Source organism: Amphritea opalescens, assembly GCF_003957515.1.
Lineage (GTDB): Bacteria > Pseudomonadota > Gammaproteobacteria > Pseudomonadales > Balneatricaceae > Amphritea > Amphritea opalescens.
The window spans coordinates 1-230686 of sequence record NZ_RQXW01000007.1 but is presented as its reverse complement, the minus strand read 5'-3'; the positions used below and the strand labels follow the sequence as shown (position 1 = coordinate 230686).

Below are 230686 nucleotides of genomic sequence, written 5' to 3'. Positions count from 1 at the left end.
CGAAGGCGGCGAGGTGTGGGTACGCATTGATATCAGCGACACACGCCATAAAGAACAGGAGCTACGGAAGTTCTCTCGGGCATTAACCCAAAGCCCTGCCGCCGTCGTCATCGCCGATATCAATGGCCTCATTGAATATATCAACCCGAAAGCCGAAGAGGTAAGTGGTTACTCACTTGCAGAGGTGGTCGGCAAAAGTCCTAACGTCTTTAGTTCGGGTGGACTATCTCCCGTCAATTATCAGGTGATGTGGCAGCAGATGTTATCCGGTCAGGCTTGGCAGGGAAACTTTCTCAATCGCCGGAAAAATGGCTCACTCTATTGGGAAGCCGCAACGATATCCGCCGTCAAAGATCCACGCGGTGTCATCACCCACTTTGTTGCGGTTAAAGAAGATATTACCGAACGACGCGCCACCGAAGAGCAGTTGCGGATGAATGCCGCCGTTTTTGAAACCACCAACGAAGGGATCATGATCACCACCCCCGATAGCAAGATCATATCGGTCAACCCTGCATTTACTAAGATAACCGGCTATACCCAGAAAGATGTGGTGGGTAACACGCCACAGATCTTTCAATCGGGTAAACAGCCGAAAGAGTTTTATGAAGGACTATGGCGCTCGTTGGAAAAAAATAATAGCTGGTCGGGAGAGATATGGAATAAGCGTAAAGATGGCAGCCTCTACCCCCAATGGCTGTCCATTGCCGCAGTACAGAATCACGACGGCCTACTAGCACAGTATGTGGCTGTATTTTCCGATATGACCCAGCGTAAAAATGATGAGGAACAGATTCGTCAACAGGCGAATTTTGATGCTCTCACCTCACTACCCAACCGCACCATGCTTAAGCGGGAGCTGACACAGATACAGCAGCGTTGTGACGAGAAAGGCTGCCAATGCGCCCTGCTATTTATCGATCTCGATCGTTTCAAAGCGGTGAACGATACACTCGGACACTCGGTAGGCGACCAAATGCTGCAACAGGTAAGCCTAAGATTAAGCTCCGTTATCCGTGAGCAGGACCTGATCAGTCGTTTCGGCGGCGATGAATTTGTGATTGTGCTGCAGGACCTCGTAGATAGCGAAGAAGCCGCCATGACGGCCAAACGGGTGATTGATATCTTACAACCGCCATTCCAATTGGCCGGACGAACCCTCTATATTGGCGCCAGTGTGGGTATATCCTGCTACCCCAATGATAGCGATAACGGTGAAGTGATGCTGCGTCATGCGGATATGGCGATGTATCTCGCCAAAGACAGAGGCCGCAATCAGTATCAGTTCTTTAATTCACAGATGCGTGAAGAGGTGAAAAACCGTACCGAAATGGAACAAGCGCTACGCCAAGCGATCAACAACCATGAGTTTGAACTCTACTACCAGCCCATCAGTAATTGCCAACAACACAAAGTGATCGCCGCCGAAGCTCTGATTCGCTGGCAACATCCCGAAAAAGGCCTAATCAGCCCCGCAGAGTTTATTCCATTAGCGGAAGAGACCGGCTTAATCCAACCTATTGGGCTTTGGGTACTCCGCCAGAGCTGTGAGCAGATTATCGAATGGCAGCAACAGGGGATCAACGATCTATCGATCTCCGTCAATGTCTCCAGCAATCAACGTTTGCTCGGTTTTGATGCCAAAGTGGCCGCCGAGATCATGTACAGCGTGGGTGTCGACCCCAGCAAGATCATCTTTGAAATCACCGAAAATATGTTTCTCGAAAACTCTACGGAAGCTATTACCTGGCTCAAGGAGTTTAAAGCGCTGGGTTCTAAACTCGCCATCGATGATTTCGGCACCGGCTATTCATCCCTCAGCTATCTAAAACAGTTCCCCATCGATAAGTTAAAGATTGATCAGGCCTTTATTCGTGACCTACCCGATAACCAGGAGGATGCTACCCTCGTGAACGCCATTATTGCGATGTCCAAAAGCCTAGGGTTAGAACTGATCGCCGAAGGGGTCGAAACCGTGGAGCAGCTGCATTATTTACATCAACTAAACTGCCCCAACATTCAGGGTTTCCTCTTTAGTAAACCGGTCAAAGCCGAGCAGCTACCCGCGGTTATTCAGCAGATAAAGGCGGTTTTTCCTCAACTTCTTCCCAGTGACTATGAGATTTAACGATAGGCAATAAAAAACCGCCCACGGGCGGTTTATCCATACTGATCAACACACTATCGACCATCAAACACTCACGTTAATGTTTTGCCCTAACGGAGAACTGGGATCGACCGGCGCCACGGCGGTACTTTCGATTAGCTGTAACGCCATTGCACCTTGCAGGTCTATATTGTCTTTCGCTTTGCCAGCCACCGCCAGAGCAACATCCTGTTGCAGCGATGCCTGCTGATATGCCGACGCCGATGCTGCGGTTAATTCCATAGCGCTCTCCTCCAGTGCTTGTATACAAATGAGTCTAAATGATATCGGCCAGCATTGCCCAATGTTTAGCTATAACTCACTCACCTCTGACAGAGCACCGCAGCGCTGCTCTAGTGCCAACTGAATGAAATCCCTGATACCCGGTAAGCTACGGCGGTTCTTCAACCATACAACATGTTCGATCACTTCGTCACGCGCCTCCAGTATCGGCATCACCCTCAGCCGAGGGTCGGGACGAATATCCTGTTCCAACGCAAAGCCGATACCCAAGCCATGACTGACCGCTTCGGACATATCTAAGCGGCCATCCACCACCACATTACTCGACACCGTCAGCTGAAAACGACCAAACACAGCTTCTAACAGCTGCTGCGTGCAGGCTTCTGGCTTATACAGAATCAAAGGTTCGCCGACTAATTCATTCACCGATAAAGAGCTTTGTTGCGCCAACGGATGATCCGGTCGCAGCACCGCCATGAGTCGATGCGCCGAAAAGGCTAAACGGGACAGTTCACTGTTGTCATCCAGTAGCGGAAACAGACCGATATCAACCTCTCGGTTTAACACCAGCGCACGACACTCTGAGGTTGATACCGACTTGATCTTTAGCGTCGTCTGAGGAAAGCGGCGACTAAATTCAGCCATCAATGGCATAAAAATAATAGATGACGCATTCGCCACATGCAGCGTCATTTTACCGGGCGATAACCTAGGATTGGATAACACCTCAATCGCGGTTTCAAGATCATGATACTGGCGGGTAATTTGATACAGCTGCTTACCCAAATCCGTCGCCTGTACTCCTCGACTAAACCGCTCTAATAGCGGTGCGCTAAAGCGAGATTCAAGTTTGCGAATCTGGGCGGTAATGGCCGGCTGGCTAACCGATAACAGATCCGCTGCCCGCGTAAAATTACCGGTTTTTAAGGTGGCATTAAACGCCCGAATCTCCGCCATAGAGTAATCCATCTTATGCTAACCGTTGCTCAACGGTATTGGCCGAATACTCAGCCATCTGCAACAGATCTGGTAGCCGTTGTTGACGCCCCTTCGGCGAATGCAACAGCGGAATGGCAGCGATAAGCTGCTGAGTATATCCCTGCTGTGGATCGAGGAAGATCTGCCGAACGGTCCCCTGCTCCACCAGCTCCCCTTCTTTCATAACACAGACCCAATCACAGAGGTTTGCGATGACACTCAGGTCATGGGAGATAAACATAATGGTCAATCCCAGTTCGTCTCTTAGCTGTTTTAGCAGTTTAAGAATCTCGGCCTGAATCGACACATCCAAGGCGGCGACGGATTCATCGGCAACGATAAATTTTGGTTTACACACCAACGCCCGTGCAATACTGATCCGTTGGCGCTGACCACCAGAAAACGCATGGGGAAAACGACGCAGATGTTCCACCTCGATATGACACAAACGAGCGACCTCTATCACCCGCTGATCGGTCTCCTCTCTACTTTTCGTCAGTTTCATCGCTTCTAATGGCTCAGCAATAATATCCCGCACGGTCATTCGCGGATTCAGCGAACTATAGGGATCTTGAAACACCAATTGCGCCGTCCGGGCCAACCGCTTGCGCTTAATCGCTTTGGTCGCCCCAAACTTTACTTTCTTTTTCGTATGATGATATTCAACGGTACCGGAGCTGATCGGCGCCGCCCCCAGCATCGCCTTACCCAATGATGTTTTACCGGAGCCACTCTCGCCGACTAAGCCAATAATCTGGCCTTCTGGCAGATCTAAGTTGATATTTTTAACCGCGGTATAGACTTCCCGCTGACGGCCACTCCCCATCGTCGGATAACTGATAGATAGATCGGTCACCGAGAGTAACGGGGCCGGTGTTTTCGCCGGAGCTTGCGGTAAGTTATCAAGGTTAGGTAAGGCATCCAGCAAACGGCGCGTATAAGCGTGTTCCGGCTGAAACAACACCTGATCAGCCATGCCTGCCTCAACCACCTTACCCTGCTGCATCACCGTGACATTATCGGCAATTTTTGACACAACCCCTAGATCGTGGGTGATAAACAACATGGCCATGCCTAACTGTTCCCGCAGCTCCATCATAAGATCGAGCACCTGTGCCTGTATGGTCACATCCAAAGCGGTCGTTGGTTCATCCGCAATGAGCAATTTCGGTTGTGTCGACAGTGCCATAGCAATCATCGCCCGCTGCCGCATCCCACCCGATAGCTCAAATACATATTGATCAAAACGTTTAGCGGGGTCCACAATGCCAACACGGTCAAACAACTCAATCCCCGCCCGACGCGCTTGGTCTTTGTCATAGCCAAGATGAATCTGCATGGTTTGAATGATTTGATCGCTAATACGAATCGCAGGGGCAAAACTAGCCATCGGTTCTTGAAAGATCATCGACACCGCATTACCGCGCACCAAGCGTAGATCGCGGCCACGCAACTTCAACACGTTAACGGCTTGTTCCCGATGGTTTAAGGTAATCTGACTCGGGTGCTGAATAATGGCATTCCCCGGCGCCAACTGCATAATGCTCTTCGCGGTGATCGACTTACCCGAACCACTCTCACCAACCAAGCCCATCACTTCACCGGGACGGATACTTAGACTCAAGTTATCCACCGCGCGAACAAGCCCCTCATCGGTATTAAAATCGATACTCAGATCACGAATTTCGAGCAGGTTTTCACTGATTTTCTGATTGATCATCATCTTATTTTTTCTCCGAATAAGGGTCAGCCGCATCCCGCAATGCATCACCGACAAACACAAACGCCATAATCAACACCACAAACACCAACACCGGGAAAAACTGCCAAATCATGTTTTGTTGTATATCGGGATCCTGCGCTTTCTGTAACAACACGCCCAAACTATTCACCGGTTCGGTAAGCCCTAACCCCAAAAAGCTAAGGCTGGTTTCCGCCAGAATCACGTAGGGAAAATTGATCAAGGTATCGACAATGATATAACTGGTGAAACTGGGAATCAGATGGCGCCAGATAATCCGCCAGGTGCTCGAACCACATAACTGTGCCGCCAACACATAATCCTGATTACGTTCGGTTAAGATATGGGTGCGTAAGCGTCGTCCCAAGGTGGCAAAATCCAGTGCGCCAATGACCACCGCAATCGCAAAGTAACGCTGCACGGGGGTCAGGTCGATCTGCGAAAGCGCCACCGCACAGGCGAGATAGATAGGAATGGGGGGAATCACCCGTACCGCTTCGGTGATACTCATCAAAATAGTGTCGACTCGACCACCGAAATAACCACTTACACCACCGACAAACAGTGAAGCGATCAACTTCACCACCAACGCCACAATCGCAATACTGATGGTCACCCAAATCGCATGCAGGGTACGGCTAAAGATATCCTTACCATCCTCATCGGTGCCCATCAGGTGGAGCTGTCCTTTATCAACCCCAAACAGGTGACGATCCCAACGGATATCCAAGTCCAAACCCCCAACACTTAAGTCGATCAGGCTGTACTCCCAACCCTGTACAAACAACTGTAGGTAGCGGCGCTCGGTTTTATCCACCGTGAATTTATTTTGACTCGATGAACTCAGCGCACCGCTGGAGGTTAACGCATCTAGTGCATCTAAACCGCCACCGGCGAGTGCTTTAAGATCAATTTTGCTGGTCGTTTTTTGGTAACTATAGCTAAAAGGCCGTAGCGAAAAGCCCTCTTTATCCCAAAAAAACACCACCTGAGGTTCGCCTCGACGATACTCGCCATCGGCACCGTTAATCGTCGGATCAACCGGCGAGAAGAATGGGGCAAAAAAACCCATCAACACCAAGGTCCCCAGTATCCAAGCGGCGACGATACCGGAGGTTTTCTGCTTGAATCTCGCCTTGATCAACGCTAACTGTCCGGCCGTATAATAAGACTCTTCATTTTGCTCTGGCTTCGCTTTACGCCCGAAGCGGGCTAATAGTGCATTCATCATCAGCTCCCTAACACACTCTTACGCACCCGTGGATCGATCGCGGCCAACACCACATCCGTGATGAAATTCATACTAATCACCACCAGCGCCACCAGAAATAGAATCCCCGCCGCTAGCTCCTGATCATTGGTCATCGACAACGCTTCAATCAACAGCGCCGCCGAATCGGTCAAGCCGATCACGACCGCAACGATCGGCAGATCATTAAACACCCGTTGAAAATCGAAGCCGATGGAGTTAAACAGAGGGCTGATTGAATGACGTACGGGGTAACCGGCCCACAGTGCTACACCATCAACCCCCCGAGCACGCGCAGCATCCACATAGAGTTTGCTCGACTCATCCACCACCAATGCCCGCACCGTCTGTAACTGCAGCGCCGTTGCCGACCAACCAATCACAAAGATCGGCAACCAGATGTGCCCCAAAAAGTCATACAGTTTTTCCATCTCAAACCCGTTAGGCCCAAACCAAGGCACACTGGCCCACTGATCGGAAAACAATCCGGTGGGCATCGGCTCACCGGCAAACACGTACAATAGAATAATGGTCAGCGCCAAGAGAAAGTTTGGCAGGGCCAACCCCAGATAGCTGATCACCCGCAACAATAGATCAAGCACTTTCTGCCCGCTAAGCATCACCGTACCGATCCACTGCTCTACTTGGCTATGTTGTGGATTTTTATCTTTCCAAGGTTTATTGATGGTAAAGGCAGAGAAAATACCAAATGGCACCGCAATCAGATAAGCAAACAGTAAGCCGGCCATACAGAACATAAAGCTCATCCAGAAACGGTCGCCCAACGCGAGATTCACCGATTGTCGCTTAGCGCAGCTAAAGCCGAGATCGCCACGCAGCGTCAGATTAGTCACCCAACGCCCCCAGCGTTCAGGCAATGATTTATCCAGCCCCATGCGTACCCGTTCGGCCTGAATATCCGCCTGCGTGATGGTTTCACCTTGAGTGTTTTTATAGGCGATATATTTTTCGGCACAATCTCCCGGCAATACCTCCATCAAAGAAAAGACGATGCCACTGACCAACAACAGAGTTGCCAAGGCCAACCAGTAACGGTTAAAAACATAATGGAAATACTGATTATCACGGCCCCGCCACCAGAGCAGGCCACCGATACTGAGAAGAATCCACAGCAACCAGGTATCCGAAAAGAATTGAATGATCACAAACAAGGCCCCAAACTTACATTAATGATGATGACTCTGAACGGAGTAACTGCGCCACAAGCCGCGCTAGCCAGCGTCCAATACAAAATGCGTTACCCGTTTATTAACCCAATCCCCAGTCCTGAGCATTGGGTTAATAAACGGTCATAAAGGATTAAAAAAGAGAGCAGTAACACTCCTCTCTTTTCGCTATCAACCGTGATTATTCAGTGAGATACCACTGCGTTGGCAGATAAGGGTACATCCGGTAAAACTCATACGAAGAGGTTTTAGGCACTTCAAAGTTTTCCAGCGACTGGCTACGATAGACCGGAGAAACCGCTTTCACCGTGCCGATGATAAATAGGTCATCCACCACTTTTTCAGCAATCGCTAGGCCCAACTGATCGGATGCTTCGCTACCCGCTTTGAGTGTCACAAAACGATCGGTCAGTTTCTTCATCTCAGCAACGGTCGCCGGTGGTGCAACGCCTTCCGCACCATTGGTATCCAGATACTGGCTCCAAAGCATACCGGTACGCAGGTCGAAGAAGCTGCCGTAAGGTGGCACCAGTGTTTCGACATTACTGGCAATATTGGCCAATGGACGGCCCATCACCCAGCTAAGCACACTTAGGTCGTTAGCGGTTTGAGAGTTACGATACTCATCCGAAGTCACCTCTTTAATGGTGGTTTTAACCCCCACATCACTCCAGCTTTTGGCAACAATTTCCACCACTTCAGAAGGCGTACCCTGAGCGGCATACTGAATATTCAGCTCAAACTTTTTACCGGAGGGTAGATCACGTAAACCATCGCCATTTTTATCCACAACACCGGCTTTATCGAGCAACTCACCCGCGAGTGTCTGATCAAACTGAATCCAGCTGTTTTTCAATTTCTCGGTGATAAAGGGGGTGGTATCCGCATCAAACGCGGTGTACTGAGTGGGTGTTCCTAAGCCAAAATAAGCGATCTCATTGATCTGATTACGATCCATCGCAACCGACATCGCCCGACGGAAGTTAACATCGTTAAACACCGCGCGTTTTTCCTCATCCTTATCGGTCAGGTTGAAGGCAAAAGTGGTCTGGGCAATGGTCGGACGCAGAGCGATCTCGTAATGGCCCTGCTCTTTATTTTCCAATAACACCGGTGCTTGCGGCAGGTTAACCGCCTGCGCCTTATAATCGACTTCACCGGAGATCAACTTAGCGGTCTGAATATCTTCATCACCGATATAGACTTCATTAATCTCATTGATATAGGGCAGCTGATGACCCGTTGTATCCACTTGGAAGAAGTAAGGATTGGCCACCAGATGACGTTTTTCCAATGTTTCTTCAACCACCAGATGTGACTCGAGGGTTGGCATAATCGCGGTGTAACCGGCTTTGACCAAGCGTTCACTGGCCGCTTTATCCTTCAACAGTGGCGTTGGGATATCTTTCCAATCAGACTGACCATAATAAAAGTTGATCAGCGCATAACCGTCATCAAAGCCCAACGATTGAGCCACCGTATCGGCATCTTTATTAAAGTCAGGGTGAAAGGTGGCTAATAGATGTTTTGGCAGGAAAGGCTGGGCATAATCCTGGGCAAAGTTATCCAAAAATCCCGGGGCGGGTTCGTTCATGATGAACTGCACCGTGGTGTCATTCAGCGCCTTTACCTGAACCGGTTTGCCCGCAGACAGAAAGCGATCCTTAGGCTTTTCGATCACATGGCTATTCATCAGGATATTGTTATACCAGAAGGCGATATCCGCAGCGGTAAAGGGCGCACCATCCGACCATTTATGGCCTTGACGCAGATTGACTTTCAATACGGTGTAATCCGCATTCCACTCCCAAGATTTAGCCACATTGGGTACCACCGTCGCTAAATCATCACTGAAGCGCACTAAGTTAACATGGCGTAGGGATAAGAAGTCCGACGTACCAGACTCGGTTGCTTTAGAGATGCCATCCAGAACACCACCGTACTGGCCAATACTCTGGTAAGGCGCAATCACCAAAGGCTCTTGCGGCAAACGCTGCGCTAAAGCTGGCAACTTAGGGTTACCAGCAATGCGGCTATTCAGCTGAGCCATCGATGGGTTTTCACTGAAACTTAATGTGCAGCCCTGCTTTAATTCAAATTCAGCTTTTTCAAACAGGTGTGGATAAAGCCCACCCGCTTCAGGTCCGACAATGGGCAGGCATGATGCCGCCATGACGTTACCTGCCATCAGTGCCGCAGCACCAGCAATAAAAAGTTTAGACATGGTTTAGCTCCGGTCGTATAAAAGATTGATCTTGGATTGAAGGGGTACCTGAGGATGCTGTTGCAACAACAGCGGTGAGGTCTGGGATGCTCCATTGCAGTACCGGCCAATGCTGCTGAGTAGCAACCGCCAGCAACGGGGCATCGGGATTAACCGCCACCGGATTTTCAACCTGTTCTAATAACGGCAGGTCATTAATCGAGTCACTATAGAAAAAAGCGCCATCGAGACTTTCTTGCTGCTCATTCAGCCACTGTTTAAGCCGCTTGACCTTGCCTTCACGAAAGGTCGCTATACCGCGAATATCACCGGTATAAAAATCAGCGTCAGTGGTGAGTTGAATCGCCAAAAAGTCGTTTATCCCTAACGCCTTGGCGATCGCTTTTACAATAAATTCCGAGGTGGCCGAGATGATCAACAGGCGAATACCCTGTTGTTGATAACTCGCTAACAGTTGCAGTGCTTCGGGGTAAAGACGCGGTCGGATATAACGCTCGACAAAGAGCGGCATCAGCGTATCGATATCACAGACCGGCAGATGCATTAGCGGTGTCAGCAAGAAACGGATGTAGTCGGACAGCACCAATGTCTGGGCGTGATACCGCACCATCATCTGAGCATCCTGTTGCAGAAAGAGCGTTGGCGCTAGGCCCTCATCCACCAAAAATTGGCAGAATAACGAACAGCTATCCCCCGCTAGCAGTGTCTCATCCAGATCAAAAATAGCGAGGCTCATGGGTTCAAGCTCCCGCTCTTAAGCAGGGAGTCAGCCACCGGCTTCCCATGGTCAGTAATGCCTAATAATTCACAAACAGTGCCACATAGCTCAAGCTGTCTAGGCTGAGCCTCGGCGCGATGAGCAAAGCGCTCACCGATCACATACAGAGGTACGTCCTGCTCTTCTGGGAGGGTACCGCCATGACTTTTATCCACATTCATACCGTGATCGGCCGTCACTAAAATCTGATAACCTTCGTTCATCCACCTTAATAAGTGTTCTGACAGATGAGCATCCGAATGACGTGCAGTATTACGGTAGTGAGCGCTATCAAAGCCAGCACGGTGACCGGCATCATCGATATTCATCGGATGTACCAGCAAAAAATCAGGATCATGATTCAACCGCAGCCATTCAGCATCCAAATAGAGGTGACTGTCCGGATAGGTATCCTGATGGTAGAAGATGCCGTGCTGAATCAGTTGCTCAGGATCTGCCGTAAAGCGATCCCGCACTTGATCATAAGGGCAGCGGTTATAGAGTTCGCTAAACCAGTGATAAGCGGCTGCAGCCGTGGTTAAGCCAGCCTCTCGAGCGAGGCTAAACACATTTGATAGATGGGAATTACGTATAATCTGGTTATGGACAATACCGCTTTGCGCGGGTGCTACACCGGTCATGATAGCCTCATACAGCGGCCGTGACATCGAAGGCAACTCAGACTTCACTTTATACAGCGTTGCTAACCCCTGTTCGGTCAGCCCCTGTAAAAAACCCATACACTGCTGTGCAGTCTCATAGGCAAGACCGTCTAACACCACCAGTATTACTTTTTTTGACATACCATCCTGCCAGCTGAAAATTTCAAATCATACTGAGCAGGTTACGTTCTTAATGTGACGACTAAGGGACAGATAAAAGGTATTTTTATGACAGCCCTATAGGAATAGCTTTAAGGCAAAGTTTTAGTTATGGCGATTAATGAAGAGCGGATTTCAGGGAGAGCGGTGCAGATAGCATTTAAGCTTATGCCATAGGTTGTGGATAACCTATCTTAACAACCGAGATATTGATATCTCAATATCCAGAAGGCTGTTCACCAGCTGGGTGACTAAATTTGAAAATCAAAAAGCATAAGCTATTGCAGCCTAATACCTTTGGGACACAAAAAAGCCCCCATCATCGCTGATGGAGGCTTTTTAAAAGCAGCTTAAATTAAGCAGCTTCTTTTTTAGCTGGAGCTTTAGCAGCAGGCTTCGCAACAGTGTCTTTAGCAGAAGTCAGGATAGCCTGAACTTCATCAAAGTAAGCTTTAGAGCTTTCTGCAGCGATTTTAGCTTCAGCTTGCATCTCTTCGATTTGCGCTTTAGCTTCTTCAGATTTAGCAGTAACAAAAGCAGTGAACGCTTCAACATCTTTGATTGAAGAGAATGCTTTAAAATCAGCTTGTGCTAGAGCCACTTGCTTTTCGATTGCAGCTTTCTGCAGCTCGAAAGCTTTAGTGAAAGTTGCAGTATTCAGTTCGATCAGCTTCTGGATAGGAGCGCCAAAAGCAGAGAAGTCAGCAGTAGGAAGAGTCTTGAACATGATGTGTACCCATCGATAAATGTAGTTGATGAAGTGATATTACAACTCGCCATGTTGCAGTGCAACAATTATATTTAAAGTAATTCTAATATAAACATTAAGCATCTAATTTATAAGGATAATTTTATAAAAATATTTTTGTGCGACCGCTAAAAAATAACAAACTTAGTTAGCAGTGCCTGCTTATCGAGCTTTACTGACGGGCTTCTCTTTCTAGCCTTAGCGAGTCCCTAGCTCGTTGCGCTCTTCACAATGCCACTTCATTCACAGCGTTATTATGATCATTGCTTAGCCATCGCCGATGAAAATAATCCAACAGCGACCTTAACCGTTCGTAATCGGGCAATGGTTAAATTTCGTACCTGTCAGAATTCGATTTTATCTAATCAGAATACTCGCGGTAAGGGTAATTCGACCGGTACGGAACCTATACGATGCGAATGACGACCACCTTTGGCATAAACCAAATCATAAGCCATGGTTTTGGCGTTTTCTTATTTGCCGCACTGGTACCGATGATGCAAGAATCGATCGCCATCAGCCACTGGTATCTGGCAACCATTGGCGCACTAACCCAGCTGTCTTATCTGGGTGGCGCGATGTTGCTTGGTCTGATTGGACACCGTATTGACTCTGGTCGGCTGTTGCTGATGACCGGCACTCTCACTAGCGTTTTATTGCTCACGATGGCGACGCTGGATGATCCTATCCTGATTCTACTGGTTTTGACGGGGCTGGCCGCTAGTGCCGCCATTAGCTGGGGAGCCATTGTCGAGCTCATTACTCGCTATGCACACCCCTCATTTTGCTCCACCTGCCTATCCAGTGCCTCAAGTGGAACCGCTTGGGGTTATGGTTTAAACGGATTACTCATCCTGTTAATCGTGCCTTTATTAAGCTGGCGCAGCGGCTGGTTGCTGGCGGGCATACTCGGCAGTGCAACCTTAGTGCTCACCTTTTTTCTCCTAGTACAGCTTAAACAGCGCCCCGTCGCACCGTCCAGCGACAGTCAGGCCGCCTTACCTGCACGGCAACTATTTCGACTTATCTTAAGAGAGCGGGCCGCTTTTTTCGCTTGCTTGATCTGTTTCATGGTTGGTTTTGCGACGATGCCGTTTTCGACCTGGCTCAACACCTATCTAGCGGAATTAATGTTACCTCCGGCGCTCGGCGGTTATACCTGGACCGTATCCGGTGTTACCTGCATGGCTGCTGGTTTTTTATCCGGTAAATTAGCCGATAGGAAAGGTCATGGGACAGCCTTGCTCATTATCTTTGGAGGGTTTGCCCTAGGGCAGCTGGCATTTATGTATGACCCAGCTACGTTTGCGATACTCGCCGGTTTTGGCTATGGCCTAATGTACTTCCCGATGTGGGGCGTGATTGCTGGTTGGGTCAACCAACACTACAGCTCTACCGCCACCATGCAGATCAACGGTATTGGTATGGTTACCTTTGGCTTAGGTGGTGCATTAGGCAATCTATTGGCGGGGCTAATTCAAGCTCGCAGTGGCAGTTTGGCGGGGGTCTATTGGATCATCACCGCAGATGCGCTGCTACTGGTCGCCATCGCCGCCTATATTTATCTAACAGAGCTACCGAAAATCCCATTAGCCGAGCAAAATGACTTTTCCCAAAGCCTTCCTGACTGAATAATGATGCTATTCACGTAAAAACATATATTTACAATAAGCATCATTATCAGCGAAAATAGCTTCAAATATAGATAATTTAACGATATTTCCATCTTTCAATCCGCCTGTCGACAGCCGGAAAACACTTAGATTTTCCGGCCTTGGACAACGCTTTCTCAACCGTTCTATCGAACCGATCTATCGAATCGTTCTAAACCCATAATCCGTATTAATCGACATTATTCAAACCGAGGCATCTGATATTTTAGCGCCCTCAATTTAACAGCTGAGTTTAACAGCTAAGCAGCTCTTTTTAGCACTCGAATGAGCCTCGATTTTCACCACTATTCAACCCCATTTATATCAACCATCAAGAACCTAAACTCAGGCCAAGAGAGCTATTACGGCGAACGCCCCCGACAATAAATCCATCCATAAATTCCATTTTTTTCAAAAAACGCCTTGTAAATCAAAACGACATACTTTTATAATGCGAATCATTCTCACTACCATTAATGTTTAGGTTACGCTTTGAACACTCCATCTGATAACAGTCCCGTAGAGCAAACCGTGCTCAGTAACCAAGTTCTCCCTGATACCTCGACTGAAACAAACCCTGCAACCACACAGGTCACTGACGGCGCGTCAAATAACTTAAACACAGCATTAAACAGCGTGTCTGGTGCTGAAACCAAAGCCGACATCAGCACGATTCAAACAAACAGCAGCGACATTCTAGACCAAACAATTAATCAAAATTTGGATCAAACCCTGAGCCCAGATCTGGCCAGCCACTACCTCGATCCGATCATTAAAATGATCGACGTTGGCGGCCCAGTGGTATGGATACTGATCGCCCTATCCGTGTTTTCTTTAAGCGTTATTATTCTCAAACTCTGGCAGTTTGCGGTAACAAAACCGGAAAGCACTGCGGATATTAACCTCAGTTTAGAAAAATGGCGCCGCCATGACCCCGCAGGTGCCGTCAAATCACTCCGTAGCGATCGACCTGTTTCAAAGATCATCGCTTATGCGATGCACGGTGTTACCGAACAGCAGGACCAAGCCCTCTTACAGGAAGAACTTTCTCGTCAAGCCAATCACCTGATCAACCAACTCAAAGCACTACTTCGTCCACTGGAAGTTATTGCCAGCTTAAGTCCGCTACTCGGCCTGATGGGAACCGTCCTAGGTATGATCGTTGCCTTCCAACAGATGGAAGCGGCGGGTAATAATGTTGACCCTTCAGTGCTATCCGGTGGTATCTGGCAAGCGCTACTCACTACCGCCGTTGGACTCGCCGTCGCCATTCCGGTGGCCACTGCCCACAGTATGCTAGAACGTAAGGTCGAACGTACCGCCATTCTGATCAATGACTATGTCACTCAAGTATTCACTTGTCCCCTATCTCAAACCAAGGTAACACTGGCCGTTAAGGAACATCAACGTGCTGCTTGAGGTAACCCCACGCACATCACAATCGATCAGCATAACGCCGCTGATCGACGTGGTATTTATCCTGCTGCTCTTCTTCATGCTGTCCTCTACTTTCAGCAAGACCAGACAGCTAGAACTTGAAGCATCAGCCCCGGGGACTCAAAGCAGCGATACCCCTAGCCATAACATCCGCTTACTTCCGGATAATAACGTCGAATTAGACGGTACGCTTTACGCTATCGACGCTGATACATTTGCTCAGCATCTGAATACCATGGCCGAGAATAAAGCGTCCGTTACACTCGCCGCCGTCTCAAGCGTTAGGGTGCAGAAGACCATTCGTCTGATCGATCGGCTGCGTTCGGTCGGCATTACCCAGCTCGATTTAAGCCCGTCGGTGAAACCATGAAGATCGTTACGATGCCGCGCCCCTCGCAGCGGAACAATCTCGATAACAGCATGATTCCGGCGATCAATATCGTTTTTCTGCTACTGATCTTCTTCATGTTAGCCGGTCATATTGAAGCGCAAGACGCACAGCTGCAGATCCCTGCTTCCAGCAGTGACGCTGAACTAAAAACCTCAGAAGTAGAGATCAGAATCTCAGCCTCGGGTGACTACACCATTAACGGTCAACCGGGCCATCAGGATCTGCAAACGATGATGGGCAGCCTGTCGCCAACCCCAGATACCGTCGTGATTTGTCATATTCATAGAGACCTGCCCTCCTCCGCACTCGACCCTGTCCTGCAAGCGGTACAGCAATGGGGTATTAAAACACTGCTGATTGCGACGGAGCAGCGTTAATGATCACCACACGTAAAGTGACCGTCAGCATCGTCGCGGCCATCGCCGTACACTTAGGCGCATTAATGATCTGGATGAAGCCACTGGACACCGAAGGCGCTATCGCTGAAGGACAGGATGGATTACAGGTGAGTGTTGGCCTAGCGGGTAGTTTCATGGAAACCAACCAACCCACAAAAGATCAACAAGAGGCGCCTGTCGAAGAAACGATGACGGAGGCCGAGCCAACTGAGCCAGAACCAGAACCAGAACCAGAACCAAAATCTAAACCCGAACCCAAACAGGAGCAACCTCAACCAAAAAGCGAAGTGCAACCCGTACCGCTGCCTAAACCAAAACCAAAACCCGTGCAGCCAGCAAAACCAGAGCCGAAGCCTGTGCCAAAAACAGAGCCGAAGCCGGAAACAAAACAAAAAACAAAACCTGAGACGGTGTCGACCCAGTCTGAAACAACCCCTGAGTCAGAACGGGAACCGACCCCCTCGCAATCCCAAACAAGAGCAACAGGTGTGGGCGAACGTGTCGAAACTGGCGGCAACCCAGCTGCTCGGCAGAGTTATCTGACCCGAGTAATGGCCAGAATCGCACGTTTCAAACGCTACCCCCGTAGTGCCCGAAAAGACGGCGTCACCGGAGTAGTTGTCGTGAAATTCATTATCAGGAAGAGCGGAAAAGTAGAATCATCCGAAATCATCAACAGTTCTGGTGACCCCCGCCTTGATCAGGAAGCGATTGATATGCTGGTGCGTTCCAGCCCCTTTGCATCGGTCCCTGATGAGTTAAGCAGCAGTCATTTAGAGCTAACTCTTCCCGTGGAATTTTCATTAAATCCAACCCGCAAATTGTTTTAAGGAACACCGATGAAGAACGTCACTATGAAGAATTCAGCGATAACCAATGATGGTATCGCGATCATGCCCTCGCAGTCGATACGCCGAAGTAGAACCTCAGGCTTTGCCCCTAGCACCCTGGCTCTGGCTATTTCGGGCGCTCTCATGGCGAACGTAGCAACCGCAGATGACAACAGTATTGCGTTGGATAAGCTCAAAATTGAAGAATCGGTGACACCCGACACTAACCCCTATGCGGTACCCGGTGCACCTTATCTGGCGGAACGGGTATCCGACCCTCGCCGAACCCGCTCTTTGGCTGAAACACCACAAACCATTACCGTCTTGACCGCGTCTGAGATTACAGATTCTGGCCGGACCGATCTACGGGATATTCTTGATGGCCAACCGGGTATTACCCTAGGTACCGGTGAAAATGGTAACGCCTTCGGTGATCGCTATATTATCCGTGGACATGAAGCACGTAGTGATATCTTCGTCGATGGTTTGAGTGACCCCGGCATGACCACCCGTGAAAGTTTCGCCGTAGAACAGATCGAGATCAGTAAAGGACCGAGTTCCACCTTTGCAGGTCGTGGCACCACCGGTGGCGCCGTCAACTCCGCCACCAAACGTGCCAGCACCGAATATGATTTCACTAAACTGTCTGCCGGCGTTGGGACTGACAACTATCATCGAGTCACCATCGACACCAACCAGGTGATTAACTACGACACCGCTTTCCGTGCCAACATCCTGCATGCAGAAGAGGATGTGCCTGACCGTGATCCGGCCGACAGAGAGCGTATCGGTGCGGCACTGTCGTTAACCCACCAAGCGACCGACAAATTAGAGATCACCGCCGATTACTATCACTTTGAAGGAACCGATAGCCCAGACTTGGGCACCTATATCGACCGTGATACTGGTAAGGTTGTAAAAGATACTCCCGCCTATGTACAGGATGAAGACTTCCTCGAATCAACGGTTGATACCTTTACCGTACGGATGGGTTATGAGGTCGCGCCTAAAACCCGTATCGTTAACCTGACCCGTTATGGCACCACCGATAATGGTTATGTCACCACCGGTGCCAGCGGCACAATAGGTTATCCGACAGATGCCGATGCCACTGCTAAAACCAATGGTTACTCATCTGTTAGTTTAAACAACCACCAAGGCTGGCAAGAGGTTGAATACTTTGCCAACCAATTAAACTTGCTTACCACGCAAGAGATTGGCGGCTTAGACCATGAACTGGTAATCGGTGCCGAATACAGCAACCAAAGCGTCCTCAACGGGGTTTATAACACCACTTCCACCGGTGCGACCAACTGTTCAACTATCGGCAAGGGCGGTGGTGTCGGCGGTGGATACTGCCTAATCGATGCGAGTGGCAACAGCGTGGGTGACATTAATAACCTGATGCAACGGGATATCAGTAAAGGGGATTCGGATTCCGATTGGAATGTTGAAACCATCTCCCTATCATTAATGGATACCGTTGACCTGACGGATAAATGGACCGTTTTTGGTGGTATTCGCCACGATTACTACGACTATAGCAACACTGCCAACTTCGATTTTGGCGATGGTAACGGAAAAGTACCGTACGAGTTCAAAGACGATGGTGGTTACTGGAACGGGCATATCGGCGCTAGCTATGATATTACCCCTCGGGCGAATGTCTATCTCAGCTATTCCACGGCAACCAACCTAAACGGCGGTGAATCCGATGTGGGTACCAGCTGTGGTTATGGCGGTGTCTGTGTTGATGACAGCGACCCGTCGTTAGGTGATCCAGAACGTACCGAAAGCTGGGAACTGGGTACTAAATGGCGTCTACAGGATGATCGTTTGCTCGCCACCGCAGCACTGTTCCAGATCACCAAGCATGATGTTATAGAAGGCTCGGTCGATGATTCATACAGTACCGAAGGCAGCCTAAACACAGGTAAAAACCGGGTTGAAGGTGTTGAACTAGGACTGGCCGGTAACTTGACTGATCGCTTAAGCGTACAAGCGGGCCTTGCCATCATGAATGCTGAGGTACTGGAGTCAGTCACAGCATCTAACGAAGGTAAAACCTTGTCTAACTTCGCCGATAAATCGGCGTCGCTGCAGCTGCGATATCAAGCAACACCGGCCTTTGCTTTCGGTGGTACCGCCACTTACGAAAGTGCCCGCTATGTTGGCCAGCCTGATACCGCTGCCGATGAAGACTTAGGCATCCCTTCCTACACTGTGTACGATGCCTTTGCTACTTATCAGGTCAATCGTGATCTTAAGTTCCGTGCTAACATTAACAACCTGTTTAACAAAGATTATTATCTGGCCGCCTATCGTTCAGGTTCATTTGTTTACATCGGTGACAAACGTAGTGCACAACTGACTATGGAGTACAGTTTCTAAAGCAGTCACGGACATCCGTCACAGGGCGGCTTCGGCTGCCCTGATTTGCGTTTAGAAATCCCATTAAAGCCATGAATAAGTCCAACAAAAATCGAGCACCACTGGATTATATTCCACCGGATATCGCCTGCGCAGCGGACTATGAAGCCTTAGCTCAGGCCTTTATTCCGGCCGATATTCTCGCCTATATTGCCGGTGGTAGTGGTCACGATATCACCCAGCGGAGTAACCAAGCCGCGTTTCAACACTGGGCTATGACACCCCGTATTCTGGCGGATCTTAAAGACGCGAATACCGCACTACAACTGTTGGGACAGCGCTTCCAACACCCTATTTTTATGGCACCGGTGGCTTATCAATCACTGGTGCACCCCCAGGGCGAGCTCGATACCGCCCGAGCCGCTGAAGCCACCGATAGCTGCATGCTAACTAGCACCCTATCATCCGTCACCTTGGAGCAGATCGCTACACGCGCCGATCCCGCACGCTGGTTTCAACTCTATTTTCAAACCCGCCCAGAGGACACTTCGGCCCTCGTTCATCGCGCCATCGCCGCCGGTTATCAGGCCATTGTTGTCACCCTCGATGCTGCCGTACAGGCGCCGGGCATTCGGGCCATCCGCGCGGGTTTTCAACTACCCGACTCGGTTAAAGCAGCCAACCTTATTCACCAGCACCCTGACGTGCCCATCCCCCGCAACGGTCAAAGTGCTATTTTCAACCATTACCGGCAGCACGCCCCCTCTTTGCAGCAGTTACAACAACTGATCAGCGAAAGTCAGGTGCCGGTCATCATCAAAGGGGTGATGCACCCCGAGGATGCCCAACAACTCAAAGCGTTAGGCGCGGCGGGCATTATTGTCTCTAATCACGGCGGACGCTCCCTCGATGGCGCCCCTGCCAGTCTGTCAGTCTTAGCGGATATTCGTCAGGCTATCGGGGATGATTTCCCGCTGCTGTTTGATAGCGGTATCCGCAGTGGCAGTGATGTTTTCAAGGCGATCGCCCTAGGTGCCGATGCGGTGCTGATTGGCCGCCTGCAGCTCTATAGCCTCAGTGTGGCAGGCGCATTAGGCGTGGCCCATATGATCAAATTGCTGCGCGAAGAGCTGGAGCTGTGCATGGCCATGACGGGCTGCGCATCGCTGGCAGCGATTAGAGCAACCGCACTACAGCCAACGTTATCAGGATACTAAGATGCTTATCACTCTGCCCGAGGTGTTAACCCCCGACGAAGTCCGACAGTTCCGCCAACATTTAGACCAAGCGGATTGGCAGGACGGCGTCAACACCGCCGGTTCCATTGCCCGCAACGTCAAGCAGAATCAGCAACTCGACGATACTCAGGAACCGGCTATTAGCCTCGGCAACCATATCCTTAGGACGTTATCCCGTACCCCCGCCTTTATCTCAGCGGCGCTGCCGGATCGTATCTATCCACCTAAATTTAACCGTTACGCTGAACGGGAAACCTATGGTGCGCATATCGATGGCTCGCTGATGCAGATACCCGGTACGAACCTGACCCTACGCACCGACCTCTCCGCCACCTTGTTTCTCGCTGCCCCCGATGAATATGATGGCGGTGAGCTCTGCATCGAAACCCAGTACGGCACACAAACGATCAAGTTAGCCGCCGGTGATATGGTGCTTTATCCATCCACCAGCTTGCACTCGGTGTCACCGGTAACCCGTGGGGCGCGGGTGGCTTCCTTTTTCTGGATACAGAGTATGGTGCGGGATAGCCAGCAACGGGAAATGTTGTTTGATCTGGACAGCTCAGTACAAAAACTCACCACCGAACTGGGCGCTTCCCATCCTGAAGTCGTCAATTTAAGCGGCATCTACCACAATTTGCTGCGTCAGTGGGCAACCCCTTCCTGATCTCTATTCGTTTGATAGGTAAACATATGAAATTTTTAACCCGTACTCTTAGCATACTATTAGCAACCCTCTGCGCTCCTCTTCAAGCAGCCCCAGAGCTCATGGTTTACTCAACCAAAAATGCCACCTACTTAGCCCCATTATTGGATCGTTACTCCGCAGAAACCGGAACACCGGTGGGTTATTTAGTGGCACCCGCTACCGAGCTGATTACCCGATTAGAGGCGGAAGGGGAACAAACCAAAGCGGACCTACTACTCACCACCGGCGCTACCTCATTATGGCTAGCCAGCCAGAAAGGTCTAACCGCCGCGGTCGATTCAAGTGTCTTAAGCGATAACATCCCGGCCCACCTTCGCTCACCCGATAATCACTGGTTCGGCTTCTCTAAGCGGGCACAAACCCTGATTTACAACAGTGCAACATTGGATAAGGATGAATTGAAGGGCTTTAGCGATCTAGCCGATCCGAAATGGGATGGTAGCCTCTGCCTACGCACCTCACAGCAAGCCTATACCCAATCCTTGGTCGCGATGATGATTGATCGAGATGGCGAACAGAAAACCCTATCCACGCTGAAGGGTTGGGTGCACAATCTATCGGTACGGCCGTTCGCGGAAGATGCACAGATATTCCCCGCGTTGGAGCAAAACATCTGCGATGTCAGTATCGTCAATGCCTACTATTTTTCCCGCTATCAGTATGAAAACCCCGAAACCCCACTGAAGTTATTTTGGGCTGACCAAGATAGCAGTGGTGTCCATGTGGATATCACCGGCGCGGCCGTCACCGCCCATGCCCCCAATAAAGCCGGCGCCACCGATCTGCTTGAGTGGTTAACCCGTAAAGAAACCCAAGCCCAATATGCCAAGTTGAGTCTGGAATATCCGGTCAATCCAAAAGTTTATCCGGCCCGCATCGTCGGCCGTCACGGCAAGTTTAATGAGGATCAACACAATATCTCAGCCAGCGGTCGCTACCGTGATCTGGCGGTCGCCCTATTAAAACAAGCGGGCTATCGTTAAAGCAGCAATATAAAGAGGGCTGGCGTTAGAAGCGCTAAAAAAGATCGATCTGGGGAGCGTGTAACGCTTCGAAACTATCATCAAGAAACATCAAAATACTATCGGCCACCGGTGCGAGCTGCCGGTCAAGATAGTGTTGGTAGTCGATCGGCGAGGTTGCAAACAGCAACGGCTCTGGCCCATTCACGGTGATCAGATATTCGATAAACATCCCGGCTGAAAACACCCGGGTTTTACCTTCTCGACTAAACTGCTGCCGTGCTTTTAGCGCCGCCTGCACATGGGGCGGCTTATTTTTACTATAGTCATCCAATGGCCGACGTAAGCGTTTACGATAGACCAGTTCAGCATCTAACTGCCCCGCTTTCATCTGCGCCACGATCTGTTTCAAATAATCCACATAGGGCGCATCACTGAAGATCAGCCGGTAGAGTTCTCGCTGAACCTGCCGCGCCAACGGCGTCCAATCAGAACGCACCGATTCCAGCCCTTTGAAGATAAGCTCCTCTTGCCCATCGGCAAAATGACGAATACCCGCGTAACGTTTTTTAGTACCTTTTTCTGAGTGGCGCATGGTCGGCATCAAGAAACGACGGTAGTGGGTTTCATATTCCAATTCCAGGTGACAGGGTAAACCGAAGCGCTGTTGCACCTCATCCTGCCACCACTGATTGAGAAACTGTTCTAGCTTACGCCCCTCTGCGGGCGCATCCGCTTGAGGGAACTCATCACCAAGCCAAACAAACACCGAATCGGTATCCCCATAGATCACCTGATAGCCAAACTGTTCCTCAATCTTCTCTTTAGTACGGGTAAGAATTTCATGGCCTCGCAACGTAATTGAGCCCGATAATCGTTGATCAAAAAAGCGGCAAACGTCTGAGCCCAACACCCCGTAAAAGCTGTTCATGATGATCTTTATCGCTTGAGACAGCGGTGCGTTCTTCTCCGCTTTCGCCCGATCCCTCGCCTGCCATAGTCGCTCGATAATCTCAGGCAGAATCGCCCGTTGCCGACTAAAAATAGCATGGTTAAAGCCCGGCACCAGATCATCGGCGGAACATTCAGTACCGGTACCCTCTGCTAAGGCATAAGGGTCCACCATAAAGGTGCGGATAATACTCGGATACAGGCTTTTGAAATCCAGCACCAACACCTGATGGTATAAACCTGGGCGGGACTCCATCACATAGCCGCCCGGCGCACCCATCTGGGATTCGCCGGAAGCGTACACTGGGGCAACATAGCCTTGCCGGTGTAATCGGGGCAGATATTGATTATCAAACGAAGCCGCCGAGCCGCCCACCTTATCCAGCGGTAAACCGGTCAAACGACTGCGTTCCACTAGATAATGAAGTAACTGGGCTTTTTCAAAGATATCCCACACCAGCTTACAATCTTCTAGATTATATTCCGCCAGCCGATGGGGGGCTGTCCGATAGACCTGCTGAATCTCCTCACCGCGGTTCAGCCCCTCATCCATCTGATGGCCTAACAGCTTGCCGCGATCCAACATCTGATGAGAGACATACTCCAGCGAAAAACTTTCAAACTGATAGGTGGCGCCTTTAAGGGTATCGATACCATCCAATACCACGCGACCGGCTATTCGGCAGAACCATTTACCATTGGCCGACTGAATCACCTGAATACGGCTACCATCACGGCCTAGATTCAGTGGCACTTGCAACCGTTTAGCGCGCTCCTGTAAGACGCGAAAATCAAACCCGACCACATTCCAACCGATAAAGATGTCCGGATTACAACGTTCAACCTCACGCACAAACGCCTGTAACAGCGCCCGTTCGTCATTGACGTACTCGAGCCAGGGCTCATTTACGCCCTCGCCAACGATCAATACCTTGCTCAGTTCATCGGAATAGAGACCGATCGAGAATATTCGGTCTGCACGCATGGTCGTTTCAATATCCACCGACAACATGCTGAGTGGCGCTTCATAGGTAATAGGCTGCAACTGGGCCGACTGTTGGCTAAAGCGCACCCGAGCGCTGTCCTGAATAAAGCGTTCCATCAGGAAGCGATCAACAGGGCGAATATCCTCTTCGATCATCGGAATGGCATAGGTTTGTAACAGATCGATTAACTGCCTATAAATGGCTAACGATTGGCTGTATAAACCGTAGACCGGACGTTGTTGAAGGTCTTTCAACGGTAGTGATTGCAATCGCCAGCCGGCTGACGCCGACGATTCAGCGCCCGACTTAAGCGGCTTTTTTAAGGCGGGGATAACTTTCGCTTCGAGCAGCGATTTAATCCGTGGGACATCCTCTTCAAGGACAAAAAACACCGCTTCCTGCGCCGTCACCGAAACCGGAAAAGCCTCAGTGGACTTAAGCCAAAACTGAAAGCAGATGCCTGTTGGTGTATCGAATTGCTGCCGAGTCAGCACAAAACCACTGGCTTCGGAGCATTGATCCGCCTGATTCGGCGAATGAACAGGCACTTCAACCAAAGGGAGCTATAACCTCCATATCGGGAAAATAGTGCTTCACTGCTGCTTCTGCTTCGGCAGTAAACAACAGTTTAAGATTAGGACCGGCATCCATGGTGAAATATACCTCGACCCCTTCAGCACGCGCCTGCCAGATGCGGTGCATGGCGGCAACAGAACCGGGCTGCCAATACAGCAGCGGTGGCCAAGCAGCGATCATAGTGGCATGCATCGACAGCGCATTCTGTTCGGCGGTTTCACCTAGCTGGGTGAAGTTTTTGTCGGCAATCGCTTGATGTAAACGTTCGAGATCCGCTGCTGCCTGTAATGGCCAGCTCTGATAGAGATGCGCGGTTTCCACTGTCCGATTCATCCCCGAACGGGAGTCGACCGCTTTTTCCGCCACGCTTACCTTCACCAAGCCGATCCGCAGCGCGTCCCAGTGACTATCGAGCGGCAAGGCAATACTATCCATGCCATCTTCCCGCACCCCCATCTGCCATTCAACAAAACCGGTATAGAGGGAACGGCTCGCGCTACCACTGCCCATTCGTGCAAAGGCTGACAAGCATTGGGGATCAAGCTTAAGACCATAAAAACCGTCGATAGCGAGCATCAAGGCCGCAAAACCCGACGCAGAGGAGGCTAACCCCGCGGCGGTAGGGATATTATTGTCGGTCTCGACTTTAACAGGACTACCCTGTGGGCCACGAAACAGATCGATAAAGGCGATCACTTTACGGGCAAACTTATCCTGCGCCGCCACCTTTTCCCCATTGAGCCAAACCGCATCTTCATCGCTAACGGAGAGACGGGTCTGGGTGCCCAAATGCGCGAGCGAAATAGATAAACTACTGTTGATCGGCAGGTTCAGCTCAACATCCCGTTTACCCCAATATTTACACAGGGCGATGTTGCTCGGTGCAAATACCGGCGCGATGGTCTCACCCACTGGCGTCACCCTCTCAGGTAGGTATTGAGCAATCACGCTACCTTTTGTCATACGTTCAGACATACTCAATGGTTATTCCCTCCGAAGATACCGTCACCGGTATGTGTTCATACGCCAATAGTTCACGGCTTGGATTCCCAAGCGCCAGCACACAGTCACCTAAGCCTGAGCCTGAAATCTTCGCCCCCAAAACGTCAGGATCGCTACGCAATGTATAGATCATCTCAGACAACTGGGCATCATTAACCCCCAACGCATCCATCAATCCCTGATAGATATTCATCAGCCGACCAAGCTGCGGCCAATCCGAGTTATCCACAGCCTGCTCGGCCTGCTCACAGGTCTGCCCCATCAACTGGTATAACCCCGCATAGAGTTCCGGTGATTGTGCCGCAAAACCCTCGACGCGCTTGAGCACATCGAGGGTTTTCATCTTATAGCCTACATAATACAAACTAATCGTCGGCAGTCCTTGGAGTCGCCGAATCTGTGGTGGCATCTCAGCGGAAGCGACGGTATATCCCACTACACCACCATAAACGGCTGCCACTAAATCGGTGCCTGAACCCCGACCATCCTGTACCTGATGCACTACCGCTAAAGCTTCATCGAACAGTATAGACGGATCATGCCCATCTACAGCCGTCTTGCCGATATACGCCTGCAACGCCGAGACCACCGCTGCGGTCACGGCCGCAGAAGAACCTAGGCCAACCGTATGGGAAAATTCAGAGCGTATCTGCAGGTCAAAACCATGGGACAGCTGTGCTAGTTGTCGCTCAATCGCTGCCAGCACAAAGCTCAAAGCGGGTTCGGGGGTAAGGTTATCGAGGCTAGCACTGTATTGCGCCAGAGCCGAATCAATATAAACCAGCCGATCGAGGCGAGGCGTTAGTATCACGCTGATACGCTTATCCACCGCACAAGCTAATGCCCGCTGACCAAACAGCACGGCATGCTCGCCCATCAACATTAAACTACCGGGGGCGGTCACCTTAATCTTCAAGCCGAGCTCCTTGTTTATCTTCTTCTATCGCCATATAGCGGTAACCCGCTTGCTGACACACACCCGCCAGATCAATATCAGGCAGATAGGCGATTAAAGCACCGCCGCTATCGCCCGATACTGCACCCGCACCGCTCACTTTAGCGGCACCACCGAGGTTTTCTAACTGTTGAATAAAATGCTGCACGGGCCGTGGCACCACACCGATATCACTGAGTAAACGGTGATTCGCCTGTATCAACTGGCGTGGATCAGTCCCCGCCACAATCGTCGCCCGTAGCTGTTCTGTTAGTGCGGAAAAATCCTGCCAGATCCCGGTATCACCCCAGTGTCGTCGGACATTATCCACACATTCACCGGTCCCCACCGCTGGCGCGCCGGTATGAATATAATACCAATGATCACCCAACTGTACGGGTAACTGAGCGACCTGCCCCGCTTCAACCTGCACCATCCCCCCATAGCTGACGGTGGCGGCATCAATCAATCCTCCCCGACCATGACACAGGCGCTCGCAATAGCGAACCCGCTGAAACATATCGTAGGTATTCAAAGGGGTAGCAAAGAGATGTTGTGCCAAACGGGTCACCGCAGCACTCAGGGCAGCAGAGGAGCCCATACCCGAGCCCAGTGGTAACTCCGAATGAATTTCCAGCGCGAGGCCGGTATCGGGGTCCGTCTCAGGTAAACACTGAGCCAGTGCGTATAAGGCTAATTGGTGTGGGGCTTCGAGGATATCGCCAGCGCCGATAAGGCCCTGCTCAAACTGCTGAAAACGCTGGTTTAGATGGTCATTCAGATAACGTAGATCAGACCAGCTAAGTTGCACCTGCCAATTAAACTCAGGCAATCGCAGGGTCAGATCATGGGTTGAGGTAAATGTGCTGTGACAACGGATATAGCGGTTCACCGCCAAAGCGATCGCCGGTGCCCCGTAGACGGCTGAATGTTCTCCACTGAGAATCAGTTTACCGGGGGCACAAGCCTTCATCAAAGAAGTTCCTTAGCAGGCGATATATTCACGCTTATGGTGGGAGATGCTAACTAAGCGAAAACGACCGGTAGTCCCTTCCCCTTTAGGATGAACACCGCCATCAATAGGATCAACATCGTTATACAGAGCGAGATACTCGTCATAAGAGACTTCACTGCGGGCATCTAGCATCGAACGGTGTTTATCAATGTGCAAACACTGATCATAACCATCAACGATTTTGCCAGAGAAAAATTCAGCCACCGAACCGGAACCGTAACTGAAAAAACCCACCCGGTGACCGGACAAATTTTCCTGACAGTTTTCCAGCAGCGAGGCCAAACCGATATACATCGATGCCGTATAGCTGTTACCGATGATACGGTTATAACGCAGGGTATCTTCGACTTGCAGATCGATCATTTCAGGTGTCAAAGCACTCTGATTCACCCGCGCCAAATGCTTATGGGCTTTTTGCGCCATACGGGTAAACGGCAGGTGATAACAGAAATGCTGAAAATCATTGAACGCGAGAGAGCTGACTTCACGGAAGTGTTCCCACGCATGCTTCAAGGATTGCAGATAGATTTTGGTCGAATATTTACCATCCACCAAGGCGGTAGAGCGGTAATTCGGGCGCCAAAAATCCATCACATCTTCCGTGTGATTACCGACTTCAGGGTCCAGTTCGACCAAGCGGGGATTCGCCGAGATAAGCATCGCCACAGCGCCGCAGCCCTGAGTCGCTTCACCGGAGGTCCCCAGATCATAACGGGCTACATCAGAGGCGATGACCAGGACTTTCTTTTCCGGTTGACGGGCCACGAGCCCACAAGCCATCTGAATAGCCGCCGTAGCGCTATAACAAGCCTGTTTCAGTTCGACCACACGACACTTAGACGTCAAGCCAAGCAAGCGATGTACATAGACACCGGCTGATTTGGATTGGTCTATCCCCGTTTCAGTAGCGAACATCACCGTACTGATAGCGTCTGTGCCGACCCGCTCTATAAGAGGCAGGGCCGCATTTGCCGCCATCGTCACGATATCTTCATCCGGGGCAGGCATTCCCATTTTCTCCTGCCCGATACCCTGATAATATTTCCCAACATCAATCTCCTGGACCATAGCCAGGTTCTTCAGATCCAAAAAGTAGTTGGAGGTGTAAAAGCTGATTTCATCAATACCGACGGACATACGTACTTAAAATCCTCAACGCTCGCCCAGAATGAGAGCCCGATTCATAAATAAACTGTTTACATCCGGCATTCCCAGCAAAAACATCGCTGTTGTGAATTCGCGCCGGCGTTGCTCTATTACCCTGACCACTGAATCGGCGGATTCCATTGCCGGTTTCAGGAACGGTGCGGCCATGCCGCAGAGCGAGGCGCCGAGTATAACAGATTTAACCATATCAATCCCATCCCTGAGTCCACCACTGGCAATGAAAGCTGCACTATTTTGATACGGCTGCGCTAATTTCAATGCCTGCGGGGTAGGAATACCCCAATCCTGGAAGCAAATTCCAAGGTCATCGCCATGGTGTTCGCTACGATGATGCTCGATACGGCTCCATGATGTGCCACCACAACCGGCCAGATCAAACCACTGAATGCCCGCCGCGATACCCGCTTCAATATCCGCTGGAGACAACCCAGCCCCCACCTCTTTAAGCAGTACGGGCTGTTTCAGCTGCGCAGCCACCGCGGCGATTTTCGCCTGCAAACCGATAAAATCAGTATCACCCTCTGGCTGCACCGCTTCCTGTAATGGGTTCAAATGCAGATACAAACCGTCTGCCGCCAATACATCCACCGCCTGCTGACACTGCTCTATAGAGAAACCATAGTTCAGCTGCACCGCACCAATATTACCGAGCAGTACCGTTGTCGGAGCATAGGCCCGCAAGTCAAAACTCTCGCGCGCCGACGGCTGGGTAAACATCACCCGCTGAGAACCTACCGCCAAGGCAACACCGGTCCGCTCTGCCGCTTCGGCTAAATTGCGGTTGATGGTATTAATCAGCGAGTGGTCTCCCCCCGTCATCGAGGAGATCAGCAGCGGGAAACTCAGCTTTTTACCGAGAAACTCCACGGAGGTATCGATCTGGTCCAGCGCCCGGTCGGGCAAGGCGCGGTGACACAGCTGTATCTGATCAAAAAAACGGCCATCGCGATCGGTCAAAGGATCTTTTTCGATAGCCCGAATATGTTCGATTTTTCGGTCGTTCGTCTGATCAGACATCAGCGTTCCATTTTCAAGTGAGATTCCATCAGCTCACCGGGATTAGTCTGTGCCGCCATCAGGGATAGCTCACCGCATAACACTGTCGCGGCACAGATAGCCGCTAGTCGACGGGCATTCTCCCCCGGCTCTCGCGCTTCTTTGCAACCGAGGGCTTGCAGGTTCTGCTCGACAAACTCGATCCCTTTGCCATTACCAACACTACCCACAATAAGGTTCGGCAAGGTGCAGGAGAAATACAGATCACCGTTGCGCACTTCGGCATGCACAATCCCCTGAGAGCCTTCAATAATATTGGCTGCATCCTGCCCTGTCGCCAGATAGAAAGCCAACAACATATTGGCATAGTGGGCATTAGCGCTACGTAAACCGCCGGCCAGCATCGTACCGATCAGGTTCTTCTTAATATTCAGATCAACAACTTTTTCCGGTGTCGTTTTAAGACGCCGTTCACACAGCTCGCGAGGAATCAGAATTTCACTGATGACATATTTGCCCCGCCCGAGAATGCCATTAACCGCAGTGGCCTTTTTATCAGAGCAGTAATTAGCAGAGATCGAGGAATAACGCAGCTGAGGATATTCATTGAGAATCCAAGGAATCAGTTTATCCGCCGCGTTGGTCACCATGTTATGGCCTGAGGCATCACCGGTGGTAAATTCAAGCCGCAGGTAGATAAGGTTAGCCACAATCTGACTATTGAGATCGATCAATTTGGCAAACCGACTGGACGTCGCCACGATCTCGTTCAACTCATCTTGACGAGACTTGATAGACTCAAGCGCTTTAAAGGCTTCAAACGCATCATCGGCTTCCAACAAAATCGAACGACTCATCCGCTCATCGATCACCGTGGTTTTAATCCCCTCGTCAGTCAGCACCGAGATGCGGGCGCCGCGCCCCACCGATGGCCATAAAGGCGTTTCATAGGTGGCCAGTGGCACTGACACTTTTTCATTCAGGATATGACCACTGATTTTAATCGGCCCAACGGTACGCATTGGAATCGGTGCTTGATGAATTTTATGGGATTTCATAATCTCTCGGCACAATAAAAAAGGGCTGCCGCGATCATAGAAGCATGATCTGCATTGCAACCCTTCAGGAAGCTCGTTTAAGGTGTGGATTTTATATAGCCACTGTGGATTATGCAATCCAAGGGGCTTTACCCTCGCACCGACCGGGGTAAACAATTAACGGTTATTTGTACCCAAACTGCCCGCATTGACTTGACCCATCTAAAGAATCGCCGCCATACTTAGTGCAATTCAAACTCAAATCGGCGGTAGCTTAGCTTATGTTGTATGCAATCAGAAATGAACAGGGACAGGTCACTTCATTGTCCGCACATCCGGTTGAACACTCAACGGTCGCCGATATTGCAGACCCTGATGTGATTCGTTTTTTATCGAGCAACAATAACACCGAAAGCCCACAGGAAATTCTCGACAAATCCGACACCGAAGTCAGCCGAATCGTTGAGGATTTGATCGATCTACTGATCGCCAAGCAAACGATTTTATTTACGGATCTGCCGGAACCGGCACAACAGAAACTACTTTCACGAAAACTGGCACGTTCGGCCTACCAATCCGATGAAAACAGCCCAGTCTCAAACAACTCTATTTTAAGCGATGACGATTCTATCTTGCTCTGAAAACAGCAGCGCAACGCCGGTATAGATTGCCGGCATCAAACACTTTCTTCTACTTTTCTTTTCCCTTCCGCCATCATCCGAACCATATCGGCACAGCGTTCCGACAACGACAGAAATCGTTTTTGTTGACGCAGGCTCAGCGCACCATAGTTAATATCATAAAGGGCATTATCACAGCGCAACAGTAGCTCGAAGCGCTCTTCACCTGGGGTACGCGCCTGCTCCAATGCCGCTTGAACCAAGTTCAGTGTCAAACTAGGATTCGCGGGTAAAATACCATCGGCCTGCACAAAAAAACCCAACGATTTAGCATAATTTTTCTTGCGATAAGCTAACATCCCTTGAAGATTCAACCGTCCCCACTCAAGGGAAGCACTATCGCGATTAACACGCTGCTTTAATGCTTGAGCATCGGCCTCCACCGCCATCCCTTCCATGCCCTCTAGAAAGAATTCGACCCACTCCGCCTTTTCCGTTAACTCCAGTTCGCAGAACAGATCGAAGGCATTGCGGGCAGCTAAATCCGCTCGGTCTTGCGCACCGGCGCGACGATACACCTGCGCCACCATTAAGCGCGATTTAAACTGCACAATGGCAGCATTGGGAAACGCCTGAATCACATCTTCCAGGGTTCTGATGGCACTCTCTTCGACGTCGCGATCAAAGCTATCCCGCGCCAGTTGCGCCGCCACCAAACTGAAATAGTAATCTTCCGACTGGAAGCAGCTTTGTCGGGCATATAGTATCGCCTGACTATAAGCCTCCACCGCGACATTCCATTCCTTATTTTGGGCCGCCAGGCTTCCTAGGGTACCAAGCAATTCAGGTACCGTGGGCTGCAGCATAACCGCCTTACGCAATAAGCTGATCGCCTCACCACGCTCGCCTAGTGAGCGAAAGGTTCGCGCCAACCAGGTATAGGCTTCTACACAGAAATGAGATTCATCAATAACATGCTGCAACACCTGACGCGCATTCAGATAATCCCCCTGATGACACAACGCCGCCCCTAAACCGACTCGTGCCCAAGGCTGATCCCGCTGCGTTACGATCGAGCTGAACAACTGCCCCGCTTTATTAAACAAGCCTTCTTGCAGCAGGATAATCCCTCGAAACCGATTAACGTAAAGCTTTAACGCCGGATAGTTCTGTATTAACTGGGGGCACATCTGCAACGCATCTTGAAACCGCCCCTGATCGAGCAGCGCATCCAATGGCTGTATAACCTGTTTGACCCGCATGATTTTCTCTAACCGAAAACGGACTCTCGGTTCAGAATAGGGTTTGGAAATATAGGTATCGGGCGAACTATCGAGAGAGCCAAACAGCAACTTAGAGCGATCAGGATCAACCACAAGGGTAAAAATAGTCGAGAATTGACGGATTCGTTCAGCGGTCGCCTCTTGAATCAACTGCAGTCCATTCTTGCTACCTTTTCCTAAATCGAAGACAACAAAACAGAGGTCATATGCCGTCTCGCGCAACAGCGCCAACGCCATATTGACCGATGAGGCCACCTGAATGTCAGACACACCCATGTTGCCCAGAATCATCTTCAACTCGGCAAGATCTTCTAGGCGGTTATCAACAATCAGTACTTTTTTATTTGAGTAACTGATTTCCATAGGCTTTACATCAGAATAGAATTTATCAAAGTATCATATAAATCAGACAACTATCAAAGAGTAGCGGACATAAAAAAGCCCCGATATGGGTACCATATCGGGGCTTTTCCAATTAAAACCGCTTAATCATTAAGCAGATCACGTCCTTTGCTGGCTGCAATACGCATCCGCAAGGCATTCAGCTTGATAAAGCCAGCTGCATCTTTCTGATCGTAAGAGCCTGCATCATCTTCAAAAGTAGCGATACTCTCATCAAACAAGCTGTTTTCAGAACGACGACCCACAACAATGACGTTACCCTTATAAAGCTTAAGGCGAACATCACCGTTCACATTACGCTGAGAGAAATCGATCATCTGTTGCATCATTTTACGCTCTTCAGACCACCAGAAACCGTTGTAGATAGTCTTAGCATAACGTGGCATCAACTCATCTTTCAGGTGAGTGACTTCACGGTCAAGCGTAATGGATTCTATCGCCCGGTGTGCACGCAACATAATGGTGCCCCCCGGAGTCTCGTAACAACCGCGTGACTTCATACCAACAAAGCGGTTCTCAACGATATCCAAACGACCGATGCCGTTTTCACCGCCGACTTTGTTTAGGTATTCCAGTACGGTTGCTGGGCTCATCTCTTTGCCGTCGATCGCAACAATATCACCCTTATCATAAGTCAGCTCAAGATAAGTCGCCTCATCCGGTGCTTCCTCAGGGGATACAGACCAACGCCACATATCCGCTTCAGCTTCAGCCCATGGATCTTCCAGAATGTCACCCTCGTAAGAGATGTGCAGTAGGTTAGCATCCATAGAGTAAGGTGATTTCTTCTTATTGCTAGAGAAATCAACTGGGATATTGTGCTCTTTACAGTAATTCATCAGGGTTTCGCGGGATGTCAGATCCCACTCACGCCAAGGCGCTATTACCTGTACGCCAGGTTTCAGTGCATATGCACCCAACTCGAAACGTACCTGATCATTACCTTTACCTGTTGCGCCATGAGAGATCGCATCGGCACCGGTTTCATTAGCAATCTCGATCAAGCGCTTAGCAATCAGCGGACGGGCAATCGAGGTACCCAGCAGGTACTCACCTTCGTAAATCGTATTGGCACGGAACATAGGGAAAACAAAGTCACGGACAAACTCTTCACGCAGATCTTCAATATAGATCTCTTTAACGCCCAGCGCTTCCGCTTTGGCGCGTGCAGGTTCAACCTCTTCACCCTGACCTAAGTCAGCCGTAAAGGTAACCACTTCACAGTTATAAGTATCTTGTAACCAACGAACGATTACAGAAGTATCAAGGCCGCCGGAATAGGCCAGCACAACCTTTTTGATATCGGACATAATAGAGAGGCTCCAACGTAAATCAGCCCATTAAAGAGCATCGTTGTCTCTAACGGGTACCTAAAAAAGGAAAGGGCGCAATTGTACCATGATTACAGCAGAGAAACAGGGCCATATAATGATCAACACGGCATCAATGGACTGCCATTTAATTACGATCTAAACGAATGGTGACTCGTCGACTGCGGTCGCGGGTCTGACGATCATTTTTCTGGGCTACCGGATAGCGTTCGCCATGGTAGCGGGTGGTAATACGATCAGCGCTAACGCCTTTTTTCTCCAGATAAGCAGTCACCGCTTCCGCCCGTTTTTTCGACAGATCGCGGTTAGCCAGCCGTCGACCCTGTGCATCGGAGTGTCCATCCACAAAGACAGACTTCACCGAGTCATCGTTGTTTACATAAATAGCGATTAGATCGAGACGTTCTTTCGTGGAATCCGATAACTGCCATTGCGCCGAAGGAAACAGTACCGCAGTTCGGGCTATCTGCCGGTAATTCACCGGCAACAGGTCGGATACACAGTCGGTATAGGCGGCATAGGCAGGTGGAAAATTAGCGGCTGACAGCGCGATACGCACAGACTCACCGGTATCAGCCCAGTTCTGCGCCAAGAAGGTCGGCATGCGTCCGCGAAAAAGACTGCCTAACATCTGCTGCGAATAACCGGTAGGCACCGATATAGTGCCGTTTGACGCAAACTTAACCTCACCTATTTGGCGCGGCGCAATACCGGGCTGCCAAGGTGACGCGCCTTCCAATATTCGCACCTGCCCTTTCAGCCCATGCCCTTGCAGGGGTTTTAGCGTAAAGCGAACCGTTTCACCGGCCTCTTGATTAAATTCACCATCCCCAAATAGCGGAATTCGCTGCGATAAACGACAACTAAATTTAGACGCTTCCAGCTCCCACTTAGACTGCTCAATAGATGCAGAATAACCTACCGCGAACACCGGCAGAGAGAACATAAATAGAAGAGATAAGATAGTTACACGCATAGACAACCGGAATCCAGAAAGGTTATGAGGCTTAGCTGATCTCCTATATCGGCCACCGTCAAAAGAGCTTTAGTTTATCACCCTAACAATGGTGTAACGAAGAACTACAGAGTTATTTGTGAAAACCAGAGCAAGTCTTTACACTAAGCATAGCTAATTACCAACCTAGGCTGTCGAAATCAGCCATTAAGGATATGCATTGAACAGAAGCGCTCAGTACCAGCACCCTATGTCGAATCGTTTTCGTGGCTATCTGCCCGTTGTTATCGACGTGGAAACCGCCGGATTTAATTCCCAAACCGATGCCCTGCTGGAGATCGCAGCCGTCACCCTCACCATGGATGATGATGGCAACATGCTGATCGACGAAAGCTATGAATATAATGTCGAACCCTTCGAAGGCGCCAATCTCGAACAGGCCGCCCTAGATTTCACCGGTATCGATCCGTTTAACCCGTTGCGTGGCGCCATTGCTGAAGCCGAAGCGATGGAGAAGATCTTCAAGCCGATTCGCAAAGCCGTTAAGTCGCACAGCTGTAAACGTGCCATCTTAGTGGGTCACAACGCCTCTTTCGATCACGGCTTTGTCACCGCTGCGGCGGAACGTTGCGATATCAAACGTAACCCTTTCCACCCATTCTCCACCTTCGATACCGCGACACTCGCCGGTTTAGCTTTTGGCCATACGGTACTGGCTAAATCCTGTGAACTGGCCGATATCGATTTTGATGGTAAGCAGGCTCACTCTGCGCTGTACGATACGATGAAAACAGCTGAGCTCTTCTGCACAATCGTTAATCGCTGGAAAGACCTCGGCGGCTGGCAGATGGCAGAATCACGCTTCGAATAATCAGCTTAATGCTGGGTAATCAAGGCTTATCGTCTATTATCCAGCGTTAAACGCAAGCCATAAAAAAACGCGCCCTTAGGCGCGTTTTAAGTTTTAGCACTAGGTGCTAAATATTACAGAGTGTCAGCATTTTCGCTCAGGTAAGCGGCAACGCCTGCAGGAGATGCGTCCATACCTTTGTCGCCTTCAGTCCAGCCTGCTGGACATACTTCACCATTTTTCTGGTGGAATGCCAGAGCATCAACCATACGCAGCATTTCATCAACGTTACGACCCAGTGGCAGATCGTTAACAACTTGGTGACGAACCAGACCATCTTCATCAATCAGGAAAGAACCACGGAAAGCCATACCGCCTTCAGATTCAACATCATAAGACTGGCAGATGCTGTGAGTCATATCAGCAACCAGTGTATATTTAACTGGACCAATACCACCCTGATCAACAGGGGTATTACGCCATGCATTGTGAGAGAAGTGAGAATCGATAGAAACACCAATCACTTCAACATTGCGCTTTGTGAACTCTTCGATACGGTGATCAAAAGCCAGCAGCTCAGATGGACAAACGAAGGTGAAATCCAGTGGGTAGAAGAATACAACAGCCTTCTTACCTTTAATGGCGTCAGACAGCGTGAAAGAGTCAACGATATCGCCGTTACCCAGAACCGCTGCAGCCGTGAAATCCGGAGCTTGCTTACCTACTAATACGCCCATTTTATATCTCCATGGTTAAATAGTGTGTTGAACCATTATGTAAATAAAATATTTACATAATGTGAAAAATTAAAAGTAGAGACAGCTTAGTGTGAGTCGCCATAGAACACTAATAAAAGACAACTATGCTCACGATAAACTGCGACTATCAAAACATCTGCCTATTCAGAACACCTCAGAGAAGGTGTTCTGAATACGGATCGCCCGTTTTAGTTGGCAGCAGAATCGTCGTCAACGACAACCGAATCGATCAGCTCTTTTAGCTCACCATTAGCCGCCATCTCAGCGATGATGTCACAACCGCCGACTAACTCACCTTTAATCCACAGCTGTGGAAAAGTAGGCCAATTAGCATATTTAGGCAGCTCGGCACGAATTTCAGGGCTTTCCAGAATATTCACAAATGCAAAACGAGCGCCACAGGACATGATCGCTTCAGACGCACGGGATGAAAATCCGCACTGTGGAAAACGTGGCGTACCCTTCATGTATAAAAGGATATCATTGGCTTCAAGTTGCTCTTTAATCGTATCTACAACGCTCATAAACTTACCTATGCTTTAACTGGTCGCCAGATCTCTGGCATTAATCAATATTTGATGAAGAAATCCTAGCATAAACCCGATCAATTTACTCAGGTATTGCGTAAAAATAATCAACAACACTCGTCGTCATGATCATAAACGCTGATTAGAAAAACGTCATATCCATCTATATGGGGTCGGCTCATTTAATCTCAAGTGATTTCATCTTTGATTGCCTATTCTTGCTTATTGACGAGCAAGTAAATAGAATTGCTGGTTTTTCCGTTCGGCGGCCCGATACAAGCGACGATCAACTAGCCTTGTATAAAGGGATTAATAGAGGGACTTCAATGTCTACACAGCCCGTTATGAATACTTATACGCGTCTTTCCGTTGCTTTTGACCACGGGCAAGGCTGCTGGCTGTTTGATACAGATGGCAATAAATATCTAGACGCCCTCAGCGGTATTGCTGTCTGCGGTCTTGGTCATGCCCACCCGGCGGTCACGACGGCCATCAGTGAACAAGCTAGCCATCTGATTCATACGTCTAATTTGTACACCATCCCCAATCAAGAACGACTGGCAGAACGCCTGACTCAGATTTCCGGCATGGACAATGTCTTTTTCGGTAATTCAGGCGCCGAAGCCAACGAAGCAGCGATTAAAATCGCCCGTAAATACGGTCATTCCAAAGATATCGAAACGCCAACCATTATTGTCTTTGATGGCTCATTTCACGGACGCACTATGGCGACCCTGAGCGCTACGGGAAACCGTTCGGCACAAGCGGGCTTCGAACCTTTGGTTAGCGGTTTTGTCCGCGCCCCCTACGATGACGTCGATGCGGTTAAAAATATTATTGCCAACAATAGCAACGTGGTTGCTATTCTGGTTGAGCCGATTCAAGGCGAAGGCGGCATTATTATTCCGGCGGATGATTATCTCAATCAACTGCGGGATATCTGTGATGCGAACGATCTCCTGCTGATGCTGGATGAGGTTCAAACCGGTAACGGTCGCACCGGCACCTACTTTGCTTATCAGCAAAAAGGGATACTGCCCGATGTTGTCACCACCGCGAAAGGACTCGGCAATGGCGTACCGATCGGCGCCTGCCTTGCACGCGGTAAAGCGGCCGAAGTCTTTGTTCCCGGCAATCATGGATCAACCTATGGCGGCAACCCGCTCTGTTGCGCCGCAGCATTGGCCGTGGTGAATACCATTACCGATGAAAAACTCGCGCAACGCGCTGCCGAACTAGGCGATAAGATCGCCGAGGGCTTTCGCGCCCAACTCGGCGACGCTTCTTATGTAAAAGAAATTCGCCATCAAGGCCTATTATTGGCCATTGAGTTGACCGAGGCCGGTACCGAGCTAGCAGTTCTCTGTAAAGTAAAAGGGGTGCTGCTCAACATCACCGGCGGTGGTAAAGTTGTACGTATGTTGCCACCTCTTATTATGAGCGATACCGAAGCGGAATTACTGGTTAACACCGTATCCCGCATCATCAAAGTCTATATGGCTGACGAATAACTGACTCTGAGCAAAAACCTGCTCCTGCGGGTTTTCTAAATTATGACTACACGACATTTTCTCACCCTACTCGATCTATCGTCCGAAGAGCTCAACAAGCTGATTCGCCGCGCTGTCGAACTAAAACAGATCCGTAACAAAGGCGAGATTTACGCGCCTTTGTCTAACCAAGTCATGGCGATGATTTTTGAAAAATCATCCACCCGCACTCGGGTTTCATTTGAAGCCGGCATGGCTCAATTAGGCGGCCATGCCCTCTTCCTCTCTTCACGGGATACCCAACTGGGCCGTGGCGAGCCGGTTGAAGACAGTGCACGCGTTATCTCCAGCATGTGTGATGTGGTGATGATTCGTACCTTTGAACATGACCTTGTGACCAACTTTGCGGCTAACTCTCGAGTGCCCGTCATCAACGCACTGACCGATGACTACCACCCCTGCCAACTCCTTGCGGATATGCAGACATTCCTTGAGCACCGCGGCGACATTAAAGGCAAGACGGTCAGCTGGATCGGTGATGGCAATAATATGTGCCATTCATATATCAATGCCGCTCGACGGTTTGACTTCAATCTGCAGATCGCCTGCCCTGAAGGCTTTGATCCCAATCCTGAACTGGTTGCGGCCAACAGCGATCGGGTCAGCATTTTCCGTACGCCGGAAGAAGCGGTTAAGGGTAGCCACCTCATCGTTACCGATGTCTGGGCCTCTATGGGTCAAGAAGAAGAGCAGAAAGAACGCGAACGGGAGTTCAAAGGCTTTCAGGTAACGCCTGCATTGATGGATCAAGCCGATCCCGATGCGATATTTATGCACTGCTTACCAGCCCACCGCGGCGAAGAAGTCAGCGCCGAGATGATGGATGATCCACGTTCAGTGGTCTTTGACGAAGCAGAAAACCGCTTGCATGCACAGAAAGCGCTGCTGGAATTCCTGCTGGTTAAGCCCGCCTAGATAGCGATACAAGCTGGTAAATAATCGGCGAAATACGCATCTCCTGCAATAAGGCTCACCTTCCGGTGGGCCTTATTGCATTCAAATATGCCGTATGAGTGCAATTCATACTATACTCTGGTTCACACAAGCAACTCTGAGGCCTGCCAGTATGATCGAACTTCGACACCTGAAAACCCTTTCTGCACTGAGGGATGCGGGCAGTCTGGTTGAAGCTGCCGAACGCATCCATCTAACACAGTCCGCGCTTTCACATCAGATTAAAGACCTAGAAGACCGCCTAGATTGCTCTCTGTTTATTCGCAAAACTAAACCGATCTGCTTTACCAGCGCCGGGCAACGCATTCTTACCCTCGCAGAAGAAGTATTACCGATGATCCGCAATGCAGAGCGAGACATTGCTCGGCTGGCTGGCGGTGAAGCCGGACGCTTGAATATCTGTATCGAATGCCACAGCTGCTTTGACTGGCTAATGCCCACCATTGATCACTTTCGCCAAAACTGGCCGGAAGTCGAAATGGATCTCACCACCGGCTTTAGCTTTCAACCACTACCGGCACTGGCCCGAGGCGATATTGATCTGGTGATCACCGCAGCCCCTGAAGAGCGTAATGGGATCGCGTATATTCCGTTATTCACTTACGAATCCGTGCTGGCCATGAGTAAACAGCATCAACTGGTCGCCCGTAAAACGATCCAGCCTGAAGATCTGGAACATCAAACACTGATCACCTATCCGGTAGAGCAGCACCGCTTAGATGTGTTTAAACACTTCCTCGACCCCGCTGGCGTCGAACCTGAAGAGGTACGCACCTCAGAGCTGACCGTGATGATCATGCAACTGGTCGCCAGTGGTCGTGGCGTTTCTGCGCTACCCAACTGGGCGATCCATCAGTATATCGAACAGGACTACATCACCTCCCGTCCACTCGGCGAAAAAGGGGTTTGGTGTACCCTGTATGCAGCCATTCGTGACGACCAAAAAGATGCCGACTTTATGGTCGATTTTCTTAACACCGCCAAAGAGATCACCTTCCGTAATCTAAGTGGTATTAAATCCGCTTAATCTGCGCGAGCCTACTCTCTATGTACGATAGAACATGCCCAACAATATGCTGACCGGTGAAACCTTAGAAGGCCAAACACTGGGCAATGTCGATACCGCGACCACATTGCTCTACCTACCCACACCACCGCTGATCGACCCGCAGCAGCCATGGGATTACGACACCCTGTGCAGCTTAAACGGCAACCACTGGCGTAAAATCCTTATTATCTTGGCTAAGTTACAAGCGCCGGATCAAGACTGGCGCACCTACCGAGATCAGCAACTGCTACAGCAGCGGGAAGCCATCTGTTTTGGCACGCAACTATGCAGCCAGCGGCCGATTGCTACAACGGGATAATATCATTCTCACACCCTATCCCGATTACCGGCAGTTTCCGAATCAACTGATCGATCAACTCAGACCGATCATTCAGGCCTTCAGTCCAGCTTAACCCTGCCTCTCATCTAACACCTCTTGCGCAGCACGAAACGCTTCCTGTGCCGCAGGCGCGCCACAATAGACAACCGAGTGCAGTAGAACTTCCTGAATCTCTTCAGGGGTACAACCATTATTAAGCGCTCCTCGAACATGGCCTTTTAGCTCGGCTGGAGCCTTCAATGCCGCTAACATCGCAATGGTGACTAAACTACGGGTAGCCCGCGGCAACCCTGGACGCTGCCAAGTCGATCCCCAAGCGTGTTCGTTGATCCAATCTTGCAAGGGTTCAGTTAGCGCCGTGGTATTGGCTTGCGCACGGGCAACAAAGGCCTCCCCCATCACTTCAGTGCGTACCTGTAGTCCGTTCTGCTTATCCTGCTCTGACATAATCTCTCACTTATTATTATCGCGTTATTAGGTTATCAAACGCCGATTTTACCAGTTTCACGGATAACTGCGGCCCATCAATCGTCTTATGCGCTTATTCTATAGTTATCCGCTTTAAGCCCTCAAACCTCCATGAGTCTGGCTTAACATCAAAACGCAGATCTAACGCCTTAACGCCAAACCGATAAGATAATGAGCCTAGCGCTCATCGCCAGCCCCTTTTTCGATAAAATGCCCGTAGCAGCAAGTCAAAAGCCGGTAATTTCTCCTTTCAGCCCTTACCTGCAAAGGCGAACAGCGCTAAACTAGACCCCATAAAAGCCCCTTAAATAGTCTCCTTTCAACTCGGTATTTTTTTGATGGATAACTGGTCTCCAGAAAGCTGGAAAAGCAAACCCATTCTGCAACAGCCTGAATATCAGGATAGTGATGCGGTCAAACAGGTCGAAACTGAACTCTCTCAACTACCGCCCCTCGTCTTTGCAGGTGAAGTACGCTCTCTGCACCAGAAGCTAGGTGATGTTGCAGAAGGTAAAGCATTTTTACTGCAAGGTGGCGACTGCGCTGAAAGCTTTGCTGAATTCAGCGCCACGAATATCCGCAATACCTTTCAAGTGCTGCTGCAGATGGCGGTTGTTATGACCTTTGCCGGTGGCTGCCCTGTTGTTAAGGTTGCCCGCATAGCCGGTCAATATGCCAAACCTCGTTCTGCGGGAACTGAATCCATTGGTGGCATTGAGCTACCTAGCTATCGCGGCGATATTATTAATGACATCGCTTTCGATGCTGCCGCACGACAACCGGACCCTCAGCGACTCATTCGCGCCTACAACCAATCTACATCCACCCTGAACTTGATGCGCGCCTTTGCACAGGGCGGCTTTGCCGATCTACATAAAGTACATCAGTGGAACCTCGGCTTCGTACAAAAGAGTCCGCTGCGGGAAAAATACCAGCACCTGTCGAATCAAATTGATGACACACTGACCTTTATGCAAGCCTGCGGCATCAGCAGCACCAGTGCCCCTCAGCTAAAAGAGACCTCTGTATACACTTCTCATGAGGCGCTTTTGCTCAACTATGAACAGGCGCTAACCCGTCAAGACAGCCTGACGGATCGTTGGTACGACTGCTCTGCGCATATGCTTTGGATTGGTGATCGCACGCGTCAACTAGACGGCGCGCATATCGAATTCTTGCGCGGTGTTGAAAACCCGATCGGCGTTAAAGTCGGCCCATCGATGAAGCCTGATGAACTCATCCGCCTGATTGATGCGCTAAACCCGAACAACCTCCCTGGCCGCTTAACGCTCATTAGCCGTATGGGTGCCGACAATATTACCGAGCTACTGCCTCCCCTAGTGCGTAAAGTGAAAGAGGAAGGCCGTAATGTCGTCTGGAGTTCAGACCCAATGCACGGTAATACCGTTAAAGCCAGCAGCGGTTACAAAACCCGCAGCGTGAATAACATTCTTAAAGAGGTTAAAGGCTTCTTTGAAGTACACCGCGCAGAAGGTACTTACGCCGGTGGTGTTCACTTTGAGATGACCGGTCAGAATGTCACCGAATGTGTGGGCGGCGCTTACCAGATCACCGAAGAGGGCTTAGGTGATCGCTATCACACCCATTGTGATCCCCGCTTGAATGCGGATCAGGCACTGGAACTGGCATTCCTGATTGCCGATACACTCAAGCAGGCTCGCCAACGGTAATGACTGCCTATGCAGAGCTACAGCAGCTATTGTTAGAGATAGAAGCGGAGATGCGGGCCTGGTCAGTTTGGTCCGCAACACCCCCGCCTGCGTCAGCGCTGCAAAGCATTCAACCCTTCGCCATTGACACCCTCAGCTTCTGGCAGTGGGTGCAATGGATCATGGTGCCGCGCTTACAGCAGATGATCGAACAGCATCAACCCTTACCACCGAATAGCAACATGGCGCCCATGGCGCAGGAAGCAGTCGTCAACAGCGGTATTAAAAGCAGTAAACTCATCGATTATTTTAACAGCCTAGATCAACTACTGACTCATAGCCCATCGGCCAGCCAATAGCCAAAAACACATTGGCTGCTCCGTTAATCGGTAAGCAAGCCATCCAAGACTATCTGGTTATAACCCACCAAGCCTTTTACCTCGCCACAGCTCACGACCGGTGCCATCGACAGACCAAAGTTGTCAAATAAACGGGCACAATAACGCACATCCATCTGCGGATCGACACCAATCACCGGCTTAGTCATCACCTCATACACGTTTACGCGCGCGGGGGCTCTATCCTTGGCTAATACCTTTTTAGCGATATCCGATAACAACAGAATGCCATACTCATCATCGTCACAACGTTTGTTCACCAGTAGTGCCGCTACCTTTCTCTCTTTGTAGATATGAATCGCATCTTTAATCGTGATGAGACCATCGACCATGGCAAAGTTATGCGTCATAACATCCTCTACCCGAACCACCGTACGTTCCTTCATAACTCATCCTCAACAACATTGGTCAGGGTTTTAATCTGATGAGCGACCCCTACCGCATCTTCGATATCCAACTGAATCGCGATCCCCTGACTGGGTTTTTCATCAAAATCAGCCACTACCGCAATGGTTTCTAAAATCTTGCGACTTAGGTGTTCCTCAACGATAAATAGCACCACATCACGGGGGGTCTCCAACGATAAGCCGAGAAATGTTTTCGTTTTATTCACGCCCTCACCGCGCGCTTTGTTGATGACGGTCGCCCCCGTGGCCCCAGCTTCACGGGCCGCTTTCATCACCTGCTCGGTTTTAGAATCTTCAACAAATACTAACAACAATTTGAAGTGCATCTTTCCGTCCTATTCTTCATTAAGCTTGTCATCACATTCCCGCCTACGCTTGTCGCGGGCAGCCAACATCTCAGTAATCTGTGCATAGCCCATCACCGTCATCATGGGGAATAGGCTAGCAAAGGCTATCAAACCAAAACCATCGATCAACGGGCTCCGCCCAGGTACCGTACTAGCCAAACCTAACCCCAGCGCAGCCACCAGCGGTACAGTCACCGTTGAAGTGGTCACCCCACCCGAATCATAAGCCAATGGCACGATTAACTTAGGCGCGAAAAAAGTCTGAATGACGACAAAAATATAACCGGGAATAATGAACCAGTGTAAGGGGTAACCGGTGATTATTCGCCAGGTTCCTAGACTGATACCGATGGCAACACCGAAGGCAACCGCCAGACGCAAGCCCAACACCCCTATCGCACCACCCGACACCTCGTTCGCCTTAAGGGCTACCGCAATCAATGAAGGCTCTGCAATGGTGGTACTGGCGCCTATCGCAAAGGCAAAAATATACACCCAATAATAGTCTCCCCAATGTAACGCACCGCCAGCACCACCACGAATAAAGCTAGGGTCGGTCAGCTGTTGCGCCATCAAACGGCCAATAGGAAACAACGCCTTATCTAACCCTAATAGAAACAGCGCTAAACCGATCACAACGTAGACAAAACCAAACAACACCCGTTTCAGATTAGGCACCGGCCGGCGAATCACCAGTAATTGAAAACCAAAGATAATCGCCATAATGGGCAATACATCTTTGATGGTTGCCAGCAAAATAGTGAATAACTGCGACAGAGTCTCCATCAGATCACCATGCCGTAAGCCATGACAAAAATCATCGGGGTTAATGAGGCAAACGCGACCAAGCCAAAACCATCGATCATCGGATTACGCCCCTCAATGGATGAGGCCAAGCCTACCCCTAAGGCGGTTACCAACGGCACGGTAATGGTTGAGGTAGTCACCCCTCCCGAGTCATAGGCAATACCAATAATTTCACGGGGTGCTAAGCCGGTCATGATCACCACCAACAAATAACCGATGGCGATCATATAGTGAATCGGCCACCCTTTTAGTATGCGGATCACCCCTACAACAATCGCCAAGCCGACCGCAAAAGCGACCGTATAACGAAGCCCAGCGGCATAACTTTTTTGAGCCGCATCACTCGCTTCGATCATGCCTCCCTGTGCAGCCACCGCAGCCGCTTCTGCCGCCACCGCAATCAACGCAGGTTCGGCCACCGTGGTACCAAACCCCAAGCAAAACGCAAAGACCAGCAGCCATAACAGACTCCCTTTGCGGGCAAAGGCATTTGCTAAGACTTCGCCGATCGGAAATAACCCCATCTCTAGACCGTAAACAAAGAAGGTTAAACCCGCCACCACACACAGCAGCCCCGTTAACAAGCCCACTAAATCAGGTACTGGTTGGTGCAAGACGACTATCTGAAAGAAAGCAATGACCAACACGATGGGCAGAAGGTCACGTAAACTTCCTATCATCGAGCGACCTAAGGCGATAAAAAAATTACTCAACGGAGCTCCCTTTGAACGGATAAAGAATGGCGCAAACATCGAATAGCTTCACTAACACGACGTCAACAGCATCATATCCAAGTTAAATGAGAAGGGTCATCAGGCAAACACAAACCCCCGACCAGCCGATTAGCAGACATTTAAAGACCAACATCCTTATTAAAGCATCAATATAAAATTGTCGTATTGACCCGTGGCAGACAAAACTGACAACAGTGGATAAAACCCCACACCATAATGATGAACGATTTATCGCCTTGCTTTGCGCGCCAATGTTAGACGCCGAGTGACTCCGGCTCTATGAATAACCGATATTGAATCTCAGCGTTGCTGTATCTGTACTGCCCACGCTGCTAAAATAGCCAGCGTTTTTACCTTATCAGGCAGCAGCATGGCACACTTTGAAACTCTGACCGACTTTATTCGTCAAACTGAAGCACAGTTCCGTATCTTCGATATGGGCCGCTGCATTAGCAAGTTATCTCCTGACACTTTTCGTCAAGTGGAGATGGGGCATATCCCCTATCCCACCCCCTTTCTGCATCAAGCTTGGATCGCTATTTTGATGTGGAACCCGAAACAGGCGGATGAAAACGTGGTCTGGTTTCTGAAGCTTCCGTTGGATGAACAGGGATTCTTAGTACAGGCGGCACGGGATGACTTTCTCAATCGGCTATTACAGAACCTGAGCAACACTATGGGCAAGGGCCCGCTGGACCAGCCCACCGATGCGACGGAGTATCGTGATGCTTTAAAGGATAACCCTTTTAGCTTCACTCCCGATCAAGAAAAAATGGCGGCCTTTCACGCTACTGCCAAGCTGACAACGCGCCAACCGGCGTCCTCATACTATGACGCAGCGAAACAGTATTTCCATGGCAAAACCAAATTAAGTGATTGGGATACCTTAGGCTATCAGGGTATCGCCGATTATGTGATACGCCATCAACAGGGCAATAATGAGCAAAAGCTGGCTGAAATATTCCCCCAACTACCCGATGTTCCGCTAGAGGCAGCCTGTACCTTTATCGAACATATCCAACCCGCTGAGGCATTAAGCACCACTATTCGTCAGCGATTAGAAACCACAGTAACCGAAGGTCAGGCATCCGCCAACCAAGTCGGCGCTCTGCTGCGGGCAATCTCACAAACACCCGAGAGTGAACAAAAAATCGCCGTGCTCAGTGAGGTGCTAAAAAGCCCATACGGCCGTGAAGCAGAAGTGATTGCCGCCCTCGCCAGTCGCTGCTGGGCTAGCTTACAGTATCCACAACTGCTACAGCTATTTTTAGAAACACTGGCCAACAATGACGCTGGGCAACCCTGTTTCAACCGCGTGATGGCCGATCTTATGTTTATTCCCACCTTACGGGCACTTAGCCTGCAACAGTTCCGCTCCCTCGAGCGCAGCGACGCCCTTAGCAAAGCCATTGGCGGAATGTTTGGCGATGGTTTTCTCTGAAAGCCCCACTGAAAACGTTATGTTAATAACCTGACCTTAAAAATCAGGCATTAAAAAACCGACATCAACCGGTTAGCAGAATGCTCACCGGTTGATGTCGGTTATCGCTGAAGGGGTCGCCCACTCAGCGTTAAGACATAAAATGCGCCGCACAAATTTTATTATCGGATGGATCGCGCAAATACGCTAAGTAGATTTGTTTATCACCAGCACCTCGAACACCCGGAGGCTCTTCACAGCTAACACCGCCAGCCGCAACACCGGCAGCATGCCAAGCTTCAACCAACTCAGGAGAGCTAGCAGCAAACCCCGTAGTCATACCATTGCCATGAAAGGCAGCTTCCCCATTAATGGGTTTGGTAATAATAAAAATACCACCATCGCTAAGATACAGATAACGCCCTTTTGCATCTAATACGCCGGGTCCATACCCCAATACCCCCAGTATCGCATCATAAAAAACTTTCGATTCTTCAAGATCATTCGCACCCAGCATGACATGGCTAAACATAGCTAAAACCCTTTTTATTAGATATAAGCAAAGAATGTGCGTTATTCCATCCTGTTTGTCTAGCAAGAAATAATCTTCGCCGGCCAGCACTCATCTCAGCCAGCGTCAAAAAGCCCAATCAAGACAATGGTGAAAACAATCTAAGGGAGACAGGAGCCCCTGAGCAGGGGCTCCATCGACGGCACAACGATGGTGCCATAACCATTAAGTTTAAAACTTAGCCTGATAATCATCCGGCAGGTTAACACTCAAGCCCCAGCTCTCAGCGCGTTGCTGGCTCGCCTGTCGAAAGCGTTCACGAACAGCAGTGCCAGCCGGCTTTGTCAGATAAAACAGTAAGGTACTCGCATGTTCTGGGCTGATATTTTGTTCTTCACCCCAACGCTGAATGAATGCCACCAGCGTATTGTCGCTTTTATCTTCCAACGCGACCGGCACTTCAATACTCAGATCTTCACCCGCCCGCACTCGGCGACAAATCACCTGATAGTTATAGCGAAAATCGGGATAGACACGGTCTTCGGTTTCGCTTCTTAGACGGAACCAACCGGTGGCCTTTCCTGCATGATAGAGCGCGATGTGAGTCCAGTCATGCTGAGTCGGATGATCCGCATAACGGCATACCTCTTCATAGGCGATCTTCACCGGAGGCAAACCGAAATCACCACTCTGTTCGTTCAAAATGGTAATAAATTCGGAGATAGTCGGCATCCATGCCAGTGTCTCTTTACAACGATTGATCGCCGATACCAGCTCAGCTTCACTATAACCCTGCATACTCAGCGCCCATTCGCGCTTGGCGATACGGATCTCATCCTGAGTTTCGAAACAGCTTTTAAACTTGTGTCCGTAAATCGCCATAAAGCGAGCGAACAGCATATTGATCAGGGTTTTAGTATCGTTGTTGATTACCGTGGAGTCTGTCGCCGCACCGGACTCACCAGTCGGTGTCCTTGATGTCCATGATGGCTGCGGTAACCCGCTTGCGCTTTTCCCGATTATCTGGGCGGGTGTTTTCATGGTTTACACCTTTATTTGCTTCGTCTGCCCGCTGTTTGCGTGCATCTCGTGTTTGTTTATTAATCCATTCCCGCTTAACCCAAGCTAGGAACTTCTGATCCCAGTTGGATTCTTTACGGTCTTTATCCAACCAGTAGAGTATAAACTCATCTAACAACTGATCGGCAAATGGTTCGGGGATATTATGACGCGGCAACATATCCAACAGCGTACGCGATGGCGTCCAGCCTAAAAACATCGCATGCAGTTTTTGGTTTTTCTCTTCAATCTCGTTTAAACGGCTAGCGAAATCATTTTCGGGCGTGGTCTGTCGGCTAGGTGTTACCTGACGACTCTTCGACCAACCGATGCTGCCACCAAAGGTCGGCGCTGGACCGAGGCGGCGCGGTTGCGCCTGCTGCACCCGTCGACTAATCTCATTGCGTTCGGGTGGCTGCTCAACCACCGGTAACTCTTGAACGGTCACAGTTTCTGGCGCCGAAGCCTCCGCCGAGAAATCGGCTGCAGCGGGCTGCGACATCGTTTGATCGGCATCAACCAGCGCTAACTTAATCGCCCGGCCATGACCAAAGGACGCCTGTATATAACCCTGCGAGACCAGACTGCTAGTCACCATCGCTAACTTATCTTCATCCCAAAAGCTGGTAAGTGACAGCCACTCTGAACGGCTTAATACCGCAGAGGCCACACCCGATTTATCGGGCAACCCGTGCAGTTGAATATAATCGTGATATATCGCCAGAAGGATCGCTTCATCAGAGCCTACCGTACGTGCCAGCGACGGATAAAACAGTACGGGTTTTTCCGGAAAACGGAAACTCATAATGATTCCAATAATCTAACGCAGAAAATAACAACAGGACAGCTAACAGCGTGAGTGCATCCGCATTACAGCTAAAGTTATTCACAAAAAAACCACCCAACTAAACCACAATGGCAGTGTTTTAATGACTCACGTTCACCCGCGAATAGCAGCTAAAAAAACAGCCCTGATTCCAACCCAATCAGCCATCTTGAGCAAACTGCCCAACCGCGCGTAACACATCACGGCGACTGATCTGGCCGATCAGTTTACCATTTTTTAACACTGGCAAGCGACGTCTTTTGTTGGTAATAAACTCTTCCGCCACCGAAATGATGTCGGCGTCATGGTTGATGGTAAAGACTTCAGTGGACATATGATCGCCTACTCGGCCACCCACCTCTTCTTCATGATAGGTCAGTGTCAGAATCGCCTTCAGACAGTCCGCCTCGGACAGCAGCCCAACGATTTCACCCTCTCTACCCAGCACAGGGGCCCCGGTAATCCGATGTTCTAACAGCTGATTTATCGCTTCAAATAGATCGGTGTCGGGAGTAAAGGTAATCAGTTGTGTCGCCATGTAATCACTGGCTTTAACAGATCGCATCATCAAGAATCCTCCAACAGGGTATTAGATAGCCAAACAGGCCGGTGATACCGGCGCTTATAGTGACTTAATCTTAGCCTGAGGAATGCAATAAAACACTGTCCGAGGTCTATCAATGAGTTGAATATCGAGCGCTTAGATTAAAAAGGGCCTATAAAAAGGGCCTATGCAGGCCCGTTAACAATCAGTTAAAGACAACCGTTTTATTACCGTGCACCAGCACTCGATCATCCAGATGCCAACGTAATCCCCGTGACAATACGGTTTTCTCGACATCTTTACCCAGACGCACCATCTCCTGAGGTTGATCCCGATGACTCACCCGCACCACATCTTGATCAATAATAGGGCCCGCATCTAACTCTTCTGTCACATAGTGACAAGTGGCGCCGATCAATTTCACACCCCGCTCATGGGCCTGATGATAAGGCTTAGCGCCCGCAAATGACGGTAGGAAGCTGTGGTGAATATTAATAATACGATGTCGATAAATATCGCAAACGCTGCTCGGTAAAATTTGCATATAGCGGGCTAATACCACCACATCGGCTTGATGCTCAACAATCAACTGATGCACTCGGTCAAAGTGAGGCTGCTTATCGTCTTTATCCACCGGCACATGGTGATAAGGGATACCATGCCACTCCACCATGTCACGCAGATCATCGTGATTGGAAATAACACAGGGGATCTCACAATCGAGTTCACCTTCATGATAACGATACAGAAGATCGGCAAGGCAATGGGATTCACGGCTGGCCATCAATACCACTTTTTTAGGTATCGCGACGTCGTTTATCTCCCAGCGCATCTGAAAGGATTGTGCAATCGGCGTAAACTGTTCTATCAGCTGCTCGCGGTCGAAACCACCAGCGGCCATGACGATTTCTACCCGCATAAAAAAACAGCCGGTCGAGTTATCTGAATGCTGATTGGCATCTGCAATAGAGCCGCCATGGCTAGATATAAAATTACTTACCATTGCCACAATGCCCAGTCGGTCTGGGCAAGCCAATATCAATCTGAATCTACGTTCCATGATATCCTACTTAGTCTGTCTATTTTGAAGTGGCCATATTCTATCAGCTATCCGCACGCCACTGTATGGATTAAGATGCTGACGGCATACCTATGTTCAGCAATAAAAGTAGTGATGGCATGTACAGAGGATAATATTCTCTGCTATAAACACACTAAAAGACCTTATTTGAATGGGCAACCAGACCCTCACCTTTCCGGCTGGATTGGAGCAAAGCAAAGATGATTTCCACCCCTGAACGAGCGACCACACTACAGGCGCGCCGGCTGGGTATCGACACCCGCCAAGAACCCATCATCTATCTCAGAGCGGACAGCCCCGTCTGTCGTTCAGAAGGTTTTTCCGCCCTGTCGCGGGTGTTGGTGCACACCGAACATTGTAAAATCATTGCTACTCTGAACATCATCACGGGCGAAATGCTACGTCGGGGGCAGATCGGTTTTTCTGAATCCGCTTGGTTACGGCTACAACTGAATAACGATGACAACGTCTGGTTATCGCACCCTAAACCCGTGCAATCCCTCTCCCATGTGCGCGCCAAGGTCTATGGCCACACCCTCAATAAACAGCAGTTTCAGGAGATCATTAACGACATCGTTGCGGGACGCTATGCCGATGTTCATATCGCCTCCTTTATCACCGCCTGTGGCGATGACAAACTCAGTGATACCGAAATCATCGCCCTCACCCGCGCGATGATTGACTCCGGCAGCCGTATCGACTGGGGCCAGCCGATGGTGATCGATAAACACTGTGTCGGCGGCCTACCGGGAAATCGCACCACCCCGATCGTGGTCTCGATTCTGGCGGCCAGTGGTTTAACCATGCCGAAGACCTCATCCCGCGCGATCACCTCCCCTGCCGGCACCGCTGACACCATGGAAACCATGACGGAAGTGAGCCTGTCACTCGAACAGATGAAACAGGTGGTAAAACAGGAAGGCGCTTGCCTAGCCTGGGGTGGCTCGGTTCGTTTGAGCCCCTCAGATGACATCTTAATTCAGGTTGAAAGAGCCCTCGATATCGACAGCGAAGGCCAGTTAATCGCATCGGTACTGTCGAAAAAAATAGCCGCAGGGGCAACCCATGTCTTAATCGACATTCCGGTTGGGCCTACCGCTAAGGTCCGCACACAACAGGCTGCGGAAAAATTGACCGCATCCTTTATGACCGTCGGCGAGCAACTAGGGATTAAAATTCAAATCCTCTACACCGATGGTACTCAACCGGTGGGCAACGGTATCGGTCCAGCCCTTGAGGCGAAGGATGTGATGGCGGTGTTACAAAACGAGCCCCATGCGCCTCAGGACCTCAAACAAAGAGCGCTCACCATGGCCGCCACGATGTTAGAAATGGCCGGCGTTGTCGATGCAGGCTGTGGACTCGAAAAAGCCACCATCGTGCTTGAAAGCGGACTCGCATGGAAGAAGTTTGTCGCGATCTGCATTGCTCAAGGCGGCATGAAACAACCCGGTGAAGCCCCCTATCGGTTCAAGCTGATGGCCGACAAAGAGGGGCGCGTCACTCAGGTAGACAACCGCCGCCTTGCACAGGTGGCAAAACTGGCGGGGGCGCCTATCGATCCAACGGCCGGCCTCGTCATCCATGTCAAAGTCGGTCAGCAGGTACAGCTGCACGATCCACTACTCACAATACATGCCGAGAGTTCCGGCGAGCTTAACTATGCCGTGGAATATCTTGAAAGCCACCCCGACATCATTAGCCTAAACACTGAGGAGAGCGGCGTTGAAAACCATTCTGATTAATCTTGAATCCGATCAGGTACTGGCCGGCCAACTTTGCCAAGCACTAAATGCGCAACAGGGCGAAATAGAACTACGCCGTTTTCCTGATGATGAAAGTTACCTGCGGGTGCTCACCGATTGCCAACACCATAACGTGGTGATTTTTTGTAATCTTTACCAGCCGGATAATAAAATTCTCCGTTTACTTCTTCTTAGCGATACATTACGGCAGATGGGCGCAAACAAAATCGGCTTAATCACCCCCTACTTAGCCTATATGCGTCAAGACAAACAGTTTAACCCCGGCGAGTGTGTCAGCTCCCGCCCCTTTGCCACACTGATCTCGGCATCACTCGATTTCCTCGTGACCGTAGACCCCCACTTACACCGTTATCACTCACTGGACGAGATATACAGCATTCCTTCCCGAGTGGTGCATGCAGCGCCCTTAATTGCGGACTGGATCAAAAACCATATACCTAAGCCTTTACTCATCGGCCCCGACAGCGAAAGCGAACAATGGGTTTCCCGTGTCGCCGAACTAGCCGATGCACCGTTTCAGGTATTACATAAAATTCGCCGTGGGGATTATGATGTCGAAGTGACGCTGCCGGAAGTCGAACGCTGGCGCCAACATACACCCGTCTTAGTCGATGACATCATTTCCAGTGGCCGCACCATGCAAGAAACCATCATCCACCTGCAAAATGCAGCGATGCCACGCACCACCTGCATTGCCGTTCACGGGATATTTGCCGCGGATGCATATTCTCAACTTAACGCGGTGGCCGATGTGGTTTCCTGCAATACCATCCCTCACCCGAGCAATCAGATTGCGATCGCTCAGGCGATAGCCAGTGCCACCCGAGAACTCTTAGAGGAATGACGGGGACATGAACGCGCCGATATCTCAAGGTGAGCTATCACTAGAGCCGCACTTTATCGACCCACCAGCCGCTCAACGACTGTATCAAACCCTGCTCGATGAACTCTGCTGGCAACAACCTCAGATCCGTATGTTTGGCCGACAAGTCAGCATTCCACGGTTACAATGTTTTCAGGGCGATCCCGGCATACACTACCGTTATTCAGGATTAGCCCTGCAAACAGAACCCTGGCACCCCCTGATTAACAACCTACGCCGCCGTATCGAAGCCCTTAGCCAGCAGTCTTTCAACACCGTGCTGATCAACTATTATCGTAACGGACAAGACAGTATGGGCTGGCATAGCGATGACGAGCCTGAACTCGGTAAAAATCCAGTGATTGCCTCTCTCAGTTTGGGGCAGTCCCGTCGTTTTTTGCTGCGTCACCGCTACGACAACAGCATTGCGCGACAAGAACACTTGCTCAACAGCGGTTCTCTGCTGATAATGTCAGGCCAGTTACAACATTACTGGCATCACAGTGTGCCAAAAACCAGTCGGCCGCTAGAAGGACGCATCAACCTCACCTTCCGGCATACCCTCAACCCCGATATTCAGATGGAATAACCGATGAACGCCGTTATTGAACTATTGAACAGCCACCGATCAATCCGTAAATTTACCGACCAGCCGATTCCCCAAGAAACGCTGAATACACTGGTTCAGGCGGGACAAGCCGCGGCCACTTCCAGTTTCATTCAGGCCTGTACCGTTATTCAGGTCAATGATAAAGATACGCGCAGCCAGCTCGTCGAGTGTTCCGGCGGTCAGGTATATGTCGGCGAAGCTCCGGCTTTCTTAGTCTTCTGTGCCGATATGCAGCGCCTTAAACTGGCCTGTGAGATGAATGATGCCGAGATCAACGCAGGCTTCACCGAGCAGTTTATTACCGCCACCGTCGATGTTGCCCTGTTCGCACAGAACGTTTCTATTGCAGCAGAATCGTTAGGAATGGGCGTTGCTTATATCGGCGGCATTCGTAATCAGATCGCACGGGTATCAGAGTTACTCGACCTACCTGAATTGGTCTATCCCGTTTTCGGTCTGTGTCTCGGTTATCCAGATCAAAACCCTGAAGTAAAACCCCGCCTCCCCGTCGACGTGGTGCTGAAGCAAGATAGCTATAACGACAATGGAAATAAAGAAACAATCGCCGAATATGACAAATCCGTCCGCGAATATTACCAAACCCGTACCGGCGGCAATAAAGAGATGACTTGGAGCGAACAGATGTCCGGCATGATGATTAAAGAAGCCCGGCCACACATGCTCAACTTTTTGAAAGAGAAAGGCTTTTTACTTAAATAAATCAGGCTGAGAATTGCCGACTTTAACAGGGCTGATCGCGAATTCGCGACTGGCCCGTTTACTCTCAAACCCTATAACATTGCCCCGCTTTAACCTCCACCGACGCTCGGGTTTAACCTCATTTCAGTCCTGCTGACACTAACTATTGACGGGTGAGCCACTTATTCTCACCATCGTAGCTCTGTAATTATATTGAAATATAACCACCGCACCGCTAAAATCGCGGCTCTACCCACATAGCGTTAATTTATTTAACTCTATACATCACTTACGGTTATTTCAGACATATATATGCTAACTCGTCAGAAAATCATCTCTCACCCAGCAACCACCTTTCTATTTATACTGATATTTCCGTTTTTAATTGAATTTTATTACTCTGAATACATTGAGCGAGAACTGATTAACCGTGTCGGTTGGGCGGTCATGCTTTGGTCGCTGGCTTTTCTTACACGTACACGCTGGCCTTTCATCGTTACCGCGGTCTTTCTAGCCATCGCCAGTTCCATCGATATCGCTTACGCGGTGGTATTCAACGGCGTATTCACCACCTCCTCTGTCGAAGCGATAGCACAGACCAACTCGAATGAAGCGCTTGAATTCTTACAAGATTATTTCTCTTTTGAAGCCTTAGCGATCATTGTGGTCTACCTCTCTATTAGCCTGTACCTTCTTTACAACTTTAAACCTCGAGGCTTTTCTCAGCTGAAGCGTTATAGGGCGACGGCGATTGTCTTTTTCACTATTTTTGCTTATCTGATTATTAGCGGTATAGCCGTCCAACATAAATACGGCAAACGCTTACCCGGCATTGTTGGTGCTTACCCTGGTTATTTAAAAGGCACAGAGTCACTTGAAACTGAAATAGAGCAACGAAAAGAGCTTGTTGCTAATACCAACATTCAGTTAACCAATGATTTAAATGATAAACAGACCTATGTGTTTTTCATTGGCGAGTCTGCCACTCGGACGCATATGTCGCTCTATGACTACCCGATTAAAACAACACCGTTATTAGATGAGAGGGACGACCTTATTGCCCTTGATAACATTCTCTCAAACTATGCACAGACCCTCCCCTCTTTGAGAATCACCCTCACGAGTGCTGACAGGGAAGACCCTTCGAAATTTGCTGAATCGTTGAGCATTATTGATGCTGCCAATCTCGCAGGCTTTGAGACATGGTGGATTTCAAATCAACAGCCACTACGGGGTACATACTCGGTTATCGGTAATATGGCGGACAAAACGCTATTCATTAGCAATGACTTTTACGGCAACGAAACCCACCGGTTTGATAACCTCGTACTGCCTAAATTAAGCTTGGCGTTACAATCACCGGCCAAAAAGAAAGTTATTTTTATCCACCTGATGGGTAGCCACCTAAAATATGACAAACGCTATCCTGACGAGTTTAAGCACTTCAGTTCTGGGCCTTATTACTCGTATACCTCAGAGCCGACATCCTCACAAAAAAGCGTTATCAACAGCTATGACAACACCATTCTTTTCAGTGATACGATCATCAACACGGCGATCGAAAAACTGTCGGATCAAGCGAAGGAATCCGCAGGGCTCTATAGCTTGACCTATATTTCGGATCATGGCGAAGAGGTCTTCAATAGTATTGATTTTAAAGGCCATCGTCCCAACAGCATCACGCCCGCCATGGTAGAGATTCCCTTTATCACTTGGTTTTCAGACCAATATCTACAAACCAATGCGAAAAAGATCGAAACACTCAAAGACAACCGCTCACAACCGGCGATGTTGGATGAGTTTTTCCACTACTCTCTTAGCTTAATGTCGATAGACAGCGATATTATTGATGAACGTAAAGATCTGTTCTCAAGTCAGTATCAACCAAGGGAGCGAATCGTCTATGACAGGAACTACGATCAAGCTATTAAAAGTGATGTGCCTTTAAAAAAGGCGGACTAACGCCCGCCGATGATGGGGTTAAGCGCTACAGTTTAACGGACCATTGATCGATCCACTGCGCCGCGGCCTCGTCTGGGTCCGGCGTTTCGCAGCTATCGATAAACAGAGGCTGACCAACAGGCTTGGCACCTAAGTCATGCATCAACTCATTCATCTGTTTTCCGCCTTCAGCAAAGGTTTCATAGGAGCTATCGCCCAAGGCGATCAACCCAAAGCGTACGCCGGAAAAGTCTGGCTGACGGCTGCTTAAGTCATCATAGAGCGGCTGCAAGTTAACCGGCACTTCACCCTGCCCTATTGTCGCCGTGCAGATTAAAATCACATCGGGGTTTAGAGCCACCTGCTCATAGGTCGGATTACTCAATAGCGTTGCCTGATGGCCGAGCCGCTTGAGTTGATCGGTACAATCGTCTGCTATCAGGCTCGCGTTACCGTATGTTGAACCCACTACCACCCGAATCTCAGCCATTTTTCCCTCTCAATTAATTCAAACATTCAGTTTAAAGTCATAATGCCGCTATATAGTAATGAAAACCAACTGTCGGTAATACGTTGATTTTTTTGAATTCAGCATTTACCCAACTATTTCTGTCAACTATCTTACATAGGACAGTATAAAAAGGGGAACAAGACCATGCCCAATAACCATGTGGCCCATCTTCTGAACACACTGGAAGAGCAGTCAACCGAGAAGCGCAAATTGGTGGATTGTCATTTTGCGATCAATGAAGAGGACAAGCTGAAAGTACAGGCCTTAGCTGAGCTGTTTCATCTATCAGAAGAGGAACTGGTTGCAGAGTTACTGCATACCGTTTTACTGGATGTCGAAGAAAAAATGCCGTACCGCGCTGGCAGTAAAATCATCCGCATGGAGGAAGGCGACCCAGTGTACGAAGACGTCGGTCCGATGCCGCGCTATATGGCGATCAAAAGCCGTCTAAGCAAAGCCACTAAATGCGCCTAACTTAATTAGGCTAAGGCTAACTGAATAGAAAAAACAGCGGGAATCACTCCCGCTGTACTGATGAAGATCATATCGCCGGTCAAACAGGGCAGAACCCCTTATGGCGCGTCGATCGCCGTACCAATTTTATTATCAAGCCGTTGACCAATACTGCGCTCAACTCAGGTGAGACCGAATGGTTGTCGTATCTCTGAAATAAGTAAAACCAACAACAAAGCTGTTGACCGTTCTACGGTTCTATCAGGTATAAAAAAACGCGACCAAGGCCGCGTTTTATAGTGCAACTTAAAGATTAGACCTGCTCAGCAATGATCTTCTTCCACTTCGCTGGGCCTGTGTTATGCACCGAGATACCATTACTATCAACAGCCACGGTAACCGGCATATCCTTCACTTCGAACTCATAGATCGCTTCCATGCCCATTTCGGGGAAAGCCAGAACCTTAGAGCTAGTGATCGCCTTAGACACCAAGTAAGCAGCACCGCCTACGGCCATCAGATACACCGCTTTGTTATCACGGATCGCATCAATCGCCACCGGACCACGTTCTGATTTACCAATCATACCCAACAAACCAGTACTTTCGATAATCTGACGGGTGAACTTATCCATACGGGTTGCTGTGGTTGGACCTGCAGGCCCAACAATTTCATCGCGTACTGGATCAACCGGCCCAACGTAATAGATAAAGCGACCTTTCAGGTCAACCGGCAGGGTTTCACCGTTATTCAGCATCTCAACCATACGTTTATGCGCCGCATCACGACCGGTCAACATTTTACCGTTGAGTAGTACCGTTTCACCGGGTTCCCAGCTCAGCACATCTTCTGGCGTGATGGTATCCAGATCGACGCGACGGGTATTGGATCCCACCTCGAAGGTCACTTCTGGCCATTCATCAAGGCTCGGTGGTGTCAGCACAGCCGGACCACTACCGTTCAGGGTAAAGTGAGTATGACGGGTTGCCGCACAGTTCGGAATCATGCACACCGGCAATGATGCCGCATGGGTTGGATAATCCATGATCTTCACATCCAGCACGGTGGTCAGACCGCCAAGCCCCTGTGCACCGATACCCAAGCCGTTAACCGCATCCATAATCTCCAGACGCAGCTCTTCAACTCGGTTTTGTGGACCGCGTTCACGCAGCTCATGGATATCGATCGGGTCCATCAGAGACTCTTTCGCCATCACAGCGGCTTTTTCAGCCGTACCACCAATACCGATACCCAGCATGCCCGGCGGACACCAGCCAGCTCCCATGGTGGGTACCGTTTTCACGATCCAATCAACAATGCTGTCAGATGGATTCAACATCGCCATCTTAGATTTGTTTTCAGAGCCGCCACCTTTCGCAGCCACATGCACTTCGACTTCATCGCCTTCAACGATTTCGTAGTGAATCACAGCGGGAGTATTATCTTTTGTGTTCTGACGCTTACCGGCAGGGTCTGCCAGAATAGACGCACGCAGCACGTTGTCGGGGTTGGTATACGCCCGACGAACACCTTCGTTAACCATATCGGTCACGTTCATCTGAGCGTCCCAGGTCACGTTCATACCGACTTTCAGAAAGACGGTCACAATACCGGTATCCTGACAGATCGGACGCTTGCCTTCGGCACACATACGCGAGTTGATCAAGATCTGAGCCATCGCGTCTTTCGCCGCTGGGTTCTGCTCTTTCAGGTAGGCTTCATGCACGCCCTGAATAAAATCGATCGGGTGGTAGTAGGAGATAAACTGCAGCGAATCTGCAATGCTACTGATGAAATCGTCTTGGCGAATTACGCTCATTATTGACTCCGCAATTTCAGGCTCTTGTCTTGGCCGAGGGTTATCTGCGTAACCCTTAACCCTGTTGATAAAGCTTATGAGATAACACGCAACATAAGCTCTTTATTCGTTGTTCTATCTATCGTTCGGTAAAACTGTGCACGCCGCTGGTAAGTTTCTACACCGCGCTATAAAGTTGCTGCGAAATTATACACTAATTTAATCCACAGGCGGTGCTCGGCCTTAGTATTAAGCCCTACCCCAAAAACAAGCAGGACGAATAGCCCGCATCACACCATTGACTCAGCTACAGACTCAGGCAATACAACAACCCAAACAGCATAAAGAATCGGCCACTGGCTGGCGGTAACGATGCCCGTCCACGTTCATCTTGTTGCTGTTTGTATAACCAAGCGATCATCGGTAGGCTCGCCAACCACCAGAAACCCGAGATAACCCCAAGGCTCAAGAGCACTCCGGCAATAACAACTACACTGGCCAACAACATTAGATACAACATGCGTGCACGGCGCAGCCCTAGCCTCACGGTTAAGGTGTGAATCCCCTCGTCCCGATCACTGGTGACATCACGGATTTCGTTGGCCAGTAATAACAATGAACTAATCAGGCTCACCGGCACCGAGCGCCAGAAGATCAACCAATTGATCTCACCGGCAAGAATATAGTAACTGCCGCACACCATCAGCACGCCCATCAACCAAAACACCAGCACGACGGCTAGTCCTCTGCGCTTGAAGTTAATCGGCTCGACGGTATAGCCCAGCGCCCCCGCCAAGCCAACCAAGAGCAATGCTAACAGGCCCAACCCCGCATAGCTGATCAGATAGATACCCACCGCCGCCGACAGCAGCAGACAGCCCAACCCCAGCCTAAAATTACGTATAATCTTGGCCCGAGCCACGGTATCCGTCAGGTAGTGCAGATCGGCATGATCATTAATGAGATTCACCGAGGCTTGCAACAGCAATGCTCCCAGTAAAATCAGCGAAGCCACCGGGTAGCTAAACCCCGACTGATCGGCCGCACTCAGGATACCCACTAAACAGGTAATCAACGCCACCGAAAAAGAAAAAGGTCGTAAAGCCCGACCCAGTGAGTACTTATCGTATTTCATCAACCCCAACCGTACTCGAATAAACGATCATCAATACTAAAAAAAACAACGCAAAAAAAAGGTATCTCAGGATACCTTTTCACAATTACATGCCACTACTTACTGACCATTCTCATGGGCGGGTGCATTCGGTAGATCCCGCATTAACAATGCATACTCCAGATCAACATCGATATCCAAGGGCAAACGCACTTTATGGCCAGAACCCGGCGCGCAATCACGCACTTCACCCTTAAGGTTTTCGAGGTGTTCCAATTTGAATTTACGATTACCGGAGGGCGTCATCAATTCCAGTGTGTCACCCACCATAAAGCGGTTCTTCACTTCGATATCCAGCGTGCCCTTTTGCTTATCTTGGCCAATCACTTCACCAACAAACTGCTGATGTACACCCACAGAGTTGCCGGTTTCATAGTTCTGATATTCATCATGCACATGGCGTCGATAGAACCCTTCGGTATAACCTCGGTTTGCGAGATTTTCCAAGGTATCCATCAAGCGCATATCGAACGGACGTCCCGCAACGGCATCATCAATCGCCTTACGATAGGCCTGTGCGGTCCGTGCCACATAATAATGGGACTTGGTCCGCCCTTCGATTTTAAGCGAGTGTATGCCCATCTCCGCCAGTCTATGGACATGCTGAACCGCCCGTAGATCTTTCGAGTTCATGATATAGGTGCCGTGCTCATCTTCAAACGCAGGCATAAACTCACCGGGACGGGTTTCTTCCTGCAACAGATACATCTTGTTGGTCGGCTCACCTTCACCCAACGCCGGTTGTACTGGCGCTTCGTTTGGATCGAAATTCTGTACGGGGATCAGATCGCCATTGTCGCTCTGAGTCGCTTCATGAGCATCATATTTCCAGCGACAGGAGTTCGTGCAGGTGCCTTGGTTTGGATCACGGTGATTGATATAACCGGATAACAAGCAGCGGCCAGAATAAGCGATACAGAGTGAACCATGAACAAAGACCTCTAACTCAATCTCCGGACACTTCTCACGAATCTCGGCGATCTCATCGAGGGACAACTCACGGGACATAATAATCCGCTCAATCCCAGCCTGATGCCAAAACTTAACGCTGGCCCAGTTCATGGTATTACTCTGCACCGACAGATGAATAGGCACATCCGGCCACTGCTCTTTCACCATCAAGATTAAACCAGGATCCGACATAATCAGCGCATCCGGCCCCATCTCAATCACCGGACGCAGATCATCAATGTAGGTTTTCAGCTTACTGTTATGGGGCATGATATTACTGGCCACATACAGTTTTTTCCCCTGTCCGTGGGCGATTTCAATCCCCTCACGCAGGTTATCCAGATTAAAATCGTTATTACGTACCCGTAGACTGTAACGGGGCTGACCGGCATACACCGCATCGGCACCATAAGCGAAGGCGTACTTCATATTGCGCAGCGTTCCTGCTGGCGAGAGGAGTTCTGGTTTAAACATGATTCACTACGTTGATAATTTAGATTTTGCAGCTGGCTTAGGCCATATCCTGCAAGGGAATTTCAAACAGCGGTGTATATATAGAACCGCGTTCGCCCGGTCTACTCTGGAACAGGATCACTGAATCAGCCAGACTAAAAAGATCCAATGATGGCCACTCGGGTGGCGGTATAAATTTATTTTTAGCGGGCAGCCGCCCTAGGGTGATATGGGGTTTAAAATCTTCCTCTTTAAACTCGATACCCGCTTCCAAAGCGATCTCCATCATCGCCCGATTGAGACCATTCAGCTCTTCATCGTCATGACCCATCGCCGCAATCACGGATAACTGCTGACTCACCGCATAATAGCCAGCCGTATCAATGTGCACCTGAAATGAGCGCACTTCCGATAACTTACGACGGGTAATGTCCTCTAACTGATCGATCTGCGCGAGGGAGATCTCTCCCAAGAAACACAGCGTCAAGTGATAGGATTCAGCATCTACCCAGTTTACTTCTATCTGCTTGTCATACTGACACAGAGTATCAGCGTAATCTGCCAACCATCGAGCCACAGAACCCGGCAGGGCCAGCGCAAAAAATGCACGAATTTCCATTAAAGCGCTGTCTTCCTCGTAAAAAATGACTGACTATTTTGCCTGTCCCGCGCAGGGATCGCAATCACTAACCCATATAAAAAAAGGGTCTTTTTTATATGGAGCCATAACCTTGAACTTTGCAACGCGGGCATTCCTATATTACATCACTCTGTCGAGCGACTGATTGAACAATGACAAGAGTACGCTGAATCATCACCTCACACCATTTTTGCGCGAATATCACCGGCGCAATCTCAACACCGGCGATCAAGTTCAACAAACCTAGTGAGAACACAGATTAACCCTTACAGCCTTTCAACCTTGAGCTGCAAGTTATTTAACTTCTGCCTAATCTGCAGCAACTCTTTATTCATCACCAAACGAGAGCCATCGATCGCTTTCACCGCTTGCTCATTGACTCTAACACGCCGTTCAAGTCCTGCAGCGCTCCCTTGACCGCTCTTCAAAGCCGCAACCTGCTTAGACAAGGCCGCCATCGCTTTGCCCTGCTCCGCTTGTTGACGTTCAATTGATTCCGTCAGTATCTGGAACTCCGTACTCAATGCTGAGGCGCTCTGTCTAACGGCGGCAACCTGCTTAGCATTGTCACTCTCTTTTGCTGTCGCCGCGGTTAGCTTCTTCTCTAGCTGTGACAGCTGACCACTAACATCACTCAACGCTTTTGTTTGTGTCTCAACTTGCGTTAAGGCGCCTTTTAACTGTGTTTCCAACTTAGCGAGCTTGGGCGCATTTTGTTGGTGAGCGACCACCCATAATTTAGCAATCTCAGATTGAGACTTAGCCACACCCGCATTCAACTTAACAAACTGCTCTTGGGTTGTTAAAGCCTGCTTCTCAACCTGACTCTGTAACGTTTCACCGGTTTGCGCCGCACTATTTCCGGCAACTAAAAACAACTTCTGTAATTCGATGATCTTCTCATCAACCTCAACCCGTTCCGCCTCAAGCGCTAACAGTTGCTGATGTTGCAGAAAGCTCCAATAGGCCAAACCACCAACGGCCACGGCTAATAACAAAATAATCAGATAACTCAGCGCGCTACCACCTGAAGACTTCTTCTGTGCATCGTCCCTAGGGCTAGGATGACGATTACCGTTAGCCGGTGGCTCTGGCTGGGAATGCTCGCCAGGCGCATTAATATGTAACTCCCGTTCTGCCGGGCCAAAACTCGGAAGCTCCAGATCTTTATCCTGATCGCGCATGTGAAACTCTCTATAAGGCCATTATTTCAGTTCAGAAATGTCGATATTACACTATCTGAGTACTTTTTTGCCAAAAGAAAAGCCCCGTGCAGAACACGGGGCTTTCTTATAAGCGAGGCTTAATTAGGTGGGATGGATTACATCATTCCGCCCATGCCACCCATACCGCCCATGCCGCCCATATCAGGCATACCAGCACCGCCTTCAGATGGCTCATCAGCAATCATCGCTTCAGTAGTAATCATCAGACCCGCAACCGATGCTGCCGCTTGTAGCGCAGAACGAGTTACTTTAGCTGGATCAAGAATACCCATCTGGATCATATCGCCGTATTCACCGGTAGCAGCATTGTAACCGAAGTTACCTGTGCCTTTTTCACGGATGTTAGCAACGATAACTGAACCTTCTTCGCCCGCGTTACCAACGATCTGACGCAGTGGCGCTTCGAGAGCACGGAAAGCCAGCTCGATACCAACAGTCTGATCATGGTTGTCGCCTTGCAGCGCGCCAACATTGTCCATTGCGCGGATCAGTGCAACACCGCCGCCAGGTACAACGCCTTCTTCAACGGCAGCACGAGTTGCATGCAGCGCATCTTCAACGCGAGCTTTCTTCTCTTTCATCTCAACTTCGGTAGCAGCACCGACTTTGATGACAGCAACACCGCCGGCCAATTTAGCCACACGCTCTTGCAGTTTTTCACGGTCGTAGTCAGAAGACGTTTCTTCCATCTGCGCACGGATTTGAGAAACACGTGCTTCGATACCGGCATGTTCACCAACACCGTCAACAACAGTCGTGCTTTCTTTAGTGATTGTAACGCGCTTAGCCTGACCCAGCTGCTCAAGCGTTGCAGTATCCAGACTCAGACCAACCTCTTCAGAGATCACAGTACCGCCAGTCAGAATAGCGATATCTTCCAACATCGCTTTACGACGATCGCCAAAACCAGGTGCTTTAACAGCAGCTACTTTAACGATACCGCGCATGTTGTTAACAACCAGAGTTGCCAGCGCTTCGCCTTCAACATCTTCAGCGATAATCAGCAGCGGACGTGAAGTCTTAGCCACTTGCTCCAGAATCGGTAGCAGATCACGGATGTTAGATACTTTTTTATCAACAATCAGCATGTATGGGCTTTCCAGCTCAACACTCATGCTTTCTTGGTTATTGATGAAGTAAGGAGACAGGTAGCCACGATCGAACTGCATACCTTCAACAACGTCCAGTTCATTTTCCAGACCTGAACCTTCTTCAACGGTAATAACACCTTCTTTACCAACTTTTTCCATCGCTTCAGCGATGATGTCGCCCACGTGAGCGTCAGAGTTAGCAGAGATAGTACCGACCTGAGCGATCGCTTTACCGTCAGCACAAGGAACAGACATCAGTCGCAGCTGTTCAACAACCGCAGCAGAGGCTTTATCGATACCGCGCTTCAGATCCATTGGGTTCATGCCAGCAGCAACAGACTTCAAACCTTCGTTAACGATAGCCTGAGCCAGAACAGTCGCCGTTGTGGTACCGTCACCAGCAACATCATTGGCTTGGGAAGCAACTTCCTTAACCATCTGAGCGCCCATGTTCTCGAACTTATCTTTCAGCTCGATCTCTTTTGCAACAGACACACCATCTTTAGTGACGGTAGGAGAGCCGAATGATTTGTCCAAAACAACGTTACGACCTTTTGGCCCCAATGTGGTTTTAACTGCATCAGCCAGAATGTTTACACCCGCTAGCATACGTACGCGAGCATCGTTACCAAACAGTACTTCTTTAGCCATTTTTAAAAATCCTGTGTCTAAAAAAATTCAATCAGAAATTCTTACTAGAAGCTTACACTCAGCTTTCCAGTACACCGTAAATATCGCTTTCGTTCATGATCAGCAGCTCTTCACCGTCAACTTTAACGGTATTAGAACCTGCATACTGACCAAACAGCACAGTGTCACCAACCTTAACATCTAAAGCTTGGATCTCACCGGTACTGGTAATACGACCAGTCCCTACAGCGAGAACTTCACCTTGATTAGGCTTTTCAGCAGCAGAACCTGGCAGCACAATACCACTGGCAGTAGTTGCTTCTTCTTCTTTACGGCGAACAACCACACGGTCGTGAAGCGGACGAATTTTCATTGAATCTCTCTCCTGATCCGTTGATCAAAAAAAGTCAGTTTTGTTTTATAAAGTGCAGCAACAAAGCGTTGCTACAAATCCTTGGATGACACACTAAGTGGGGGCAGCAAAAGACATTTCAACACCCCGAGTGAAAATATTTTTAGTCTTCGCGACGAAAATCACCATCAATAATATCGCCAGGCTTACCCCCATCCGAGTGGTGTGGCGGATACTGACGATGATGCAGCGAATCGCCCACGTCTGGATTATCTTGCCGATGCGACATCGCCACGACGGTAAAGCGGCTCATCACCTGACGCGCAAGCCACTGACGAGTGAAGGGAATCAAACAAAAAAAGCCGATAACATCGGTAACAAAACCCGGCGTTAGCAGCAAAGCACCGCCCACCGCCAGCACGATACCTTCGACCATCTCATTACCGGGCACCTGCCCAGCATTCATTCGTTCCTGCGCCCGAGCGAGAGTAGACAGCCCCTGATAGCGCAGCATATTCACCCCGATAAAGGCCGATAACAACACTAGCCCGACGGTATACCAAGCGCCGATCGCCTGGCCGACATTAATCAGAACCGTTATCTCAATGACCGGGATAACAATAAAAAGCAGTAGAAGAAAGCGCATAATGCTCCAATCCTGTGTCTGCTAAAGGTAAGGGAAACGATAAACAGCCTATTGCATCGGCAAAAAACCATCGATCCTATGCTTCACATCTTCCTAGGCAGTCCATCACAGATGAAAAAAGACCTCAACGATACATATCAATCGCAGAGGCAATCAGAAAAAACACTGAACATTCAATATAGTTAGGGACTCTTCCCGTTTTTTCAACCCAAAAAAACTAATCGCATTTGCAGCATTACGACTAAAAAACTATACAAAAGCACGGACATAAGCGCATACTTTTACGTCTAAGGGACTACCACCCAAGCAAAAAAGGACAAAAAGTTGACATTATAAGCCATTGTTTATTAAAGACTTTAAACAACAAGAGCCTTATTCAGTGGACTTTTTTGCAGAAGCGTTATAAGTTCTTACCCAAAGCATTTTGCAACGCACAAAAAGAGCCATAATAAAAAAGAAAATAAAATATAGAAGATAAGGTAGTAAAACTGATGGAACTGAAAGATAAAGTAATCGTTATTACCGGCGGCGGCCGCGGTTTAGGTCGCGCCATGGCACTGGAACTCGCAGAAAAAGGCGCGAAGTTAGCCCTCGCTGATCTGGATCAGGAAGGTCTTGATGAAACTATTGCTCTGTGCGCGGAGTTTGGTGTAGAAGCCCGTGGCTACATAGCTAATGTCTCTGACGAAGATTCTGTTGTTAAACTGTTCAACGATGTGGCAGCCGACTTTGGCGCCCTGCATGGACTGGTTAACAACGCTGGTATCACCCGTGATGGTCTGTTTATCAAGGTTAAAGAAGGCAAAGTTGTCAGCAAAATGAGCCTCGACAACTGGAACTTGGTTATGGATGTTAACTTGACCGGTACCTTCCTCTGTGGCCGTGAAGCGGCAATCAAGATGATTGAGCTAGGCAACCAAGGTTGTATTATCAACATCTCGTCTATTTCACGCAGTGGTAACATGGGTCAAACGAACTACACGGCCACTAAAGCCGGTGTTCAAGCGATGGCTGTAACATGGTCGAAAGAACTGGCCCGCTACGGCATTCGTGCAGCATCTATTGCTCCCGGCTTTATCGGTACCGAAATGGTACTGAGCATGAAACCTGAAGCACTAGCAAAAGTCGAAGCGACTATCCCTGCTAAGCGTTTAGGTAAGCCTCAAGAGATCGCTAATACTGTTGCCTTCATCCTGCAAAACGACTACGTAAACGGTCGTTGCATCGAAGTCGACGGCGCACTACGTCTCTAATAGACGCCATATACCGCGTTAACAAAAGCCAGCAGCGATGCTGGCTTTTTTCTTTCTTAGCTAAAGCATTAAATTATCAAGTCGCCCTAAGACCCCAATCACATAAAACATTCACCAAAATAAGTATTAACATCAATCTCGAAGCCTTGTTAAGCACATTCCGATTAGACTATTATCAGCTTTGCTCTAAGGTATTCATTTTAATATGGATTCTATTCCTGACTAGCTTCAATAATTAACGTTTATAAAATAAGGATGTTTTTATGCGCCGTATCATTAAACCCTTCATAACTGCAATATTTGTGATGTTGCTCGCTGGCTGTGCAAACACAAAACTAATATCTGATGTAGATCCTCAAGTAGATATCTCAAAAATGAAATCATTTCATGTCGTCAAATTTGAAAAAGATAATCGAGGTATTGAAAAACTTATAGCTAATAAACTTAACTCTATGGGCTTAGACGCATCCAGTGGAACCAATAAAACGCCATCCCATCCTGTTGACGTCATTGTTGAATATCAAGACAAGTGGATGTGGGACCTTACTATGTACATGCTTGAATTGAATATTAACTTCCGAGACCCTGAAACTAACTATCAGTTTGCCACCGGTAGATCATTCCGTACATCACTTGCAAGAAAAAGCCCTGAAGAGATGGTCGATGAAGTTTTGAATGATATTTTTAGAGCCAACAAGGTAGTATCCCAATGAGATTATTTAAATATTCTATTGCTCTTTTATGCTTATCCTTTCTAACAGGCTGCGCAGTAGGGAATCAATATGACTACCAACAAGCGGATGTTTCTCTGCCTATCAAAGGAACAGACAAAGTAAGCTTAGGTGTCATTGATAATAGAAGTTACGTTATAAACGGTGATAAAAGTGCCAACTTCATTGGCCTTCAACGAGGAGGGTTTGGTAACCCATTTGAGGTCACAACCAGTAGTGGCAAGCCTTTAACCGAAGATATGTCTGACGTGCTAGAACGCTCACTGGTTCAATCAGGGTTTCAGGTTAATAAGCTTTATTTTTCATCCCCAGATACTTCCATGGTTGCCAACGTCATCAAAAATAACGGTCAACAAAAAAATATTATTCTAACTGTCTCTGAATGGAAGACAGATGTCATGATGAATATTGCTCTTATTTATGATCTTGAATTACAAGTAAAGGATCAAGAAGGTCGAGAAATAGCCTCTGCATCAGCACGCTCAACGGGAAAGGAAAAAATTTCCGGAGCCGGCTTCCAAGGACAAAATTCCCGTGTTGCAGTATCGGCGTTTGAAACCAAGGTCTCTCGTTTATTTAACAACCCGGCGATAGTCAAAGCACTAAAAGACTAACATTGTAACGGCAGCAGTATCGAAAAAAGGAGCAACATTAATGTTGTTCCTTTTATCCACAAGGCAATAGTTAACTATGTCCTTTTACGAAAGAGTCTCATTTTTTATATCCACTGCCTCAACTACTCCCAGCGCTTAAATATAAGCGAAGTATTGATCCCCCCAAAGGCAAAGTTATTACTCATGACATAGTCAGTATGGATGCTTCGACCTTCAGTCATAATATAATCAAGAGTGGCGCATTCTGAGTCTACATGGGTGAGATTTGCAGTTGGGCAAAACCAATCGTCGTTCATCATTTCGATGGCAGTCCAAGCCTCTAGAGCACCACAAGCTCCCAGTGTATGGCCGGTATAACTCTTGAGTGAACTGATCGGGGTCGTATCACTAAAGACGGCCGCGGTTGCATGGCTTTCAGCGACATCACCACGACTGGTTGCGGTACCATGGGCGCTGATATAACCGATATCACTGGCAGATAGCTTAGCATCGCTGAGCGCCAATCGAATCGAAGCTTCCATCGTTTCAGCATTCGGCTGAGTCACATGCTGCCCATCGGAGTTGGTTCCAAAACCAACGATCTCAGCATAAATAGCCGCCCCTCGATCCAGAGCATGCTCTAGCTCTTCAAGAATAAGCGCGCCTCCCCCTTCACCAATCACCAACCCATCTCGATCCTTATCAAAGGGGCGAGGCGATTTATCAGGCGTATCATTGGCAACACTGGTGGCAAATAAAGTATCGAAGACAGCAGCCTCTGTAGCGCATAACCCTTCACTACCTCCTGCAATCATGACTTGCTGCAAACCATACTTAATGGCTTCATAGGCGTAGCCGATTCCTTGGCTTCCAGATGTACATGCACTTGAGGTAGTAATAACTCGGCCACGAAGGCCAAAATAAACGCCAATATTAACCGGCGCGGTATGTGCCATCATTTTCACATAGGAGTTGGCGTTCAAACCATCCGAGGATTGATTGATCAACATTCGACCGAAATCAACAAAGGCGTTGGTGTCTCCCGCAGAAGAACCAAAGGCAACACCTACCTGCCCCTGCCCTAATTCGGCAGAACCTAATAAACCGGCATCAGCCAATGCCAACTCAGTACTGTAGACGCCAAACTGAGCCACTCTCCCCATGCTTCGAAGGTCTTTTCGCTTATAATGTGCAGGCATTGAAAACTCAGCGACAGGTCCAGCTAGGCGGGTATTAAGGCCGTCATAGATATCCCAATCATCCATTCTGACGATTCCGGTTTTCACATCCTGCAAATTTTTCTTAATCGTCTGCCAGTCATTCCCTACCGGAGAGAAACCCGCCATACCTGTAACAACAACACGCTTCATCAATACATTCCACCATTTACCGAAATCACCTGTCGGGTAATATACCCAGCATCATCAGACATAAGGAAACTAACAGTCCCGGCCACTTCATTGACACTACCAACGCGCTGCATCGGAATCATCTTCATTGCCTCATCCAATACCAACTGTTCGGTCATTTCAGTTTCAATTAAACCCGGCGCAACACAGTTAACGGTAATTTTCCGCTTTGCCAATTCGACAGCCAACGCTTTTGTCGCGCCAATGATGCCTGCCTTTGCCGCACTATAATTCACCTGGCCACGATTACCCATTTCACCAGAAACCGATGATAGCGTGACAATTCGACCGGGTTTACGTCGCCGTATCATCGACATAATGACCGGATGAAGAACATTATAAAAACCATCTAAGTTAGTTCTCAGCACTTCATCCCATTCATCACCAGGGATAGCAGGAAAAGCATTATCACGGGCGACACCTGCATTGCACACAACACCGTAGTAAGCACCAAATGACTCGGTATCTTGCTCTAAAACTTCTCGAGTTTGGTCTCGGTCGGCAATATCAAACTGCAAGATTCTTACCTGCTGCCCGATATCTCGTATTTGCGCCGCCACCTGTTCAGCTTCTTCTCGCTTAGTTCGACAATGTAGCACGATATCATAACCATCCCGAGCAAGCCTCAGTGCTATTCCTTTACCAATACCCCGACTTGAGCCTGTTACCAATACTGTACCTTTCATTCACTCGCATCCTTTAAAAACTGTTCCCCGTCCTCAGGCTGAAAGACGTTTAGACTGGCGCTAGCAGTAACATCACTCCCTTGCAGGTGGCACTCAAAGGCGCTCAATCCATTCTCAGCTTGCATATTCCGAATGACTTTTAATACCAGTTGGTCACCCTGAACAAAGTAGTCTTTACTACAAATATATTTACGAGTACCCAATAAAAAACCCAGTTTTGGCGCTTCGCCTTTAAGTCTTTCCTGCAATCCTGCGAAGGCTCCTATTGCCTGAGCCAGGTATTCAAGACCAACCCAAGAAGGCACACCTCTGGCATCAGCAAAGATGGAGTTTTCATTGATAGTAACCTGAGCCGTCAACCAATCGTCTCCGTAACCTGTTATTTCGGTTAACAAACTCATCTGCCCAGAGTGAGGTACTAAGTCAGCTACCTGATATTCAGACTTCATTACTTCTCCTTAATATCAGAGATATATTATTACCACCAAAAGCGAAGGAATTACTCAGCATATACTTTGGCACCTGACCGGTGTTTGGCTCGGCCACAAGATTAATCATGGGTAATTCAGGATCGAAAGCGCCATCCCAATGATGCACAGGCATAAACCCTTCTTCTAATGCCAAACAACAAATCGCCGCCTCAAGCGCACCTGCGGCCCCTAATGTATGCCCCGTAAACGGCTTTGTGGAACTGCAATGCACCTCTGCCCCAAACACCTCATCAACCGCACGCGCTTCCATCTGATCATTCAAAGCTGTCGCCGTACCATGGAGGTTGATATAACTAATCTTTTCTGCAGTAATACCAGCATCGTCTAACGCCGCAGACATACATCTCACAGCTCCTGCTCCGGTAGGGTCTGGAGCAGAAATATGATGGGCATCAGAACTTTCCCCAACCCCAATTAGCTCAACGCCTTGCGCCTCGCCTGTTACTAGAAACAGAGCGGCAGCTTCTCCGATATTAATACCATTACGGTGACGACTAAACGGATTACAAGGCTGCTCACTCACCGCTTCTAGCGCAGAAAAACCCTGTACTGTCAGGTGACAAAGGGTATCAACCCCCCCTGCAATCACGGCATCACAAATACCTGACCGCAATAGTCGCCGAGCAGAAGCAAGCGCTTTACTGCCAGAAGAACATGCCGTAGAAATGCCAAATACCGGTCCACTTACATTCAGCTGCTTTGCCACAAAGGCTGCAGTGGCGCCCATCTCCTGCAGGCCATAATCATATCCCTCGGGTACCTGTCCGCTTTTAGCCCGCTGAATAAGAAAATTTTCGCTATCGCCAATACCCGAGGTAGATGTTCCGATAACGACCCCAACTCGACTGGCCCCATAGCGTCGAACGGCAGCATCAATTTCATTACGCATCTGGCATATCGCCGCTAGGGCAAAACGATTATTCCGACTCTGCCATTTAGGCTCGACAAACGAAATATCGGGTAATTTACCCTCGTACAAACCCAAAGGGAGCGATCGACCTAAGCTAAACCGGTCTGTTTGAGTTAATCTCGACTGGCCCGATTTAAGGACCTTACAGACCTGTTCAGACGAATTACCCATCGCACTGAGTGTTGCCATCGCATTAAGGTAACATCGTTTCAAGGTGTCAGATCCTTCTGTTCAAGAGTCTCAATCATCACCTGATATCCTTTCAATTGATTATCGATGATCACCTGCTGCTTAGCATATAGAACATCCAGCAAAACTTTATCGTTATAGAGCAACTGTCGTCGCCGATCGGTTAATTCTAAGGCCCAGCCCTGTTCAGGGCGATAGCTATTATGTAGAGCCTCGTCCGACCACAGTGCGAACTGAATCAACGCCAAGATCTCTTTACCTGGTAGCTCAACCGAGGGAGCAGTACGTTGCGTTAGCTCCTCTCCATCAAATTCAAGATAGAGCAACTGCTGCCCTGTTGGTAAAAGAGCAACGAGTTTTGTCTGTTGATAAGTAAACCGACCGATCGCAATAAACTGCTGTTGCTGCCCCCACTTATTTAACGACACTCGCTGCGTTAGCAATACCGGAAGTGGCCCGTCAGCAGGCTGTAGTAATACCATCTCCGCGGGGCGCTCACTTGGACTAAAGACACTGCACCCGGTCATCAACAACAGCACGCACACCGACAAGCTCGCGCTACGTAATCCCCTATGAAGATTTAACATAGACATGGATAGCTTCGTTATTGTCGACATAATTCCGCCAAGGTGGTCAAACGGCTAGGCACTCGAACATAGGGGTTTTTAATATCCCATGCGTACCCAGCCAGAATAGAACTAATCATATCTTTAACCTGATCACTCTTATCCGTTGCAAAAATAACATCCTGTAATCGACCATCGTACCAACCTTCGACAAAGGCTCTGAAAGTATTGACCCCTTGCATAAGAGGATCTGAATACTCGGTTTGCCAATCAGGTTCAAGCCCCTGTAACTGACGATGCACCACATCTGCAGCCAAAGATGCTGACTTCAACGCAATAGTGACTCCAGAGGAAAAAACGGGATCAAGAAACTCTCCTGCATTACCTAACAAGGTAAAGTTATCACCGTAAAGACTTTCAACATCACAGGAGTAGCCATCGATAATACCAACACGGGTATCAAACTCTGCATTTACCAGAAAGTCATTTAACATAGCGCTTTCAGCAATAAAACGCTGCAGTATTTCACTTTCAGAACCATCGATTGTGGAAAACAACTCTCTTGGCAATACCACACCAACCGACGCTCTACCGTTACTGAAAGGGATCAACCAATACCAAACCGCGGGATGATCTGGGTGAACTGTAATCAATATTTTATTTCGATCAAAACCGCTATCACTAATATTATCTGCAACATGGGTAAACAACGACACTCTTGACGCAAGCGTTGATGCTTTTTCTAACTGCATTAGCCGCGGTAAAACTCGCCCAAAACCACTACCATCAAGAATAAACTTAGCTTTAACTTGAAAGAGAGAACCGTCTTGAGATGCAACATCGACCTGCACCCCTTCTGTTGTCGAGTTGATAGCTACAACTGTTTGGCCGTAACGCACATCAACACCATGCGCACTGGCACAGTCAGCTAAAATTTTATCAAAACGCTCGCGCTGTACTTGGTAGGTCGTTCCCCAACCCGAGCTAAATTTCTGACGAAAATCAAAACAATCATACTCACTCCCACGAGAAAATGCGGCGCCATTTTTATACTGAAACCCAGCCTCAATCACTGCTTGCAGCATCCCTGCACGCTCAAGAAACTCCATACTTTGTGGTAACAGACTCTCACCGATTGAAAATCGCGGAAAGTGTTCTTTCTCTAACACGAGAACGTTGTAACCATAATCCGCCAGTAATGATGAGGCCACTGCTCCAGATGGTCCTGCACCAATAACTACGATGTCGTAACATCCTTGTGAAACAGTCATTCTTCAATCTCCGGTTGTAACTTACGCATCAACGGTGCAATCAGCCAGACCAAACAGAGCCCGGGCAACACAATAATGCCAAAATGATAAAGGACAGGGGTTTTACTGAAGGTTAATAAACCAAACGCCAATAAGCTGGTGATAGCCGATAGACTGACAGCTAACCAAGTATGATTATTATCTGCCGCCTCATAGAGAAAAATACCCATATCTAGGCCGATACCTAATACCAACATTAATGCGATAAGGTTAAATAGATTGTAGCCACCATCATTAAGTATTAATGCCGCAAAAGTCAGTAATGACGCTAATAATGGTGGCAAAATAATACGCCATAAATCATACCGATAACGTATTGCCAGAAGTAGCACAACCAAACCATAAGCCAATAGCAGCCACTGAATAATCTGCTGCCGATAATCCGATAGCAGATCACTAATACTGGCAACACGATCAACCCAATAAATCCCTGGTTCACTATTAACTAATTCGTTTAACTGACTTTTTAAGTCGGAACTCAGCCCCTTCAAACGAATAACGCTCGCTGCTTCTCCAGGCGTATCACTGATGAGTAATTGACGCCAGCCTTCACTGGTTCCTAATCCCTGCCAGTCCGCAGGGGTCAATTGTTGATTCAACTGCTGCTTTAGCGCTTCGTTAGCGCTCTGGCGTTGTTCCTCAGAAAAATGAAGTATCGTCGCGACTCTAGGTAGATACTCCCGATATAAAGCGCGCACTAAGTCACTATTTTCAGATTGTCGTTGCAGTGAAGGAAGCATTTGCGACAATGCTTGATAACCCTGTAATTGAGAACTCTCAACCATTTCATCAAGCTGAGGCAGCAGCCTTTCCTCTCTTTGCAACACTGTTTCAATACTTTGCCCCGTCACTAGAATAAACGCGGCGCTGCTACTATTACCAAGTAACTGCTGTACCCGACGATCTTCATTCAAAAGCTCAGAGGAAGAGGTTTGCAATAATCGAATATCATCTTGAGGCTCCCCCTGGCTTATGATCACTACGCTGATCAACCCGACAATCACGATGCAGGCCAACAACAATGGCTGAGACTCCAAACGTGGATAACGCATGCGCCACCGATTTAATAGAACAGCCGCAGGAAGCGCTTTATAGGATGCTTTACGGTTCATCAATGGCAACCACAACAACACCGTCAACCAGGCTGCAATTAACCCCGTAACAGAAAAAACGGCCATCTGGCGTAATCCGGGAAACGGAGCTAATGCCAATGCAGCATAAGCGATAACACTTGAAGCCAACCCTAAAAACAAACCAGCAAATAACTTTTTTACCACTCGGTCAGCAGCGGTCGTCTGCCTTTCACAAATAAAATGTAACGCATAGTCAACAGAGACTCCTACTAACCCTGCACCAAATGCCAGTGTTATCAGATGGATTCTGCCAAAAGTTAACAACGTCACCGCACCCGCCATCAGGCAACCGATCAAAATAGGCAGCAGAACAGCTGCCAGTACGTTTACACGCTTAAACACTAACAAGATCAACAGCACAATACCGACTAACGACCCTAACCCAATCGTCGATATCTCATTTTTAGCCTGCTGCGCGCCAGCCGCTGCATGCCAGACTAAACCTGAACGATAAAGCTGAGCACCTTGCAAGTTGAGTTCTTGCTCAAGAGGGTCAACCACCCCTAATACCCGTTGCTGAATAGGTAATGAGAATGGGTCATAATTCAAACTAAGACGAATCAGATAAGCGGGCGTATCAGCACCCGTCAACCGAAACAGGCCCTGTTCCAAGGTTATCTGCAAAGCGGATTGGCGGGTCATCTGTAGGTCATGATAAAGACCAAAAGGATCTCGAATAGGGTCTAAAGCGCGCCCCGATAAAGGACTAAATAATTGCTGCAAAGCCGATTGGTATTGCTGCTGTCCTTGTCCGGCTAACAGTCGATTACGTACGGTGTTACTCAAGACGTTAAAACGAAAAGGGTAAAGCTCATTACTCATGATAGTCGTGTCATTTAATTGCCAATCGACACGGGCAATATCAGACAAAGCCGCTAACCGTTGCGCTGCAACAGCGACCGCTTGACGGGCGATATCTCGATCGTCTGCAGCAACCACTAACAACACCTGCCCCGAAAAGTCAGCACTCAACTTTTCGACCGCTTGACTAATCTCTGGTCGCTGTTCGGTGGTCGGCAGAAGCGCCATCAGACTGGTATCAAACGCAGGCCCCTGCCTCAGTGCCGCTAAAATCACTCCGATAACAATTATGAGCCATAGTAGCGCGATCAGACGCGCTCGGTATAACAGCTGTTTCATGGTTGTGGATCGAGAAACATAATGGTCGTCTGATCCCCTGTCGCTTCAAACAGCAGCACCTTTCGTAGCAACTCATCACCACTGAGTTCGACCCTCGCGACCACCTGTGCAACATTTTGATCAATCGGGGACAGCGTCACAGTCCAGTGTTGCTTTGACCCTTGAACATCCATCTCAAAATAATCAGCAAGTGTTTGCCATTGAGCAGTCATGACACCAAAAAAGATATCACTAAAAACCGCTACCACTGGATTATCCTGACTATCAAGACGCGACAGCACGGTATCCCCTTGTTGATTTGAAATACTCCTAGGCGTCAAGGTTAATAGATTATCGATGGGTTTAAGGGTATGCCACCGAATAGAACGGTCTCGTTGATAGTCAAAACGCCCCGAAGACTCAAACCGAGCATCCAAGGCTTGAACAAATTTAACCTGTGTAAACTGCCCATGTAATGTTTCTGGAGCCGTTGTCAGTGATTCCAACAACTTATAATCTGCAGACCAAGCGACAGTCGAAAAAACCATAAAAGCAGATAACAGCCACCCTCTAATCACAATGCTAATCCCAATTTTTGTAACACAACATCTGGCGACACATAAAGCATTTCCCCACTACTCATATCAACCGCAACCTGTACGGTATAGGCTTTCGTCAGTCGTTTACCTGTTTCGGCATCACTAATCTGGTAATTAACTTTCAAACGGTGTTCCCATTCAACCAACGTTGCCTTTACTCTAACTTTCTGTTTAAACCGTAGCGGTTGAGCATAACGAATGCGCATATCGATCACCGGCCACGCATAACCGGAAGCTTCCATTTGTGGAACGTTATAGTCAAACTTCTCGAATAACTCACAACGGGCTATTTCCAAATATTTGGCATAATGGCCATGCCAAGCAACTCGCATCACATCAACATCATGAAACGGAATCTCAATACTCACCTCAGCGTCAATCATACGGCTTCCTTAACAGCTCTAGTTGCATAAGATAATTAATCCTGGGAATCATCAGCGGTCGACACCGCTTGCCAAAAAGGAAAGAAATTAAACCACTGTAACGGCGCTAGCTGGCAATAATATTCTAACCGTTTGGCATAAGCCTGCGTAGCACTCTGAATTTGCTCACTCCGGTTACGCCGGTTAAAACAAATTTTCGTCGCAAACAATTCCAAATAAAGATGATATTGCTGCTCATGTTTTAAGCAAAACAATAGATAAACAGGGCAGCCCAACAACCCTGCAAGAATAAAAGCCCCTTGTGGAAAAGCGGCTTTGCCACCTAAAAAATCAACCATTGAAGTACGGCCTGTACCATTCACTGGAGTACGGTCGGCAGCAATAACGACATACTCTCCGGCGGCAACCCGCTCGGATAAAAGCATCGCTGTCGCGGGAGTCATATCGGTCACCTGCATCAAATTAATACAAGCATTACTATTAGTTTGCTGCATCAGCGCATTAAACTTTACCGCATGGCGAGTATGTACCAGCATAGTGATTTTGATATTAGGAAGCTGATGAGCCAGTGCACTACACACCTCGGTATTTCCCAGATGAGAGACCAGAATCACACCTCCGCAGGTACTGCTGTCAACCTCATCAAAAACCTCGGGGGTCGCAAAGACCACATCCTCTCGATGAATACGCCCCATCCAAACCAACAGTTTATCCAGCAATATTTCGCCAAAACACCAAAAGTGCTGTACTGAGCTTAAGCCAGCATTGGCACATTCAGGAAAGGTCTTTGATAATCGTGCCAAATACTCAGCAGACGCCTGTCTAGCTTGTCGTCGAGTAAGGTAAAAATAACTTATGACCGGCAATAAAATCAGCCTAAATCCCCAGCGGCCAAATAGCCGATAAACCAACAGTAAAAAACGCATTCCAAGCAAAGAACCCGCTTCACTAACACCTGACCAATGTTTATTCACATCAGACATTTAGTTTCTTCCGCATCAATCGAGGTAAGCGCAGTAACATGCCAAAAAACAGTTTTGCATGCATTCGTGAGATAAGTACGTTATCTTTCACCGCATTAAAATGAGAAACACCATCAATCGGGTAATGCACTTTTGTCGGTAAATTTTCGACTGCCAGCCCACGCCAAACCCATCGAACAACAACTTCGGTATCGAACTCCATACGGTCGCCACAACAATCCTCCTGCAATAGCGACACTACCTGAGTTAACGGATAAACTCTAAAACCACACATTGTATCTTTGACTAAGAATGACAATGTATTAATCCATACCCATATATGGGTCAGATAACGAGCCAAATAGCGATGGGTGGGAACTGACTCATCATACCGAGGATAGCCAATCACCAGCGCCTCTGGCGATGAATAGGCAACTTCCATAAACAACGGTATATCGTCTAAATCATGCTGCCCGTCAGCATCAACCTGTACGGCATGACTATAACCGGCTTCGAGTGCCTGCCGAAGCCCCGCTTTAACTGCTGCGCCCTTTCCTCCGTTCTGCTCCAAACGCATCAAACTCACCCGACCGGCATACTGATCACGTAATCCCACCAGCACATCGCGACACTTCGCTGAACTACCGTCATCCACCAACAAAACCGGATAACCAAAGCGCAATACATCTGCGAGCGTTACACTAATAGCCTCCTCATGGTTATATACTGGAATAACGACGATCGGTTTAAAAGCGCTCTCAGCTAAAACAGATTCGGCCACTGGAATGGACTCCTTTATCTGAATAAAAACGAAAACTGAGCTTGCCCTTCTCTTGGTGATATTCAAGCGCCAGATTAACTGTCGTTTCAGGGAAAATAACCTGTTGAAACTTGATAACTTCTAAACGATCAAACTGACCAATAAAATTTAACAACTGACGTCCATAGTGTTCCGCCCAATGCACCTGAACGATTCCTGGCAAAATAGGATTGCCCGCAAAATGCCCATCGAAATAGATTAGCTCGGCAGGTATTCGACAAACAAGATTAGCCTGCTTATCTGTTACCGTCTGACTCACTAATTCGGGCCATTTAATCGCTTGCGTTACGAACATGGTTTGTAAGCTATCCATCGGCAATTTTCCCTGAGCGTTATAGGGCATCTGTGTTACAAAACGCCAGCGACGAGGCAGCAATACCGGTTCGAAAAAGTTTTGTAGATGCTGTTTAAGTTGTTGCTGTAGCTTCCGTTTACCTAACAGAGCTAATGTCTGACGACCTATCTCGGTTAACTCAGCAACCAGGGCAACCTCAACTCGCTTACGGCTAATGATTAACGCTTTAGCGTTTTCGATTAAATGAGATTGTTGAACGACCCGCTCCACCTCCGTTAGAGATACTCGTTTGCCTTCAACTTTAACAATACTGTCAATCCGCTCACCGAGATGAAACATACCATCAGCGACAAACTCCACTCGATCAGACATCTCAAAAGTCCGGTCAGACAGTTGATCGGCCGTTACGACTAATAAAGAGTTTTCCGTCTGAGATAACTGGACACCTGGTAAAGCCTGCCACGCAACATCATATGGCTCCGACTGAACCCGCCAAGCGATAGCACCCGTTTCTGAGCTGCCATAAATTTCACGTACTGGTGCCTTAAGTAACTGCGCGACCAGCAAACTATCCCTACGTTTCAGTGGAGCTGCAGATGAGAGCACCGAACAACACCGGGGAGCTACTTCAGACCAATTAATCGAAGTATTAAAACGTCCCAAATGCGAAGGGGTGGACACCAACGTAAACGATTGATACCGCAACCCTCGACTAAACAGATCTTCTGTGTATTGCCACTGCTCAGTCTCAAATCGCTGCCCTCGAGCAAGCGGCCATAACAGCCGAAAAATAAGACCATAAAAATGTTGATGTGTAACAGTGGAGATAACTACCGCTTCATGATCATCAGGCCATAGCGCTTCCAAAGCCGCTAACTCACTATCTAACTGAGCAAAGGTTTTCAGGATAGCCTTCGGCTCTCCAGTTGAACCTGAAGTGTAGATTTCGAGGGCAGGGAAATCATCGGCAAGCGTTAACCAATTCCCCCTCTCAATCTCATTTAACTGAGCGAGTTCGTCAGGCACTAGATGATCAGAGAAATCAGTAACAAAGCCCGTCACTTTAAGACGAAGACGTTCACGGGTTACCGGTCTATCATCTCCAGGTACACTAGCAGTGCAACCCAACTGCCAAAGCGCTAAAAGCATTGCCAGAAACTCGGCTGAATCTTGATGGTATACAGCCCAGTGCTGGCCTCTTTCAGCCGGTAAGACACTCAGCCAAAAGATTACGCGCCTTTCCAGATCCGCCTTACTTACCGAACGATTAGCGGTATAGGCAATAACCCCCTGTGGCACGGCATTTAACCAATCAGATAATGGTAATAAAGTGCTCATCAGTTTCGTTTAACTCTTTGCCTGACAACCCATTCAGCGGCCATTAGAAAACCAATAAGAAGATAAGCAATCAAACCGTTATACAACATCCATACCTGCTCGGACGCCCAAATAGCTGTCGCTGCTGAAATACCACCGTTTAGCACAAAAAAAGCACACCATACTCGTGTTACCTTACGCGTATAATCAACGCCCTGAGGCGACAGATTGGGTTCTTTTATTCGAGCCATTTTTTCAACGACGGTTTGCCGAGCATACAGACTACTAGCAAAAATAATTAACATACTAAAATTCACCAGCACAGGGTAAAACATCAACCCCTGCTGTATCCCCCCAATAATGGCAACTAGCGCTACCCCCATCACACTAACGAGAATCACTTTACGATCATTACTCTGCGCTCCCGCTAACCAACGCAGCGCTAAAACGAGAGCAAGCAGCGGCAGAAGCAGCGCAGCATTAAAGCTTTGCAGCCCCCAATAAACGATAAATGGATAGCCTAGTGTCAGTATCAACAACGTAATTTTGACAATATTCGACATCAACCAAACAGCTTTTCAACTTCAGTGACCACATCTTGCACCGTGCGGACCGATTTGAAATCTTCCGGTTTAATCTTTTTACCGGTTAGCTTTTTCAATTCAACGACCAAATCAACCGCATCGATACTATCGATATCTAAGTCCTCGTACAGATGCGCGTCTGGGTGTATTGCTGCAGGATCAATTTCAAACAGATCCACAAGTACGGCCGAGATTTTCTGATAAACTTGTTCTTGATCAATCATAGCCCCCCCTTAAATCGCGCGTTGTGATTCAATTAAAACGGCCAGCGCATTAATACTAGCAAAATGCTCACGGGTATCTTCAGAATCAGCCTTAAGCTTAATACCATAACGTTTTTGCAATGCTAAACCGATCTCTAGCGCATCAATTGAATCCAGCCCTAGGCCTTCAACAAACAACGGTTCATCATCCACGATATCATTAGGCTCAATATCTTCGAGATCTAAGGTTTCAATGATCATCTGTTTAATCTCTAGCTGCAGATTGCTCATACAGTACCAACTCCTTATTAAAATATTCTGTCAAATCCGCCGTCAGTTTCCGAGCCCCGACCGATGGTGCGCTCTCAGCTAAATAGGGCGCTACCGGAACCACTGCACAGACCTTAATTCGGAAATGAACTTTTTTAGACGGCACATCATACCATCGATTCTCTTTACTCAATGTCGTTGGCACACATTCAATTAACACTGGCGTGATATCAGCAGCGGTTCGAATGGCTACATTTGCCGCTCCACGTTTGAGACGTAACATTTGCTGCGGAGTAGTACGTGTCCCTTCAGGAAAAATAATCAACGCATCGTTTTTAGCAAATGCCTCTGCAGCCGCTAATATGACCCCTTCACTATTTTCATTAATGATATAACCTGCCGTCTTAATCGGCCCCCGCGTAAAAGGGTTACGCACTAACCCACCCTTCACAACGCAGTTGGCATTAGGCACTAAGGCAATCAAAAAGATAACGTCAATCAGCGAGGGATGGTTCGCCAGAATCAACTTTGCTTGCCGTAATTTATCGACATCCTCGAGCTCATAGCTCAAAACACCTAAACACTTCATCATGCCGATATAAAAACGAAACGAGTGATGAATAATACCTTGAGCTCGACGCTCTCTCTGTCGTTTAGTACTCGGTATAAGATACAGCACAGGAACCGCAAATAGTGGCAGAAGGATTCCGCCAAGACCGAAGACAAAAAAACTAAATGCAGTACCGATCCAGCGCCAAAGATGGTTTATACGCTGCGCCAAACACCTCATCCGCGACTAACCCGCCAATAGCTGGACGCCGAACCGAAGCTGACGCTCGACTCGAGGCCACACAAGACCCTTAACAATCCAGAAAAACCATCGCTCTGAGCTGTATCATTCAGACTTTCTTCACGTTGTACGACAAAATCATCGCCCTCATCTCGAGTTAAAATCATCGCCACTGCACAAGGAAAATCAACTGAATCACTATAGGGCTGATAAAGCTCGGGCAGCGGCACATCATAGATAACACAGAGCACGCTGGAGCTCTCTTGTAACTGAGTAGCGGCTTCTATCAGCGCATTCGGGATAAGGTTTTCAGTCGCTGCTATCGCCGTCACCTCGCTCACATCTTTTCGGGCTATCGACAACAAACCACTCAGTGCATTATGCACAGCAAGGCTAAAGCCGGTTGGCGACATCGGTTCACCGCTAGCAATGCCTTCGAGCAACGACAGAGTCAGAGGCGTATCACCATGACGAGAAGCAAATACGCCCGGAATGGCATCAACCCCCTCAAGTATCGGTAACGCTGCGCCAGCCGCACAACGCCCCAACGGGGTAAAGCGCCGTCTCAGCATGGGTGGAATTTGCTTCAGTGATGTTTTCCCCAACTCAGAGGGAAGGTCTGATGGATGCAATAACCATTCACGCCACGCACTCTGGCTATCAAGCCCTGGGGCAAACGCATTCCATGATTGCAATTTAAAACGTAACAAGCGGCTTACTCCGTCAACGACCGTAGCATTAGCCATTTAATCGCATATGTTAAAATATTATCCCTAATTTTCAGGCTGGAATTTTACCTGCTCACCTCTGCGATGCAACCTAAAGATCATTGAAGCAGATCCTTTATCTCCCTATAATCCATGCACTTAATGGAACCGATCTTCAAGGAGAACCCTGTGAAACTATTGATAGCCTTGCTAACCTCTACCCTATTATTGCTCGCCCCAGAGGCTTATAGCCGTGATTCAAAACTGATGTTCTCAATTGAAGACGCGATGCAATCAGCCGATTTCCAAGAACGCTTAGACCCCAATATTCGACTATATTTTGGCCACCAAAAACATGCCAATACATTGCGTTCTTTCGGTAATTTCACCACGAATAAAAAAACCAATGCCTTTGGCAAAAGTGATGGTGAAGCCTGTCGCTGGGTATTCCTATCAGCGCTACTGGCATTACAAGAAAGAGCCAAAGCCGAAGGCGGTAATGCCGTTATTAATATTGTCAGCTATTACAAAAAACAGAAATACAGCAGCAACAGTGAATTCGAATGTCATGCGGGAGCCATTATGGCGGGTGTTGCCCTGAACGGCGACGTCGTTAAACTTGCCCGCTAACGGAAAAAATGGTGCGCTGCAGCTTTGGTATTACAAAACTGCCGCGCATCATGACAAAGAAACACAACAATACCTTGCTCTACTGCCTCCCGCACAGCAACGTTATTACAAACAGTTGCAACACCCTCGTAGAGCGCAGCAATATCTGTTCAGCCGATTGCTGATTTGCTCGGCATTGAGCGAGCGATTTAATCAACCGCTTAGCCGATGGCAAATAGAGGAACGACGTCACTGTGCGCCGGTTATCCACAACCTGCCTCTCCACGGCTACATTAGCTTGACCCACAGCAAAGCACTCATTGGCTTTGCACTGAGCGACAATAACGTTGGAATAGATCTAGAATATAAAAAACGTACGAGAGACTTTACCTCTGCAGCGGGGCTATTTATGAGTCCGAATGAAATCTGCGCTATGCCTACATCAACGGCAGCTAAAGAAGCCTATTTCTATCGACTATGGTGTGCCAAAGAAGCCCTCTATAAAGCGCTTCCCGCTACACAACAATCGAAAACGTCCCTTGCCACACTGAGTTATCAAGACTTAAAAATGGCAAATACTCAGTGGCAACTCTTCGAAGCCACCATGGATAACCATCAACTCGCCGTTGTCAGCTCCCAAGTTATAAACGCAGAGTCTCTTCACATTAACGAACTGAAATTTAACGTTTAACACAAACAATGCACCGAGCAGCTCAGCGGTTTTATGAAATCATTAGTCCGATCAGCCAATTTACACTGTAAGTTAGATCAAATACCGATATTATCTCTATATAACAGCCGAAAAATCAGCCGCTTAACAATACTCTCACTCCCATATTATTTGGAAACACCATGACAATATACAAATCCACCGATGGTGAACACGCGGTAAAACAGTGTTATAACGAGGTGCTTAATCTCTGCCCTGTCGCCTTCGAGCAGCTAACCCTGCCAACCCGCCACGGGGATACCCATGTACTTGCCTGTGGTGACGAAACACTGCCCCCTCTACTCCTAATCCATGGTGCAATGTCCAACGTCAGCGCGTGGTTTCTAAATATTGCCGAGTGGTCACAGCACTTTCGTATCTATGCCATTGATATGATCGGCGAACCCGGACTCAGCGAACAGGTTCGTCTGCCCATGGATAGCGATGGTTACGCCTTGTGGTTGGATGATGTCATGGAAGCATTGGCACTCTCTAATACAGCCATCGTAGGTGAATCCTTAGGGGGTTGGTTGGCACTCGATTACGCTAGCCGTCGACCCGAGAAGGTCACTCGACTCGCGCTGTTAGTCCCCGGCGGTGTTGGCCCGCAACGTAAGTTCCTGATGAAAGCGCTGCCGCTCATGCTATTGGGCAAATGGGGTAAGCGAAAAGTACGCGAAATGATCTTCGGGGCCGAACAGAAAAACCCTTCCACTACGGCGAAAAAGTTCCGGGAGTTATTCGCCCTGATCAGCCGACATGTGAAGCCTCGGTGGGATAAACTCCCTATCTTTAGCGATCAAACCCTACAAGCGATTAAAGCCCCGACCTTGGCGATCGTTGCCGGTAAAGACGTACTGCTCGATTCAAAGGTTACTCAGTCACGACTCGAAGCAAATGTTGCCGATATCAAGGTGGTCTATCAGCCTCAGGCACGACACCTGATTAGTGATCGACGTGAAATCTTAACCTTCTTGAAGGGCGAGAAAAGCAGCAGTTAACCATCTCGAAGCGCCCTCTAGCGAACCTAAGTCGTTAGATGATCCAACGTCGCGAGTAGCGCCGCCTTTCGCTCGGGTTTGGCAAAGCTATATTGGAAGCTATTGCGCGCCAGCTGTATCGCTTGTTCGTGGGTCATACCCAAGCCTTTTTCGAGGGCGAGAAAGTTTTCGGTCAGATAACCGCCAAAATAGGCGGGATCATCGGAGTTGACCGTGACTTTAACGCCCTGCTCTAACATCTGCAAAATATTGTGTTGACTCATATCATCAAACACGCGCAACCGCGTATTCGACAGCGGGCAGACCGTGAGGGCGATATTTTCGTGGGCTAAACGCTCCATCAAGGCTGTATCATCGGCCGCGCGGACCCCATGATCAATACGATCTACTTTTAAGATATCCAAGGCATCAATAACATTCTGTGCGGGGCCTTCTTCGCCGGCATGAGCCACCGTTAATAATCCCAGCTCACGGGCCTTAGCAAAGACACGAGTAAACTTTGCAGGGGGATTATCCTGCTCAGAACTATCCAAACCTATCCCGATAATGTTATCCAAAAAAGGTGTCGCCTGTTGCAGCGTCTCGAAAGCCTCTGCTTCACTCAGGTGACGCAAAAAGCACATGATCAAACCGGTGCTTATGCCATGCTGACTTTCTGCATCCTTTAACGCTCGACTAATCCCATTGATTACTGTTTCAAAAGCGATGCCTCGGGCCGTATGAGTTTGAGGATCAAAAAATGGCTCGATGTGGATAACATTTTGCGCCTGACAGCGTTCGATATAGGCCCAGGTTAGATCATAGAAATCCTGTTCGGTTTGCAGCACCGCCGCGCCTTGATAGTAAAGATCGAGAAAATCCTGCAAATTGCCAAAATCATAGGCTTGTCGTAGCTCATCGACGGAATCATAGGCTAAAGCAATACCATTACGCTCAGCCAATGCAAACATCAACTCAGGCTCTAATGAACCTTCTAGATGAAGGTGTAGTTCAGCCTTGGGTAAGGCATTCAAAAACTGATCCATCCAACACTCCCGCTATCGGTTATGATTATCTATGGTGTTTCATGGTAAACACAAAACACGGGCATGCCTGACACGCGTTATTCTGGAGATTTTAGGTTAGCCGTCGAGGCATGCCAAGGTGCTACTTTCAGTAATAATAGCATCCCTGGAATCGCCAACACTGCGCACAGATAGAAAAACATATTCCAGCCAACAGCGTCAACAATGTACCCCGTCAAGGCATTAACAAAGGTGCGAGGCAGAGCCGCTAAGGCGGTAAACAGTGCAAATTGGGTGGCGGCAAATGTAATACTGGTGGTTCGAGCGATAAAAGCGGTAAACGCCGCTGTACCAAGGCCAACCCCGAGATATTCGAAACTAATCACCACCGCGAGGAGAAGTTTATCTGGGCCGGTTTCAGCCAATAGAGCAAACCCCAGTATCGTCACGACTTGCACAACACCAAAGATCCACAGCGCTCGGTTAATACCCAGTTTAATCATCCACAGGCCGCCAAGAATACCGCCCACAACCGAAGCCCAGAGGGCTGACGCTTTCGCAATGACACCTATCTCTGTCAGACTAAACCCCATATCGATATAAAATGGAGTCGATAAGGCCGTTGCCATATTGTCGCCTAACTTATACAGAAACATAAAACTGAGAATCTGCAGAGCACCGGTCCAGCCAAGCCGCGTGATAAACTCGTTAAAGGGTTCGAGCACCGCTTCTTTCAAGGTTTTCGGTGCTCGGGGGGCTGTAATCGGCTCTTTCACCACCAGCGTCATCGCAACGCCTAAAATCATAAACCCAGCAACAATCATAAAGACGCTGCTCCAAGGCATCATATCGGCCAAAATCAAGCCCAACGCCCCGGGCACTATGCCCGAGATGCGATAAGCCTGTACATGTACCGAGTTGCCCCAACCTAACTCTTCCTCAGGTAATAACTCCCGCCGATAGGCATCCAACACAATATCCTGACTAGCACTGAACAACGCGACGGCCGTTGCCAGATAGGCGATGGTCATGATCGACATTGCCGGATCAAACAGACCTAGACAGGCAATCGATCCCAACAGGGCTATCTGCATTAACAGCATCCACCCTCGACGACGCCCCAAAAACGGTGGGATGTAGCGATCCATCAGCGGCGCCCACATAAACTTCCATGTATAGGGGAAGGTTACTAGAGCAAATAGGCCGATCTCTTTCAGACCCACGCCTTCCGCCCGTAAGTAGGCTGGCAATAGCTGGAACAAAACATACAGCGGCATACCGGACGAAAAGCCAGTAAAAATACAGATAAGCGTACGACGGTTTAATACCGCATCCGACCAGTGCTGCTGTTTATCAGAAGAGTTTGCCGCGTCCACTTAATATCCTTGAAGCGTGCTCGTAAAAAGGATCGGCCTAGCCGATATAAAGTAACGGCAGCTGAATGCTGCCGTTAACTGAAGTATTAATCTCTGAAGTTGGTATATTGCAACGGCAATTCCAGATCAGCCTCACGCAACATCGACATCACGCCCTGCAGATCGTCCCGTTTCTTACCGGTCACCCGTACTTGATCGCCCTGCACTTGAGCCTGCACTTTGAGTTTTTTATCTTTAATCATTTTAATGATTTTCTTACTCAACGGCTGATCCAGCCCCTGCTTCAAAGTCACCAGTTGACGGGCGCGCATATTGACCGTTTGCGCATCACCAACATCGAGACTTTTCGTATCGATCTTACGCCCCACCAGCTTATTGCGCAGAATATCCATCATCTGCTGCAATTGAAAATCTACTTCGGCCTGCAACGTAATAACTTCGCCAGCCAACTCAAATTTGGCATCGACTTTATTAAAATCGTAGCGAGTACTCAGTTCCCGATTGGCCTGGTCCACTGCATTATTCACTTCATGCATATCCAGTTCAGAAACGATATCAAATGATGGCATCCAAATTACTCCTTAAAACACTGCGACCGCCCATCCGGCGGTAAATTCGTTTGATCCTGCCTATCATACCGTTATGATGGTCAGACACATACCCCATTCAGTACAGGATTTTGAACCTATGCACTGGCATATTTTGGGCGCTGGCGCTATCGGGTTGCTCTGGGCAGCTAAACTAGAAAAAGCGGGCCATCAGGTCACGCTGATTCTGCATACTCCGGAAAAACTAACGCAATACACCGAGGCAGGTGGCTTTGCTCTCACCGATAACAACCACACCGAACGGTTCACCCCGTCAGCACAGCTTGCCGATCAGTCTGACCCCATCTCACACCTATTGATCACCACAAAATCATTTGCCGTTACCGACGCCTTTGCCTCGATCCAGCACCGTCTATCGAATAATGCCCGAGTACTATTACTGCATAATGGTATGGGGCCTCAGCAGCAACTGACTGAAGATAATCCTCAATTAGAGATCTGGGCCGGCAGCACCACTGACGGGGCTTATTTTGAGCGCCCTTGGCATCTCATCCGTGCAGGTATCGGTGCCACACAGGTTGGCCGTCTATCGGACAGGGGTAACGATCAATTATTTGAAGCACTCAGCAGTACCGATGATCAACTTACACTGGCCGAGGATATTCAAAGCGTTTTATGGCGCAAACTCGCTATTAATTGCGCGATCAACCCACTCACGGCGCTATATAACTGCCGTAACGGTGAACTACTCAAATACACCGATCGACGGGCAGCCATGGCTCAACTATGTAAAGAGGTCGACGATGTGACCCACGCATTGGGGATCACGTTATTTGAACGGAAATTAATGGAACAAGCATGGGATGTGGCCGAATTGACCGGCGATAACTATTCTTCCATGCAGCAGGATGTAAGCCACCAACGGCCCAACGAAATAGAAACCATCACCGGCTATTTCTGCGCAATAGCTGATCAGGCTCATATTGCAACACCGGCTAACCATCTAGTATTAGAGGCTATAAGAGGCTTAAGCACGACAGGCGATCATTAACACCCTGTTTGGTCTACCACATTTTAATTCTCAACAATGACGAGACTCACAAGGATATTAGTATGGGTAAGAATAAACAGGAGATGAACGCATCTGAAAAACGCCAATCACTCGGTCTCGGGGAGGATTACCCTTATGATGAGAAAATGCCCCGTGATGAGTATGAAAAAGAAAAACGCAGACTTCAGATAGAACTGCTGCAGATGCAAAACTGGATCAAAAAGACCGGCCAAAAAGTCATCATGATTTTTGAAGGCCGAGATGCAGCGGGTAAAGGTGGCGCGATTCAACGTTTCACCGAGCATCTAAACCCTCGGGGCGCTCGCATTGTCGCTTTAGACAAACCCTCTAGCGTTGAACAAGGACAGTGGTATTACCAACGTTATATGCAGGAACTACCCAATGCCGGCGAAATCGTTCTATTTGACCGTTCTTGGTATAACCGAGCCGGTGTCGAGCACGTCATGGAGTTTTGTACGGAAGAGGAATATAAATTATTTCTTAAACACACCCCCATGCTAGAGCAGATGCTCGTAGAAAGTGGCGTATGGCTGTTTAAGTTTTGGTTTTCAGTCAATCAGCGGGAACAGTTTCATCGTTTTGAAGAACGCCGTGAAGACCCCTTAAAACAATGGAAGCTCAGCCCCATGGATATCGCCTCCGTCGAACGCTGGGAAGATTACACCAAAGCCAAAGAAGCGATGTATCACTATACCCATACGGAATTCGCGCCTTGGACCACCATTATGTCCGATGATAAAAAACGGGCCCGCCTGAGCGCCATGAAAATTGTCCTTAATGCCCTGCCCTACAAAGAGCAAAAAGATAAAAAAGATCTCAAGCCCGACAGCAACATCGTTGCCGATGCGATGGACCGACTACCTCAATTCAGCAAAAAACATATTCCAGACATTGATTAAATAAACCATCAGACCCTAGCCAAACCCAGCCGACCCAATCACAGGATCGGCTGACGCCCCGCGACAAGATAAATCACCAAAAGTTCAACCAAATGACCCGAATTCACCAATACCTGATTGATTTTCATTTGACCAGAGCGCAACTGCAACATAGAGTAGCCCCTCGCTCTACTGGTGCCCAACGCTGATTCTACAGCCAGGGTTAATCGGGAAGTTTGGTGCGCTCCTCAACAGAGCAACTCCAACGCTGCCCCCGCAACGGTAAGTAACTGCAAAACTGACTTCGCCACTGTGATGGGAAGGCGTCAGTTGTTGTTTGATGATTGGCTCATCACCAATCAAGTTACAAGCCCGGAGACCGGCCAGTAGTCAGTCCACTATTTAAGTGCACGGTGGGTGCGCTAAACAGGAAATACAATGAACCGACTCCTTTCTCAGGCCGTACTGTTGGGTACTTCACTGATTTCTGCTGCCGCTGTAGCACAAGAAAATAACACACAAGAAGCCAATGCATCAGACAACACACTGCAAACGATTGTTGTGTCAGCCAACCGCATTGAGCAACCGATTACAGAAACCATTGCTTCTGTCTCAGTGATCACCGAGGAAGAGCTTCGCCGTTCACAGGTAACCTCTGTCAAAGCAGCCATCAACCTTCTGCCCGGCGTTAACTTCACCAGTAGTGGCGGCCGTGGACAGACAGCATCTCTGTTTACCCGAGGCACAGAGTCGGATCATACGTTAATCCTACTAAACGGTCTTCGCATCGGTAATCCATCAACAACCGGCACTCAGCTAGAACTCATTCCCATCGATCAAATCGATAGAATTGAGTTTGTTCGAGGACCACGCTCTGCTCTTTATGGTTCTGACGCCATTGGCGGCATCATCCAGATCTTTACCAAACAAGCTGCTGGCGAAACCAGCGGATCTGTCGCCGTCACCGTTGGCGGTCAGGGAACTCAAAAGATAGACGCGAACATCGCGAAACAATACAGCGATACGGGTAATATATTGGTATCACTATCAAGTGATCGCGATGATGGCTTTGATGTTCTAGATGACGCAGAGACGGATAACGATGGTTATCGTAATCTATCCGCTAATATCACATTAAATCAGCAATTAAATGATCAATTGGATCTGACTCTGCAAGCCTTTAAGTGGCAAGGCAACACAGAGTTCGACAGCGCTTATAGCGGTAATGAATCTGATTTTGAAAACGAACTCTACTCCGGAAAAATTAGTTACGCTGAGGAAAGCTTTGAAAGTTCTCTCACAACGGCATTCCTAAGAAATGATAGTCTCACTTATGGTAACGGTACCAGTCGTAAAGATGGCACGCGCTATGTGACCGAGCGTCTTCAGCTAAACTGGCTGAACAGTTTCTTTATTGATAACAATACCGTCACCGCAGGTATCGATTATATTGATGATGACCTACGCGATAGCACAGTAAAATATAGCGAAACGAGTCGTCAAACCAAAGCGGCTTTCGCTGGTTTATTACATCAAGGCGACCGTTATCAGGTTGAGGCTAGCGGTCGTTATACCGATGACGATCAATTTGGTGATAACTCAACCTACAGCCTCGGTTATGCTTACCAGTTTGAACCGATGAAAGTAGCGCTAAGCTATGGCACCGCCTATAAAGCCCCAACATTCGATGATCTATATGCACCGTTCGTAAGCTATGGTGCATGGGGAACGTATCAGGGAAATGCTGATTTACAACCTGAAGAGTCTGAAACGACTGAACTAACCTTTTCAGGTAACGGCCCTGCTATCTGGGAAATCAGTTTCTATAAAACCAATGTTACGAACCTAATTACCTATAGCACAGACCCTGTTACTTTCGACTCTACGATGATGAATGTCGAGAAAGCCGAGATAGAAGGCGCCGATGCAAGTTATCAGATTAGCTACGGCAACTGGAATCATATCGTGTCATATCAGTACGTAGATGCGAGAAACGCAGCAACTGGGAAAAGACTGCTTAACCGACCACAGGATACGGTGAAATGGCAGATTAACTATGCCATCAACCAATGGGCGGCGGGCAGCGCCCTCATCTGGGAAGGCAAACGTGATGTCTATAATGACACTCTGCCAGGCTTTGCCGTTGTCGATTTTTTCACAACCTATCAAATCACCCCCGAGTGGCAGTTAGGTGCACGTGTTGAAAACCTGTTCGACAAGGTATATCAAACCAATCCTGGGTATTATACTCAGGACCGCCTAGTAACCGCCTCGGCCCGTTACAGTTTCTAATCACTGAACAGATTCAATGCGAAACAAAAAGGCCGGGCTCTATCCCCGGCCTTTTTATTAGGAGCTGAAAATGACAAACCGTCTGACGAAAATTTATACCCGCACCGGCGATAAGGGTACGACATCACTGGCCAATGGCCATAAAGTGGATAAGTGCCATCCTCGTATCGAAACCCTCGGTGACACCGACGAGCTCAACTGCCTACTCGGCGTACTCATTGCCGAACTGCCCGCTCAGGAACCGTTAAGGAAGCTGTTGCTACAGTGTCAGAATGATCTGTTTGATCTCGGAGGAGAGCTGGCCGTTGCTGATCCCGCTTACACCGTCATCAATGATGCAGTGATCACCGAAATGGAACAGCAGATCGACGCGATGAACAGTTCTCTGCCACCGTTAAAGGAGTTTATTCTGCCGGGCGGAAATCGTGCAGCAGCACTGTGTCATCAAGCACGCAGCGTATGCCGACGAGCTGAAAGACGCATGGTGGAACTGGCGCAGCAGGAAACGGTCAATCAGATAAGCGCGAAGTATCTGAACCGGCTTTCCGATCTTCTGTTTGTCGCCGCTCGGGTATTAACCCGGCAGCAGGGAGATGAGATTTTATGGCGACCTCGTAAGCCAAGCACGCCCAAGTCATAAACGCGTGGCAAGATAAAAACCGATAGAATAAACCTAGAGCGAGTCAGTCGAATGAATGACTGACTCAATAAACCAAACCGACCTAACCAATCGTTGAGAGAAACTAATATGTTGCGTTTAACCGTCCCTCTAGCCCTTTCAGCCATCCTTTTAGCACCGCTGGCCCAAGCGGACTGCGCCGATGAGCAAAGCTGGTGTGAAACAAAGTGCGAAGTTAAACATATGACCGATGATGCAGCTATTGCTGGGTGCAAATCGAAGTGTGTCGCCGCACGAGCTGCCTGCAGCACCCAAGCCGGTGCAGAAACCGCGTGGGATGCCACGAAAGAAGCCGCCGAGGATACAAAATCGTTCTTCAAAGGCCTGACCGAGTAATCATCCATCGAGGATGACGATGGCCGATGGGTAAGCGCTATTGATCAATCTCGTCACATAGCTCTAACAGCGATCAAAGCGAAATAAGGTTTACTGTTTAACGGCTATCCGTGCCTGCTGAATGGCATCACACATCTGTTGAGTACCATCCAGCAAGCGCATGGTTGGTCGGTAGAGCAGGTCTTCATTCAGACGATGAAATTGATGAAGACGACTCGCCGCCAGTTCAGGCCATGCTAACCATTGCTGCTGCCAACCTTCGGGGACGTTTTCGCCGGTTAGAATAATCTGCGGATCGGTCTGTAACACCGACTCTATTCCTAAGCGAGGTACAACCTCTCGATGTTCAGCAAACACATTTTCACCACCGCACACCTCGATCACCTGGCTGATCATCTGGCTCTTATTCACGGTCATCAACGGCTGATGCCAAAGCTGATAAAACACTCGCATACTTGCCCGGCCTGAATAGCGCTGTTGCAGCTGCTGTAATCGCTCTTCAAACTCTGCGGCCTGCTGTTCAGCGGCAGGCAACTGTAATAACTGTCCTAATGCTCGCAAGTTATCTGGAATATCACTAAACCGTTGCGGGTCTGAATAATAAACAGGAATACCTAACTGCTCTAGCCGCTGTAAAGGCAGCTGTGGATTACCACCAGCCCAAGCCACGACAAGATCAGGCTGCATAGCAATAATGGCTTCCAGATTAAATCCCTGCGAATCACCTACCACCGGAACGCTCAGCGCGGCCTCCGGATAATCACTATGACTCACAACACCCACAACATAGTCACCACCACCGATGGCGAATAGGTTTTCGGTGATATGGGGCGCTAATGCAATCACTCGTCTCGCCGGTTGAGTCATATTAATCACTCGACCATGATTATCTGTCACACTGATATCGGCTTGCGCTACCGAAGCGAATAGACATTGGCTGCATACAAATAGGGTAAAACCGAGTAACTTTAGCCGCATAACGGATCGCCGAGATAAGAGTGGGTCTGAATGCATTTGATTCTACCCTACCCCTCGATGAAAAATATCAGTCTAGCCGTTAAAATACTCATCTATTTCCACGTTTTTTGAACCATCAGTCAGGGTGCCATCTTTATGCAGATTCAGGAACCAAACCAAGGCCAAGGTTTTGCCTTGTTCAATCTGGGCTTTCGTCCCTTCTTTTTATTCGCTGCGCTCTCTAGCATGCTCTTCATGACCTACTGGCTCATGCTGCTAGGCAAAGGACAATCCACTTACGACTATTACCTGCTGAGTCAAATATGGCACGGTCACGAAATGCTGTTTGGTTATGCCGCTGCCGTGATCACGGGCTTTCTATTGGCCGCTGTACGCAACTGGACCTCGATACAAACACCTTATGGCGCCAAACTAGCGGGACTATTTCTGCTCTGGCTGGCCGGTCGTGTATTGCCGATAGTCTCTGAGTTGGTCACACCACTGCCGGCACCTTTAATTGCGATCACTGATCTCCTTTTTTTACCTCTGGTCGCACTCACGATTGGCATACCGATTATCCGTTCAGGCAACTATCGCAACCTAGTCTTTACCATTATTTTACTGGCGCTGACGCTGGCCAACCTATTAGTGCACCTTCAGCTATTAGGGGTCACACAAACAACCTTAGCGAGCGGCTTACAACTGGCACTAGGGCTAATCGTCGTCATCATGGTGGTGATGGGTGGCCGAGTCATCCCCTTCTTTACTGAACGCGCTTTGGCATTTGAGGCAAAACGTTACACTTGGCTCGAACCCTTGATCATTCCACTAGCCGCAGCTTGGTTACTCGCGGATCTGTTCCAATTAACGCTGATCACCAGTCTATTCGCCGCCCTCAATGCGCTAATACATGTTATTCGCCTTAGCGGCTGGTTCAAATTACGGATGATACGTAACCCTCTTATCTGGATTTTGCATCTAGCCTATCTGTTTATCCCTCTAGGGTTTGCACTCGATGCGCTCTCAGGCGTGATCGCCCTCTCGCCATATATTGCCATCCATGCCTTTGCTGCCGGCGCTATCGGATCTATGACCATTGGGATGATGGCCCGCGTATCACTGGGTCATACCGCCCGCCCACTGAAAGTCGCGAAGATCACTGTCGTCGCCTTTATACTGATGGCCATCGCCGGTGTTATTAGAGTCTTTATGCCGTTAATTCCAGAACTCCATATGATGGGCGTACATATTTCCGGGGGTTTGTGGATGCTATCTTGGCTGCTCTTCCTGATTCCTTATACCCCCATATTACTGAAACCCAGACTCGATGGTCAGTTTGGCTAACCCATTGACTGCGATCCAATAAGAAACGCTCTGCACGTTTATATTTCAACAAGGCTTCACAGTGGTGCAAAACGCACCACTGCATGCCTCTTCGCATTTGAATCTCACGATATCACAGGCCCCACGAGCTGAGGTTAATGGCTCAACGGGCCAAGCCGGGCTCAACACAACCGCTTATTATATTCCTGAGATGAACTTTATATTCAAATGGAACAAGATTTGCTTGTATCTAGTGCTTATGCGGTACTCTGATGGAATGAGCAATGACACTATTTAGTAAACTATTTGGCACATCAAACAGTACGACTCCAGACAAAGACATTCCTACTATCGACACCCTGGTCGCAGAGACCATCGACTACCAATATTTTTCAGACGATGAAAAACGTTTCTATCGTGCATTACAGCTGATTAGCGGTCAGACCGCCCAACTCTCCCGACAAGTATTCAGAGCGCTTGAAGCCCAAGAGAACTTTCTTTCCGAAATTAGTCAGCGAGCCAATAAACTCGATACAGAATTAACGGTGGCCAACAACTACCTCAACAGCTCTAACGCAACTGTTGACTCGTTACAGCAACAAATCGAGGTTGAAGTACAGGACGTTAACACCTCGATCAATCAATCCTTGGAGGAGATAAGCCTTTCCCTCTCAGAAAAGTCGAGTAATGTTAATGAAGTGCTGGATGGCATTCTAAGAATAGGTAAAGGCGTGAATCTACTCGCGCTCAACGCTTCCATTGAAGCCGCCCGCGCCGGTGAGCATGGACGAGGCTTTGCGGTGGTCGCCGATGAAGTAAGACGCCTCGCAAACGTCACCACAGAACAAGCTCATCAGGCCGCCAAACAACTCGATTTCTCGCAGGTTAACACAGATCTCCAGAATATCAGCCGCGCCAATACCGATAAACTAGCCAACTTCGTGGATGTCATCCAATCGGCCACGGGCCAATTAACCGAGCTCTTTAATTCCATCGGCACAGAGCTGAGTGCGGTTATGGAAAATACCGCCGTCATCTTTGAAACGCTGGAAATGAGCACCGGCACAATGCAACGCATCGGCAGCAAAAATGAACTGATTAATCATGTCGTCGAAGAGATGTCTCAGGGGTTGGATAAAGTAGATATCCACAGTACCGATCTCTCTTCAGCCTCTTTCGCGATCAATAATACGCTCAAAAAATTACACCTCGTGGCTGACGCTGGGCATGATCAGTTAGACGATATTTTACGCCGAGGTAAACTGCGAGTGGCCATCGAACCTAACTTTGTCGGCTTATCATTCCGTGAGAAACTAGGCGATCCTTTGAAGGGCCTCGATGTTGATTATGCCTTAGCATTTGCGCGCTACCTCGGGGTTGAGTGCGAATTCATCGAAACACCGTGGGATATGTGTACAGAACTGCTCACCTCGGGTGAAAAATTTGGACAACCACCCGCCGATATTGTTATCAGCGCACTGCCGCCATCCGCAGAATATGACAACGTCGCTTACTCTGAAGCCTACACCTATCTTCCGTGGGTACTTGCCCGCCGAAAAGGCGACCGTCGGATTAATTCCGTCAAAGATCTACAGGATAAGGTCGTTGGTGTGATTAATGATCCCGCAGGCTTAATGATTCTGGAAGATCTCGGTATTCGCTGGAGTAGTAACGAGAAAAAATCCGGCGGCACCATCCGACTCAATAATTTAATTGCCTACTCGGATCAATCGCGTATCCACCACTGTCTAACCGATGGCATTGTTGATGCTTTCGGCATTGATCTACCTATTTATTACTGGGCATGTAAAAACCCAGCAAGCCCTTGGTTCGATAAAATTGAGATCATTCCTGGCAACCTAGCCTCCCGACCTTTTTTCTACACCATGGTCGTGAATAGCAACGCTTCCAGCTACCGCCTATTGGCCCAAGCCAATCGATTCATTCACTGGTTTAAACAGCAGAGTGAACGGAGGGATATTGAGCAAAAATGGCAAGGATCGGTTCTAGAGGGGACGGGGTCTTATCGTAATGAGCCCGGTAATCTACTAGGCGAATCCGATCTAAAAAAACATTATGAAGCGCACTGCCACACCTTTAACCTTGAGCCTAAAGGGCTCAATATCAACCAGCAAAGCGAGATGCAAAAACAAGCCTTTCAGACACAATAACGGTATTGTGTTTGGTCCCTCGTCAGAGGCGCTATTTTGAATATAAAAAAGGAGACCGAGGCCTCCTTTTTATTATTCATCGTTCAAACCACAGAACTTACTTGTTAGGGTCGACTAAAGTACGTCCCTGAATTTTACCGGCGACAATATCTGCTGCCGCTTGAGGCAAATCGGATAAGCCAATCACATTGGCAATCTCACCCAAAGCATTATCAGGCAGGTCGGTCAGCAGTCGATTCCACGCGGCGGTGCGGATATCGACAGGACACATCACCGAATCGACCCCTTGCAAACGGACATTACGCAAAATAAATGGCATCACCGTGGTCGGTAACTTATAGCCACCCGCTAGACCACAAGCCGCCACCGTACCGCGATAATCGGTTTCAGCCAGCACCCGAGCCAGCATAGTATCACCGACCGTATCGATGCCACCGGCCCAACGTTGCTTCTCAAGAGGACGGGCAGCTTCAGCCATTTCGGCACGTGTCAGTATCTCGTTAGCGCCTAAATCTCGCAGGTAATCATGGGTGGACTCACGTCCGGTAACCGCCGCGACGGTATAACCAAGCCGACTCAAAATGGCCACCGCAACACTACCCACACCACCGGCAGCACCGGTCACCACGACAGTACCACGATCAGGCGTAATACCGCCGTCTTCCAGCGCCATCACGCAGAGCATCGCTGTCAGCCCCGCCGTACCGATTGACATCGCCTTAGCGGCATCCATTCCTGCTGGCATTTTAACCAACCACTCGGGTTTCATCCGCGCAAACTGACTATAACCACCCCAGTACCGTTCACCCACACTCCAACCTGTCATAATCACCTGATCGCCAGGCTGATAATCTGGGCTGCGAGACTCTTTAACGACTCCCGCAAGATCAATCCCCGGCACCATTGGAAACTTATGCACAATTTTTCCCGTGCCCGTCACCGCTAAGCCATCTTTATAATTCAGTGAGGAGTAACTAACTTCCACCAGCACATCTTCATCCGGCAGATCGCTGAGTTCTAGTGTTTTTACCGCAGAGAGTGTTTTCCCCTCTTCCTGTTCTAATACCAGTGCATTAAACATAATTCACCTCACTTTTACTTTTAATCATTTCTTCGACAAGTCTTGCATCGGACAAAGCCTGATGGATACGTCTTTTGCGAATACCGCGGGCACATCTACGCAACGCTCAACCAAAACTGACTAAACATCAGTGCAAATACTCTGTTTATTTGAATAAACCAACTAAGCGAATCTACACCATTTCCATTTGTCTTACAAATTAACTAATTAATCTACAAACGATAATAATAACGGTATAACAGAAGAACAACTACTCTCTATAAGCCCCCGTTTGCCTCGTCTTATGCAATAAAACCACGCCCTAAAAGCAATTCGGAATTGTTTCTATAAATCACCGGTCAGCAGATAGCTATTTTTAAACTTAGACTATAATTAAGTTATATGAACGCAAGAAGAAGAGAAGTCTATGTTGATACACAATAAAAGCATTGTGCTAACGATCATAATGACACTATCCCCTATGGCCCTCGCCGATGACTTAGGGCAGACGATCGTGATGCAAGGCAATGGTAAAGGCGCGATGGCCTGTTCTATCTGCCATGGTGCAAGTGGTGCTGGTCAAGCTCAAGCCGCTTTCCCTAAACTCGCAGGCTTAGACCCTGAATATATGCAAAAGCAGTTAGAAGATTTCACCACGGCCAAACGAAACAATCCGGTGATGTCGCCTATCGCTAAAGCACTAACAAAAGAGGAAGCTGTCGCCGTCTCTTCATATTTTGCTCAAATGCCCACTCCGGCCCCCGCAAGCGCCAACGTTGATGAACCCCTCATACAAGCAGGCAAGCGACTGGCCGAAGAGGGAAACTGGGCGAATGATATCCCTAGCTGCTTCGCCTGCCATGGTACAAACGCCAATGGCATTGGTGCCAACTTTCCGGCACTCGCAGGCCAACATGCCAGTTATATAGAACAACAGTTAAACGCTTGGCGCTCGGGACAACGTAGTAATGACCCTAATCAGTTGATGGCGAGTGTTTCTCAGCGCCTCAGCGAGGCAGAAATAAAAGCCGTTAGCGCCTTTTTAGCTAACTTATCGGTAACCGAACATTAAGAAATGTTGGTGGTTTTTATGTTGCACACAAAGATAAACATTAAAGTAATGCCAAAGCTCAATCTACGCGTACTCAGGTTGCAGTTGGGCGCGGTGTTATTAAGCTCCCTTACACTTAGCCAAGCCTTCGCCGCTGACAAAGACTATCAGGTTGAATTACCCGCCGCGCCTGAAGGTTCGGTAACCTTTACGTCGCCGAATGAGGCCGATATCCCCAATAATGCATTCGGTGATGCGGTACGTTATGGGCAGTCACTCTTTACCAATACACAGCAATTACGCGGGAAGTATGTTGGCAATGAACTAAACTGCTCCAACTGCCATATTAACAAAGGCAGAAAAGCGAATGCCGCGCCATTGTGGGGGGCATTTCCTATGTACCCGGCTTATCGAAAAAAGAACGATCACGTCAATACCATCGATGAAAGGATTCAAGGGTGTTTTACCTACAGTATGAACGGCACCCCTCCACCTTTCGGCAGCAAAGAGCTCACCGCACTGGTGACCTACCATTACTGGCTATCAACCGGCGCTCCCGTTGGGCAAGCGCTGCCTGGGCGTGGTTATCCCAAGCTTGATACTCCAGCAGAGGCTCCTAGTGTTAGCCGCGGAGAAGTCGTCTATCAAGATAATTGCGCCATCTGTCATGGCGACAATGGCGCGGGCACCCAAGTAGATGGGCATTACGCTTTTCCGCCATTATGGGGCAAGGATTCCTTTAATTGGGGTGCCGGCATGCACCGTGTTAATACCGCTGCCGGCTTTATCAAAGCCAATATGCCGCTCGGCAAACCCAATAGTCTAACAGACCAGCAAGCTTGGGATGTCGCCGCTTTCATGAATAGTCACGAACGGCCACAAGATCCACGATATAACGGCAATATCGCGCAAACAGCGGAAACCTTCCATAAGCATCAGTGCTTTTATAACAAAGAGGTCGATAATGAACTCAGAGGACAGGGTGTGAAGTAACACTGAAACACAAAAATAGAGGCGTTCCCCTGACCCGCTGAGAATGTGATCAGCATCTGGTTTTTCGAGGGCGCCTCTCCCTTCAATATCTTCTGTTTTAAAATTTTGTGCCTTAAATATCTGCTACTTGAAAGAACCCCAACCAATCACACTCTGATATTGTGCGTTAAATCCTTAATGTACCTCCGAAAGCCACACCCATGGCGATATCCACTGTCGTTAGGGGTTAACGCGATCCAAGCGGTTGTTTCAGCACTTAGCTATGCTATAGAATCTAAGCCTATTAATAATCGTTCATTGATTGTGCAGGCCTATTTGTCGGGTTAATACCATCCTAACGAGGATTGCAAAGGCAGCGCTATTCTTAACAAAATTCTGCCACACAAACCGTCCGGTTCATGCTTTGCCATCCAAATTTGAAGCCATGGGATACTATCGAGATATGCAACCAACAGTAGGAGAGACTCTGTGAGTTTAGAAATAGCCCCCATCGCTCAACGCAGTTTATCTAGCCAGATTGCACAGCAGATTCGTCAGGCCATTATGGATGGCTCTCTAAAAGCAGATGACCGCTTACCCACTGAAGGGGAATTAGCGCTGCGCTATGAAGTATCCCGTCCGACGATTCGAGAAGCCCTTAAACGCTTGGCGGCGCAGAATTTAATTCGCTCTCGCCGAGGCCCTACTGGCGGTACCTTTATCAACCGCCCCTCCACTGCCGACCTGAGCGATGCACTCAGCAGTGCCACCACCCTATTAGTAGGAATGGATGCGTTCTCGCTGGAGGATATCAATCAAACCCGCCTACTGCTGGAAACTAACTGCCTGCAATTAGCAGCCACGCAGATCACCACAGCACAGCTCGATGAACTGGCACAGGAGCTATCTAAGCAGCAAAACGATCAGCTCACACCTGAGCAGTTTTGCGCTTCAGATGTCCGCTTTCATCGCTTAATCGCCGAAGCATCAGGCAACCCTCTACTCAGTTTCATTATGGTCAGCATCATAGAAGCGCTACAACCCATCAGCAATATGATCACCTTTCGCTTTCGCGAACGCTCAGTGATGGCCGATCAACACCTACGGATTCTGCAGGCGTTAAAGCAACATGATGCCGAACAAGCATGCGCGGTATTAGCAGAACAAGTGAATTATCTGAGCGAAAAAAGCCAACAAGCCCAGCAATGGAAAGCCACAAACCCAACTAAGCCGGAATAAGGCACTCACCAAAATAACATAGGATTTATCCTATAATTGCGGTATTCTTCAGCTATGAATCAGTGCATTTAAGGAGTTAATGTGGAAGAGAATAGCGTCTGGATTATTGGTATTGTAGCCCTGTTAGCAGGAGCACTTATTGGCTACCTGATGGGACGTTCTGGCGATACTTCCAGTCAGAAAAAACTGACGAATGAGCTCAATGAAGCGCAACGTGATTTAAGTGACTACAAAGAAAAGATTAACGGTCACTTCGAAAAAACCGCTGAACTCGTCAACAATCTGACTGAAAGCTACAAACAGGTTCACCAGCACCTCGCTCAGGGATCAGAAACACTCTGCATGGGTGTGCACTCGCCTGACAAGCTTAACAGTGATGCCAAGCCACAAATTGAAGAGCAGCCTCAGACGGAACCCGAGGAAGCTAAGGACGACATCGAGCCGACAGAAGCAGCCAAACCAGAGGATGAGCCTGTCGTTATTGAGCCACCTCGAGATTATGCACCGAAGAAAGCCGATGAAGAAGGTACGCTCTCTGATAAGTTCGGTCTAAAAAAGAAATCAGACAGTGAGGAAGAGGAACTCCAAGATGTAATTCCTCCTATCTTGAAAGATCAGATTCCCCATACCAGTGACAGTGTTAAAAAACCAGCTAGTTAGCCTAGTAAAGACTAACAGTAACACCGTCTAATAAACTAAAAACCGGCCATGGCCGGTTTTTTTTTACCTCTCGATCTTTAACCTTTCAGGTGCCTAACACTGATAGCACCGTCACACGGGGTTATGGATATCGACAAACTGATGTTCAAGATCAAATTCTGCTGCCAGCTTCTCACCCAATGCTTGCACACCATATCGTTCAGTCGCGTGATGACCCGCAGCAAAATAATGAATACCCAACTCTCTCGCACTATGTACCGTCGGCTCGGAAATTTCGCCCGAAATAAAAGCATCTAAGCCCAGAGCTGCCGCTTTTTCGATATACCCCTGTGCCGCACCGGTGCACCAGCCGACCGTTTCAATCAATTCTGGCCCACCATCGATGTGAAGCACTTCACGCCCCAGCGCTGCGGCTATCTGCTGGCTAAAATCGGCCGCCGTCAACGGAGTATCTAAACGCCCAGTCAGCCCAATGCTTAACGGGTTAGCAAGCTCTAACCCTCCACTAATGTGCAACCCTAACTGTTTTGCAAGACAAGCATTATTGCCTAATTCAGGATGGCCATCCAAAGGAAGGTGATACGCGAGTAGACTGATATCATGGCTTAACAGTGTTTGTAAGCGGCGTTTTTTCATCCCCGTTATCACCTCTGGCTCACCTTTCCAGAAGTAACCATGGTGAACTAAAATCAGATCGGCCTCTAAAGCGACCGCACGATCCAACAATGCCTGGCTAGCCGTGACACCGGAGACGATACGACGCACCTCTGCACGGCCTTCAACCTGTAGGCCATTTGGGCAATAATCCCTGTATTTCTCAGGGCTCATCAAAGAATCACAATAATTAACTAACTGTTTCAGTAATACCGCCATAATCTTTTCTTTATCTTCCCAAAAACCCGTTATTATCCGTATAATTCCCATTCAACTGAATAACTTTACCACTGTTTATAAAGGCATCTCTAATTGATTCAACGTTTTGCTTTTCTAGTTTGGCCTATCCTGTCAGGGATACTTGCCGCCGTGGCGTTGCTGATCTATCTACCTGATACGTTTGCTCCCCAAACTAATACCGTACAGATCCGTCAGGTCGACACACCTTCAACGGAGATGCGCGGCCCATTTTCATACGCCGATGCGGTAGAGCATGCGGCCTCTAGTGTCGTCAATATTTATACCCGCACAGTCGTGCCAAGCAGTAATAAACAGATCTATAGCGATCCGAGCATCCGTAAATATTATGATGCAAAAACCGGCCATAAAGAGCGCATTCAATCGAGCCTAGGTTCCGGCGTAATTCTCAGCCCTGAGGGTTACATTGCGACGAATAACCATGTTATTTCCGGTGCGGACAGTATCGTGGTGGCATTAAAGGATGGTCGCGAGGCAACAGCAACGGTTGTGGGCAACGATCCGGATACCGATCTAGCCGTCCTTAAAATCAACCTCACAAACCTACCTAGCATTACGGTCAGCTCATCCGCTAATTTACGCGTCGGTGATGTTGCTCTGGCAATCGGCAACCCCTTTGGCGTTGGCCAAACCGTTACCATGGGCATTATCAGCGCCACTGGCCGCAATCAATTAGGGCTAAACACCTATGAAGACTTTATTCAAACCGATGCGGCTATCAATCCAGGCAACTCTGGCGGCGCACTGATTAATGCCGAAGGCAATCTGATCGGTATTAATACGGCAATCTTTACCCGCTCAGGCGGGTCTCAGGGTATTGGCTTTGCGATCCCCTCGGACCAAGCTAAACAGGTGATGCAAGATCTGATAGACCATGGCCGAGTCATTCGTGGTTGGGTGGGTGTTGAAGCCCAAGAAATCACCCCTGAGCTGGCTGAGTCGTTCGGATTAAAAGATACGAAAGGGCTGATTATTGCGGGCATTTATCGCGATGGACCGGCACACAAAGCGGGACTGCTACCTGGGGATATCCTACTAGAGATTGGCGGCAAAAAAATCGTCAACAGTTTTAATTCGATGTATAGCGTCGCCCGAATGCCGCCAGGCACCGTGCTTCCGGTCAAAATATGGCGTAACGGTGAAGCAAAAGAACTTGAGATAACTGTCACTCAACGCCCAGCGATTGCAAACCCTATAACGGAAATCCCGGCACAACCTTCAACCGAAGAGACCAATAAAGAAAAGGCGAGCCAATAATGAGTAGCTACAAAAAAAGCCCCTCGGGGCTTTTTTTGTTACTAACGGTGTCACAACCATCGATCAATCTTTGATGCGATATTCCGCCGAACGCGCATGTGCCGTCAGGCTTTCACCTCGGGCTAATACCGAAGCGACCTTACCCATTTCTGATGCACCATCTTCTGAGAACATGATCAGCGAAGAGCGTTTCTGGAAATCATACACACCTAAAGGTGATGAGAATCGCGCGGTACCCGACGTAGGCAATACGTGATTTGGCCCAGCACAGTAATCGCCTAACGCCTCAGCGGTATAGCGGCCCATGAAGATAGCACCCGCATGCTTAATCAACGGTAACAGTGCCTGAGGGTCTTCAACCGACAACTCTAAGTGTTCCGGCGCAATACGGTTATTCACCTTCGCCGCTTCTTCTAAGTTAGCTACTTTGATCAGCGCGGCACGATCCGCCAGAGAACGACCGATAATCGCTTTCCGCTCCATCGTGGGCAACAGCTTCTCGATACTGGCACTGACTTTATCGAGGAAGTCGGCATCAGGGCTGATCAGAATAGGCTGAGCATCTTCATCGTGTTCCGCCTGCGAGAAAAGATCCATCGCGATCCAATCAGGATCGGTACCACCATCACAAATCACTAAGATTTCAGATGGCCCTGCGATCATATCGATACCAACGGTGCCAAACACGGCGCGTTTTGCCGTCGCCACAAAGATATTGCCCGGACCAACGATTTTATCCACCTTAGGAACCGTTTCAGTACCATAAGCCAGTGCCGCAATCGCTTGCGCACCTCCGATAGCAAAAGCGCGACTAACGCCGGCCAGTGCCGCCGCAGCCAGTACCAGTTGGTTCACTTCACCGTCCGGTGTAGGCACAACCATAATCAGCTCTTCAACACCGGCCACATGTGCCGGAATTGCATTCATCAATACCGAAGAAGGATAAGAGGCTTTACCACCGGGCACATATAAGCCCGCTTTATCCATCGGCGTGACTTTCTGGCCTAGCAATGTGCCTTCGGCGTCTTGATACTGCCAAGACTCACCCTTCTGCCGTTCGTGATAATCACGAACACGCTGAGCAGCCACTCGGAGTGCGTTATTCTGATCGGCAGGCAAGCCGGCCAAGGCTTTATTCAAATCATCCTGAGTAAACTCAAGCTCAGCCATGGAACTAACACTGAGCCGATCGAAACGGTTAGTGTACTCAACAACCGCGCTATCACCTTCCGCTTTCACGCGGTCGAGGATATCTTCAACGGTCCGGTTAACCTCTTTATTAGAAACCGATTCCCAAGCCAACAATTTATCCAATTGCTCGCTAAAATCAGCTTGCTGACTGTCTAATCTTAATACCATTGGTTTGGCCATCATTATTTCGACCTGTCTTTACGCGCTTCGACTGCCGCGGCTAATTGTTCAATAATAGGTTGGATCTGCCGATGCTTCATTTTCAACGCAGCCTTACCTACCACCAAGCGAGAGCTGATATAACAGATATCATCCATCGGTACTAAACCGTTAGCCCGCAACGTATTACCCGTATCGACAATATCAACGATCCGGTCGGCTAAGCCCATGATCGGAGCCAGCTCCATCGCGCCGTACAGTTTGATAATATCAACCTGCCGCCCCCGACGGGCAAAGTACTCTTTGGTAATATTGACAAACTTAGTAGCGACTTTCATCCGCCCTTCAACTTCACCCGCATCCTTCATGCCTGCCACCATCAAGCGGCATTTAGCAATATCGAGATCCAGTGGTTCGTACAGATCTTTCGAGCCATACTCTAACAGCACATCTTTACCCGCAACCCCCATATCTGCCCCGCCATGTTCCACATAGGTAGGAACATCCGTCGCCCGAATAACAACCAGTTTGATGTTCTCATGGTTGGTATCGAAAATAAGCTTACGACTGCTGAAAATATCTTCAGCGGGGATAATATTAGCCGCTTCTAAGAGAGGCAGCGTATCTTTCAGAATACGCCCTTTAGATAGCGCAATGGTCAGGTTCTGTTTCATATTTGCTATTTTGTTACCACTTAAAATTGAGTACGGGCACACAGCCTAGGCTGTAAATGCTCATTGTCTATCGCTACTAACTTTCGCTCTGAGCTACGTTAACGCCACCCGGAACTCGTTTAATCTTAGCGCCTAATAATTGGAGCTTTTCTTCGATGCACTCATATCCACGGTCGATATGATAAATACGATCGATAACAGTATCGCCTGTTGCCACCATGGCAGCAATCACCAGACTCGCAGAAGCGCGCAGATCCGTCGCCATCACCGGTGCGCCGGTCAGCACTTCACGCCCTTCAGTAATCGCCGTATTGCCATCGATGGTGATCTTCGCCCCCATGCGCTGCATCTCTTGCATATGCATAAAGCGGTTTTCAAACACCGTCTCTTTAATGACGCCCACGCCTTCAGCGATAACGTTTAGCGCGGCAAACTGTGCTTGCATATCGGTCGGGAACGCAGGATAAGGTGCAGTCGTTACATTGACCGCTTTCGGACGCTTGCCGTGCATATCTAAGCTAATCCAGTCAGAGCCACATTCAATCTCTGCCCCCGCTTCCCTAAGTTTCTCCAATACGACATCAAGAATATCTGGCCGAGTGCTTTTAACTTTCACTTTGCCTCGAGTAGCGGCGGCGGCAACGAGATAAGTCCCGGTTTCAATCCGGTCAGCAATTACCGAATAGGTGCAGCGTTTTAATGACGCGACGCCATTAACCACGATGGTATCGGTACCATGACCGGTAATATCAGCGCCCATGGCGATCAGGAATTCAGCGAGGTCAACGATTTCAGGTTCGCGAGCGGCATTTTCTATAATGGACTGACCCTCAGCCAGTGCGGCCGCCATCAGAATATTTTCGGTACCCGTTACCGTCACGATATCAAAAAAGACCCGACCACCTTTCAAACGGCCATCGCAGGTCGCGCGAATAAAACCTTCTTCGACAGTGATCTCAGCCCCTAACGCTTCAAGGCCTTTCAGGTGAAGATCCACCGGCCGACTACCGATAGCACAACCACCCGGCAGTGACACCTCAGCATGACCAAAATGCGCCAGCAGTGGCCCCAAGACCAAAATCGAAGCGCGCATGGTTTTCACCAGATCATAGGGCGCGATCGTCGAGGTTAATGTCGTTGCATCGATTTCAACATTCAGTTTTTCATCGACGGTTAGATCAACACCCATCTGCCGGAGTAACTCAAGCATGGTGGTAATATCATGCAGATGAGGCAAGTTACTGACAGTAACCGGCTCGTCCGCTAATAGAGTGGCGGCCAGAATAGGCAAAGCGGAGTTTTTGGCTCCAGAAATGCGTACTTCACCTTCCAGCCGGTTTCCACCGGTAATGATCAGTTTATCCATGAAAATAGGGTCTCTATGCGCTTCAGTTCTGTTCTGCCCACTGGGCTCGGGTAAAGGTCTTAATGGTCAGAGCATGGATACTACCGTCAGCAATCTGGTCGGCAAGACAAGCATAAACCATCTGCTGTTTTTTGACCGGCCGCAGACCTTCAAAGATATCGCCGACAACAGTGACTTGAAAGTTACAACCTTCACCTTCAGGAAAGACTTCACAGCCTTCTAGTTTTTCTTCCAGAATACGTTTTACATCTTCGATTTGCATGCATGATACCAATGAGTATTGGGGGAAAATAATAGGCCGGCAATGATAGCGGAAAATGTGACAAAAGGCGATGACTGTCATGAAACAGCCATCGATAGCAACAAGTCTTAAACCACTGACCTATGGCGTCAGACTGGTACTTTCCAGTCCAACTAAACGAACGATTGCGCTCAGTTCAGCGGGAATATTAAGCGCTTTAAGGGGACGCTGAAGCGCCCGACTTTTCCGCTCAAGGCAGAGCCATAGGGAGACCGCAGAACTATCCACACGTTGTACGCCAGCAAAATCGACAACCACGGCCTGACCAGCTTGTTCGAAGGCTTTTTCAAGCGCCTCCCGCACCGAGATAATCGTACTAAATAGCAGATCACCCTTCAGCAGTATGGTATCAGCAGTCATCTCAACTTGAGCGGCCATTAGCTATCCTTACTACTATTACTCGCATTACTAGCAATAGCATCTTTCCAATCAGAGATTACCTGCTTCACATTACCATTGGCACGCGATGCCATATCCGCAAATTGGTTTTTGAAATTTAGTCGTAAGTTAATACCATCGACCAGCACATTCACCAGTTTCCAGCCATCATCCTGTTTCAGCATGTAATACACCAATGTGTATTGTTTACCATCAGCAGCATAAACATACACACTAACCACTTGCTTATCTTCTGCTGGGCTAGGATGTCCCTCTGGTGCAACTTCATAGCGGACAATATTAAAACCCGTGAGTGATTTAGCAAAGGTACGTACCATCGTATCTTTAAAAACCGTTGAGAACAGCGCCTGCTGCTTTTCATCAACACGTTTATAATACTTACCCATCACCCGCTTAGAGACATAGCCAAAATCAACGACCGGGTTGAGGATTGCTTCGATGTCCGCAATCAACTCTTCGCTCTGCTCTGGTGCTTTCAGTGATGGCTTTTCTAGCACGGTCATCATCTGCGATGAAGCCTGCTCTATCGTATCCCGCGCTCCCTCCCATGAGGCCTGAGCCGACACAGAAGCAAAGACCAATGCGAGTAACACCAAACAACGATTAATATATTTCATATTCCTACTTCCCATACTTATGTAGCGATACCAAACACTGGTTATTCAGAGGCCTGATTGAAAAGGAATTTACCAATCAACTCTTCTAGCACCAACGAAGATTGAGTGTCTTCAATAAAATCACCCTCTTTTAGTATTTCATCGTCTGCGGCTCCTGTGGTGATACCCACATATTTCTCACCTAACAGACCGGCGGTTAAGATAGAGGCTGAGCTATCCGATGTCAGATAATCCACATCCGCATTAATCTCCATCTCGACCAGCGCCATCAGCTTTTGGCGATCGATGGTAATATTGGTGACTTTACCAATAGCGACACCCGACATGGTCACTTTTGAGCGCGCAGTCAGCCCCCCCGCATTTTCGAATCGGGCATAGATTTTATATGCCCCCTCCTGCTTTGCTAGTGTCAGGCCGCTGACACTGATCGCCAGCATCGCCAACGACAATATGCCGACTAACATAAAAATGCCTACACCCAGCTCAATTCCACGATTACGCATGTCTTACAAATCTCCAAACATCAAAGCTGTCAGAATAAAATCTAATCCGAGGACAGCTAGGGATGAATACACAACTGTTTTGGTTGTCGCCTGACTAATACCTTCAGACGTGGGCACTGAATCATACCCCTGAAATACGGCAACCCAGGTAACAACCACGCCAAATACCAAGGATTTAATGAGGCCGTTCACCACATCATCAAAAAAATCGACTGAATTTTGCATGTTAGCCCAGAAAGAACCTTCATAGATACCTAGCCAATCGACACCGACTAACATGCCCCCCCAAATACCGACGGCACTAAAAATCATCGTCAGAATAGGTAGACAGATAAGTCCAGCCCAGAAGCGAGGCGCAATAATCCGACGCAGCGGATCAACACCAATCATCTCCATGCTGGATAACTGTTCAGTGGTCTTCATCAAACCAATTTCTGCCGTTAATGCAGAACCCGCTCGACCAGCAAACAGTAGAGCCGTCACCACCGGTGCTAACTCCCGCACCAAGCTCAGCGCCACCATCTGCCCAACCGCCTGTTCGGTGCCATAATCCACCAGAATGGTATAGCCCTGCAACGCCAGCACCATACCAATAAACAAGCCTGAGACAATGATAATCACCATCGATAGCACGCCGACTGAATACAGTTGACGCACTAACAAAGGAAAAGAGGTTAGTGGGTCAGGGCGCGCGATAACCGCTTGCATCAACACCATCCCCGCACGTCCAATAGCCGCAACCCGGCCCATCGCAGACCGTCCAAGCGACGCAAGATTTGCCGTAACCGAGTACATCAGCGCCCCTCCATCAAGTCTGTTTCATAATCATTGGCCGGAAAATGGAACGGCACAGGACCGTCCGGTAAACCTTTCATAAACTGTTGCACCTGCTCAGAATCATTCTGTTCTAATTGCGCCGGTGTGCCATGTGCAATAACCCCGCCATCCGCAATAATATAGATGTAATCTGCGATACTCAGGGTTTCTTTGATATCATGCGACACGATAATGCTGCTATGACCGAGGGCTTGATTAAGCTTTTTAATCAGATTGACCAGCACGCCCATCGCGATCGGATCCTGCCCGGTAAACGGCTCATCGTACATCACCAAGGCGGGATCTAGCGAAATCGCTCTGGCCAGCGCCACCCGACGCCCCATGCCGCCAGATAGTTCACTAGGCATCAATTCAGATGCACCACGTAAGCCCACCGCCTGCAACTTCATTAAGACGATGTCGCGAATCATATCGCCAGGCAGTTTAGTATGCACACGCAACGGGAAAGCGACGTTTTCAAAAACGCTCATGTCGGTAAATAACGCACCGCTTTGAAACAACATACCCATCTTTTCGCGCACATTGAAAAGTTCGGTACGCCCTAGATGAGGGATATCATCGCCATCCAGTAAAATAGACCCAGAATCAGGCTTCAACTGACCGCCGATAATTTTTAATAGCGTCGTTTTACCCGTGCCGCTCGGCCCCATAATCCCCGTCACTTTACCGCGAGGAATGCGCATATCCATATCTTTAAAGATATAGCGATCACCCCGGCTAAAGGTAAGCTGTTTAATATCAATGATGATATCGTCAAAAAAATCCATAATAACGGTGACTCAATCAGGACAATAAAGAGTTTCAGTAGGGATGTGATGCTCAGTGCACCATATAGTTCCTAAAACCACTATTAATCAGCGGACAGTACGTGGCGAAAAACACCACTATATTGCCACCTAAAAAGCGCGCAGATTGTAACACCCTTGCCTATAAACGTGAATAAAATCGACCTCAACGGCAGCAACCTCTTGCACATAGATCAGATTACCCATTAAATAGGCCTCCGTTTTAACCAGAGCTGAATAAATAACCCGATGTTATACCCTATTATTGCACTACTCTTAGGTTTCATTATTTTGGTCTGGAGTGCCGACCGCTTCGTTATCGGCGCTGCAGGAACCGCCAAGAACATGGGCATGTCGCCCATGCTAATTGGCCTGACGGTGGTCTCTTTCGGCACATCGGCACCCGAGATTTTGGTGTCAATCATGGCAGCCACTACCGGCGCAGGTGATCTTGCTGTCGGCAACGCCTTGGGATCGAACATTGCCAATATTGGTCTAGTGTTGGGGATGACCGCCCTCATTGCCCCACTACCTGTACGCTCCAAGGTGCTCAAACAAGAGATTCCCCTGCTATTAGCGATCACTTTACTGGCCGGTGCGGTACTCTACGATCTCTATCTAGGTCATATTGATTCAATTATTCTGTTCTTATCACTGATTGGCTGCCTTTATCTATTCACTCGATTTCAGCGCAATGCCAGCGATGACGACATTAATGAGGAAGAGGAAGAGCTGCCTGAACTTTCGACGCTCTGGGCTATCTTTTGGCTGATTACAGGGTTACTGCTGCTCGCGGGTAGCTCTCGATTGCTCGTGTGGGGCGCAACCGAAATCGCCACCACCTTAGGGGTTAGTGACCTGATCATCGGCCTAACCATTGTCGCTATCGGCACCAGTTTGCCGGAACTGGCCGCCTCGGTGGCCAGCGCCTTGAAAGGCCATACGGATATCGCTCTGGGGAACATTGTCGGCTCAAATATATTTAATATTGCGGCGGTCATGGCGGTACCCGGCTTACTTGCACCTATAGCCCTAGACCCCATGGTCCTCTGGCGCGATTATGGTTCAATGCTGGGCCTAACACTGCTACTCGTCGCGTTAGCTGTCTATCAACGTCCACCCCGAATCTCACGCTTCGAAGGCGGAATACTACTGACGGCCTATGCAGGTTATCTTGCACTACTATACAATATGAGCGTTTAATCCCTGTATCGGATTGCAGCCTTCACCCCTGCAAATAGAGTTGTGAATAAAGAATGATGAATAAAGAACTGGATTATTTAGCCTCCGCCAGACGTACTATCGAACTGGAACGGGATTCCGTCAACGACCTGCTGGGTTATCTTAATGACGATTTTAGTAAAGCCTGCAAACTAGCGCTGGCATGCGAAGGTCGGGTTATCGTGACGGGCATGGGTAAGAGTGGTCATATCGGTCATAAGATCGCTGCAACACTGGCTTCTACCGGCACACCTTCCTTTTTTGTTCATCCGGGTGAGGCCAGCCATGGCGACCTAGGCATGATCACCCGCGCCGATGTTGTTATCGCGCTATCGAATTCAGGCGAAACCAGCGAAGTGCTGTCTATCTTGCCACTCATCAAGCGGATGAAAGCACCGCTGATCAGCATTACTGGCAATCCAGAATCAACCCTATCCCGCAGTGCAGATGCCAATCTGAATGTCACCATTCGTCAAGAAGCCTGCCCTCTAGGCCTAGCACCGACCTCTAGCACAACGGCATCACTGGTTATCGGCGATGCGCTAGCGATTGCGTTGCTGGAAGCGAGAGGCTTCAGCGCGGAAGATTTCGCCTTTTCGCACCCGGGAGGCAGCTTAGGCCGACGTCTACTACTCAAAGTAGAGGATATTATGCATAGCGGCGATGATATCCCCAAAGTCAGCGATTCAACCATGCTTAAAGATGCCCTCATGGAGGTCACCCACAAACACCTAGGGATGACGACGGTGGTGAACAGTGACGGCGTACTGCAAGGCGTGTTTACCGATGGCGACCTGCGTCGTACTCTTGATCATGACGTTGATATGAAAAACACCCCCATTACTGAGGTCATGACCACTAACTGTACGACGATCACCCGCGAGATACTCGCCGCTGAAGCGCTACAAATTATGCAAGACAACAAAATCAATGCGCTGATCGTGCTCGATGACGCACAGCGCCCCGTTGGCGCATTAAACATGCACGATATGCTTAAAGCAGGTGTGATCTGATGCCTGCCCTCTTTACCGAAAAGCTCCGCAACCAACTGAACGAAAGCCTTATCGCTAAGCTACAGCGGGTCAAACTGGCGGTGTTTGATGTCGATGGCGTGCTCACCGACGGTAAGCTCAACTTTCTCGCCGACGGTAGTGAAATCAAGAATTTCAATACATTAGACGGACTCGGCATTAAGCTCTTAGCCCAAGGCGGAATCAAAACCGCGATCATTACCGGTCGCAGCTCTCCCCAAGTTGAACGTCGCGCTAAGGCGTTAGGTATCGACTACCTCTATCAAGGCCGAGAAGATAAACTCACCGCCCTTGAAGAACTTTGGCAAGATACCGGTTTTAACGCACAACAAACCGCCTACATCGGTGATGATCTACCCGACCTCGCCGCCATCCGCGCAGTCAGCTTTGGCGCTACAGTGAATGGCGGCCATCAATTGGTTGCGGCGCATGCTGATTGGTGCAGCCAACGGACAGCCGGCAATGGCGCTGGCAGAGAGTTTTGCGAAACGATTCTGGCAGGCCAGGGCTCACTCGAAGCCCTGCTTAACGAGTATCTCTAAATGTTAACCGGACGCGTTCGTCTCGTCGCCGCTGCGGCGATTCTAATCCCCGCAGTGATCTATCTTGGCATGGATACTGAACGCCACCCTGTGCGTCTGAAGCAAGCGCCCAATCCTGCTTATCAGCAATCCGATTATTATATTGTCAATGGACGGATCAGGGATTTCGCCCCTACCGGTGAATTAAAGCATCAATTAAGCTCAACGCAGTTAGAGCATCAGCCAGCCCAACAACAAATATTAGTCACTAATCCTGAAATGCGGATCTACAACGGGCAGCAACCCACCCGTAAAGTCAGCAGCTTGCGTGGGATGATTAGCGACAACGATGACAAAATCGAGTTAGAGGGAGAGGTATTATTTCAGGACAGCCTCGACCCAGTGGCAGCAAATACGTTAAAAACCGAATCATTAACCCTGCTACCACAAGAAAACATCGCCAAAACCGATGAGCCAGTCACGATTTCAGGCCCCTCGGGCACAACCAGCAGCATAGGCATGACAATAGACACCGACAGTGGCATTCTTAACCTCCTGTCAGACGTTAACGGAGTATACAATGTTAATTAACCGTATAAGCAAAGCCTTATGCGTGTTGCTACTTAGCTGGCAACCAGTGGCCATGGCCCTACCTAGCGACGCTAACAAAGCGATCCACATCTCCGCGGACAGTGCGACGCGAAATGATCAAACGGGCATTACCTTGTATAAAGGTGATGTGCTATTAACCCAGGGCAGCATGAAAGTCAGCGGCGACAGCATTGAGCTAAGACAAACCGATAGCAGCATCACGCAAATTATCGCCAAAGGACGTCCTGCGGAATTTCAACAGCGCCCCGCCGTTGATGAAGAGGTGACTCACGCATACGGCAAAGTACTCCATTACAATGTCCGCACCAAAGAGCTTGAGATTACCGGCCAAGCAAAAGTCTCACAGGGCGCCGATGTGTTTAGCGGCAACCGAATTGTATACAATATAAACAAAAGTACGGTAAATGCATTTAGGGATGAAAGCGCTAACGGCGAACGCGTGCAAATTGTCATTCAACCTAAAGCAACGCCGGTCAATGAATCGACAACCACAGCGACTGGAGAACTCAACCCGCAATGAGTCGACTAGAAGCACTCCATTTAGCTAAGAGCTATAAAAGACGCGACGTTGTATGCGATGTGTCTATCAGCGTTGATAGCGGTCAGATCGTCGGCCTGCTCGGGCCTAATGGCGCGGGTAAAACGACCTGTTTTTATATGATTGTCGGGCTGGTAGACGCCGATAAAGGCCAAATTAAAATTGACCAGCTAGACCTAACAAAACAACCGATGCATATCCGTGCCCGTAATGGCATCGGCTATTTGCCGCAGGAAGCATCAATTTTCCGTAAACTCAGCGTCCATGATAACCTGATGGCTATTCTGGAAACCCGCAAAGAGTTAAGCCGAAGTAATCGGAAGCAGAAATTAGACGAACTTCTGGAAGAGTTTCATATAGGGCACCTCGGTAAAAGCTTAGGTATGAGCCTATCGGGTGGCGAACGACGTCGAGTTGAAATCGCCCGAGCACTAGCAACTGAGCCGACTTTTATTCTGCTCGATGAGCCATTTGCCGGTGTCGATCCAATTTCAGTCAGTGATATTAAGCAAACCGTGAAACACCTGCAAAGTAAGGGCATCGGCGTTTTAATTACCGATCATAATGTTCGCGAAACACTGGATATCTGCGAACAAGCTTACATTGTCAGTGAAGGTTATATTCTTGCAGAAGGATCGCCAGAGGATATTCTTGCCAACCAGCAGGTCAGGGAAGCCTATCTTGGTGAGCAATTCAAGCTGTAACAGGTATATAAGCGACTTTTTATGAAACAAGCGTTACAACTAAAAATGGGTCAGCATCTGACCATGACCCCACAATTACAGCAGGCGATTCGCTTGCTGCAATTATCGACGCTTGATCTGCAACAGGAGATTCAGGAAGCTCTGGAATCGAATCCGATGCTGGAGATAACTGAAGAGGATAGCGCCTCAGACAATGCTGCGGATCAGGCTAGTTCCGAGGCGGAAGTGAGTAATCATGAATCCGTTTCCGCATCCGCCACCACCGCTGAGTCAGAAGAGATCCAAGCGGCCGATAGCGACTGGAATGACGATATTCCCAGCGAGTTATCCACCGACAGTAACTGGGAAGACACCTACCAAACCGTTTCCAGCTCATCCGCGTCATCCCACGATTTCTCAGATATGGAGATGGAATCGAATGACACTGCCGATGAAACACTACAGGGTCATCTGAGCTGGCAGCTCAATCTAACCCCCATGAGCCGCGTCGATGAACTGATCGCGACCAGCCTTATCGATGGCATTAATGTTGACGGCTACCTCAACGTTGAACTCGATTCCATCCTTGAATATTTCCATCAGCAGGATGATGAAGAGCTTAAAGATGTCGAATTGGATGAGATCGAGGCTGTCTTACGCCGCATTCAACAGTTCGACCCCCCAGGTGTTGCCGCCCGAAACCTGAGCGAGTGTCTCGCTATTCAGCTAAAGCAGTTACCGGAAGATACTGAATACCGTCCAGAAGCGCTTAAGGTCGTCACCCAATATATCCATTTATTGGGCAATCATGATTACAAACAGTTGATGCGCAAGGCACGGATACGGGAACCGCAACTACTGCAAGCGATTAACCTGATCCGCACACTGAACCCCAAACCCGGTTCAATGATCACCAGTTCGCAATCAGAGTACGTTATTCCTGATGTTCTGGTCTACAAAGAGAAAGATGCCTGGCAGGTTACCCTGAACCCAGAAGTCGCACCAAAACTGCGGATCAACGATGGTTATGCCGATCTAATCAAAAGGGCCGATAGTAGCCCCGACAACACCTATCTAAAAAACCATCTGCAAGAAGCTCGGTGGTTTATCAAGAGCCTGCTCAGCCGTAATGATACGCTGATGAAGGTCACCCGTGAGATCGTCCGACGCCAAGAAGGCTTTCTGGAAAACGGCGATGAAGCGATGCGGCCGATGGTGCTACACGATATCGCCGAAGCGGTCGAAATGCATGAATCCACCATCTCCCGCGTGACCACACAAAAATACATGCACACCCCTCGGGGCATTTTCGAGCTGAAGTATTTCTTCTCCAGCCATGTCACAACCGTGAATGGTGGAACCTGCTCATCAACCGCCATTCGAGCACTCATTAAGAAGCTGGTGATCGCTGAAAACCCAGTAAAACCGCTAAGTGATAATAAAATTGCCTTGCTTCTTGAGGAGCAAGGTATCAATGTTGCGCGAAGAACCATTGCAAAATACAGAGAATCCCTTAGCATTCCACCTTCTAATGAACGAAAACGTTTAGTTTAATGACCTTTTTATCATGGAAGCCGAGCGTCAACTCGGTACACAACACTAGGAGATTACCATGCAGATCAATATAACCGGTCACCACGTTGAATTGACTGATTCCCTGAATGAATATGTTCAGAACAAATTTGAGAAGCTGGAGCGGCATTTCGATAACATCACCAATGCACAGGTAACCTTAAGCGTTGAAAAAACCCGCCAAAAAGCGGATGGCGAGCTGCATGTCGCCGGTGGCAACCTTTTTGCTTCCGACGAACAAGACGATATGTACGCCGCTATCGATGGGCTGATCGACAAGCTTGACCGTCAGATCATTAAACATAAAGAAAAGATGAAAACTCACAAGTAACTAATATACGATGCTAATTTCAGAATTATTAGCGCCCTCTGGAGTACTCTGTGCTCTAGAGGGGGGTAGTAAAAAACGAATCCTCGAAATTGCCAGCCAGCAGATTTCCGATCTGCATCCTGAGCTTGAAGCTGAAACTATCTTTACGGGCCTACTCGGCCGAGAAAGATTAGGCAGCACAGGTATCGGTGAAGGCGTGGCCATTCCCCATTGTCGCTTAGATGAGTGCGAGCAGGCGACTGCCCTACTCATTCAATTAAACGAACCGATCGACTTTGATGCGATTGATAGTAAACCTGTCGATCTGCTTTTCGTACTGGTTGTGCCCTCAGAGGCCTGCGATCAACATCTGCAAACACTGGGTCACCTCGCGGAACTATTCAGTCAAGAAACCTTCCGCCAGCAACTTCGTGATGCCAAGTCGGTTGAAGAGCTTTTCACCGCGGCTACCGGCCCTAGGCAGGTGTAAACCGATGAAACTGGTGATTATCAGTGGCCGCTCAGGATCAGGGAAATCCACCGCTCTACAGGCACTGGAAGATGTTAACTTCTACTGTATTGATAACCTACCTGCGCCATTGTTACCGGATTTAGTCAATCAGATTCTATCCGACCCCGATCACCCCAATCAGCTTGCCGTGAGCATCGATGCTCGCAATCTACATCGCAACCTGAAACAGTTTCCAGAAATCTACGCGCGTCTTCGTGAAACAGAACAGCTGGACTGCGAAATTCTGTATCTCGACAGCTCAGAAACGACACTGTTAAAACGTTATAGCGCCACTCGGCGAAAACACCCCCTATCGAGTGATACTCAGGGCTTGCAGCAGGCCATCAGCTATGAAAAAAAGCTTTTGGAACCGGTCTCCGATCTAGCCAACATCCGTATCGATACCACCCGGCTATCACTCTATGAGCTTAGGGACAGCATCAAGCTACGTATAGCTCAACGCCAAGAGCAGGAGCTATCCCTGCAATTCGAGTCTTTCGGTTATAAACATGGCATCCCACTCGATGTTGATTTCACCTTTGATGTGCGCTGCCTTCCCAACCCATATTGGCTACCACAACTGCGTGGTTTTAGCGGCCAAGATAAACCCGTGATTGAGTTTCTCGAACAACAACCCGATGTTCAGGCCATGCTCAGCGATATCATCGAATTTCTCGCAAAATGGCTGCCGCTATTTGAAAAAAATAACCGCAGCTATATCAGTGTCGGTATCGGCTGCACCGGCGGACAACACCGCTCAGTCTTTATCAGTGAACGTCTCGCTGGTCATTTCCGAACAACTATGGATAATGTCCAGATACGCCATCGCGAACTGAACTGATAAAGGTATTAAGCCATGCTGGAACAAAAGATCACCATTATCAATAAGCTGGGGCTACATGCCCGCGCGGCGGCTAAACTGATCAATGTCACCAGCTCATTCTCCTCCGACATACAGCTCACTAAAGATGGTCGCCAAGTCGATGGCAAGAGCATTATGTCGGTCATGATGCTAGCGGCAAGCAAAGGCACTGAGCTGAGCGTATCAACCTCTGGGGATGATGAGCAGCAAGCGATGGATGCCATCATACAGCTGATCAATAACCGTTTTGACGAAGAAGAATAACCGATACACCCTAGTCGTTTAAAAACAATACGCTATAATGCCCACAACCTATTTACGCCGGTGCGCTCGGTTACCACTGACAATCCGCTAGGTATTCTGTTTCTATCTGTCTGACCGGGGTCCGGCCATGAACGCCAATGTAAACGAAAGCGAATTGGATAAGCTGAACACAGCCCTAGAAGAAGGCGCGTTCAGACAGATACGTTATACCCTGAACAAGACCTTACGCCCCTCTGAAGTTGCCCATCTGATCGAAAAATCGCCGCCCAAAGAGCGGCGATTATTATGGAGCATGATCCATAAGGACATCGAAGCCGATGTTCTGCAAGAACTCGGTGACGATGTTAAGTCTGAAATTCTGAGTAAGATGAACACCTCAGAAGTGCTCGCGATCTCTGAATCTCTCGAGCCCGACGATCTCGCCGATATGATGCAGCAGCTACCGGAAACGGTGATGCATGAGCTTCTGCGTTCGATGGATCATCAGAACCGAGAGCGGCTCGAGAAGGTGCTTTCTTATCCGGAAGATACCGCCGGCGGTCTGATGAATACCGATACCATCACCATCAGACCCGATATCACGATTGAGGCGGCACTACGTTACTTGCGTCGCCACGCGGAACTCCCTGACATGACCGACTGCCTGTTTGTCGTCAGCCGTAAAGACACCTATATCGGTAGCTTGCCATTGACCCGCATGTTGGTCAGCGATCCATCCAGCACCGTGCGGGAGATGATGGTAACGGACAAGCCGCCTATCCAAGCGGATATGGAAGACACCCTTGTTGCCAAACTGTTTGAGCAGGAAGATCTTGTCTCCGCACCGGTGGTTGATGAAAATAATCAGCTACTCGGACGTATCACCATCGATGACGTCGTCGATGTGATTCGTGAAGATGCCGACCATTCACTGATGAGCATGGCGGGTCTGGACGAAGATGAAGATACCTTCGCCCCCATTATGAAAACCACCCGCCGCCGTGCGGTATGGTTAGGGATTAACTTGATCACCGCCTTCATGGCTTCAGCGGTCATCGGCCTGTTTGAAGAAACCATCGGCAAAGTAGTGGCCTTAGCGGTATTAATGCCGATTGTCGCGAGCATGGGTGGGATTGCGGGTAGCCAGGTATTAACACTGATGATTCGTGGCCAAGCACTAGGGCACGTCGAGCGCTCTAACGCTCGCTGGCTACTAAACCGTGAAATGATAGTCGGTTTACTCAACGGTCTACTCTGGGCCCTGGTGGTAGCGGTTATCGCTGTTCTCTGGTTCCAAGACATGACCATCGGTATCATTATCGCCTGTGCTATTATGATCAACCTATTTGCAGCCGCACTGGCCGGCACACTATTGCCGATCCTCCTGAAAACCTGGGGTATAGATCCGGCACTGGCTGGCAGTGTGTTACTAACCACGATTACCGATGTAGTCGGATTTTTTGCATTCCTCGGTCTAGCTACCTTTTTTTATAGCTAGAACGACCTACACAAGAGAGCTTTATGAGTCAAAATGACGATTTTCGCCCCGACGACGAACACGAATTCGATGAAGAGTGGGTATCAAAATCCCAGCGTAAGCGGGAGATGGAGCACCTACAAGAGTTAGGTGCAAAACTACCTGAACTGAATAAAGAGCAGCTCGCTAAAGTCCCTATGGGTGATACCTTACGGGTGGCGATCGAAGAAGCACAGCGACTTCAGCCCCGCTCGGAGGCCACCCGTCGCCAGATGCAATATATCGGCCGCCTGATGCGCGGCGAAGATGCCGAAGAGATACAGGCCGCGGTTGATCAATTCGAAGCGGGTAAACAGGCCCACCTTCAGATCTTTCACAAGCTGGAGCGCTGGAGAGAACGGCTGATTGTCGGCGATAATACCGACCTGCAAGCTTACCTAACAGAAGATCCAGACGCTGATATTCAGCATTTGCGGCAGTTATTACGTAACGCTAAAAAAGAAGCCAGCGAAGGTAAACCACTAGGAGCCTCGAAAAAGCTCTTTAAATACCTACGCGAACGGGCTGACGTCTAACCTTTAGCTTTCGTTACCGATAAAGAGGCGATCACTTCTGTTCAGCCTCTTTTTTATCCGTTTTAGGCCGTTGGAGCAACTCCACTTTCGGCTCGCTCCAGTCCCCCTCCATGGTATAGGTGACGGTAGCAAACTTCTCTTTAACCTTATCGCCGATCAGTTTATCCAGCAAAAAGGCCAAGCCCGCCACCTGCGGTGCTCCTAATAATACAGCGGCCAGCGGAATATTATCCGTGACAGGCAAGGTCACCGCCATCTGCTGCTTAACCGTTTCATTGACCAGATCAATATCACCACTCGCGGCCATATCCAGCGAAGGTCCACGCATAACAAAAGGACTGTTGGTAGTCGCCACTCCTTTCACTATCCGATAATCCCCCTGCATCCGATCAAAACTCACCCCTTTGGCAAACAGATCAGTAAAGTTCAGCTTAAGACGTCGCGCTAAGGTATTCATATTGAGGATACCAAAGACCCTTAATAGCCCCGTACCATTTCCCGTCTCAAGCAATTGCCCATCACGGGCATCAAAGGTTAAAGAGCCATCCGTACGGGCTAGATCATACTCCCACGGCGCGCCGAGCCATTGCAGGTTAATCGTCGAGGTCGCCTTTTTCGTTTGTAGCACTTTCTCATAGCCTACCTTTTCCAGGGTACGGCCTAGATCCTTCGCCTCAATCTTCAGCTGCAACTCACTCTTGCTCAGCGCCCCTGGGCTCCAAATAATCTCACCATTGGCAGTAAAATCGGGCAGTTTGGCAGTGATACCCTCAATATGCATATTCTGCTCGTGGTTACGTATATTAAATTGCCACTGCCCCCAATGTTTTTCCTTAATAATCAAATCACGAATATCGACATCCAGGTCAGGCACGCCCCCCGGCTGCAGTGTGCCAGGCGGTTTTTCGGTTGAATCTTGCTGAGTGTCTGTCAGAGACTGATCCATCTCTGACGGAATCAAGCCATCCAGATTCAGCGTTTCAAATAACAGCTGCGGCGCTACCGAGGCGCTGTCGGGAAGCGTCACCTGCAGCTTAAGGTCGGCGCCGGAGACACCCACATTCCAGCCATCCTTGTCCCGCTCGAGTAAAATCCGGCCATTATTCATCCGCAGATAATCATAGCCGATAGTGGTAACTTCTATATCTGCCTGTACTGGAAGTGTCTTCTGATGAGCGGTAGAACTCGCCTTATTCGCAGCACCTTTTGCCTCATCGCCAAAGATACCCGCACGCTCCAACATATCCATCAGGGTCTCATACTGAAGCTCTTTCAACTGCCCTGTGACGTTCAATCCAGCAAAGTTGCTGGGCCTTGCATCCTCCCCTCCCAGCATCAGATGACCGCGGCTAAGCTCACCCTTATCGAGTTGCAACCAAGCACTCAGTTGATCACCTACGCGAATATTAAATGTTTGCTGCGCCTCAAAGTCCGTGTGCAGCAGCAAAGGTAGCACCTGACCGGCAGGTTTACCAAACGGGGGGATAAGATCCAGCTTGGTCTGTTTTAGATCGGTTTTCACCGTCAAACCCGAACAGTTCGCGCGTAGGCAGATATCTAAACTGGCATCATAAGGCTGCAAACCATCGGCTAACGCCAGCATCTCAATACCGCTCCAACGTTGGAGCTGATCCATACGAATAGCCGACCTCAGTCTAGCGGTGATTTTTTCAGAAGCCCCCTTGCCGCTTGTCACAATATCGGCCTTCAACGGCTGACCAAAAAACACACCGGTCAATGCGTCCGCATACAAACCTTTATCACTGCGATAACTTACCTTTCCGGCTAACTGATCGATACTCAGGTTACGCGATGCGGATGCTAACTGCAGCGCTGTAAATGCCGAACTCACATCGACATATGGCTCGCCGCCACCCAAGGGGATCTTAAGATTTAAACGTGTATTAGCAGCACCTTTCAGTGCCCAGTTTGTTAATTCGGTACTATCACCCAGTATCGGGCTATTCAAAAGCGTTGAACTAACATCGGCACTATCGCCATTAATCGAGGCAATAATGTGAAGTTCCTGAGACTTCGGCGGCAGATAAACCCACCCATGCTCTATTGCACTATCATAGATCTGCCCTTGGCTGACACTAATCGCCAAGCCTTGATCACGCAGCAATAACGAGGCATCCGCTTCTTTTACCGCAGGCCAATCTGATTGATAATCAACCTCCGCGCTGGCGATATCCATAAACAACTGCACCGTCGGCGATTGACGTGAAGGGATACTGCGGGTACCCGTATGTAGCATAAAGCCACCCCGGTTCAGCACCCCCTTTTTAATCGATTGCGACACCCAGGTTTTAATACCCGGATCAATTAAATGATCAGGGATCAACTCAGGCGCTAAGCGACCATCAGAATCCTTAACACCAATCAATAATGCCAATTCACTCTGAATCTCGCTATCCAGCGGCAGATAAAGACTCCATCGGCCACTCGCGTTAATGCCTTTTTTATGTAGCTCGACATATTCACTACGCAGATGCAGTATATTCTGCGCCAAACTAAAGTGCGTAGTGCCCCGAGCGTCATCGAACACCCATCCCTGATCAAAGACTTCAGGAAAATGCAGACCTAAGCGCTCGCTCTCGAGGTCAACGCGTCCTAGCAGCCCCTCTGCGCCATACTGCAACTGAACCAAGCCCGTGAGGCCCGACATTGCCGGCGCGCCATAGGCGGCTTCAAACGCTACGTCATCGAGATCACCCTTTAGTGTCAGTTGACTCCAATCCTGAGCCTGATCAGCCGGTTGTTTCGACGGAACGATAATAGCGTCGGCAGTACCATTAAGCAGCTCCGGCGACTCTGTAGAAGCTGCCACCGCAGAACTGACAACAGTAGCCGCCTGTTCGGGTGCGATAGGTAAACTTTCATTGGATAGTTTTTCGCTTACAGCTGCATCTAAGCCTTGTGATGCAACTGACACCGGCAGCGCTGAACTGACAACGTTCGAGGCCGTTTGCATTGTTACATCATTCTGTTGCTCGCCAACCTTTGATGGCTGCGGCCACTGCAACACAAGATTATGCACCATACCGCTGGGTGCAATCCTCGCGAGTACATGACGGAGCTCTTCAGGCACAAACGGTTGGTTATCGATAAAATCGGCAATTTGGGTGACATTAAATTCAGTCAACGCAACGGACTCAACCCAATCATGCTGTCGATTGACCACTAATTGCGGAAAAGCCAATGATTGCTCATTGATCAGCGCCGAAAAGTCACTAATCTGTAATTGAAATTGATGCGGCTCCGGTTGCAACAGCGCAAAACCCGTAGCCAAGTTTTGAATAGATAACTCAGGTAACCTTGGCAGCTGCGTGCCTAGTTGTAGCCGTCCACCATCAATGCCACCGAAGACCCGCGTTAACCGCCCCTGAGACCAGTTTCCCCAGATCTCTGTATTCAATTCCAACTGTTCAAGTGAAACGGGCACCGCAAATAACTCGCGGGCAGCTTCCACTAACGGCGTATCAACCCCCGCCAATTTAAGATAAAAGTCGAAATTCGTTGTTTTAGGATTAAACAGATGGCTATCAGACTCGATCCGCAGGGTCGCTGCCGCTTGCCGCTGCTCGTAAGCCACCTGTAACTCACCGGCAAAGTGATGCTGCCGAGGGCTATTTTCAAGGTTAAAGTGTTCACTTTGTAACAACATCTGCTTGCCGGACGGCAGCGTCAGATCGATCTGAGTATCATAGAAGAATATATGCGGTTGCAGCCATAAACTCGCTAGCGGATCGGTCGCAGAAGATGAATCATCCGCTTTCGCTGCGTTATCAACCTTGGCGGTAGGCGGCCAGCTAACCAGAGCGGCCTGCGTATGCAGTGACCAAAGCTCCACTTTGCTTAACACCGGCTGCCATTTCAGCAGACTACTCACCGGATTAATGCCCAACACCATTTGACCTAGCGCTATCCGGCCAATATTTTGCGAACGATGATCCGCAATCACCACATCCTGCAGCAGTAACCGCGGGAATTTACCTTCCCAATCTGCGCTAATATCGCCGATCGTCACCTCGGTGCGTAACCGTTCACTCAGGTAGTGTTCAATCTCAGCCCGATAATCCCAAACAGCGGGCAATAACAGCCGAACAACCACCGTTAACAACGCGATGGTTAGAATTGAGATAACTAGCACCCAACCCAACCAACGATTTAACGCCTTTAATAACCAAGCAATAGATGACACTGTTATCTGAGCACCACATCATACTGTTCAGGACCGTACATCGGTTCGACCTGAAAACGAATTGTTTTAGCAATAAACGCTTCGAGCTCCGCGACATGATCTGAGGCTTCATCCAGCAACATCGCTACCACCCGATCCGATGCCAGCACCAGATAAGAATCGGTATCGTACGCCCGATGTTGACGCAGAATTTCGCGGAATATCTCATAGCAGACGGTCTCCGGAGTTTTTACCGACCCCCGCCCCTGACAATGCTCGCACGGTTCACACAAGATATGCTCTAAGCTTTCACGGGTGCGTTTACGGGTCATCTCGACCAAGCCGAGTTCCGACACACCGGTCAGCTTACACTTCACATGGTCTTTTTCGAGCACCCGTTCCAACGTCCGCAAGACTTGACGTTGGTGATCTTCATCGAGCATATCAATAAAGTCGATAATGATGATGCCGCCTAGGTTGCGCAGCCGCAGCTGACGACCAATCGCGGTCGCCGCTTCCAAGTTCGTTTTAAAGATGGTCTCTTCTAGATTGCGATGCCCAACATAAGCGCCGGTATTGATATCCACCGTCGTCATCGCTTCGGTTTGATCAAAGATCAGATAACCACCGGATTTTAGTTCAACCTTACGGCCCAACGCTTTCTGAATCTCCTCTTCAATATTATAGAGATCAAAAATGGGCCGTTCACCCGGATAGTATTCGAGAATACTGCTAATTTCAGGCACCAACGCTTCGGCAAACTGCTGTGAGCGCTGAAAGGTTTCTTTTGAGTCGACCCGAATACGCTCAATGCCTGCGTGAGCCATGTCCCGCAGTGCGCGCATATTTAGCGGCAGATCTTCATAAATACAGGAAGGGGCGCTGAACTTTTCAATTTTTCGAGCGATGGACTCCCACAAACGACAAAGAAACAGAATATCCTGCTTCAATTCAGGTTCAGAAACACCTTCAGAGACCGTTCGCAGGATAAAACCGCCCATCTTAGTATTTTGATCCTCCATCCCCGCGACCACTTCTTCTACCGCGGTACGAAGTCGTTCCCGTTCATCACTATCATCGATTCGTTGGGAGATACCGATATGTTCATTCCCTGGCATATACACCAGGTAACGTGAGGGAATTGAAAGATTGGTGGTCAGGCGCGCGCCTTTGGTGCCGAGGGGGTCTTTAGTGACTTGAACCGTCAACGACTGCCCTTCGCGCAATAGACGATTGATCGTCAGATTGGTTTTACCGGCCGTGCCAGCATCTTCATCCGGATGTTGCAGTTCATCAACATGAATAAACGCTGCCCGCTCAAGGCCGATATCCACAAAAGCAGCCTGCATACCCGGCAATACGCGAACGACCTTGCCTTTATAAATATTGCCGACAATACCGCGTCGCTCGGCTCTTTCGACATAAATTTCCTGCGGCATACCATTCTCGATAACCGCAACACGGGTCTCAATCGGGGTAAAGTTAATCAGAATCTCTTCGCTCATAATCCATCCCTAGGAGACCATCAATAAGGCTCCATCAGTATTCTTCTAGCGCTGCCCTTCATCACACAACAGGCAGCCCTTCATAGCAATCAGTACCGTATGCTCTATGTCACTCTAATATAAACACTATAAACGATAAGAAACAAAGCTAATCAACAGCTTAGATGACGATTATAGATAACATTAGCCACGTTCAATCATTTTCTTTAGCTAAACAGGCGGTTTGCCATACGGGAATATCAAAGGCCGCTAATAAGGCTGCCGTCTCCATCAACGGCAAACCCACCACCGCAGAATAACTTCCCTTAATCGCTGTCACAAATACGGCGCCCAGCCCTTGAATACCGTAGCCTCCGGCTTTATCACAAGGTTCACCGGTTTCCCAATATTGCTGACATTGGCTAGCCGTCAACGTTTGAAACTGTACCTTTGTAGTGACTACCTGATGGCGAATTCGTTCCCCATTTGTGACAGCAACCGCCGTCATCACCTGATGTTCTGTACCGGAAAGCTGCAACAACATTTTCAACGCATCATCACGATCCGTAGGCTTGCCTAATATCTGCCCCTCGCAAACCACGACGGTATCAGCCCCTAGCACCACGGCACCATCATCAGCGACAGCCAAACCCGCACAGGCTTTTTCACGCGCCATCCGTTCCACGAACGCGGCAGGCGATTCCTGCGGTTGAGGGATCTCTAGAATATGAACCGGTTTGATATGACAGGCGACGCCAATCTGCTGCAGCAGTTCCCGTCGACGGGGAGAGGCCGACGCTAGAATCAGCTGAGGGCCATTGTTTTTTATCTCGGACATCTTTGCTACCCGGTCTATAGCGCGGCGTAAATAAACGATTAGCCCCACAATACAGTATCAGGACACTCTGAAAGCTCGCCGCAAACCTCTCAGAACAATAAAGAGCCAAGGCCACAAAATAGCACTCATGACCGCCGGCAAAAGAAAAATCAGGCTATCACTTCGGGTACCCATTAAGCTGTGGACCCAATTAAAGATTAACTGATTGATGCCCACCAACACCATGACCATGATCGCCTGCTGTATCAGCGGGAACATGCGCAAACGTTTGTATAGCAACAGTGTCAGATAGGCAATAATCAACAGCGACAATACATTGAGCCCCATCGGGCTGCCTTTAATCAGATCAAGCCCAAGCCCGACCACTGCCGCCGTGCCTAAACCGACCCGCTCCGGTAATGCCATCACCCAATAAATCAGAATCATGGCGACCCACTCGGGCCGGAACCATTCGGCAAACTGAGGTAAAGGCATCTGACTCAGGATATATCCCAGCAGAAAGGTGCCTAAAATAATAGAACCACCGCCCTGATTATTCACCCGCACTCTCCGGCGACTCAAATTCTTCAGGCTTAGGCTTAACTTTCTCGCCATGAACCGGCACCGGCGTCACGGGTAATACGTCGGCTTGCGGCGGCATATCCACTAATAAAATATGGCGGCTTTTATTCAGCATGGCGGAGGGTTGCGCCTTCACCAAGGCAAAGGGTTCACCCGGGTCACGCTGCACACTCACCACCTTCGCCACTGGATAGCCTCGAGGGAAACGGCCACCTAAACCGGAAGACACCAACAAATCACCTTCACGGATATCAGCGGTATCGGGGATATGCACTAGCTCAAGCTGATTCACCGAACCGTTGCCTAATGCGATAGACCGAAAACCGTTACGGTTTACCTCCACGGGGATCGCATGGCGTGAATCGGTAATCAACATCGCGCGACTGGTATAGTGACTCACTTCGACAACCTGCCCCATGATGCCACCGGAATCCAGTACCGCCTGACCAACATAAGCGTGATCTTCCGAGCCTCGATTAAGAATGATCTGATGTTGAAAAGGGTCTGGGTTGACGCCGATCAGCTCGGTTAGGAAAACATCCTGTTCAAGCCGCTGCCGGCCATTCAGCAACTCCCTCAAACGTACATTCTCTGCCGTCAACGCCGACACCTGCAAAACCCGCTGCTTTAACAACAGGGCTTCTTGACGTAAGCGACGATTTTCATCGGTCAGCTGACTACGATCCACCAGCACATCACTGAGTTCATCAGCAACCTGAGCAGGTGTATCCACTAGCCATTGTAACGGCGTAATTAATAAGGAAAGGTATGAGCGAGTCTGATGCATGCTCGACCATTTAAGATCCAACACGATAAGCGCTAGCGATAAGACAACAAGAATGACAAAACGGGCCCGTAAGGACCCGCTAATAAAGATACTAGCGATAGAACACCCCCTGTTGGAGCTGTTCCGCTACATTGGGTAAATCAAGCATTAAAATCAGTCACATTTATTCAAAGGTAAGCAGTTCAAATGCATGTTTGTCCAGCAATTCCAAAGCACGACCGCCGCCACGAGCAACGCAGGTCAACGGATCATCGGCAACGATCACCGGCAATCCGGTCTCTTCACTGATCAGTTTATCGAGATTACGCAGTAACGCACCACCACCGGTCAACACAATGCCGCGCTCAGCGATATCTGACGCCAGTTCGGGAGGACACTGTTCCAGAGCACTCTTCACCGACTGCACAATGGCAGACAGCGGCTCTTGCAGCGCTTCCATGATCTCGTTGCTATTCAGCGTGAAGCTCCGAGGAATACCCTCAGCGAGATTACGTCCCCGCACATCGATCTCGAGGGTTTCAGCCGTTGGATAGGCGGTACCTATCTCCTGCTTAATCCGCTCCGCCGTGGCATCACCGATCAGGCTGCCGTAGTTACGTCGAATATAGGTCACTATCCCTTCATCGAAGCGATCACCGCCCACCCGAACAGACTCAGCGTACACGATACCGTTGAGTGAAATGATGGCGATCTCGGTAGTACCACCACCAATATCTACCACCATCGAGCCGTTGGCTTCATCAACCGGCAGGCCCGCACCAATGGCAGCGGCCATCGGTTCTTCAATAAGATACACTTCACGGGCACCGGCTCCCATAGCCGATTCTTTGATAGCCCGACGCTCAACCTGTGTAGATTGACAGGGAACGCACACCAGCACACGAGGGCTGGGCGTCAAAAAACTATTACCATGCACTTTGCTAATAAAGTGCTGCAACATTTTTTCAGTTACATGGAAATCTGCGATAACACCATCTTTCATCGGCCGAATAGCGGTAATATTACCTGGCGTACGGCCCAACATCCGTTTAGCATCTGTACCAACTGCCGCCACGGTTTTCTGCGCTCCATTGCTGCTTTGACGAATAGCAACAACGGAGGGCTCATTCAGTACAATGTCTTTATCGCGAACATAAATAAGGGTGTTGGCAGTGCCCAAATCAATAGAAAGGTCACTTGAAAAAAGCCCTCGAATCTTCTTAAACATCGGTTGTCCGCCTTAGATTGTGCGACTGCACATTCACTTGATCAAAAAAACAGGCCCACTGTAGCAATGGCGGGGATTTTGGGCAAGCTGCAAATGTGTTAACGTAGCGCTTTATTTAGTTATCAGATTAAATATTCACTGCAATGAGAATCCAATAATGTCGTTAGACCGCACAGACGTCGAAAAGATCGCTCATCTGGCAAGATTAAATATCGCCGAGCAAGATATTCAAGAATATGCCGAGAATCTCAGTAATATTCTTGACCTGGTCGACCAGATGCAAGCCGTCGACACCCAAGATATTACGCCGATGGCCCATCCTATGGATGCCATTCAACGTTTACGTTTGGATGAGGTAACCGAAGGTAATCAACGCGATCATCTTCAAACCGTCGCCCCAGCTGTTGAAGCGGGCCTATTTCAGGTCCCTAAAGTAATAGAGTAATTCCGGACCAGACACCCGCTTGAAGGATTGAAAAACGTTATGTTAGACAAAACACTCGCCGAACTGGCGCAGGGGTTAGCAACTGGTGAATTCAGCAGTGTTGAGCTGACCCAGCACTACCTCGATCGGATCAATGCCGAAGATGGCACACTGAACAGCTTTATCACGGTTACCCCAGAGCAAGCACTGGCTCAGGCAGAAGCCGCCGACCAGCTGCGTGCCGCAGGCAGTGCCGGCACCTTTACCGGTTTGCCCATCGCCCATAAAGATATTTTCTGCACCCAGGGCGTACGCACCAGTTGCGGCTCGAAGATGCTTGATAATTTTGTTTCCCCCTATAACGCCACGGTGGTTGAGCACTTCAATCAAGCGGGCGCGGTTAGTTTGGGTAAAACCAACATGGATGAGTTCGCGATGGGCTCGTCCAACGAATCGAGCTTCTACGGCCCCGCCCGTAACCCTTGGAATACCGACTGCGTTCCTGGTGGCTCGTCCGGTGGTTCGGCAGCCGCGATCGCTGGCGGCCTAACCCCTGGGGCAACCGGTTCTGACACCGGCGGTTCCATTCGTCAGCCGGCGGCGCTATGTGGTATTACCGGTTTGAAACCCACCTACGGCCGGGTTTCTCGTTACGGCATGATCGCTTACGCCTCATCGCTAGATCAGGGCGGCCCGATGGCTCGCACGGCAGAAGACAACGCCATGATGCTGAATGTCATGGCGGGCTTCGACCCGAAAGATTCCACCAGCCTCGATCGCCCCGTACCCGATTACACCTTGACGCTGAATGATTCGCTCAAAGGGCTAAAAATCGGTTTGCCGAAAGAGTTTTTCTCCGGCGAGATCGATCCGCAAATTACCACGCAGGTACAAAACGCCATTCGTGAATTTGAAGCCCTCGGCGCTACAGTTCAAGAGGTCAGCCTGCCAAATACCCACTTGGCGATTCCGGCCTACTACATTATTGCTCCGGCAGAGGCATCCTCTAACCTATCCCGCTTTGATGGCGTGCGTTATGGTTACCGCTGTGAAGACCCGACTGACCTTGAAGACATGTATAAACGCAGCCGTGGCGAAGGCTTTGGCGAAGAAGTTAAGCGACGCATCATGGTCGGTACTTACGCGTTATCAGAAGGTTTTTATGATGCCTACTATAAAAAGGCTCTGCAGATTCGCCGCCTGATCCAACAGGATTATGTTAACGCGCTCTCAGAAGTCGATATCATTATGGGGCCAACCACACCGCACCCTGCGTTTAAACTGGGCGAAAAAAATGCCGACCCAATCTCAATGTATATGGAAGATATTTTCACCATATCGTTGAACCTCGCGGGTATGCCGGGCATTTCAGTGCCCTGTGGTTTTGCTAATCAATTACCAGTTGGCCTGCAGATGATCGGTAACTACTTTGCGGAAGAGCGACTCCTAAATGCCGCGCATCAGTTCCAGCAAGCCACCGATTGGCACAAACAGACGCCCGGCCAATAAACGGCTGGCCTAATGCGATACAGAATTTAACGCAGCAGCATGGCACTCAAACAGGTCAATTTGCTGCAATAAGAGGTTTACATAATGGAATGGGAAGCAGTCATCGGGCTTGAGATTCACGCCCAACTGGCGACTAAGTCCAAAATATTTTCCGGTGCTAGCACCGCTTTTGGGGCCGAGCCAAACACTCAAGCCTGCGCCGTCGATCTAGCATTGCCAGGCACCTTACCGGTATTTAACGGTGAAGCACTGCGCATGGCGGTTTTATTTGGCTTAGCGATCGACGCAGAGATCGGTTACACCTCGGTGTTTGACCGTAAAAACTACTTTTACCCTGATCTACCCAAGGGGTATCAAACCAGCCAGCTATTTCACCCAATCGTTGGCACCGGCTATGTAGATATCACCCTCGACGACGGCACCATCAAACGTGTCGGTGTTACCCGAGCTCACTTGGAAGAGGATGCGGGTAAATCACTGCATGAAGAGTTTCCAAACATGACCGGCATCGATCTTAACCGCGCGGGTACTCCGCTGCTAGAGATCGTCTCCGAGCCGGACATGCGCAGTGCCGAAGAAGCCGTTGCCTACGTGAAGAAAATTCATGCCATCGTTACCAACCTCGGTATCTGTGACGGCAATATGGCGGAAGGTTCTTTCCGTTGCGACTGTAACGTCTCCGTACGCTATAAGGGCGAAGAAGAGTTCGGTAACCGCACCGAAAGCAAAAACATCAACTCCTTCCGTTTTATTGAAAAAGCGATCAAGGGCGAGATTATCCGCCAGATCGATATTCTCGAAGACGGTGGCCATATCACGCAGGAAACCCGCCTGTATGATGCCAATAAAGATGAAACTCGCTCCATGCGAAGCAAGGAAGAAGCTAACGATTACCGTTACTTCCCCTGCCCTGACCTGCTGCCGATCGTTATCGATGACGACTACGTCAATCAGGTTCGCGCGACGCTGCCAGAGCTGCCCGACGCCCGTAAAGCTCGCTTCTTAGAGCAGTACAAACTGAGTGATTACGATGCGATGGTACTGTCCGCTTATCGTGATCTGAGCCATTACTTTGAAACCGTTGCCAACACCGCAGGCGATGCTAAACTCGCGGCTAACTGGGTAATGGGCGAACTATCCAAGCTTCTTAATCAGAATGATACCGATATTAAAGATTCACCGGTTTCAGCAGAACAGCTTGGCGGCCTGCTATTACGCATCAAAGACAACACCATTACCGGCAAAATAGCCAAGCAGGTGTTCGAAGCGATGTGGGCTGGCGAAGGCTCGGCGGATGAGGTTATCGAATCCAAAGGTTTGAAACAGGTAACCGATAGTGGCGCTATCGAATCGATGGTCGACGATGTCATCGCAGCCAATCAACCGCAAGTCGATCAGTATGTTAATGCTGAGCCTGACAAACGAGGTAAGATGATCGGATTCTTTATGGGTAAGGTGATGCAAGCATCACAGGGCAAAGCCAACCCCGGTCAGGTACAGGGTCTGTTAAAGCAGAAACTGGACGCATTAGCCGACGGCTAAAACAGCGACATCCCGACGACTCAAGCCAGTCGATGCACTCTGCACCGACTGGCTTTTTAATGTTTCAATCTTTTAACCTAAGCTCTGCCTCCAAGTGATCAACCCCTTGACTCAGCACTCGCTGATAACGCGCTTCAAATTGGTTTTTTAACCATTCGATCAACACTCTCACCCGGTGCAATTGATGGCGTAACGGTGGACATAACAGGGTCAACTGCGTGGATTCCGACCAATCAGGTAACACTTCGATCAACCGGCCATATTTTAAATCCGCCTGCACATAAACATCCGCTAGACGAGTAACCCCTAAGCCGGCCAATGCAGCCTGTCGCATCACTCGGCCACTCGTCACTTTGATACCCTGCTCAACATGCACCGTTCTGCGCTCGCTCCCCCGACTCAATGTCCAATGATCCACACTGCCGCAGATTAAGGTGAGCGTTTTCAAATCCTCCGGACGCTCTATAACATGATTCCCACGCAGATAGTCCGGACTGGCAACATAACGCGTCGTCACCCGATGCAGCTTACTCGCCATCAGACTGGAGTCCTGCAACTCACCCATCCGCATCACCAGATCGTAATGATTGGCGATCAAATCCACCTGCACACTGGAAAAATCCAGATCCACACAGATACCGGGGTGCTGTCGCTGAAAATCAATCACCAGTGGCGCTAACAGCTCTTCGCCGATCAGTCCGCCCACCGCATTCATACGAATCACGCCTTTCAGCTCGTCCGTCGATTGACTCGCCCACTCCGCCGCAGCATCCAACTGCTGCATCGCCAATTTACAGCGTTCATAGTACCCCTGACCAATCTCCGTCAGTCGTAGCTGCCTCGTTGTGCGATATAACAACTGCACACTCAATACCGCTTCCAACTCTGAGACCAGCTGGCTCAGGTGGGCCTTAGAAAAACCAGAAACCTCAGCCGCCGCCGTAAAACCGCCCGACTCTGCTACATAGATAAAGGCACGTATACCGCGCCACGAGACATTGTTCATATATGCCAAACAATTATTTCAGATTAAAGGTATTTATCACCCTAATACAGAGGACTATTATCTGCAACATCGATTCACTTCAATGCCTTTTTGGCGTTTAACATCCGAGATAAAACAATGACTCTACCACTTATCGTAATCACCGGCGCTAGCTCCGGTATTGGCGCAGCCATGGCACAACAGTTTTCAGCGGCAGGACATCCATTACTGCTCGTCGCCCGCCGTATAGACAAGCTGCAAGCCCTACAACTACCTAATACCCTATGCCGTCAGGTCGATGTGACTGATGCCGCAGCGCTACGCACAGCCATCCAAGAAGCAGAAGGGATACATGGCCCTGTCGACTGCCTGATCAATAACGCCGGCGTAATGCTGCTGGGTCAAATCGATACACAGGACCCTATAGAATGGCAACGGATGTATGAGTTGAATGTTCTCGCCGTGCTGAACAGCATGCAGGCGGTACTCAGTGATATGAAAGCCCGCCGCAGCGGCACTATTATCAATATCAGTTCGATTGCCGGTAAAAAATCATTCCCAAATCATGCCGCTTATGTCGGCAGTAAGTTCGCTGTTTCCGCCATCAGTGAGAACGTGCGTGAAGAGGTTGCCGATCACAACGTCCGCATCATGACGATCTGCCCAGGTGCGGTAGAGACTGAACTCCTGAGTCACACCACATCACAGGAGATTATTGATAACTATGAGGATTGGAAAGAATCCATGGGCGGAATATTAGCCGCCGATGATATCGCCCGTACGGCCATGTTTATGTATTCGCAGCCGCAAAACATCAATATTCGCGATGTGCTGATCACCGCCACCCGTCAACAAGCTTAAGCATGGTTGTCGCGGCAAATCTTTAAGCGTTAATCAGCCCGCCGACCTAAGCCCCCGCACACCGCGGGGGCAATAAGTTGATTTAACGGCAAAAGAACCTAAAACCCGCCACCACTGATGCTATTACCGGCTGAAACGCAGCTAGTATCAACATCTTCAGCATAATCGCTCACCGCAAACGACACGGCACCACCCCCTCATAAAAAAGCCAGCCCGATAAAACATCGACAAATATATGAGAAAAGTGATCCAAAACGGTTAAAAAACGTCTAATATCCACTTAGTTATTGGTTTTTTTACAGGAGTCACAGTATGCCAACCGCAACATTTGCAGCAGGATGCTTTTGGGGAGTAGAAGCTCGCTTCGCCAACACTCCCGGAGTCACCTCTACCGCTGTAGGCTACATGGGTGGACATACACAAAATCCCACCTATGAAGAGATCTGCAACAAAACCACCGGCCATGCCGAAGTGGTGCAACTAGAATTTGATGAACAGGCTGTCAGCTATGACACCCTCTTAGATATCTTCTGGCAGATGCATGACCCAACCACCCTAAACCGCCAGGGCCCTGACATCGGCGACCAATACCGTTCAGAAATTTTTTACCATAATGATCAACAACGCATTATGGCTGAACAAAGTAAGGTCGTGCTAGATAAGAGCGGCATCTTCGGTAATCCCATTGTGACAGAGATCACACCGGCCGCTGAGTTTTGGCGGGCTGAGGAATATCATCAACAATATAATGCCAAGCATGGCCGCGGTGGCTGCTCCATCTGAGTATTAACGCTCCCGCTGGGTAAACCCCATGCACATATGAAAGCCAACAAAAAAGCCGTCGATATCACTATCGACGGCTTTTTAGTTTAGCGACTAACGACACCGCCCGAACGTTTGAAACACAGTGAGCCTCACAACTGCGCGGCTAGACGCGTGCCTTGATCGATAGCTCGTTTAGCATCCAACTCAGTCGCCAAATCAGCCCCACCAATCAGATGAAACGGTTTATTCAAACCTTCGGTAAGCTCCCTTAATGGCTCTTGCCCCGCACAGAGAATTATATTATCCACCGCTAGCAGCCGCTCTTCACCATTAATCGTTAGATGTAAGCCAGCATCATCGATACGCTGATATTCACAGCCCGCAAGCATCTCTACGTGGCGCTTCTGCAAACCTAAACGATGCGCCCAACCGGTCGTTTTACCCAAACCACCACCGACTTTCGAGGCTTTACGTTGTAACAGATAGACCTGTCGAGCGGCAGGTTCAGGTGCGGGGGTCACACCTTCAACACCGCCACGGGAGGACATCGTCATATCGATACCCCAATCACGCATAAAGGCGGGAATATCCTGGCTTGTTGACGGCCCCTGATGGGTCAGATATTCGCTAATATCAAAGCCAATACCACCGGCACCGATCACGGCGACCGATTGGCCGACCTTCGCACCACGAATAAGATCCAGATAACCCATCACTTTCGGATGATCGACACCCTCAATCGCAGGTACCCGGGGGATAATACCCGTCGCAATAATCACCTCGTCAAAATCACTCTGCTGTAGCTCATCAACACTCACGCGGTGGGATAGCTTTAAGTTAACCCCATCCAGCTCTATGCGGCGGCGATAATAACGCAGCGTCTCATTAAACTCCTCTTTACCCGGAATTTTTCTAGCGATATTGAACTGCCCGCCGATCTCATCGGCCGAATCAAACAGGGTCACCTCATGGCCTCGCTGAGCCGCCGTTGTTGCAAATGCCAAACCTGCAGGACCTGCGCCAATCACGGCCAATTTTTTCACCTGCTCGGCGGGCGTTATAATGAGCTCCGTTTCATGGCAGGCACGGGGGTTAACCAAACAACTGGTCAGCTTGCCAACAAAAATATGATCCAAACACGCCTGATTGCAACCAATACAGGTATTGATCTCATCACTGCGCCCTTCTGCCGCTTTACGGACAAACTCAGGATCTGCTAAAAATGGCCGTGCCATCGAGACCATATCCGCATCGCCACGGGCTAATACCTGTTCGGCAACCTCAGGCATATTAATCCGGTTAGACGCGATCACCGGCACCGATAATGCCTGACGCACTTTAGCGGTCGCCCAGGTAAACGCCGCTCGAGGCACTTTCGTCGCGATGGTGGGAATACGTGCTTCATGCCAACCGATCCCAGAATTGATAATGGTCGCCCCTGCTTTCTCGATCGCCTTACCTAGAGTAACAACTTCATCAAAACTACTACCGCCTTCCACCAGATCTAACATTGATAAGCGGTAGATAATAATAAAATGGGGGCCGACCCGTTCTCGCACTCGCTTCACGACTTCGATGGCAAAACGGATACGGTTATCATATTCACCACCCCAATCATCCTCTCGCTGATTCGTGCGGCGGGCGATAAATTGATTAATAAAATAGCCTTCTGAACCCATCACCTCAACGCCGTCATAACCGGCATCTTGCGCCAACCCAGCGCAGTGGACAAAATCCTCTATCTGCTGTTCGATCTCATCGACGGTGACTTCATGGGGGGGAAAGGGATTAATAGGTGCTTTGACCGCCGAGGGTGCGATCAATTTAGGGTTGTAAGCATAGCGACCCGTATGCAGAATTTGCATGCAGATTTTGCCATCTTCAGCATGCACCGCTTCGGTTATAATTCGATGGTTTTTAACATCTTGTTCGGTGGCCATCATCGCCCCACCAGCCACGACGCCGCCTTCCTGATTAGGAGCAATACCACCGGTCACAATTAAACCCACACCCCCTCGAACACGTTCGGCATAAAATGCAGCCATCCGCTCAAAACCACCGGGTTTCTCTTCCAAACCGATATGCATTGAGCCCATCAATATCCGATTTTTCAACGTCGTGAACCCCAAATCTAAGGGGGTAAACAAATGGGGGTAATGTTGGTTGGTACGGCTCATCTCAGGCTCCTGAATATTCTTATTTTCTGATCATGCAACTAATACAATAGCACCAACATCAACACGGGAAATGGCACCGATCAATGTCAGACAACACAAACTAGACAGCGTCAAGATAGAACGATATTTTGACACTGTCAAGATTGATTGATAAATTGCCCAGATGAAACAGACCGATGCTCACAATACCCGCCACTACCATCACGGCGACCTGTACCCAACACTGCTACATGCTGCGACCGATATCATCTCAGAGGGCGGCAGTGAGAGCTTATCTATGCGCAAACTAGCCGACCGCGTGGGCGTCTCGCGTACCGCCCCCTATCATCACTTTAAAGATAAAAATGCGTTGCTTTGCGCCATTGCCGAGCAGGGCTTTAAAAATGTCGAAAGACTGCTTGAAGAGGTCAGGGTCCGGGAAAAAACCGAGTCGTTAAGCGTCATATTCACTGAATACTTCCACCACTACATCAAACTGGCCTACCAAAATAGGGAACAATACGATCTGATGTTTGGTCGAGAGATTTGGCGACATGGCTCTCCCACTGAGAGTCTGCAAACAATATCGCGGCAACACTTTAAAAGCTGGCTAAACTGGATTGAGCGCCTATCTGAACAAGACGTTATCCGCACCGATGACTCACCCCTCAGAACCGCACAGGTCTGCTGGGCCACACTGCATGGACTTTGCCGGCTATTAAATGATGGCATCTATACCGAACAGAGCCAGTTAGATGAGATAGCGAATGCCGCCGTTGAGATGATGCTTAAAAAACCTCATTGATACAGTTAAATAAACCAGTTCTTAAGCTGTTTTTGCTTCAATAAAGCGTACAAAGTCTGCCATAGCCTCCTGGAAGGAGAGAAATATTGGACTATCCAATATTTCTTCCCGCACCCATAGGTAAAGATAGCGATTTACTTTAATTGTCAGATCCAGTTTTAACTCGACAAAATCCCCGAATGACGCTGGTAAAACGGCCATAGGAATACGTGGTAATACTGCTAAATAACGCCCACGCGCCAACATGGTTGCCAATATAGCCGCATCATTACCAAAGGCTATTTTTGTCCTAATCTCTTTTAAACCAGCTGTCATCAACAACTCTAATACCTGATTTTCAAAGGTCGTGGTTAAGCCAAGACTGAGCCAATCAGACGCCTCTAAATCTTCAATATTAACCGTTTTCTTTTGTGCCAAAGGATGACTCTTTTCGCAAAAGATCCCAATATGATCTTCCATCACCAGTTGACGTTGAACCCCTTGAATAAAACGATCATCGGTCGTGGGTGCCAGCATAATATCAAAGCGGCCTTCGGACATTTGTGGCAATGTGATAGCAGGTGAACCACAGGTAACAGTACACACTGAAGTCGGATGCGCTTGGGTCAGACGCTCAAGAATATCAGGCATGACACCAAGCCCTAATAATGGCCCAGTTGCTATTCTAAACTCTGATTGAACCCCCAGTTTCTGGTGCGCTACCTGTTCCTGCGCCAAATACAAACTTTGAATAATCGATCGCCCTTCCCTAGCCAATACCTCGCCAAAAGGAGTGCTTTTTACACCATATCGACTTCTCAATAACAGCGGTGTGCCCGCTTGCATTTCTAGGGTTGCCATTGCTCGGGTCAATGTTGGCTGTGCCACCAGCAATTCATGCGATGCGGCAGTGATAGAACCTTTATCAATAATAGTCGCAAGATAAGTTAGGTGCTTAGGATTCATAGGTTTAAGTATTCAATTATGATTGATTGGAGCAATAAATAATCATTTTACTACGTAAACAATCTACCGTAACCTATCTGCTAAATTTAAAACAACAATAATTCGGTAACTTCTATGTCTAACTCCACTCAATGGCTCCGCAACAGCCTATGTGCTGCAACCTTGATCGGCTCTATGCTCGCCACTACCGCCCAAGCAGAACAAGTTTCAATGGAGTCTGCCAGCCCCAATAGTTTGCTGGGAATGATTCCACAAGCGATGGCGCGTCACTGGGCCGATAATGATATTGAGCTGCAATTATCGCTAAACCAGACGCTGACGAAGTCACTGCTTAAAGTCGCCGCAGGCAAATTGGATCTAGCGGTCGCTCCACCTCTCGCATATAACGCAATGACAAAGAATGCAGGCCCTTATAAAAAAATGGGTGATAAGGCTAGTGCGCTGGCGGCCAATGTTCGCTCTCTATTTGGCTTACCTGGCGGTACCTATCATGCAATAACCTGGGCCGATGATAATATCAAAGATTGGCCTGAGGCCGTAGGTAAGCGTGTGTATATAGGCCCACCAGCTGGTGCGGCGAATACACAAGTAATCGCTCTAGCCACAAAAGGAGGTCTGATAGAGGGAACCTATGATCCTATTAAAGCGCCTTGGGGAGCTGCTACACAAAGCTTCCAAGATGGACAGTTCGATGTCTATGTTGGTAATACCAGTATTGGTTCACAATCTCTTGCTGAATTAAGCCTGTCTCACGACATTCGCTTACTCAGTTTAGCCGATAAAAGCCAAACACCAGATCCCAGCCTAGGACTCCAATTGGTTGTTATTCCACCTAACACCTACCCAGGTCAGGTTAACAAATCCCCCGTTATTAGCTGGCAAACCGTCATGATGATGGTTGCACATAAAGACTTCTCGGAAGAGACCGCCTATAAACTAACGAAGACCTTCTTGGAAAATCGAGCAATAGTCGCCAAAAGTAATTCAATGCTTTCACAGCTTTCCGATATTGACCCCTTTGCTGGTGTTAATGCACCACTTCACCCTGGAGCAGTGCGCTATTACCAAGAAGCCGGTATAGCGATTCCAGCTAGACTGCTGGCGCAATGAACGCTAAGTGATTAACTATACGGCAGCGGCTAACCTAGTAATAAAAAGCCGCTGCTCTTAATCGTTCTTCACTGCAATACCTAAACGAGCCTTCATGCCACTAAGCTTCTCAATAATTGTCTAGTACGACTAGTGAAATACCTGGCTGTGGGTATAAATGACTCTCATATATGCTCAACTAATTGTCGCCTAAAACCCACTAAAAAAGATTTGAGGCTCACTAGATATTCATATTTGATCGATTGGAATGACAAGTAATCATTTTACTATCTTCATCACCTATCGTAACCTTCAGTCAGCTTAATAAAATAATAAAACGGTAAATAATGATGTCTCTTTCGAATAAATGGCTAAAAAACAACCTATGCTCTACAGCCATCATGGGTGTACTAATTACCTTCTCAGCTTCCTCCTATGCTAAAGAAGTGTCCATGGAGTCTGCCGTTGCCAATAGCGTGCTGGGTATGATTCCTCAATCAATGGCTACCTATTGGGCCAAAGATGGTATCGACCTCCAACTTTCTCTAAATCAAACATTGACTAAATCCTTGCTGAAAGTCGCCGCAGGAAAGCTAGATTCAGCGCTAGTTCCACCTCTTGCCTTCGATGCACTAAAAAAAGGTGTGGGCCCTTATAAAAAAATGGGGAATAAAGCCACTCAACTCGCCTCAAACGTACGCACCCTTTTCGGCGTGCCCGGTAGCCTATTCCAGGCAGTAACATGGGCCGATGACGACATTAAGAATTGGTCTGACGCTGCAGGAAAACGCGTCTTTATTGGCCCACCATCCAGTGCGGCTAACAAACAAATCATGGCGTTAGCAACAGCAGGCGGCCTTACTGAGGGCTCATATGACCCCATCAAAGCTCCTTGGGGTGCGGCCACTCAAAGCTTCCAAGATGGGCAGTTTGATGTATACGTTGGCGCCTTCGGGTTTGCTTCACAATCATTAGCTGAATTAAGTCTGTCGCATAAGATTCGTATTCTTAGCCTAGCCAGTGAAAATCAAGAGCCTCCTGCCGAGCTGGGATTACAAATCGCTATCATTCCCCCTAATACCTATCCCGGTCAGGTCAATGAATCTCCAGCCATCACTTGGCAGACATTGATGATGATGGCGGTACATAAAGACTTTTCCGAAGAAACCGCATATCAATTGACCAAGACTTACTTTGAGAACCGTGCAGCCGTTGCTAAAACTAATGCGATGCTGACTCAGTTACCTACGATCGATCATCTTGCGGGCGTCAATGCTCCGCTACACCCTGGGGCCCTGCGTTACTTCAAAGAAATTGGCGTATCTGTTCCCGATAATCTTTTACCTCAATAATCACCACCTCAACAGCCATATAAGCAGGGACCTCCCCCTGCTTTACGGAGTTTTCTATGCATTCCTCATCAAAATCATCTTTTGATCCACTATTCTGGATGAGTTCAATTCTCTGCCTTATGGTAACGCTCTACGGTCTTGCCAATATCATGCCGGCCATTGGAGACTTTAGATTAGGACCATTTCCAATGGTTTTCTTCAGAGCCACCTTCTTTGGCCTCTGTATATTGGTAGTGACCCTAGGTATTTTGCAAAACTACCGTAAAGGAAAAGCTAATGGCTGGCTGGCCTTAACCAGCGTGGTGTTAGCCGTTGCGTTAGTGGTTTGCTGCGTCTCGTTTTATAACATTAGTATCATGCTCGATGATGGCATGTTCCTATTTGACAATGAGCAAATGTGGATCGCTCTGATCGCAGCCAGCGGCTCTTTATTTTATTGCTGGCGTATTTGGGGTGCCCCCGTGGCGCTGCTTGGTATCGTAGGCATCCTTTATATGGCCACTGGCCATTGGTGGCCAGGACCACTAAAGACTATCAACACCGGTGTCGCCGAGACACTCGCACAAAACCTACTGTATAGCCTCGACAGCGGAATACTAGGCAGCACCTTTAGTATTGTTATCACCACCGTATTCCCTTTTATTATTTTGGGCTCAGTGCTCGAAAGTGTCGGGGCCGGCAATTCCATGATACGAATTGCCTTCTCACTCATGAAAGGAACAGCAGGTGGGCCAGCGCATGCCGCCGTACTCTCTTCAGGGTTATTTGGAACCGTCTCAGGAAGTGCCGTAGGAAACGTTGTAGGCACAGGAGTTGTTACCATCCCCATGATCACCAAGCGAGGTTTTTCACCAAACTTCGCCGGCGCAGTAGAAGCCGCAGCCTCTACCGGCGGTCAAATTATGCCTCCGATTATGGGCGCTGCAGCTCTAGTCATGGCCGATTTTGTGGGTGTTAGTTATCTCACGGTTATTATTGCCGTACTTGTTCCAGCCATTGCATATTATGGCAGCCTCTTTGCCATGATTATTTTTGAATCCCGAAAACTTGGTATTAAAGCCAATGATGAAATTGCAGGCATAGAGCAGCCTACCCGCCAAGATTACCTAAACCTATTATTAATTTTCTTACCAATAGGTCTGATCGTTGCTTTACTGATTTATGGGCTGTCACCATCTGGAGCATCCATATCAGCATTGGCGTTGCTGTTCCCTTTAAGTTTAATCAATCCAGCGGTACGGGCTAAACCGATTAAACTACTCCAAAGCCTATGCGATGGCGGTAAGACTTTTTCAGGCTTATTAATGGCGATCGCAGCCGTTAGCATCGTTATCTCAGCATTATCCGCTACCGGCGTACCCGTTAAGTTCGGCATATTACTTACCAGTTTTGTGACAGACTCGCTACTCGTTTCACTGCTACTGGCCGCCTTCTGTTGCATTGTATTAGGTATGGGAATGCCAACTTTACCAGCCTATGTGACTGTCGCAACCATCGCGATACCGGCAATGGAACAACTCGGTCTAGCGCCCCTAACAGCTCATATGTTTGTTTTCTTTATCGCCATTGGCTCTGCGATTACACCACCCGTTGCCATTGCCGCCTTTGCTGCAGCTAGTATCTCTGGTGGCGGCCCCATCGGAACATCAGTACAGGCTTCAAAAGTCGGCATTATGATTTTCATTATTCCGTTCACCTTCGCATTCAACCCACTACTTTTGACCGTCGGTGCAGCTGGCGTCGAATTCGATCTGCTGAGCTGGAGCTGGCTCCTCATCAAACTTGCCATCGGTATTGCGCTAACAGCCACCGCTCTGAGTGGTTTCCATGCGCATAAACTACGTCACTACGAAATTGCTGCCCGCTTAGCTGCAGCCATTATGTTATTCGCACCGGGTGCGCTATGGGATCAACTGGGCATGGGATTGGCCCTTGTTCTTTGGTTTTGGCACCTACGTAACGATTTGAAATTTATGCCCCGAACTAAGCGTATTGAAAAAGGATCAGTCTAATGACAAATATTATCTACATTGTTGCCGATGATCTCGGCTATGCCGATTTAGGCTGCTATGGCGGCCGTGAGGCACAATTCGGGCAGGTATCTCCGAATATCGATAAAATGGCCACAGAGGGAATGTTGTTTCTCGATGGGTATGCGAACTCACCTGTATGCTCACCCACCCGGTTTGCACTGATGAGCATGGCCTATCAATACCGCTTACGAGGCGCCCTAGAAGAGCCCATCAACACCAAGTCAAAAGGCAGTGATGTGTTAGGTTTACCACCGCATATTCCAACTCTGCCAGGGCAACTTCAAAAAGCCGGTTATTACACTGGGTTGATGGGCAAGTGGCACCTCGGCTACCCACCTCACTTCGGCCCACGATCCTCTGGTTATGACGAATTCTTTGGCATTATGGCCGGCGCTGCCGATTACTTTAGCCATAAGAGCGGCTATGGTGATCACGATCTTTGGATCAATGAAGAAGAGCATCGAGAAATCGGCTACCTCACCGACCTTATTTCGGAACACTCGGTGGATTTTATTAACCGACGCGCAACAGATACCGAACAAAAGCCGTTCTTCTTGAGCGTCCATTACACGGCACCCCATTGGCCTTGGGAAAGCCGAGATGATGAAGAATTATCAAAAGAGATCTCCGCGCTTTATCATCTAGAAGGCGGTAATATTCATACCTATCGTAAGATGATTCACCACATGGATGAAGGTATCGGCAAGATCATGGATACCTTAGAACAACATGGCCTGACGGAAGATACCCTAATTGTCTTTACCAGTGACAATGGCGGTGAGCGTTTCTCCGATAACTGGCCCTTAGTCGGCGGTAAAATGGACCTAACCGAAGGCGGTATTCGAGTGCCATGGATCGCACGTTGGCCAAAAGGCATCAAAGCCGGTACCACGAGCATGCAACACTGTATGACAATGGACTGGTCTCGCACCCTACTGGAAGTGGGTCAAGGTGAGTTTGATCCCAACTACCCCGTTGATGGTGTTTCGCTACTACCTGTTATCACTGGCGAGGTCGAAGAATTTGAAAGACCACTCTACTGGCGCATGAATCATCGCGATCAACGCGCACTGCGCGTCGGTGAATTTAAATACCTAAAAGTCGATGAGCATGAATATCTTTTCAACATCAACAATGATGCCCGTGAACGCGCTAACCTGAAAAAGGTTTACCCGGAAAAACTGGAAGAGATGCGTAATCAATGGATGAGTTGGAATAAAACCATGCCAGCTATTCCCGAAGATGCAACCGTAAGTTTAGTATATAACACCGCAGACATGCCCCAACGCTGAGGTTATAAATTAAACTAATTTCAATATCTTAGATTTAAGTTTTAATTCACCTATTTTCATCCTGGCGATATTTTCTGACCTTTCGATCTTAATTATATAAAGATCAAAGGTCAGCTTTTTTGCCAACATCAGCAATTCCTTCGATCTATCCTTAATATAGCCACTCAATAAACCTAGGCATAATATGAGTAAATCTATTGATGCATTAGCACGAGGCATGTTAGTTCTTGAAGAGATCATTCGCCATAGCCCAGTATCATTAGCAGAATTACATCGCATCACGGATATCAGTAAAGCGACTCTGCTAAGAATACTTAAAACACTCATTGAAGCAGGCTGGATCATCCGTTCCGACGAGATGGGCGGATACCTATTTGCGAATAATCTCAGCAGCCCAATCACTAACCTGGATCTAGCTGCTACGTTTCACAGTGTAGCCGCACCAGCCATCCAACAACTCAGTCAAGAATCAGCCACCCTCACAGGGCTGTGGGCGCCTCAAAACAATAAAGTATCAGTCATTAGTTCATCACCTGTTCTGTACGACACCCTAGCCAATGACTGTTCACAGACTACCCTGACATCAGCCATAGGATTAGCTTACCTATCTTTTTCATCCGAGGCTGAACGCACTAGCGCACTTCATAAAATTAAAGCACAAGAAGGGCGAGAATCTCGCTTAATAAAACAGGAGTCACCCTGGTTACAAAAAACGATCATCGCTATCAAAAACCAAGGATATGCCTACCATAATCCCCGGATGACCAATCGCTTATGTGGATCACATCTAGAAATAATAGCTTTTCCTATAACGAGAAAAAATAATAGCATTAACATCTTATCGCTCTCACGAGAACAGAAAAACCAACCGCCTCTTAATATTGACACAGATATCATGGAAAAAATAAAAAACACCATTATTAAGATAGAAAAAACAATCTAAAACTCAAAACACTGCAATTTAACAGCATCAAGAAATCGTCACCTCCACACCTCCACCTGAAAATTATATACAAATAACGTTTCACTCAGTGAAATATAATAAGACACAGCTAATTAAAATACTTAACATATTAAGTCTAATAAAAATATCGAATACAGATGGAGTATTATAATAATGAAACACCCCATTAGAACTTTAACAACATTATCTCTTGCCATTGCATTTTCAAATATAGCTCATGCCACGGAATCTGAATTTCCAATGCCAAAGTTCACTATGTTTTCAAGCTTAGGTGCTGTATCCATTGAAGATAAAGATTTTGACCCAGAAGCTTTTGAACTTGAACTAGGTCTTAAGGGTTTGGTTAAAATCGATAACTTTAAAATGGTTTATATCCTTAATGCCGATGTATCAGATGCTATCAATAGCAAAGATACTGGCGGTAACGATGGCGAAGCGGATATCCATATAATAGACGCCAAAGTCGTACTTCCAACCCAATACGGCACCTTTGCCATCGCACCTCGCACAGCCAGTGGGCAACTGCGTGACCTGTATAGTAATATCAATATTTTCGAGTATAACGAAACCCATTCTGGCAGTGCTGCGCCAACGGGCATGTCAATGTTTAATCAGGCACCTGAAGCTCAAGACGTTCTCGCCTATATCACTCCTGCATTCAACAACATCAAAGTAACGGTAGCCTCTATCTCTATCCCTGAAGATAACGGTGTCGACTCAGATGTGATCGCCTTACGTGCACTCTACGATGATAAGAAGCTCAATATCGGCTTTGGTGTAGCACAAGCCGATCAAGCGCTAGGGGGCACAGCAACAAAAGACTATAAACGCTATGCCATAACGGCCGGTTATAAATTTGACCACCTGAATATTGGCGCTACCTATGAAATAAATAAAGATACATTTGGCTCAGCGGGTGACTTCGATAGTTACGGCATCACCGGACGCTACTATCTCGATAATAATTGGTCGATGGCTGCAGGCTACTACAACAAAGATTCAGATATCGATGCCAACGATAATAATGGTGTAGTTATACAGCTGAAGAAAGAACTGAGTCAACATGTCGCTGCCTGGCTCGAAGCGGCTGACTATGATGTCACTCCAGATAACGTCGCAGCAGGTATCAATATCAAATTCTAATCGAGTCAAACGTTAACACTCATCCATAAGAGAAGCCCCCCTTCACTTCTTGCGTGGATGAGTATGACTACGTCTATCGATTCATGATTATTACCTTGAATAAAACATTCAACATAGAGCGACGCCTAAAATATACCTTTCACCATCATTGTATACACACGTAATGAGCAAGCTAATCGCTATGAGCGATAAACTCCCCTCGCCAATGTCCAGCTTGCTGCTCTTGCTGCACGACCTCATAAATCAATGGAATAATGGCCCGCATTAAAGAGGTGCGCGGTCGATTCGCTGCTCGAGTGATGTAAACATCGCGCTTCATACAAGGCTCAACAATCTCAAGCGCATGCACCTGACCGGTTTCCTCTAAATGATAAAAAGAGGACGATGGGCTCAACAGCATGCCATAACCATCGGATACATAACGCAGGGTCGTCATCAACTGACCGAAGCCGGGCTTGTGGCGTACGTTAATACCCTGCTGTTGCTCATACTGTCGCAGTATATAACCCAGTGAATCTTGTCGACCGGTGACAATGACTTCATGTTTAGCTAATTCGGCAAAAGGAATACTTTCTCGCTGGCGCAAAGGTTTCTGTGAACTCACTTGCGGAGTATCTCCCATCGCTAAATAGAGGTTCTCTCTGAACAGGTGTTCCTGCGTCAACTGCTTCATATCACTACCGTCCGGTGATGAGATAGCAAGATCAATCTCTCCGCTCAGTAGCTGCGCCGATAAGCTATAGGATAGGCCGGCAAACAGATCCAATTCTATCTTCGGATAGCGCTGCTCGACCAATTTCAATAGCGGCACCGACACCACGTTACCTATCGGTTGCGTCATCCCTAATACCAAGCGCCCTGCTGGCTCTTGTTCCGACTGCCTGATATCCAGTTTGGCCTGATCAACCTGACGCATAATCGATTCTGCATGCGCCTTAAATAGCTGACCACTTTCCGTCAATCGGACGCCCCGATAATCGCGATCAAACAACGAGGTGCCCAGTTCATGCTCAAGGTTCTCTAACTGCAAACTGATACTTGGCTGAGCAATATCAAGCTCTCGCGCTGCGGCAGCGATACTGCATAATTCAGCGGTTTTAAGAAAATAAAGGAGTTGTTTGCTATTCATCAACACAGCATATAAGAAAAATATTGAGCAGACCAATATTTATTATGCTTTTTATTGCGCTAATTTTGATTAATATATTCATCAAAATCCGCACTATCATCAATCCTGAGGAAAACGCATGTCTTTATCTAATCGCTATTACGAACGCCCATCAAGATTCAGCGAAGCCGAATGGAATGCCCGTATTGATTTAGCGGCGATGTACCGCATTTTTGCCTATATGAAATGGGATGAAGCGATCTATAACCACATCTCTTTACGCGTTCCAGGCGAGGAGAATCATTTCCTCATCAACCCATTTGGTCTGCACTATAGCGAAGTAACAGCATCTAACTTAGTTAAAGTCGATATAGATGGCACCATCGTTGATCATTCCGACTGGCCGATCAACCCTGCAGGCTTTACATTTCATAGCCAGATACATGATAAAGTTGAAAACGGCCACTGTGTTATGCACGTTCACACAACCTCAACGCTAGCCGTTTGTTGTTTAGAAGAAGGTTTGTCATACAGCAATTTTTATTCGGCACAGCTATATAACAAAGTGGCTTACCACGAGTTTGAAGGCATCACGGTGCACCCCGATGAAGGTGAGCGCATCTTGGCTAGCGCAGGTGATAAACCGGTATTAATGCTACGCAACCATGGCCCCGTTATCATCGGTGCCAACCTAGCTCAGGCATTCGCACTCATGTGGTTAGTCAACCGTGCCTGTGAAGTACAATGTGCCTCTATGGCGATGGGCAAGGTGCGAGAAATTCCCGAAGCCATCGTTAAGAAATGTACCGCCGATTCGCTCAACTTCAACCCTAAATACGGTGCGGGTGCTGATGTGTTCGCCGCTATGAAACGACTCGTTGAAAAACAAGACCCATCATACAAACGTTAATTGACTATAGGCTTCTTTATGAAGGTATGTGTATACGGTGCAGGCGCAATCGGTGGATTGATTGCAGCCCGCCTCAGCGCCGCTGATGCAACAGTTTCGGTCATTGCCAGAGGGCAAACACTGTTGGCTTTACAGCAAAACGGAGTCGGCCTTACCGAGGAGGGTGAAACCCGTTTTTACCCTGTCTCAGCGGTATCCCACGCTAATGAACTCGATGTTCAAGATCTGATCATCATTGCCGTCAAACAACCCGCTGTCAGCGCTATCATCAAGAATATAGAACCCTTGATCGGTGAACAAACCCGCGTTCTGCTGGCCATGAATGGCGTGCCTTGGTGGTTTTTTGATGGCTTACCAAAGGTAACCTCTGACCCCATACTCACAACAGTTGATCCTCAAGGTGACCTACGAGATCACCTCCCTAGTCATCAGGTGATCGGCTGTGTTGTTCACTTAGCTGCCGCCTCGACCTCTCCCGGTGTGATTAAGCTCAGCACTGGCAATCACCTCATTATTGGTGAACCGAGTGGCGAGCCTTCAGCGCCAACGCTGCAGATAGGAGAGCTCCTTAAAAAAAGCGGTTTTAGTGTCGATATATCCGCCACTATTCAGCGAAACATTTGGTTCAAGCTACTCGGTAATATGACCATCAATCCGATTTCGGCACTCACCCGTGCAACCGCTGATCGCATACTCGATGATCCACTGCTCAATCAGTTCTGCTGCAAAGCGATGACCGAAGCATTGGCCATCGGTCACGAGATTGGCTGTCCTATCGATCAAACACCCGAGGAAAGAAACGCACAAACCCAAACACTGGGTGCCTTTAAAACCTCCATGCTGCAAGACGTCGAAGCAGGTAAGCCCCTCGAATATGTAGCACTCGTTGGTGTGGTATATGAAATAGCCGAAAAGCTAGGAAAAGAGGTGCCTTATACTGCCGCGCTCTATGGCTTAATTAGGCAGCTGGACAAAAGCCTGCAAGCCAATCAATAAACAATAGATCAGCCCATTACCTCCACCTTAAAGAGCAAGCAGCCTCAATATAAGCCATCTCGCTTATATTGAGGTCGTATGAATCATGCTAAGCCATCAGTTAGCGCTACCCCTCACAGCCTAAGCTTTAAGAGCCAAGCCACAGGTAATCACTGCCTCCCCTCTCAACATATAAAATAGATAACTCGACAAAAACTAGCCGTTGTCAGTGAATGCTCCCACCCGCCCAACAGAAAAAGGGCTTGTAGCCAGTCCCATAACAGGAACTAACTCACAAGCCCTTCCAAAGACAATCAATGTCTTTATATCATCTTACTTAGCCAGTGAACGGAACATATCCAGTGCAGCCTGACCGTCAACATTTTTCGCATCCGCCTGCTCAATCCACTCAGCAGACATACTCGCAGTTGCCGCTTTAAATTCAGTCACCATTGGGTCGGAATCAGTTAACTTATTAATAACGATACCGTTTGCCTTCGCTTCTGCATACCCATCCGCATCCGCGTCTCCCCACGCTTTACCCGCTAAGCGGGAAAGCTTTTCACCGGAAACACTCATCAGCGCTTGCTGATCTTTTTCACTCAGCGCATCAAAAGAATCGGGATTCATGAAGATACTAAAGGTCGTGGTATACATCCCATCTGGAAACGCCGTTAAGTATTTTGAAACTTCCGCTACACGCAGATATTTCAAATCTAACACCGGCAGAAACACACCTTCGACGACACCTTGTTGCATCATTTCATATATTTTTGGCGCGGGTGCTCCAACGGGAGTGACACCTAAAATTTGACCCATTTCATTGACGACACCGCCTCCGATACGGATTTTTTTGTCCTTGATGTCTGCCAGTGAATTAACAGGAAAAGTGGTATGCAGCTGACCTGGCCCATGTACAAACAAGCCCAGCAGTTTCAGTCCATCATACTCATTAGCTTTATTAAAATATTTTTCCTGAACATCCCATAACGCAACAGAGGCTTTCTCAGCATTTGGGCTTTCCCCTGGGAGTTCGGCAAGCTTACCTAGCGAAAAACGCCCTGGTACATACCCATTAACGGTAAAGCTCGCATCAATCACCTGATCTTCAACCAGATCAAACATCGATTTAGGGTGCCCTAAACCATACTCCAGCTCAACTTTGACACGTCCCTCGGTTGCTTCTTCAACCCACTTAGCCCAAGTTGGCCAAACCACCGCATTCTGTGGTGCCGTCGGAGGTAACCAAGTGCCTACTTTAAGCGTCGTCACGGCCGATGCATTAAAAGACATCAGCATGCCCGCACAAACACTCGCTGTTGCTAGTAATGTTGTTATTTTTTTCATTTTTCAGCTTCCTGATAAGTTACAAATTAAGCTAAATCCCCAATAACAACGTTCATATTAGACGTCATCATGGAATTGATTTTTTACAAATGGAGACGCTGCCATGGCTAATGAGTAACCATCGCTCTTTTCTTTAAACCTCAGCATCGCTTGTATGGCGACGAATGCGCCACAGTTTATGAATTATTAACAGACTAAACAAGACGTACTAGTTAATATATTAACAAAGAAACGATACATAAGAACACAAGCTAATGTAGGCCCCTCAATACTTTTCTTATAGGTAACTACCATATTGCCCCGCCCTTCATCAGCCTCTATCAATCGCTCAATGAGGTAGGGTCATGCTGAAAAAACATCCTAGGGGAGAGAATCTTACAATTGATTAAACTGATCCCGCCTTTTAACCGATGCTATCGGTACCGCGATTCGCAAATTTAATCGCGTCGAGATAACACCGATCAAGAATAATCTATAAGCCATAAAAAAGGCTCGCAATGCGAACCTTTTAAATTATCGATAGCAGAGATGACCTGCTAATCTGTCTGTTACAACCGGCTCGCCCCCGGTTCAAAGCTTGACGTTACCGATGCCTGAGGGCCGGGAACCGCTGAACCATCCTGCTCCGTCACTGGGAATACACAGTTAATCTGCCCAGTACCCGAGCTACCAAAATACGGTGTCAGAACTTCGGCTTTGCCTTCGTAATCAGACCAGCCCAACGCCCCCAACATCATCGCAGTATCATGCATAAAACCTTCACCGTGTCCCTTAGCTGCATACTCAGGCAGCATTGCACAGAAGGTTTCCCAATCGCCCTGTTGCCACATATCAACGACTTTATGGTCGAGGGTTTCTAAGAAGGGACTCCACACTTTATTCGAAAATTGCGGTGCTTGACCATTCTGAGCAAAGCGATGTGAAAGTGAACCACTAGCAAAAATAGCCACCGTACCATCATAATGTTTTTCAATCGCTTCACGCATTGCCCAACCGAGACGCGCCGAGTCATTCAAGTAGTGAACGGTACACAGCGCTGACACTGAAATCACTTTAAAGTGACGGTCTTTGTTCATATAGCGCATAGGCACTAACGTGCCATACTCCGGTGCCAAGGTGGTAGCATCATGTGCAAGGGTTTCGACGCCTTGCAGGTTGCACTCCTGCGCCAAGATTTTACCTAACTCAGGATTACCATCGTACTCATACTCCATGTTAGAGATAAAGTGCGGCAGTTCACCACTGGTATAATTACCTTTAAAGTGAGGCCCACAGTTGATGTGGTAATTAGCATTCACCAGCCAGTGTGTATCGAATACGACAATGGTATCAACCCCTAGCTCTCGACAGCGCTTACCGATTTCGATATGACCATCAATCGCCGATTGACGAGTGCCTTTCTGCGGACCATCCAGTTCAGACAGATACATACTTGGAACATGTGTAATCTTAGCTACGAGCGCTAGCTTGCCCATCTCACTATCCTCTTATTTTATTGCTGCAGGCGATTCCTGAACCCATCAAACCACTATCGATTCGACCTACCAGTATAGGCTGCTTTCATATGAGTGCTTCCAAAGGCCATGGGTGGCAAGTGAAAGTCGAGCTCAAGTATAATTAATATATTAACTAATATTGCTACACTATCACAAGCATAAATCGCTCTATCGTCTATTTTTCATCCATCGAGTGACGGTAATGAGCCTTGGTAAGCATGGCGGCGAGGTATCACGGTGACGCCAAATAAATTCGCCTCACGGATCGCCAATCAACAATAGCGATAAAATGGACCTATCCAGTGCTTAGCATTTCAATCAGATAATGAATTTTTTACATTATTGAGGATATTTATCAAAAAACATTTGCCAAGGTGGTAGGTCGTCTGTAATATACGCCCCACGTTGATGCGGGGTGGAGCAGCCTGGTAGCTCGTCGGGCTCATAACCCGAAGGTCGTCAGTTCAAATCTGGCCCCCGCTACCAACGTAATAATTAAGGGTGTGTCGAAAGACATGCCTTTTTTTGTGCCTGAAATAAGTTAAAAAGCGTCGGGCTCGGCTCTCCACAAGCCCTCGGGAAGGTCGTCAGTTCACAAGTTGTGCTTAGAGCGCAACTTGCATCAAGGTGCACAGCACCGCAGCCCGAAGGGGCATAACAGTCTACAGGCTGTTATGAATAAATCTGGCCCCCGCTACCAACGTAATAATTAAAGGTGTGTCGAAAGACATGCCTTTTTTTGTGCCTGATATAAAGTATATCCGAAGATACTTTGTTGTAAGAAAAGCGTCGGGCTCGACTCTCCATAAGCCCTCGGGAAGGTCGTCAGTGCAAATATGCCCTCGCTACCAACGTAATAATTAAGGGAGTGTCGAAAGACATGCCTTTTTTTGTGTCTAAAATAAGCTAAAAAGCGTCGGGCTCGACTCTCCATAAACGCTCAGGAAGGTCGCCAGTTCACAAGTTGTGCTTAGAGCGCAACTTGCATCAAGGTGCGCAGCACCGCAGCCCGAAGGGGCATAACAGCCTACAGGCTGTTATGAATAAATCAGGCCCCGCTACCAACGTAATAATTAAAGGTGTGTCGAAATACATGCCTTTTTTTGTGTCTGAAATAAGCTAAAAAGCGTCTGACTCGGCTCTTTAAAAAAGTTCAGGAAGATCGCTAGCGGTGCTTAGAGTGCACATGCATTGAGGCGCGCAACACCCAACCTGAAGAAGCATAACAACCTTCAAGCTGTTATGAATACCTCTCCCTCGTTACACAACAAAAAACCTTACTCAGCCGGGAATAGGAGATGCGACAACCACGCTAGCAGGCTTATTATCATCTTCTTCATCGGTATCAACAGCACCCGCACCCGCGCCAAAGCTCCAAGTACCAGCACCAAGATTGTAGCCCGCACTCAGGTCACCATAGATATTGTCACCTAAGTAACCAACACCAACATTCGGACGCCAAGCACCGGAGTTGACAACATAATCGAGCCCGAGAGAACCGACCGCTTTGTCTTCCTCATCATCGGTAAAGATTTTAACGCCAACCGCAACGCCTTCTCCGAAAACGTAAGTAATACCAGCGCCAAAACCCGCATCAGCCTGCGCAACAGGCACAGCTAAAGAAGCCGCAACAATCGCAGCAACAGACAGTTTTTTAATAAACATATTCATTCCTTGTGTACGTTAATTGTACTTATATAGTACTCCCGCTGTTCATTAAATATACAGCTATTTTTGGGCCCACTGCTCGCACTTGCTCAGCCCTCAACACTATTCTCAAGCGAAAATACGCTATAAAAATGAATATCCTCTAAAATCAAAAAAACTTCAGTACAAAATTCTAAGTGCTAAAAATGGTGATCATCAGCGATATCCGTTGAATTTCAACGAAAGCCGGGAATTATCTCGAATACACCTCAACAGGATAATTCCCTGCATCTATCGCTTTTTACAACTTTAATTTTACATATCAGCCATGTCACAGGTCATTTCCTTGATTGACTTGCCCCGCAACCCGGATTAATGTTTAGCTCAAGTGCGCCTCAGAAGGGTGACACTAGAGCCTAAAATACCAACCGGCTTATCCCCGGTAAAATAAAAACAATATATAGACCTAGCTGCGATCCAGCGAAGGCTAAAGGTAATCATCATGAATAACCGCCTCTCTTTTCGGCGCACCCTGCTGTGCCAATCTGCATTACCTTTTGCGATAACCTACTCCAACGCACCTTTCGCTGCGCGAAAAACGATTAGCCATCATCGACATAGCTTGCCGTCTAGCATCTGATCCATCGTAGATCTGTTGACCTATTTTCTGATTCGTTCTGTAACGAAACACAGATTTGTGCCGTTCAGAACTTGGAGCCATCCGCATGACAAATTCTGTTTCTTTACAAGATAAGTGGGATAAACAATCGGGCCGAGTTTACATCACCGGCAGCCAAGCGTTAGCCCGGCTGCCGATGTTGCAAGCCGCGCGCGATAAAAAAGCCGGCCACAACACCGCGGGGTTTATTTCTGGTTATCGGGGATCGCCATTAGGCAACTTTGACAAAACACTGTGGCAGATACGCGATCACTTAGAAGCCGCTAATATCGTCTTTCAACCGGGGGTAAATGAAGACCTCGGTGCAACCGCTGTCTGGGGATCACAACAGGTTAACGTCTTTGAAGGCGCTCGTTACGATGGCGTGTTCGGCCTCTGGTATGGCAAAGGCCCCGGTGTCGATCGTACTGGCGATGTGCTGAAACATGCCAATGCCTTTGGGACTTCTCAATACGGCGGTGTACTGGCGATTGCCGGCGATGATCATGCTTGCAAGTCATCAACCCTACCCCACCAAAGCGATTACGCTTTTATGGATGCGATGATCCCCGTGCTCTATCCCGCTGGCATTCAGGAGATGCTGGATTACGGCCTATACGGCTGGGCGATGTCCCGTTATAGCGGCTGTTGGGTGGGTTTAAAAGCGCTGGCAGAAGTGATGGATTCAGCGATCTCAGCGAATCTCGACCATGACCGCTTAGCCATCAATACTCCTGATGATTTCGAGCTACCCGCCGACGGTCTTAACGCCCGCTGGCCAGACAAACCTATGCAGCAGGAAGAGCGACTACATCGCTATAAAATTCGTGCCGCGCAAGCATTTTGCCGCCATAACCGATTAGACAAAATCGTTATTGATACCCCGCAGCCTCGTTTTGGCATTGTCACCACCGGCAAATCCTATCTGGATGTCTTACAAGCATTGGAAGATCTGGGTATCAGCCATCAACAAGCCGCCGATCTTGGCATTCGCCTGTATAAAGTGGCGATGCCATGGCCGCTAGAACCTGAAGGTATCTATGAATTTGCCGACGGTTTAGATGAAATTCTGGTCATCGAAGAGAAGCGCGGTCTTATCGAAGACCAGCTCAAAGAACATCTCTATAGCTGGCAAGATCGTGCTCAAACGACCCGCCCGACCATTGTTGGCAAAAAGGATACGCTCGGTAATGAGCTACTGACCAGCCTCAGCGAACTCACCCCCGCGATGATTGCGCGTGCTATTGCCGCCCGTATCGCACCGTTTTATAACAGTGAACAAGTAACCCAGCGGCTCGCCTTCCTGACAGAGAAAGAATATGAGCTGTCACAGCCTAGAGCACTATTAGAGCGTACGCCTCACTTTTGCTCTGGCTGTCCGCACAACACCTCAACCGTAGTGCCCGAAGGCAGTCGCGCGCTAGGCGGAATCGGTTGTCATTATATGGCCACCTGGATGGATCGCGGCACCGATACATTTACCCAAATGGGCGGCGAAGGGGCAACCTGGATAGGTCAAGCGCCCTTTACCGACAACAATCATGTATTCCAAAACCTCGGCGATGGCACCTATTTCCATTCGGGCCTATTAGCGATCAGAGCCGCAATCGCCTCTAAAGCGAACATCACCTATAAAGTGCTATACAACGATGCCGTCGCCATGACCGGCGGTCAACCGATCGACGGCCAGCTAACCGTGCAGCAGATTACCCACCAGCTTTATGGCGAAGGGGTACACCGCATCGCCGTTGTCAGTGATGAGCCGGATAAATACCCTAGCCGCTCAGCCTTTGCTCAAGGCGTTACCTTTCATCATAGGGATGACTTGCAACAGGTTCAGCTAGAACTACGTGACATTCCCGGCTGTACCGCTATGGTCTACGATCAGACCTGTGCCGCGGAAAAACGTCGTCGACGTAAACGTGGAGAGTTAACCGATCCGCAAAAACGAGTCGTTATTAATCAGGATGTCTGCGAAGGCTGTGGCGATTGCGGCGTGCAATCTAACTGCCTATCATTACTGCCCAAAGAAACCAGCCGTGGTCGCAAGCGGGCAATCGATCAATCCGCCTGTAATAAAGACTTCAGTTGTGTGCGTGGTTTTTGCCCGAGCTTTGTTACCGTCAAAGGCGGCAAGCTGCGCAAACCTGAACCTTTAGGCAAGCTCAGCAGCTTCCCTGAACTGCCCACGCCACAGCTTCCTCAATGCTCTACGCCCTACAATATCCTACTCACCGGCGTCGGCGGCACCGGCGTTGTCACCGTGAGCGCCCTACTCGGAATGGCAGCACATATCGAAGGTAAAGGTGCTGGGGTATTGGATCAGATCGGTCTAGCCCAGAAGTTTGGCGCCGTCATGAGTCACATCCGCATTGCCGATACGCAGGAGCAGATCCATACCGTGCGCATCCCTGCGGGCGAGGCAGACTTACTCATCGGCTTTGATTTGATGGTCGGCGCGAGTGAAGAGGCACTGGGTAAACTCGATCGCGCACGCAGCCAAGTGGTCATCAACACCCATGAAACCATGCCCGCCGCCTTTACCCGTGATCCGGATGTGCAGGTGCCCAATGCGGCGATGGAACAGGTTATTCGCAATACTGCTAAGCCACAGAGCAGTTTCTGCCTCGACGCCACCACCCTCGCCACCAATCTACTCGGCGATGGTATGGCGGTTAACCTTTTCTGTATCGGTTATGCTTGGCAGCAAGGCTTGATTCCGCTGAAGCTGGCATCTATCGAACAGGCTATCGAACTGAACGGTGTTGCCGCCGATGCCAATAAACAAGCACTGTTATGGGGACGTCGCGCTGCCCATAACCTGCAACAGGTTGAGCAGATCGCCACGCCCGCAACCAATATCGAGCCGGTCAAGATGATGCCTGGACTCGAGGAACTCATCAGTCGGGAAACCGAGCATCTGCAACAGTATCAGAATGCGGCACTGGCAAAACGTTACGAAGCACTGACTAGGCAGGTGAGTGATGCCGAAAAAGCCTTAGGAAAAGGTCACTCACTGAGTCTCGCTGTCGCTGAAAACTACGCCAAAGTGCTGGCCTATAAAGATGAATATGAAGTGGCGCGCTTACTCACTTCAGCCGATTTCAGGCAGCAGCTAGAAAGCCAGTTTGAAGGCGACTTCAAACTCGAATTCAATCTGGCACCACCGCTGATATCGCGTATTAATAGCGCTACTGGCCGGCCGAAAAAACGCACCTTCAGTGAAAAAATTCTACCGCTGTTCCGCCTGCTGGCCCGCGCGAAAACCCTGCGTGGCACACCACTGGATATCTTTAGTTACAGCGCCGACCGCCGTCTCGAACGACGCTTGATCCGTGAATATGAACAGGATGTCAGCGTCATCCTAAACAATCTTAGTGCTGACAACCTTCAAGATGCGATTGAACTAGCCCGACTACCGGCGCTGATTCGAGGCTACGGACCGGTTAAAGATACGGCTTATGAACAAGCGCAACAAAAACGTCAACGACTGTTAGCGCGAATTCACTCACTGGACAGCTCTCCGTCTCAGGTCGCCGTGTAAAAAACGACCTCTCGAAGACCAAATAGGCATTGATAGTCTTTAGGCTAAAAAGGTATACAGCTATAGATCATCTCAATTCTCCTGCCGATAGCGGGAAGGCATTTATTCATAACAGCCTGTAGGCTGTTATGCCCCTTCGGGCTGCGGTACTGCGCACCTTGATGCAAGTTGCGCTCTAAGCACAACTTATGAACTGATGACCTTCCCGAGGATTTATAGAGAGTCGAGCCCGACGCTTTCCCAACGATAGGACAAATTCTGGGCGAAAAAAAAGCCAATCTTTCGATTAGCCTAATTTTCCGTTGTGGTAGCGGGGGCCAGATTTGAACTGACGACCTTCGGGTTATGAGCCCGACGAGCTACCAGGCTGCTCCACCCCGCATCAACGTGGGCGTATAATACTGACACACTGGTGCTTATGCAATGAAAATAAACAATATTTTCAATTAATTACTTCGCTTTATCTGATATAACTAAAAGCCCACAAAAAGAAGCCCTCTCAACGGAGCGATTATGACGCTGATTTACGTAATGGACCCCATGTGCAGCTGGTGTTATGCCTTTCAACCTCAGCTGAAAGAAGTAATGAACCGCTTACGTCCAGGCATCAACATGGTTTGCTATATGGGAGGCCTAGCGCCGGATAGCGATCAACCCATGCCGAAAGAGATGCAACAGGCGATCGCACAAACCTGGCACAGCATCGAACAACGCACAGGGGCTCAGTTTAACTATGAGTTCTGGGATAAGTGCCAACCCCGAAGATCTACCTACCCCGCCTGCCGAGCGGTCATCAGCGCCGAGCAGCTTACCACCGGTAGCGGAATGAAGATGACCGAAGCCATTCAGCAGGCCTATTATCAACAAGCCAAAAACCCCTCCGATTTACCGGTACTGGCTGACTTAGCAGAAACGATTGGTTTAGATCGCGAACAATTCATCCAACAGATGGCTAGTGAAAAAACCGCTCAAACACTGTTTGAGGATCTAAGTTTCTGCCAACAAAGTGGCATTCAAGGATTTCCCTTTCTCGGCGTGCAAACCGACAATGGATTCGACGTTATCAGTACCGGCTACTGTGACCAGAAGTCATTATTGCAACGCTGCACCGATCTTAATTTAATCTAATTGAGATATCGGCTGCCCAGTTTTTTACAGGCATAAAAAAACGGGAGCCAAGGCTCCCGTTTTTAATCACAGATAGGCTTAGGTACGTGCAACAGAAACATCTTCTGCCTGCAAACCTTTATCACTCTCTTTCACGATAAACCGCACACTCTGACCTTCGGTCAGTGAGCGATGGCCACGGCCACGAATGTTGCGAAAATGAACAAAGACATCATCCCCATTTTCACGGGTAATAAAGCCAAACCCTTTAGACACATTAAACCACTTGACGGTACCTAACTCGCGATCGTCATTTTCATCTATTTCCTCTTCACTGTCAGCGCTCAGGCCCAGACCTGAAATAACACAGCTAACCAGCACAACCGCAAATACAACGACAATATCAAAAATCGGCAACGCGCCTTCACCTGGCAACGCCCCTAGAACAAACAGGATAATTGCAGTGGCAAGTGCGCTGACAACTACACTACGTATAAGTTGATTAACACTCATATAGATCTCTTATAATTAATTAAAGTTATTAAATATCAACAGGATTCAAGATAAATAGAACCCAGACCATTCTATATACATAGTTTTATGCTTTTTTTCAATAGCTTAGCCACCTAAACACTGATACAACACCAGAATAAGGTATAATTACGACTAATTAGTTACCGCAGCACATATCATAACGAGGAAATGAAAAATTGATCAAGCAACAACAGTTACTCGAAGATCTGGAATCACGAGTCGCTTTTCAAGAAGACGCGCTCGATAAAATGAGTGAAGAGATGGCCAATCAAGGTGCTGAAATTGCCCGTTTAACCCAAATTATTAAAGTGCTCCACCAGCAGGTTAAACAATTTACGCCAGACCAGATCAGTGCGCCGGAAGATGACGTTCCACCACCCCATTATTGAGCAGTACCGAGTCGCATCCCACGGCCGTTATGACAGACTTTTCAGCGTATAAATGTCGTAACGGCTAGATTTACCACTCAATTGATAACTCGGCGCCTGCCCCTCGATCGCAGGTGCCTTACGGGGGCGTTTAACCACTACCCGATATTCCGCGATAGTCAGTGCGCGCTCAAGCAAGGCGGCAGAATCCTGATCATCCCCTACGATATCTCGAAATACCCGCATCTCTTTTTTGACCAAGGCTGATTTATCGGTATGAGGAAACATCGGGTCGACATAGATAACCTGAGGCCGACAAGCGACGGTTTGCGAGTCATTCAGCCACTCAATACTATCGGCATTCACCAGTTGCATCCGGGCAGCGATATCCGCCACTTCAGGATCTCGCTGAGCCTGTTGCAGACCACTCTCTAACAGAGCATGAATAATCGGTGAACGTTCGACCATCTGAACTTCACAGCCCAAGGTCGCCAACACAAAGCTATCCCGCCCCAGCCCTGCCGTCACGTCCATAACCTGTGGCCGAATACCACCTTTAATGCCCACCGCTTTGGCAATCATCTGCCCTTTGCCACCACCAAATTTACGTCGATGCGCAACAGCACCCGAGACAAAATCTGCCAGCACCGGCCCCGGCGCTTTGCGTCCTGTTTGCTGTAAACGTCGGCTACCGGCTTCACAAATCAACAACTGAGCAAACTGCTCATCGCGCAGATCATATTGGTCCAACAGGGGCAGCCCTAACCGTACTGCCAATAGCTGAGCATCTTCCCGCCCCGCTTCATCAACATAACAGACAGCAACATCGGTAGGGGTAGTAGATATAGATTGCTGAGTCAAAACGACACCTTAACTTCTGAGATCAGTTTCTGACACGGGGATCAGGCAAGAAAATAGATACCGAGCAAAATAAAGCCCAGCAGCAGTCGATAAATCACGAAGGGCAACATACCGATCTTATCCAACCATTGTAAAAATAGGTGAATACAAGCATAAGCGCTAATTGCCGCCAGTACAGTACCACCGAGTACCATGGTCAACTGATCGGGCGTTCCCGTTTGCGCTAGCTCCAACCCTTTTAACAGGCCTGCTCCCAAAATCACAGGAATCGACAACAAAAAGGAAAAGCGGGCGGCTGACTGACGATTTAGCCCTAACATAAGCCCCGCGGTAATCGTAATACCGGAACGGGAAGTCCCCGGAATCAAGGCCACCGCCTGAGCCAGGCCAATGATCACCGCATCTCTGAGAGTAATTTTCTCCAATGGCCGCACCTCAGTCCGATTCGCATCCGCCCACCAAAGCAACGCACCAAATATCAGCGTCGTTCCAGCAATGATTAAGATACTCCGGCCATAATGATCGATCGCAGAATTAAACATAAAACCAGCAATAACCGCCGGTAAGGTTGCCCAGATGACATACCACGCCAAGCGAGAATCGATACTTTTACCACGCCCCGCCAAACTGCCGACCCAAGCGACGATCATGCGACCAATATCTTGGCGAAAATAGATCATCACCGCCGCCAAAGAACCGATATGCACACCCACATCAAATGCCAAGCCCTGGTCCGTCCAGCCAAACAGTTGCGAAGGCAAAATCAAATGCGCCGAACTGGAGATGGGAAGAAACTCCGTCAATCCCTGCAGCACTGCCAAAAAGGCCACCTGAAACCAATCCATGATAAAAACATCCTCTGATACTACAGTGAATTTAAATACTTACTGATGACATTCCAATGACAACCGATAATCAACTAAGATCGATTTTTTACACCCGCCTCACTGGCCTTTCTTTTTTTGCTCGCTGATTTTTTTCCACGAAATAGTATCTCGCAGATAGACCGGCTGTGCTAACTCGGCCGAGATTCCTTCGCCACGATCAAATGCCTCCAGCGCTAATTCACACATAACGCCTGCTGATGGATAGATATCCAATACCGGGGTGCCCACCGCCTGCTGTACTTCGGCCGACATATTATCGAGATAGACCCAACCTTTACCCGCCGCAAACCAACGTTCACCATCAGGCAAGATAATACTTCCAGGAGCACTCACGGTTTCATTAACTAACGCCACCGGCAATCCATCACGCATCTGATACGCACAGCTATACAGCTCATTCATCCGCGCATCCAGCGTACTGATAATTCGATCGACGTTATATTCCCGCGCGGCATTCAGTGCAATCGCCGCTAATGTTGATACGGGTATCACCGGCAGTTCAGCCGCAAACGCCAACCCCTGCGCAGCGCCGGTGGCTATACGGATACCGGCAAACGAACCCGGCCCTCGACCAAAAGCAATAGCATCCAACTGCGTCACTTTCAGCCCTGCGGCCGTCAACATTTCATCAACCATCGGTAATAACTGGCGAGTGTGCTGACGGGGGATTATTCGAAAATCTTCCTGAATTTCGCCATCAATAGACAGCGCGACAGAACAGGCATCTGTGGATGTATCCAGGGCAAGAATTTTAGCCATCTCAATTATCCGGTATATCAAAGTAAACAGATTGACAAAAGGTCAGTCTGAAAAGCGCTGCATTTTAAGCGCTATGCTCAGGAAAGGCTATCCTCACCCCAACGCGGCATCAGCTGCTGCTCGATCTGTAGCTGATTAAGAATCCGCGCCACGACAAAATCAATCATATCGTCGATCGTCCGTGGACGATTATAAAAACCAGGGCTCGCCGGAATCACTACACAGCCCATACGAGTCAGTTTTAGCATATGTTCGAGGTGAATCTCTGAGTAAGGCGCTTCACGGGGCACAAGTATTAACTGACGGCGCTCTTTCAAGGCGACATCCGCCGCCCGCTCAATCAGATTATTACTAGCACCGGTGGCAATGGCCGACAGAGACCCCGTTGAACAGGGGCAAACCACCATCTTACTCGGCGCACCGGAACCCGACGCAACCGGTGCCATCCATTGCTCTCGACCAAACACACGCACCTGCCCTGGTGCTGCTGAAAACCGTTGCGTCAACCAAGCTTCCTGCTCTTTTGCCGAGCCAGGCAGCGCTTCATCGGTCTCGGTTGCAATCACGACTTGCGCCGCTTTCGAGATCATCACCAACACCTGACAACGGGCGGCAACTAAACACTCCAATAAGCGCAAGCCATATTGAACGCCTGATGCCCCGGTAATCGCCAGGGTTACTCTCTCTTGATAGACTTTAACCACATTCAACTCCATCAGTTTGATACCGCTTTTGCAAAGCATTGAGCAGACGCAGATGAATGCCATCAAAGCCGCCATTACTCATGATAACAATATGGCTACCCGGTTTTGCTTCAGCCACTAACTGACGGATAGTTTCTGCGGTATCTCTAGCCAATACCGCGGGATTCTCACAACTATCGACCACATCCTGCAACGACCACTCTAATCCTGCCGGCTGATACCAATAAACCTTATCGGCAAGACGGGCGGAAGATGCCAGTTTCTGGCGATGAATCCCCATACGCATGGTATTGGAACGCGGCTCAATCACGGCGATCACCGGCGCATCGCCCACCTGAGCACGAATCCCTTGCAACGTGGTCTCAATGGCGGTGGGATGATGGGCAAAATCATCATAAACCCGAATACCTGCCACCTCACCTATCAGCTCCATCCGCCGCTTCACGCCGCCGAATTGACAGAGCCCTTCAATCCCATGCGCTATCTGCACCCCAACATGATGAGCGGCCACTAAGGCCATCAAACCATTATTGACCGAATGTAAACCCGTCATCTGCCAGCGAACCGTGCCGACGACCTGACCTCGATGCAACACTTCAAACTCAGAGCCATCATCTTTTAAAAGACGTGCCTGCCATTCAGCACAGGAATTCAACTGGCTATCATTACCCACCGACGTTTTCACCAAGGGCGTCCAACATCCTTGCTCGATCACCTGATCCAATGCCGGCACATCCACTGGCATGATAATCTGTCCATTCGCGGGCACAATTCTCACCACATGATGAAACTGCCGCTGAATAGCCGCTAGATCATCAAAGATATCCCCATGATCAAATTCAAGGTTATTCAGAACCAGAGTACGCGGATGATAATGGACAAATTTTGAACGCTTATCAAAAAAGGCGGTGTCATATTCATCCGCCTCGATGACAAAAAAGGGGCTCTCACCCACCCGCGCAGAACGATCAAAGTTTTTGGGCACACCTCCAATCAGAAAACCCGGTGCCATATCGGCAAATTCCAACAACCAAGCCAACATCGTGGCGGTGGTGGTTTTACCATGGGTTCCGGCAACTGCCAGCACCCATTTATCCCGTAATAAATTATCCGATAACCACTGAGGGCCTGAGGTATAGGGCAGCCCTTTATCTAACATCGCTTCCACACAGGGGTTTCCCCGAGTCATCGCGTTACCAACGATAATCATATCCGGCGCAGGGTCGAGTTGCGCGGGGTCATAGCCTTCAATCAGCTGGATACCCTGCTGTTCCAACTGGGTACTCATCGGTGGGTAGACGTTCGCATCCGAACCACTGACACGGTGCCCTAACTCCTTCGCCAGCACCGCCAGACTGCCCATAAAGGTGCCACAAATTCCCAATATATGAACATGCACGATTAGGTTCTCCAGATCCGCGTTTACTCTAAAATAATGTCTGCATGATAACAGCTAAGCCGGCTTGATTATGCTCTTTTTCACCACAGACCTTTTTGCTGCCACCGCCTCACTGCACGCCCCCGCACAAAGAAAATCACAAAAAAAAATCACAATTAACACAATTGTCGCTTTTTTGCGTTAATTCCCCTCTCAGACGGTGTAATTAACGATTAATTCAGCGTAAAATCAGGACAACTTTTAACCCCCTCAATCCCACAGGTTTTTTAGCCACATGCGACTGTTGAATCAGTACCTCAAGCATCACAACACTCCCGATGATCTTATTGACCTAATTGACAGCCTAATGCTGTCCTGTAAAGAGATCGCCATTAAACTACGCGAAGGTGCTCTGGCAGGGGTTTTAGGCACCTCTGAAGGCATTAATGTTCAGGGTGAAACCCAGAAAAAACTGGATATTATCTCTAACGATATTCTTAAAGCGGTGTTGCTCGATAATCCAACGGTTGCTGGTATTGCCTCAGAAGAGGAAGACTATCCGGTACCGGGCAATCCCGATGGTAAATACTTAGTTACCTTCGACCCGCTAGATGGTTCATCTAACATCGATGTCAACGTTTCAGTCGGTACTATCTTTTCCATTTTGGAAAGACCAAAACATCTCGATGGCGGTACCGAAGCAGCCTTTATGCAGAGTGGTCGTAATCAGATCGCTTCCGGCTATGTGCTTTACGGTCCTTGTGCGGTACTGGTACTCACCACGGGCCAAGGGGTTAATATGTTCACCCTGAGTCACGGTGGAGACTTCATTCTCACCGAAGAGAATGTCAAAATTCCTGAACACACCCAGGAGTTTGGTATCAATATGTCGAACCAGCGTTTCTGGGAACCAGAAATGAAGAACTATGTCTCCGATCTACTTCAAGGTGAAGAAGGTCCATTGGGCAAACGCTACAATATGCGCTGGGTTGCTTCCATGGTTGCCGAAGTACACCGCATCCTGACCCGCGGCGGCATCTTTCTCTACCCATGGGATAACCGCGATCCAAGCAAGCCCGGTAAGTTACGTCTGATGTATGAAGGTAACCCAATGAGCTACCTCATCGAACAAGCTGGCGGCTTAAGCACAACTTGCTACGGGCATATCATGGATGTTCAGCCAGAAAAAATTCATCAGCGCGTTTCCGTCGGCCTAGGTTCTAAAGCTGAAGTCGAAACCATGATGCAATATCACGCTAAGGACTAACTGAATTTTCAGTTTATGATCTTTAAGTCGTATTCAACTTAATATCAAGGGCTGTATATAATGCAGCCCTGAATTTTAAAAAGATTTAACACTTACACAGGAAGGCGACACATGAGCTTTGAAAAAGTCCCTGCTGGCAATGATCTGCCAAACGACATCAACGTCATCATCGAGATTCCCGCGGATAGCGATCCAGTAAAATACGAGATCGACAAAGATTCTGATGCAATCTTCGTTGACCGTTTCATGGCCGCACCTATGTTCTACCCAGCCAACTACGGTTACATCAACAACACCTTGGCTGATGATGGCGATGCTCTGGACGTACTGGTGGTAACACCTTACCCAGTGGTACCGGGTTCTGTCATTCGCTGTCGTCCCGTTGGCGTTCTGAACATGACCGACGAAGCCGGTGAAGATGCTAAGCTCGTTGCCGTACCTCACGACAAACTGAGCAAAGCCTACAAAGACGTGCAAGACGTCAACGACCTGCCCGACATTCTGCTGGCCCGTATCAAGCATTTCTTCGAGAACTACAAAGGTCTGGAAGAAGGCAAATGGGTTAAAGTTGAAGGCTGGGAAGGCGTTGATGCTGCTAAAGCCGCGATCATCGAAGCACAAAAAGCTTACGAAGCCGCTAAGTAATTAGCTGCCCGAAACAAAAAAGGCCGATGCATTATGCATCGGCCTTTTTTTATCACTAATGGTTGATCACCACTCCCAAAGCTAGCTACCCAAGCAGACCTGACAGAATCAAACCTAGGCTTTAACGAACAACTTTTTACCTAACCCGATCACCACAAAAACAACACCACCGGCGACCACGCCGATCAACGCTTCGAGCAAAACAGGCAACAGCATCACAACAATCGCGCCTAAGCCTTCTGTCAGATGCTGGATAAAGTGATGCAGAAACGGCAAACCATGTACCAAAATGCCTCCGCCCACCATAAACATGGCGATCGTACCTAACACCGACAGCGCCTTCATCAGCATCGGGGCGGCTTTAAGAATGCCATGCCCAATGGTTTTAGTCAGATCCGCAGCCCCAGGCTTACGCACCATATACAGCCCTAGATCATCGAGTTTCACGATACCTGCCACCAAACCATAAACACCGATAGTGACCAATAACGAGATACCCACCAACACGCCCAACTGCGTCACCAGTGAAGCACCCGCGACCGTACCTAGCGTTAACACAATAATCTCGGCAGAGAGTATAAAGTCGGTGCGCACCGCGCCTTTGATCTTCTCTTTTTCAAAGGCAACCAAATCGACGGCACTATCCTCTAGCGCGTGCTTTAACTCCGCTTGGTGGGCGGCCTTCTCTTCCGGCGAATGAAAAAAAGTATGAAACACTTTTTCAAAGCCCTCAAAGCAGAGAAACAACCCGCCAATCATCAACAGAGGCACGATTAACCAAGGGATAAAGTAACTGATCGCCAAGGCTGCTGGCACCAGAATCGCCTTATTCAGCAACGACCCCTTTGCCACGGCCCAGACCACCGGAAGCTCGCGCTCGGCCTTCACACCCGAGACTTGCTCGGCATTCAACGCTAGATCATCCCCTAGCACCCCTGCCGTTTTACGGGCAGCCACTTTGGTCATGCCTGCCACGTCATCCAATAGAGAGGCGATATCGTCAATTAATGCCAGAAGGTTTGAAGCGGCCATATAGGTATCCTTAATCGTTGTTAACAAACATTATCATCCGTTATCGTGAGATAATACAGCTCAAATATTAGGGGGGGGACTATGGCCAAGAAACAAAAAGTATCTGAACAGGTGGTAACCGAAGCGTTACAGGTGGCTAAAGCGACTCAGCGCCCAGGGCAAACCAAAGAACAAACCAAGCTCATTGCGCAAGGTATCCAAAAAGGCATCGAAGAATACAAAAAGCGCCACAAAGAGAGAGCCCGCGAACTAGACAAGCAGAAACGCAAACTACAACAGGCACAACAACCTAATAACCAACAGAGCGGCATCGCAGCAGAAACCGAGATTGTTTACCAACAAAGCAAGCTAAGCTGGGGCTTATTGATTCTCAGCTGGATCGGCTTTGCCGCTTATATTGTCTTTGCGAATTCATAATAAACATGGGTCGTCGTTACTAGCACTAAGAACCCTATTCGTAACAGCCATGGCCCCTATCTGCCACATAAATACAGCGGTCATAAAGCACGGCAATTGTCCTAAATAGTCAATCACGGCCCATATCCTGATACTCTTTTTCTGCTAAGATAATTCTCTTTGGTAACAGTTTTCTCAGAGGTTAAGTCAGATGAAATTTGAAGGTACAGAGCGCTATGTTGCAACAGATGATCTGCGGATGGCCGTCAATGCTGCCGCCACATTGCAACGCCCCCTACTGATCAAAGGCGAGCCTGGCACCGGCAAAACCATGCTAGCGGAAGAGGTCGCTGAGGCCTTCGGTAAAAAGCTACTTCGCTGGCATATTAAATCGACCACCAAGGCTCAGCAGGGACTGTATGAATACGATGCAGTCTCCCGCCTCAGGGACTCCCAGCTTGGCGATGACCGAGTGCATGATATCAGCAACTACATCCGCAAAGGGATGCTCTGGGAAGCGTTTGATGCTGACGAACAGGTCGTTCTATTGATTGATGAAATCGATAAAGCCGATATCGAATTCCCCAATGATCTACTGGTCGAACTCGACAAGATGGAGTTCAGCGTTTACGAAACCGGTGAAACCGTGGTCGCGAAACATCGCCCCCTGATTATTATCACCAGTAACAACGAAAAAGAACTGCCCGATGCTTTTCTTCGCCGCTGCTTTTTCCATTACATCAACTTCCCTAATGCGGACACCATGAAGCAGATCGTGGATGTGCATTTTCCCCATATTCAAAAAGAACTCGTCAACGAAGCACTGGAAGTGTTCTTTCAAGTACGGGAGATCAACGGCCTCAAGAAGAAGCCCTCTACCTCCGAGCTTATCGACTGGTTGAAACTACTACTGGCCGACAATATTTCACTGGAGCTACTGCAGAGCCGCGACCCTAGCCAAGCGATTCCACCGCTCTATGGCGCCCTGCTGAAAAATGAGCAAGATGTACATATGCTTCAGCGTCTGGCGTTTATGGCCCGCCGAGAAAACCGCTAAGCCTGCAGGGAGTGATCTATGTTAGTCGATTTTTTCTACACCCTGCGCAAAGCTCAGGTGCCGGTTTCCATCCATGAGCTGCTCGCCCTACTGGAAGCGCTCGATAACCACCTAGCCTTCGCCGACTGGGATGATTTCTATCTGCTGGCCCGTACCTGCATGGTAAAGGATGAGAAATATTTCGACCGCTTTGATCTCGCCTTTGGCCACTATTTTAAGGGGTTAGCCGAGCTACCCGATCCCTTTGATAACCTGATCCCCGAAGACTGGCTGGACGCCGACTTTATCCGTAACCTCAGCGACGAAGATAAAGCCGAAATCGAAAAACTCGGCGGCCTCGACAAGCTGATGGAAACCCTCGCCAAACGCTTTGAAGAACAACAGGAACGACACGCCGGTGGTAACAAATGGATCGGCACCGGCGGCACATCTCCCTTCGGTCATAGCGGCTATAATCCCGAAGGTGTGAGAATCGGTGGCGAAAGCAAACATAAGCAGGCGGTCAAAGTCTGGGAAAAACGACAGTTCCGCGACCTCGATGACAACGTCGAACTCGGCACCCGTAATCTTAAAGTCGCGCTACGTAAACTGCGCAAGTTTGCCCGTACCGGCTCCGCGGATGAACTCGATTTAGACGATACCATCCGCTCCACGGCCAATAACGCCGGCTACCTCGATCTAAAAATGGTGCCGGAACGGCATAACGCCGCCAAGGTGCTGATATTTTTTGATGTGGGCGGCTCTATGGACCCCTATATCCAGCAGTGCGAGCAACTCTTTTCAGCCGCGCGCACCGAGTTTAAACATCTGGAATATTTCTACTTTCACAACTGTGTCTATGAACGGGTGTGGAAAGACAATAAACGGCGCTGGCACGAACATATCGACACCTTCGATCTGCTGCATACCTATGGCCGTGATTATCGGGTGATCTTTGTAGGAGATGCGGCGATGGCCCCCTATGAGGTCACCGAACGCTTCGGCAGTGTCGAACACCGCAATCCCGAAGCGGGAGAGGTCTGGCTACGACGTATTATGGATACCTGGGATAAAGCGATCTGGCTTAACCCCAATCACCAACGTTACTGGGATTACACCGCCAGCACCCAGATGATCAAAAACATATTGGATCAAAAAATGTTTCCTCTAACGCTGGAAGGGTTAGAAAATGGCATCCGTTATCTATCGAAATAGCATCCGCATCACCATGTATTGCCATAATCAAAGCGGCTCGTCTGCCGCTAAGCCAACTGTCTTTGCCGTCACCGAGCGGGTATGCTGATTATCTTATCCACAGGCTAATCAACCGCGCGTCAGCGTATCGCGGACAGCAGAAGCGACATTCATTGATCAAAAATGGGGTTATTTACTTTGAAACGCATCATACCGACGTTCGCTTTAACACTGATGACTAGCCTTTGTTTCATACTGCCGATCACGGCACATGCGCAAGCGCTCGAAACCTGCTTCGTCGATTCACTAACGGGTAAAGAACGGAAAGCACTGGTGAAATGGATGTTTTTCTCATTGTCGACCCATCCAGAACTCAAAGCGTATAGTCAGGTTTCAGCCGAGGATCTGCAAGCATCTAAAAAAGAGTTTGGCTCACTCATTACCCGCCTCATGGTAGAGGACTGCTACAACGAATCTAAAGCAGCGCTACGCACCGATCCTCAAGCGATGCAGAAAGCCATCGCACGTATCGTCAAACTCCCCATCAATGATTTAGTTTCAAATACCGAGGTCAGAGCAACCATATCGGATTCAGCCAAACTCATCGATAAGGCAAAGATCAAGCAGGCTTTTGCGCCATAACGTCGTAGACGTGCTGGTGAGCTTGCGAACCGCATCATTGCCTATACGAAAAACCGGTGCGATTCATGCTTCATCGGCACCCTACACAAACCCAACACGTATCAACGAGCGATCTGTAGGATGCCGGTGAGCTTGCGAACCGCATCATCGCCTATACGAAAAGCAGGTGCGATTCATACTCCATCAGCACCCTACAAAAAACCAACACGTCTCAACGAGCGATCTGTAGGATGCCGGTGAGCTTTGCGAACCGCATCATCATCTAGACAAAAACCGGTGCGATTCATGCTTCATCGGCACCCTACACAAATCCAACACCTCTCAACGAATCACCCGACATAACAACTCAGTCGTAGGTATAAAACCCGCGGCCGCTCTTACGCCCCATATAACCGGCATCAACCATCTGCACCAGCAGTGGACAAGGACGATATTTGGAATCTTTGAAGTTATCATAGAGCACATTCATAATGCTCAAGCAGGTGTCCAAACCGATCAGATCCGCCAGTGCCAACGGCCCCATTGGGTGGCTCATCCCCAGCTTCATGACGGTATCGATCTCTTCTGCCGAGGCGAGATTCTCATAACGGCAGAATACCGCTTCATTGATCATCGGCATCAGAATACGGTTAGAAACAAAGCCCGGCGCATCTTTAACGTCCACCGGCACTTTACTCATCTCCAGTGACAACTGCTGTACCGCATCAAACACCGCATCCTCGGTTTGTAGCGCGCGGATAATCTCCACCAACTGCATCATCGGTACCGGATTCATAAAGTGCATTCCGATCACTTTACCAGGGCGAGAAGTTACCGCCGCCAATCGAGTAATCGAGATCGATGAGGTATTGGTCGCTAAGATCGTCTCCGGCTGGCACACTTCATCCAGTTTACGGAAGATGGTTTTCTTGATCTCTTCATCTTCACTGGCCGCTTCCACCACGATACCGGTTGACGCCATATCCGCCATATCAGTCGTTTGCGTGATCCGCGCCAATGCCTGATCCGCTTCATCCTGAGTCAGCTTTTCCTTCGTGACCATGCGCGCCAAGCTAGAACTGATCGCTTTAATGCCGCGCGCTAGAGCGGGTTCGTTCAGATCATACAAAACCACATCAAAACCAGAGCACGCTGCCACCTGAGCAATACCACCACCCATCTGACCAGCACCTACCACACCAAAACTGTTAATCTTCATATTCAGCCTATCCTCTTAAAATCAGCCCACAGTGTTCCATCATCGAGGCCGAATTTCAATCACAAAATGAGGGATTACCCTTATATCATTATTATTGACAAAAAAACCGACAGCCGCCGGTTTTTATCATCATCGTCAGAAACGCAGTCTCTCTACGCCACTAACAGCCGGTAAACGGCTTATTTTGTATGCTCAATCAGGTCATCAACCATTTCTTGCTCTTCATGCAGATCATCCGCCATCGGCTTATGCCCTGGCAAGAACAGGTTCAGCAGAATCGCCACCACGCCACATAAGCTCACGCCCTGCATGCTGAACTCACCTTGACCAACCACCATACCGCCAATACCAAACACCAAGGTAGTCGCCACAATCACCAGATTGCGCTGTTCTGCTAGGTCGACACGCGCTTTAATCAGCGTATTAAGACCTACCGCAGCGATCGAGCCAAACAACAGAATCAAAATACCGCCCATCACCGGTGAGGGAATGGTTTGCAGTAAGATGCCAAACTTAGCAACAAAGGCTAGTAAGATCGCAAACACCGCCGCCCATATCATAATCATCGGATTAAACGAGCGGGTCAGCATGACCGCACCGGTAACTTCAGAATAGGTGGTATTTGGTGGGCCACCAAACAGCGCCGCCGCCGAGGTTGCCAGTCCGTCGCCAAACAGCGTACGGTGCAAGCCGGGCTTCTTGATATAGTCTTTGCCGGTCACATGACCAATCGCCAACACATCACCCACATGCTCGACCGCTGGCGCAATGGCCACAGGAATCATAAACAGAATCGCCTGCCAATTAAGTTCCGGCAAAACAAACGCAGGCACGGCTAGAAACGCGGCATCTGCAACGATCTGATAATCCACCATACCGAAGAAGTTTGCCATCAGATAACCCACTATAACCCCTGCCATAATCGGCAATAAGCGGAAGATACCTTTACCTAAGGTCGCCACTAACAGGGTCGTTGCCAATGCAGACATAGACACGATCATCGAATCGATATAAGGAAACAGTTCGATACTGCCATCCCCCGCTTTACCCATCGCCATGTTTACCGCTACTGGCGCCAACCCTAAGCCAATCACCATAATGACGGGGCCGACCACGACCGGTGGTAGTAAACGATGCAAAAAGCCAACACCGCGAACTTTCACCGCTAGTGCCAACAACATATACACCAAGCCAGCGCAGAAAAGCGCCCCCATGGTGGCGGGCATGCCCCAAGTACTGGTGCTATAGATAATCGGCGCAATAAACGCAAAAGAAGATGCCAAAAACACCGGCACCTGACGCTTAGTGACAAACTGGAACAACAAGGTGCCTAAGCCAGCCGTAAAGAGTGCCACACTAGGGTCCATGCCGGTCAATAACGGCATTAATACTAGCGCCCCAAAAGCAACAAACAACATTTGTGAACCCGCCAGTACCGTACGCCAAAGCGCCTCGCTACCGTCTAGAGTCTCGTTTACCTTTCCAGTCATCAGATAGCCCTTTATTTAGTACCAAAAATTTTATCACCGGCATCGCCTAGGCCCGGAATAATATAACCCTGTTCATTCAGATGGCTATCCACCGCCGCAGCGTATAGTTCAACATCAGGATGAGCCTCATTCACCGCTTTAATACCTTCAGGCGCGGCCACTAACACCAGAGCTTTAATATCCTGACAGCCGGAGCTCTTTAGCATATCGATCGTAGCGTTCATCGAACCACCCGTTGCTAACATCGGGTCGATCACCAACGCCAACCGCTCTTCCATATCGCTGGTCAAACGCTCAAAGTAGGTAACCGGCTGCAATGTTTCTTCATCGCGGTATAAACCAACCACGCTGATTTTGGCACTCGGAATCAGATCCAGTACGCCATCCAACATACCGATACCGGCGCGCAAAATCGGCACAACCGTTACCTTTTTACCTTTAATCTGTTCGCCGGTCATCTCACCGCACCAGCCTTCAAACTGATAGACTTCGGTTTTCAGATCTTTGGTCGCTTCATAGGTCAACAGAGCCCCCACTTCGGCCGCCAACTGACGAAACGCTCGGGTACTGATGTCCGCAGCCCGCATCAGACTAATCTTATGTTTAACTAAAGGGTGGTTAATTTCGTGTATACGCATACTGAAGTCTCTTTTTAAAGCGACGGGAAACGAAAGCGTCAACCGATGGGCGCACCACCGTACTGAGCCTGAAAAGTTTAAAACATAATACCTTGAGCTAGACAGAATGTCTTAGATGGACGTCACAAAATAAGGACAGGGCTAATCAGCCAGCAGATTTCGCTCCGGAAGCGACAAAATGGCACCCGAATGCGGTGAATTTGCACCAAAAAGACGCACATAGGCGCCTAGTCAGTGCTCATAAAACAGTTGATCGTTTCAACCACTCAACTCGTCATGCAGTGCTAAATATTCCAGTGTGAGTTTGTGCTTCGGGGCAAAGTGAATAAGGGGAACACAGGCGTTGTGTGACTCTTTCATTTTGACCGATGAGGAGAGTTTTGCATTCAGTACCGGTAAGTTATCATCCTTTAGCATTTCAACGATGCTGATAGAGGCATTCGCCCGGGGCTGATACTGATTCACCACAATCCCTTCGATGATCAGTTTCTCGTTATGGTCCTGCTGCGTCTCCTGCACATTGTACATAAGGCTATACAGGGCCTGCCGAGAGAATTCATCGCAGTCAAAAGGAATCAAACAACTATCCGCCCCACAGAGCGCCGATAATGTATAAAAATTAAAGGCCGGCGGCGTGTCGATATAGATCGCATCATACTGATCTAGCTGCTGCAGCGCATCTCGCAACTTATAGATCTTGTGCTTCGCTTCCAACTTAGCATGCAGATCTCCCAGCGCTGGGCTTGACGGCAACAGATCCAGATTTTCATACAGCGTTCCATGAATAAACTCCGTAATCGCTTTAGGCCGCACCTGAAAACTTAGCATCTGCTCAAAAAAGTCTTTGATATCGCCAACCGTTTCATTCACCTGGTCGCCGAGCAGGTAGTGACTGGTATTACACTGCGAATCCAGATCAACCACCAGCGTCCGTTTGCCCTGACTCGCACTAATGGCGGCTAGGTTAGTGCTGATACTCGATTTACCGACGCCACCCTTCTGATTAAAAACCACTCGGATCATACGATTTCCCTTCCTATAACGCGGTATCACGCGAACAACTATTGCCAGCTTATCTCAAACAATCATTAACCCTGTTCTAGCAAGGTACGCAGATCAATAATCGCGGCGTTGGCGCGGGAGATATATGACGCCATCACCAATGAGTGATTGGCCAGCAAACCAAACTCACTACCATTCAAGATCATCGGCGTCCAAACAGTTCCCTGTGTCGCTTCGAGTTCACGAATAATCTGACGCAGACTGATCAAGGCGTTTTTCTTCTCCAACGCATCGGCAAAATCGACTTCAACCGCTTGCAGCAGATGAATTAGCGCCCAAGCAGTACCGCGTGCTTCATAGAACACATCATCAATCTCGAGGAAGCCCGTTTTAACTTCCCGGTCACCGGCATTATCGGTGGACTGACGCGCACTGGATTCGCCCGCCAAATCAGTATTCACTCGTTTCTGGCCAACACTGGCACTCAAACGCTGAGATAAGCTGCCTAAGCGAGTAGAAACATCCGCCAACCAACCCCGTAGGTTATCGGCACGGGAGTAAAACTGCGCATCCTGTTGCTGAGGGTCAGCTAAACGCACCTCATAAGCCCGCAGATGGTTCAGCGCGCGGGTGTACTCACTTTCACTGGAGGGCAACACCCAACTGTTACTATCAAAGTGCAGCAGTGGCTCAGCAGCTTTTAAATCCACATCTTCGGTGGATTGCGACTGTGAACGACTAAAATCTTTACGCATGGCCCGAGACATATCCCGTGCCTGTACCAAGACACCAAACTCCCAGTTTGGAATATTATCCAACCAGATGCCCGGTGGCAGACGGTCATTCGATAGATAACCTCCCTGCTTCTGCAACAAGGTATCGGTAATTTTAATCAGCGTTGAGACCGTCGCGGAACCGATAATTTTATGTTCTGTACCGTCAGCGGCCTGTACCGTTTTAGCTTGGATCTCAAAGGGTTCTGGCTCCTGGCTCCACCAGACACCCACACCGACACTCACCAACAAATACAAACCTAGAATCACCAACACTGGGCGAAAAAATCTCACCCGACCGACCGTGCCTGTTAGCTTATCCCAGCATGAGAACCACAACCGCTGTAACATATCCATGGTATTTCCTTTAACGTAAAAGCGCTTCTTTATTGCACCGCAATATGTCCGATTTGACAGACCGGGTCAATGCTCGGCGCGCTGTAATTAATTGATCATTATACTACACTGATTACAGAGGTATTTATTCAAGCATTGAAACAAGTCACCGCTAACCGATGACTTATGAACACAAGATGAACAGAAACGACATTATCAGGGTCATCAAATAGCCGAACTCAAAGCTGATATTGATCAGAAACCAAGCACAACGTCGGCAAAACTGATGATAAAACACAATAAGTAGTAAACCGGTTTACACTGTTTAGCTTTTCCGGCAAACTACTCTCTTTTATATCCATCGGACGTAATTATACGTCGTTATAGGCTTTATTAATGGCTAAGATACTGCTCCTCAACGGCCCTAACCTGAATCTGCTCGGCACACGCGAGCCTGAGGTTTATGGCGCTGCGACATTGCAGGACATTAACCAACGCCTTACCACCCTTGCTCAGCAAGCGGGTCACCAGATTGAGTGCCTGCAAAGTAACGCCGAGCATGTACTGATTGAACGGATCCACCAGGCCCGTGTCGAACAGGTGGATTTTATACTGATTAACCCAGCGGCATTTACTCATACGAGTGTTGCCTTGCGTGATGCACTGTTAGGTGTGGCGATCCCTTTTATAGAGATCCATATCTCCAACGTGCATGCCCGCGAATCATTTCGTCATCACTCCTATCTTTCCGATGTGGCAGTGGGCGTTATCTGCGGTCTGGGCGTCCAAGGTTATGAATTTGCATTACAATCCGCCATCAGCCGGGTTGAAAAACTTTAACATCTGAATTGATAGAGAATTTCATTAGTATGGATATTCGCAAAGTAAAAAAACTGATTGAACTGTTGGAAGAATCCAACATCAACGAGATCGAAATCAAAGAAGGCGAAGAGTCTGTACGTATCAGCCGTGGTGCTGCTGTTGTCGCAGCCCCTGCTCCTATCGCTGCAGCGCCTGCACCGGTTGCTGCGCCTGTCGCCGCACCAGTAGCGCCCGTTGCTGCTGCTCCTGCCTACAATGGTCAGGCGGTTCTGTCTCCGATGGTTGGTACGTTCTACCGCTCCCCATCACCTAGCTCACCGTCATTCGTTGAAGTCGGTCAGACCGTGAAAGAGGGTGACCCTATCTGCATCGTTGAAGCAATGAAGATGATGAACCAGATCGAAGCAGACAGATCCGGTGTTGTCGAAGCTATCATGGTAGAAGACGGCCAACCGGTTGAGTTTGATCAACCACTGGTAATCATCGTTTAAGCTATCCACCAGACAGGTTCTCGACATGCTAGAAAAAGTTGTTATTGCCAACCGCGGAGAGATCGCCCTGCGTATCCTCCGGGCCTGTAAAGAACTCGGCATCAAAACGGTTGCGATCCACTCCACTGCGGATCGTGATTTGATGCATGTTCGTCTCGCAGATGAAGCCGTATGTATCGGACCACCCTCATCGGCACAAAGCTACCTAAATATTCCCGCCATCATTGCGGCCGCCGAAGTAACCGACGCGATGGGCATCCACCCAGGCTACGGTTTCTTAGCTGAAAACGCCGACTTTGCCGAACGTGTTGAGCAAAGTGGTTTTGCCTTTATCGGCCCTAAAGCGGAAACCATCCGCATCATGGGCGATAAAGTAGCGGCTATCGAAGCGATGCAAAAAGCCGGCGTACCGACCGTACCGGGCTCTGACGGCGAACTGCCTGAAGATGGCGACAAAGTCATCGAGATTGCCCGTCGCATCGGCTACCCCGTGATTATCAAAGCGGCCGCCGGTGGCGGTGGACGCGGTATGCGGGTCGTGCATAGCGAAGCGAGCTTGCTAAACGCGGTATACGTTACTAAGGCGGAAGCAAAATCCTCTTTCGGCGACGAAACCGTATACATGGAGAAGTTCCTTGAGAACCCTCGCCATGTTGAAGTTCAGGTACTTTCTGACGGACAGGGTCATGCGATCCACCTGTATGACCGCGACTGCTCTATGCAACGTCGTCACCAGAAAGTCGTTGAAGAAGCGCCAGCGCCCGATATCGATCCTGCGGCCCGCGCCGAAGTATTGAAAAGCTGCGTCGATGCCTGCCTTGCGATCAACTATCGCGGTGCCGGCACCTTCGAATTCCTGTACGAGGATGGCCATTTCTACTTTATCGAAATGAACACCCGTGTTCAGGTTGAACACCCAGTTTCCGAGATGGTAACGGGTATCGATATCGTCAAAGAACAGTTACGCATCGCCTCTGGCATGCCACTGTCATTCAAACAGGAAGACGTGAAATTGCTCGGCCACTCTATCGAGTGCCGCATCAATGCCGAAGATCCTAAAACCTTTATGCCCTGCCCTGGTACTGTCAGTCATTTCCATGCACCAGGTGGTATCGGCGTTCGGGTTGATTCCCATCTGTATAACGGCTACACCGTTCCACCACATTATGACTCGCTCATTGCGAAGCTGATTACCTATGGTGAAGATCGGGCAACCGCATTACGCAGAATGGAAATAGCATTGGACGAAATGGTGATCGAGGGTATTCGTTGTAATATCCCGCTGCACCAGATCATCGTGCGCGATACTAACTTCGCGGAAGGCGGCGTTAATATCCATTATTTAGAGAAGAAACTGGGTCTAGACTGAGCTTAAAATCTCAACGATTCAGAGAAAAGCCTCCCAACGGAGGCTTTTTTTCGTTTGATCCTCTTGTTATAAAGAACAGATATCGAAGGTTATAAGGAAAACATCATGCCCTGGTTACAGATCAAACTGGACGTCCTACCAGACAACGCCGAACAGTATGAAGACCTACTGCTCGCGTCCGGCTGCGCCGCCGTCACCTTGCAGGACAAAGAAGATACGCCCATCTTTGAACCAGACCTCGGCACCACCCCCTTATGGAATAACACCGTACTGACAGGGCTCTTTTCCGCCGACCATGATCTGGAAGCGACCCAAGCCTTCTTAAAAGAGTCTCACCGGCAGCTTTTTCCAAACAACCCCTTCCCTCCGATGAAAACGGAGATCGTCGAAGATAAGGACTGGGAAAGAGAATGGATGGATAACTATCATCCCATGAAATTTGGCCAGCGACTCTGGGTTTGCCCCAGCTGGAAAGCCGCCCCCGAGCCGGACGCCGTCAACCTGCTGCTTGATCCCGGATTGGCTTTCGGCACCGGCACCCACCCAACCACCGCGCTCTGCCTTGAGTTTCTCGACTCCTTAACACTCGATGGCAAGCAGGTAGTCGATTACGGCTGCGGCTCCGGCATCCTAGGGATCGCCTCTCTACTGCTTGGCGCTGAACATGTCACCGCCGTGGATATTGATCCACAGGCACTGGATGCCAGCCTCGATAACCTACAACGCAACCACTTATCGAAAGATCGGTTACAGGTTTATTTCCCCGAAAAAGCCCCCCAAGATCAAGCAGACCTTGTCGTCGCTAACATTCTTGCGGGCCCCTTAGTTCAACTGGCTCCGACGCTCTCCGCGCTCTGCAAACCCGGTGGACAGCTAGTACTATCCGGCTTGCTGGCCGATCAGGAAGATGAACTGCGGGCCGCTTATAGCCAAGATTTTGAGCTTGACCCAGTGACCGAGCAAGAGGGTTGGATTCGCATTACCGGGCTAAAACGGTAACGCCATCTTATGACAAGCCACAACATCATCACCGAGTGCCCGGCCTGTACCACAAGGTTTCAGGTCACACCTGGGCAACTAAAAATTGCTCATGGCAAGGTGCGTTGTGGCGAATGTCTTGAAGTCTTTAATGCAGAGCTCTATCGCTGCGACGACCTCAGCGATCCTCTAGCAGACTTAGCGCCAGATCAACTAGATGATCCGGTGGGTCAACCAGAGATTGATACGCTCAATAATGCGTCCAACCTTGACGAATTCGCCCCTGACGAGTTTAGTCGCGATATTCTTTTTGACGACGACCCACTCACGGACGAGATTTTCAATGAAGAGGCCTTTATTGACGAACTCCTCAACGACGATACTTTCGATGATCGCCCTTTCAATGATGAGACTATTATTGAAAAGGCTCTTCTTGAAAAAGCCTTTATTGAAAGCGCTCTTATTGAAAGAAATGCCATTGATGAGACTCCCGCTGAAGAGACTCTCAACGATGACCCCTTGTTTGATCAGATCGATGTACCCAGCTTCGCGCAGCCGAACACCGTCTTCGATAAGCGTTACCCTAGCCCCGACGCCAAGCCTATCCATCCAGAACCTCTATCACCGGATGATATCCTCTGGGGCATAGAGGCAGAACAGCTCAAGCCGACTCACCACGCGCCGATAGATGAATTAGAGCAGCCCGTCAGCGAGATACTGAAAACCGTTCAATCGATACCCACGGTTGCCTCACATACTGCTCAATCGACTAACCCAGCACCCTTTGCCACTCTGCCAACAGAAACAGAAAGCAAACAAACTCCCGTTAAGCCCGCTCCCTTGACCGCTTTTCGTGCTGAGCCAATTTTTATCAGCCGCCAAGAAAAATCAGCAACGCAACATGGCTGGACAGCATTATCACTGATCGCACTGCTACTGCTCGGCGGGCAATACCTCTGGTTTAACCGTCAGCAACTCAGCCAATACCCAGAGCTCTCGCCGGCCTATCAATATGCTTGCCAATTCCTACCCTGCGAGTTCGACACCCCGATCATGCTCGATCAGATCATCACTCGCCAACTCGTTGTCCGGCAGCATCCTGATTACCAAGGTGTGTTAATGGTAAACCTATTACTGGAAAATCAGGCGAAAGCGGCGCAACCCTATCCCGCTATTCGGTTAGCATTCTCCGACCGGCTCGGACAAACGATCAGCCAGAGTGTGTTTCAGCCACGTGATTATCTGCATTCAACCCAGTCCGCTATCATGCCATCCAAACGCCCGGCACAAATTGAATTCGCCCTGCTTGACCCGGGTCGACGAGCGACGAGCTATGAAGCAACGTTGCAAAAACCGATCAAGCAGAACAGTCCGCTCAATTAACCACAATCGCTCTGTGTTCGCCTAAAAATCAGCACTCCCACTGACTGTCCCACCTCTTTCTGATCATTATGTAACACATTTTGCAACAACAATATGATCAAAAAACCATCAAAAAACCCTTGGCCCTCCCCTTGTGAAAGAGTATGATTGTCCGCCTTCCAAACAGCGGTTCCGGGGTTATCTTTTTGATAATCACAGGCAGCTATTTCTCTAAATTCGGGGTTGGCCATGTTTCAAATCGGACAGCACACCATTGACAGCCAGGTTATCTTGGCACCGATGGCCGGTGTAACCGACCTGCCATTTCGCCGGTTGTGTAAACAACTGGGTGCGGGCATGGTGGTTTCCGAAATGGTCACCTCTGATACACGGCTATGGAACAGTCGAAAATCCAGCTACCGTTTACAAAAAGACACGGATAACAGCCTAAATGTTGTCCAGATTGCCGGCGGTGACCCACAGATGATGGCTGAAGCAGCCAGAGCCAATGCAGCTAATGGTGCTCATATCATCGACATCAACATGGGTTGCCCAGCAAAGAAAGTCTGTAATAAGGCAGCAGGATCCGCCCTATTAAAAGATGAACAGCTGGTTAGAGAGATTCTTCAAGCAACCGTCGCGGCCGTCGATCTACCGGTAACACTCAAGATCCGTACCGGTTGGGATCAGCAAAGCCGTAATGGTGAAACCATTGCACGGATCGCTGAAGACGCTGGCATTCAAGCACTCGCTGTCCATGGTCGGACACGGGCCTGTGGCTATAAGGGCGAAGCTGAGTATGAGACGATTGCCCGCATTCGCCAGACAATCGACATCCCTCTGTTTGCCAACGGGGATATCAACAGCCCGTTAAAAGCACAACAGGTGCTTGAATACACCGGCGCTGATGCCGTGATGCTGGGGCGGACAGCTCAGGGAAATCCATGGATTTTCCGTGAGATAAGCCATTACTTGAAGACCGGCAAAATGCTACCCTCCCCGACCGCCGTTGAGGTCAGGGATACGCTATTGGAACACCTGTCTGCTCTGTACCGCTTTTATGGCGACTATGCTGGCATACGCATTGCCCGTAAACATGTCGGCTGGTATCTCAAAAACAGTCAGCACACAGAGCAGCAAAGTAACTCAGAACGTTTCAGAAAAGAGTTTAATCAAATAGAAGAAACCGAACTTCAGCAAGACGCTATCCGGTCATTTTTCATCGTGCCGAGTAAAGCAGACGCTGCTGCCTGAGTAACGGTTCAATTTTTTAGGTTAATGCAAGTGGATAACAAAACATTGAATACACAAGTAACACATATAGAAAACATCGATGTGCAGGAACGCACTTTGCGAGATAGCGTACAGGTATCTATGCATAACTACTTTCGCCAGCTGGATGGGCAGCCTGTCACCGACGTGTATCAAATGGTACTGGCTGAGATTGAAGCCCCTTTGTTTGAAGCCGTGATGACCTACACCCGGGACAACCAAACCAAAGCCTCTGAGCTGTTAGGTTTGAACCGTGGCACGCTACGCAAAAAACTGAAGCAGTACGGCTTACTGTAAACGAATATTCTTTAACCTTAACTCAGAAGACAAAACCATGGCAGAGCAGAAAATCACTCCGGTACGTCGCGCACTGATCAGCGTGTCTGATAAATCAGGTATCGTTGAATTCGCCCAGGCACTTAGCCAGCGCGGTGTTGAGATCCTTTCCACTGGCGGCACATACAAGCTGCTGAAAGAAAACGACATTCCGGCTATTGAAGTATCTGACTATACCGGTTTCCCAGAAATGATGGATGGCCGCGTTAAAACCCTACACCCCAAAGTACACGGCGGTATTCTGGGACGTCGCGGTATCGACGATGCGATCATGAATGAACACGGTATTACCCCGATCGATATGGTCGTGGTGAACCTCTATCCATTCGAACAAACCATCGCCCGACCTGACTGCGATCTACCACTGGCTATCGAAAACATCGATATCGGTGGACCCACCATGGTTCGCTCTGCCGCTAAAAACCATAAAGATGTTGCGATCGTTGTCACCGCTGACAGCTATGACCGCATCATCGCTGAGCTAGACGCCAACCAGGGGCTAACGCACCCAACCCGTTTCGATCTAGCCGTTCAGGCGTTTGAACACACCGCCGCTTATGATGGCATGATTGCTAACTACCTCGGCGCGATCACCGACGGTAGCGTTGAGGAACCCGCTGACTTCCCCCGCACCTTTAACACTCAGTTTGTTAAAGCCCAGGAGATGCGTTACGGCGAGAATCCACATCAGAAAGCCGCGTTCTATGTTGAAGCAAATCCAGCTGAAGCCAGTGTGTCGACTGCTAGCCAATTACAGGGTAAAGCACTGTCATTCAACAATGTGGCCGATACCGACTCTGCACTAGAATGCGTTAAACCATTCAAAGAACCTGCCTGCGTTATCGTGAAACACGCTAACCCTTGCGGTGTAGCGATTGGCGAGAACCTGCTGGAAGCTTACAACAAAGCCTACCAAACAGATCCAACCTCGGCCTTTGGCGGCATTATCGCCTTTAACCGCGAATTGGACGCGGCAACTGCTAAAGCGATCGTTGATCGTCAGTTTGTTGAAGTCATTATTGCCCCATCAGTCACCCAAGAAGCATCCGACATCGTTGCTGCCAAGCCCAATGTTCGCCTGCTAGCGTGCGGCGAGTGGTCGACTGAACGCACTAAACGTTTCGATTACAAACGCGTTAACGGCGGCTTATTGGTTCAGGACCAAGACCTCGGGATGGTCGATGTGAGCGAACTGAAAGTGGTGACCACACTGCAACCGACTGAACAGGAGATTCGTGATCTGCTATTCTGCTGGGAAGTGGCTAAGTTCGTTAAATCAAATGCCATTGTTTATGCCAAAGAGGGTCAAACCATCGGTATAGGCGCAGGACAGATGAGCCGTGTTTACAGCGCTCGAATCGCTGGTATTAAAGCGGCGGATGAAGGACTGGAAGTGAAAGGATCTGTGATGGCATCCGATGCCTTCTTCCCCTTCCGTGACGGAATCGATTCTGCCGCAGCAGCCGGCATCAAAGCCGTCATTCAACCGGGCGGTTCGATGCGCGATCAAGAAGTCATTGATGCGGCTAACGAGCACGGTATGGCGATGGTCTTCACCGGCATGCGTCACTTCCGCCACTAAAGACAATACAGCTAAAAGAGCCAGTTTATCTGGCTCTTTTGTTATGGGACGATTTCAGAATTAAGGTAGAGATATGAACGTATTAGTTATTGGCTCCGGCGGTCGCGAACACGCACTAGCATGGCATGCAGCTAAAGACAGTAAAGTGAATAAAGTATTTGTTGCACCGGGTAACGCCGGTACAGCACTCGAGCCTAAGTTAGAAAACGTTGCTATCGATGTGATGGATCAGGATGCACTGGTTGCATTCGCGAAAGACAACCCCGTCGCGCTGACCATTGTCGGCCCTGAAGCACCACTGGTTGAAGGTATTGTCGATCGCTTCAGCAGCGAAGGTCTACGCTGTTTCGGCCCTTCAAAAGGCGCTGCTCAGCTTGAAGGATCAAAAGCCTTCACCAAAGATTTCCTTGAACGCCAGCAGATCCCAACCGCTGACTATCAAAATTTTACTGAAATAGAGCCAGCCTTGGCCTATCTACGTGAAAAAGGTGCGCCGATCGTTGTCAAAGCCGATGGCTTAGCCGCTGGTAAAGGTGTGATTGTCGCTATGACCCTACAGGAAGCGGAAGATGCCGTGCAGGATATGCTGGCAGGCAACGCTTTCGGCGAAGCGGGACACCGCGTCGTCATCGAAGAGTTCTTAGATGGCGAAGAAGCGAGCTTTATCGTCATGGTCGATGGCACTAATGTACTGCCAATGGCCACCAGCCAAGATCACAAACGAGCCGGCAACGGTGATACCGGCCTGAATACCGGAGGCATGGGGGCATACTCTCCCGCTCCGGTTGTAACGCCTGAGATCGATCAGCGCATTATGGCTGAAGTTATCCTGCCAACGGTTAAAGGCATGGCTGACGAGGGTAATACCTATGTTGGTTTCCTTTACGCTGGTCTGATGATCATGGCTGACGGCACACCAAAAGTGATTGAGTACAACTGCCGCTTTGGTGATCCAGAAACCCAGCCCATTATGCTACGTCTAAAATCCAGTATCGTCGAACTGTGCGATGCAGCATTAGATGGCAAGCTGGATCAAACCAGCGCCGATTGGGATACTCGCTGCGCCGTAGGCGTTGTCTTAGCCGCTGGCGGCTACCCGGGCGATTATACCAAAGGCGACGTCATCAGCCTGCCAGAGAGTACTGAAGAGGGTTCTAAAGTATTCCATGCTGGCACAGCGATGAAAGATGGTCAGGTCGTTACCAACGGTGGCCGAGTACTTTGCGCAACCGCACTGGGCAACAGCGTCACGGAAGCACAGCAACGCGCTTACGAGCTGGTTAAGCAGATCGATTGGAACGGTGTTTACTATCGTGATGATATCGCTTACCGAGCGATTGCTCGCGAACAGCTATAATCGATAGACTAATAGATTAGAGCAGTCATCCCTGGCTGCTTTAATCTCCGCCACATTGCCCTCACGGGCTTCCCCCTCGCTTTTTTCCAGTTATAATCATGGCCAGATACAACCCATAATAATGCCTGATGATGCCTGAATGGACCTCCTAATGATAAAGAACGGTATGAGATCAACACGTTCAGCGAAAAATTGTAAACTCACCCTTGCGTTAGCAATCAGTGTTTTGACGGGGTCTGCGTCCCTCAGCGCCGCCGACCAACAGGACAGCTACTGCCAAAGCGCCGGCTCTAAAAATGCTTATAACTGTTCACAGTCTCAAGCATTTCAGGCCGCTCAGGATGATATACAAGCTAAGCTAAATGAACTCAACCGCTGGATGGCCGATGAAGAACAGGCACAAACCCTTATCGCGGTAAAAAAAGATCAGCCTGAATCCGACAAACTCCGTGAAAAAATAGCCTTTAACGCTAAGTTATTGGCCACCGAGTTAAAGCAAGCTAAAAAACTGCAAAACAGCGGCGACGTCGAAGGCGCTTTCACCCAGGTCAATGACTACCTAGTGTCGAATCCAAAAGACCCTAATGGCTGGCTGTTGTACGGCATCTCGTTGATCAACCAAAATAAGCTCAATGAAGCAGCCGATATTTTCAGCAAACTCAGCCATCTCTACCCGGACTCACCAGAGCCTTACAACAACCTTGCGGTGGTTTATGCCCGTCAAGGCGATAATGACAAGGCCGTCGAGGTACTATTGCAGGCCTTTGAAACCAACCCGAGTTACGCACAGGTGCAAACAAACCTGAAGGCGGTTTACTCCGCTTTAGCGACCCAAGCTTACAATCGAGCACTCAATCTAGACAGCAGCAAGCAACCGGCTCGTGCTAATCTAGGCATTCTAGACCAGATATATCAGCCGACTTCATCACAAACCTTTATCGCATCGACCACACCTCAAGTTATCGCACAAACGACACCGCAGCCGGCCACTAAAACCGCGCCAAAAGCCGTTGTCCAAAGCCAACCCAGCGTTAACCAACAACCTCCCGCTAAGCTGGTGATTGAAGAGCGAGATGAATCGGCAGGTACCGTCCCCACGATAGCAACAACCGTCGTCACGCCACCCGCTGACGTCGTCGCAACAGAACCCGCAGTCACTCCTGTCAGCCAAACAGCTACGGAGGCCAGCACCACACTGAAAAACAAAGCCGGTGAAATGCTAAGCGAATCCGTGCGAACCGACATTCAACAAACGATTAACGGCTGGGCAACTGCCTGGGCGGCCAAAGATGTTAAGGCCTATCTACGCTTTTACACGGACACCTATACCCCGAACCCCGGTCGAGTTACTCACAAACAGTGGGTCTGGGGACGGCAGCAACGTTTAGGTAAACCCGCCTTTATCAAGGTTGATATCACCGATATATCCCTAGCAGAAGCGGGCAACGGTAAGGTTCGCTCGGTATTCCGACAAAAATATCAGTCCGACACCTATCAGGATGAAGTTTATAAAACCCTCACCCTGATTCAGGAAAACGGCCAGTGGAAAATTCTTAACGAAACTACGCTGTAACCCCTAGTTTCAGATATAAAAAAACCGCCATTGGCGGTTTTTTTTATTAATCATTTAATACGAATCTATGGAATACGAACCTAGGGAATACGAACCTAGGGTTTACCCTTCTGAGGGTCTCCCTCATAGGCGATACGCCATTGACCACCTTCATTAACCCAATACTGGCGTTTAAGGCCGCTGCCGCTGTAATTGTCACTTTTATAATCTTGCGTAAAGGTCGCCACAAACATATTCGGATTATCAGGGTGCTGATAGATACTCAGATTATGAATACCCACATCAATAAATGACTTACTACCATTCACCCGACGTTTATGCTCAGCAAAACGGTTGAATCCCATTTTACCGTTATTGAACTGTTCTGAGTAATGGGACAGATAGGTATCGGTATCCAGACTTTCCCAATCTTTGCGCCAGCTATCAACCACCTCAATGAAGGCTTTCTGCTTTTGCTGCCAGCTCTGCGGATCAATCCAATCAAAGTGCGTACCAATCAATACCGGTGTGTCGGTAAAATCGACGATCTGATCCAGCTCAGTAAAATGATTATTACTCAGTGAGAGACAGCCTTCACTCGCCTGCGGTGCACGACTAAAGGTATCTTTAGGCGAACCATGCACCCAGATACCGCTACCCGTATTGCCTAGCCGTTGATCCCAAGCATTAGGATAATTGATCGGCAACGCGCCAGAACCATAACGGGGCGGTAGTTGATCGTCGGTGAGCCGTCCAGTGGTAAAATACACACCCAGTGGCGTTTTAAGATCACCACGCTTACGTTTATCAACACCCCCACGACCATAAGAGACATAATAGTCTTTGATCAACTGCGGCGTACCATGGTTGTTTTTAAACAGATATAAACGCGACAAGCTGGTATCGATAACAATCACATGCTGCTGTTTTGGTGACATCTGCAGCAAACTACTAGGAATCGTGCCTGGTGCTGGCTTATAACGATCGACACTCATCCGCGCGCGCGCTTCTGAAATCAGCCCCTGTAAGGTTTTCTTATCACTCTGCCCATTATTACCCACAGCACTGAGTGTTCCACCTTGAGCCGCCATTAGGTCTGCATAGATCAATTGAGCCAACCTAAAATCTGGCTGCTCTTTGATCAACGTACGCAATTTATCCATTGCGCCTGTCATCTGATTTTGTTGAAGATCACCTAAACTTGCGAGAAGCAGGCTCTCCTGATCCATATTCAGATGATCTGTATCGGCCTGCAGCCCCAACGGCAGCAAACCACAGATAGATACCAGCACTGCTCTTCTAAGCGGCTTTAGCAGATATATAACAGGCAGGTTTTTCATAACTCAGACTAGCAACCTTTAACACTGAAAAAATTTAACATTAACAGAATTATACCGATAAAGTCGGCTTTTGCAGCTGTATTCCACCTCACAGAAGGCATTATATCTAGCCAGCGACCATCTAAATCTAAGTTTAACGCTCATTTACAGATAAACACCCTGTTTTAGTGATTTTTTATAGATTTTAGCCACTGTTAACGGCATTACCACTTTAGGTAGCAAGCTTTCTGTTTTATTCAAGCCGCAATTTTTTTATAAAAAAATATCACGCTAAGACTCCAGCCGCAGCTTCCCCCTTATATCTCACGGCAATCCCTTGCCATCACAGCATTTAATGCGCTGCAGAAAAAGACCTCATTAGGCCATATAACGGCGTAAAACTATTTTCTGAACCGATCAGCGAGCTGAACTTTCCGCCAACCTGTGCTATCCAAAAGGTATAGCAAAGTCATCAATCGATCCAAAAAATCGCTTATGACAGACAAGAGATAGTGGATAACCCCTCTCTCTACAAGACATTAATACCAAGGTAGTGCCAACGTTTGAAACGCGTACGGAGGATCCCGTCATGTTTAGACAGATGGACAGTACCGGCCTACAGGATCTGCATTTCTGGCAAGATTCCGCGTCCGGTTTACAAGCCATAATCGCCATCCATGATACTTTTCGTGGCCCAGCCATCGGTGGCTGTCGCTTTATTCCCTATCCTAGCACGGCAGCGGCCATCACTGACGCTATTCGGCTAGCCAAAGGCATGAGCTATAAATCAGCCCTCGCCGACCTACCTCACGGTGGCGGCAAGGCGGTGATTTTAAAACCCGCTAAGCTTTATCACCCTGAGCAATTGATGCAAAGCTTTGGTCGCTTTGTCGATAGTCTAGGCGGACGCTACATTACCGCCATGGACAGCGGCACTCAGACCACCGACATGGATAATATTGCCACCCAGACCCCATTTGTAACCTGCACTCAAACAATGGGAGACCCTTCGCCCTCAACGGCAAAAGGGGTGTTTGAAGGGATTCGCGCCAGCGCTAAGTTCCGCTTTGGTTCCCCAGACTTAAATCATATCCATATCGCCCTTCAGGGCCTTGGGCATGTTGGTTATGCGCTTGCAAAGCTGCTCCACGCAGCCGGCGCTCGGCTCACCGTGACCGATATCGATCCCGATAAAGTCGCGCAAGCCGTCACTGAGTTTGCAGCAACCGCTGTCGCTGAAGACGAAATCTACGATGTCGTTGCCGATATATTTTGCCCCTGCGGACTCGGCGCTATTATCAACCCCGACACAGTTGATCGCTTCAAATGCGCAATAATAGCCGGCTCAGCCAATAACCAGCTGTCGGATAACCATCAGGGCGAAATGCTCTATCGTCGCGGCATCCTCTACGCCCCAGATTACCTGATTAATGCCGGCGGGCTTATCTTTGTCGCCCTGCATCACAGCGGACAGAAAGAGACCGTGATTCAGCAAAAAGTCACCCAGATTTATGCGTCACTCAGCGAGCTTTATCAACACGCCGAGGCTGATAAACAGCCCACCAGCCATATCGCCGACATCCGCGCTGAGATGATCATTCGTCAAGCCCGCTTAGCAGCGCAATAGCCCGTATAAGGAGACTCTCGATGGAAACTATCTATCAGGCTCAAATCAATTTCAGCCGCTTTCTTTCCGCCAGCGGCCAAGCAGAACAACCACTACCTAGCTGGACAGAACAGCCGGACACCTTAGTCAGTTACTACCGCAATATGGTGCTAGCACGGCAGTTGGACAATAAGATTATCGCCCTACAACGTACCGGACAGATGGGCACTTATGCGTCGCTTTTAGGCGCCGAAGCAATCGAAGTCGTGCTAGGTGAACGCATGCAACCCAATGATGTGCTAGTACCCTACTACCGTAACCATGCATTACAGATGCTACGTGGACTATCAATGGAAGACCTGCTGAGTTATTGGGGCGGTGATGAACGGGGTAATGCCGCCGCAGCGATGGGAGAGGATTTTCCTAACGCGGTGCCGATCGCCACACAGGCGCTACATGCGACCGGTGTGGCAACCGCCATGAAGATACGTGGCGAAAAACGCGCGGTCGTCACCGTCTGCGGTGATGGTGCAACCTCTAAAGGCGATTTTATGGAAGCGCTGAATGTCGCCGGCGCATGGCAACTCCCCGTTGTCTTTATGGTTAATAATAACCAGTGGGCGATCTCCGTACCCCGATCCTTACAGTGCGGCGCACCGACATTGGCCCAGAAGGCGATCGGCGCGGGTATCCGTGGTGAGCAGGTTGACGGTAATGATGTGATAGCACTGCACGAATCGGTCAGCAACGCCCTGCAACACGCGAGAGAAGGCAAAGGTGCCACCTTAATCGAGGCCATCAGCTATCGCCTGTCAGATCACACCACCGCCGATGATGCTACCCGTTACCGCAACAATGAGGAGTTAAAAGCCGCGTGGGAACGGGAGCCGATTAAGCGTCTACAGACCTTTCTCCATCAAAAAGGGTGGTGGGACGAAGTTCAGGAAAGCGCATGGCAAAACGAGGTTGCTCAGTTAATCCAACAGGGGATAGAGCGTTATCTGCAACAAGAAAATCCGCCGGTGGAACACCTGATCGATTTTCTCTATGCAGAGCTACCCGCAGCCTTACAAGAACAACGCGCGCGCTTGATCCGCAACGCACAGCCGGGAGGAAGCCATCATGAATAAGATGACCATGGTTGAAGCGATAAATCTCGCCTTGAAATCCGCAATGCGTCAAGACGACTCAGTCATCATCCTCGGAGAAGATGTCGGTGTTAACGGTGGTGTCTTTCGGGCTACCGTTGGCCTGCGGGACGAGTTTGGCCTTAAACGCGTCTTAGATACCCCATTGGCCGAAACAATGATAGCGGGCCTCTCCGTCGGCATGGCATCTCAAGGGCTCAAACCCGTGGCAGAGATACAATTTATGGGTTTTATACTGCCAACGATGGAGCACCTCATCGGCCACGCCGCGCGATTACGTCACCGTACCCGTGGACGGCTCCACTGTCCGATGGTGCTGCGTGTGCCTTTTGGCGGCGGTATCCATGCACCGGAGCACCATTCAGAGAGCACCGAAGCGCTGTTTGCCCAGATTCCCGGACTCAGAGTGGTGATCCCCTCCTCGCCGGCCCGCGCCTATGGGTTGCTGTTAGCCGCTATTCGTAACCCCGATCCGGTACTCTTTATGGAGCCCAAAAGGATCTATCGACTCAATGCTCAACCGGTCGAAGACAGTGGTCAGGCTCTCCCTTTGGATACCTGCTATACCCTACGAGAAGGCAACGATATCACCCTCATCAGCTGGGGCGCGATGATCAAAGAAACCCTCGAAGCCGCCGATCATCTCGCCCAACAAGGGGTCAGTTGCGAAGTAATCGATGTTGTCACACTCAATCCCATTGACCATGAAACGATGCTCGCCTCCGTGGCAAAAACCGGCCGTTGCGTCATTATCCACGAAGCGCCGAAAAGCTGCGCTGTCGGTGCAGAGATATCCGCTACCCTCGCCGAACGCGGCCTCGTTAATCTACAAGCCCCCATAAACCGAGTAACCGGTTATGACACCGTCATGCCCTACTACCGCATGGAAAATCACTATATGCCGAATACCGCCGACATTCTTGAGGCGGTTAAAACCACACTGGAGTTCTCATGAAATATTTCAAGCTACCCGATCTTGGGGAAGGATTACCCGAAGCTGAAATTGTCGAGTGGATGATCAGCGAAGGTGACCTCGTCAAAACAGATCAAATATTAGTGACCGTTGAAACAGCAAAAGCAATCATTGAAATTCCCTCACCCCAGGATGGCGTGGTCGTTCACCTGTTTGGCCAAGCGGGTGAGACCATTCACACAGGCGAACCGTTATTGGAGTTTGCCGGCGAAGAGGATGACAGTGGTACCGTGGTCGGAGAGTTAAAACGAGCATCCGATAACGGCTCGGCGGATCATTTTTTTATCGGCGCCGCGCCTAGTACCCAAGCCTATCGTCAAACAATGACACCCGCCGTTCGCTCATTGGCCCAGCGCCTCGATGTTGCCACCGACCATGTACACGGCAGCGGTCAAGATGGCCAACTCACGGTTAATGATATCGAACGGCTGGCAAAAACGGATCAAACCCATGGCAAAGCTGAACCATTACGGGGCGTCCGCAAACAGATGGCTCGAAATATGGCACTAGCCCATGCTCAGGTCGTCCCCGTGACACTTTGTGAAGATGTGGATATCCACTCTTGGGCCACCACTGAAGATATCACTATTCGGCTGATACATGCGGTTGCCGCGGGCTGCAAAGCGGAACCGACGCTGAACAGCTGGTTCGATGGCCAGCAATTGGCACGAAGAATGCTGGATCAAATTAACCTAGGCGTGGCCGTGGATACCGCTCAGGGTCTGTTTGTGCCGGTGCTGAGAGATATCGGCAACCGGAAGCTGGAGGATATTCGTCAGGGGTTAAATCGGCTCAGGGAGGATGTCATAAACCGCACGATCCCACCGGCTGAACTTCAGGGTGCCAGTATAACCTTGAGTAATTTCGGCACCATTGCCGGACGTTATGCCAGCCCGATTGTTGTCCCCCCCAGCGTGGCCATTTTAGGCGCGGGTGTCATTCGAGAACAGGTTGTTCCCGTCGCTAATCAGGTGGTGATACATCGCATGATGCCGCTGTCTCTCACCTTTGATCACCGGGCGGCAACCGGAGGAGAAGCAGCAAGGTTTTTACGTGCTGTAATAGACGATTTAGCCAAAGAATCAATTAGTTAATAAAAAAACAATTCACCACAACGAGGATAAAAAAATCATAGATTTTCTACCAGCTAGTTCTCCATGAACTAGACTTATACTCAGTATCAGTGTGAGTAGGTGATCTAAGACCACAACCAGTTTCGGGCTATTTGCGACGTTAGCCTAACCGGGTCAGACTATAGCAGGAAGGTGGCATATGAGTATTTTTGAACGATATAAAGCGCGTTACGACTCCAAACAGGAAGAGGAATACTCCCTACAGGAGTACCTCGAGATTTGTAAGAATGATCCATTGGCCTATGCCAGTGCCTCAGAGCGTTTACTGGCGGCTATCGGCGAGCCCGAGCTGATCGATACCTCTCGGGATCCACAGTTGAGTCGTATTTTTTCTAACAAAATGATCCGCCGCTACCCCGCTTTCTATGAGTTCTACGGCATGGAAAATGCCATCGAGCAGATTGTCGATTACTTTAAACATGCTGCTCAAGGGCTCGAAGAACGTAAACAGATCCTCTATTTGCTCGGGCCGGTCGGGGGCGGTAAATCATCACTCGCCGAACGCCTAAAAGCCCTGATGGAGCATACCCCCTTCTATGCCATTAAAGGCTCACCGATTCATGAATCCCCCTTAGGGTTATTTAACCCACTCGAGGACGGCGCTATCCTCGAAGAGGAGTACAATATTCCGCTGCGCTATATCAAAGGCTTGATGTCCCCATGGGCGGTTAAACGTCTGCATGAGTTTGGCGGGGATATTTCCCAGTTCCGCGTGGTTAAACTCTACCCCTCGATTCTTAATCAAATTGCTGTCGCCAAAACAGAGCCCGGCGATGAAAACAATCAGGATATCTCTAGTCTCGTGGGTAAAGTGGATATTCGTATGCTCGAAGAGTTTCCGCAACACGACCCCGATGCCTATAGTTTCTCCGGTGCACTCTGCCATGCGAACCAGGGCATGATGGAATTTGTCGAGATGTTCAAAGCCCCCATCAAGGTTCTTCATCCATTACTCACCGCGACACAGGAAGGTAACTACAACAGTACGGAAGGCATGGCCGCTATTCCTTTTGATGGCATCATTATGGCCCACTCCAATGAGTCTGAGTGGCAGACCTTCAAAAATAACAAAACCAACGAAGCCTTTATCGACCGTGTTTATATTGTCAAAGTCCCTTACTGTATGCGGGTGTCGGAAGAGGTAAAAATCTACCAGAAACTGCTGGAAAACAGTTCACTTGCCCAGTCGCCCTGCGCGCCTGACACGCTCAATATGTTGGCGCAGTTTACCGTACTGTCCCGACTCAAAGAGCCAGAAAACTCTAATATCTATTCAAAAATGCGGATCTACAACGGTGAAAACCTAAAAGACACCGACCCCAAAGCCAAATCGATGCAGGAATATAAGGACAATGCTGGTGTTGATGAGGGGATGGAGGGTATCTCGACGCGGTTTGCCTTTAAGATTCTCTCCAAGGTATTCAACTTCGATTCCACCGAGATCGCCGCCAATCCGGTTCATCTGATGTATGTGCTTGAACAACAGATCGAACAGCAACAGTTTCCGCAGGAAACCCATGACAAACTGATCGGCTATCTCAAAGAGTATATCTCGCCCAAATATATCGAATATCTCGGCAAAGAGATTCAAACCGCCTATCTGGAATCCTACTCTGAATACGGCCAAAACATCTTTGATCGTTACGTCACCTATGCTGATTTCTGGATTCAAGATCAGGAATACCGCGACCCCGATACCGGCGATATACTCAATCGTCAGGCGATTAGTGAAGAGCTCGAAAAAATCGAGAAGCCGGCGGGCATCAGTAACCCGAAAGACTTCCGTCACGAGATCGTCAACTTTGTGTTACGGGCACGCGCAGAAAACGACGGCAAAAACCCCGCGTGGAACAGCTACGAGAAGATGCGTACCGTGATTGAGAAGAAGATGTTCTCTAACACCGAGGACCTTCTACCGGTCATCTCCTTTAACCCCAAGGCCTCCACTGAAGATCAAAACAAGCACAGTGAATTTGTTAAGCGGATGACCGAGCGCGGTTATACCGAGAAACAGGTTCGGTTGCTATCAGAGTGGTACATCAGGGTGCGTAAATCCCAATAAGGGGCTTACCTAAGTCGTGACTAGGAGAGCGTTGTATGAGCTATATCATCGACCGTCGCCTCAACGCGAAGAAAAAAAGCACCGTCAATCGGCAGCGCTTTCTTCGCCGCTATAAGAAACATATTAAGCGAGCCGTTGAAGACGCGGTAAACACCCGCAGCATCCGTGATATTGATCAAGGTGGGGAAGTCAGCATACCCAGCAAGGATATTTCCGAGCCGCTCTTTCACCATGGCAGTGGCGGTATTCGCCAACGGGTGCTCCCCGGCAATCAAGAGTTCGTGGTGGGCGATGAAATTAAACGCCCCGAAGGCGGTGGCGGCGGTACAGGTCAGGGGCAGGCTAGCAATCAGGGGGAAGGCGAAGATGAATTCACCTTCCAGATCAATCAAGAAGAGTTTCTCGATTTCATGTTTGAGGATCTCGAACTGCCCAACATGATCAAAAAACAGCTGCGCGACGCCACCAGCTTTGAGGTTCGCCGCGCGGGTTTCACCAGTGTCGGCTCTCCCGACAAACTCAATGTTATACGCTCACTGCGGGCGGCCAATGCCCGTCGAATTGCGCTGTCAGGGAAAGAGCGTCGTAAAATCCGCGAACTAAAAAAAGAGATCAAACTTCTAGAGGGACAACTACCCAGTCAAGCGGTCGCCTTGAAAATTGTCGCCATCAATGAAGAGATTAAAGCCCTAAATCTACACATTAAACGGCTGCCCTTTATTGATGAATTTGATCTGAAGTATAACAACCTCATCCGCACTCCGGTCCCCAGCTCAAAAGCCGTCATGTTTTGTGTCATGGATGTGTCAGGCTCCATGACCCAATCCATCAAAGATATCGCTAAACGGTTTTTTATTCTGCTATATCTATTTTTAACCCGCAGTTATAAAAAAATAGAGGTGGTGTTTGTGCGCCACCATACCCATGCCAAGGAGGTCGATGAGGAGGAGTTTTTCTATTCCCGGGAAACCGGCGGCACCATCGTCTCTAGCGCTCTCAACCTCAGTGCAGAGATCATTAATGAACGTTACCCTCCTGGCGATTGGAATGTCTATGTAGCCCAGGCATCGGACGGTGATAACTGGGATGGTGATTCGCACCACTGTAGAGAAGTACTGGAACAACGCATTCTGCCACTGGTGCAATACTTTGCATATGTTGAAATCACCACCGGCCCCCATCAAAACCTATGGTTAGAATACGAGCAAATCAAAGAGAAATTTAACGATACCTTTGCGATGCAAACCATCCTTGAGCCATCCGATATCTATCCTGTCTTCCGTAAACTGTTTGAAAAAAAGGAGTGATTCCATGAAACAGCGAAAGCCGATTTCCACTGGGTCAGAATGGACCTTCGAACTCATTCAGCAATACGATCAGGAGATTGCCCGATTGGCTGAGCATTATGGGCTGGATACCTATCCCAATCAGATCGAAGTCATCACCTCTGAGCAGATGATGGATGCCTACTCGTCGGTAGGCATGCCGCTCAACTATAACCATTGGTCTTTCGGCAAACAGTTTGTCTCAACCGAACAGCAGTATAAAAGGGGGCAAATGGGGCTGGCCTATGAAATCGTTATCAACTCCGATCCCTGCATCGCTTATTTAATGGAAGAAAACACCATGACCATGCAGGCGCTGGTGATCGCCCATGCCTGCTATGGTCACAACTCCTTCTTTAAAGGTAACTATCTTTTTAAAACTTGGACCGATGCGTCGGCCATTATTGACTACCTACTGTTCGCCAAAAATTATATCGCCAAGTGCGAAGAGCGCCATGGGGTCGATGCGGTGGAACAGATGTTAGATTCTTGCCATGCATTGATGAACTATGGGGTTAACCGCTACCTCCGCCCTCAGCCCATCACCCCGGAAGAGGAAAAAAACCGACTCCTCGATCGTGAAGAGTATATTCAACGGCACCTCAATCAGATCTGGAACACGATTCCGAAAAAGGACGATGTGGTCAAAGAGAGTGCTCCCCGCTTTCCTAAAGACCCAGAAGAAAACCTGCTCTACTTTATTGAGAAAAACGCCCCATTACTCGAACCTTGGCAACGGGAAATAGTGCGTATTGTCCGTAAAATAGCTCAGTACTACTATCCCCAACGACAAACACAGGTCATGAATGAGGGCTGGGCCTGTTTCTGGCATTACACCCTCCTCAACCACCTGCATGATGAAGGATTGGTCACCGACGGGTTTATCATGGAATTCCTCCACTCCCACACCAGTGTTATCTATCAGCCGCCGTTCGATTCGCCCTATTTCAACGGCATCAACCCTTACGCGCTTGGGTACGGCATGATGCAGGATATCCGCCGTATCTGTGAACACCCCACCGATGAAGACCGCGAATGGTTTCCCGATATCGCCGGCAGTGATTGGCAGCAAACACTGCAACATGCCATGCGCAACTACAAGGACGAAAGCTTTATCCTACAATACCTATCCCCCCATATGATCCGCGAGTTAAAACTCTTTACCATCACCGATAACGCGGCGCTCAGCACGATGCAGATCAGCGCGATCCATAACGATGTCGGTTATCAAAAAGTACGGGAGGATCTAGCGGCCAGTTATAATATCGGCAATCGGGAGCCCAATATTCAGATCTACAACGTCGATATCAGAGGCGACCGCTCTCTTACTCTGCGCCACTATATGCACAACGAACAACCCTTAGCGCCCGACACCGATGAAGTGCTTAAACACCTCCACCGACTCTGGGGGTTCGATATCCATCTTGAATCGGTCTCTCCCGATGGCGACATTCTTAACCAGCTTCACTGCCCTGCTCAGATGGCTACCGATGCGGTTGCCTGATCCATGCCCTACACCATAAAAAAACCGCCAATCGGCGGTTTTGTCTTATCCGGCGATCATACCGGTGTTTTCAGCGTATCCTGATAAGGCGGCCAGCCCATTGGCTTACCACCGAGCAGATGTAGATGAATATGATAAACCGTCTGACCACCATGACTATTGCAGTTAAATACGGTGCGATAGCCGTCACTCGCAAAGCCCTGTTGCTCGGCTATCTTACTGGCAGCCATCACCATATGCCCGACCACTTCACAGTCTTCAGGCTCAATATCATTTAATGTTGCGATATGTTTACGGGGAATTATCAAGGCATGGGTCGGTGCCTGTGGATTGATATCATTGAAGGCGATCACATGATCATCTTCATAAATAATCTCCGCCGGAATCTCATTATTCACTATTTTACAAAATAGACAGTCCATTTCTCTCACCCTTCTCTCAAAAACCATTCACCGGATTACATCATCTGGACGGGATAGAGTTCAAGTTAAATTATCAACGACTGAACGATTGCTCAACAGTCTGCTGCTCCCACAGTATGGTTACTCTCCTACAACAAAAATCATTTTTCCGCACCTGCGTCATAGAAAAGACCCTAGCATTGGTTATAGAATCATTGTATTAGCTATTTCTCTTGTTGCACTGCATCATGAAAAATTCATACGCTTGTCATACGTTAAAGGACAAACGTACATAAACCAATTATATAATGACTATCGCGACAATCCTGCGTCTAGACCGTAGAAGCCCCGGAAATCAGGACTGAGCACTTGGAGTATTGCCATGATTCTTTCAGATAAGCCCCCCATTCATAATCAACTTGAATTCTTTATTGAAGAAGCCGTAAAAGCGCGCCCCGTCACCACCGCGGTGGTACATCCCGTCGAACACAACGGTTTGAGTGGCGCCATTGAAGCGGCTGAGCGGGGTTTGATTGTACCGATCCTGGTCGGCCCGTCCGCTAAAATCAAAGCCGCTGCCGATAAGTATGAGCTGAATATCGACGATTATGAACTGATCGATGTTGAACACAGCCATGCTGCCGCTGAAACCGCCGTGCGATTGATTCGTGAAGCCCGCGCAGAAACACTAATGAAAGGCGACTTAGGCACTTCCGAGCTACTGAGCGCCGTGATTCATAAAACCTTGGGGATTCGTACCGAGCGCCGCCTCAGTCATGTTTTTGTACTCGATGTGCCCAACTACCATAAGCCGTTGATGATCACCGACGCCGCCATCAATGTCACGCCGGACCTGCTCACCAAACAAGATATTGTGCAAAACGCCATAGACTTCTGTCATGCACTGGGTATTAAAGCACCTAAGGTCGCTATTCTCGCCGCAGTCGAAAAAGTAAAACCCTCGATGCAAAGCACCATTGATGCTGCAGCTTTATGCAAAATGTCAGACCGAGGCCAGATCACCGGCGGCATTCTAGACGGCCCGCTAGCCTTTGATAATGCCATCTCATTACAGGCGGCCATCGACAAACATATCTCATCTCCGGTATCCGGCGATGCTGATATTCTCTTGGCCCCCGACCTTGAAGCTGCCAATATGATCGCTAAACAGTTGATCTACTTAGCCGACGCTAAATCAGCAGGGATCGCTTTGGGCGCACGGGCTCCAATTATTCTCAACAGCCGCGCTGAAGGAACCCTCACACGCTTGGCGTCCTGCGCCCTAGCATCACATATGGTTCTGCATCCACAGGAGATAATAATATGAGTCTGATCTTAACCGTCAATGGCGGCTCCTCCAGTCTAAAATGCGCGCTATTTTTTCGTCATGATGATATTGCGGATAATCTCTATACGATTAAGTTAAGCAATATCCTCAACACCCCTGTCATGAAAGTTATGTCCTCTCAAGGAGAGCTATTAGAGCGACATCAGTTGGATATGACCGAGGTAGCCATCGATCACCGTCATCAATCCTGTCTTGATGAAGTGATACAATGGGTGCACAAAAACCTACCCGACAGTGATATCAAAGCCGTTGGTCATCGGGTAGTACATGGTGGTGAATTGTTCAGTGCGCCGGTGGTGGTTAACGACGAGATTATCAAGAACCTCGAAGACCTCATCCCATTAGCGCCACTTCATCAACCCTATAGTATTAAGCTGATCCGTGCCTGCCAGCACCTAAAACCCGATCTGCCGCAAATTCTCTGCTTTGACACCATGTTTCACACCCATCAGCCCGATGTAGAGCAGCATTACGCCATTCCTCGGAAATTCACCGAAGCGGGTATACATCGCTATGGTTTCCACGGTTTATCCTATGAATACATCCAGCACGCACTGAAAAAAATAGGCAATGGCGCCGAAAGCGGCAGAACCATTGTCTGTCACCTCGGTGCAGGTTCCAGTATGTGTGCCATTAAAGATGGACAATCGATCGCCTCATCGATGGGATTCTCTGCCGTAGAAGGCCTACCGATGGGCACCCGTACCGGTAATATTGATCCGGGTGTGTTGCTCTACCTGCAGCGCAACTATGGTATGGATACAGACCAACTGGAAAGCTTCATTTATAAAGACTGCGGCTGGTTGGGAGTTTCAGGTATCAGTTCTGATATGCAGGAACTGAAAAAATCAGATAAGCCCGAAGCCGAAGAAGCCATTGCCATGTTCGTCTATCGTGCCGCGCTGGAAATCGGTCGCCTAAGTGCTGCGCTACAGGGGTTGGATCAACTGGTGTTTACTGCCGGTGTTGGCGAGAACGATAGTTCATTGCGTCGACGGGTCTGCGATCAACTCGAATGGCTCGGCATTAAGCTGAACAAAAACGCTAACCAAGAAAGTGAAGCGATTATCAGCAAAGCGACTAGCCCCGTGGTTGTTCGGGTAATACCCACCAATGAAGAGGCGATGATCGCTCGGCATACTGAAAATATTTTAGCGGCCGCTGAAAGCGAAAACTGAGCAATTAAGTTGCCCCACGCGACGCGCGATAAAGCCGTCGCTTGAACAAAAAAGAGAGCCCTCGGCTCTCTTTTTTTACACACAAACCACAGACAACCTAGATTAATATTCGCCCTTACCAAAGGCAGGCTTACCCGCCACCAGCGCATAATCTTTCATCGTTTGCACCCAGTTGGGATCATTGGCTTTCAGCGTCACTTTTTTCAAATAACCTCTCAACGCGGCAGGTAAACCTTCAACATCTTTAACAATGCAGAGCTGCTTATTCATATCGCTCGTCGATGTTTTCCCTGCCGTTAACAGACCTCGCACCATCACCGCATCATTGTCGGTTGGGTTAAATGTAAGTGAATACTCACCATATGCCGAGTTGAAGTAGTAGGTGCCTTTTTCAACTTCAGCCGTATTCGTATAGATATTGGCGGGCTTTAATTTATTGAGATTATTTAAATCATCACCACAGACAATGCCATGAATAATGATATCGGCCTGTTTATCAAGATAGATATCTTGATACCCCTCAACAGCCATCGCTGACATACTCGTTGTTAACGCTAACAATCCGATAAAGTGCTTCATGATATCTCTTCTTATTATTAATGTATTTCAACATTGATCACTTAGATCAAGCTAGATTTGAAGTCATCTCGTTGATCGTCGATGTTGATCACACAACCCGCTCACAACTGGAGCCTGTATGAGTCAGCTTATAAGATTGAAAGGCGGAAACAAAGAAAGCCTACGCCTTGCGTTGTCTAACCGCTTCAAACAAGCAAACACCCGTAGCAACCGACACATTTAAGGATGAAACTTCCCCTGCCATATCGATTTTAACGAGGAAATCACAGTGTTCCCGCGTCAAACGGCGCATACCCTGCCCTTCGGCACCCATGACTAATGCCATCGGGCCTTTTAGATCCGCATCATAGATAAGCGTATCCGCTTCACCTGCGGTACCCGTTACCCAGATCCCTTTTTGCTGCAGATCTTTTAGAGTACGGGCTAGGTTAGTCACCAGCACATAGGGCACCACCTCTGCCGCCCCACAGGCCACTTTGCTCGCCGTGCCATTCAGAGGCGCCGATTTATCTTTTGGTGCGATCACCGCATGAACGCCGGCCGCATCAGCGGTACGTAAACAGGCCCCTAAATTATGGGGGTCGGTGACGCCATCCAATACGAGAAGAAAAGCGGGTTCTTCCAGCTTATCCAACATCGCATCGAGAAACTGTTCATTCTTTGCCTGAATAGGTTCACAGGCCACAACAACCCCCTGATGCACCCCATCTTCAGCCATCACATCCAGTTCTTTACGTGTAACACGCTCAATACCTATGTGCTTCTCAGCGGCGAGATCCAGCAGCTTCTGCATCCGTCCATCAACCCGCCCTTTCAGCACCCACATCCCTTTAACCCGCTTACTGTCGCGCTCTAACGTGGTGCTGGCCGCATGGATACCAAAGATATATTCAGGACGCATTATTTATCTCATTCTCTGTATTAGTTGTATTGGCCAGATTAAACCAGCCCGAGCTGTTATCTTTTACTAAGCGAACTAGCAGATTAATCATCCCCTCATCGGCATTCAACGCAGGAATATACTGATATTGCTCGCCGCCCGCGCCCACAAAGACATCGCGGTTCTCGACGGCAATCTCTTCGAGTGTTTCAAGGCAATCCGCCGAAAAGGCCGGACAGATAATATCCACTTTTTTCACTCCACTCTCAGGCAAGGCTTCTAGCGTTTTATCGGTATAGGGCTGCAACCATGCTTTCGGCCCAAAACGGGACTGAAAGGTCGTTTGCCACTGGTCTGCCGTCAAACCTAACCTTTCGGCCAGCAGTTCTGAAGTACGATGACAGTGCTCAGGATAGGGGTCACCTTTGGCGGCATATTCTTGCGGAATACCATGGTAGGACAGTATCAATTTATCACTCGCAGGATGAGCTTCCCGAAAATCCTGCACAGACTCCGCCAACGCCTGAATATAGAGCGGATGATCATGGTAATCATGAATCACGCGAATATCGGGAAAATCACGGGTTTTCATCTGAAAACGAGAGATTAGATCATAGATAGGGGCCGTGGTCGTTGCTGAATATTGCGGATACAGTGGCAGCACCAGAATTTTTCGATAGCCCGCGTCAGTTAACTCTTCAAGCCGCGCCGTTAAGCCTGGGTTGCCATAGGTCATCGCCGAATACACTTGAATATTCTGAGCGGGCATCTGTTGCTGTAATGCCCGCTGTAACGCCGCCACCTGTTGGTTCAGTATCAACCGTAACGGTGAATCCTGATCCCAAATCGAGGCGTACAGTTTGGCGACCTTACGCGGCCGAAAGGTCAAGATAATACCATTCAGCACGGTGAGCCAGATCAGCCGCATTAGCCCATCACCTTCGACGACTCGGCGATCCGATAAAAATTCTTTAAGATAACGACGAACTGCGGCGGGGGTGGGTTGGTCCGGCGAACCTAAGTTCACCAGCAGCACCGCTGTTTTGGGCTGAGTCATCAATGTATGTCCAATTGAAAGCAAAGCGTTATTATCGCGGAATCTCAGGCAATAAAAAACCGCTCAAGTGAGCGGTTTGTCATAAACTCGTTAAAGAGTTACTTTTCTAGCGAGGCGAACACCGCATCGCGGATATCTTCGACACCACCAACACCAGGAATATAGTTATATTTCGGTGCATCGGCAGCCGTGGTTTCAGACCAACCTTTATAGTAGCTGATCAATGGCGCGGTCTGGTCATGATAAACATCCAAACGCTGGCGCACGGTTTCTTCTTTATCATCTTCACGTTGCACCAGAGCTTCACCGGTCACATCATCCTTACCTTCGGTCGCAGGTGGATTGAAGATTGTATGATAGGTCCGACCTGAGCCTGGGTGAACACGACGACCGGCCATCCGCTTGATGATCTCTTCGTCAGCCACATCGATCTCAACAACGGCATCAATCGCAACACCGGCATCTTTCATCGCATCCGCTTGGGGAATAGTGCGAGGGAAACCGTCGAACAGGAATCCATTAGCACAATCAGATTCAGTGATACGCTCTTTCACCAAACCAATAATAATATCATCGGATACCAAACCACCCGCATCCATTACTTTTTTAGCTTCAATGCCCAGAGGGGTGCCAGCTTTAACCGCTGCCCGCAACATATCGCCGGTAGAAATCTGAGGGATACCATATTTTTCACAGATATACTGAGCCTGAGTGCCTTTGCCGGCGCCAGGGGCACCTAAAAGAATGATTCGCATGTAAGGATTGCTCCGTTTCTAATTTTATAATTTAAAACCTTAGTGCCAAGCGCTTATCCGCTAACCGCCGGCTGAAATTTCTTGAGAGGCAATGTTTTACACTATAGCCCTATGCCTACAACACACAATTGGACATTCGACCAACAACCCATACTGCTACAGGGCCAATTGAGGGAGGCAACTTTCTTCTACGATGTAATCTTTAGGTCACAAGGCCAAAAAAAGATCGATCGAGGGTAGTCAAAACTGCCTAATGTAGCAACCCCCCAAAAGGATAAGATCTGCTTTTATTGACCCCGATTATCAATTGACACGCCCCATCCGCAAGCATGACGCGGGTAATATTGAGCGCAGAATCACCCCTTTTAGCCACCATTGCCACGCCTGCTGACGCTCTAATCATGACGCAAGCAGGCGCTATAACAGAAGATTAGCCGGTATTGCGCATTCCGGCAGAAATGCCCGCCATCGTGATCATTAATGCCTGTTCTAAACGTTCATCAGGCTGGTTTCGATCACGATACAACAGCTCAGCCTGTAGAAAGTGTAACGGATCAATATAGGGGTTACGCACCTCAATCGATTGGCGAATAACCGGACTATGCTCCAACAGTCTGTCTTGCTGTTTAATCTTTTTCACCAGTTCGATGGTGTTTGCAAGGCGGCAACGCAGATCAGCCCCCAACACGCTCAGCTCTTCCGACACCAAACGTTTTTCGTAATAGGCAGCGATATTGCCATCGGACTTTGCCATGACCATCTCCAACATATCCATATAGGAACGGAAGAATGGCCAATCTCGGCGCATGGTTTGCACCAGTTCAAACTGCCCTTTATCGAGGGTTTGCTGTAGGGCGATATCACTGCCTAGCCACGCCGGTAACATCAAACGAATCTGCGTCCAAGCAAAGATCCAAGGGATCGCCCGCAAACTCTCGACACCGCCATCAGCTTTACGTTTCGCCGGCCGACTGCCCAGCGGCAGTTTTGCTAGCTCCTGCTCAGGCGTCGCAGAGCGGAAGTAAGGCACAAACTGAGGATCAAACCGCACCACCTGCCGATACGCGGTCAACCCGGTTTGAGCCATCTCATTCATCAACTGACGCCATTCCGGTTTAGGCCCTGGGGCCGGCGCCAATGTCGCTTCCAATGTGGCCGAGGTATAGAGCTCCAAATTCCGCACGGCAATGTCAGGAATACCAAATTTAAAGCGGATCATCTCGCCCTGCTCAGTCACCCGCAGGCTTCCCGCAACAGAGCCTGGCGGCTGTGCCAGAATAGCCGTATGACTTGGTCCCCCCCCACGGCCAACAGTGCCTCCACGGCCATGAAACAGAGTTAGGTGGACATCGTACTCCTGACAAATCTTGGTTAACGCTTCCTGTGCACGATATTGACCCCACGCAGCGGCTAACTGTCCAGCATCCTTGGCTGAATCGGAATAACCGATCATCACCTCCTGATGCCCTTCGGTGTACTGCTTATACCATGGAATCGCCAATAACTGACGGATACAGTTTTCGGCATTATCCAAGTCATCAAGGGTTTCAAACAACGGCGCAACCCGAATATTATGTTGGATACCGCTCTCTTTCAGCAGCAGGATAACTGCCAGTACATCCGATGGTTGGCTAGCCATAGAGATGACATAGGAGCCAAGCGAGTTCGGCTCTTCATGGGCCACCACACGACAGGTATCCAGCACCTCCTGAACATCCGCAGAGGGGTGCCAGTCGCGGGGAAATAGTGGCCGCTTTTCCTGCAGCTCTTTCAGCAGAAACATCTGCTTATTGGTTTCGCTCCACTCACTGTAACAACCAATACCGTAGAAACCGGTCAACTCATCCAGTACTTCAGCATGGCGATCAGCGTTTTGGCGAATATCGAGATTCACCAAGTTCATACCAAAACAGGCAACCCGTCGAATAGTATCGCTTAAGAGGCCATCCGCAATTACATCCATCCGGCAATGACGCAACGATGAATCAATCAGCAATAGCGGTTCGAGTAGCTGATTCGGCAGAATATAGACACCCTCTTTATCCACAGGGTGTCCATCCAAGCGTTCGGTCACCCAATGCTTGGTCTTCGTCAGCGCCTGGATGACTTCTCGTAACAGTTCCCGATAGGGTTCCGCATGATCCCCCACCTGCTGTCGCAGCTCGTCACTGCACTGGTTCATCGATAGCTCGGTACGCAACCGCTCAATATCTTTAATATAGAGATCCGCGGCCATCCAGCGGGACAGTAACAATACCTGTTCCGTGGTCTTGGAGGTTACATTTGGATTACCGTCACGATCCCCTCCCATCCAAGACGCGAAGCGAACCGGAGAACGGGTCAATGGTAGGTGAATACCGGTCGCATCAAATAATTGCTGATCGATATGACGCAGAAAGACTGGCACCGCCTCCCACAGGGAGTTTTCAATCACGGCAAAGCCCCATTTAGCTTCATCGATCGGCGTGGGACGCTGCTTGCGAATAGTATCGGTATGCCATGCTTGACTGATTAGATCATGCAGCCGGTGGCGTAGGTTTTCACCACGATCAATACGCTGTAAACATTCGGTGATCGAATCAAACTTCTGAATCAACGTCCGTCGGTTAACCTCGGTTGGGTGAGCGGTCAACACCAACTCAACATCCATTTCGCAAACGGCATCGGCAATCTGTTGCTTGGTGGAGCCTTGCTGAATCAAACGACCAATCAAGCCGCAAAAAGAATCGCTGGTGCAAACATCCATAACCCCCGAGCGACGGCGCACCCGATGGTGTTCTTCAGCAATATTGGAAAGGTTAAGAAATTGAGTAAATGCCCGCGCAACCGGTAACAGATCATCATCGTCGAGCTCGCTGAGTGTCTTCAGCAACTCATCACCGACGGGTTTACCTGATGATCTCCCCGCCTTAGACAGGGCTCGAATGGTTTCGATTTTATCCAGAAATGCCTGCCCTTTGTGAGCAATAATGGTCTGTCCAAGACAGTCACCAAGCATCCGAACGTCGTCTCGCAGGTCTTCGTGAAGCGTCGTCATTCCGCATCCCCTGTCATATCTGCAACATACTGTTCATAAACTAATGTTTATACATTAACACTGATATTACACGATTTGTGCAAAGCACAAATACTATCTTAGTATCAATATAAAGGTAGCAGATTAATGACCGGTCAATCGTCGTAGTTGCTTCAGCGCGATATCCGCTCGGGGTTCATTTTCGAAACCAATTTCCACATCCGCTTCACCATCCAAGATCAGGGCAACACGAAAACGCGTATCGGTTGTTGCTAATGAGTCCGAACGGACCTCGGCCCCTTGTAGCTGATCAAAACTAAATCGCTGATAGCCCGAGGGATTCAAGACGGCAATCTGACGTTGAGAAGCACTGATTAACAAGGGAGGGTTGCCTTTAAGCTCATCAGAGATTTGAAATCCGGCCGTTTGCAACGCTTTACGCTGTCCATCCATCCGCTGGTAATTCCAATATCCCAACCCAGCCATAATGATGAACGCCAGAATAATCCATTGTGTCGAACCCATGCTTGACCTCCGTTCTAACGCGGCTCTAACATCCTGAGCGGCCAGATTAACATTCTAAAAATGGCCACCTAGACGGCAAGATGATGACTATAGACCTTTCTGTTTAGCCTCGTCCCACCAAGCATCGAGCTCATCGAGGGTAAAGTCCTGCCATTGTTTACCCGCCCCCGTCACTCGATCTTCGATATAGTTAAAACGATTGGTGAATTTTTGATTGGTATAACGCAGCGCACTCTCTGGATTAACTCCCATATGCCGCGCCAAATTAACCTGAGCAAACATCAGGTCACCCAGTTCATGCTCCATCTCGAGTAGATCACCGGCAGCGATCGCCTCACGTAGCTCTGCGATCTCCTCTTCGATCTTATCCAGCACCGGTAGCACATCCCCCCAATCAAAACCGACCTGCGCGGCCCGCTTTTGTAACTTTTCAGCACGATTAAGCGCCGGCAAGGCCATCGGGATATCATCCAATACCCGAGGTTCCTCGACCGGTTTAGCCGCCCGCTCAGTCGCTTTTATCGCTTCCCAAGTCTCTTTAATGGCCTGCTCATCTAGCGGCTCAGCCGTACGCCGGCTTTCCAAGGTACCATCAGGGAAAACATGGGGGTGACGGCGAATGAGTTTGGCAACCAGCGTGTCGATAACCTCGGCGAAACCAAAGCGTTGCTCTTCTTGCGCCAGACGGGCATAGAAAACAACCTGAAACAGTAGATCGCCTAGTTCACCTTGAAGATGGCTCCAATCCTGCCGCTCAATGGTGTCAGCCACCTCATAGGCTTCTTCAAGGGTGTGGGGCACAATGCTGGCAAAATCCTGCTTCAGATCCCAAGGGCAACCGTCCTCAGGATCACGTAGCCTAGCCATCAACGTAATCAAATCGTTAAGCGTATATTGTACTGCCATCAGGAGCCACTTCGCTGTCGGTGAACATCGGTAACGTTTGGAATTTGATTAATCTTATCCATGATCTTACCCAGCAATTCAAGACGACTGATCTCAATGGTTAGGGTCAACTGAGCAATATTACTCTTCTTATCCGATTGAGTGTGCGCAGCCACTAGATTCACATTTTCGTTCGCCATCACCATCATCAGATCCCGTAACAGGCCGGAACGGTCAAACGCTTCGACATAGATATCCACAGGATAGGTTGATTCAGCTTCTTCACCCCAACTGACTTCCACCACCCGCTCGCCTTCATGTTGGCGCAGCTGGAATACATTGATACAGTCTTCGCGGTGAATGGAGACACCGCGGTTCTTGGTGATATAGCCGATAATCAGATCACCCGGTACCGGTTTGCAACAGGGCGCAATCGTGGTGAGCAGATTACCCACCCCACGGATGTTAATACCGTCCGAGCCGCTATGCTCTCGTGCGGATCGGCCGGTATTGCTCGGCAAGGCCAGATCCAACTGAGCATCATGATGATCACTCTCGACCTGTTGTTGCGCAGCATTAATCACCTGTGACAGACGGATATCCCCAGCACCGAGAGAGGCGTACATATCCTCCGCCGTCCGATGATTGACCGTCTTCGCCATCTGAGTAAAGTTAAGGTCATTACTGTCTAATGCTAGGCGACGGAATTCACGGTCAATGATCTTCTTACCGGCCGCGGCGTTCTTATCTTTGTCTTGCAGTTTAAACCAGTGCTGCACCTTCGCCCGTGAGCGGGCGCTGGTGATATAGCCTAAGTTAGGGTTAAGCCAATCGCGTCGAGGGTGTTCCTCATTGGCGGTAAGAATCTCTACCTGATCTCCGGTTTGTAACTGCCGAGTCAAAGGCACAATCCGTCCGTTAACTTTCGCGCCTCGGCAACGGTGGCCGACCTCGGTATGCACACGATACGCAAAATCAACAGGCGTGGATTTAACCGGCATATCGACAACGTGACCATCGGGGGTAAAGACATACACACGGTCATGGGCAACATCACCGCTGAGCACTTCCGAAAAGGCTTCGGATTCACCTAGATCTTCAGTCCACTCCAATACCTGCCGTAACCAAGCGATCTTCTCTTCGTAACTCGAGCTGTTAGACTGCGTATCGGTGCCTTTATAAAGCCAATGGGCACAGACGCCTAGTTCCGCCTCCTCATGCATTGAGAAGGTGCGGATCTGAATCTCTAATACCTTACCTGACGGGCCAAACACTGCAGTGTGCAGTGACCGGTAGCCGTTCGGTTTCGGTGATGCGATGTAGTCATCAAATTCGTGTGGGATATTGCGCCACAAACCATGCACGATACCTAAAACGGTATAACAGTCACGAATTTCCGGCACCAATATTCTTACCGCACGGATATCGTAAACCTGGTTAAAGGCAATATTTTTGCGCTGCATTTTGCGCCAGATACTATAGATGTGCTTGGCGCGACCCATCACATCACCATCAATATTCATCCGCTCAAGTTCAGAGTTCAGAATACTGACAGAATCTTCGATAAACTGTTGCCGGTCGAGTCGCTTCTCATCCAGCAATGAAGCTATCTGTTTATAATCATTGGGTTTCAGATAACGGAAAGAGAGGTCTTCCAGTTCCCATTTGATATGTCCGATACCCAAGCGGTGAGCCAGCGGGGCATAGACATCAAACACTTCTCGCGCCACCAGATAGCGTTTTTTGCGAGAGTCCCCTTTTACTCGCCGAATCGCACAGGTACGTTCCGCAATTTTGATCAGCACAACCCGCACATCGTCGATCATGGAGACCAACATTTTGCGGACATTGTCTAACGGGTTACCACTCTGGCCTAAGACATTTTCACGCCGCGGATTCTGCCGGCTACCGATAGCCGCCATCTGCAAGACGCCGTCAATTAGCGAGGTAATGGTTTGACCAAAGCGGCGACGTATATCTTCCAACGTGGTACGTTTCTCACGGACACTGCGATAGAGAATCGCGGCGACCAGCGCGTCTTGATCCTGATTTAGCTCAATCAGAATCTGCGCCATCTCCAAGCCGGTGAGATAACTATCACAATCACTCCATGAACCTTCAGAGGGCTCCGCCTCTTCCTTTAGCTGTTGAGCATACAAACAAGCCTGACGGATTGTATCAATGTCCTTAACCTCAACCTGTTCCTGTAACCGCTCCAGCCACATTTCCAGATCAACACTACCATCAGCTTGTATCGGATGATCTTCGCGTACTTTTACCACAGCGCTACGCCGCTCCCTTCGTTACCTGATACCCTAAAAACTATTGCGCCCCCTGCTAAATAGCGAAATAAAACTGCAGCAGAGAAAAAGCTATTTTTACATCTATGCTAAAACCAATAGCGTATACAGCGGCCCATTCTATTATTTCAGACCTTCAATAGCGAGTAAGTTCAGTGCCATCACCTCCCCGCCTTACTCGACCAAGGTACTAAAACGACGAATCCCAGCATAAAAAAAGGAGCTCAAGGCTCCTTTAATCGACGCTATTAATGATTAAAAACCCCGGTGGATAGATACCTATCCCCGCGGTCGCAGATGATGCACACGATAATGGCATTCTCAACCTCTTGCGCTAACCGCAATGCACCGGCGACTGCCCCACCGGAAGAGACCCCACAGAAGATGCCCTCTTGTCGAGCCAATGCACGCATCGTCTGCTCGGCCTCATCCTGAGTGATATCGAGCACACGATCCACCCGGGAGGCTTCAAAGATCTTAGGCAGATAGGCTTCGGGCCAGCGCCGAATACCGGGAATCGACGCCCCTTCGGCCGGCTGTAGACCCACCACCTGAACCTCAGGGTTTTGCTCTTTCAAATAACGGGAAGTCCCCATGATGGTGCCGGTAGTCCCCATAGAACTGACAAAGTGAGTGATGCGACCATCGGTCTGTTGCCATAGTTCCGGCCCTGTACCACGGTAGTGCGCTTCAGGGTTATCCCTGTTAGCAAACTGATCAAGCAAGATCCCCTGCCCTTCAGCCTGCATCTGTAAAGCGAGATCCCGCGCACCTTCCATCCCCTGCTCTTTGGTCACAGAGATCAATTCGGCACCGTAAGCGGTCATCGACGTTTTGCGCTCTTCACTGCTGTTATCCGGCATGATCAGCTTCATCTTGTAACCCTTAATCGCTGCAGCCATGGCTAGAGCGATACCGGTATTACCGGAAGTCGCTTCGATCAATGTGTCGCCCGGTGAGATCTGGCCACGCTGCTCGGCCAGCTGAATCATGCTCATCGCTGGACGATCTTTCACTGAACCGGCAGGGTTATTACCTTCCAGTTTACAAAGCACAGTATTACCGCGCCCGACGTTCAGCCTTTGCAGGCGCACCAAAGGGGTATTACCCACATAGTCTTCAATGGTTGGAAAATTAATACTCATACGCCTGCACATCCACCGACCTTCGATTCAATATAAACTTATAACCGAAGAGAATTAAAAGGGAGTTTTATATACCGAAAAACATGTATGGAATAGTACCGGTGGTCGTTGAAAAGCTCAATCAAAAAGAAGCCTCCCTTTTAGCAGAAAATGGAAAACTTGTTTAAGACTCCGCTACCGCGAAAGCGACGACATGATCCGTTTCATCGCTGTAGGAGATATGAATCTGCCGGATACCGCGTTGCTCCGCTTTTTCTAGGGCTCCACCGTTCATCTCGATGAGTGGGCGGCCGAGTGAATCATGGCTAATGTTAAAATGTTGCCAACTGATCCCCCGACCAATACCCGTACCCAACGCCTTTACCGCGGCTTCTTTAGCGGCAAAGCGTTTGGCCAAAAAATTCACCGGTTCTGATGAGGTACTAAACTGCTCGAATTCCGCAGCGGTCAAAATACGCTCAGCAAGACGCGGTGTTCTTTCCAACGCCTTACCGATACGACGAATATCCAACAGATCCGTCCCCACACCGAGAATCATCGACGCACGGCGTCCCGCAATGACTGTACCCGTACTTGGGTTTCCATCATCAAGCGTCGCATCTCAGCAACCGCTTCCTTTAAGCCGACAAACACGGCCCTAGCCATGATGCCATGACCGATATTCAGCTCATTAATTTCAGGAATTTCAGCAACCTGCTCAACATTATGATAATTCAAACCATGCCCAGCATTCACTACCAAGCCTTTGCTAAACGCATAAGCGGCAGCTTCTTTAATCCGTGTTAGTTCTGCTTTCTGCTCCGCGGGTGTTTCGGCATCCGCATAGGCTCCGGTATGCAATTCAATCACCGGGGCACCACAGGCCAAGGTCGCGTCTATCTGATCTTGTTCTGGATCAATAAATAACGATGCGGTCACACCCGCCGCAGCCAAGCGATCACAGGCTGCTTTCACTTTTTGTAACTGGCCGACAACGTCAAGCCCACCTTCGGTGGTTAACTCTTCGCGCTTTTCGGGGACTAAACACGCATGCCCTGGCTGTACTTTTTCGGCAATGGACACCATTTCATCGGTCACCGCCATCTCAAAGTTCATCCGCGTTTGCAGAGTATCCGCCAGCAGATAGATATCACGATCCTGAATATGGCGCCGATCTTCGCGCAGGTGAACGGTTATACCATCGGCGCCGGCGTCTTCCGCCACGGCAGCAGCCTGAACCGGGTCGGGGTAACGCGTGCCCCGCGCCTGACGCAGTGTGGCAACATGATCAATATTGACCCCTAGTAGTAAACGGCTTGGCTCAACCACGGTAAACCTCTTCATAAGTAAAGAAATAGAAAGTAATTAAAGATTAAAGCTTACTAGAATCATCAACAGAGAAATAGCCTGACGGGCTTGTTTCAAACAGGATTGTCTCGATCAACCTTTCGGCCGATATCCCTGCAGCAACTCACGACTACGCAGTGGCCGATTCCCCAACTGGGTTTCCAACGCCAGCCGCATCAGTCGTTTAGCCGCACGGCGAATCTCTGGACGATGATACTCCTCTGCTACGATACCGATTAACTGATCACCACTAAAACACAACGGCTTCAACGCATCGGACAACTGTCTAACCGAAATAAACCCCCGCGAAGGCTCGTAGCGGTAGATAGCCTCTGGCTGACATGCCTGAACATCAAACTGAAAACCTAACTGCTGTAATAATTTCTGCTCGAACGTCCGCAGTGCCAATTCAATATCGGTCGCCGCTAACAGCTCATTTAAGACATATTGATAAAAAACGTAGAGATGAGGATGAGGGTCGGCCGGCTGCAGTAGACGTTCTAGCAGTTCATTGACATAAAGCCCACAAATCAAGGCATCGCCCTTTAGAAACACGGGCGCAGCGACGGCTTCAGCCTGAAGCAGCGTTTTTAGTTCGTGACGACCCCGTAAATTGATCTGTAGTGGGGTAAACGGTTGCATCATCGCCCGCATACGAGAGCGAGGGCTACGCGCGCCTTTGACAACCACACTGACTTTACCCTGTTCTAAGGTAAACAGATCAACAAGTAGACTGGTTTCCCGATATGGCCGGGTATGCAGGACATAAGCCGCCTGAGCTTCAACCTGATAACTCATCCGCGGCCTATCGTCACTCTATATCGTTGTATCCAAGGCTACGCAAAGCCCGTTCATCATCGGACCAGTTGCTACGCACTTTAACCCAGAGATTCAGCATGACTTTCGAATCAAACATCTTTTCCATATCGAGACGCGCGTCCCGGCCGATACCTTTGATCTTATCGCCTTTATCGCCAATCACGATACGTTTTTGGCCTTCCCGTTCAACGAGGATCAGGGCGCTAATAATTAAAATGCCCCGTTCGTTACGCTTAAACTCTTCAATCTCGACGGTGGTACCGTAGGGCACTTCCTCACCAAGATTACGCATCAACTTCTCACGCACCAGTTCAGCGGCAAGGAAGCGAGAACTGCGATCGGTGATCTGGTCATCGGGATAAAAATGGATACTTTTCGGGAGGTGTTCATTAATCACCGCTTCGAGACGATCAACACTGGCACCCGTTTTTGCTGATATAGGGATGATTTCCAAAAAATCCATTTTCTGGGAAAGTATTTCAAGGTGCGGCAAGAGAGATTCTTTATCATCTAGCTGATCAATTTTATTGATCACCAGAATCACGGGGCATTTAATACCACCGAGCTTTTCGAAAACGATTTCGTCTTCTTCCGTCCAAGCCGTACGGTCGATAATAAACACCACCACATCAACATCACGTAGCGCAGAGCTGGCCGCTTTGTTCATGTAGCGGTTGATCGCCTTGTCTTGATCTTTATGTAACCCCGGGGTATCAACATACACCGCCTGCACATCACCTTCGGTTTTAATCCCCACAATCTGGTGACGAGTAGTTTGCGGTTTACGTGACGTGATACTCAGCTTTTGCCCGAGTATATTGTTCATCAACGTGGATTTACCCACGTTCGGGCGACCGATAATAGCAACAAAACCACAGTGCTGATCGTCACTCGGCTGATCTAGTAGATAACTCAGATCGCGACTCATTTAACCACCTTAAGCTTATCAAGCGCTGTTTTAGCCGCATTCTGCTCGGCCTGTCGACGACTACTGCCCTTACCTTCCGTTGGCTGATCCAACAACGATACAGCACAGCGAATTTCAAACGTCTGCTTATGAGCCTCACCGCTGACAGACAACAACTCATAGTCTGGTAGTGGAGCCCGACGTGACTGCAAAAACTCCTGCAACCGCGTTTTAGAATCCTTTTTGGTATCCAACAACGATGTTTCTTCGAGACGAGACTGATACCAGCCTAGGATATAGGGCCGACAACTATCCATATTACTATCCAGATAGATCGCCCCGATAATCGCCTCAACCGCATCCGCCAGGATAGAATCCCGACGATAGCCGCCGCTTTTTAATTCGCCAGAGCCCAACCGCAGATAATCGCCGAGCTTCATCTCTCGAGCGAGTTCCGCCAAGGTTTCACCTTTGACTAATTGAGCTCGTAAACGACTCAACTGACCTTCTTTCGCTTCAGGAAAACGCAGGTAGAGGGCTTCAGCAATCACGAAATTCAAAATCGAATCACCAAGAAACTCTAAGCGCTCGTTATTGCGTTTTCCGTGGCTACGGTGGGTGAGAGCTAATTCAATCATGCTCTCGTCTTTAAACTGATAACCCAGCTTTTTGGCGAGGTCGGTGGCTGGCTTAATAATCAACGGATAATCACTTCATACTGTTCGTGGAATTTAACCACTGCATCAACATTGTAAAACATGGGTACAGTTACATCGTATTTCAGGATGATATTCTTCACCCCTTCTTTTTCATCGATAATCACAGCGTCTTTAACCGGTAGAGTCACCTGATTAATCCGCAAACGCTTCGATATTTTAAGTCGGGTTTCATTGGGGGAGTCCTTCTTTGTTTCAGGCTCTTCGACCAACTCTTCCATCATCGAGGTGACCAAGCTGTGGTCCCAATAGACCGGAAACAGCTTCATGCCAACCGCAAAGAAAACACCCGCGACAATCAAAATGATCATCAGCGCAAAAAATGACACGCCTCGCTGTTTATTTCGTATCGACATAACTAACCCCAATTTTCCTTTTAATGGATAGTGCGTACATCACTAAAGTTAGGCAAGGTAAAAAAGTCCGGCCAATGCATCCACACGGCAAACGCCTTACCCACTAACAACTCGTCTGGGACGAAGCCCCAGAAACGACTATCGTTACTATTATCACGATTGTCGCCCATCACAAAATATTGCCCTTCAGGAACGACCCACTCTGCCGGTCTACGTGGCGGCGCAACATCTCGGTAGATCTGATGGCTAACCTCTCCCAGTGTCTCATCGACCAATAATAATCGCGGACTCTGCGGCGGTATCTGCTCAAGCAATTGTTGCTTTTGCGGCTGACCATTGATGTAAATCGTTTTATCCTGGTAGCTCACCCGATCACCGGGTAACCCAACCACTCGCTTAATGTAGTTAATACTAGGATCATTCGGGTATTTAAACACCACGACATCTCCGCGCTCCGGTGTATTCATCGGAATCACATTAGTACCAATCACCGGCAAACGAAAACCATAATGCCATTTATTCACCAGAATAAAATCGCCAATTTTCAACGTTGGCTTCATCGACCCTGATGGAATCTGAAAGGGCTCAACAACAAATGAGCGCAAAATAAGTACCACGAGCAGAACCGGAAATAATGAGCGGCAGAGATCAACGACCGCATTCTCTTTATTTAACTGTTCCAATGTTGCCTCAGGTAACTCACCACTAGCCTCTTGCGCCGCCGCAATTCGAGCATTACGAGCACCGGCAAAAACGATTCGGTCATACACCCAGCCCAAGGCGGCTAAAAAGGTCAGTACCACTAATATTAGTGCAAAATCAAAATCCATGCGTCTATGTCCTAACCATCAACTTTCAAAACTGCAAGGAAGGCATCCTGAGGAATCTCAACCCTTCCCACCTGTTTCATCCGTTTCTTACCTTCTTTCTGCTTCTGCAACAGCTTTTTCTTACGGCTAACATCACCGCCATAACATTTAGCGATAACGTTCTTACGCAACGCCTTAACGTTGGTCCGAGAGATAATCTTGCCGCCAATCGCCGCCTGAATCGCCACATCGAACATCTGCCGAGGAATCAACTCTTTCATTTTTTCACATAGCAGACGACCACGGTACGGCGCATTATCTTTATGCAGGATAACCGCTAATGCATCGACCTTCTCGCCATTGATAAGAATATCTAGGCGTACTAGTTGGGCCGGCTGAAATCTAACAAAGTTATATTCGAGGGATGCATAGCCTCGACTAACCGATTTAAGACGATCAAAAAAGTCGAGTACCACTTCAGCCATCGGCAACTCATAGGATACCTGAACCTGATTACCAACAAAGTTCATATTCTTTTGCATACCGCGTTTATCGACACATAGGCCGATAACCTGACCGAGGTATTCTTGTGGTACCAAAATATTGGCTTCAACGATCGGTTCGCGCATCTCTTTGATCGAACCTGGGTCAGGGAGTTTAGACGGGCTATCGATCTTTACGATTTCACCGCTATTGAGTTCTAACTCATAGACTACCGTTGGTGCAGTCGTGACCAAATCAAGATTATATTCCCGCTCAAGGCGTTCCTGAATGATCTCCATATGGAGCATCCCAAGGAAACCACAGCGGAAACCAAACCCCAGTGCATCTGAAGATTCAGGCTCGAAGAATAGCGAGGCATCGTTTAGCGTCAGTTTATCCAGCGCTTCACGAAAATCTTCGTAATCATCGGAGCTAGTCGGGAACAGACCCGCATAAACCTGCGGTTGAACACGTTTAAAACCGGGCAGCGTATCGACATCAGGGGTTTTAGCATGAGTAATGGTGTCACCTACCGGCGCCCCATGGATATCTTTGATACCGGCGACCACATAGCCAACTTCACCAGCCCGTAGAACACCGGTTTCTTTACGCTTAGGGGTAAAGATACCAACACCATCGACGGGTTGAACCTGTCGATTCGACTTAATTAAAATTTTGTCTTTCTTACGCAGAGTGCCCTGTTTGACCCGTACCAACGAGACGACACCGAGATAATTATCAAACCAAGAATCGATAATTAACGCTTGCAGGGGCGCGTCAGGGTCACCTTCCGGCGCAGGAATATGCTTAACCAGCGCTTCCAGCACTTCATCAATGCCTAAACCACTTTTCGCGCTACAGGCAACCGCATGCTCGGCATCGATACCGATAACTTCTTCGATCTCGTTACGCACCCGCTCAGGCTCAGCCTGTGGCAGATCCATTTTATTGAGAATCGGCAGCACTTCCAGCCCCTGTTCCAGAGCGGTATAACAGTTCGCAACGGACTGAGCCTCAACACCCTGGGCAGCATCGACAACCAACAGCGCACCTTCACAGGCCGCTAGAGAGCGAGACACTTCATAACTGAAATCCACATGCCCTGGGGTATCGATAAAGTTAAGCTGATAGACCTTGCCATCTTTAGCGGTGTAATTGAGCGTCACGCTCTGAGCTTTGATGGTAATTCCGCGCTCTCGCTCCAGATCCATAGAATCAAGAACTTGCTGTTCCATCTCCCGCTCTGCCAATCCCCCGCAGGTCTGAATAAAGCGATCTGCCAAGGTGGATTTGCCATGATCAATATGGGCAATAATCGAAAAGTTACGGATGTGTTCGAGCTTACTCACTACGGAATCACCAGCTAATAAATTTAACCATGCAGCCCCATTCTCAGGGTGCAATTCTGAAGCGGGCAAGTGTACCGTATTTCATCTGTTACGACCATCAAAGAGAAATGCATCTGAAAATAAACAGGGGAGCTAAAAGCTCCCCTGAAATCGAAACAGACTATTTTAATTTAAGTGGAATAAACATTGGGCTTCCCCGACGCACGATTCTCATCGGCACCGCTTTGTTCTCCGGTAAAGCTTTCGCCACGCTAGTAAAATCATCAATCGAGCTGATATCTTTACCATTGAGCATGGTAATCACATCACCCACCATCAAACCAGATTCTGCACCGGCACCCTCTTCAACCTGACGCACCACAACCCCATCCGTTACTCCCAACCGCTCCCGCAATTGATCATCCAGTTCAGCTAACTGTATATTCAACCGGTTAGACAGGGCCTTTTTACTTTTAGAGGATGTCTTAATCACATCACCCGTTGCAGGCAGCAAACCAATAGTCACGGTCAATGATTTTTTCTTACCGCCACGAACAATACCAACGGTGGCGTCTGTTTCCGGTGGGATACGGCCAACCTGATGAGGTAAATCACCGGAGCGATCGATCGGATGACCATTAAAGCTGTAAATAATATCGCCTTCACGAATACCCGCTTCTTCCGCAGGGCTGTCAGGTAGAACGGTGGCCACCAAAGCACCTTCTGGCTTATCTAAGCCGAAAGACTCTGCCAAATCACGGCTAACCTCTTGAATAATAACCCCTAACCAGCCGCGACTGACCTTTCCATTTACCTTAAGTTGATCGACGACTTCCATCGCAACATTCATAGGAATCGAAAAAGACAGTCCCATAAAACCACCGGAACGGGTATAGATCTGTGAGTTAATCCCGATCACTTCCCCTTTCAGGTTAAACAATGGGCCACCGGAATTGCCGGGATTAATCGCCACATCTGTCTGAATAAAGGGCACATAGGTTTCATTCGCCAAACTTCTGTCAGTCGCACTGATAATACCCGCCGTCACCGAGTGATCAAAACCGAAGGGAGAACCGATAGCGAGTACCCACTCACCTACTTCAGCTTTAGCAGAATCACCAATTTTAACGACCGGCAGATCGTTCGCATCAATTTTCAATAACGCGACGTCTGAGCGTTTATCAGAACCAATAATCTTCGCTTCAAGCTCACGACGGTCACTCAAACGCACGATCACTTTATCCGCATCCGCTATCACATGATGGTTAGTCAGAATATAACCATCTTCTGAGATAATGAATCCAGACCCCAAAGACTGCGGTGCTTTATGTTTATGAGAATTCCCATAACCTTCCGGTATACGGAAAAAATGCTTAAAAATATCGGGGATTTGTTGGTCATTAGGAAACTGTAAATCAGGAATGCCCTGAACCTGAGTAGGCTCCTGCTGTACCGTACTAATATTCACGACCGCAGGAGATGCCTGCTTCACCAAATCTTTAAATTCTGGCAATGCAGCATGCACGCTACTTACACACAACCAGAAAAGAACCAGACTAAAAGTCGCTCTGACGAGTTTCATATCGCTTATCCTGTCTATCAGTTATTACTAAACGTAAATCAGACTCTTCGAAGCAGCACCGGTCGGTAACTGCAGTTTTGGCTTATCACACCGGAGATAAACCGGGTTAACAGAAACCCACCTGCCAACCCTAAAATAGCACTCAAGATGACCTTAGGTTCAGAGAACCCTGCCAACTCTACCCCGACGGCCACTACAAACATGATCATCAGGGGTAACATATAAACCAATAAGGACGCCGTTAAAAAAGAACGCTCACCTACACCGAGTGTAACTTGATCGTTCACGGCAACATCAATTTGGTGTGGATTATCAACCTGTATTTCCAGTCGCTTACCATCACCAATTTTAGCGAGCAGACTTTGTCCGCAGCCTTTTTGAGCGCTACAACTGGAACAAGCGCTCTGCTTAATCATCTCAATCCAAATGGACCCGGAGCCAACACGTACAACGCGCCCGTTTTCTTCAAGCATTGTTAATTACTGTATTTTCTCAATGGAGTTAGCGACGCGATCCGCCACCATCAATGGCACGTCACCAACAACGGTTACAAAAAACTGATCAACTTTTTTACCGACCGCAACCATATCACCTAACTGGGTCGCACCTTCAGGCACCTTAGCACTACCAGTCTTCTCAATACTGAGAGTAAAGGAGTTAACCCCATTACTAAACACTGTTAGTTCAGCACCCGGAGCCATCGCATTTTTCACAGCGGAATACCCGTCAGGAATCCACCCAGGCGTGGAGCTGACTAATTGCCCCTGACGCAAAACATTATGCTGCTGAATATAGCTATTTAAACTCGCATTAAAACGAATAATATTGTCATTCTCGTTATCCGTTTGATGCGCTATCGCAGGCGCACCAAACTGAGCCCGCATCAAGTTGCTAGAGGGCGCATAACTTGACTGCCCTATCGTAGTCGCAGGTTGAGGCGCTTGTGCCAATGAAGCATCAACTGTCGACGGGCCACTCAGCCCAAAGTTTTGACCACCCAAAATAACCACTGCGGTGACCGATGCGGCCACAGCCATACTGATAAGCGGTTTAAAGAAACTATTCTTAGATAGACGCTTTTCAGCCACTTCCGGTTGTTGTAGCGCCGGCTCGGCATCAATCGCCTGCATCACCGAAGCACTGATATCGCCTCGGCCTAGCTGTTCATTTTTAAGGAGAGAACTGGCCATATGATAACGCTGCCATTGCGCGGGCAACTCTTTATTCTCTGCACTCTGCTTCAACAAGCTGCGTAACTCAAAGTCACCAACTTCGTTGTCCATCAATGCGGAAAGAGCTTCCTTGGGTTGTTCGCTCATTAGCCAACTCCTCACGAATTAAGTATCTGTATTCACAGACACGGGGGAAATAACTCCACCCATTATTAGTATTAAACAATAGAGCCGTTTAATTCGACGCTCTGTCTCAACCTGTCAGCCAGAAATGACTCGACAAGGCTAATTCAACAGCGGCGCAATCTCTTTATCGATCGCTTCCCGCGCTCGGAATATACGTGAACGTACAGTACCGACGGGGCAGTCCATAATTTGTGCAATATCTTCATAGCTAAGCCCATCAAATTCTCGTAATGAGAGGGCTGCCCGAAGATCCTGAGGTAACTTATCCATCGCGTTTCTAACCACTCGGGCTAATTCGTCCCGGTATAAGCTATTCTCAGGTGTTTCGATATCTTTCAATCCGCTGTCACCCTCAAGATGGTGAGCATCGTCTACGTCAATATCCATATCTGGTGGTCTTCTACCCTTAGCCACCAGATGATTCTTTGCCGTATTAATCGCTATACGGTAGAGCCATGTATAAAAGGCGCTATCGCCACGAAAATTCGGTAATGCCCTATAGGCTTTGATAAACGCCTCTTGAGACACATCCATCGCTTCATGATGGTCATATACATATCGACCAATCAGGCCAATAATTTTATGCTGGTATTTCTTCACCAACAGATCAAAGGCGGTTTTATCACCTTCCTGAACTCGCTTGACCAGCTTTTGATCTATCGATGCTTGGCTTTCGCTGGACATTCGATTCCTTATTGTGTGAACAGTTCCAAACTAATGTAGCTATTCGCTAGCTACGAAGGAAGTATGAATGTCACCCCCTGTTTCATGCAACCCTTTACGAGGGTTGAGCTTAAGTTATAAGGTAAGAGCGTGATAGATCAACTTAGTTCCCATATATCAAAAAAAATTCACAAATTTAATCTTATACACTGGTTCAGAATCCAGGTTCAGGCAATAATTAGCGCTTGAATTAATAGCGGTAGAGAATACGTCGATGAGTAATGAGTTTCAGTATGATGTCTTAATCATTGGCAGTGGCGCCTCAGGTCTTGGACTCGCCCTGCGACTTCCCGACTCATATAAAATCGCGGTTCTCAGTAAGGCAAGCCTAACGAGTGGTTCCACTTACCAAGCCCAAGGAGGCGTCGCCGCTGTACTAGATGATACCGACAGCACCGAGGCCCATATCCAAGACACCATGACCGCCGGTGCAAATCTCAGCCGTCACGACGCTGTGTCATTTACGGTAGAACACGGCAAAGAGAGCATCGAGTGGTTGATCGAACAGGGCGTTCCCTTCACCCGTGAAGGCAATGAGTACCATCTAACGAAAGAGGGCGGTCACAGCCATCGTCGTATTATTCACTCAGCCGATGCAACCGGCCAGGCAATACAACAAACACTCATAGAGCGCGCACGTAGCCGTAGCAACATTCATCTATTTGAAGATCATATTGCCGTTGACCTGATTACACGACATAAACTCAACCTTCCTGAAAACCGCTGCATTGGCGCCTACGTTCTCGACCATAACAGCGGTCATGTAAACGTATTTAAAGCCGGCTCAACGGTCTTAGCGACGGGAGGTGTCAGTAAAGCCTACCTCTACACCAGCAACCCCGATGGCGCGTCAGGCGATGGAATTGCGATGGCTTGGCGGGCAGGATGTCGCGTCGGCAACCTTGAGTTCAACCAGTTCCACCCTACTTGCCTATACCACCCGCAGGCAAAATCATTTCTCATCTCCGAAGCCGTTCGTGGCGAGGGTGGCAAACTGCGACTGCCCAATGGCAAACGATTTATGGACAAGTTCGATGAAAGAGGTGAGTTAGCACCCCGGGATATCGTTGCCAGAGCGATCGACCACGAAATGAAACGCCTCGGCTGCGACTGCCTATTTTTAGATATCTCCCATAAACCGGCGGCCTTTATTACACAGCACTTTCCAACCATCTATGATCGCTGCCTAAAATATGGCATCGATATCACCAAGGAGCCGATTCCTGTTGTTCCCGCTGCCCACTACACCTGTGGTGGCGTCATGGTCAATCAATATGGCATGAGCGATGTCGAAGGCCTTTACGCCATTGGCGAAACATCCTTTACAGGGCTACACGGTGCCAATCGACTGGCAAGCAACTCACTGCTTGAATGTATCGTTTACGCTTCCTCTGCCGCCAGCCATATCACCCAACATAACCACCCCTTAGGTGAACTGCCTGAAATCCCCGCCTGGGATGAAAGCCAAGTCACTGATTCTGATGAAGATGTGATTATCGCCCATAACTGGGATGAATTAAGACGCTTTATGTGGGATTACGTTGGCATCGTCAGAACTAACAAACGACTGCAACGAGCGAAGCACAGGGTAGACTTGTTACAACAGGAGATCGGAGAGTATTACAGTAATTATAAGGTAAGCCGAGACCTGCTTGAGTTACGTAATCTAGCAGTGGTGGCCGATTTGATTATACGTTCTGCCATGCGTCGCCAAGAGAGTCGTGGCTTGCATTACACATTGGATTATCCTGAAAGCGGATTAGAAGCCCGGGATACTATTCTAACTCCCGTTAATTACGACTGGCACTGATCGGCGGGGCAAAGCGCATCAAAACCCTCAGTTTGCGAAACTGATCCGCTGAAACACTATCCCGCCAGATAACAACGGCGACCTTGCCCTGCTGCCCTCTCAGCTTAACGCTAAGCCCGAGCAGCAGCGGCAACATCAGTCGCTGTTGGATCGCTTCAATCTCGACCCACTCACCGCCTAGACAGATAGAGCCGACTTTCTTGTCAACTAACCAACGCAATCCGGTCACCGAGCGACGGTGCGTCAGGTCAATGACACGAGACCAGCAATAGACCAAATAACCACCACAGATGAGCGTTAATGGTATTTTCAAACCGATGGCCAAACCGGAAATCCAGATAGATAAGACGGATAACGCCGTTAGAAAAAGAAACACCCTCCGGCAGATAGCGGAGGGTCTTATGTCAACTTGAAGGCTGAACACGATCCAATATAATCCGAACAATGCGTTGCATATCAGGATCTTCAGCTTCTCCTCGCTCCATTAACCAAACAAAAAGTTCAGCATCCTCACACGCAAGCAGTTTCACAAAGCGATCTTGATCCTCTTCATCAAGGTCTGCAAATACTTCCTCAACAAAAGGCACAAACAATACGTCTAGCTCCAACATGCCTCTGCGGCTCTGCCAACGTAAACGGCGAATATCTTCTTCGGTATACATATCTACCTGCTTATTAATTGAAATCAGTTGTCACGATTATCGCGCCAAGCCTGATAAACGAGACGAGCAATATATAAAATAACTACCCCTTCTAGCAAGCCCATCGACATCTGATTCAAACGACGAGAGTTATCCTGCTAGTATTGATGCACTTAAAAAGAAGTGTTTTATATGAAATATATCTTTTTACTACTCTTTATCGCAACGAAGGTGCGGTTCGCAAGCTCACCGGCACGCTACGCGAATAAAGAGTGTAGTGAAGCATTAACATCAACGGGGCACATGTTGCACACTGGTTGATTCTAGACCAAAACACAGGTCAACGTAGGGTGCTTGGTGAGGAACGAACCGCACCATCAAACCAAGTATGTGCCATACACCCATCGCTGCCAGAGGCAGCTCCCACAAATCTCCCTGTGCAGGAGCTCCTTATAGGAGGGATAAACCTCAACGCATAGGTGAGGAGAGCTTTGCGAACCGCACCATCGATCCAAGGCGATTTAAAAACCATGTTCCTCACACACAATAACCAATCTCTCTTTCTGGGAGTCCCTTATAGGGCGATAAACTTCAGCGCGTAGGGGGCGGTGAGGAACGAACCGCACCAGAGCCATTAAAACCCACCGATCCACATCTATCGCTACCAGATGTCGTTCCTACACTCTCCGACCAAAAACCCCATACGCCAAAAACGAAAAAGCCCCGATCAAACTAATGATCGGGGCTGTCTCTTATTTGAAGCTTGGCGATGACCTACTCTCGCATGGGGAATCCCCACACTACCATTGGCGCTAAGACGTTTCACTTCCGAGTTCGGTAAGGGATCGGGTGGTTCCAT

222 protein-coding genes, 2 tRNA genes, 1 rRNA gene and 1 riboswitch (1 of these 226 cut by a window edge) are annotated in these 230686 nt (G+C 48.9%); of the genes, 101 read left to right on the top strand and 124 right to left on the bottom strand.

Translation table 11 applies throughout. The features are described 5' to 3' along the window. A protein-coding gene (locus EH243_RS10150; RefSeq protein ID WP_126158538.1) for an EAL domain-containing protein crosses the window boundary here: on the top strand, window positions 1–2128 show its 3' portion. It extends 1079 nt beyond the left edge of the window; the window shows 2128 of its 3207 coding nt (coding positions 1080–3207); its start codon lies beyond the left edge, outside the window; its stop codon occupies window positions 2126–2128. A 63-nt stretch (window positions 2129–2191) separates the two neighbouring features. Here EH243_RS10150 and EH243_RS10145 read toward each other — a convergent pair whose 3' ends face one another. The 9 genes from EH243_RS10145 to EH243_RS10105 form a co-directional block, all read right to left on the bottom strand. Next, a complete protein-coding gene (locus EH243_RS10145) occupies window positions 2192–2389 on the bottom strand; it encodes a putative motility protein (RefSeq protein ID WP_126158537.1) in 198 nt (65 codons plus the stop codon). A gap of 69 nt (window positions 2390–2458) precedes the next feature. Beyond that, window positions 2459–3358 carry a LysR family transcriptional regulator gene (locus tag EH243_RS10140; RefSeq protein WP_126158536.1) on the bottom strand — a complete coding sequence of 300 codons (900 nt, stop codon included), beginning with the start codon at window positions 3356–3358 and terminating at the stop codon, window positions 2459–2461. Between the two features lies 1 nt (window position 3359). After that, entirely contained in the window at window positions 3360–5090 is a 1731-nt protein-coding gene (locus EH243_RS10135) for a dipeptide ABC transporter ATP-binding protein (protein ID WP_126158535.1), read from the bottom strand. Window position 5091: 1 nt separating this feature from the next. Continuing rightward, window positions 5092–6336 (bottom strand): ABC transporter permease, encoded by a 1245-nt coding sequence (locus tag EH243_RS10130; protein ID WP_241235049.1) that lies wholly within the window; start codon window positions 6334–6336, stop codon window positions 5092–5094. A gap of 2 nt (window positions 6337–6338) precedes the next feature. Next, on the bottom strand, window positions 6339–7523 hold the full coding sequence (locus EH243_RS10125; RefSeq protein ID WP_241235048.1) for an ABC transporter permease: 1185 nt from the start codon (window positions 7521–7523) through the stop codon (window positions 6339–6341). Between the two features lie 202 nt (window positions 7524–7725). Then, entirely contained in the window at window positions 7726–9768 is a 2043-nt protein-coding gene (locus tag EH243_RS10120; protein ID WP_126158532.1) for an ABC transporter substrate-binding protein, read from the bottom strand. After that, window positions 9761–10504 carry an HAD family hydrolase gene (locus EH243_RS10115; protein WP_126158531.1) on the bottom strand — a complete coding sequence of 248 codons (744 nt, stop codon included), beginning with the start codon at window positions 10502–10504 and terminating at the stop codon, window positions 9761–9763. The genes EH243_RS10120 and EH243_RS10115 overlap by 8 nt, the downstream gene beginning before the upstream one ends. After that, window positions 10501–11328 carry an alkaline phosphatase family protein gene (locus tag EH243_RS10110; protein WP_126158530.1) on the bottom strand — a complete coding sequence of 276 codons (828 nt, stop codon included), beginning with the start codon at window positions 11326–11328 and terminating at the stop codon, window positions 10501–10503. Before EH243_RS10110 ends, EH243_RS10115 begins: the two co-directional genes overlap by 4 nt. 373 nt (window positions 11329–11701) lie before the next feature. Next, window positions 11702–12073, bottom strand: coding sequence for a phasin family protein (locus tag EH243_RS10105; RefSeq protein WP_126158529.1), 372 nt, complete (start codon window positions 12071–12073; stop codon window positions 11702–11704). Window positions 12074–12507: 434 nt separating this feature from the next. Here EH243_RS10105 and EH243_RS10100 point away from each other — a divergent pair, with 434 nt between their 5' ends. The 9 genes from EH243_RS10100 (at window position 12508) to EH243_RS10055 (ending at window position 22102) form a co-directional block, all read left to right on the top strand. Continuing rightward, window positions 12508–13725, top strand: a complete 1218-nt coding sequence (locus EH243_RS10100) for an MFS transporter (protein WP_126158528.1) — start codon at window positions 12508–12510, stop codon at window positions 13723–13725. A 513-nt stretch (window positions 13726–14238) separates the two neighbouring features. Beyond that, the gene (locus EH243_RS10095) at window positions 14239–15165 is read left to right on the top strand and encodes a MotA/TolQ/ExbB proton channel family protein (protein ID WP_241235047.1); all 927 of its coding nucleotides are present in this window, start codon (window positions 14239–14241) and stop codon (window positions 15163–15165) included. Next, the gene (locus EH243_RS10090) at window positions 15155–15553 is read left to right on the top strand and encodes an ExbD/TolR family protein (RefSeq protein WP_164549090.1); all 399 of its coding nucleotides are present in this window, start codon (window positions 15155–15157) and stop codon (window positions 15551–15553) included. Before EH243_RS10095 ends, EH243_RS10090 begins: the two co-directional genes overlap by 11 nt. Beyond that, complete coding sequence (locus EH243_RS10085) at window positions 15550–15951, top strand: ExbD/TolR family protein (protein ID WP_126158526.1); 402 nt, start codon at window positions 15550–15552, stop codon at window positions 15949–15951. Before EH243_RS10090 ends, EH243_RS10085 begins: the two co-directional genes overlap by 4 nt. Further along, the gene (locus EH243_RS18540; protein ID WP_164549089.1) at window positions 15951–16802 is read left to right on the top strand and encodes an energy transducer TonB; all 852 of its coding nucleotides are present in this window, start codon (window positions 15951–15953) and stop codon (window positions 16800–16802) included. Before EH243_RS10085 ends, EH243_RS18540 begins: the two co-directional genes overlap by 1 nt. A gap of 9 nt (window positions 16803–16811) precedes the next feature. Next, window positions 16812–19193 carry a TonB-dependent receptor gene (locus tag EH243_RS10070; protein ID WP_126158524.1) on the top strand — a complete coding sequence of 794 codons (2382 nt, stop codon included), beginning with the start codon at window positions 16812–16814 and terminating at the stop codon, window positions 19191–19193. Window positions 19194–19264: 71 nt separating this feature from the next. Beyond that, window positions 19265–20389 (top strand): alpha-hydroxy acid oxidase, encoded by a 1125-nt coding sequence (locus EH243_RS10065; protein ID WP_126158523.1) that lies wholly within the window; start codon window positions 19265–19267, stop codon window positions 20387–20389. 1 nt (window position 20390) lies between these two features. Further along, window positions 20391–21077 carry a Fe2+-dependent dioxygenase gene (locus EH243_RS10060; protein ID WP_126158522.1) on the top strand — a complete coding sequence of 229 codons (687 nt, stop codon included), beginning with the start codon at window positions 20391–20393 and terminating at the stop codon, window positions 21075–21077. Window positions 21078–21103: 26 nt separating this feature from the next. Next, window positions 21104–22102 carry an extracellular solute-binding protein gene (locus EH243_RS10055; protein ID WP_126158521.1) on the top strand — a complete coding sequence of 333 codons (999 nt, stop codon included), beginning with the start codon at window positions 21104–21106 and terminating at the stop codon, window positions 22100–22102. A 34-nt stretch (window positions 22103–22136) separates the two neighbouring features. On the opposite strand, the gene EH243_RS10050 is transcribed toward EH243_RS10055, so the two are convergent. The 7 genes from EH243_RS10050 to EH243_RS10020 are packed head-to-tail and all read right to left on the bottom strand — an operon-like array spanning window position 22137 to window position 30766. Then, complete coding sequence (locus tag EH243_RS10050) at window positions 22137–24566, bottom strand: DNA polymerase II (protein WP_126158557.1); 2430 nt, start codon at window positions 24564–24566, stop codon at window positions 22137–22139. 1 nt (window position 24567) lies between these two features. Then, on the bottom strand, window positions 24568–25569 hold the full coding sequence (mvaD, locus tag EH243_RS10045; RefSeq protein ID WP_126158520.1) for a diphosphomevalonate decarboxylase: 1002 nt from the start codon (window positions 25567–25569) through the stop codon (window positions 24568–24570). Continuing rightward, window positions 25562–26512, bottom strand: coding sequence for a mevalonate kinase family protein (locus EH243_RS10040; protein WP_126158519.1), 951 nt, complete (start codon window positions 26510–26512; stop codon window positions 25562–25564). The genes mvaD and EH243_RS10040 overlap by 8 nt, the downstream gene beginning before the upstream one ends. Further along, window positions 26502–27503, bottom strand: coding sequence for a mevalonate kinase family protein (locus tag EH243_RS10035; protein WP_126158518.1), 1002 nt, complete (start codon window positions 27501–27503; stop codon window positions 26502–26504). Before EH243_RS10035 ends, EH243_RS10040 begins: the two co-directional genes overlap by 11 nt. Before the next feature lie 12 nt (window positions 27504–27515). Then, complete coding sequence (locus EH243_RS10030; protein WP_126158517.1) at window positions 27516–28682, bottom strand: hydroxymethylglutaryl-CoA synthase; 1167 nt, start codon at window positions 28680–28682, stop codon at window positions 27516–27518. Window positions 28683–28697: 15 nt separating this feature from the next. Further along, entirely contained in the window at window positions 28698–29729 is a 1032-nt protein-coding gene (fni, locus tag EH243_RS10025; RefSeq protein WP_126158516.1) for a type 2 isopentenyl-diphosphate Delta-isomerase, read from the bottom strand. After that, complete coding sequence (locus tag EH243_RS10020; RefSeq protein ID WP_126158515.1) at window positions 29729–30766, bottom strand: hydroxymethylglutaryl-CoA reductase; 1038 nt, start codon at window positions 30764–30766, stop codon at window positions 29729–29731. The genes fni and EH243_RS10020 overlap by 1 nt, the downstream gene beginning before the upstream one ends. 302 nt (window positions 30767–31068) lie before the next feature. Between EH243_RS10020 and EH243_RS10015 the strand changes: the two genes are divergently transcribed. Beyond that, window positions 31069–31386, top strand: coding sequence for a hypothetical protein (locus EH243_RS10015; protein ID WP_241235046.1), 318 nt, complete (start codon window positions 31069–31071; stop codon window positions 31384–31386). A gap of 35 nt (window positions 31387–31421) precedes the next feature. Here EH243_RS10015 and EH243_RS10010 read toward each other — a convergent pair whose 3' ends face one another. The 3 genes from EH243_RS10010 to EH243_RS10000 form a co-directional block, all read right to left on the bottom strand. Next, on the bottom strand, window positions 31422–33011 hold the full coding sequence (locus tag EH243_RS10010) for a response regulator (protein ID WP_126158513.1): 1590 nt from the start codon (window positions 33009–33011) through the stop codon (window positions 31422–31424). A gap of 122 nt (window positions 33012–33133) precedes the next feature. Beyond that, entirely contained in the window at window positions 33134–34360 is a 1227-nt protein-coding gene (locus tag EH243_RS10005; protein WP_126158512.1) for an argininosuccinate synthase, read from the bottom strand. A gap of 148 nt (window positions 34361–34508) precedes the next feature. Next, window positions 34509–35357, bottom strand: coding sequence for a flagellar protein MotY (locus EH243_RS10000; RefSeq protein WP_126158511.1), 849 nt, complete (start codon window positions 35355–35357; stop codon window positions 34509–34511). 229 nt (window positions 35358–35586) lie between these two features. Here EH243_RS10000 and rnt point away from each other — a divergent pair, with 229 nt between their 5' ends. Beyond that, window positions 35587–36207, top strand: a complete 621-nt coding sequence (gene rnt, locus EH243_RS09995; RefSeq protein WP_126158556.1) for a ribonuclease T — start codon at window positions 35587–35589, stop codon at window positions 36205–36207. A 113-nt stretch (window positions 36208–36320) separates the two neighbouring features. Here the strand turns inward: rnt and EH243_RS09990 are convergent, their stop codons facing one another. Then, window positions 36321–36923, bottom strand: coding sequence for a peroxiredoxin (locus EH243_RS09990; protein WP_126158510.1), 603 nt, complete (start codon window positions 36921–36923; stop codon window positions 36321–36323). Window positions 36924–37132: 209 nt separating this feature from the next. Further along, window positions 37133–37468 carry a Grx4 family monothiol glutaredoxin gene (gene grxD, locus EH243_RS09985; RefSeq protein ID WP_126158509.1) on the bottom strand — a complete coding sequence of 112 codons (336 nt, stop codon included), beginning with the start codon at window positions 37466–37468 and terminating at the stop codon, window positions 37133–37135. A gap of 329 nt (window positions 37469–37797) precedes the next feature. On the opposite strand from grxD, the gene EH243_RS09980 reads away from it, so the two are divergent. The 5 genes from EH243_RS09980 (at window position 37798) to EH243_RS18895 (ending at window position 41436) form a co-directional block, all read left to right on the top strand. Further along, window positions 37798–38982, top strand: coding sequence for an aspartate aminotransferase family protein (locus EH243_RS09980; protein WP_126158508.1), 1185 nt, complete (start codon window positions 37798–37800; stop codon window positions 38980–38982). 42 nt (window positions 38983–39024) lie between these two features. Beyond that, window positions 39025–39936, top strand: a complete 912-nt coding sequence (gene argF / locus EH243_RS09975; protein ID WP_126158507.1) for an ornithine carbamoyltransferase — start codon at window positions 39025–39027, stop codon at window positions 39934–39936. A 151-nt stretch (window positions 39937–40087) separates the two neighbouring features. Further along, a complete protein-coding gene (locus EH243_RS09970; protein ID WP_126158506.1) occupies window positions 40088–41002 on the top strand; it encodes a LysR family transcriptional regulator in 915 nt (304 codons plus the stop codon). A gap of 34 nt (window positions 41003–41036) precedes the next feature. Next, complete coding sequence (locus tag EH243_RS09965; protein ID WP_126158505.1) at window positions 41037–41342, top strand: DUF6942 family protein; 306 nt, start codon at window positions 41037–41039, stop codon at window positions 41340–41342. Next, entirely contained in the window at window positions 41296–41436 is a 141-nt protein-coding gene (locus EH243_RS18895; RefSeq protein ID WP_420897535.1) for a DUF6942 family protein, read from the top strand. Before EH243_RS09965 ends, EH243_RS18895 begins: the two co-directional genes overlap by 47 nt. On the opposite strand, the gene EH243_RS09960 is transcribed toward EH243_RS18895, so the two are convergent. Next, the gene (locus tag EH243_RS09960; protein WP_126158504.1) at window positions 41433–41810 is read right to left on the bottom strand and encodes a carboxymuconolactone decarboxylase family protein; all 378 of its coding nucleotides are present in this window, start codon (window positions 41808–41810) and stop codon (window positions 41433–41435) included. The two genes, EH243_RS18895 and EH243_RS09960, sit on opposite strands and share 4 nt — an antisense overlap. Before the next feature lie 359 nt (window positions 41811–42169). Here EH243_RS09960 and EH243_RS09955 point away from each other — a divergent pair, with 359 nt between their 5' ends. Together EH243_RS09955 and EH243_RS09950 are read left to right on the top strand one after the other, a co-directional pair. After that, window positions 42170–43522, top strand: coding sequence for a class II 3-deoxy-7-phosphoheptulonate synthase (locus EH243_RS09955; RefSeq protein WP_241235045.1), 1353 nt, complete (start codon window positions 42170–42172; stop codon window positions 43520–43522). Continuing rightward, window positions 43522–43860 (top strand): YqcC family protein, encoded by a 339-nt coding sequence (locus EH243_RS09950; RefSeq protein WP_126158502.1) that lies wholly within the window; start codon window positions 43522–43524, stop codon window positions 43858–43860. Before EH243_RS09955 ends, EH243_RS09950 begins: the two co-directional genes overlap by 1 nt. Before the next feature lie 23 nt (window positions 43861–43883). Here EH243_RS09950 and EH243_RS09945 read toward each other — a convergent pair whose 3' ends face one another. Genes EH243_RS09945 through EH243_RS09930 form a run of 4 tightly spaced genes read right to left on the bottom strand, consistent with a single transcriptional unit; the run spans window position 43884 to window position 46140 of the window. Then, window positions 43884–44285: a CBS domain-containing protein gene (locus EH243_RS09945; RefSeq protein WP_126158501.1), complete on the bottom strand. Its 402-nt coding sequence runs from the start codon at window positions 44283–44285 to the stop codon at window positions 43884–43886. Then, the gene (locus EH243_RS09940) at window positions 44282–44632 is read right to left on the bottom strand and encodes a P-II family nitrogen regulator (RefSeq protein WP_126158500.1); all 351 of its coding nucleotides are present in this window, start codon (window positions 44630–44632) and stop codon (window positions 44282–44284) included. Before EH243_RS09940 ends, EH243_RS09945 begins: the two co-directional genes overlap by 4 nt. Window positions 44633–44641: 9 nt before the next feature. Next, the gene (locus tag EH243_RS09935; RefSeq protein WP_126158499.1) at window positions 44642–45439 is read right to left on the bottom strand and encodes a DUF1538 domain-containing protein; all 798 of its coding nucleotides are present in this window, start codon (window positions 45437–45439) and stop codon (window positions 44642–44644) included. After that, window positions 45439–46140, bottom strand: coding sequence for a DUF1538 domain-containing protein (locus tag EH243_RS09930; RefSeq protein WP_206441587.1), 702 nt, complete (start codon window positions 46138–46140; stop codon window positions 45439–45441). The genes EH243_RS09935 and EH243_RS09930 overlap by 1 nt, the downstream gene beginning before the upstream one ends. 424 nt (window positions 46141–46564) lie before the next feature. On the opposite strand from EH243_RS09930, the gene EH243_RS09925 reads away from it, so the two are divergent. Beyond that, entirely contained in the window at window positions 46565–47635 is a 1071-nt protein-coding gene (locus EH243_RS09925; RefSeq protein ID WP_126158497.1) for a DUF3549 family protein, read from the top strand. Window positions 47636–47765: 130 nt separating this feature from the next. Here EH243_RS09925 and EH243_RS09920 read toward each other — a convergent pair whose 3' ends face one another. The 5 genes from EH243_RS09920 to purU all read right to left on the bottom strand — a co-directional run bounded on the left by EH243_RS09920 (window position 47766) and on the right by purU (window position 51614). Continuing rightward, complete coding sequence (locus tag EH243_RS09920) at window positions 47766–48146, bottom strand: VOC family protein (protein ID WP_126158496.1); 381 nt, start codon at window positions 48144–48146, stop codon at window positions 47766–47768. A 210-nt stretch (window positions 48147–48356) separates the two neighbouring features. Beyond that, window positions 48357–49166: a replication protein P gene (locus tag EH243_RS09915; RefSeq protein WP_241235044.1), complete on the bottom strand. Its 810-nt coding sequence runs from the start codon at window positions 49164–49166 to the stop codon at window positions 48357–48359. After that, on the bottom strand, window positions 49084–49989 hold the full coding sequence (locus tag EH243_RS09910; protein WP_126158495.1) for a DnaT-like ssDNA-binding domain-containing protein: 906 nt from the start codon (window positions 49987–49989) through the stop codon (window positions 49084–49086). Before EH243_RS09910 ends, EH243_RS09915 begins: the two co-directional genes overlap by 83 nt. 181 nt (window positions 49990–50170) lie before the next feature. Beyond that, window positions 50171–50578: a CBS domain-containing protein gene (locus tag EH243_RS09905; protein WP_126158494.1), complete on the bottom strand. Its 408-nt coding sequence runs from the start codon at window positions 50576–50578 to the stop codon at window positions 50171–50173. A gap of 181 nt (window positions 50579–50759) precedes the next feature. Further along, window positions 50760–51614, bottom strand: a complete 855-nt coding sequence (purU, locus tag EH243_RS09900; RefSeq protein ID WP_126158493.1) for a formyltetrahydrofolate deformylase — start codon at window positions 51612–51614, stop codon at window positions 50760–50762. Between the two features lie 221 nt (window positions 51615–51835). Between purU and EH243_RS09895 the strand changes: the two genes are divergently transcribed. The 5 genes from EH243_RS09895 to EH243_RS09875 all read left to right on the top strand — a co-directional run bounded on the left by EH243_RS09895 (window position 51836) and on the right by EH243_RS09875 (window position 57534). Then, the gene (locus EH243_RS09895; protein ID WP_126158492.1) at window positions 51836–53380 is read left to right on the top strand and encodes a thymidine phosphorylase family protein; all 1545 of its coding nucleotides are present in this window, start codon (window positions 51836–51838) and stop codon (window positions 53378–53380) included. Beyond that, a complete protein-coding gene (locus EH243_RS09890; RefSeq protein ID WP_126158491.1) occupies window positions 53361–54245 on the top strand; it encodes a ribose-phosphate pyrophosphokinase in 885 nt (294 codons plus the stop codon). The genes EH243_RS09895 and EH243_RS09890 overlap by 20 nt, the downstream gene beginning before the upstream one ends. 7 nt (window positions 54246–54252) lie before the next feature. Beyond that, a complete protein-coding gene (locus EH243_RS09885; protein ID WP_126158490.1) occupies window positions 54253–54852 on the top strand; it encodes an alpha-ketoglutarate-dependent dioxygenase AlkB family protein in 600 nt (199 codons plus the stop codon). 3 nt (window positions 54853–54855) lie between these two features. Next, window positions 54856–55593, top strand: coding sequence for an oxygen-insensitive NADPH nitroreductase (nfsA, locus tag EH243_RS09880; RefSeq protein WP_126158489.1), 738 nt, complete (start codon window positions 54856–54858; stop codon window positions 55591–55593). 291 nt (window positions 55594–55884) lie between these two features. Continuing rightward, entirely contained in the window at window positions 55885–57534 is a 1650-nt protein-coding gene (locus tag EH243_RS09875; protein ID WP_126158488.1) for a phosphoethanolamine transferase family protein, read from the top strand. A gap of 25 nt (window positions 57535–57559) precedes the next feature. Here the strand turns inward: EH243_RS09875 and EH243_RS09870 are convergent, their stop codons facing one another. Continuing rightward, on the bottom strand, window positions 57560–58003 hold the full coding sequence (locus tag EH243_RS09870) for a flavodoxin domain-containing protein (RefSeq protein ID WP_126158487.1): 444 nt from the start codon (window positions 58001–58003) through the stop codon (window positions 57560–57562). Window positions 58004–58168: 165 nt separating this feature from the next. Between EH243_RS09870 and EH243_RS09865 the strand changes: the two genes are divergently transcribed. Next, complete coding sequence (locus EH243_RS09865) at window positions 58169–58498, top strand: hypothetical protein (RefSeq protein WP_126158486.1); 330 nt, start codon at window positions 58169–58171, stop codon at window positions 58496–58498. Window positions 58499–58790: 292 nt separating this feature from the next. Here the strand turns inward: EH243_RS09865 and EH243_RS09860 are convergent, their stop codons facing one another. The 8 genes from EH243_RS09860 to EH243_RS09825 all read right to left on the bottom strand — a co-directional run bounded on the left by EH243_RS09860 (window position 58791) and on the right by EH243_RS09825 (window position 67438). After that, entirely contained in the window at window positions 58791–60296 is a 1506-nt protein-coding gene (locus EH243_RS09860; RefSeq protein ID WP_126158485.1) for a fumarate hydratase, read from the bottom strand. A 286-nt stretch (window positions 60297–60582) separates the two neighbouring features. After that, window positions 60583–61410 (bottom strand): prenyltransferase, encoded by an 828-nt coding sequence (locus EH243_RS09855; RefSeq protein WP_126158484.1) that lies wholly within the window; start codon window positions 61408–61410, stop codon window positions 60583–60585. A gap of 99 nt (window positions 61411–61509) precedes the next feature. Continuing rightward, window positions 61510–62874, bottom strand: coding sequence for a prephenate-dependent tRNA uridine(34) hydroxylase TrhP (trhP, locus tag EH243_RS09850; RefSeq protein ID WP_126158483.1), 1365 nt, complete (start codon window positions 62872–62874; stop codon window positions 61510–61512). Between the two features lie 37 nt (window positions 62875–62911). Continuing rightward, entirely contained in the window at window positions 62912–63472 is a 561-nt protein-coding gene (gene thpR, locus EH243_RS09845; protein ID WP_126158482.1) for an RNA 2',3'-cyclic phosphodiesterase, read from the bottom strand. Window positions 63473–63759: 287 nt separating this feature from the next. Then, window positions 63760–64677, bottom strand: coding sequence for a hypothetical protein (locus EH243_RS09840; protein WP_126158481.1), 918 nt, complete (start codon window positions 64675–64677; stop codon window positions 63760–63762). Window positions 64678–64814: 137 nt separating this feature from the next. Next, on the bottom strand, window positions 64815–66461 hold the full coding sequence (gene groL, locus EH243_RS09835) for a chaperonin GroEL (RefSeq protein WP_126158480.1): 1647 nt from the start codon (window positions 66459–66461) through the stop codon (window positions 64815–64817). A 58-nt stretch (window positions 66462–66519) separates the two neighbouring features. Beyond that, window positions 66520–66813: a co-chaperone GroES gene (locus tag EH243_RS09830; RefSeq protein ID WP_126158479.1), complete on the bottom strand. Its 294-nt coding sequence runs from the start codon at window positions 66811–66813 to the stop codon at window positions 66520–66522. 142 nt (window positions 66814–66955) lie between these two features. Then, window positions 66956–67438: an FxsA family protein gene (locus tag EH243_RS09825; protein ID WP_126158478.1), complete on the bottom strand. Its 483-nt coding sequence runs from the start codon at window positions 67436–67438 to the stop codon at window positions 66956–66958. A gap of 491 nt (window positions 67439–67929) precedes the next feature. Here EH243_RS09825 and EH243_RS09820 point away from each other — a divergent pair, with 491 nt between their 5' ends. From EH243_RS09820 to EH243_RS09810, 3 genes are all read left to right on the top strand, one after another. Continuing rightward, window positions 67930–68691, top strand: a complete 762-nt coding sequence (locus tag EH243_RS09820; protein WP_126158477.1) for an SDR family oxidoreductase — start codon at window positions 67930–67932, stop codon at window positions 68689–68691. Between the two features lie 263 nt (window positions 68692–68954). After that, entirely contained in the window at window positions 68955–69404 is a 450-nt protein-coding gene (locus EH243_RS09815; protein ID WP_126158476.1) for a hypothetical protein, read from the top strand. Then, window positions 69401–70036 (top strand): hypothetical protein, encoded by a 636-nt coding sequence (locus EH243_RS09810; protein WP_126158475.1) that lies wholly within the window; start codon window positions 69401–69403, stop codon window positions 70034–70036. Before EH243_RS09815 ends, EH243_RS09810 begins: the two co-directional genes overlap by 4 nt. 122 nt (window positions 70037–70158) lie before the next feature. On the opposite strand, the gene EH243_RS09805 is transcribed toward EH243_RS09810, so the two are convergent. The 17 genes from EH243_RS09805 to EH243_RS09725 are packed head-to-tail and all read right to left on the bottom strand — an operon-like array spanning window position 70159 to window position 84797. Then, complete coding sequence (locus EH243_RS09805) at window positions 70159–71385, bottom strand: beta-ketoacyl-ACP synthase (protein WP_126158474.1); 1227 nt, start codon at window positions 71383–71385, stop codon at window positions 70159–70161. Beyond that, window positions 71385–72110 (bottom strand): 3-ketoacyl-ACP reductase FabG2, encoded by a 726-nt coding sequence (locus EH243_RS09800; RefSeq protein WP_126158473.1) that lies wholly within the window; start codon window positions 72108–72110, stop codon window positions 71385–71387. Before EH243_RS09800 ends, EH243_RS09805 begins: the two co-directional genes overlap by 1 nt. Continuing rightward, window positions 72107–72559: a hotdog family protein gene (locus tag EH243_RS09795; protein WP_126158472.1), complete on the bottom strand. Its 453-nt coding sequence runs from the start codon at window positions 72557–72559 to the stop codon at window positions 72107–72109. Before EH243_RS09795 ends, EH243_RS09800 begins: the two co-directional genes overlap by 4 nt. After that, window positions 72549–73724 (bottom strand): beta-ketoacyl-ACP synthase, encoded by a 1176-nt coding sequence (locus EH243_RS09790; protein WP_126158471.1) that lies wholly within the window; start codon window positions 73722–73724, stop codon window positions 72549–72551. The genes EH243_RS09795 and EH243_RS09790 overlap by 11 nt, the downstream gene beginning before the upstream one ends. Then, complete coding sequence (locus EH243_RS09785; RefSeq protein ID WP_164549088.1) at window positions 73721–74293, bottom strand: DUF3261 domain-containing protein; 573 nt, start codon at window positions 74291–74293, stop codon at window positions 73721–73723. Before EH243_RS09785 ends, EH243_RS09790 begins: the two co-directional genes overlap by 4 nt. A gap of 11 nt (window positions 74294–74304) precedes the next feature. Then, a complete protein-coding gene (locus EH243_RS09780) occupies window positions 74305–75537 on the bottom strand; it encodes an NAD(P)/FAD-dependent oxidoreductase (protein ID WP_126158469.1) in 1233 nt (410 codons plus the stop codon). Then, a complete protein-coding gene (locus EH243_RS09775; RefSeq protein ID WP_126158468.1) occupies window positions 75534–77849 on the bottom strand; it encodes an MMPL family transporter in 2316 nt (771 codons plus the stop codon). Before EH243_RS09775 ends, EH243_RS09780 begins: the two co-directional genes overlap by 4 nt. Then, complete coding sequence (locus EH243_RS09770) at window positions 77846–78406, bottom strand: LolA family protein (RefSeq protein WP_164549087.1); 561 nt, start codon at window positions 78404–78406, stop codon at window positions 77846–77848. The genes EH243_RS09775 and EH243_RS09770 overlap by 4 nt, the downstream gene beginning before the upstream one ends. Next, window positions 78403–78810, bottom strand: a complete 408-nt coding sequence (locus EH243_RS09765) for an acyl-CoA thioesterase (RefSeq protein ID WP_126158466.1) — start codon at window positions 78808–78810, stop codon at window positions 78403–78405. Before EH243_RS09765 ends, EH243_RS09770 begins: the two co-directional genes overlap by 4 nt. Window positions 78811–78845: 35 nt before the next feature. Beyond that, a complete protein-coding gene (locus EH243_RS09760; RefSeq protein ID WP_126158465.1) occupies window positions 78846–79793 on the bottom strand; it encodes an LpxL/LpxP family acyltransferase in 948 nt (315 codons plus the stop codon). After that, window positions 79786–80553: a glycosyltransferase family 2 protein gene (locus EH243_RS09755; RefSeq protein WP_126158464.1), complete on the bottom strand. Its 768-nt coding sequence runs from the start codon at window positions 80551–80553 to the stop codon at window positions 79786–79788. The genes EH243_RS09760 and EH243_RS09755 overlap by 8 nt, the downstream gene beginning before the upstream one ends. After that, on the bottom strand, window positions 80531–82225 hold the full coding sequence (locus tag EH243_RS09750) for an ApeI family dehydratase (protein WP_126158463.1): 1695 nt from the start codon (window positions 82223–82225) through the stop codon (window positions 80531–80533). The genes EH243_RS09755 and EH243_RS09750 overlap by 23 nt, the downstream gene beginning before the upstream one ends. Continuing rightward, entirely contained in the window at window positions 82225–82767 is a 543-nt protein-coding gene (locus tag EH243_RS09745) for a COG4648 family protein (RefSeq protein ID WP_126158462.1), read from the bottom strand. Before EH243_RS09745 ends, EH243_RS09750 begins: the two co-directional genes overlap by 1 nt. Beyond that, window positions 82767–83012, bottom strand: coding sequence for an acyl carrier protein (locus EH243_RS09740; protein ID WP_126158461.1), 246 nt, complete (start codon window positions 83010–83012; stop codon window positions 82767–82769). The genes EH243_RS09745 and EH243_RS09740 overlap by 1 nt, the downstream gene beginning before the upstream one ends. Window positions 83013–83021: 9 nt before the next feature. Continuing rightward, a complete protein-coding gene (locus EH243_RS09735) occupies window positions 83022–83282 on the bottom strand; it encodes a phosphopantetheine-binding protein (protein WP_126158460.1) in 261 nt (86 codons plus the stop codon). Beyond that, window positions 83257–84042, bottom strand: a complete 786-nt coding sequence (locus EH243_RS09730; RefSeq protein WP_206441583.1) for a lysophospholipid acyltransferase family protein — start codon at window positions 84040–84042, stop codon at window positions 83257–83259. Before EH243_RS09730 ends, EH243_RS09735 begins: the two co-directional genes overlap by 26 nt. A 5-nt stretch (window positions 84043–84047) precedes the next feature. Next, window positions 84048–84797, bottom strand: coding sequence for a beta-ketoacyl synthase chain length factor (locus EH243_RS09725; RefSeq protein ID WP_126158458.1), 750 nt, complete (start codon window positions 84795–84797; stop codon window positions 84048–84050). Window positions 84798–84947: 150 nt separating this feature from the next. On the opposite strand from EH243_RS09725, the gene EH243_RS09720 reads away from it, so the two are divergent. The 3 genes from EH243_RS09720 to EH243_RS09710 all read left to right on the top strand — a co-directional run bounded on the left by EH243_RS09720 (window position 84948) and on the right by EH243_RS09710 (window position 87077). Then, the gene (locus EH243_RS09720; protein ID WP_126158457.1) at window positions 84948–85388 is read left to right on the top strand and encodes an excinuclease ATPase subunit; all 441 of its coding nucleotides are present in this window, start codon (window positions 84948–84950) and stop codon (window positions 85386–85388) included. Further along, entirely contained in the window at window positions 85378–86058 is a 681-nt protein-coding gene (locus EH243_RS09715; RefSeq protein WP_126158456.1) for a 4'-phosphopantetheinyl transferase family protein, read from the top strand. The genes EH243_RS09720 and EH243_RS09715 overlap by 11 nt, the downstream gene beginning before the upstream one ends. Window positions 86059–86219: 161 nt before the next feature. Next, window positions 86220–87077 carry an alpha/beta fold hydrolase gene (locus tag EH243_RS09710; protein ID WP_126158455.1) on the top strand — a complete coding sequence of 286 codons (858 nt, stop codon included), beginning with the start codon at window positions 86220–86222 and terminating at the stop codon, window positions 87075–87077. Window positions 87078–87103: 26 nt separating this feature from the next. Here the strand turns inward: EH243_RS09710 and EH243_RS09705 are convergent, their stop codons facing one another. The 3 genes from EH243_RS09705 to EH243_RS09695 form a co-directional block, all read right to left on the bottom strand. Then, window positions 87104–88102, bottom strand: coding sequence for an adenosine deaminase (locus tag EH243_RS09705; RefSeq protein ID WP_126158454.1), 999 nt, complete (start codon window positions 88100–88102; stop codon window positions 87104–87106). Window positions 88103–88179: 77 nt separating this feature from the next. Beyond that, the gene (locus EH243_RS09700; protein WP_241235042.1) at window positions 88180–89457 is read right to left on the bottom strand and encodes an AmpG family muropeptide MFS transporter; all 1278 of its coding nucleotides are present in this window, start codon (window positions 89455–89457) and stop codon (window positions 88180–88182) included. An 86-nt stretch (window positions 89458–89543) separates the two neighbouring features. Beyond that, the gene (locus EH243_RS09695; protein WP_126158453.1) at window positions 89544–90026 is read right to left on the bottom strand and encodes a YajQ family cyclic di-GMP-binding protein; all 483 of its coding nucleotides are present in this window, start codon (window positions 90024–90026) and stop codon (window positions 89544–89546) included. Window positions 90027–90144: 118 nt separating this feature from the next. On the opposite strand from EH243_RS09695, the gene EH243_RS09690 reads away from it, so the two are divergent. The 5 genes from EH243_RS09690 to EH243_RS09670 all read left to right on the top strand — a co-directional run bounded on the left by EH243_RS09690 (window position 90145) and on the right by EH243_RS09670 (window position 95262). Next, window positions 90145–91056 carry a ketopantoate reductase family protein gene (locus tag EH243_RS09690; protein WP_164549086.1) on the top strand — a complete coding sequence of 304 codons (912 nt, stop codon included), beginning with the start codon at window positions 90145–90147 and terminating at the stop codon, window positions 91054–91056. A 62-nt stretch (window positions 91057–91118) separates the two neighbouring features. Beyond that, window positions 91119–91976, top strand: coding sequence for a polyphosphate kinase 2 (gene ppk2, locus EH243_RS09685; protein WP_126158451.1), 858 nt, complete (start codon window positions 91119–91121; stop codon window positions 91974–91976). Between the two features lie 155 nt (window positions 91977–92131). Further along, window positions 92132–92357: riboswitch (cobalamin riboswitch) on the top strand. Between the two features lie 36 nt (window positions 92358–92393). Continuing rightward, window positions 92394–94247: a TonB-dependent receptor domain-containing protein gene (locus EH243_RS09680; RefSeq protein ID WP_126158450.1), complete on the top strand. Its 1854-nt coding sequence runs from the start codon at window positions 92394–92396 to the stop codon at window positions 94245–94247. Between the two features lie 70 nt (window positions 94248–94317). After that, entirely contained in the window at window positions 94318–94887 is a 570-nt protein-coding gene (locus EH243_RS09675) for a cob(I)yrinic acid a,c-diamide adenosyltransferase (RefSeq protein ID WP_126158449.1), read from the top strand. A gap of 108 nt (window positions 94888–94995) precedes the next feature. Further along, window positions 94996–95262, top strand: coding sequence for a hypothetical protein (locus EH243_RS09670; protein WP_126158448.1), 267 nt, complete (start codon window positions 94996–94998; stop codon window positions 95260–95262). Window positions 95263–95352: 90 nt separating this feature from the next. Here the strand turns inward: EH243_RS09670 and EH243_RS09665 are convergent, their stop codons facing one another. Next, window positions 95353–96240, bottom strand: a complete 888-nt coding sequence (locus EH243_RS09665) for a cobalamin-binding protein (protein ID WP_164549085.1) — start codon at window positions 96238–96240, stop codon at window positions 95353–95355. Window positions 96241–96375: 135 nt separating this feature from the next. Between EH243_RS09665 and EH243_RS09660 the strand changes: the two genes are divergently transcribed. Beyond that, window positions 96376–97563 carry an NnrS family protein gene (locus tag EH243_RS09660; protein ID WP_126158446.1) on the top strand — a complete coding sequence of 396 codons (1188 nt, stop codon included), beginning with the start codon at window positions 96376–96378 and terminating at the stop codon, window positions 97561–97563. Between the two features lie 263 nt (window positions 97564–97826). Further along, complete coding sequence (locus tag EH243_RS09655) at window positions 97827–99713, top strand: methyl-accepting chemotaxis protein (protein ID WP_126158445.1); 1887 nt, start codon at window positions 97827–97829, stop codon at window positions 99711–99713. A 97-nt stretch (window positions 99714–99810) separates the two neighbouring features. Here EH243_RS09655 and acuI read toward each other — a convergent pair whose 3' ends face one another. Further along, window positions 99811–100794: an acrylyl-CoA reductase (NADPH) gene (gene acuI, locus EH243_RS09650; RefSeq protein ID WP_126158444.1), complete on the bottom strand. Its 984-nt coding sequence runs from the start codon at window positions 100792–100794 to the stop codon at window positions 99811–99813. 445 nt (window positions 100795–101239) lie between these two features. On the opposite strand from acuI, the gene EH243_RS09645 reads away from it, so the two are divergent. The 4 genes from EH243_RS09645 (at window position 101240) to EH243_RS09630 (ending at window position 104695) form a co-directional block, all read left to right on the top strand. Further along, window positions 101240–101845 (top strand): c-type cytochrome, encoded by a 606-nt coding sequence (locus EH243_RS09645; protein WP_206441581.1) that lies wholly within the window; start codon window positions 101240–101242, stop codon window positions 101843–101845. Window positions 101846–101863: 18 nt separating this feature from the next. Next, a complete protein-coding gene (locus tag EH243_RS09640) occupies window positions 101864–102817 on the top strand; it encodes a c-type cytochrome (protein WP_241235041.1) in 954 nt (317 codons plus the stop codon). Between the two features lie 468 nt (window positions 102818–103285). Beyond that, the gene (locus tag EH243_RS09635) at window positions 103286–104035 is read left to right on the top strand and encodes a FadR/GntR family transcriptional regulator (RefSeq protein ID WP_126158442.1); all 750 of its coding nucleotides are present in this window, start codon (window positions 103286–103288) and stop codon (window positions 104033–104035) included. Window positions 104036–104116: 81 nt separating this feature from the next. Further along, window positions 104117–104695: a Z-ring associated ZapG family protein gene (locus EH243_RS09630; RefSeq protein ID WP_126158441.1), complete on the top strand. Its 579-nt coding sequence runs from the start codon at window positions 104117–104119 to the stop codon at window positions 104693–104695. 111 nt (window positions 104696–104806) lie between these two features. Here EH243_RS09630 and EH243_RS09625 read toward each other — a convergent pair whose 3' ends face one another. Then, window positions 104807–105568, bottom strand: coding sequence for a Nif3-like dinuclear metal center hexameric protein (locus EH243_RS09625; protein WP_126158440.1), 762 nt, complete (start codon window positions 105566–105568; stop codon window positions 104807–104809). Window positions 105569–105664: 96 nt separating this feature from the next. Between EH243_RS09625 and EH243_RS09620 the strand changes: the two genes are divergently transcribed. Beyond that, complete coding sequence (locus EH243_RS09620; protein ID WP_164549092.1) at window positions 105665–106864, top strand: S1C family serine protease; 1200 nt, start codon at window positions 105665–105667, stop codon at window positions 106862–106864. Window positions 106865–106927: 63 nt separating this feature from the next. Here EH243_RS09620 and hisD read toward each other — a convergent pair whose 3' ends face one another. The 9 genes from hisD to EH243_RS09575 all read right to left on the bottom strand — a co-directional run bounded on the left by hisD (window position 106928) and on the right by EH243_RS09575 (window position 113678). Beyond that, complete coding sequence (hisD, locus tag EH243_RS09615) at window positions 106928–108235, bottom strand: histidinol dehydrogenase (protein ID WP_126158552.1); 1308 nt, start codon at window positions 108233–108235, stop codon at window positions 106928–106930. 2 nt (window positions 108236–108237) lie between these two features. Further along, the gene (gene hisG / locus EH243_RS09610; RefSeq protein WP_126158438.1) at window positions 108238–108888 is read right to left on the bottom strand and encodes an ATP phosphoribosyltransferase; all 651 of its coding nucleotides are present in this window, start codon (window positions 108886–108888) and stop codon (window positions 108238–108240) included. Between the two features lie 76 nt (window positions 108889–108964). Next, window positions 108965–110254, bottom strand: coding sequence for a UDP-N-acetylglucosamine 1-carboxyvinyltransferase (gene murA, locus EH243_RS09605; protein WP_126158437.1), 1290 nt, complete (start codon window positions 110252–110254; stop codon window positions 108965–108967). A gap of 22 nt (window positions 110255–110276) precedes the next feature. Beyond that, window positions 110277–110516 carry a BolA family protein gene (locus EH243_RS09600; RefSeq protein WP_126158436.1) on the bottom strand — a complete coding sequence of 80 codons (240 nt, stop codon included), beginning with the start codon at window positions 110514–110516 and terminating at the stop codon, window positions 110277–110279. A gap of 120 nt (window positions 110517–110636) precedes the next feature. Next, window positions 110637–110933, bottom strand: a complete 297-nt coding sequence (locus tag EH243_RS09595) for an STAS domain-containing protein (RefSeq protein ID WP_126158435.1) — start codon at window positions 110931–110933, stop codon at window positions 110637–110639. Then, entirely contained in the window at window positions 110933–111571 is a 639-nt protein-coding gene (locus EH243_RS09590) for an MlaC/ttg2D family ABC transporter substrate-binding protein (protein ID WP_241235040.1), read from the bottom strand. Before EH243_RS09590 ends, EH243_RS09595 begins: the two co-directional genes overlap by 1 nt. A gap of 41 nt (window positions 111572–111612) precedes the next feature. Continuing rightward, entirely contained in the window at window positions 111613–112074 is a 462-nt protein-coding gene (gene mlaD / locus EH243_RS09585; RefSeq protein ID WP_126158433.1) for an outer membrane lipid asymmetry maintenance protein MlaD, read from the bottom strand. Window positions 112075–112077: 3 nt separating this feature from the next. Further along, entirely contained in the window at window positions 112078–112869 is a 792-nt protein-coding gene (mlaE, locus tag EH243_RS09580) for a lipid asymmetry maintenance ABC transporter permease subunit MlaE (protein ID WP_126158432.1), read from the bottom strand. Continuing rightward, window positions 112869–113678: an ATP-binding cassette domain-containing protein gene (locus EH243_RS09575; RefSeq protein ID WP_126158431.1), complete on the bottom strand. Its 810-nt coding sequence runs from the start codon at window positions 113676–113678 to the stop codon at window positions 112869–112871. Before EH243_RS09575 ends, mlaE begins: the two co-directional genes overlap by 1 nt. Before the next feature lie 267 nt (window positions 113679–113945). Here EH243_RS09575 and EH243_RS09570 point away from each other — a divergent pair, with 267 nt between their 5' ends. From EH243_RS09570 to yjgA, 13 genes are all read left to right on the top strand, one after another. Then, window positions 113946–114899, top strand: coding sequence for a calcium/sodium antiporter (locus EH243_RS09570; protein ID WP_126158430.1), 954 nt, complete (start codon window positions 113946–113948; stop codon window positions 114897–114899). A gap of 56 nt (window positions 114900–114955) precedes the next feature. Next, window positions 114956–115930 carry a KpsF/GutQ family sugar-phosphate isomerase gene (locus tag EH243_RS09565; protein WP_126158551.1) on the top strand — a complete coding sequence of 325 codons (975 nt, stop codon included), beginning with the start codon at window positions 114956–114958 and terminating at the stop codon, window positions 115928–115930. Continuing rightward, window positions 115930–116490: a KdsC family phosphatase gene (locus EH243_RS09560; RefSeq protein WP_126158429.1), complete on the top strand. Its 561-nt coding sequence runs from the start codon at window positions 115930–115932 to the stop codon at window positions 116488–116490. Before EH243_RS09565 ends, EH243_RS09560 begins: the two co-directional genes overlap by 1 nt. Next, window positions 116491–117060: an LPS export ABC transporter periplasmic protein LptC gene (gene lptC / locus EH243_RS09555; protein WP_126158428.1), complete on the top strand. Its 570-nt coding sequence runs from the start codon at window positions 116491–116493 to the stop codon at window positions 117058–117060. Continuing rightward, window positions 117050–117601 (top strand): lipopolysaccharide transport periplasmic protein LptA, encoded by a 552-nt coding sequence (gene lptA, locus EH243_RS09550; protein WP_126158427.1) that lies wholly within the window; start codon window positions 117050–117052, stop codon window positions 117599–117601. Before lptC ends, lptA begins: the two co-directional genes overlap by 11 nt. Then, window positions 117598–118323, top strand: a complete 726-nt coding sequence (gene lptB, locus EH243_RS09545; protein WP_126158426.1) for an LPS export ABC transporter ATP-binding protein — start codon at window positions 117598–117600, stop codon at window positions 118321–118323. The genes lptA and lptB overlap by 4 nt, the downstream gene beginning before the upstream one ends. 21 nt (window positions 118324–118344) lie before the next feature. Then, window positions 118345–119856, top strand: coding sequence for an RNA polymerase factor sigma-54 (locus EH243_RS09540; protein WP_126158425.1), 1512 nt, complete (start codon window positions 118345–118347; stop codon window positions 119854–119856). 58 nt (window positions 119857–119914) lie between these two features. Continuing rightward, entirely contained in the window at window positions 119915–120205 is a 291-nt protein-coding gene (hpf, locus tag EH243_RS09535; RefSeq protein WP_126158424.1) for a ribosome hibernation promoting factor, read from the top strand. A 10-nt stretch (window positions 120206–120215) separates the two neighbouring features. Beyond that, window positions 120216–120674 carry a PTS IIA-like nitrogen regulatory protein PtsN gene (gene ptsN, locus EH243_RS09530; protein WP_126158423.1) on the top strand — a complete coding sequence of 153 codons (459 nt, stop codon included), beginning with the start codon at window positions 120216–120218 and terminating at the stop codon, window positions 120672–120674. Between the two features lie 4 nt (window positions 120675–120678). Continuing rightward, window positions 120679–121536 (top strand): RNase adapter RapZ, encoded by an 858-nt coding sequence (rapZ, locus tag EH243_RS09525; RefSeq protein WP_126158422.1) that lies wholly within the window; start codon window positions 120679–120681, stop codon window positions 121534–121536. A gap of 15 nt (window positions 121537–121551) precedes the next feature. Then, window positions 121552–121821 carry an HPr family phosphocarrier protein gene (locus tag EH243_RS09520; RefSeq protein WP_126158421.1) on the top strand — a complete coding sequence of 90 codons (270 nt, stop codon included), beginning with the start codon at window positions 121552–121554 and terminating at the stop codon, window positions 121819–121821. Window positions 121822–121948: 127 nt separating this feature from the next. Continuing rightward, a complete protein-coding gene (gene mgtE, locus EH243_RS09515) occupies window positions 121949–123298 on the top strand; it encodes a magnesium transporter (protein ID WP_126158420.1) in 1350 nt (449 codons plus the stop codon). A gap of 23 nt (window positions 123299–123321) precedes the next feature. Beyond that, a complete protein-coding gene (yjgA, locus tag EH243_RS09510) occupies window positions 123322–123852 on the top strand; it encodes a ribosome biogenesis factor YjgA (protein WP_126158419.1) in 531 nt (176 codons plus the stop codon). A gap of 31 nt (window positions 123853–123883) precedes the next feature. On the opposite strand, the gene EH243_RS09505 is transcribed toward yjgA, so the two are convergent. The 6 genes from EH243_RS09505 to EH243_RS09480 form a co-directional block, all read right to left on the bottom strand. Then, on the bottom strand, window positions 123884–128056 hold the full coding sequence (locus tag EH243_RS09505; protein ID WP_126158418.1) for a YhdP family phospholipid transporter: 4173 nt from the start codon (window positions 128054–128056) through the stop codon (window positions 123884–123886). Between the two features lie 2 nt (window positions 128057–128058). After that, a complete protein-coding gene (gene rng, locus EH243_RS09500; protein WP_126158417.1) occupies window positions 128059–129540 on the bottom strand; it encodes a ribonuclease G in 1482 nt (493 codons plus the stop codon). 193 nt (window positions 129541–129733) lie between these two features. Next, a complete protein-coding gene (locus EH243_RS09495) occupies window positions 129734–130357 on the bottom strand; it encodes a Maf family protein (RefSeq protein ID WP_126158416.1) in 624 nt (207 codons plus the stop codon). Between the two features lie 57 nt (window positions 130358–130414). After that, a complete protein-coding gene (gene mreD / locus EH243_RS09490; RefSeq protein WP_338142344.1) occupies window positions 130415–130897 on the bottom strand; it encodes a rod shape-determining protein MreD in 483 nt (160 codons plus the stop codon). Further along, window positions 130890–131789, bottom strand: a complete 900-nt coding sequence (mreC, locus tag EH243_RS09485; RefSeq protein ID WP_126158415.1) for a rod shape-determining protein MreC — start codon at window positions 131787–131789, stop codon at window positions 130890–130892. The genes mreD and mreC overlap by 8 nt, the downstream gene beginning before the upstream one ends. 79 nt (window positions 131790–131868) lie before the next feature. After that, on the bottom strand, window positions 131869–132912 hold the full coding sequence (locus EH243_RS09480; protein ID WP_126158414.1) for a rod shape-determining protein: 1044 nt from the start codon (window positions 132910–132912) through the stop codon (window positions 131869–131871). A 157-nt stretch (window positions 132913–133069) separates the two neighbouring features. Between EH243_RS09480 and gatC the strand changes: the two genes are divergently transcribed. The 3 genes from gatC to gatB all read left to right on the top strand — a co-directional run bounded on the left by gatC (window position 133070) and on the right by gatB (window position 136387). Beyond that, window positions 133070–133357: an Asp-tRNA(Asn)/Glu-tRNA(Gln) amidotransferase subunit GatC gene (gene gatC / locus EH243_RS09475; protein WP_126158413.1), complete on the top strand. Its 288-nt coding sequence runs from the start codon at window positions 133070–133072 to the stop codon at window positions 133355–133357. A 39-nt stretch (window positions 133358–133396) separates the two neighbouring features. Then, window positions 133397–134845 carry an Asp-tRNA(Asn)/Glu-tRNA(Gln) amidotransferase subunit GatA gene (gene gatA / locus EH243_RS09470; RefSeq protein WP_126158412.1) on the top strand — a complete coding sequence of 483 codons (1449 nt, stop codon included), beginning with the start codon at window positions 133397–133399 and terminating at the stop codon, window positions 134843–134845. Window positions 134846–134929: 84 nt separating this feature from the next. Then, window positions 134930–136387: an Asp-tRNA(Asn)/Glu-tRNA(Gln) amidotransferase subunit GatB gene (gene gatB / locus EH243_RS09465; protein ID WP_126158411.1), complete on the top strand. Its 1458-nt coding sequence runs from the start codon at window positions 134930–134932 to the stop codon at window positions 136385–136387. A 64-nt stretch (window positions 136388–136451) separates the two neighbouring features. Here the strand turns inward: gatB and EH243_RS09460 are convergent, their stop codons facing one another. Continuing rightward, the gene (locus EH243_RS09460; protein WP_126158410.1) at window positions 136452–137393 is read right to left on the bottom strand and encodes a LysR family transcriptional regulator; all 942 of its coding nucleotides are present in this window, start codon (window positions 137391–137393) and stop codon (window positions 136452–136454) included. A gap of 117 nt (window positions 137394–137510) precedes the next feature. Between EH243_RS09460 and EH243_RS09455 the strand changes: the two genes are divergently transcribed. Continuing rightward, complete coding sequence (locus tag EH243_RS09455) at window positions 137511–138233, top strand: SDR family oxidoreductase (RefSeq protein WP_126158409.1); 723 nt, start codon at window positions 137511–137513, stop codon at window positions 138231–138233. Between the two features lie 312 nt (window positions 138234–138545). Continuing rightward, the gene (gene msrA, locus EH243_RS09450; protein WP_126158408.1) at window positions 138546–139016 is read left to right on the top strand and encodes a peptide-methionine (S)-S-oxide reductase MsrA; all 471 of its coding nucleotides are present in this window, start codon (window positions 138546–138548) and stop codon (window positions 139014–139016) included. 131 nt (window positions 139017–139147) lie between these two features. Here the strand turns inward: msrA and EH243_RS09445 are convergent, their stop codons facing one another. Beyond that, on the bottom strand, window positions 139148–141175 hold the full coding sequence (locus tag EH243_RS09445) for an NADPH-dependent 2,4-dienoyl-CoA reductase (protein ID WP_126158407.1): 2028 nt from the start codon (window positions 141173–141175) through the stop codon (window positions 139148–139150). Window positions 141176–141338: 163 nt separating this feature from the next. Here EH243_RS09445 and EH243_RS09440 point away from each other — a divergent pair, with 163 nt between their 5' ends. Next, complete coding sequence (locus EH243_RS09440; protein ID WP_126158406.1) at window positions 141339–141959, top strand: TetR/AcrR family transcriptional regulator; 621 nt, start codon at window positions 141339–141341, stop codon at window positions 141957–141959. Between the two features lie 21 nt (window positions 141960–141980). On the opposite strand, the gene EH243_RS09435 is transcribed toward EH243_RS09440, so the two are convergent. Next, window positions 141981–142904, bottom strand: coding sequence for a LysR family transcriptional regulator (locus EH243_RS09435; protein ID WP_126158405.1), 924 nt, complete (start codon window positions 142902–142904; stop codon window positions 141981–141983). A 114-nt stretch (window positions 142905–143018) separates the two neighbouring features. Between EH243_RS09435 and EH243_RS09430 the strand changes: the two genes are divergently transcribed. From EH243_RS09430 to EH243_RS09405, 6 genes are all read left to right on the top strand, one after another. Continuing rightward, window positions 143019–144014 (top strand): TAXI family TRAP transporter solute-binding subunit, encoded by a 996-nt coding sequence (locus EH243_RS09430; RefSeq protein WP_126158404.1) that lies wholly within the window; start codon window positions 143019–143021, stop codon window positions 144012–144014. A gap of 329 nt (window positions 144015–144343) precedes the next feature. Further along, window positions 144344–145345 (top strand): TAXI family TRAP transporter solute-binding subunit, encoded by a 1002-nt coding sequence (locus EH243_RS09425; protein ID WP_241235038.1) that lies wholly within the window; start codon window positions 144344–144346, stop codon window positions 145343–145345. 98 nt (window positions 145346–145443) lie between these two features. Further along, window positions 145444–147357 (top strand): TRAP transporter permease, encoded by a 1914-nt coding sequence (locus tag EH243_RS09420; protein ID WP_241235037.1) that lies wholly within the window; start codon window positions 145444–145446, stop codon window positions 147355–147357. Beyond that, window positions 147357–148670 (top strand): sulfatase family protein, encoded by a 1314-nt coding sequence (locus EH243_RS09415; protein ID WP_126158402.1) that lies wholly within the window; start codon window positions 147357–147359, stop codon window positions 148668–148670. The genes EH243_RS09420 and EH243_RS09415 overlap by 1 nt, the downstream gene beginning before the upstream one ends. 184 nt (window positions 148671–148854) lie before the next feature. Beyond that, window positions 148855–149613 (top strand): helix-turn-helix domain-containing protein, encoded by a 759-nt coding sequence (locus EH243_RS09410; RefSeq protein ID WP_126158401.1) that lies wholly within the window; start codon window positions 148855–148857, stop codon window positions 149611–149613. Between the two features lie 174 nt (window positions 149614–149787). Continuing rightward, complete coding sequence (locus EH243_RS09405) at window positions 149788–150777, top strand: porin (protein ID WP_126158400.1); 990 nt, start codon at window positions 149788–149790, stop codon at window positions 150775–150777. Between the two features lie 172 nt (window positions 150778–150949). On the opposite strand, the gene EH243_RS09400 is transcribed toward EH243_RS09405, so the two are convergent. Beyond that, window positions 150950–151906 carry a LysR family transcriptional regulator gene (locus EH243_RS09400; protein WP_126158399.1) on the bottom strand — a complete coding sequence of 319 codons (957 nt, stop codon included), beginning with the start codon at window positions 151904–151906 and terminating at the stop codon, window positions 150950–150952. Window positions 151907–152024: 118 nt separating this feature from the next. Here EH243_RS09400 and EH243_RS09395 point away from each other — a divergent pair, with 118 nt between their 5' ends. Next, complete coding sequence (locus EH243_RS09395) at window positions 152025–152795, top strand: class II aldolase/adducin family protein (protein WP_126158398.1); 771 nt, start codon at window positions 152025–152027, stop codon at window positions 152793–152795. A gap of 18 nt (window positions 152796–152813) precedes the next feature. Continuing rightward, window positions 152814–153791, top strand: a complete 978-nt coding sequence (locus EH243_RS09390; protein ID WP_126158397.1) for a 2-dehydropantoate 2-reductase — start codon at window positions 152814–152816, stop codon at window positions 153789–153791. A 312-nt stretch (window positions 153792–154103) separates the two neighbouring features. On the opposite strand, the gene EH243_RS09385 is transcribed toward EH243_RS09390, so the two are convergent. After that, entirely contained in the window at window positions 154104–155117 is a 1014-nt protein-coding gene (locus tag EH243_RS09385) for a TRAP transporter substrate-binding protein (RefSeq protein WP_126158396.1), read from the bottom strand. A gap of 548 nt (window positions 155118–155665) precedes the next feature. After that, window positions 155666–156592, bottom strand: coding sequence for a 3,4-dihydroxyphenylacetate 2,3-dioxygenase (gene hpaD, locus EH243_RS09380; protein WP_126158395.1), 927 nt, complete (start codon window positions 156590–156592; stop codon window positions 155666–155668). Between the two features lie 430 nt (window positions 156593–157022). Here hpaD and EH243_RS09375 point away from each other — a divergent pair. Further along, window positions 157023–157099 (top strand) — tRNA-Met (locus EH243_RS09375). A gap of 795 nt (window positions 157100–157894) precedes the next feature. On the opposite strand, the gene EH243_RS09370 is transcribed toward EH243_RS09375, so the two are convergent. After that, window positions 157895–158278 (bottom strand): hypothetical protein, encoded by a 384-nt coding sequence (locus EH243_RS09370; RefSeq protein ID WP_126158394.1) that lies wholly within the window; start codon window positions 158276–158278, stop codon window positions 157895–157897. A gap of 707 nt (window positions 158279–158985) precedes the next feature. Between EH243_RS09370 and EH243_RS09365 the strand changes: the two genes are divergently transcribed. Further along, the gene (locus EH243_RS09365) at window positions 158986–162462 is read left to right on the top strand and encodes an indolepyruvate ferredoxin oxidoreductase family protein (protein ID WP_126158393.1); all 3477 of its coding nucleotides are present in this window, start codon (window positions 158986–158988) and stop codon (window positions 162460–162462) included. Window positions 162463–162767: 305 nt separating this feature from the next. Here EH243_RS09365 and EH243_RS09360 read toward each other — a convergent pair. Further along, window positions 162768–162844, bottom strand: a tRNA-Met gene (locus EH243_RS09360). A gap of 131 nt (window positions 162845–162975) precedes the next feature. On the opposite strand from EH243_RS09360, the gene EH243_RS09355 reads away from it, so the two are divergent. Continuing rightward, a complete protein-coding gene (locus EH243_RS09355) occupies window positions 162976–163590 on the top strand; it encodes a DsbA family protein (protein ID WP_126158392.1) in 615 nt (204 codons plus the stop codon). A gap of 78 nt (window positions 163591–163668) precedes the next feature. Here the strand turns inward: EH243_RS09355 and EH243_RS18775 are convergent, their stop codons facing one another. Further along, window positions 163669–164082, bottom strand: a complete 414-nt coding sequence (locus EH243_RS18775; protein ID WP_277600708.1) for a cold-shock protein — start codon at window positions 164080–164082, stop codon at window positions 163669–163671. Between the two features lie 197 nt (window positions 164083–164279). Between EH243_RS18775 and EH243_RS09345 the strand changes: the two genes are divergently transcribed. Then, a complete protein-coding gene (locus EH243_RS09345; RefSeq protein WP_241235036.1) occupies window positions 164280–164492 on the top strand; it encodes a SlyX family protein in 213 nt (70 codons plus the stop codon). A gap of 27 nt (window positions 164493–164519) precedes the next feature. On the opposite strand, the gene EH243_RS09340 is transcribed toward EH243_RS09345, so the two are convergent. From EH243_RS09340 to mpl, 5 genes are all read right to left on the bottom strand, one after another. Beyond that, window positions 164520–165332 carry a class I SAM-dependent methyltransferase gene (locus tag EH243_RS09340; protein WP_241235035.1) on the bottom strand — a complete coding sequence of 271 codons (813 nt, stop codon included), beginning with the start codon at window positions 165330–165332 and terminating at the stop codon, window positions 164520–164522. 41 nt (window positions 165333–165373) lie between these two features. Beyond that, window positions 165374–166177, bottom strand: coding sequence for an undecaprenyl-diphosphate phosphatase (locus EH243_RS09335; RefSeq protein ID WP_126158391.1), 804 nt, complete (start codon window positions 166175–166177; stop codon window positions 165374–165376). Between the two features lie 99 nt (window positions 166178–166276). Then, window positions 166277–166978: a tRNA (adenosine(37)-N6)-threonylcarbamoyltransferase complex dimerization subunit type 1 TsaB gene (gene tsaB / locus EH243_RS09330; RefSeq protein WP_126158390.1), complete on the bottom strand. Its 702-nt coding sequence runs from the start codon at window positions 166976–166978 to the stop codon at window positions 166277–166279. A 77-nt stretch (window positions 166979–167055) separates the two neighbouring features. Further along, window positions 167056–167694 (bottom strand): flavin prenyltransferase UbiX, encoded by a 639-nt coding sequence (locus EH243_RS09325; RefSeq protein ID WP_126158545.1) that lies wholly within the window; start codon window positions 167692–167694, stop codon window positions 167056–167058. Beyond that, complete coding sequence (gene mpl, locus EH243_RS09320; protein WP_126158389.1) at window positions 167675–169081, bottom strand: UDP-N-acetylmuramate:L-alanyl-gamma-D-glutamyl-meso-diaminopimelate ligase; 1407 nt, start codon at window positions 169079–169081, stop codon at window positions 167675–167677. The genes EH243_RS09325 and mpl overlap by 20 nt, the downstream gene beginning before the upstream one ends. A 274-nt stretch (window positions 169082–169355) precedes the next feature. Here mpl and EH243_RS09315 point away from each other — a divergent pair, with 274 nt between their 5' ends. Continuing rightward, on the top strand, window positions 169356–170327 hold the full coding sequence (locus EH243_RS09315; RefSeq protein ID WP_126158388.1) for a class 1 fructose-bisphosphatase: 972 nt from the start codon (window positions 169356–169358) through the stop codon (window positions 170325–170327). A gap of 111 nt (window positions 170328–170438) precedes the next feature. Then, a complete protein-coding gene (ppa, locus tag EH243_RS09310; protein ID WP_126158387.1) occupies window positions 170439–170972 on the top strand; it encodes an inorganic diphosphatase in 534 nt (177 codons plus the stop codon). Window positions 170973–171086: 114 nt separating this feature from the next. On the opposite strand, the gene EH243_RS09305 is transcribed toward ppa, so the two are convergent. Continuing rightward, window positions 171087–172004, bottom strand: a complete 918-nt coding sequence (locus EH243_RS09305) for a DUF808 domain-containing protein (protein WP_126158386.1) — start codon at window positions 172002–172004, stop codon at window positions 171087–171089. Between the two features lie 81 nt (window positions 172005–172085). Between EH243_RS09305 and EH243_RS09300 the strand changes: the two genes are divergently transcribed. The 4 genes from EH243_RS09300 (at window position 172086) to EH243_RS09285 (ending at window position 175272) form a co-directional block, all read left to right on the top strand. Then, window positions 172086–172421, top strand: coding sequence for a DUF2956 domain-containing protein (locus tag EH243_RS09300; RefSeq protein WP_126158385.1), 336 nt, complete (start codon window positions 172086–172088; stop codon window positions 172419–172421). A 190-nt stretch (window positions 172422–172611) separates the two neighbouring features. Continuing rightward, window positions 172612–173457 carry an AAA family ATPase gene (locus EH243_RS09295; RefSeq protein ID WP_126158384.1) on the top strand — a complete coding sequence of 282 codons (846 nt, stop codon included), beginning with the start codon at window positions 172612–172614 and terminating at the stop codon, window positions 173455–173457. A gap of 18 nt (window positions 173458–173475) precedes the next feature. Continuing rightward, on the top strand, window positions 173476–174651 hold the full coding sequence (locus tag EH243_RS09290; RefSeq protein WP_126158383.1) for a vWA domain-containing protein: 1176 nt from the start codon (window positions 173476–173478) through the stop codon (window positions 174649–174651). A 177-nt stretch (window positions 174652–174828) separates the two neighbouring features. After that, on the top strand, window positions 174829–175272 hold the full coding sequence (locus tag EH243_RS09285; RefSeq protein WP_126158382.1) for a hypothetical protein: 444 nt from the start codon (window positions 174829–174831) through the stop codon (window positions 175270–175272). A 346-nt stretch (window positions 175273–175618) separates the two neighbouring features. Here EH243_RS09285 and EH243_RS09280 read toward each other — a convergent pair whose 3' ends face one another. The 5 genes from EH243_RS09280 to EH243_RS09260 form a co-directional block, all read right to left on the bottom strand. Further along, window positions 175619–176470: a 3-hydroxybutyryl-CoA dehydrogenase gene (locus tag EH243_RS09280; RefSeq protein WP_126158381.1), complete on the bottom strand. Its 852-nt coding sequence runs from the start codon at window positions 176468–176470 to the stop codon at window positions 175619–175621. Window positions 176471–176649: 179 nt separating this feature from the next. After that, window positions 176650–177960: a uracil-xanthine permease family protein gene (locus tag EH243_RS09275; protein ID WP_126158380.1), complete on the bottom strand. Its 1311-nt coding sequence runs from the start codon at window positions 177958–177960 to the stop codon at window positions 176650–176652. An 11-nt stretch (window positions 177961–177971) separates the two neighbouring features. Beyond that, the gene (upp, locus tag EH243_RS09270; RefSeq protein WP_126158379.1) at window positions 177972–178598 is read right to left on the bottom strand and encodes a uracil phosphoribosyltransferase; all 627 of its coding nucleotides are present in this window, start codon (window positions 178596–178598) and stop codon (window positions 177972–177974) included. Between the two features lie 258 nt (window positions 178599–178856). After that, entirely contained in the window at window positions 178857–179621 is a 765-nt protein-coding gene (locus tag EH243_RS09265) for a ParA family protein (protein ID WP_126158378.1), read from the bottom strand. A gap of 65 nt (window positions 179622–179686) precedes the next feature. Further along, window positions 179687–180730 carry a DUF2333 family protein gene (locus EH243_RS09260; RefSeq protein ID WP_126158377.1) on the bottom strand — a complete coding sequence of 348 codons (1044 nt, stop codon included), beginning with the start codon at window positions 180728–180730 and terminating at the stop codon, window positions 179687–179689. A gap of 375 nt (window positions 180731–181105) precedes the next feature. Here EH243_RS09260 and aroQ point away from each other — a divergent pair, with 375 nt between their 5' ends. The 10 genes from aroQ (at window position 181106) to EH243_RS09210 (ending at window position 191851) form a co-directional block, all read left to right on the top strand. After that, window positions 181106–181549 carry a type II 3-dehydroquinate dehydratase gene (gene aroQ / locus EH243_RS09255; RefSeq protein WP_126158376.1) on the top strand — a complete coding sequence of 148 codons (444 nt, stop codon included), beginning with the start codon at window positions 181106–181108 and terminating at the stop codon, window positions 181547–181549. Between the two features lie 29 nt (window positions 181550–181578). Next, window positions 181579–182022: an acetyl-CoA carboxylase biotin carboxyl carrier protein gene (gene accB, locus EH243_RS09250; protein ID WP_126158375.1), complete on the top strand. Its 444-nt coding sequence runs from the start codon at window positions 181579–181581 to the stop codon at window positions 182020–182022. A gap of 25 nt (window positions 182023–182047) precedes the next feature. Then, window positions 182048–183391: an acetyl-CoA carboxylase biotin carboxylase subunit gene (gene accC, locus EH243_RS09245; protein ID WP_126158374.1), complete on the top strand. Its 1344-nt coding sequence runs from the start codon at window positions 182048–182050 to the stop codon at window positions 183389–183391. A gap of 105 nt (window positions 183392–183496) precedes the next feature. Next, window positions 183497–184390, top strand: a complete 894-nt coding sequence (prmA, locus tag EH243_RS09240) for a 50S ribosomal protein L11 methyltransferase (protein ID WP_126158373.1) — start codon at window positions 183497–183499, stop codon at window positions 184388–184390. Between the two features lie 9 nt (window positions 184391–184399). Further along, complete coding sequence (locus EH243_RS09235) at window positions 184400–185752, top strand: zinc-ribbon and DUF3426 domain-containing protein (RefSeq protein ID WP_126158372.1); 1353 nt, start codon at window positions 184400–184402, stop codon at window positions 185750–185752. A 228-nt stretch (window positions 185753–185980) separates the two neighbouring features. Beyond that, on the top strand, window positions 185981–186985 hold the full coding sequence (gene dusB / locus EH243_RS09230) for a tRNA dihydrouridine synthase DusB (protein WP_241235034.1): 1005 nt from the start codon (window positions 185981–185983) through the stop codon (window positions 186983–186985). Between the two features lie 30 nt (window positions 186986–187015). Next, window positions 187016–187300, top strand: a complete 285-nt coding sequence (gene fis / locus EH243_RS09225; RefSeq protein ID WP_241235033.1) for a DNA-binding transcriptional regulator Fis — start codon at window positions 187016–187018, stop codon at window positions 187298–187300. Window positions 187301–187337: 37 nt separating this feature from the next. Continuing rightward, window positions 187338–188921, top strand: a complete 1584-nt coding sequence (purH, locus tag EH243_RS09220) for a bifunctional phosphoribosylaminoimidazolecarboxamide formyltransferase/IMP cyclohydrolase (protein WP_126158369.1) — start codon at window positions 187338–187340, stop codon at window positions 188919–188921. A 73-nt stretch (window positions 188922–188994) separates the two neighbouring features. After that, on the top strand, window positions 188995–190278 hold the full coding sequence (purD, locus tag EH243_RS09215) for a phosphoribosylamine--glycine ligase (RefSeq protein WP_126158368.1): 1284 nt from the start codon (window positions 188995–188997) through the stop codon (window positions 190276–190278). 166 nt (window positions 190279–190444) lie between these two features. Next, a complete protein-coding gene (locus tag EH243_RS09210) occupies window positions 190445–191851 on the top strand; it encodes a L,D-transpeptidase Cds6 family protein (RefSeq protein WP_164549084.1) in 1407 nt (468 codons plus the stop codon). A gap of 95 nt (window positions 191852–191946) precedes the next feature. On the opposite strand, the gene EH243_RS09205 is transcribed toward EH243_RS09210, so the two are convergent. Continuing rightward, on the bottom strand, window positions 191947–193170 hold the full coding sequence (locus EH243_RS09205) for a L,D-transpeptidase family protein (protein WP_126158366.1): 1224 nt from the start codon (window positions 193168–193170) through the stop codon (window positions 191947–191949). A gap of 568 nt (window positions 193171–193738) precedes the next feature. Between EH243_RS09205 and EH243_RS09200 the strand changes: the two genes are divergently transcribed. The 7 genes from EH243_RS09200 (at window position 193739) to EH243_RS09170 (ending at window position 202900) form a co-directional block, all read left to right on the top strand. Next, entirely contained in the window at window positions 193739–194776 is a 1038-nt protein-coding gene (locus EH243_RS09200) for a Leu/Phe/Val dehydrogenase (RefSeq protein WP_126158365.1), read from the top strand. A 20-nt stretch (window positions 194777–194796) separates the two neighbouring features. Further along, the gene (gene pdhA, locus EH243_RS09195) at window positions 194797–195885 is read left to right on the top strand and encodes a pyruvate dehydrogenase (acetyl-transferring) E1 component subunit alpha (protein ID WP_126158364.1); all 1089 of its coding nucleotides are present in this window, start codon (window positions 194797–194799) and stop codon (window positions 195883–195885) included. Next, a complete protein-coding gene (locus EH243_RS09190; protein WP_126158363.1) occupies window positions 195878–196858 on the top strand; it encodes an alpha-ketoacid dehydrogenase subunit beta in 981 nt (326 codons plus the stop codon). Before pdhA ends, EH243_RS09190 begins: the two co-directional genes overlap by 8 nt. Then, complete coding sequence (locus EH243_RS09185; protein ID WP_126158362.1) at window positions 196855–197970, top strand: dihydrolipoamide acetyltransferase family protein; 1116 nt, start codon at window positions 196855–196857, stop codon at window positions 197968–197970. The genes EH243_RS09190 and EH243_RS09185 overlap by 4 nt, the downstream gene beginning before the upstream one ends. 178 nt (window positions 197971–198148) lie before the next feature. Next, window positions 198149–200071, top strand: coding sequence for a PrkA family serine protein kinase (locus tag EH243_RS09180; RefSeq protein WP_126158361.1), 1923 nt, complete (start codon window positions 198149–198151; stop codon window positions 200069–200071). Between the two features lie 35 nt (window positions 200072–200106). Continuing rightward, window positions 200107–201378 carry a YeaH/YhbH family protein gene (locus EH243_RS09175; protein ID WP_126158360.1) on the top strand — a complete coding sequence of 424 codons (1272 nt, stop codon included), beginning with the start codon at window positions 200107–200109 and terminating at the stop codon, window positions 201376–201378. Window positions 201379–201382: 4 nt separating this feature from the next. After that, window positions 201383–202900, top strand: coding sequence for a SpoVR family protein (locus tag EH243_RS09170; RefSeq protein ID WP_126158359.1), 1518 nt, complete (start codon window positions 201383–201385; stop codon window positions 202898–202900). A gap of 56 nt (window positions 202901–202956) precedes the next feature. Here EH243_RS09170 and EH243_RS09165 read toward each other — a convergent pair whose 3' ends face one another. Further along, the gene (locus tag EH243_RS09165) at window positions 202957–203322 is read right to left on the bottom strand and encodes a histidine triad nucleotide-binding protein (RefSeq protein ID WP_126158358.1); all 366 of its coding nucleotides are present in this window, start codon (window positions 203320–203322) and stop codon (window positions 202957–202959) included. Between the two features lie 361 nt (window positions 203323–203683). Here EH243_RS09165 and EH243_RS09160 point away from each other — a divergent pair, with 361 nt between their 5' ends. Both EH243_RS09160 and EH243_RS09155 read left to right on the top strand, forming a co-directional pair. Continuing rightward, complete coding sequence (locus EH243_RS09160) at window positions 203684–204628, top strand: bifunctional enoyl-CoA hydratase/phosphate acetyltransferase (protein ID WP_126158357.1); 945 nt, start codon at window positions 203684–203686, stop codon at window positions 204626–204628. Then, window positions 204625–205827: an acetate/propionate family kinase gene (locus EH243_RS09155; protein WP_126158356.1), complete on the top strand. Its 1203-nt coding sequence runs from the start codon at window positions 204625–204627 to the stop codon at window positions 205825–205827. Before EH243_RS09160 ends, EH243_RS09155 begins: the two co-directional genes overlap by 4 nt. 102 nt (window positions 205828–205929) lie before the next feature. Here EH243_RS09155 and EH243_RS09150 read toward each other — a convergent pair whose 3' ends face one another. The 21 genes from EH243_RS09150 to rpoE form a co-directional block, all read right to left on the bottom strand. Further along, a complete protein-coding gene (locus tag EH243_RS09150; RefSeq protein WP_126158355.1) occupies window positions 205930–206406 on the bottom strand; it encodes a hypothetical protein in 477 nt (158 codons plus the stop codon). A 160-nt stretch (window positions 206407–206566) separates the two neighbouring features. Continuing rightward, window positions 206567–207307, bottom strand: coding sequence for a 23S rRNA (guanosine(2251)-2'-O)-methyltransferase RlmB (gene rlmB, locus EH243_RS09145; RefSeq protein ID WP_126158354.1), 741 nt, complete (start codon window positions 207305–207307; stop codon window positions 206567–206569). Beyond that, complete coding sequence (gene hemH, locus EH243_RS09140) at window positions 207297–208343, bottom strand: ferrochelatase (protein ID WP_126158353.1); 1047 nt, start codon at window positions 208341–208343, stop codon at window positions 207297–207299. The genes rlmB and hemH overlap by 11 nt, the downstream gene beginning before the upstream one ends. A 98-nt stretch (window positions 208344–208441) precedes the next feature. Then, on the bottom strand, window positions 208442–209098 hold the full coding sequence (gene adk, locus EH243_RS09135; protein WP_126158352.1) for an adenylate kinase: 657 nt from the start codon (window positions 209096–209098) through the stop codon (window positions 208442–208444). Between the two features lie 430 nt (window positions 209099–209528). Continuing rightward, the gene (ppc, locus tag EH243_RS09130) at window positions 209529–212135 is read right to left on the bottom strand and encodes a phosphoenolpyruvate carboxylase (RefSeq protein WP_126158351.1); all 2607 of its coding nucleotides are present in this window, start codon (window positions 212133–212135) and stop codon (window positions 209529–209531) included. A gap of 123 nt (window positions 212136–212258) precedes the next feature. Continuing rightward, complete coding sequence (locus tag EH243_RS09125; protein WP_126158350.1) at window positions 212259–212639, bottom strand: hypothetical protein; 381 nt, start codon at window positions 212637–212639, stop codon at window positions 212259–212261. Between the two features lie 87 nt (window positions 212640–212726). Continuing rightward, window positions 212727–213545: a nucleoside triphosphate pyrophosphohydrolase gene (gene mazG / locus EH243_RS09120; RefSeq protein ID WP_126158349.1), complete on the bottom strand. Its 819-nt coding sequence runs from the start codon at window positions 213543–213545 to the stop codon at window positions 212727–212729. Then, window positions 213545–215806, bottom strand: a complete 2262-nt coding sequence (gene relA / locus EH243_RS09115; RefSeq protein WP_126158348.1) for a GTP diphosphokinase — start codon at window positions 215804–215806, stop codon at window positions 213545–213547. Before relA ends, mazG begins: the two co-directional genes overlap by 1 nt. Before the next feature lie 266 nt (window positions 215807–216072). Further along, a complete protein-coding gene (gene cysM / locus EH243_RS09110) occupies window positions 216073–216969 on the bottom strand; it encodes a cysteine synthase CysM (protein ID WP_126158347.1) in 897 nt (298 codons plus the stop codon). Window positions 216970–217132: 163 nt separating this feature from the next. Next, entirely contained in the window at window positions 217133–217507 is a 375-nt protein-coding gene (gene acpS / locus EH243_RS09105) for a holo-ACP synthase (protein WP_126158346.1), read from the bottom strand. Then, window positions 217504–218277 carry a pyridoxine 5'-phosphate synthase gene (gene pdxJ / locus EH243_RS09100; protein WP_241235032.1) on the bottom strand — a complete coding sequence of 258 codons (774 nt, stop codon included), beginning with the start codon at window positions 218275–218277 and terminating at the stop codon, window positions 217504–217506. Before pdxJ ends, acpS begins: the two co-directional genes overlap by 4 nt. Window positions 218278–218388: 111 nt before the next feature. Continuing rightward, a complete protein-coding gene (recO, locus tag EH243_RS09095; protein WP_126158344.1) occupies window positions 218389–219093 on the bottom strand; it encodes a DNA repair protein RecO in 705 nt (234 codons plus the stop codon). 13 nt (window positions 219094–219106) lie between these two features. Continuing rightward, a complete protein-coding gene (era, locus tag EH243_RS09090) occupies window positions 219107–220042 on the bottom strand; it encodes a GTPase Era (RefSeq protein ID WP_126158343.1) in 936 nt (311 codons plus the stop codon). After that, window positions 220039–220719: a ribonuclease III gene (gene rnc, locus EH243_RS09085; protein ID WP_126158544.1), complete on the bottom strand. Its 681-nt coding sequence runs from the start codon at window positions 220717–220719 to the stop codon at window positions 220039–220041. Before rnc ends, era begins: the two co-directional genes overlap by 4 nt. Continuing rightward, entirely contained in the window at window positions 220719–221093 is a 375-nt protein-coding gene (locus EH243_RS09080) for a DUF4845 domain-containing protein (RefSeq protein WP_126158342.1), read from the bottom strand. Before EH243_RS09080 ends, rnc begins: the two co-directional genes overlap by 1 nt. 20 nt (window positions 221094–221113) lie before the next feature. After that, a complete protein-coding gene (gene lepB / locus EH243_RS09075; RefSeq protein ID WP_126158341.1) occupies window positions 221114–221923 on the bottom strand; it encodes a signal peptidase I in 810 nt (269 codons plus the stop codon). A gap of 11 nt (window positions 221924–221934) precedes the next feature. Beyond that, the gene (gene lepA / locus EH243_RS09070; protein WP_126158340.1) at window positions 221935–223734 is read right to left on the bottom strand and encodes a translation elongation factor 4; all 1800 of its coding nucleotides are present in this window, start codon (window positions 223732–223734) and stop codon (window positions 221935–221937) included. Window positions 223735–223894: 160 nt separating this feature from the next. Then, window positions 223895–225295, bottom strand: a complete 1401-nt coding sequence (locus tag EH243_RS09065; protein ID WP_126158339.1) for a DegQ family serine endoprotease — start codon at window positions 225293–225295, stop codon at window positions 223895–223897. Between the two features lie 38 nt (window positions 225296–225333). After that, complete coding sequence (locus EH243_RS09060; protein ID WP_126158338.1) at window positions 225334–225768, bottom strand: SoxR reducing system RseC family protein; 435 nt, start codon at window positions 225766–225768, stop codon at window positions 225334–225336. Window positions 225769–225774: 6 nt separating this feature from the next. After that, on the bottom strand, window positions 225775–226614 hold the full coding sequence (locus EH243_RS09055; RefSeq protein ID WP_126158337.1) for a MucB/RseB C-terminal domain-containing protein: 840 nt from the start codon (window positions 226612–226614) through the stop codon (window positions 225775–225777). 138 nt (window positions 226615–226752) lie between these two features. Beyond that, window positions 226753–227337, bottom strand: a complete 585-nt coding sequence (gene rpoE / locus EH243_RS09050; protein ID WP_126158336.1) for an RNA polymerase sigma factor RpoE — start codon at window positions 227335–227337, stop codon at window positions 226753–226755. Window positions 227338–227590: 253 nt separating this feature from the next. Here rpoE and nadB point away from each other — a divergent pair, with 253 nt between their 5' ends. Next, window positions 227591–229186, top strand: coding sequence for an L-aspartate oxidase (gene nadB / locus EH243_RS09045; protein ID WP_126158335.1), 1596 nt, complete (start codon window positions 227591–227593; stop codon window positions 229184–229186). On the opposite strand, the gene EH243_RS09040 is transcribed toward nadB, so the two are convergent. The 3 genes from EH243_RS09040 to rrf all read right to left on the bottom strand — a co-directional run. After that, complete coding sequence (locus tag EH243_RS09040; protein WP_164549083.1) at window positions 229167–229562, bottom strand: protein YgfX; 396 nt, start codon at window positions 229560–229562, stop codon at window positions 229167–229169. The two genes, nadB and EH243_RS09040, sit on opposite strands and share 20 nt — an antisense overlap. A gap of 28 nt (window positions 229563–229590) precedes the next feature. Further along, entirely contained in the window at window positions 229591–229848 is a 258-nt protein-coding gene (locus tag EH243_RS09035) for an FAD assembly factor SdhE (RefSeq protein ID WP_126158333.1), read from the bottom strand. Window positions 229849–230588: 740 nt separating this feature from the next. Beyond that, a 5S ribosomal RNA gene (gene rrf / locus EH243_RS09030) occupies window positions 230589–230686 on the bottom strand; the annotation flags it as partial.

Excerpts from the sequence above, each read along its gene's own strand:
- EH243_RS10145 (WP_126158537.1), bottom strand. The coding sequence starts at position 2,389 with ATGGAATTAACCGCAGCATCGGCGTCGGCATATCAGCAGGCATCGCTG.
- EH243_RS10140 (WP_126158536.1), bottom strand. The coding sequence starts at position 3,358 with ATGGATTACTCTATGGCGGAGATTCGGGCGTTTAATGCCACCTTAAAA.
- EH243_RS10135 (WP_126158535.1), bottom strand. The coding sequence starts at position 5,090 with ATGATGATCAATCAGAAAATCAGTGAAAACCTGCTCGAAATTCGTGAT.
- EH243_RS10130 (WP_241235049.1), bottom strand. The coding sequence starts at position 6,336 with ATGAATGCACTATTAGCCCGCTTCGGGCGTAAAGCGAAGCCAGAGCAA.
- EH243_RS10120 (WP_126158532.1), bottom strand. The coding sequence starts at position 9,768 with ATGTCTAAACTTTTTATTGCTGGTGCTGCGGCACTGATGGCAGGTAAC.
- EH243_RS10115 (WP_126158531.1), bottom strand. The coding sequence starts at position 10,504 with ATGAGCCTCGCTATTTTTGATCTGGATGAGACACTGCTAGCGGGGGAT.
- EH243_RS10110 (WP_126158530.1), bottom strand. The coding sequence starts at position 11,328 with ATGTCAAAAAAAGTAATACTGGTGGTGTTAGACGGTCTTGCCTATGAG.
- EH243_RS10105 (WP_126158529.1), bottom strand. The coding sequence starts at position 12,073 with ATGTTCAAGACTCTTCCTACTGCTGACTTCTCTGCTTTTGGCGCTCCT.
- EH243_RS10100 (WP_126158528.1), top strand. The coding sequence starts at position 12,508 with ATGCGAATGACGACCACCTTTGGCATAAACCAAATCATAAGCCATGGT.
- EH243_RS10085 (WP_126158526.1), top strand. The coding sequence starts at position 15,550 with ATGAAGATCGTTACGATGCCGCGCCCCTCGCAGCGGAACAATCTCGAT.
- EH243_RS18540 (WP_164549089.1), top strand. The coding sequence starts at position 15,951 with ATGATCACCACACGTAAAGTGACCGTCAGCATCGTCGCGGCCATCGCC.
- EH243_RS10070 (WP_126158524.1), top strand. The coding sequence starts at position 16,812 with ATGAAGAACGTCACTATGAAGAATTCAGCGATAACCAATGATGGTATC.
- EH243_RS10065 (WP_126158523.1), top strand. The coding sequence starts at position 19,265 with ATGAATAAGTCCAACAAAAATCGAGCACCACTGGATTATATTCCACCG.
- EH243_RS10060 (WP_126158522.1), top strand. The coding sequence starts at position 20,391 with ATGCTTATCACTCTGCCCGAGGTGTTAACCCCCGACGAAGTCCGACAG.
- EH243_RS10055 (WP_126158521.1), top strand. The coding sequence starts at position 21,104 with ATGAAATTTTTAACCCGTACTCTTAGCATACTATTAGCAACCCTCTGC.
- mvaD (WP_126158520.1), bottom strand. The coding sequence starts at position 25,569 with ATGTCTGAACGTATGACAAAAGGTAGCGTGATTGCTCAATACCTACCT.
- EH243_RS10035 (WP_126158518.1), bottom strand. The coding sequence starts at position 27,503 with ATGAAGGCTTGTGCCCCCGGTAAACTGATTCTCAGTGGAGAACATTCA.
- EH243_RS10030 (WP_126158517.1), bottom strand. The coding sequence starts at position 28,682 with ATGTCCGTCGGTATTGATGAAATCAGCTTTTACACCTCCAACTACTTT.
- fni (WP_126158516.1), bottom strand. The coding sequence starts at position 29,729 with ATGTCTGATCAGACGAACGACCGAAAAATCGAACATATTCGGGCTATC.
- EH243_RS10020 (WP_126158515.1), bottom strand. The coding sequence starts at position 30,766 with ATGAAATCCCATAAAATTCATCAAGCACCGATTCCAATGCGTACCGTT.
- EH243_RS10010 (WP_126158513.1), bottom strand. The coding sequence starts at position 33,011 with ATGGAAATCAGTTACTCAAATAAAAAAGTACTGATTGTTGATAACCGC.
- EH243_RS10005 (WP_126158512.1), bottom strand. The coding sequence starts at position 34,360 with ATGTCCGATATCAAAAAGGTTGTGCTGGCCTATTCCGGCGGCCTTGAT.
- EH243_RS10000 (WP_126158511.1), bottom strand. The coding sequence starts at position 35,357 with ATGCGTGTAACTATCTTATCTCTTCTATTTATGTTCTCTCTGCCGGTG.
- rnt (WP_126158556.1), top strand. The coding sequence starts at position 35,587 with ATGTCGAATCGTTTTCGTGGCTATCTGCCCGTTGTTATCGACGTGGAA.
- EH243_RS09990 (WP_126158510.1), bottom strand. The coding sequence starts at position 36,923 with ATGGGCGTATTAGTAGGTAAGCAAGCTCCGGATTTCACGGCTGCAGCG.
- grxD (WP_126158509.1), bottom strand. The coding sequence starts at position 37,468 with ATGAGCGTTGTAGATACGATTAAAGAGCAACTTGAAGCCAATGATATC.
- EH243_RS09980 (WP_126158508.1), top strand. The coding sequence starts at position 37,798 with ATGTCTACACAGCCCGTTATGAATACTTATACGCGTCTTTCCGTTGCT.
- argF (WP_126158507.1), top strand. The coding sequence starts at position 39,025 with ATGACTACACGACATTTTCTCACCCTACTCGATCTATCGTCCGAAGAG.
- EH243_RS09970 (WP_126158506.1), top strand. The coding sequence starts at position 40,088 with ATGATCGAACTTCGACACCTGAAAACCCTTTCTGCACTGAGGGATGCG.
- EH243_RS09965 (WP_126158505.1), top strand. The coding sequence starts at position 41,037 with ATGCCCAACAATATGCTGACCGGTGAAACCTTAGAAGGCCAAACACTG.
- EH243_RS09960 (WP_126158504.1), bottom strand. The coding sequence starts at position 41,810 with ATGTCAGAGCAGGATAAGCAGAACGGACTACAGGTACGCACTGAAGTG.
- EH243_RS09955 (WP_241235045.1), top strand. The coding sequence starts at position 42,170 with ATGGATAACTGGTCTCCAGAAAGCTGGAAAAGCAAACCCATTCTGCAA.
- EH243_RS09950 (WP_126158502.1), top strand. The coding sequence starts at position 43,522 with ATGACTGCCTATGCAGAGCTACAGCAGCTATTGTTAGAGATAGAAGCG.
- EH243_RS09945 (WP_126158501.1), bottom strand. The coding sequence starts at position 44,285 with ATGAAGGAACGTACGGTGGTTCGGGTAGAGGATGTTATGACGCATAAC.
- EH243_RS09940 (WP_126158500.1), bottom strand. The coding sequence starts at position 44,632 with ATGCACTTCAAATTGTTGTTAGTATTTGTTGAAGATTCTAAAACCGAG.
- EH243_RS09935 (WP_126158499.1), bottom strand. The coding sequence starts at position 45,439 with ATGGAGACTCTGTCGCAGTTATTCACTATTTTGCTGGCAACCATCAAA.
- EH243_RS09930 (WP_206441587.1), bottom strand. The coding sequence starts at position 46,140 with ATGATAGGAAGTTTACGTGACCTTCTGCCCATCGTGTTGGTCATTGCT.
- EH243_RS09925 (WP_126158497.1), top strand. The coding sequence starts at position 46,565 with ATGGCACACTTTGAAACTCTGACCGACTTTATTCGTCAAACTGAAGCA.
- EH243_RS09920 (WP_126158496.1), bottom strand. The coding sequence starts at position 48,146 with ATGTTTAGCCATGTCATGCTGGGTGCGAATGATCTTGAAGAATCGAAA.
- EH243_RS09915 (WP_241235044.1), bottom strand. The coding sequence starts at position 49,166 with ATGAAAACACCCGCCCAGATAATCGGGAAAAGCGCAAGCGGGTTACCG.
- EH243_RS09910 (WP_126158495.1), bottom strand. The coding sequence starts at position 49,989 with ATGAGTTTCCGTTTTCCGGAAAAACCCGTACTGTTTTATCCGTCGCTG.
- EH243_RS09905 (WP_126158494.1), bottom strand. The coding sequence starts at position 50,578 with ATGATGCGATCTGTTAAAGCCAGTGATTACATGGCGACACAACTGATT.
- purU (WP_126158493.1), bottom strand. The coding sequence starts at position 51,614 with ATGGAACGTAGATTCAGATTGATATTGGCTTGCCCAGACCGACTGGGC.
- EH243_RS09895 (WP_126158492.1), top strand. The coding sequence starts at position 51,836 with ATGATTTCCACCCCTGAACGAGCGACCACACTACAGGCGCGCCGGCTG.
- EH243_RS09885 (WP_126158490.1), top strand. The coding sequence starts at position 54,253 with ATGAACGCGCCGATATCTCAAGGTGAGCTATCACTAGAGCCGCACTTT.
- nfsA (WP_126158489.1), top strand. The coding sequence starts at position 54,856 with ATGAACGCCGTTATTGAACTATTGAACAGCCACCGATCAATCCGTAAA.
- EH243_RS09875 (WP_126158488.1), top strand. The coding sequence starts at position 55,885 with ATGCTAACTCGTCAGAAAATCATCTCTCACCCAGCAACCACCTTTCTA.
- EH243_RS09870 (WP_126158487.1), bottom strand. The coding sequence starts at position 58,003 with ATGGCTGAGATTCGGGTGGTAGTGGGTTCAACATACGGTAACGCGAGC.
- EH243_RS09865 (WP_126158486.1), top strand. The coding sequence starts at position 58,169 with ATGCCCAATAACCATGTGGCCCATCTTCTGAACACACTGGAAGAGCAG.
- EH243_RS09860 (WP_126158485.1), bottom strand. The coding sequence starts at position 60,296 with ATGAGCGTAATTCGCCAAGACGATTTCATCAGTAGCATTGCAGATTCG.
- EH243_RS09855 (WP_126158484.1), bottom strand. The coding sequence starts at position 61,410 with ATGAAATACGATAAGTACTCACTGGGTCGGGCTTTACGACCTTTTTCT.
- trhP (WP_126158483.1), bottom strand. The coding sequence starts at position 62,874 with ATGTTTAAACCAGAACTCCTCTCGCCAGCAGGAACGCTGCGCAATATG.
- thpR (WP_126158482.1), bottom strand. The coding sequence starts at position 63,472 with ATGGAAATTCGTGCATTTTTTGCGCTGGCCCTGCCGGGTTCTGTGGCT.
- EH243_RS09840 (WP_126158481.1), bottom strand. The coding sequence starts at position 64,677 with ATGCGCGATCAGGATAAAGATCTGGAGCTTCCGAGTTTTGGCCCGGCA.
- groL (WP_126158480.1), bottom strand. The coding sequence starts at position 66,461 with ATGGCTAAAGAAGTACTGTTTGGTAACGATGCTCGCGTACGTATGCTA.
- EH243_RS09830 (WP_126158479.1), bottom strand. The coding sequence starts at position 66,813 with ATGAAAATTCGTCCGCTTCACGACCGTGTGGTTGTTCGCCGTAAAGAA.
- EH243_RS09825 (WP_126158478.1), bottom strand. The coding sequence starts at position 67,438 with ATGCGCTTTCTTCTACTGCTTTTTATTGTTATCCCGGTCATTGAGATA.
- EH243_RS09820 (WP_126158477.1), top strand. The coding sequence starts at position 67,930 with ATGGAACTGAAAGATAAAGTAATCGTTATTACCGGCGGCGGCCGCGGT.
- EH243_RS09815 (WP_126158476.1), top strand. The coding sequence starts at position 68,955 with ATGCGCCGTATCATTAAACCCTTCATAACTGCAATATTTGTGATGTTG.
- EH243_RS09810 (WP_126158475.1), top strand. The coding sequence starts at position 69,401 with ATGAGATTATTTAAATATTCTATTGCTCTTTTATGCTTATCCTTTCTA.
- EH243_RS09805 (WP_126158474.1), bottom strand. The coding sequence starts at position 71,385 with ATGAAGCGTGTTGTTGTTACAGGTATGGCGGGTTTCTCTCCGGTAGGG.
- EH243_RS09800 (WP_126158473.1), bottom strand. The coding sequence starts at position 72,110 with ATGAAAGGTACAGTATTGGTAACAGGCTCAAGTCGGGGTATTGGTAAA.
- EH243_RS09795 (WP_126158472.1), bottom strand. The coding sequence starts at position 72,559 with ATGAAGTCTGAATATCAGGTAGCTGACTTAGTACCTCACTCTGGGCAG.
- EH243_RS09785 (WP_164549088.1), bottom strand. The coding sequence starts at position 74,293 with ATGTCTATGTTAAATCTTCATAGGGGATTACGTAGCGCGAGCTTGTCG.
- EH243_RS09780 (WP_126158469.1), bottom strand. The coding sequence starts at position 75,537 with ATGACTGTTTCACAAGGATGTTACGACATCGTAGTTATTGGTGCAGGA.
- EH243_RS09775 (WP_126158468.1), bottom strand. The coding sequence starts at position 77,849 with ATGAAACAGCTGTTATACCGAGCGCGTCTGATCGCGCTACTATGGCTC.
- EH243_RS09765 (WP_126158466.1), bottom strand. The coding sequence starts at position 78,810 with ATGATTGACGCTGAGGTGAGTATTGAGATTCCGTTTCATGATGTTGAT.
- EH243_RS09760 (WP_126158465.1), bottom strand. The coding sequence starts at position 79,793 with ATGTCTGATGTGAATAAACATTGGTCAGGTGTTAGTGAAGCGGGTTCT.
- EH243_RS09750 (WP_126158463.1), bottom strand. The coding sequence starts at position 82,225 with ATGAGCACTTTATTACCATTATCTGATTGGTTAAATGCCGTGCCACAG.
- EH243_RS09745 (WP_126158462.1), bottom strand. The coding sequence starts at position 82,767 with ATGTCGAATATTGTCAAAATTACGTTGTTGATACTGACACTAGGCTAT.
- EH243_RS09740 (WP_126158461.1), bottom strand. The coding sequence starts at position 83,012 with ATGATTGATCAAGAACAAGTTTATCAGAAAATCTCGGCCGTACTTGTG.
- EH243_RS09735 (WP_126158460.1), bottom strand. The coding sequence starts at position 83,282 with ATGAGCAATCTGCAGCTAGAGATTAAACAGATGATCATTGAAACCTTA.
- EH243_RS09725 (WP_126158458.1), bottom strand. The coding sequence starts at position 84,797 with ATGGCTAATGCTACGGTCGTTGACGGAGTAAGCCGCTTGTTACGTTTT.
- EH243_RS09710 (WP_126158455.1), top strand. The coding sequence starts at position 86,220 with ATGACAATATACAAATCCACCGATGGTGAACACGCGGTAAAACAGTGT.
- EH243_RS09705 (WP_126158454.1), bottom strand. The coding sequence starts at position 88,102 with ATGGATCAGTTTTTGAATGCCTTACCCAAGGCTGAACTACACCTTCAT.
- EH243_RS09695 (WP_126158453.1), bottom strand. The coding sequence starts at position 90,026 with ATGCCATCATTTGATATCGTTTCTGAACTGGATATGCATGAAGTGAAT.
- EH243_RS09690 (WP_164549086.1), top strand. The coding sequence starts at position 90,145 with ATGCACTGGCATATTTTGGGCGCTGGCGCTATCGGGTTGCTCTGGGCA.
- ppk2 (WP_126158451.1), top strand. The coding sequence starts at position 91,119 with ATGGGTAAGAATAAACAGGAGATGAACGCATCTGAAAAACGCCAATCA.
- EH243_RS09680 (WP_126158450.1), top strand. The coding sequence starts at position 92,394 with ATGAACCGACTCCTTTCTCAGGCCGTACTGTTGGGTACTTCACTGATT.
- EH243_RS09675 (WP_126158449.1), top strand. The coding sequence starts at position 94,318 with ATGACAAACCGTCTGACGAAAATTTATACCCGCACCGGCGATAAGGGT.
- EH243_RS09670 (WP_126158448.1), top strand. The coding sequence starts at position 94,996 with ATGTTGCGTTTAACCGTCCCTCTAGCCCTTTCAGCCATCCTTTTAGCA.
- EH243_RS09665 (WP_164549085.1), bottom strand. The coding sequence starts at position 96,240 with ATGCGGCTAAAGTTACTCGGTTTTACCCTATTTGTATGCAGCCAATGT.
- EH243_RS09660 (WP_126158446.1), top strand. The coding sequence starts at position 96,376 with ATGCAGATTCAGGAACCAAACCAAGGCCAAGGTTTTGCCTTGTTCAAT.
- EH243_RS09655 (WP_126158445.1), top strand. The coding sequence starts at position 97,827 with ATGACACTATTTAGTAAACTATTTGGCACATCAAACAGTACGACTCCA.
- acuI (WP_126158444.1), bottom strand. The coding sequence starts at position 100,794 with ATGTTTAATGCACTGGTATTAGAACAGGAAGAGGGGAAAACACTCTCT.
- EH243_RS09645 (WP_206441581.1), top strand. The coding sequence starts at position 101,240 with ATGACACTATCCCCTATGGCCCTCGCCGATGACTTAGGGCAGACGATC.
- EH243_RS09640 (WP_241235041.1), top strand. The coding sequence starts at position 101,864 with ATGTTGCACACAAAGATAAACATTAAAGTAATGCCAAAGCTCAATCTA.
- EH243_RS09625 (WP_126158440.1), bottom strand. The coding sequence starts at position 105,568 with ATGGCGGTATTACTGAAACAGTTAGTTAATTATTGTGATTCTTTGATG.
- hisD (WP_126158552.1), bottom strand. The coding sequence starts at position 108,235 with ATGGCCAAACCAATGGTATTAAGATTAGACAGTCAGCAAGCTGATTTT.
- hisG (WP_126158438.1), bottom strand. The coding sequence starts at position 108,888 with ATGAAACAGAACCTGACCATTGCGCTATCTAAAGGGCGTATTCTGAAA.
- murA (WP_126158437.1), bottom strand. The coding sequence starts at position 110,254 with ATGGATAAACTGATCATTACCGGTGGAAACCGGCTGGAAGGTGAAGTA.
- EH243_RS09600 (WP_126158436.1), bottom strand. The coding sequence starts at position 110,516 with ATGCAAATCGAAGATGTAAAACGTATTCTGGAAGAAAAACTAGAAGGC.
- EH243_RS09595 (WP_126158435.1), bottom strand. The coding sequence starts at position 110,933 with ATGGCCGCTCAAGTTGAGATGACTGCTGATACCATACTGCTGAAGGGT.
- EH243_RS09590 (WP_241235040.1), bottom strand. The coding sequence starts at position 111,571 with ATGAAATATATTAATCGTTGTTTGGTGTTACTCGCATTGGTCTTTGCT.
- mlaD (WP_126158433.1), bottom strand. The coding sequence starts at position 112,074 with ATGCGTAATCGTGGAATTGAGCTGGGTGTAGGCATTTTTATGTTAGTC.
- mlaE (WP_126158432.1), bottom strand. The coding sequence starts at position 112,869 with ATGTACTCGGTTACGGCAAATCTTGCGTCGCTTGGACGGTCTGCGATG.
- EH243_RS09575 (WP_126158431.1), bottom strand. The coding sequence starts at position 113,678 with ATGGATTTTTTTGACGATATCATCATTGATATTAAACAGCTTACCTTT.
- EH243_RS09570 (WP_126158430.1), top strand. The coding sequence starts at position 113,946 with ATGTTATACCCTATTATTGCACTACTCTTAGGTTTCATTATTTTGGTC.
- EH243_RS09565 (WP_126158551.1), top strand. The coding sequence starts at position 114,956 with ATGAATAAAGAACTGGATTATTTAGCCTCCGCCAGACGTACTATCGAA.
- EH243_RS09560 (WP_126158429.1), top strand. The coding sequence starts at position 115,930 with ATGCCTGCCCTCTTTACCGAAAAGCTCCGCAACCAACTGAACGAAAGC.
- lptC (WP_126158428.1), top strand. The coding sequence starts at position 116,491 with ATGTTAACCGGACGCGTTCGTCTCGTCGCCGCTGCGGCGATTCTAATC.
- lptA (WP_126158427.1), top strand. The coding sequence starts at position 117,050 with ATGTTAATTAACCGTATAAGCAAAGCCTTATGCGTGTTGCTACTTAGC.
- lptB (WP_126158426.1), top strand. The coding sequence starts at position 117,598 with ATGAGTCGACTAGAAGCACTCCATTTAGCTAAGAGCTATAAAAGACGC.
- EH243_RS09540 (WP_126158425.1), top strand. The coding sequence starts at position 118,345 with ATGAAACAAGCGTTACAACTAAAAATGGGTCAGCATCTGACCATGACC.
- hpf (WP_126158424.1), top strand. The coding sequence starts at position 119,915 with ATGCAGATCAATATAACCGGTCACCACGTTGAATTGACTGATTCCCTG.
- ptsN (WP_126158423.1), top strand. The coding sequence starts at position 120,216 with ATGCTAATTTCAGAATTATTAGCGCCCTCTGGAGTACTCTGTGCTCTA.
- rapZ (WP_126158422.1), top strand. The coding sequence starts at position 120,679 with ATGAAACTGGTGATTATCAGTGGCCGCTCAGGATCAGGGAAATCCACC.
- EH243_RS09520 (WP_126158421.1), top strand. The coding sequence starts at position 121,552 with ATGCTGGAACAAAAGATCACCATTATCAATAAGCTGGGGCTACATGCC.
- mgtE (WP_126158420.1), top strand. The coding sequence starts at position 121,949 with ATGAACGCCAATGTAAACGAAAGCGAATTGGATAAGCTGAACACAGCC.
- yjgA (WP_126158419.1), top strand. The coding sequence starts at position 123,322 with ATGAGTCAAAATGACGATTTTCGCCCCGACGACGAACACGAATTCGAT.
- rng (WP_126158417.1), bottom strand. The coding sequence starts at position 129,540 with ATGAGCGAAGAGATTCTGATTAACTTTACCCCGATTGAGACCCGTGTT.
- EH243_RS09495 (WP_126158416.1), bottom strand. The coding sequence starts at position 130,357 with ATGTCCGAGATAAAAAACAATGGCCCTCAGCTGATTCTAGCGTCGGCC.
- EH243_RS09480 (WP_126158414.1), bottom strand. The coding sequence starts at position 132,912 with ATGTTTAAGAAGATTCGAGGGCTTTTTTCAAGTGACCTTTCTATTGAT.
- gatC (WP_126158413.1), top strand. The coding sequence starts at position 133,070 with ATGTCGTTAGACCGCACAGACGTCGAAAAGATCGCTCATCTGGCAAGA.
- gatA (WP_126158412.1), top strand. The coding sequence starts at position 133,397 with ATGTTAGACAAAACACTCGCCGAACTGGCGCAGGGGTTAGCAACTGGT.
- gatB (WP_126158411.1), top strand. The coding sequence starts at position 134,930 with ATGGAATGGGAAGCAGTCATCGGGCTTGAGATTCACGCCCAACTGGCG.
- EH243_RS09460 (WP_126158410.1), bottom strand. The coding sequence starts at position 137,393 with ATGAACAATGTCTCGTGGCGCGGTATACGTGCCTTTATCTATGTAGCA.
- EH243_RS09455 (WP_126158409.1), top strand. The coding sequence starts at position 137,511 with ATGACTCTACCACTTATCGTAATCACCGGCGCTAGCTCCGGTATTGGC.
- msrA (WP_126158408.1), top strand. The coding sequence starts at position 138,546 with ATGCCAACCGCAACATTTGCAGCAGGATGCTTTTGGGGAGTAGAAGCT.
- EH243_RS09445 (WP_126158407.1), bottom strand. The coding sequence starts at position 141,175 with ATGAGCCGTACCAACCAACATTACCCCCATTTGTTTACCCCCTTAGAT.
- EH243_RS09440 (WP_126158406.1), top strand. The coding sequence starts at position 141,339 with ATGAAACAGACCGATGCTCACAATACCCGCCACTACCATCACGGCGAC.
- EH243_RS09435 (WP_126158405.1), bottom strand. The coding sequence starts at position 142,904 with ATGAATCCTAAGCACCTAACTTATCTTGCGACTATTATTGATAAAGGT.
- EH243_RS09430 (WP_126158404.1), top strand. The coding sequence starts at position 143,019 with ATGTCTAACTCCACTCAATGGCTCCGCAACAGCCTATGTGCTGCAACC.
- EH243_RS09425 (WP_241235038.1), top strand. The coding sequence starts at position 144,344 with ATGTCTCTTTCGAATAAATGGCTAAAAAACAACCTATGCTCTACAGCC.
- EH243_RS09420 (WP_241235037.1), top strand. The coding sequence starts at position 145,444 with ATGAGTTCAATTCTCTGCCTTATGGTAACGCTCTACGGTCTTGCCAAT.
- EH243_RS09415 (WP_126158402.1), top strand. The coding sequence starts at position 147,357 with ATGACAAATATTATCTACATTGTTGCCGATGATCTCGGCTATGCCGAT.
- EH243_RS09410 (WP_126158401.1), top strand. The coding sequence starts at position 148,855 with ATGAGTAAATCTATTGATGCATTAGCACGAGGCATGTTAGTTCTTGAA.
- EH243_RS09405 (WP_126158400.1), top strand. The coding sequence starts at position 149,788 with ATGAAACACCCCATTAGAACTTTAACAACATTATCTCTTGCCATTGCA.
- EH243_RS09400 (WP_126158399.1), bottom strand. The coding sequence starts at position 151,906 with ATGAATAGCAAACAACTCCTTTATTTTCTTAAAACCGCTGAATTATGC.
- EH243_RS09395 (WP_126158398.1), top strand. The coding sequence starts at position 152,025 with ATGTCTTTATCTAATCGCTATTACGAACGCCCATCAAGATTCAGCGAA.
- EH243_RS09390 (WP_126158397.1), top strand. The coding sequence starts at position 152,814 with ATGAAGGTATGTGTATACGGTGCAGGCGCAATCGGTGGATTGATTGCA.
- EH243_RS09385 (WP_126158396.1), bottom strand. The coding sequence starts at position 155,117 with ATGAAAAAAATAACAACATTACTAGCAACAGCGAGTGTTTGTGCGGGC.
- hpaD (WP_126158395.1), bottom strand. The coding sequence starts at position 156,592 with ATGGGCAAGCTAGCGCTCGTAGCTAAGATTACACATGTTCCAAGTATG.
- EH243_RS09370 (WP_126158394.1), bottom strand. The coding sequence starts at position 158,278 with ATGTTTATTAAAAAACTGTCTGTTGCTGCGATTGTTGCGGCTTCTTTA.
- EH243_RS09365 (WP_126158393.1), top strand. The coding sequence starts at position 158,986 with ATGACAAATTCTGTTTCTTTACAAGATAAGTGGGATAAACAATCGGGC.
- EH243_RS09355 (WP_126158392.1), top strand. The coding sequence starts at position 162,976 with ATGACGCTGATTTACGTAATGGACCCCATGTGCAGCTGGTGTTATGCC.
- EH243_RS18775 (WP_277600708.1), bottom strand. The coding sequence starts at position 164,082 with ATGAGTGTTAATCAACTTATACGTAGTGTAGTTGTCAGCGCACTTGCC.
- EH243_RS09335 (WP_126158391.1), bottom strand. The coding sequence starts at position 166,177 with ATGGATTGGTTTCAGGTGGCCTTTTTGGCAGTGCTGCAGGGATTGACG.
- tsaB (WP_126158390.1), bottom strand. The coding sequence starts at position 166,978 with ATGGCTAAAATTCTTGCCCTGGATACATCCACAGATGCCTGTTCTGTC.
- EH243_RS09325 (WP_126158545.1), bottom strand. The coding sequence starts at position 167,694 with ATGGAGTTGAATGTGGTTAAAGTCTATCAAGAGAGAGTAACCCTGGCG.
- EH243_RS09315 (WP_126158388.1), top strand. The coding sequence starts at position 169,356 with ATGCGACTGTTGAATCAGTACCTCAAGCATCACAACACTCCCGATGAT.
- ppa (WP_126158387.1), top strand. The coding sequence starts at position 170,439 with ATGAGCTTTGAAAAAGTCCCTGCTGGCAATGATCTGCCAAACGACATC.
- EH243_RS09305 (WP_126158386.1), bottom strand. The coding sequence starts at position 172,004 with ATGGCCGCTTCAAACCTTCTGGCATTAATTGACGATATCGCCTCTCTA.
- EH243_RS09300 (WP_126158385.1), top strand. The coding sequence starts at position 172,086 with ATGGCCAAGAAACAAAAAGTATCTGAACAGGTGGTAACCGAAGCGTTA.
- EH243_RS09295 (WP_126158384.1), top strand. The coding sequence starts at position 172,612 with ATGAAATTTGAAGGTACAGAGCGCTATGTTGCAACAGATGATCTGCGG.
- EH243_RS09290 (WP_126158383.1), top strand. The coding sequence starts at position 173,476 with ATGTTAGTCGATTTTTTCTACACCCTGCGCAAAGCTCAGGTGCCGGTT.
- EH243_RS09280 (WP_126158381.1), bottom strand. The coding sequence starts at position 176,470 with ATGAAGATTAACAGTTTTGGTGTGGTAGGTGCTGGTCAGATGGGTGGT.
- EH243_RS09275 (WP_126158380.1), bottom strand. The coding sequence starts at position 177,960 with ATGACTGGAAAGGTAAACGAGACTCTAGACGGTAGCGAGGCGCTTTGG.
- upp (WP_126158379.1), bottom strand. The coding sequence starts at position 178,598 with ATGCGTATACACGAAATTAACCACCCTTTAGTTAAACATAAGATTAGT.
- EH243_RS09265 (WP_126158378.1), bottom strand. The coding sequence starts at position 179,621 with ATGATCCGAGTGGTTTTTAATCAGAAGGGTGGCGTCGGTAAATCGAGT.
- EH243_RS09260 (WP_126158377.1), bottom strand. The coding sequence starts at position 180,730 with ATGGATATGTTACAGCGGTTGTGGTTCTCATGCTGGGATAAGCTAACA.
- aroQ (WP_126158376.1), top strand. The coding sequence starts at position 181,106 with ATGGCTAAGATACTGCTCCTCAACGGCCCTAACCTGAATCTGCTCGGC.
- accB (WP_126158375.1), top strand. The coding sequence starts at position 181,579 with ATGGATATTCGCAAAGTAAAAAAACTGATTGAACTGTTGGAAGAATCC.
- accC (WP_126158374.1), top strand. The coding sequence starts at position 182,048 with ATGCTAGAAAAAGTTGTTATTGCCAACCGCGGAGAGATCGCCCTGCGT.
- prmA (WP_126158373.1), top strand. The coding sequence starts at position 183,497 with ATGCCCTGGTTACAGATCAAACTGGACGTCCTACCAGACAACGCCGAA.
- EH243_RS09235 (WP_126158372.1), top strand. The coding sequence starts at position 184,400 with ATGACAAGCCACAACATCATCACCGAGTGCCCGGCCTGTACCACAAGG.
- dusB (WP_241235034.1), top strand. The coding sequence starts at position 185,981 with ATGTTTCAAATCGGACAGCACACCATTGACAGCCAGGTTATCTTGGCA.
- purH (WP_126158369.1), top strand. The coding sequence starts at position 187,338 with ATGGCAGAGCAGAAAATCACTCCGGTACGTCGCGCACTGATCAGCGTG.
- purD (WP_126158368.1), top strand. The coding sequence starts at position 188,995 with ATGAACGTATTAGTTATTGGCTCCGGCGGTCGCGAACACGCACTAGCA.
- EH243_RS09210 (WP_164549084.1), top strand. The coding sequence starts at position 190,445 with ATGAGATCAACACGTTCAGCGAAAAATTGTAAACTCACCCTTGCGTTA.
- EH243_RS09205 (WP_126158366.1), bottom strand. The coding sequence starts at position 193,170 with ATGAAAAACCTGCCTGTTATATATCTGCTAAAGCCGCTTAGAAGAGCA.
- EH243_RS09200 (WP_126158365.1), top strand. The coding sequence starts at position 193,739 with ATGTTTAGACAGATGGACAGTACCGGCCTACAGGATCTGCATTTCTGG.
- pdhA (WP_126158364.1), top strand. The coding sequence starts at position 194,797 with ATGGAAACTATCTATCAGGCTCAAATCAATTTCAGCCGCTTTCTTTCC.
- EH243_RS09190 (WP_126158363.1), top strand. The coding sequence starts at position 195,878 with ATGAATAAGATGACCATGGTTGAAGCGATAAATCTCGCCTTGAAATCC.
- EH243_RS09185 (WP_126158362.1), top strand. The coding sequence starts at position 196,855 with ATGAAATATTTCAAGCTACCCGATCTTGGGGAAGGATTACCCGAAGCT.
- EH243_RS09180 (WP_126158361.1), top strand. The coding sequence starts at position 198,149 with ATGAGTATTTTTGAACGATATAAAGCGCGTTACGACTCCAAACAGGAA.
- EH243_RS09175 (WP_126158360.1), top strand. The coding sequence starts at position 200,107 with ATGAGCTATATCATCGACCGTCGCCTCAACGCGAAGAAAAAAAGCACC.
- EH243_RS09170 (WP_126158359.1), top strand. The coding sequence starts at position 201,383 with ATGAAACAGCGAAAGCCGATTTCCACTGGGTCAGAATGGACCTTCGAA.
- EH243_RS09165 (WP_126158358.1), bottom strand. The coding sequence starts at position 203,322 with ATGGACTGTCTATTTTGTAAAATAGTGAATAATGAGATTCCGGCGGAG.
- EH243_RS09160 (WP_126158357.1), top strand. The coding sequence starts at position 203,684 with ATGATTCTTTCAGATAAGCCCCCCATTCATAATCAACTTGAATTCTTT.
- EH243_RS09155 (WP_126158356.1), top strand. The coding sequence starts at position 204,625 with ATGAGTCTGATCTTAACCGTCAATGGCGGCTCCTCCAGTCTAAAATGC.
- EH243_RS09150 (WP_126158355.1), bottom strand. The coding sequence starts at position 206,406 with ATGAAGCACTTTATCGGATTGTTAGCGTTAACAACGAGTATGTCAGCG.
- rlmB (WP_126158354.1), bottom strand. The coding sequence starts at position 207,307 with ATGCGTCCTGAATATATCTTTGGTATCCATGCGGCCAGCACCACGTTA.
- hemH (WP_126158353.1), bottom strand. The coding sequence starts at position 208,343 with ATGACTCAGCCCAAAACAGCGGTGCTGCTGGTGAACTTAGGTTCGCCG.
- adk (WP_126158352.1), bottom strand. The coding sequence starts at position 209,098 with ATGCGAATCATTCTTTTAGGTGCCCCTGGCGCCGGCAAAGGCACTCAG.
- ppc (WP_126158351.1), bottom strand. The coding sequence starts at position 212,135 with ATGACGACGCTTCACGAAGACCTGCGAGACGACGTTCGGATGCTTGGT.
- EH243_RS09125 (WP_126158350.1), bottom strand. The coding sequence starts at position 212,639 with ATGGGTTCGACACAATGGATTATTCTGGCGTTCATCATTATGGCTGGG.
- mazG (WP_126158349.1), bottom strand. The coding sequence starts at position 213,545 with ATGGCAGTACAATATACGCTTAACGATTTGATTACGTTGATGGCTAGG.
- cysM (WP_126158347.1), bottom strand. The coding sequence starts at position 216,969 with ATGAGTATTAATTTTCCAACCATTGAAGACTATGTGGGTAATACCCCT.
- acpS (WP_126158346.1), bottom strand. The coding sequence starts at position 217,507 with ATGATTCTCGGTGTGGGGACGGATCTGTTGGATATTCGTCGTATCGGT.
- recO (WP_126158344.1), bottom strand. The coding sequence starts at position 219,093 with ATGAGTTATCAGGTTGAAGCTCAGGCGGCTTATGTCCTGCATACCCGG.
- era (WP_126158343.1), bottom strand. The coding sequence starts at position 220,042 with ATGAGTCGCGATCTGAGTTATCTACTAGATCAGCCGAGTGACGATCAG.
- EH243_RS09080 (WP_126158342.1), bottom strand. The coding sequence starts at position 221,093 with ATGTCGATACGAAATAAACAGCGAGGCGTGTCATTTTTTGCGCTGATG.
- lepB (WP_126158341.1), bottom strand. The coding sequence starts at position 221,923 with ATGGATTTTGATTTTGCACTAATATTAGTGGTACTGACCTTTTTAGCC.
- EH243_RS09065 (WP_126158339.1), bottom strand. The coding sequence starts at position 225,295 with ATGAAACTCGTCAGAGCGACTTTTAGTCTGGTTCTTTTCTGGTTGTGT.
- EH243_RS09060 (WP_126158338.1), bottom strand. The coding sequence starts at position 225,768 with ATGCTTGAAGAAAACGGGCGCGTTGTACGTGTTGGCTCCGGGTCCATT.
- EH243_RS09055 (WP_126158337.1), bottom strand. The coding sequence starts at position 226,614 with ATGAGCGAACAACCCAAGGAAGCTCTTTCCGCATTGATGGACAACGAA.
- rpoE (WP_126158336.1), bottom strand. The coding sequence starts at position 227,337 with ATGTCCAGCGAAAGCCAAGCATCGATAGATCAAAAGCTGGTCAAGCGA.
- nadB (WP_126158335.1), top strand. The coding sequence starts at position 227,591 with ATGAGTAATGAGTTTCAGTATGATGTCTTAATCATTGGCAGTGGCGCC.
- EH243_RS09035 (WP_126158333.1), bottom strand. The coding sequence starts at position 229,848 with ATGTATACCGAAGAAGATATTCGCCGTTTACGTTGGCAGAGCCGCAGA.